The 230,686-nt window shown below is 69.6% G+C and carries 197 protein-coding genes and 2 pseudogenes (2 of these 199 only partly in view); 115 read left to right on the top strand and 84 right to left on the bottom strand.

What is annotated here, in order from left to right; translation table 11 throughout:
• The 3 genes in view from J2Y46_RS06265 to J2Y46_RS06255 are tightly spaced (each overlapping or abutting the next) and all read left to right on the top strand, a layout consistent with a single transcriptional unit that may run on beyond the window.
• Positions 1 to 530, top strand: the 3' portion of a protein-coding gene (locus J2Y46_RS06265) for an amino acid ABC transporter ATP-binding protein (protein ID WP_045296337.1). It extends 271 nt beyond the left edge of the window; 530 of the gene's 801 nt are visible here — the last part of the coding sequence; its start codon lies off the left edge, out of view; it ends in the stop codon at positions 528 to 530.
• Positions 530 to 1,723 (top strand): M20 family metallopeptidase, encoded by a 1,194-nt coding sequence (locus tag J2Y46_RS06260; protein WP_045296322.1) that lies wholly within the window; start codon positions 530 to 532, stop codon positions 1,721 to 1,723. Before J2Y46_RS06265 ends, J2Y46_RS06260 begins: the two co-directional genes overlap by 1 nt.
• Positions 1,720 to 2,613: a MurR/RpiR family transcriptional regulator gene (locus J2Y46_RS06255; protein WP_310241034.1), complete on the top strand. Its 894-nt coding sequence runs from the start codon at positions 1,720 to 1,722 to the stop codon at positions 2,611 to 2,613. Before J2Y46_RS06260 ends, J2Y46_RS06255 begins: the two co-directional genes overlap by 4 nt.
• 87 nt (positions 2,614 to 2,700) lie before the next feature.
• Here J2Y46_RS06255 and J2Y46_RS06250 read toward each other — a convergent pair whose 3' ends face one another.
• Positions 2,701 to 4,011 carry a hypothetical protein gene (locus tag J2Y46_RS06250; protein ID WP_310241032.1) on the bottom strand — a complete coding sequence of 437 codons (1,311 nt, stop codon included), beginning with the start codon at positions 4,009 to 4,011 and terminating at the stop codon, positions 2,701 to 2,703.
• Positions 4,012 to 4,102: 91 nt separating this feature from the next.
• On the opposite strand from J2Y46_RS06250, the gene J2Y46_RS06245 reads away from it, so the two are divergent.
• Positions 4,103 to 4,315: a hypothetical protein gene (locus tag J2Y46_RS06245; protein WP_157005253.1), complete on the top strand. Its 213-nt coding sequence runs from the start codon at positions 4,103 to 4,105 to the stop codon at positions 4,313 to 4,315.
• A 135-nt stretch (positions 4,316 to 4,450) separates the two neighbouring features.
• Here J2Y46_RS06245 and J2Y46_RS06240 read toward each other — a convergent pair whose 3' ends face one another.
• Positions 4,451 to 5,416 carry a hypothetical protein gene (locus tag J2Y46_RS06240; protein ID WP_310241030.1) on the bottom strand — a complete coding sequence of 322 codons (966 nt, stop codon included), beginning with the start codon at positions 5,414 to 5,416 and terminating at the stop codon, positions 4,451 to 4,453.
• A 99-nt stretch (positions 5,417 to 5,515) separates the two neighbouring features.
• Between J2Y46_RS06240 and J2Y46_RS06235 the strand changes: the two genes are divergently transcribed.
• Positions 5,516 to 6,010: a hypothetical protein gene (locus J2Y46_RS06235; protein WP_045296319.1), complete on the top strand. Its 495-nt coding sequence runs from the start codon at positions 5,516 to 5,518 to the stop codon at positions 6,008 to 6,010.
• Positions 6,011 to 6,235: 225 nt separating this feature from the next.
• Here the strand turns inward: J2Y46_RS06235 and J2Y46_RS06230 are convergent, their stop codons facing one another.
• From J2Y46_RS06230 to J2Y46_RS06195, 8 genes and pseudogenes are all read right to left on the bottom strand, one after another.
• Positions 6,236 to 7,099, bottom strand: a complete 864-nt coding sequence (locus tag J2Y46_RS06230; protein ID WP_310241028.1) for an SMP-30/gluconolactonase/LRE family protein — start codon at positions 7,097 to 7,099, stop codon at positions 6,236 to 6,238.
• Between the two features lie 157 nt (positions 7,100 to 7,256).
• The gene (locus tag J2Y46_RS06225) at positions 7,257 to 7,667 is read right to left on the bottom strand and encodes a nitroreductase family deazaflavin-dependent oxidoreductase (RefSeq protein ID WP_310241026.1); all 411 of its coding nucleotides are present in this window, start codon (positions 7,665 to 7,667) and stop codon (positions 7,257 to 7,259) included.
• Between the two features lie 1,160 nt (positions 7,668 to 8,827).
• Positions 8,828 to 11,992 (bottom strand): annotated as a pseudogene (locus J2Y46_RS06220) (efflux RND transporter permease subunit); the annotation flags it as partial.
• A 90-nt stretch (positions 11,993 to 12,082) separates the two neighbouring features.
• Entirely contained in the window at positions 12,083 to 12,454 is a 372-nt protein-coding gene (locus J2Y46_RS06215) for a CrcB family protein (RefSeq protein ID WP_310241024.1), read from the bottom strand.
• Entirely contained in the window at positions 12,451 to 12,864 is a 414-nt protein-coding gene (locus J2Y46_RS06210; protein ID WP_310241022.1) for a CrcB family protein, read from the bottom strand. Before J2Y46_RS06210 ends, J2Y46_RS06215 begins: the two co-directional genes overlap by 4 nt.
• 73 nt (positions 12,865 to 12,937) lie before the next feature.
• Positions 12,938 to 13,915, bottom strand: a complete 978-nt coding sequence (locus tag J2Y46_RS06205) for a DNA topoisomerase IB (RefSeq protein ID WP_310241020.1) — start codon at positions 13,913 to 13,915, stop codon at positions 12,938 to 12,940.
• A 72-nt stretch (positions 13,916 to 13,987) separates the two neighbouring features.
• Positions 13,988 to 14,254 carry a Rho termination factor N-terminal domain-containing protein gene (locus tag J2Y46_RS06200; RefSeq protein WP_045296310.1) on the bottom strand — a complete coding sequence of 89 codons (267 nt, stop codon included), beginning with the start codon at positions 14,252 to 14,254 and terminating at the stop codon, positions 13,988 to 13,990.
• Positions 14,255 to 14,290: 36 nt separating this feature from the next.
• On the bottom strand, positions 14,291 to 15,175 hold the full coding sequence (locus tag J2Y46_RS06195; RefSeq protein ID WP_310241017.1) for an SDR family oxidoreductase: 885 nt from the start codon (positions 15,173 to 15,175) through the stop codon (positions 14,291 to 14,293).
• A 215-nt stretch (positions 15,176 to 15,390) separates the two neighbouring features.
• On the opposite strand from J2Y46_RS06195, the gene J2Y46_RS06190 reads away from it, so the two are divergent.
• Positions 15,391 to 15,555 carry a hypothetical protein gene (locus J2Y46_RS06190; protein WP_169748664.1) on the top strand — a complete coding sequence of 55 codons (165 nt, stop codon included), beginning with the start codon at positions 15,391 to 15,393 and terminating at the stop codon, positions 15,553 to 15,555.
• Between the two features lie 91 nt (positions 15,556 to 15,646).
• Here the strand turns inward: J2Y46_RS06190 and J2Y46_RS06185 are convergent, their stop codons facing one another.
• On the bottom strand, positions 15,647 to 16,429 hold the full coding sequence (locus tag J2Y46_RS06185) for a MerR family transcriptional regulator (RefSeq protein ID WP_310241015.1): 783 nt from the start codon (positions 16,427 to 16,429) through the stop codon (positions 15,647 to 15,649).
• A gap of 212 nt (positions 16,430 to 16,641) precedes the next feature.
• Here J2Y46_RS06185 and J2Y46_RS06180 point away from each other — a divergent pair.
• Positions 16,642 to 17,514: pseudogene (locus tag J2Y46_RS06180) on the top strand (DUF4097 family beta strand repeat-containing protein); the annotation flags it as partial.
• A gap of 173 nt (positions 17,515 to 17,687) precedes the next feature.
• Positions 17,688 to 18,296, top strand: coding sequence for a PadR family transcriptional regulator (locus J2Y46_RS06175; protein WP_045296305.1), 609 nt, complete (start codon positions 17,688 to 17,690; stop codon positions 18,294 to 18,296).
• Positions 18,297 to 18,386: 90 nt separating this feature from the next.
• Here J2Y46_RS06175 and J2Y46_RS06170 read toward each other — a convergent pair whose 3' ends face one another.
• On the bottom strand, positions 18,387 to 18,926 hold the full coding sequence (locus tag J2Y46_RS06170; protein WP_310241013.1) for a universal stress protein: 540 nt from the start codon (positions 18,924 to 18,926) through the stop codon (positions 18,387 to 18,389).
• Between the two features lie 169 nt (positions 18,927 to 19,095).
• On the opposite strand from J2Y46_RS06170, the gene J2Y46_RS06165 reads away from it, so the two are divergent.
• Positions 19,096 to 19,290 carry a DUF3073 domain-containing protein gene (locus J2Y46_RS06165; protein WP_045296302.1) on the top strand — a complete coding sequence of 65 codons (195 nt, stop codon included), beginning with the start codon at positions 19,096 to 19,098 and terminating at the stop codon, positions 19,288 to 19,290.
• A gap of 84 nt (positions 19,291 to 19,374) precedes the next feature.
• Here the strand turns inward: J2Y46_RS06165 and J2Y46_RS06160 are convergent, their stop codons facing one another.
• The 3 genes from J2Y46_RS06160 to purM are packed head-to-tail and all read right to left on the bottom strand — an operon-like array spanning position 19,375 to position 23,315.
• Positions 19,375 to 20,613, bottom strand: coding sequence for an MFS transporter (locus J2Y46_RS06160; protein WP_310241011.1), 1,239 nt, complete (start codon positions 20,611 to 20,613; stop codon positions 19,375 to 19,377).
• A 53-nt stretch (positions 20,614 to 20,666) separates the two neighbouring features.
• Positions 20,667 to 22,127, bottom strand: a complete 1,461-nt coding sequence (gene purF / locus J2Y46_RS06155; RefSeq protein ID WP_045296298.1) for an amidophosphoribosyltransferase — start codon at positions 22,125 to 22,127, stop codon at positions 20,667 to 20,669.
• A 36-nt stretch (positions 22,128 to 22,163) separates the two neighbouring features.
• Positions 22,164 to 23,315, bottom strand: coding sequence for a phosphoribosylformylglycinamidine cyclo-ligase (purM, locus tag J2Y46_RS06150; protein ID WP_310241008.1), 1,152 nt, complete (start codon positions 23,313 to 23,315; stop codon positions 22,164 to 22,166).
• Between the two features lie 132 nt (positions 23,316 to 23,447).
• Between purM and J2Y46_RS06145 the strand changes: the two genes are divergently transcribed.
• Complete coding sequence (locus J2Y46_RS06145) at positions 23,448 to 24,059, top strand: hypothetical protein (protein ID WP_045296293.1); 612 nt, start codon at positions 23,448 to 23,450, stop codon at positions 24,057 to 24,059.
• 9 nt (positions 24,060 to 24,068) lie between these two features.
• Here J2Y46_RS06145 and J2Y46_RS06140 read toward each other — a convergent pair whose 3' ends face one another.
• Positions 24,069 to 24,422, bottom strand: coding sequence for a hypothetical protein (locus J2Y46_RS06140; RefSeq protein ID WP_045296291.1), 354 nt, complete (start codon positions 24,420 to 24,422; stop codon positions 24,069 to 24,071).
• A 99-nt stretch (positions 24,423 to 24,521) separates the two neighbouring features.
• Positions 24,522 to 28,148 carry an HtaA domain-containing protein gene (locus tag J2Y46_RS06135; protein WP_310241004.1) on the bottom strand — a complete coding sequence of 1,209 codons (3,627 nt, stop codon included), beginning with the start codon at positions 28,146 to 28,148 and terminating at the stop codon, positions 24,522 to 24,524.
• Positions 28,149 to 28,292: 144 nt separating this feature from the next.
• Here J2Y46_RS06135 and J2Y46_RS06130 point away from each other — a divergent pair, with 144 nt between their 5' ends.
• From J2Y46_RS06130 to J2Y46_RS06120, 3 genes are all read left to right on the top strand, one after another.
• A complete protein-coding gene (locus tag J2Y46_RS06130; RefSeq protein WP_310241001.1) occupies positions 28,293 to 29,432 on the top strand; it encodes an ABC transporter substrate-binding protein in 1,140 nt (379 codons plus the stop codon).
• A gap of 101 nt (positions 29,433 to 29,533) precedes the next feature.
• Positions 29,534 to 30,547: an iron ABC transporter permease gene (locus J2Y46_RS06125; protein ID WP_045296329.1), complete on the top strand. Its 1,014-nt coding sequence runs from the start codon at positions 29,534 to 29,536 to the stop codon at positions 30,545 to 30,547.
• On the top strand, positions 30,544 to 31,368 hold the full coding sequence (locus J2Y46_RS06120; RefSeq protein ID WP_045296287.1) for a heme ABC transporter ATP-binding protein: 825 nt from the start codon (positions 30,544 to 30,546) through the stop codon (positions 31,366 to 31,368). The genes J2Y46_RS06125 and J2Y46_RS06120 overlap by 4 nt, the downstream gene beginning before the upstream one ends.
• A gap of 90 nt (positions 31,369 to 31,458) precedes the next feature.
• Here the strand turns inward: J2Y46_RS06120 and J2Y46_RS06115 are convergent, their stop codons facing one another.
• Entirely contained in the window at positions 31,459 to 31,827 is a 369-nt protein-coding gene (locus J2Y46_RS06115) for a sterol carrier family protein (RefSeq protein WP_045296286.1), read from the bottom strand.
• Positions 31,828 to 32,201: 374 nt separating this feature from the next.
• Here J2Y46_RS06115 and purD point away from each other — a divergent pair, with 374 nt between their 5' ends.
• The 7 genes from purD (at position 32,202) to J2Y46_RS06080 (ending at position 38,348) form a co-directional block, all read left to right on the top strand.
• A complete protein-coding gene (gene purD / locus J2Y46_RS06110; protein WP_310240998.1) occupies positions 32,202 to 33,476 on the top strand; it encodes a phosphoribosylamine--glycine ligase in 1,275 nt (424 codons plus the stop codon).
• Positions 33,477 to 33,551: 75 nt separating this feature from the next.
• Positions 33,552 to 33,929 (top strand): hypothetical protein, encoded by a 378-nt coding sequence (locus J2Y46_RS06105; protein ID WP_310240996.1) that lies wholly within the window; start codon positions 33,552 to 33,554, stop codon positions 33,927 to 33,929.
• 295 nt (positions 33,930 to 34,224) lie between these two features.
• Positions 34,225 to 34,413 carry a hypothetical protein gene (locus J2Y46_RS06100; RefSeq protein ID WP_310240994.1) on the top strand — a complete coding sequence of 63 codons (189 nt, stop codon included), beginning with the start codon at positions 34,225 to 34,227 and terminating at the stop codon, positions 34,411 to 34,413.
• The gene (gene lhgO, locus J2Y46_RS06095) at positions 34,413 to 35,702 is read left to right on the top strand and encodes an L-2-hydroxyglutarate oxidase (RefSeq protein ID WP_310240992.1); all 1,290 of its coding nucleotides are present in this window, start codon (positions 34,413 to 34,415) and stop codon (positions 35,700 to 35,702) included. Before J2Y46_RS06100 ends, lhgO begins: the two co-directional genes overlap by 1 nt.
• A gap of 105 nt (positions 35,703 to 35,807) precedes the next feature.
• Entirely contained in the window at positions 35,808 to 36,506 is a 699-nt protein-coding gene (locus J2Y46_RS06090; RefSeq protein WP_310240990.1) for a DUF2306 domain-containing protein, read from the top strand.
• Between the two features lie 4 nt (positions 36,507 to 36,510).
• Entirely contained in the window at positions 36,511 to 37,698 is a 1,188-nt protein-coding gene (locus J2Y46_RS06085) for a histidine kinase (protein ID WP_310240988.1), read from the top strand.
• Positions 37,695 to 38,348, top strand: a complete 654-nt coding sequence (locus tag J2Y46_RS06080; RefSeq protein ID WP_310240986.1) for a response regulator transcription factor — start codon at positions 37,695 to 37,697, stop codon at positions 38,346 to 38,348. Before J2Y46_RS06085 ends, J2Y46_RS06080 begins: the two co-directional genes overlap by 4 nt.
• A gap of 120 nt (positions 38,349 to 38,468) precedes the next feature.
• On the opposite strand, the gene J2Y46_RS06075 is transcribed toward J2Y46_RS06080, so the two are convergent.
• The 3 genes from J2Y46_RS06075 to J2Y46_RS06065 all read right to left on the bottom strand — a co-directional run bounded on the left by J2Y46_RS06075 (position 38,469) and on the right by J2Y46_RS06065 (position 40,884).
• Positions 38,469 to 38,627 (bottom strand): hypothetical protein, encoded by a 159-nt coding sequence (locus tag J2Y46_RS06075; RefSeq protein ID WP_169748663.1) that lies wholly within the window; start codon positions 38,625 to 38,627, stop codon positions 38,469 to 38,471.
• 62 nt (positions 38,628 to 38,689) lie between these two features.
• Positions 38,690 to 40,174 carry an MFS transporter gene (locus J2Y46_RS06070; protein ID WP_310241108.1) on the bottom strand — a complete coding sequence of 495 codons (1,485 nt, stop codon included), beginning with the start codon at positions 40,172 to 40,174 and terminating at the stop codon, positions 38,690 to 38,692.
• A gap of 89 nt (positions 40,175 to 40,263) precedes the next feature.
• The gene (locus J2Y46_RS06065) at positions 40,264 to 40,884 is read right to left on the bottom strand and encodes a PadR family transcriptional regulator (RefSeq protein ID WP_045296250.1); all 621 of its coding nucleotides are present in this window, start codon (positions 40,882 to 40,884) and stop codon (positions 40,264 to 40,266) included.
• A gap of 101 nt (positions 40,885 to 40,985) precedes the next feature.
• On the opposite strand from J2Y46_RS06065, the gene J2Y46_RS06060 reads away from it, so the two are divergent.
• Together J2Y46_RS06060 and J2Y46_RS06055 are read left to right on the top strand one after the other, a co-directional pair.
• Positions 40,986 to 41,339: a hypothetical protein gene (locus J2Y46_RS06060; RefSeq protein ID WP_310240983.1), complete on the top strand. Its 354-nt coding sequence runs from the start codon at positions 40,986 to 40,988 to the stop codon at positions 41,337 to 41,339.
• Between the two features lie 73 nt (positions 41,340 to 41,412).
• Complete coding sequence (locus tag J2Y46_RS06055; RefSeq protein WP_396653152.1) at positions 41,413 to 42,375, top strand: phosphoribosylaminoimidazolesuccinocarboxamide synthase; 963 nt, start codon at positions 41,413 to 41,415, stop codon at positions 42,373 to 42,375.
• A gap of 25 nt (positions 42,376 to 42,400) precedes the next feature.
• On the opposite strand, the gene J2Y46_RS06050 is transcribed toward J2Y46_RS06055, so the two are convergent.
• Both J2Y46_RS06050 and J2Y46_RS06045 read right to left on the bottom strand, forming a co-directional pair.
• Positions 42,401 to 43,978 (bottom strand): hypothetical protein, encoded by a 1,578-nt coding sequence (locus J2Y46_RS06050; RefSeq protein ID WP_310240980.1) that lies wholly within the window; start codon positions 43,976 to 43,978, stop codon positions 42,401 to 42,403.
• On the bottom strand, positions 43,960 to 44,715 hold the full coding sequence (locus J2Y46_RS06045) for an ABC transporter ATP-binding protein (protein WP_310241106.1): 756 nt from the start codon (positions 44,713 to 44,715) through the stop codon (positions 43,960 to 43,962). Before J2Y46_RS06045 ends, J2Y46_RS06050 begins: the two co-directional genes overlap by 19 nt.
• Before the next feature lie 168 nt (positions 44,716 to 44,883).
• Between J2Y46_RS06045 and J2Y46_RS06040 the strand changes: the two genes are divergently transcribed.
• Positions 44,884 to 46,230 (top strand): solute carrier family 23 protein, encoded by a 1,347-nt coding sequence (locus tag J2Y46_RS06040; protein ID WP_310240977.1) that lies wholly within the window; start codon positions 44,884 to 44,886, stop codon positions 46,228 to 46,230.
• Between the two features lie 210 nt (positions 46,231 to 46,440).
• A complete protein-coding gene (locus J2Y46_RS06035) occupies positions 46,441 to 47,280 on the top strand; it encodes a VOC family protein (RefSeq protein ID WP_310241104.1) in 840 nt (279 codons plus the stop codon).
• Positions 47,281 to 47,473: 193 nt separating this feature from the next.
• On the opposite strand, the gene J2Y46_RS06030 is transcribed toward J2Y46_RS06035, so the two are convergent.
• The 5 genes from J2Y46_RS06030 to J2Y46_RS06010 form a co-directional block, all read right to left on the bottom strand.
• Positions 47,474 to 48,514 carry a LacI family DNA-binding transcriptional regulator gene (locus J2Y46_RS06030; RefSeq protein WP_310240975.1) on the bottom strand — a complete coding sequence of 347 codons (1,041 nt, stop codon included), beginning with the start codon at positions 48,512 to 48,514 and terminating at the stop codon, positions 47,474 to 47,476.
• 54 nt (positions 48,515 to 48,568) lie between these two features.
• On the bottom strand, positions 48,569 to 50,047 hold the full coding sequence (locus tag J2Y46_RS06025) for a family 1 glycosylhydrolase (RefSeq protein ID WP_310240972.1): 1,479 nt from the start codon (positions 50,045 to 50,047) through the stop codon (positions 48,569 to 48,571).
• 67 nt (positions 50,048 to 50,114) lie between these two features.
• A complete protein-coding gene (locus tag J2Y46_RS06020) occupies positions 50,115 to 51,023 on the bottom strand; it encodes a carbohydrate ABC transporter permease (RefSeq protein WP_045296258.1) in 909 nt (302 codons plus the stop codon).
• Positions 51,020 to 52,051, bottom strand: a complete 1,032-nt coding sequence (locus J2Y46_RS06015) for a carbohydrate ABC transporter permease (RefSeq protein WP_045296259.1) — start codon at positions 52,049 to 52,051, stop codon at positions 51,020 to 51,022. The genes J2Y46_RS06020 and J2Y46_RS06015 overlap by 4 nt, the downstream gene beginning before the upstream one ends.
• Positions 52,052 to 52,183: 132 nt before the next feature.
• Positions 52,184 to 53,455, bottom strand: a complete 1,272-nt coding sequence (locus tag J2Y46_RS06010) for an ABC transporter substrate-binding protein (protein WP_045296260.1) — start codon at positions 53,453 to 53,455, stop codon at positions 52,184 to 52,186.
• Between the two features lie 316 nt (positions 53,456 to 53,771).
• Between J2Y46_RS06010 and purS the strand changes: the two genes are divergently transcribed.
• Both purS and purQ read left to right on the top strand, forming a co-directional pair.
• Positions 53,772 to 54,020 carry a phosphoribosylformylglycinamidine synthase subunit PurS gene (gene purS / locus J2Y46_RS06005; protein ID WP_045296261.1) on the top strand — a complete coding sequence of 83 codons (249 nt, stop codon included), beginning with the start codon at positions 53,772 to 53,774 and terminating at the stop codon, positions 54,018 to 54,020.
• Complete coding sequence (gene purQ / locus J2Y46_RS06000) at positions 54,017 to 54,724, top strand: phosphoribosylformylglycinamidine synthase subunit PurQ (RefSeq protein ID WP_045296262.1); 708 nt, start codon at positions 54,017 to 54,019, stop codon at positions 54,722 to 54,724. The genes purS and purQ overlap by 4 nt, the downstream gene beginning before the upstream one ends.
• 21 nt (positions 54,725 to 54,745) lie before the next feature.
• Here the strand turns inward: purQ and J2Y46_RS05995 are convergent, their stop codons facing one another.
• Entirely contained in the window at positions 54,746 to 55,177 is a 432-nt protein-coding gene (locus J2Y46_RS05995) for a DUF1761 domain-containing protein (protein WP_045296264.1), read from the bottom strand.
• A gap of 108 nt (positions 55,178 to 55,285) precedes the next feature.
• Between J2Y46_RS05995 and J2Y46_RS05990 the strand changes: the two genes are divergently transcribed.
• Complete coding sequence (locus J2Y46_RS05990) at positions 55,286 to 56,218, top strand: 2-hydroxyacid dehydrogenase (protein WP_045296265.1); 933 nt, start codon at positions 55,286 to 55,288, stop codon at positions 56,216 to 56,218.
• 68 nt (positions 56,219 to 56,286) lie between these two features.
• Positions 56,287 to 56,886, top strand: coding sequence for a pyridoxamine 5'-phosphate oxidase family protein (locus J2Y46_RS05985; protein WP_084695383.1), 600 nt, complete (start codon positions 56,287 to 56,289; stop codon positions 56,884 to 56,886).
• A gap of 27 nt (positions 56,887 to 56,913) precedes the next feature.
• On the opposite strand, the gene J2Y46_RS05980 is transcribed toward J2Y46_RS05985, so the two are convergent.
• Positions 56,914 to 57,432, bottom strand: coding sequence for an adenine phosphoribosyltransferase (locus J2Y46_RS05980; protein ID WP_045296266.1), 519 nt, complete (start codon positions 57,430 to 57,432; stop codon positions 56,914 to 56,916).
• A 74-nt stretch (positions 57,433 to 57,506) separates the two neighbouring features.
• Here J2Y46_RS05980 and J2Y46_RS05975 point away from each other — a divergent pair, with 74 nt between their 5' ends.
• The 5 genes from J2Y46_RS05975 (at position 57,507) to J2Y46_RS05955 (ending at position 63,469) form a co-directional block, all read left to right on the top strand.
• Positions 57,507 to 59,189 (top strand): glycoside hydrolase family 13 protein, encoded by a 1,683-nt coding sequence (locus J2Y46_RS05975; protein WP_045296267.1) that lies wholly within the window; start codon positions 57,507 to 57,509, stop codon positions 59,187 to 59,189.
• A gap of 36 nt (positions 59,190 to 59,225) precedes the next feature.
• Positions 59,226 to 60,245, top strand: coding sequence for a LacI family DNA-binding transcriptional regulator (locus J2Y46_RS05970; RefSeq protein WP_045296269.1), 1,020 nt, complete (start codon positions 59,226 to 59,228; stop codon positions 60,243 to 60,245).
• A gap of 141 nt (positions 60,246 to 60,386) precedes the next feature.
• Positions 60,387 to 60,770: a YciI family protein gene (locus J2Y46_RS05965; protein WP_045296271.1), complete on the top strand. Its 384-nt coding sequence runs from the start codon at positions 60,387 to 60,389 to the stop codon at positions 60,768 to 60,770.
• Positions 60,767 to 62,011 carry an RNA polymerase sigma factor gene (locus J2Y46_RS05960; RefSeq protein WP_045296273.1) on the top strand — a complete coding sequence of 415 codons (1,245 nt, stop codon included), beginning with the start codon at positions 60,767 to 60,769 and terminating at the stop codon, positions 62,009 to 62,011. Before J2Y46_RS05965 ends, J2Y46_RS05960 begins: the two co-directional genes overlap by 4 nt.
• 231 nt (positions 62,012 to 62,242) lie before the next feature.
• Positions 62,243 to 63,469, top strand: coding sequence for an amidohydrolase (locus J2Y46_RS05955; protein WP_045302176.1), 1,227 nt, complete (start codon positions 62,243 to 62,245; stop codon positions 63,467 to 63,469).
• A 60-nt stretch (positions 63,470 to 63,529) separates the two neighbouring features.
• Here the strand turns inward: J2Y46_RS05955 and J2Y46_RS05950 are convergent, their stop codons facing one another.
• The 3 genes from J2Y46_RS05950 to J2Y46_RS05940 form a co-directional block, all read right to left on the bottom strand.
• Complete coding sequence (locus tag J2Y46_RS05950) at positions 63,530 to 63,988, bottom strand: SRPBCC family protein (RefSeq protein ID WP_045302175.1); 459 nt, start codon at positions 63,986 to 63,988, stop codon at positions 63,530 to 63,532.
• Positions 63,989 to 64,005: 17 nt separating this feature from the next.
• Entirely contained in the window at positions 64,006 to 64,740 is a 735-nt protein-coding gene (locus tag J2Y46_RS05945; protein ID WP_310240962.1) for a hemerythrin domain-containing protein, read from the bottom strand.
• Between the two features lie 115 nt (positions 64,741 to 64,855).
• Positions 64,856 to 65,956, bottom strand: coding sequence for a VanZ family protein (locus tag J2Y46_RS05940; RefSeq protein WP_045302173.1), 1,101 nt, complete (start codon positions 65,954 to 65,956; stop codon positions 64,856 to 64,858).
• Positions 65,957 to 66,108: 152 nt separating this feature from the next.
• Here J2Y46_RS05940 and J2Y46_RS05935 point away from each other — a divergent pair, with 152 nt between their 5' ends.
• The 3 genes from J2Y46_RS05935 (at position 66,109) to sufU (ending at position 69,990) form a co-directional block, all read left to right on the top strand.
• Positions 66,109 to 68,178, top strand: coding sequence for an APC family permease (locus tag J2Y46_RS05935; protein WP_396653151.1), 2,070 nt, complete (start codon positions 66,109 to 66,111; stop codon positions 68,176 to 68,178).
• A 61-nt stretch (positions 68,179 to 68,239) separates the two neighbouring features.
• Positions 68,240 to 69,541, top strand: a complete 1,302-nt coding sequence (locus J2Y46_RS05930; RefSeq protein ID WP_310240960.1) for a cysteine desulfurase — start codon at positions 68,240 to 68,242, stop codon at positions 69,539 to 69,541.
• Positions 69,538 to 69,990, top strand: a complete 453-nt coding sequence (sufU, locus tag J2Y46_RS05925) for a Fe-S cluster assembly sulfur transfer protein SufU (RefSeq protein ID WP_310240958.1) — start codon at positions 69,538 to 69,540, stop codon at positions 69,988 to 69,990. The genes J2Y46_RS05930 and sufU overlap by 4 nt, the downstream gene beginning before the upstream one ends.
• Positions 69,991 to 70,001: 11 nt before the next feature.
• Here sufU and J2Y46_RS05920 read toward each other — a convergent pair whose 3' ends face one another.
• Together J2Y46_RS05920 and J2Y46_RS05915 are read right to left on the bottom strand one after the other, a co-directional pair.
• Complete coding sequence (locus J2Y46_RS05920; protein WP_310240956.1) at positions 70,002 to 70,862, bottom strand: DUF4097 family beta strand repeat-containing protein; 861 nt, start codon at positions 70,860 to 70,862, stop codon at positions 70,002 to 70,004.
• Positions 70,862 to 71,356 (bottom strand): toxin-antitoxin system HicB family antitoxin, encoded by a 495-nt coding sequence (locus J2Y46_RS05915; protein ID WP_310240954.1) that lies wholly within the window; start codon positions 71,354 to 71,356, stop codon positions 70,862 to 70,864. The genes J2Y46_RS05920 and J2Y46_RS05915 overlap by 1 nt, the downstream gene beginning before the upstream one ends.
• 181 nt (positions 71,357 to 71,537) lie before the next feature.
• Between J2Y46_RS05915 and J2Y46_RS05910 the strand changes: the two genes are divergently transcribed.
• From J2Y46_RS05910 to J2Y46_RS05880, 7 genes are all read left to right on the top strand, one after another.
• A complete protein-coding gene (locus tag J2Y46_RS05910) occupies positions 71,538 to 71,678 on the top strand; it encodes a hypothetical protein (protein ID WP_157005676.1) in 141 nt (46 codons plus the stop codon).
• Positions 71,675 to 71,764 carry a potassium-transporting ATPase subunit F gene (locus tag J2Y46_RS05905; protein WP_310240952.1) on the top strand — a complete coding sequence of 30 codons (90 nt, stop codon included), beginning with the start codon at positions 71,675 to 71,677 and terminating at the stop codon, positions 71,762 to 71,764. Before J2Y46_RS05910 ends, J2Y46_RS05905 begins: the two co-directional genes overlap by 4 nt.
• Positions 71,764 to 73,446, top strand: coding sequence for a potassium-transporting ATPase subunit KdpA (gene kdpA / locus J2Y46_RS05900; RefSeq protein ID WP_310240950.1), 1,683 nt, complete (start codon positions 71,764 to 71,766; stop codon positions 73,444 to 73,446). The genes J2Y46_RS05905 and kdpA overlap by 1 nt, the downstream gene beginning before the upstream one ends.
• 1 nt (position 73,447) lies before the next feature.
• Positions 73,448 to 75,649: a potassium-transporting ATPase subunit KdpB gene (gene kdpB / locus J2Y46_RS05895; RefSeq protein ID WP_045302161.1), complete on the top strand. Its 2,202-nt coding sequence runs from the start codon at positions 73,448 to 73,450 to the stop codon at positions 75,647 to 75,649.
• A 17-nt stretch (positions 75,650 to 75,666) separates the two neighbouring features.
• Entirely contained in the window at positions 75,667 to 76,278 is a 612-nt protein-coding gene (kdpC, locus tag J2Y46_RS05890; protein ID WP_310240948.1) for a potassium-transporting ATPase subunit KdpC, read from the top strand.
• Between the two features lie 137 nt (positions 76,279 to 76,415).
• On the top strand, positions 76,416 to 78,941 hold the full coding sequence (locus tag J2Y46_RS05885; RefSeq protein ID WP_045302156.1) for a DUF4118 domain-containing protein: 2,526 nt from the start codon (positions 76,416 to 76,418) through the stop codon (positions 78,939 to 78,941).
• Positions 78,938 to 79,618: a response regulator gene (locus tag J2Y46_RS05880; RefSeq protein WP_310240945.1), complete on the top strand. Its 681-nt coding sequence runs from the start codon at positions 78,938 to 78,940 to the stop codon at positions 79,616 to 79,618. Before J2Y46_RS05885 ends, J2Y46_RS05880 begins: the two co-directional genes overlap by 4 nt.
• Positions 79,619 to 79,629: 11 nt before the next feature.
• Here the strand turns inward: J2Y46_RS05880 and J2Y46_RS05875 are convergent, their stop codons facing one another.
• The 4 genes from J2Y46_RS05875 to J2Y46_RS05860 form a co-directional block, all read right to left on the bottom strand.
• Positions 79,630 to 80,532, bottom strand: a complete 903-nt coding sequence (locus J2Y46_RS05875; protein WP_310240943.1) for a TerC family protein — start codon at positions 80,530 to 80,532, stop codon at positions 79,630 to 79,632.
• A gap of 61 nt (positions 80,533 to 80,593) precedes the next feature.
• A complete protein-coding gene (locus J2Y46_RS05870; RefSeq protein ID WP_045302150.1) occupies positions 80,594 to 81,472 on the bottom strand; it encodes an alpha/beta fold hydrolase in 879 nt (292 codons plus the stop codon).
• A gap of 17 nt (positions 81,473 to 81,489) precedes the next feature.
• Entirely contained in the window at positions 81,490 to 82,470 is a 981-nt protein-coding gene (locus J2Y46_RS05865) for an SRPBCC family protein (protein WP_310240941.1), read from the bottom strand.
• 2 nt (positions 82,471 to 82,472) lie between these two features.
• Positions 82,473 to 82,868 (bottom strand): helix-turn-helix transcriptional regulator, encoded by a 396-nt coding sequence (locus tag J2Y46_RS05860; RefSeq protein WP_045302145.1) that lies wholly within the window; start codon positions 82,866 to 82,868, stop codon positions 82,473 to 82,475.
• Between the two features lie 100 nt (positions 82,869 to 82,968).
• Between J2Y46_RS05860 and purL the strand changes: the two genes are divergently transcribed.
• The 4 genes from purL to J2Y46_RS05840 all read left to right on the top strand — a co-directional run bounded on the left by purL (position 82,969) and on the right by J2Y46_RS05840 (position 87,420).
• Positions 82,969 to 85,302, top strand: coding sequence for a phosphoribosylformylglycinamidine synthase subunit PurL (gene purL / locus J2Y46_RS05855; protein WP_310240938.1), 2,334 nt, complete (start codon positions 82,969 to 82,971; stop codon positions 85,300 to 85,302).
• A gap of 104 nt (positions 85,303 to 85,406) precedes the next feature.
• Positions 85,407 to 85,544: a hypothetical protein gene (locus J2Y46_RS05850; RefSeq protein ID WP_169748726.1), complete on the top strand. Its 138-nt coding sequence runs from the start codon at positions 85,407 to 85,409 to the stop codon at positions 85,542 to 85,544.
• A gap of 73 nt (positions 85,545 to 85,617) precedes the next feature.
• Positions 85,618 to 86,424 (top strand): hypothetical protein, encoded by an 807-nt coding sequence (locus tag J2Y46_RS05845; RefSeq protein ID WP_052676934.1) that lies wholly within the window; start codon positions 85,618 to 85,620, stop codon positions 86,422 to 86,424.
• Between the two features lie 39 nt (positions 86,425 to 86,463).
• Positions 86,464 to 87,420 carry a hypothetical protein gene (locus J2Y46_RS05840; RefSeq protein WP_310240935.1) on the top strand — a complete coding sequence of 319 codons (957 nt, stop codon included), beginning with the start codon at positions 86,464 to 86,466 and terminating at the stop codon, positions 87,418 to 87,420.
• A 252-nt stretch (positions 87,421 to 87,672) separates the two neighbouring features.
• Here J2Y46_RS05840 and J2Y46_RS05835 read toward each other — a convergent pair whose 3' ends face one another.
• From J2Y46_RS05835 to J2Y46_RS05815, 5 genes are read right to left on the bottom strand one after another with little or no spacing between them, the layout of a single operon-like run.
• A complete protein-coding gene (locus J2Y46_RS05835) occupies positions 87,673 to 88,740 on the bottom strand; it encodes a 1-acyl-sn-glycerol-3-phosphate acyltransferase (RefSeq protein WP_045302141.1) in 1,068 nt (355 codons plus the stop codon).
• Positions 88,740 to 89,585: a patatin-like phospholipase family protein gene (locus tag J2Y46_RS05830; protein ID WP_310240933.1), complete on the bottom strand. Its 846-nt coding sequence runs from the start codon at positions 89,583 to 89,585 to the stop codon at positions 88,740 to 88,742. Before J2Y46_RS05830 ends, J2Y46_RS05835 begins: the two co-directional genes overlap by 1 nt.
• Before the next feature lie 39 nt (positions 89,586 to 89,624).
• Complete coding sequence (locus tag J2Y46_RS05825) at positions 89,625 to 90,512, bottom strand: glycine betaine ABC transporter substrate-binding protein (protein ID WP_045302137.1); 888 nt, start codon at positions 90,510 to 90,512, stop codon at positions 89,625 to 89,627.
• Between the two features lie 21 nt (positions 90,513 to 90,533).
• On the bottom strand, positions 90,534 to 91,568 hold the full coding sequence (locus J2Y46_RS05820) for an ABC transporter permease subunit (RefSeq protein WP_310240931.1): 1,035 nt from the start codon (positions 91,566 to 91,568) through the stop codon (positions 90,534 to 90,536).
• Complete coding sequence (locus J2Y46_RS05815) at positions 91,565 to 92,917, bottom strand: betaine/proline/choline family ABC transporter ATP-binding protein (protein WP_310240929.1); 1,353 nt, start codon at positions 92,915 to 92,917, stop codon at positions 91,565 to 91,567. Before J2Y46_RS05815 ends, J2Y46_RS05820 begins: the two co-directional genes overlap by 4 nt.
• Before the next feature lie 353 nt (positions 92,918 to 93,270).
• Between J2Y46_RS05815 and J2Y46_RS05810 the strand changes: the two genes are divergently transcribed.
• Genes J2Y46_RS05810 through J2Y46_RS05800 form a run of 3 tightly spaced genes read left to right on the top strand, consistent with a single transcriptional unit; the run spans position 93,271 to position 95,266 of the window.
• Positions 93,271 to 93,663 carry a GntR family transcriptional regulator gene (locus J2Y46_RS05810; RefSeq protein WP_045302133.1) on the top strand — a complete coding sequence of 131 codons (393 nt, stop codon included), beginning with the start codon at positions 93,271 to 93,273 and terminating at the stop codon, positions 93,661 to 93,663.
• The gene (locus J2Y46_RS05805; protein ID WP_045302131.1) at positions 93,660 to 94,574 is read left to right on the top strand and encodes an ABC transporter ATP-binding protein; all 915 of its coding nucleotides are present in this window, start codon (positions 93,660 to 93,662) and stop codon (positions 94,572 to 94,574) included. Before J2Y46_RS05810 ends, J2Y46_RS05805 begins: the two co-directional genes overlap by 4 nt.
• Positions 94,571 to 95,266, top strand: a complete 696-nt coding sequence (locus tag J2Y46_RS05800) for a hypothetical protein (protein ID WP_045302129.1) — start codon at positions 94,571 to 94,573, stop codon at positions 95,264 to 95,266. Before J2Y46_RS05805 ends, J2Y46_RS05800 begins: the two co-directional genes overlap by 4 nt.
• A gap of 62 nt (positions 95,267 to 95,328) precedes the next feature.
• Here the strand turns inward: J2Y46_RS05800 and J2Y46_RS05795 are convergent, their stop codons facing one another.
• Positions 95,329 to 95,622 (bottom strand): chorismate mutase, encoded by a 294-nt coding sequence (locus J2Y46_RS05795; RefSeq protein WP_045302127.1) that lies wholly within the window; start codon positions 95,620 to 95,622, stop codon positions 95,329 to 95,331.
• Positions 95,623 to 95,757: 135 nt separating this feature from the next.
• On the opposite strand from J2Y46_RS05795, the gene J2Y46_RS05790 reads away from it, so the two are divergent.
• The 3 genes from J2Y46_RS05790 (at position 95,758) to J2Y46_RS05780 (ending at position 99,949) form a co-directional block, all read left to right on the top strand.
• Positions 95,758 to 96,975: an AI-2E family transporter gene (locus J2Y46_RS05790; protein WP_045302126.1), complete on the top strand. Its 1,218-nt coding sequence runs from the start codon at positions 95,758 to 95,760 to the stop codon at positions 96,973 to 96,975.
• Between the two features lie 153 nt (positions 96,976 to 97,128).
• The gene (locus tag J2Y46_RS05785; RefSeq protein WP_310240925.1) at positions 97,129 to 98,736 is read left to right on the top strand and encodes a response regulator transcription factor; all 1,608 of its coding nucleotides are present in this window, start codon (positions 97,129 to 97,131) and stop codon (positions 98,734 to 98,736) included.
• A 118-nt stretch (positions 98,737 to 98,854) separates the two neighbouring features.
• Complete coding sequence (locus J2Y46_RS05780; RefSeq protein WP_310240923.1) at positions 98,855 to 99,949, top strand: NAD(P)/FAD-dependent oxidoreductase; 1,095 nt, start codon at positions 98,855 to 98,857, stop codon at positions 99,947 to 99,949.
• A gap of 14 nt (positions 99,950 to 99,963) precedes the next feature.
• Here the strand turns inward: J2Y46_RS05780 and J2Y46_RS05775 are convergent, their stop codons facing one another.
• Entirely contained in the window at positions 99,964 to 101,163 is a 1,200-nt protein-coding gene (locus J2Y46_RS05775; protein WP_310240922.1) for a beta-propeller fold lactonase family protein, read from the bottom strand.
• 44 nt (positions 101,164 to 101,207) lie between these two features.
• A complete protein-coding gene (locus tag J2Y46_RS05770) occupies positions 101,208 to 102,494 on the bottom strand; it encodes an adenylosuccinate synthase (RefSeq protein ID WP_310240919.1) in 1,287 nt (428 codons plus the stop codon).
• Positions 102,495 to 102,658: 164 nt separating this feature from the next.
• Here J2Y46_RS05770 and J2Y46_RS05765 point away from each other — a divergent pair, with 164 nt between their 5' ends.
• From J2Y46_RS05765 to J2Y46_RS05710, 12 genes are all read left to right on the top strand, one after another.
• Complete coding sequence (locus J2Y46_RS05765) at positions 102,659 to 103,885, top strand: LLM class flavin-dependent oxidoreductase (RefSeq protein WP_310240917.1); 1,227 nt, start codon at positions 102,659 to 102,661, stop codon at positions 103,883 to 103,885.
• Positions 103,882 to 105,243: an NtaA/DmoA family FMN-dependent monooxygenase gene (locus J2Y46_RS05760; RefSeq protein ID WP_310240914.1), complete on the top strand. Its 1,362-nt coding sequence runs from the start codon at positions 103,882 to 103,884 to the stop codon at positions 105,241 to 105,243. The genes J2Y46_RS05765 and J2Y46_RS05760 overlap by 4 nt, the downstream gene beginning before the upstream one ends.
• Entirely contained in the window at positions 105,240 to 107,123 is a 1,884-nt protein-coding gene (locus tag J2Y46_RS05755) for an FAD/NAD(P)-binding protein (protein ID WP_310240912.1), read from the top strand. The genes J2Y46_RS05760 and J2Y46_RS05755 overlap by 4 nt, the downstream gene beginning before the upstream one ends.
• Before the next feature lie 266 nt (positions 107,124 to 107,389).
• Positions 107,390 to 109,006: an ABC transporter substrate-binding protein gene (locus J2Y46_RS05750; RefSeq protein WP_045302115.1), complete on the top strand. Its 1,617-nt coding sequence runs from the start codon at positions 107,390 to 107,392 to the stop codon at positions 109,004 to 109,006.
• Positions 109,007 to 109,052: 46 nt separating this feature from the next.
• Complete coding sequence (locus J2Y46_RS05745; protein WP_310240909.1) at positions 109,053 to 110,009, top strand: ABC transporter permease; 957 nt, start codon at positions 109,053 to 109,055, stop codon at positions 110,007 to 110,009.
• An 11-nt stretch (positions 110,010 to 110,020) separates the two neighbouring features.
• Positions 110,021 to 110,998, top strand: a complete 978-nt coding sequence (locus J2Y46_RS05740; protein ID WP_310240908.1) for an ABC transporter permease — start codon at positions 110,021 to 110,023, stop codon at positions 110,996 to 110,998.
• Complete coding sequence (locus J2Y46_RS05735) at positions 110,995 to 112,638, top strand: ABC transporter ATP-binding protein (protein WP_045302111.1); 1,644 nt, start codon at positions 110,995 to 110,997, stop codon at positions 112,636 to 112,638. The genes J2Y46_RS05740 and J2Y46_RS05735 overlap by 4 nt, the downstream gene beginning before the upstream one ends.
• A complete protein-coding gene (locus tag J2Y46_RS05730; RefSeq protein ID WP_045302109.1) occupies positions 112,635 to 114,014 on the top strand; it encodes a M20/M25/M40 family metallo-hydrolase in 1,380 nt (459 codons plus the stop codon). Before J2Y46_RS05735 ends, J2Y46_RS05730 begins: the two co-directional genes overlap by 4 nt.
• Complete coding sequence (locus J2Y46_RS05725) at positions 114,011 to 115,123, top strand: LLM class flavin-dependent oxidoreductase (RefSeq protein WP_310240905.1); 1,113 nt, start codon at positions 114,011 to 114,013, stop codon at positions 115,121 to 115,123. Before J2Y46_RS05730 ends, J2Y46_RS05725 begins: the two co-directional genes overlap by 4 nt.
• 59 nt (positions 115,124 to 115,182) lie before the next feature.
• Complete coding sequence (locus J2Y46_RS05720; protein ID WP_045302105.1) at positions 115,183 to 116,055, top strand: DUF1684 domain-containing protein; 873 nt, start codon at positions 115,183 to 115,185, stop codon at positions 116,053 to 116,055.
• Positions 116,052 to 117,137, top strand: a complete 1,086-nt coding sequence (locus J2Y46_RS05715; RefSeq protein ID WP_045302103.1) for an LLM class flavin-dependent oxidoreductase — start codon at positions 116,052 to 116,054, stop codon at positions 117,135 to 117,137. Before J2Y46_RS05720 ends, J2Y46_RS05715 begins: the two co-directional genes overlap by 4 nt.
• Positions 117,134 to 118,579: an MFS transporter gene (locus tag J2Y46_RS05710; protein ID WP_052676930.1), complete on the top strand. Its 1,446-nt coding sequence runs from the start codon at positions 117,134 to 117,136 to the stop codon at positions 118,577 to 118,579. Before J2Y46_RS05715 ends, J2Y46_RS05710 begins: the two co-directional genes overlap by 4 nt.
• A gap of 13 nt (positions 118,580 to 118,592) precedes the next feature.
• On the opposite strand, the gene J2Y46_RS05705 is transcribed toward J2Y46_RS05710, so the two are convergent.
• A complete protein-coding gene (locus tag J2Y46_RS05705) occupies positions 118,593 to 119,606 on the bottom strand; it encodes a GlxA family transcriptional regulator (protein WP_045302101.1) in 1,014 nt (337 codons plus the stop codon).
• A gap of 152 nt (positions 119,607 to 119,758) precedes the next feature.
• On the opposite strand from J2Y46_RS05705, the gene J2Y46_RS05700 reads away from it, so the two are divergent.
• Positions 119,759 to 120,580 (top strand): alpha/beta fold hydrolase, encoded by an 822-nt coding sequence (locus tag J2Y46_RS05700; RefSeq protein WP_045302099.1) that lies wholly within the window; start codon positions 119,759 to 119,761, stop codon positions 120,578 to 120,580.
• A 69-nt stretch (positions 120,581 to 120,649) separates the two neighbouring features.
• Here J2Y46_RS05700 and J2Y46_RS05695 read toward each other — a convergent pair whose 3' ends face one another.
• From J2Y46_RS05695 to J2Y46_RS05665, 7 genes are all read right to left on the bottom strand, one after another.
• Positions 120,650 to 122,020: an FAD-binding oxidoreductase gene (locus J2Y46_RS05695; protein ID WP_310240899.1), complete on the bottom strand. Its 1,371-nt coding sequence runs from the start codon at positions 122,018 to 122,020 to the stop codon at positions 120,650 to 120,652.
• 147 nt (positions 122,021 to 122,167) lie between these two features.
• Entirely contained in the window at positions 122,168 to 123,010 is an 843-nt protein-coding gene (locus tag J2Y46_RS05690) for a PhzF family phenazine biosynthesis isomerase (RefSeq protein ID WP_310240897.1), read from the bottom strand.
• A gap of 330 nt (positions 123,011 to 123,340) precedes the next feature.
• On the bottom strand, positions 123,341 to 124,636 hold the full coding sequence (locus tag J2Y46_RS05685; RefSeq protein ID WP_310240895.1) for a D-alanyl-D-alanine carboxypeptidase: 1,296 nt from the start codon (positions 124,634 to 124,636) through the stop codon (positions 123,341 to 123,343).
• Positions 124,637 to 124,788: 152 nt separating this feature from the next.
• Complete coding sequence (locus tag J2Y46_RS05680; protein WP_310240892.1) at positions 124,789 to 126,975, bottom strand: LLM class flavin-dependent oxidoreductase; 2,187 nt, start codon at positions 126,973 to 126,975, stop codon at positions 124,789 to 124,791.
• A 126-nt stretch (positions 126,976 to 127,101) separates the two neighbouring features.
• Positions 127,102 to 128,094 carry an ABC transporter substrate-binding protein gene (locus J2Y46_RS05675; RefSeq protein ID WP_045302091.1) on the bottom strand — a complete coding sequence of 331 codons (993 nt, stop codon included), beginning with the start codon at positions 128,092 to 128,094 and terminating at the stop codon, positions 127,102 to 127,104.
• 52 nt (positions 128,095 to 128,146) lie between these two features.
• Positions 128,147 to 128,950, bottom strand: a complete 804-nt coding sequence (locus tag J2Y46_RS05670) for an amino acid ABC transporter ATP-binding protein (protein ID WP_310240890.1) — start codon at positions 128,948 to 128,950, stop codon at positions 128,147 to 128,149.
• 1 nt (position 128,951) lies between these two features.
• Positions 128,952 to 130,031 carry an amino acid ABC transporter permease gene (locus tag J2Y46_RS05665; protein WP_310240887.1) on the bottom strand — a complete coding sequence of 360 codons (1,080 nt, stop codon included), beginning with the start codon at positions 130,029 to 130,031 and terminating at the stop codon, positions 128,952 to 128,954.
• Between the two features lie 197 nt (positions 130,032 to 130,228).
• Here J2Y46_RS05665 and J2Y46_RS05660 point away from each other — a divergent pair, with 197 nt between their 5' ends.
• From J2Y46_RS05660 to J2Y46_RS05635, 6 genes are all read left to right on the top strand, one after another.
• Positions 130,229 to 131,287, top strand: a complete 1,059-nt coding sequence (locus J2Y46_RS05660) for an LLM class flavin-dependent oxidoreductase (protein WP_310240886.1) — start codon at positions 130,229 to 130,231, stop codon at positions 131,285 to 131,287.
• Complete coding sequence (locus tag J2Y46_RS05655; protein ID WP_310240885.1) at positions 131,284 to 132,597, top strand: LLM class flavin-dependent oxidoreductase; 1,314 nt, start codon at positions 131,284 to 131,286, stop codon at positions 132,595 to 132,597. Before J2Y46_RS05660 ends, J2Y46_RS05655 begins: the two co-directional genes overlap by 4 nt.
• Before the next feature lie 68 nt (positions 132,598 to 132,665).
• Positions 132,666 to 133,400 carry a nitroreductase family deazaflavin-dependent oxidoreductase gene (locus J2Y46_RS05650; protein ID WP_310240883.1) on the top strand — a complete coding sequence of 245 codons (735 nt, stop codon included), beginning with the start codon at positions 132,666 to 132,668 and terminating at the stop codon, positions 133,398 to 133,400.
• A gap of 62 nt (positions 133,401 to 133,462) precedes the next feature.
• Positions 133,463 to 134,734 carry a DUF222 domain-containing protein gene (locus J2Y46_RS05645; RefSeq protein ID WP_310240881.1) on the top strand — a complete coding sequence of 424 codons (1,272 nt, stop codon included), beginning with the start codon at positions 133,463 to 133,465 and terminating at the stop codon, positions 134,732 to 134,734.
• Between the two features lie 18 nt (positions 134,735 to 134,752).
• Positions 134,753 to 135,250, top strand: coding sequence for a hypothetical protein (locus J2Y46_RS05640; protein WP_310240878.1), 498 nt, complete (start codon positions 134,753 to 134,755; stop codon positions 135,248 to 135,250).
• Positions 135,251 to 135,447: 197 nt separating this feature from the next.
• Positions 135,448 to 135,837: a rhodanese-like domain-containing protein gene (locus J2Y46_RS05635; RefSeq protein ID WP_045302078.1), complete on the top strand. Its 390-nt coding sequence runs from the start codon at positions 135,448 to 135,450 to the stop codon at positions 135,835 to 135,837.
• Positions 135,838 to 135,843: 6 nt separating this feature from the next.
• Here the strand turns inward: J2Y46_RS05635 and J2Y46_RS05630 are convergent, their stop codons facing one another.
• Positions 135,844 to 137,172: a M20/M25/M40 family metallo-hydrolase gene (locus J2Y46_RS05630; RefSeq protein ID WP_045302076.1), complete on the bottom strand. Its 1,329-nt coding sequence runs from the start codon at positions 137,170 to 137,172 to the stop codon at positions 135,844 to 135,846.
• A gap of 134 nt (positions 137,173 to 137,306) precedes the next feature.
• Between J2Y46_RS05630 and J2Y46_RS05625 the strand changes: the two genes are divergently transcribed.
• Positions 137,307 to 138,068: a Pr6Pr family membrane protein gene (locus tag J2Y46_RS05625; RefSeq protein ID WP_310240875.1), complete on the top strand. Its 762-nt coding sequence runs from the start codon at positions 137,307 to 137,309 to the stop codon at positions 138,066 to 138,068.
• A gap of 255 nt (positions 138,069 to 138,323) precedes the next feature.
• On the top strand, positions 138,324 to 139,058 hold the full coding sequence (locus J2Y46_RS05620; protein ID WP_310240874.1) for a Pr6Pr family membrane protein: 735 nt from the start codon (positions 138,324 to 138,326) through the stop codon (positions 139,056 to 139,058).
• A gap of 58 nt (positions 139,059 to 139,116) precedes the next feature.
• Here the strand turns inward: J2Y46_RS05620 and J2Y46_RS05615 are convergent, their stop codons facing one another.
• A complete protein-coding gene (locus tag J2Y46_RS05615; RefSeq protein WP_310240872.1) occupies positions 139,117 to 146,157 on the bottom strand; it encodes a DUF5979 domain-containing protein in 7,041 nt (2,346 codons plus the stop codon).
• Between the two features lie 192 nt (positions 146,158 to 146,349).
• Here J2Y46_RS05615 and argG point away from each other — a divergent pair, with 192 nt between their 5' ends.
• The 5 genes from argG (at position 146,350) to J2Y46_RS05590 (ending at position 153,810) form a co-directional block, all read left to right on the top strand.
• Positions 146,350 to 147,792: an argininosuccinate synthase gene (gene argG, locus J2Y46_RS05610; RefSeq protein WP_045302068.1), complete on the top strand. Its 1,443-nt coding sequence runs from the start codon at positions 146,350 to 146,352 to the stop codon at positions 147,790 to 147,792.
• Between the two features lie 52 nt (positions 147,793 to 147,844).
• Positions 147,845 to 148,486 (top strand): helix-turn-helix domain-containing protein, encoded by a 642-nt coding sequence (locus J2Y46_RS05605; protein ID WP_045302066.1) that lies wholly within the window; start codon positions 147,845 to 147,847, stop codon positions 148,484 to 148,486.
• Positions 148,483 to 149,175 carry a hypothetical protein gene (locus tag J2Y46_RS05600; RefSeq protein ID WP_045302064.1) on the top strand — a complete coding sequence of 231 codons (693 nt, stop codon included), beginning with the start codon at positions 148,483 to 148,485 and terminating at the stop codon, positions 149,173 to 149,175. The genes J2Y46_RS05605 and J2Y46_RS05600 overlap by 4 nt, the downstream gene beginning before the upstream one ends.
• A complete protein-coding gene (locus tag J2Y46_RS05595) occupies positions 149,172 to 151,025 on the top strand; it encodes a YhgE/Pip domain-containing protein (protein ID WP_045302062.1) in 1,854 nt (617 codons plus the stop codon). Before J2Y46_RS05600 ends, J2Y46_RS05595 begins: the two co-directional genes overlap by 4 nt.
• Before the next feature lie 184 nt (positions 151,026 to 151,209).
• Positions 151,210 to 153,810, top strand: coding sequence for a penicillin acylase family protein (locus tag J2Y46_RS05590; protein WP_310240869.1), 2,601 nt, complete (start codon positions 151,210 to 151,212; stop codon positions 153,808 to 153,810).
• A 3-nt stretch (positions 153,811 to 153,813) separates the two neighbouring features.
• On the opposite strand, the gene J2Y46_RS05585 is transcribed toward J2Y46_RS05590, so the two are convergent.
• Together J2Y46_RS05585 and J2Y46_RS05580 are read right to left on the bottom strand one after the other, a co-directional pair.
• Positions 153,814 to 154,005 (bottom strand): hypothetical protein, encoded by a 192-nt coding sequence (locus J2Y46_RS05585; RefSeq protein ID WP_310240867.1) that lies wholly within the window; start codon positions 154,003 to 154,005, stop codon positions 153,814 to 153,816.
• Positions 154,006 to 154,024: 19 nt separating this feature from the next.
• Positions 154,025 to 154,468, bottom strand: coding sequence for a VOC family protein (locus J2Y46_RS05580; RefSeq protein WP_045302059.1), 444 nt, complete (start codon positions 154,466 to 154,468; stop codon positions 154,025 to 154,027).
• An 83-nt stretch (positions 154,469 to 154,551) separates the two neighbouring features.
• Here J2Y46_RS05580 and J2Y46_RS05575 point away from each other — a divergent pair, with 83 nt between their 5' ends.
• Positions 154,552 to 155,100, top strand: a complete 549-nt coding sequence (locus J2Y46_RS05575; protein ID WP_045302058.1) for an ABATE domain-containing protein — start codon at positions 154,552 to 154,554, stop codon at positions 155,098 to 155,100.
• Between the two features lie 4 nt (positions 155,101 to 155,104).
• Here J2Y46_RS05575 and mnhG read toward each other — a convergent pair whose 3' ends face one another.
• The 7 genes from mnhG to J2Y46_RS05540 all read right to left on the bottom strand — a co-directional run bounded on the left by mnhG (position 155,105) and on the right by J2Y46_RS05540 (position 162,602).
• Positions 155,105 to 155,461, bottom strand: a complete 357-nt coding sequence (gene mnhG / locus J2Y46_RS05570; protein WP_045302057.1) for a monovalent cation/H(+) antiporter subunit G — start codon at positions 155,459 to 155,461, stop codon at positions 155,105 to 155,107.
• Positions 155,461 to 155,727, bottom strand: a complete 267-nt coding sequence (locus tag J2Y46_RS05565; RefSeq protein ID WP_045302056.1) for a monovalent cation/H+ antiporter complex subunit F — start codon at positions 155,725 to 155,727, stop codon at positions 155,461 to 155,463. Before J2Y46_RS05565 ends, mnhG begins: the two co-directional genes overlap by 1 nt.
• Complete coding sequence (locus tag J2Y46_RS05560; RefSeq protein WP_084695757.1) at positions 155,724 to 156,323, bottom strand: Na+/H+ antiporter subunit E; 600 nt, start codon at positions 156,321 to 156,323, stop codon at positions 155,724 to 155,726. Before J2Y46_RS05560 ends, J2Y46_RS05565 begins: the two co-directional genes overlap by 4 nt.
• Positions 156,320 to 157,903: a Na+/H+ antiporter subunit D gene (locus J2Y46_RS05555; RefSeq protein WP_045302055.1), complete on the bottom strand. Its 1,584-nt coding sequence runs from the start codon at positions 157,901 to 157,903 to the stop codon at positions 156,320 to 156,322. The genes J2Y46_RS05560 and J2Y46_RS05555 overlap by 4 nt, the downstream gene beginning before the upstream one ends.
• Positions 157,900 to 158,445 (bottom strand): Na(+)/H(+) antiporter subunit C, encoded by a 546-nt coding sequence (locus J2Y46_RS05550; protein ID WP_084695756.1) that lies wholly within the window; start codon positions 158,443 to 158,445, stop codon positions 157,900 to 157,902. Before J2Y46_RS05550 ends, J2Y46_RS05555 begins: the two co-directional genes overlap by 4 nt.
• Positions 158,442 to 161,381, bottom strand: a complete 2,940-nt coding sequence (locus tag J2Y46_RS05545; protein WP_045302053.1) for a Na+/H+ antiporter subunit A — start codon at positions 161,379 to 161,381, stop codon at positions 158,442 to 158,444. Before J2Y46_RS05545 ends, J2Y46_RS05550 begins: the two co-directional genes overlap by 4 nt.
• 153 nt (positions 161,382 to 161,534) lie before the next feature.
• The gene (locus tag J2Y46_RS05540; RefSeq protein WP_045302272.1) at positions 161,535 to 162,602 is read right to left on the bottom strand and encodes a LacI family DNA-binding transcriptional regulator; all 1,068 of its coding nucleotides are present in this window, start codon (positions 162,600 to 162,602) and stop codon (positions 161,535 to 161,537) included.
• A 97-nt stretch (positions 162,603 to 162,699) separates the two neighbouring features.
• On the opposite strand from J2Y46_RS05540, the gene J2Y46_RS05535 reads away from it, so the two are divergent.
• Positions 162,700 to 163,929 (top strand): MFS transporter, encoded by a 1,230-nt coding sequence (locus tag J2Y46_RS05535; RefSeq protein WP_045302051.1) that lies wholly within the window; start codon positions 162,700 to 162,702, stop codon positions 163,927 to 163,929.
• Positions 163,930 to 163,949: 20 nt separating this feature from the next.
• On the opposite strand, the gene J2Y46_RS05530 is transcribed toward J2Y46_RS05535, so the two are convergent.
• Together J2Y46_RS05530 and J2Y46_RS05525 are read right to left on the bottom strand one after the other, a co-directional pair.
• On the bottom strand, positions 163,950 to 164,591 hold the full coding sequence (locus tag J2Y46_RS05530) for a response regulator transcription factor (protein ID WP_310240861.1): 642 nt from the start codon (positions 164,589 to 164,591) through the stop codon (positions 163,950 to 163,952).
• Positions 164,588 to 165,784, bottom strand: coding sequence for a histidine kinase (locus J2Y46_RS05525; protein ID WP_310240859.1), 1,197 nt, complete (start codon positions 165,782 to 165,784; stop codon positions 164,588 to 164,590). The genes J2Y46_RS05530 and J2Y46_RS05525 overlap by 4 nt, the downstream gene beginning before the upstream one ends.
• A 117-nt stretch (positions 165,785 to 165,901) precedes the next feature.
• Here J2Y46_RS05525 and J2Y46_RS05520 point away from each other — a divergent pair, with 117 nt between their 5' ends.
• Positions 165,902 to 166,756, top strand: coding sequence for a GAP family protein (locus tag J2Y46_RS05520; RefSeq protein ID WP_045302049.1), 855 nt, complete (start codon positions 165,902 to 165,904; stop codon positions 166,754 to 166,756).
• A gap of 31 nt (positions 166,757 to 166,787) precedes the next feature.
• On the opposite strand, the gene J2Y46_RS05515 is transcribed toward J2Y46_RS05520, so the two are convergent.
• Positions 166,788 to 168,080 carry a ParA family protein gene (locus J2Y46_RS05515; RefSeq protein WP_045302047.1) on the bottom strand — a complete coding sequence of 431 codons (1,293 nt, stop codon included), beginning with the start codon at positions 168,078 to 168,080 and terminating at the stop codon, positions 166,788 to 166,790.
• 132 nt (positions 168,081 to 168,212) lie between these two features.
• On the opposite strand from J2Y46_RS05515, the gene nucS reads away from it, so the two are divergent.
• The 6 genes from nucS to J2Y46_RS05485 all read left to right on the top strand — a co-directional run bounded on the left by nucS (position 168,213) and on the right by J2Y46_RS05485 (position 176,612).
• Positions 168,213 to 168,908, top strand: a complete 696-nt coding sequence (nucS, locus tag J2Y46_RS05510) for an endonuclease NucS (protein ID WP_310240855.1) — start codon at positions 168,213 to 168,215, stop codon at positions 168,906 to 168,908.
• 106 nt (positions 168,909 to 169,014) lie between these two features.
• A complete protein-coding gene (locus J2Y46_RS05505) occupies positions 169,015 to 171,951 on the top strand; it encodes a glycosyl hydrolase (RefSeq protein WP_310240853.1) in 2,937 nt (978 codons plus the stop codon).
• A 33-nt stretch (positions 171,952 to 171,984) separates the two neighbouring features.
• Positions 171,985 to 172,503, top strand: a complete 519-nt coding sequence (locus tag J2Y46_RS05500; protein WP_045302041.1) for a MarR family winged helix-turn-helix transcriptional regulator — start codon at positions 171,985 to 171,987, stop codon at positions 172,501 to 172,503.
• Between the two features lie 10 nt (positions 172,504 to 172,513).
• Positions 172,514 to 173,233 (top strand): HAD hydrolase-like protein, encoded by a 720-nt coding sequence (locus J2Y46_RS05495; RefSeq protein ID WP_045302038.1) that lies wholly within the window; start codon positions 172,514 to 172,516, stop codon positions 173,231 to 173,233.
• Positions 173,226 to 174,497 (top strand): hypothetical protein, encoded by a 1,272-nt coding sequence (locus tag J2Y46_RS05490; RefSeq protein ID WP_045302266.1) that lies wholly within the window; start codon positions 173,226 to 173,228, stop codon positions 174,495 to 174,497. The genes J2Y46_RS05495 and J2Y46_RS05490 overlap by 8 nt, the downstream gene beginning before the upstream one ends.
• A gap of 36 nt (positions 174,498 to 174,533) precedes the next feature.
• Positions 174,534 to 176,612, top strand: coding sequence for a DUF2156 domain-containing protein (locus J2Y46_RS05485; protein ID WP_310240846.1), 2,079 nt, complete (start codon positions 174,534 to 174,536; stop codon positions 176,610 to 176,612).
• Between the two features lie 118 nt (positions 176,613 to 176,730).
• Here J2Y46_RS05485 and J2Y46_RS05480 read toward each other — a convergent pair whose 3' ends face one another.
• The gene (locus tag J2Y46_RS05480) at positions 176,731 to 176,937 is read right to left on the bottom strand and encodes a cold-shock protein (RefSeq protein WP_045302013.1); all 207 of its coding nucleotides are present in this window, start codon (positions 176,935 to 176,937) and stop codon (positions 176,731 to 176,733) included.
• Between the two features lie 375 nt (positions 176,938 to 177,312).
• Between J2Y46_RS05480 and J2Y46_RS05475 the strand changes: the two genes are divergently transcribed.
• From J2Y46_RS05475 to J2Y46_RS05445, 7 genes are all read left to right on the top strand, one after another.
• Entirely contained in the window at positions 177,313 to 177,945 is a 633-nt protein-coding gene (locus J2Y46_RS05475; protein WP_045302011.1) for a GntR family transcriptional regulator, read from the top strand.
• Between the two features lie 46 nt (positions 177,946 to 177,991).
• A complete protein-coding gene (locus J2Y46_RS05470; protein WP_084695767.1) occupies positions 177,992 to 178,483 on the top strand; it encodes a GNAT family N-acetyltransferase in 492 nt (163 codons plus the stop codon).
• 73 nt (positions 178,484 to 178,556) lie between these two features.
• Positions 178,557 to 179,582 (top strand): LuxR C-terminal-related transcriptional regulator, encoded by a 1,026-nt coding sequence (locus J2Y46_RS05465; protein ID WP_045302009.1) that lies wholly within the window; start codon positions 178,557 to 178,559, stop codon positions 179,580 to 179,582.
• 141 nt (positions 179,583 to 179,723) lie between these two features.
• Complete coding sequence (locus J2Y46_RS05460) at positions 179,724 to 184,085, top strand: S8 family peptidase (RefSeq protein WP_310240840.1); 4,362 nt, start codon at positions 179,724 to 179,726, stop codon at positions 184,083 to 184,085.
• Positions 184,086 to 184,973: 888 nt separating this feature from the next.
• On the top strand, positions 184,974 to 185,606 hold the full coding sequence (locus J2Y46_RS05455; RefSeq protein WP_310240838.1) for a hypothetical protein: 633 nt from the start codon (positions 184,974 to 184,976) through the stop codon (positions 185,604 to 185,606).
• A 64-nt stretch (positions 185,607 to 185,670) separates the two neighbouring features.
• Positions 185,671 to 191,862, top strand: a complete 6,192-nt coding sequence (locus J2Y46_RS05450; RefSeq protein WP_310240837.1) for a hypothetical protein — start codon at positions 185,671 to 185,673, stop codon at positions 191,860 to 191,862.
• Positions 191,786 to 192,460 carry a hypothetical protein gene (locus J2Y46_RS05445; protein WP_310240836.1) on the top strand — a complete coding sequence of 225 codons (675 nt, stop codon included), beginning with the start codon at positions 191,786 to 191,788 and terminating at the stop codon, positions 192,458 to 192,460. The genes J2Y46_RS05450 and J2Y46_RS05445 overlap by 77 nt, the downstream gene beginning before the upstream one ends.
• Before the next feature lie 224 nt (positions 192,461 to 192,684).
• On the opposite strand, the gene J2Y46_RS05440 is transcribed toward J2Y46_RS05445, so the two are convergent.
• From J2Y46_RS05440 to J2Y46_RS05390, 11 genes are all read right to left on the bottom strand, one after another.
• The gene (locus tag J2Y46_RS05440) at positions 192,685 to 193,566 is read right to left on the bottom strand and encodes a virulence protein RhuM/Fic/DOC family protein (RefSeq protein ID WP_310240835.1); all 882 of its coding nucleotides are present in this window, start codon (positions 193,564 to 193,566) and stop codon (positions 192,685 to 192,687) included.
• Positions 193,567 to 194,603: 1,037 nt separating this feature from the next.
• Positions 194,604 to 196,103: an aspartate ammonia-lyase gene (locus tag J2Y46_RS05435; protein ID WP_396653146.1), complete on the bottom strand. Its 1,500-nt coding sequence runs from the start codon at positions 196,101 to 196,103 to the stop codon at positions 194,604 to 194,606.
• Positions 196,057 to 197,028, bottom strand: a complete 972-nt coding sequence (locus J2Y46_RS05430) for an ROK family protein (RefSeq protein WP_310240829.1) — start codon at positions 197,026 to 197,028, stop codon at positions 196,057 to 196,059. Before J2Y46_RS05430 ends, J2Y46_RS05435 begins: the two co-directional genes overlap by 47 nt.
• A gap of 109 nt (positions 197,029 to 197,137) precedes the next feature.
• The gene (locus J2Y46_RS05425) at positions 197,138 to 197,272 is read right to left on the bottom strand and encodes a hypothetical protein (protein ID WP_310240827.1); all 135 of its coding nucleotides are present in this window, start codon (positions 197,270 to 197,272) and stop codon (positions 197,138 to 197,140) included.
• The gene (locus J2Y46_RS05420) at positions 197,269 to 197,970 is read right to left on the bottom strand and encodes a glutamine amidotransferase-related protein (RefSeq protein WP_310240825.1); all 702 of its coding nucleotides are present in this window, start codon (positions 197,968 to 197,970) and stop codon (positions 197,269 to 197,271) included. Before J2Y46_RS05420 ends, J2Y46_RS05425 begins: the two co-directional genes overlap by 4 nt.
• Before the next feature lie 179 nt (positions 197,971 to 198,149).
• Positions 198,150 to 198,572: a RidA family protein gene (locus J2Y46_RS05415; protein WP_310240823.1), complete on the bottom strand. Its 423-nt coding sequence runs from the start codon at positions 198,570 to 198,572 to the stop codon at positions 198,150 to 198,152.
• Positions 198,573 to 198,601: 29 nt separating this feature from the next.
• Positions 198,602 to 199,747, bottom strand: coding sequence for an N-methyl-L-tryptophan oxidase (solA, locus tag J2Y46_RS05410; protein ID WP_310240821.1), 1,146 nt, complete (start codon positions 199,745 to 199,747; stop codon positions 198,602 to 198,604).
• The gene (locus J2Y46_RS05405) at positions 199,744 to 201,501 is read right to left on the bottom strand and encodes an ABC transporter permease subunit (RefSeq protein WP_310240819.1); all 1,758 of its coding nucleotides are present in this window, start codon (positions 201,499 to 201,501) and stop codon (positions 199,744 to 199,746) included. Before J2Y46_RS05405 ends, solA begins: the two co-directional genes overlap by 4 nt.
• The gene (locus tag J2Y46_RS05400) at positions 201,477 to 202,481 is read right to left on the bottom strand and encodes a polyamine ABC transporter substrate-binding protein (RefSeq protein ID WP_310240816.1); all 1,005 of its coding nucleotides are present in this window, start codon (positions 202,479 to 202,481) and stop codon (positions 201,477 to 201,479) included. Before J2Y46_RS05400 ends, J2Y46_RS05405 begins: the two co-directional genes overlap by 25 nt.
• Positions 202,482 to 202,594: 113 nt before the next feature.
• On the bottom strand, positions 202,595 to 203,668 hold the full coding sequence (locus J2Y46_RS05395) for an ABC transporter ATP-binding protein (protein WP_310240814.1): 1,074 nt from the start codon (positions 203,666 to 203,668) through the stop codon (positions 202,595 to 202,597).
• A 43-nt stretch (positions 203,669 to 203,711) separates the two neighbouring features.
• Positions 203,712 to 204,932, bottom strand: a complete 1,221-nt coding sequence (locus J2Y46_RS05390) for a Xaa-Pro peptidase family protein (protein WP_310240812.1) — start codon at positions 204,930 to 204,932, stop codon at positions 203,712 to 203,714.
• Between the two features lie 227 nt (positions 204,933 to 205,159).
• Here J2Y46_RS05390 and J2Y46_RS05385 point away from each other — a divergent pair, with 227 nt between their 5' ends.
• Positions 205,160 to 205,831, top strand: coding sequence for an XRE family transcriptional regulator (locus J2Y46_RS05385; RefSeq protein ID WP_310240810.1), 672 nt, complete (start codon positions 205,160 to 205,162; stop codon positions 205,829 to 205,831).
• Positions 205,832 to 205,859: 28 nt separating this feature from the next.
• Here J2Y46_RS05385 and J2Y46_RS05380 read toward each other — a convergent pair whose 3' ends face one another.
• Positions 205,860 to 206,882, bottom strand: coding sequence for a zinc-dependent alcohol dehydrogenase family protein (locus J2Y46_RS05380; RefSeq protein ID WP_310240808.1), 1,023 nt, complete (start codon positions 206,880 to 206,882; stop codon positions 205,860 to 205,862).
• Between the two features lie 212 nt (positions 206,883 to 207,094).
• On the opposite strand from J2Y46_RS05380, the gene J2Y46_RS05375 reads away from it, so the two are divergent.
• From J2Y46_RS05375 to J2Y46_RS05325, 11 genes are all read left to right on the top strand, one after another.
• A complete protein-coding gene (locus J2Y46_RS05375; protein WP_310240806.1) occupies positions 207,095 to 207,823 on the top strand; it encodes an SDR family oxidoreductase in 729 nt (242 codons plus the stop codon).
• 164 nt (positions 207,824 to 207,987) lie between these two features.
• Entirely contained in the window at positions 207,988 to 208,248 is a 261-nt protein-coding gene (locus tag J2Y46_RS05370) for a hypothetical protein (protein ID WP_310240804.1), read from the top strand.
• A 480-nt stretch (positions 208,249 to 208,728) separates the two neighbouring features.
• Positions 208,729 to 209,289 (top strand): GNAT family N-acetyltransferase, encoded by a 561-nt coding sequence (locus J2Y46_RS05365; RefSeq protein WP_310241100.1) that lies wholly within the window; start codon positions 208,729 to 208,731, stop codon positions 209,287 to 209,289.
• Between the two features lie 207 nt (positions 209,290 to 209,496).
• The gene (locus J2Y46_RS05360) at positions 209,497 to 210,582 is read left to right on the top strand and encodes a type I restriction endonuclease (RefSeq protein WP_310240802.1); all 1,086 of its coding nucleotides are present in this window, start codon (positions 209,497 to 209,499) and stop codon (positions 210,580 to 210,582) included.
• A 261-nt stretch (positions 210,583 to 210,843) separates the two neighbouring features.
• The gene (locus tag J2Y46_RS05355; protein ID WP_310240799.1) at positions 210,844 to 212,145 is read left to right on the top strand and encodes a histidine kinase; all 1,302 of its coding nucleotides are present in this window, start codon (positions 210,844 to 210,846) and stop codon (positions 212,143 to 212,145) included.
• Positions 212,146 to 212,155: 10 nt separating this feature from the next.
• A complete protein-coding gene (locus J2Y46_RS05350) occupies positions 212,156 to 212,839 on the top strand; it encodes a response regulator transcription factor (protein WP_310240797.1) in 684 nt (227 codons plus the stop codon).
• Between the two features lie 179 nt (positions 212,840 to 213,018).
• Positions 213,019 to 215,646, top strand: coding sequence for a class III lanthionine synthetase LanKC (lanKC, locus tag J2Y46_RS05345; RefSeq protein ID WP_310240795.1), 2,628 nt, complete (start codon positions 213,019 to 213,021; stop codon positions 215,644 to 215,646).
• 172 nt (positions 215,647 to 215,818) lie between these two features.
• Positions 215,819 to 216,100, top strand: a complete 282-nt coding sequence (locus J2Y46_RS05340; protein WP_310240793.1) for a DUF3892 domain-containing protein — start codon at positions 215,819 to 215,821, stop codon at positions 216,098 to 216,100.
• A gap of 412 nt (positions 216,101 to 216,512) precedes the next feature.
• Positions 216,513 to 217,469, top strand: a complete 957-nt coding sequence (locus J2Y46_RS05335) for an AraC family transcriptional regulator (protein ID WP_310240791.1) — start codon at positions 216,513 to 216,515, stop codon at positions 217,467 to 217,469.
• A 596-nt stretch (positions 217,470 to 218,065) separates the two neighbouring features.
• Complete coding sequence (locus J2Y46_RS05330; RefSeq protein ID WP_310240789.1) at positions 218,066 to 221,179, top strand: hypothetical protein; 3,114 nt, start codon at positions 218,066 to 218,068, stop codon at positions 221,177 to 221,179.
• A 312-nt stretch (positions 221,180 to 221,491) separates the two neighbouring features.
• The gene (locus J2Y46_RS05325; protein ID WP_310240788.1) at positions 221,492 to 222,208 is read left to right on the top strand and encodes a GntR family transcriptional regulator; all 717 of its coding nucleotides are present in this window, start codon (positions 221,492 to 221,494) and stop codon (positions 222,206 to 222,208) included.
• Positions 222,209 to 222,242: 34 nt separating this feature from the next.
• On the opposite strand, the gene J2Y46_RS05320 is transcribed toward J2Y46_RS05325, so the two are convergent.
• A complete protein-coding gene (locus J2Y46_RS05320; protein WP_310240787.1) occupies positions 222,243 to 222,665 on the bottom strand; it encodes a RidA family protein in 423 nt (140 codons plus the stop codon).
• An 81-nt stretch (positions 222,666 to 222,746) separates the two neighbouring features.
• Here J2Y46_RS05320 and J2Y46_RS05315 point away from each other — a divergent pair, with 81 nt between their 5' ends.
• Positions 222,747 to 223,667: a glutamate cyclase domain-containing protein gene (locus J2Y46_RS05315; protein WP_310240785.1), complete on the top strand. Its 921-nt coding sequence runs from the start codon at positions 222,747 to 222,749 to the stop codon at positions 223,665 to 223,667.
• Positions 223,668 to 223,746: 79 nt separating this feature from the next.
• On the opposite strand, the gene J2Y46_RS05310 is transcribed toward J2Y46_RS05315, so the two are convergent.
• Positions 223,747 to 224,646: an alpha/beta hydrolase gene (locus tag J2Y46_RS05310; protein ID WP_310240784.1), complete on the bottom strand. Its 900-nt coding sequence runs from the start codon at positions 224,644 to 224,646 to the stop codon at positions 223,747 to 223,749.
• A 141-nt stretch (positions 224,647 to 224,787) separates the two neighbouring features.
• Here J2Y46_RS05310 and J2Y46_RS05305 point away from each other — a divergent pair, with 141 nt between their 5' ends.
• The 7 genes from J2Y46_RS05305 to glpX all read left to right on the top strand — a co-directional run.
• Positions 224,788 to 226,116, top strand: a complete 1,329-nt coding sequence (locus J2Y46_RS05305; RefSeq protein WP_310240782.1) for an MFS transporter — start codon at positions 224,788 to 224,790, stop codon at positions 226,114 to 226,116.
• Between the two features lie 82 nt (positions 226,117 to 226,198).
• Positions 226,199 to 226,984 carry a TIM barrel protein gene (locus J2Y46_RS05300; RefSeq protein ID WP_310240780.1) on the top strand — a complete coding sequence of 262 codons (786 nt, stop codon included), beginning with the start codon at positions 226,199 to 226,201 and terminating at the stop codon, positions 226,982 to 226,984.
• A complete protein-coding gene (locus tag J2Y46_RS05295; protein WP_310240778.1) occupies positions 226,981 to 227,655 on the top strand; it encodes a hypothetical protein in 675 nt (224 codons plus the stop codon). Before J2Y46_RS05300 ends, J2Y46_RS05295 begins: the two co-directional genes overlap by 4 nt.
• Positions 227,652 to 228,905: a 3-oxo-tetronate kinase gene (otnK, locus tag J2Y46_RS05290; RefSeq protein ID WP_310240776.1), complete on the top strand. Its 1,254-nt coding sequence runs from the start codon at positions 227,652 to 227,654 to the stop codon at positions 228,903 to 228,905. Before J2Y46_RS05295 ends, otnK begins: the two co-directional genes overlap by 4 nt.
• The gene (gene otnC, locus J2Y46_RS05285) at positions 228,902 to 229,546 is read left to right on the top strand and encodes a 3-oxo-tetronate 4-phosphate decarboxylase (RefSeq protein ID WP_310240773.1); all 645 of its coding nucleotides are present in this window, start codon (positions 228,902 to 228,904) and stop codon (positions 229,544 to 229,546) included. Before otnK ends, otnC begins: the two co-directional genes overlap by 4 nt.
• Positions 229,547 to 229,549: 3 nt before the next feature.
• Positions 229,550 to 230,248: a substrate-binding domain-containing protein gene (locus J2Y46_RS05280; protein WP_310240770.1), complete on the top strand. Its 699-nt coding sequence runs from the start codon at positions 229,550 to 229,552 to the stop codon at positions 230,246 to 230,248.
• Positions 230,245 to 230,686: the start of a class II fructose-bisphosphatase gene (gene glpX / locus J2Y46_RS05275; RefSeq protein ID WP_310240768.1), read on the top strand. It continues 542 nt past the right edge of the window; only the first 442 of its 984 coding nucleotides appear in the window; the start codon lies at positions 230,245 to 230,247; its stop codon lies off the right edge, out of view. Before J2Y46_RS05280 ends, glpX begins: the two co-directional genes overlap by 4 nt.

Raw genomic sequence — 230,686 nt, 5'->3', positions numbered from 1 at the left:
ACGAGTTGCGCGAGAAGGATGTCGCGAGCCAGCGCCGGGGCGTCGGCATGGTCTTCCAGCGGTTCAACCTCTTCCCGCACATGACGGCGCTGGAGAACATCATCGAGGCGCCGATGCAGGTGCGCGGCACCTCCCGCGCTGCGGCCAAGGAGCGCGCGGCGGAGCTGCTGAACCGCGTCGGTCTCGGCGACAAGGCCGGCGCTTACCCGAGCGCGCTCTCGGGCGGTCAGCAGCAGCGGATCGCGATCGCCCGCGCCCTCGCGATGGACCCCGAGGTCATGCTCTTCGACGAGCCGACGTCGGCGCTCGACCCCGAGCTCGTCGGCGACGTGCTCGACGTCATGCGCGACCTCGCGGCATCCGGCATGACCATGATCGTCGTGACCCACGAGATCGGCTTCGCCCGCGAGGTCGGCGACGTAGCGGTCTTCATGGACGGCGGCGTCGTGGTCGAGCAGGGTCGCCCGGCGGATGTGCTGGTCAACCCGCGTGAAGCTCGGACCCAGGCGTTCCTCGCCAAGGTGCTGTGATGACGGCCGCTCCACGCGCCGCCGCGCCGCCGTCCGCGGTCGCGCTCCGCGACCTCGCGCAGGCGGCCATGCCCGTCTTCCGGCGCGAGCTCGCCGAGCTTGTCTCAATCGACTCCGGCTCCGACTCGCCGGCCGGTGTCGACGCCGTCGGCGACTGGTGCGCCGCTCGGCTCGCGTCCCTCGGGCTCGACGTCGAGCGGATCCCCACTCCTGCCGTTGCGGGCAGGCGCTTCGGCGGCGTCGTTGTCGGGCGCCTGCGGGGGAGCGGCAGCCGACGCATCCTGCTCTTCGCGCACCTGGACACCGTCTTCGTCGAGGGCACTGCGGCCGCGCGGCCCTATCGGGAGGAGGGCGGGCGGGCGTACGGGCCCGGGGTCTGCGACGACAAGGGCGGCGCGCTGGCCGGGGTCCACGCGGCCGAGCTGCTGATCCACGCCGGCTTCACCGACTTCGCCGAGCTCGTGATCGCGCTGACCCCGGACGAGGAGGTGGGTTCGCCCGCGTCCGGCAGTGTTCTCACCGGGCTCGCGGCGGAAGCGGATGCTGCGCTCTGCCTCGAATGCGCGCGGGAGAACGGCGACCTCGTCGTCGCGCGGAAGGGTGTCGCCGATGTGCGCATCGACATCCGGGGGCGCGCCGCTCACTCCGGGGTCGAGCCGCACCGAGGCCGCAACGCCGCCGTCGAGGCCGCACATCTGCTGCTCGATGTGCAGGCCCTCAACGGCATCCGGCCGGATGTCGCGGTCAACATCGGCGTCGTGAGCGCCGGGGAGCGCACCAACGTCATCCCGGCCGCGGCCCTCCTCTCGGGTGAGGTGCGTTCGACGACACTGGCCGACCTCGAGTGGGCACTCGATGCGATCGAGGAACGCGCAGCAGCGACCGTGATCGACGGCGTCACGGCAGGCGTCGAGCGCCTCGCCGTCTGCCCTCCGCTCGAGACGGGGTCGACGCTCGCACTGTTCGAGAAGGCGATCGCGGCCGGAGAGGAACTCGGCATCGAGCTCTCCGGCGCTGCGACCGGCGGTGTCTCGGACGCCAACTTCGTCGCCGCGACCGGCACGCCGGTCCTCGACGGCCTGGGCCCGATCGGCGGCGACGACCACGCCGAGTCGGAGTGGCTCGACCTCGAGAGCGTTCCTGAGCGACTCGCTCTGCTCGCCGCCCTCGTCGTGCGCATCGCGAGCGAGTGAGCGCGATACTGTCGACTGCGGAGGTGCTCGAGATGGCCGATGCCGGCATTGCGGAATCGATCCGTCGGGGATTGAGCGACTGCTCTCCTGCCGAGCGCAAAGTCGCCCGCGTGCTGCTGGCCGCCTACCCCTCGGCGGGATTCGAGACGGTCGCACGGCTCGCCGACCGCGCGGGGGTGAGCGGGCCGACCGTCCTGCGTTTCGTTCAGCGGCTGGGCTACCGCGGGTTCCCCGACTTCCAGGAGGCACTGCGCCGCGATCTCGATGAGCGCTCGGCCTCGCCGCTGCGGATCCACCAGACCCGGGTTCTCGCCGAGGAGCCGAGCGGGTCGCTCCACAGCCGGGCAGCGGCGATCTCGACGGCCACGCTCCAGCGCACCTTCGACGAGCTCAGCACCCACGACCTCGACCGATGCGTCGAGCTGATCTCGGGAGCATCCGGGTCCGTCGTCATCGCCGGCGGCCGGTACAGCGGGCTGCTCGGACGAATTCTTGCGCTGCACCTCGAGCAGCTCCGCCCACGCGTCCGCATGCTCCCCGACGAGCCGTCCGCGCGCGCGGCGATGATGGCCGACCTCGGTCGGCGCGACGTGCTGGTGCTCTTCGACTACCGGCGCTACGAGGAGCACACGCTGCGGCTCGCCCGCGTGGCCCGCGCCCAGCACACATCAGTCGTGCTCTTCACGGATGCCTGGCTCTCGCCGATCTCGTCGGAGGCCGACGTCGTGCTCACCAGCGAAACGGCGGCGCCTTCCCCCTTCGACGCGCTGACACCGGTCATGGCGCTGATCGAGACCGTTGTGGCGGGATGCTTCGACCGGCTCGGCGACGCGGCCGTGGGCCGCATGGCCCAGGCCGATCAGCTCGCCGGCGAGCTCGGCCTCTACTGAGCGGGTTCAGACCCGCCCCACGGGGCACGCAATGACAGTTGGATGCGCCCGGCCGTCGCAACGGCCGGGCGCATCGCAGTCCGCGGGTCAGTCCGCGTCGGCGATCTCGACGCGGAGGTCGGCGAACGAGACGTGGCCGCCGGACGTGGTCCAGGCGCGTGTGCCCTGGTCGCGGGTCAGGGTCGTCTCGAACCGCGGGTCGGTCTCGTAGGTGACGCCTGTGCCGACACCCGAGGCTGAGGCCACGACGGCCTGGCCGAGGTCGCGCATCGTGTAAGCGCCACCCGCGCCGTCGATGGAGTCCCACAAGTCGGCGACGGGTGCGGCATCCTCACCGCCGGGCTTCACCTTGGTCGCGCCCTTGCCCTTGGCGATCGCGGCGTTGTGGCGCAGGTCGATGCTGTCGCCGGCGTTCGCATAGCTCCAGCGCACGCCCGTGACGGTCTGGTCAGTCCGCACCGCGTTCGACACGTCGATGATCGAGGCGCCGTGCTCGCCGATGACACGTCCCTGCCCCGTCGTGCGGTCGAGGACCACGGCCGTCGTCTCGTCGACGCCGAGCACGTACGGGTGCCCGGTCGCGAGTGCGAGGGTGATCGCCCGGCCCTCCCGGCCCCACGTCGTGAAGTGGCTGTCGAGCAGGACGCCGTCGACGAAGCCGAAGCCGCCGTACGGGAGGTAGCCGAGCGCAGTGGCGTCATCGAGGTAACCGGCGGTCGCACCGTCGCGCCAGGCCTGGTACGACTCTCCGCCCGTGACCATGTCCGCCCCCTGCTGGATCGTGAGTCCGGCGCTGACGCCGGCGACGACCCCGCGGGCGGCGACGCTGCGGATAGCGGTCATGGCCGGCGTGTCGGCGCAGTCGCTGAAGGCCTCGAGTTCGGCGTCCGCGCACTCGAACAGCGTCCGGACGTACCGCATCTGGTCGCCCCCGCCGAAGAAGACGCCCGTGGACGCCGCGATCTCGGCAGCGACGCCGGTGTCGAGGGCCATCGCCGGGGTGTAGCCATCGCCGGCGTAGTCGACAGCCTCGTCGATCGGCACCGAATAGGTCTCGGCCCCGAAGCTCTGGAAGAGGCCCGAGTAGTAGAGGCTGTTCGCCGCCGCGTTGTTCTCGTCGGGGTTCGCGGCCTGCTCCGGCGTCGCGGCGGACGAAGCGGCTGCCGTCACGATCGCGATGCGCGCATGCTGAGGACCCGCGCCGTCGGGGTCGGCGAGGTCGACGATCGCTTGGAGGATCTCGGCGTTCTCCTTGAGGTTGCCACCGATCAGGACGGCGTGCGGGGAGGACTTCTTAGGCGCCTGCACCGGTGGTGCGGCGATCGCGGATGCCGCGGGGACGAGGACCAACGCGGTGCCCAGGGCGAAGGCGCCGAACGCGGAGGAGGGTCGATGCACGGTTTCTCCTTTGAAACATGAGATACAGAATGACTATTATCGCGCACGAATCTAATGCATGTTACAGAACGACGGAAGAGGCTGCGCGATGATGCGACTCGATTCCCTGCTCGATGTCGAAAGCCCCGACGACCCGGCACCGGCCCGCGTCTCCGTGGAGGCGATGCACGCGGTCTCGCCCGAGACCGAGGAGCTCGTGGACGAGGTGCTGCGCTACGCGCGGGAACGGATGCTGTTCGCCGACGGGCGCGTCACCCGATCGCGACATACCACCACAGGAACACACCGAGAACGGCCAGGTTGACGTCCGGGCAGGAGCGCCTTGAGCAGTCGTGATCAGGGCACCGTCGGTGCTGGCCCTACAGGCAGCCTGATACGTGTCAGCTGCTAGGAGCAGCCGCCCACAACGATGGTGCGGACGGCTGCGTACGCTCCGCGCCTACCCACGCTCGTTGTCGAGAGAGCTGAAGTGCTCGTCCGGAGCCTCGGGCGCGATCCGTTCGTAGACGTCCTGCCATCGCAACCATTGGATAGCGAACCAACTGATCCGGTCACCCTCGATCTCATCAGTTGACGCGCGAATCTTGAACCAAGTGGCCAGACTCCACGTCACTTGTCGTCGAAGGGATCGCATCGGCCGCAAGAGTTCAATGACAAGCGTCGCGGCCACCCCCGCGACGAGAGCGCTCCTCGTCGCTGTGACGAGGAGCGTCGGGGTAGTCAACTTGTCCGAGATCCACGAGGTGAGGCCGATTGCGATCGCGCCCGGCAGAGCAATGTTGACCAGCACCTCCAAGATCGGAAGGTCGCGGTTCGTCCTGCCGCGGTACCAAAACACCGCCGCGACAACCATCCATATGCCAGCGCCAATGAGCGCCAGCGCGGCGACCCACACTGAGACGGCCGCCATCGCAACCAGAATCGCGAAGGGGCTTCCTCGCTCGCGAGCACTCTGCATCTGCTCGTCGATTCGCAGTGCTTCCTGGATCGCGACAAGACCGCAGGCGATTGACGATAGCCCGAGCCCGAAGCCGCTGGCTGAAACAAAAGCGGCCGTCGCACTGGTTCCTTCAAATCCAGTCACGGCGGCGGCCGCCACTAGTACTCCGGCCAGGACCAGAGCAGCACCTTGGAGATCCGCGGGAACGAGAAAACAACCGACGCCACAGACCAGTGCGGCGCTCCAGTAGATTACGCGAAGGGTTCGCGCTCTCGGAGCTCGGGCGGGTACGCGAATACTCGCCGCGACGGCGGCGACGATCAGAGATGAGACTCCAACGACTACTAGCCACGGAATGGAGAGCACGGTCAGGAGAACTGCCGCAACGTTTGCGAGCCCGAAGAAGCCGAGGGCGACGCCATACCTGCGAACAAACGACGCACGTTTCTGGTCACCAGCCTCCACGGGTAGATAATGACACCATTCAGAGTTCGCGAACGATCGGCGCAGCACACAATTCGCTCCGCGGCACGGCTCATTGCTCTCGCGACCAACGAATTGCCGATGGAGGTCACTCAGGACCGCGAACTCGGTGGTGTGGCGTTGCGAGCGGAGATTGACGACAACCGCGCCGCCACGATCGGCCTGCTGCCCCAGCGCAAGTGGGCGACACGGATCGATCTGCCAGGATTCTCCGAGATCATGCCGAATCCTGGGCTTCCTCGGCGACTGCCGGCTGACGCGATCCTGGTTTCGCTGCTCGGCGACCTTGCCCGTATCGGCAGTTCAGGCGGCGTGGATGATGACGGCGAACTAAGCATCCCTCGCGAAGGCGAGTATGAGACGTGGCCCACTCGGAGGGCGCGGACCTATGTCGCCCTCACTCTCCTCGCGCTGGTCGCCACCGAACGCATCCCCTCGATGATGTCCAACGGGCGCCTATGGGCACGCGACATCGCGGTCGTGGAGCTTCGTGGCCTCCTCGGCACTCATGCAGGCTTACGCAGACTCCTCACGCGACAATTGGCACAGGAGCGAACCCGCCCCGCGCCTCGCTAACCCATGACGTTGCCCTGAACGCGCGCCCACCGGAGCGGTCGTTGCGTCCACTCGATGTGTAGCGGCCAGGGAGGCGTCCGCAAGCCGGTCCCCGACCGTGCGACTTCGTCCTTGGAGATGGCCGACGACCGCCGTCTGTGACCAGCCCAGGGATCAGATATCCGCCGACGTGCCAGGTCGCCCCCACCACGACGATCCGCATGCTGGACCTCCCGGTCCTCGGCGTTACGGGTTGATGTGGATGCGGTAGAGGCTGGTGGATGCGGTGATGTAGAGCGTCGTACCGTCCTCGCCTCCGAAGCAGACATTGGACACGATCTCGGGAACGGGGATCGCGCCGACACGGACACCCTCCGCATCGAAGACGACGACGCCGGTGGCGCTGGATGCCCAGACGCGCCCGCGGGCGTCGACGCGCAGGCCGTCGCACACTCCGTCGCCGATCAGCGCGAAGGTCTCTCCCTGATCGCATGCGCCGTCGCGCACGCGGTAGCGGCGGATGTGGCGCGGGACGCCCAGCTGCGTGGCCCCTGCCGTGTCCGACACGTAGAGGACCGTCTCATCCGGTGAGAACGCGAGGCCGTTCGGATGCACCATATCGGTGATCACCGGCCGCAGCTCTCCCATCCGCTCGTCGAAGCGGAACACGAAGCATCCTTCGTACTCGGGCGCCGCGGCGTGTCCTTCGTGATCGGAAAGGATGCCGTAGGGCGGATCGGTGAACCAGATCGCGCCGTCCGAAGCGACCACCACGTCGTTCGGCGAATTGAAGCGCACGCCGTCCCACCGATCGACGATCGGCGTCACGACCCCGTCGACGTCGCGCTCGATCCGGCGCAGTCCGTGTGAGCACTGCACGACCCGACCCTCGAGATCGAGGGTCCGACCGTTCGTGAACTCGACTCCGGCTCGATACACGTCTACGCGGCCGGTCGCGGCGTCGAACTGCAGGATCCTGTCGTTCGGGATATCGCTGCAGCGCACGGCTCCAGCATCCGGGAGCCAGACCGGTCCCTCGGCCCACGCCATACCGGTGTACAGGCGCTCCAGCTGTGCACCCGGCTGAATCAGAGGCGTGGTCTCGGTCATTCCAGTGTCAACTGTGTCATGTTGCTACCGAACGCGCCGACGGGCCTGCGGATCCTCGGAGCCGAAACCGCGTCGGGGTGCGCGGCGTCGTCGATGAGGTCGTCCGGCCGGTCGCGGGGCCCCAAAGGGGGTCCCTCAGAGTTCTTTGGGGATGCGGTCAGGCGGCGGGCGGGGTAGCCGGAGTCAGCACGATGAGCGGACTGTGCGCGATCATCTCGTCGACATCGTCTCTGCGCCATCGGCGTGCGGCGGCCTCGATGAGCGGCCGCGCTTCGTGGGGATCGGTGATGACCCGTGCCGTGGCAGGGACGTCGGCGTGGATGCCCTGCTTCAAATGCACGATGACGTGGGGGTCTGCGGTGATGTTGTGTATCCAGTCCCTTGTGCGGTCTCGACGCGGCATCCCTGTGATGAACAGCACGCCGTCCTCATCGTGCAGGAAGATCTCGATGCGGCGAGGTAGCCCGCTACGGCGCCCGGTCGTCGTCAGGTCGATGAGCTGACTTCGGTGCAGGGCCGTGGTGACGTCGTTGTTCACACCTGTTGAAGCAATCTCGCTGCGGCACACATTCCACACGATCGGTGAGACATTCCGGGCGTAACGCTGATGGCCAACGTCCCCGGCAGCAAAGCCAGGTCGGTCGCCAGCGGGTCGTTGGGCGCTTGATCGCCGGGCGTAAGCCGGTCCTCCAGCGTGCGCGCGCCATAGGACTCGCCCGTCGTCTGGGAACGCGGCGGCTCTGGTGCACGATGACCCAGCCGGTGAAAACGCCCGCGTGGCCGCCCTATTCGCGCGGCCACGCGGAGAGTGTCGCAGCCGCAATCGGGCTAGGACGCCGTCCCGTGTCAGTGGTCGTCGCGGGGACGCTCCTCGCCGTTCTCGGGCGCGTCGGACTCGTCTCCAGCAGGTGACATCTCGCCGGCGTGCGGCTCCGGCTCGTCGGCCGCGACGTCGGCCTGATCAGGCCCCGTAGCGGTGCCACCGTCTTCCGCGGAGTGCTCGGCGGACGCCGGCGACTCCCCCGACTCCGGCTCAATGCTCGTTTCATCCGGAGCGCCACTCGTGGCCTCGGTCTCGGATTCGACGTCACTCGTCGCGTTGCCGGCTTCGCCCGACTCCGTGACGGGCTCGGGCTCGGGCTCGGCGAGGGTCTCCGACTCATCAGGCGTCTCCGCCGGGGCGTCATCCGTCACGCCGGGCGTGGAGTCCGAGGCCCGGGCCGCCTCGTCTGCGAGCTCATCGCGATCCCCCGAATCCGTGCTCGCCGGCGCCGGAGTGTCGTCCGACACCTCGACATCTGGCGCCTGTGCGGCTCCAGGCTCAGACACAGCCGGCTCCTCAGCGTCCGCGACCTCCGGAGCGGACGCCACATCGGGCTCCCCCGCCCAGGGCTCGGCAGCGGGCTCGGCAGCGGGCTCGGCCTCAGGCGCAGCAACCTCGGCTGCGAACTCGGCCTCCGGCGCGACACCCTCCGCTGCGGACTCGGCCTCGATAGGTGCAGGCGTCGAGTCCGACACCTCGATGTCGGGGCCTTCCTCGATCTCGGGCACAGCGACCTCGGAGGTCTCGGCCGCGACCGAGCCGCCCACCGCACGCTGGCGACGCTGCCGCCGGGTCTCGAACGCCGCAGCGCCCGCAGCCCCGGTAGCACCGACGGCACCCGAACCCGCAACCTCACCCGAAGCCTCGGCACCAGCAGCACCCCCACCGGCGCCCACGAGCACACCCGCGGCCGCAGCATCCGACTCGCCATCCGGTCCATCGCCCTCGGGACCCGAGCCGCCGTCGCCACCGCCGTCACCCTCGTCGCGGCGGCGCCGGCGCTCAGCGCGCCGCTCCTTCGCGCCCTCGACGAGGTTGTACAGGGTCGGGAGCACGAGCAGCGTCAGCACGGTCGACGACACGAGGCCGCCGATGACGACGATCGCAAGGGGCTGCGAGATGAAGCCGCCCTGGCCGGTGATGCCGAGCGCCATGGGCGTGAGCGCGAAGATCGTCGCCAGCGCCGTCATCAGGATCGGGCGGAGACGTCGCGAGCCACCGGCGACGGTGGCGTCGTGGGCGGTCAGGCCCTTCTCGCGGTACTGGTTCACGAGGTCGACGAGCACGATCGCGTTCGTCACGACGATGCCGATCAGCATCAGCACGCCGATGAGCGATGCGACGCCGAGCGGAACGCCCGTGATGATCTGCAGCAGGATCGCGCCGGTCGCCGCGAACGGCACCGACACGAGCAGCAGCAGCGGCTGGCGCAGCGACTTGAAGGTCGCGACCATCACGATGTAGACGATCAGGATCGCCGCGAGCAGCGCGAGGCCGAGCTGCGAGAAGGCATCCTGCTGCTGGGTCACGACACCACCGAGCGTGGCGTCAGCCGCCGACGGCAGTTCGGCGTCGGCGAGGGCCGTCGTCACCGATGCCGTCGCCGTCTGCAGGTTGTCGGTCGACGGAGTCACGGTGACGGTCGACGTGCGCTGGCCGCCCTCGGTGGTGATCGAGGTGGGGCCTTCGCTCTCTTCGACGGTCGCGACCTGCTCGAGCGGGATCGGGCCGGTGGCGCTCGGCACCTGCAGCTGCCGCAGGTCGTCGAGCGACGCGGGCGTCTCGGACGCCGCGAGGTACACCGTGAGCGACGTGTCGTCGATCTCGACGGTGCCGATCGACTGCGGCTGCATCGTGTTCGACACCAGCGCGCCGACCGCGACCTCCGAGAGGCCGAGCTCCGCGGCCTTGTCGCGGTCCACCGTCACGGCGATGTACGGCAGCGAGGCCGACAGGTTGCTCGTGACCTGGCCCACGCCGACGGCGCCCTCGACGGCCGAGATGACAGCATCCGTCGCGTCCTGCAGGGTCGAGGAATCGGGAGCGGTGACGTCGATCGCGATGTCGGTGGAGCCGAAGCCGCCGCCACCCGCGGCGACGGTGATCTCGCCGGCATCGTCGAGATCGGCGACCGCGCCCTGAACCTCTTCGCGCAGCGCCACCTGGTCGACGCCGGGGTCGGTCGTGATCGAGTACGTGATGCCGCTGCCGCCGCCCGAGAAGGCGTCGCGGAGGGCCGAACCGCTCGAGCCGATCGACACCTGCACGGTCTCGATGCCGTCGATGCCGAGGAGCACCTCCTCGACCTGCTCGGCTGCGGCGCTCTCGGCTTCGAGCGAGGGGGCGGGGCCGATGTCCTGCGTCATCGTGAAGGTGTTCTGTCCCGAGTCGCCCAGGAAGTTCGTCTTCATGAAGGGAGCGGCGGCGATCGTGCCGACGAGCACCAGCACGGCGAGCACGAGGGTGATCCACGAGTGGCGGAGGGTCCAGCGGAGGATCGGCAGGTACGACTTCTGCAGGCGGCTCGGCGGCGCGGCCGGGTCCTCCGGATCGACCGCGACGCCCTCGGCGTCGAGGATCGGCTTGCCGGGCTTGAGGAACCAGTACGCGAGCACCGGAACGATGGTGAGCGCGACGAACAGCGACGCGGTCATCGCGATCGTCACGGTCATCGCGAACGGACGGAACAGCTCGCCCGTGACATCGCCGACGAACGCGATCGGCAGGAACACCGCGACCGTCACGATCGTCGACGCCGTGATGGCCGACGCCACCTCGCGCACCGCGCGACGGATCGAGTCGCCCTTGTCTGCGTCGCCGACGTAATGCCTCTTGATGTTCTCGATGACGACGATGGAGTCGTCGACCACACGCCCGATCGCGATCGTGATCGCGCCGAGGGTCAGGATGTTGAGCGAGTAGCCGAACGCCTGCAGACCGATGAACGTGATGAGGATGCTGGTCGGGATCGAGATCGCCGCGACGAGGGTCGAGCGCACCGACAGCAGGAAGATGAAGATCACGATCACCGCGAAGACGAGGCCGAGCAGGCCTTCCTTCGCGAGGGTGTCGATGGACTCCTGGATGTACGGCGCCTGGTCGAACACGACCGTGAACTCGGCGCCGTCGAGCGAGTCCTCGAGGTCGGGCAGCACCGCGAGCACGCCGCGCGACACATCCACCGTGTTGGCGGCGGGCAGCTTCGTGACCGCGATCGTGAGCGCAGGCTCGCCGTTCACGCGCGAGATGGTCGTGACCGGATCGGCCTCCTCTTCGACGGTCGAGACGTCGCCGATGGTCTTCGGGCCCGCGACGAACTGGTCGGCCGTCGACGGCACGAGCGGCAGAGCCGCGATCTCGTCGACCGACGAGATCTTCGCGCCGGTCTGCACCGTCAGCGTCTCGTCGCCCTCGGTGATCTCGCCGCCGGGGAACAGCACGCCGTTCTGGTCGAGCGCATCGCGGATCGCCTGCTGCGTATAGCCCGCCTCGGCGAGCTTCGCCTGGTCGGGGGTGATCGTCACGCGCTGGCCCACGCCGCCGACGATCTGCGCGGCGTTGACGCCCGCGACATCCTCGAGATCCGGGATGACGGATGCCTCGAGCTGCGCTTGGATCGTCGCCTCGTCGTCGTAGCCGGTCACGGCGAGCTGGATCACCGGGAAGTCGTCGATGCTCGCCGAGATGACGCTCGGCTCGACGCCGGTCGGCAGCTGCGACTTGATGCGGTTGATCGCCTGCGTCATCTTCTGCTCGGCGGTCGCGAGGTCGGTGCCGTAGGTGAAGGACGCCTGCACGATCGAGGCGTTCGTCGTGCTCGTCGCACTCGTCGACTCGAGCCCGGAAACTCCCTGGATGGCGGTCTCGATCGGCACCGACACGTCGTTGCTCACCACCTCGGGCGACGCGCCAGGGTACGTCGAGACGACGATGAGCGCAGGGAACTCGATCGAGGGGATCAGTTCCTGCTTGAGGTTCGTGAGCGCGAGCCCGCCGAAGATGGCGGCGACGATCGTGATCAGCGCGATGAGCGCGCGGTTCTTGAGACTCAGAACGGCGAGGTTCGACACACGGAGGCCTTCGCTGGTGAGGTGATGCAGGGGGAGGGCGCGAGCCCGCTCGATACGGAGATGTATCGGTTTCAGTATTTCATGCGGCTCTCATGAGAACGCTCTCCCGAGCAGCAGCCCCAGTCCTGCCGCGATGGCGGCGAGCGCGAGCGTGCCGAAGAGGTTGAGGGCGGCGTGGCGTCGGCGCTTCCGCTGGGCGAGCAGCACGGTCTCGACCGAGACCGTGCTGAAGGTCGTGTACCCGCCGAGCAGACCGAGCCCGAGCACGAGCGAGAGCTCGGGGGCGATCGCCGTGCCGAGCCCGGTGATCACGCCGAGCACGAACGAGCCCGACACGTTCACCACGAGGATCCCGATGGGGAACCGCGCGCCTCCCGCCGGCGTCGACCACCGGTCGACGACATACCGCAGCCCCGCTCCGATACCGCCCGCAAGCGCGGCGACCAGCAACCACGGGCTCACTCGGCGTCCTCGGGGTACTCGACCTCGCCCGGCCGGTCGGCGATCCGGCGCCCGATGAACAGTCCGACGATCGCGCCGATGACACCCGCGATGACGGATGCTGCCGCCAGCCCCGCCGCGAGCCACGGCGTCGTGACCCACAGAGCCGTGGCCACCGCGAACGCGCTGTACGTGGTGAAGCCGCCCATGATCCCCGTCCCGAGGAACGAGCGCAGCACCGGCCGCCGGTCGTCGAGCCAGCCGACGACGATCCCCAGGATGAGGGACCCGACCACGTTGATCCCGAGCGTCACCCACGGCACGGCCGTCGGGTCGGTCACGGGGTCGAGCACGAGCGCCCTGGCGAGGACGCCGATCGCGCCGCCCGCCACCGTCACCCCGAGGATCCGGGGATCGACGGGCTGCGGCATCCCTTCACGGTACTCGCCCGACGATCGCGGATACCCGGAGCGTTTCGTCTTCGCGCGCCAGAGCGCGCTCCGCTCAACGACCGGTGGTTCCCGGCCGCAGCAGCCCGCGGATCGCGGACTCCGGCGTGATCGACAGGTCGAGCAGGTTTCCCTCGCGGTACCTCGTGAACACGCGCGGGTCGATGTAGGAACCGCGCGCGACCGCCGGCGTGTTGCCGAGGGCCTCGGCCGTCGCCCGCACCGCGAGCACCTCGGCGCGCTTGCGGTCGGTCTTGGTGTCGACGGTGCCGATGCGCGCGAGCGCCTCGGCGGCGAGGATCGTGCCGCGCAGCGTGCGGAAGTCCTTCGCGGTGAACTTGCCGCCCGTGAGCGCCCGCACGTACGCGTTCACCTCCGCCGGGGTCAGCGCGACGCGGCGTCCACCGCGCTGCCACGCGAGCAGCGGCGAGCGCGGCCGGCCCGCGGCCAGGATCTCCATCGCGGCGGCGAGGTCGGCGTCCTCGAGCTCGAGCACCTGGTGCTTGCCGCTCTTGCCAGGAAACGCGAAGGAGACGACGGGCGCCTCGACCGAGACATCACGTCGCTGCAGCGTCGTGAGGCCCCGGCTGCCGTGCGCGGCGAGATAGCGCTCCGAGCCGATGCGCGGCGCCGCGTCGTCGAGCAGGCGGAACGCGACCGCCAGCACCCGCTCGCGGTCGAGGGCCTCGCGCCGGATCGACGTGGTGACGCGTGCTCGGGCGCGCGGCAAGGCCTCGGCGAGCGCGAGCGACCGCGCGAACTTGCCACGGTCGCGGCCCGCGGTCCAGTCGGGGTGGTAGACGTACTGCCGGCGCCCGGCGTCGTCGACGCCCACGGCCTGGATGTGCGCGTCGGGGCGCGTGCTGATCCACACGTCCTGCCACGCGGGCGGGATCACCAGGCCGTGTATCCGGTCCAGGTGCCGGGGCGCGGGCGCGCGACCCTTCGCGTCGAGATACCGGAAGCCCGTCCCGGCCCGCAGCCGACGGAAGCCGGGGTCCTCGTAGGGACGGACGCGCGCGAGCTTCGGCATCCGTTCACGCTACCGGGGTCGCGGGGTCGGCCGACGGGCGTGGGGGACCCGGCGACCGGATCTCCCCCGCGGTCAGTGGTTGCGGATCATCGAGATCAGCTCGGACTTCCTCTTGCTCGAGTAGCCCTTCAACCCCAGCTCCTTCGCGCGCTTGCGCAGCTCGGGAACTGTGCGGTCGTCGTAGTCCTTCGCGTTCGCACCGCGTCTGCCCACCGTCTTTCGGCCCTGTGCCGCCGCGGCATTCGAGATGCGCGCGGCCTTCTCCTTCGAGGCGCCGTCCTTGCGGAGCTCCTCGTACATCTCGCGGTCCTTGAGGGTCGATCCGCGTCGTCCTGGCATGGCTTCCTCCTTCGTTCACCGCCGCGAAGGCGGGTTTCACAGGCCCTTCCCTCCGGTCACGGGCAGGATCGCGCCCGACGTGAACGACGCGTCGTCGCTCGCGAGGTACACGTAGGCGCCGGCCAGCTCGGCGGGCTGACCCGCGCGGCCCAGCGGCGTGTCCTGTCCGAAGGTCGCGAGGCGCTCGGCATCCCATCCCGTCGCGGGGATGAGGGGGGTCCAGATCGGCCCCGGCGCGACGCCGTTCACGCGGATGCCGTTCGGTCCGAGATCCTCGGCGAGCGCCTTGATGAAAGCGACCTGCGCCGCCTTGGTCATCGCGTAGTCGATGAGCGAGGGCGACGGGTTGAACGCCTGGATCGACGTCGTGACGATGATCGACGACCCGGGCTTCAGGTGCGGGATCGCGGCGCGCGCGGTGAACATCTGCGCGTACAGGTTGGTGCGGAACACGCGGTCCATCTCCGCGGTCTCGAGGGTCGCGAGGCTGTCGCGGTCCTTCTGGTACGCCGCATTGAGCACGAGCACGTCGAGTCCGCCGAGCTCGTCGACGGTGCGCCGGACGATCTCGGCGCAGAAGTCCTCGTCGCGCAGGTCGCCCTTCAGCGGCAGCGCCCGCGCGCCGGCCTCGGTGATCCAGCGCGCGGTGTCGTCGGCGTCCTCCTGCTCTTCGGGCATATGGGTCAGCGCGACGTCCGCACCCTCGCGGGCGAACGCGATCGCGACCGCGCGGCCGATGCCGGAGTCGCCGCCGGTGATGAGAGCACGGCGTTCGGACAGGCGCTGCGCGCCCTGATACGAGCGTTCCCCGTGGTCGGGCGTGGGACGCGTGTCGTCGGTGAGGCCCGGCTGCTCCTGGTGCTGCGCCGGGAAGCCGTCCTCGCGGTGAGCGGTCGTCGGATCGGTCGCGGATGTGCTCATACCCGCGAAGTTACGTACGCGGCCTGGAACGCTCACGGGGGTTGACAGCACCCGTCGGATCGCCCTACGCACAGAGCCGGTGGGCCCGGCGTATCACCGGCGAACGAGGGTCGTCAAGCCCCTACGGACCCCGCCCCTCGGGTGCCACTGTCGAGATGTGCCCACGAGGCATCCGATGCATCACATGCATCGACGAAGCAGAAGGAGAGCCTCCTATGAACCTCGCCCTGATCATCATCATCGTCGTCGCGATCGTGCTCGCGATCGTCGGCGGCCTCAACTCGGCGCTGAGCTGGCTGCTGTGGGTTGCCATCATCGTCGGCGTCATCGCCTTGATCGCCTTCCTGTTCCGAGTGATCAGCGGGAACCGCAGCACCTGACACCTGCACCCCACCGGATCAGAGGACGGACGGATGCCGCGGCCATTGCTGGCCGCGGCATCCGTCTGTCCTGCGGGGACATGCACCCGGGCTACAGGTTCGCGTCGGCGTAGACGCGGAGCGCGTCGCGCACGAACTCCGCGCCGTGCGTGCCGCCCTGGCTCGTCGCGTAGTTCGCGCCGAACCGCGGGTCGGCGACGTACATCTCGCCGAGGCCGATCACGTAGCCCTTCACGTCGCCGCCGGGCGCTGCCGCCGGGGTTCCGGGGATGCCCGTCAGCCACTCGACGTGCCGCTTCGCGACCGCCTGGGCCTCATCGCTGTCGGGGGCGATCCCGGATTCCGCGGCGGCGATCCAGTCGCGGCCGAGGTCTGAGACCCGCTGCTGCCACGCCGCCTTCTCATCAGCGCTCATCGAGCGCCACCAGCGGTCGCTGTCGGCGTACGCCTTCTTCCCCCAGCGCTGTTCGACCTCGTCCTTGTACTGCGTGTGGTCGAAGCCGTCGAACATGTTCTCTGCCATCAGTCGTTCACCTCCTCTCACTGCACTGATCGTGTTCTCGACCGACGCGATCTGCCGCGCCAGCCTGTCCTGCTCCTGCCGGAGCCATGCAAGGTGCGCCTCGAGGGCGGGCACCTCGCCCGTCTCCCGCTCGATCACCGCGGCGATCTGCGGCAGCCCGAGTCCGAGCTCGCGCAGCAGCAGGATGCGCTGCAGCCGCACGAGCGCGGCCTGGCCGTAGTACCGATAGCCGTTGTGGCCGACGCTCGACGGCGCGAGCAGGCCGATGTCGTCGTAGTGGCGGAGTGTGCGGCTCGTCGTGCCGGCGAGCTTCGCGATCTGCTGGATCGACCACTCCTGCCCCTCTTCCATGACGCCCTCCCCTCTCTCGTCTCATCGTCGGGTCGTCGTGTGGACCACGCTAAAGGTTGACGTTGCGTCAATGTCAAGGGGCGGTACCCGTCTCCTCTAGGTCCATTCGCAGCCTCACGCTTGACATACACGCGATATATCGTGTTACTCTCTCATCACGCGATATATCGCGATACGGATCAACCCCTAGAACTACCGCAGGAGAAGCAGTCATGACCCTGGAGAAGTGGATCATCCACCCGGGCGAGACGCGCGTCATCGACATCGAAGACGTGCGCACGCTCAAGATCGGCCTCGTCGGCGGACAGGTCGACGTGATCGCCCACGACGAGCCCGGCATCCGCATCGAAGTGCACGACGTCACCGTCAAGGACCTCCGCATCGAGGTCGCCGACGACCACGTCGAGATCGACCACCCGCAGCTGCGCTGGGACAACTTCCTCGAGGTGTTCCGCAACTTCGGCACCTCCGGCCCGAAGGCCGAGATCAGCGTCGCGGTCCCCCGCGACGTGGCGCTCACCCTGGGCGTCGTCAGCGCCAGCGCCCTCGTCTCGGGCCTCAAGGCCAACGCCTCGCTCAACACCGTGTCGGGCGACATCATCGTCGACGGCATCACCGGCGACGTCTCGGTCAACGCCGTCTCGGGCGACGTGCAGGTGCGCGAGCTCGTCGGAGCCCTCAGCGCCAACAGCGTCTCGGGCGATGTCGCCGCCACCGGAACCCTCCGCAAGGCCACGATCGACACCGTCTCGGGCGCAGCGCTCGTCGACTCGACGGGCGACATCCTCTCGGTCGGCCTCAACACCGTCAGCGGCAGCTCGACCGTGCGCCTCGACGAGGGCCACCCGGCCAACTACGTCATCCGCAGCGTCAGCGGCCGCGTGCAGGTGGACGGCGTCGTGCGCTCCGGCAACGGCACCGGCCCGACCACCAACTACGCCGGCTCGGTCGGCGAGCTCAGCGGCAGCTTCGCCGACGTGCGCGCCCACAGCGTCTCGGGCGACATCACCGTGCTGCGCCGCGCGGCTTCTCCGGTGACGGATGCTGCACCCCCCGCGTCCGTCGACGCCCACGCGTCGGCTTCGGCCGAGGCATCGGCTCCGGCCGCGGCTTCGGCCGATGCTTGGGCTCCGGCTCCGGCCGAGGCATCGGCTCCGGCTTCGACGGCGCCCGAGGCGGCGGCCCCTGACGCCGGCGTCGATGAAGCGGCCGCCGGCGACTCGGCGGCCCGCTTCGACCAGGAAGGTCTGTGAACCAAATGACCCCGGTCTTCTCGCACGGCGATCTTCGCCTGTACCTGCTGAACCTGCTCGATGAAGGGCCGCGTCACGGCTACGACATCATGCAGGCCCTGTCGGACCGCACCGGGGGCACCTACACCCCCAGCGCCGGCACCATCTATCCGCGTCTGGCGAAGCTCGAAGAAGAGGGCCTCGTGACCAAGACCGTTGACGGACGCAAGACCGTCTACGCCATCACGGAGGCCGGCCACGCCGAGGTCCAGTCGCGCGCGGGCGAGCTCGAGGGCATCGAGGCCGGCCTCGCCGATTCGGTGAGACTCATCGCCGACGAGGTGCGCGGGAGCGTCCGCGAGGCGATGAAGAGCCTCCGCGCCGACCTCGCCGCCGCGTCCCGCGACGAACGCCAGTCCACGCCGCAGCCCTCCCGCGAGGACGACCCCCGCGTGCGCAGCCGCGAGCAGGTGCAGCGCGTCGACGCCCTCGTGAACGAGTTCCGCGCCAACGTGCGCGGCGACGTCCGCGTCCACGTCGCCCGCGGCGGCGAGCTCGCCGCGTCGATCGTCGACCAGCTCGCGACGGAGCTCGACCGCGTGGCCCGCGACGTGACACGCGCGCTGCGCGGCTGAGCCGCAGCATCCCTCAGTCGAACGCCCTGAGCCTCCTCGGAAGCTCAGGGCGTTTCGTCTCGGGCCTGCGAACGAGTCCGATCCCCGCGATCAGGCGGGCCAGATCTCCTCGTCGTCGGGCACGGGCTCGCCGAGCGGGACGATCAGGATCGGGCGGTGCTGGCGATGCGCGAGGCGCGCTCCGACGGAGCCGGTGAAGAACTCCCGGACCGACTCCCCGAAGCCGCGCTTGCGGGTTCCGACGACGAGCAGGCGCGCGTCGATCTCGTCGGCGAAGTGCTTGAGCGCCATTGCCGGGTCGCCGACGAGCTGGCGCACCGTCCAGTCCGGCCCGGATTCGCCGAGGACGGATGCTGCGGCATCCTGCACCTTCGCGAGCTCGCCTTCGCCGGCCGCGATGTTGATGTCGATGGGCGCCGAGTGGACGTACCCGTCGGGGTCCTCGTAGGTGACGAAGCGCGTGACGTCGACGTGCACCACCACGAGCGGCGACTGGAGGAGCTTCGCGTAGCGCGCCGCCTCCTTCAGGACGCGCGGCGACTGGTCGGGGATCACACCCGCGATCACCGCCCCGTGCAGACTCGCATCGGTCGTCGCATCGCCTTCCGGCTCGGATGCCTCGTCGGTCATATGTCCGCACTCCTCGTCCACCGGTGGCGTCGGAACGGCCGGGTTACCGGGGCTCCGTGTTATCCTGAATGCTACTCTTACCGGTTCGAAGCCGGTTTCGTGAATGCCCGGGTTTGCGAGGCTGAGAGCCCGCAAGAATAGCCCGCGACCTTAAATGAGGGGGTCTCGCATGGGGCGTGGCCGTCAGAAGGCGAAGCACACCAAGATCGCCCGTGAGCTGAAGTACGACACGTACAACGTGAACTACTCCGCACTCGAGCGCGAGCTCGGTCACCATGACGACGAGTACGTCGACAAGTGGGCCGACCAGTACAACGACGAAGACGAGGACGAGACCTCGCCGCTCTCGTCGTCGCAGGCGTAACACCTCGCACGTCGGCCGCCGCGGTGGCCCGACCGGTGTTCGCCGACCCCCGACGACCCGGACACCCGGCAGTCCCGGGATGCCTCACCAGGCGCCGTGTCGGCGCTCCCAGTCGTCCTCGACGGTGTGGGGGCGGGCAGCGACGGCGCCTGCGGGGATCGCTGCCGCGACGACGATCGCCAGCACGATGAGGGGGCCCGTCCACGAGTCCGTCGCCTCGTGGAGCAGCCCGATGCCGAACGGGAACAGCGCGGCGATCGCGTAGCCGCCGCTCTGCGCGAACCCGCTCAGGGCGACCGAACCCTCGTGCGTGCGTGTGCGCAGCCCGAGGAGGACGAGGATCATCGGGAACAGCAGAGGTGCGAGCCCGAGCAGCACCACCCAGAGCCACGGCGCGGTCGTCGGCACGAACAGGAACCCGGCGATGCCGGCGAACCCGCACGCGACCGCGACCCCGAACAGCAGTCGCGTGGCGTTCCAGCGCGTGACCAGCAGCGGCACCACGAGGGATGCCGGCAGGCCCATGAATCCGAAGAGAGAGAGCAGCGCACCCGCCGTCGCCGGCGTGACGCCCGAGATGTCGACGAGCAGCTGAGGCATCCACGCGAACGACGTGTACGCGATCGTGCTCGACACCGCGAACGACACGAGCAGCGCCCACGCGAGCGGGATCCGCCACATGCGGCCGAACGCCTGCGGGCTCGGCTCCTCGATGTCGTCGTCGTCCTTCTCGGCCTGGGCGGCGCGGTGGCGCATCGCGAGGCCGATCCACGGGATCATCGCTACCAGGGCGAAGACGGCCCACAGGCCCAGCGAAAGGTGCCAGTCCGCAGCATCCGCCATCGGAACGGCGATGAGGGGCGGCAGGAAGGTCGACACGGCCATCGTGGTCGAGAAGATCGTCGTCATCAGGCCGATGCGGTCGGGGAAGTACCGCTTCACCAGCGGCGGCAGCAGGATGTTGCCCGTGCCCACCGCGGCGAACACCAAAGCGGTGCCGGCCAGCAGCAGCCCCCAGCTCGGTGCGAAGCTGCGCGCGACGAGCCCGAGCGTCACGACCGCCATGGCCGCGACCGCGAGGCGTTCGAGCCCGAACCGGCGCTCGAGGGCGGGCGTCAGCAGCCCGAAGATCGCGAAGCACACGGGCGGCGCCGTGCCGATGAGCCCGATGACCGCCGGCGGGACGGCGAAGTCCGCCGCGATGTGGTCGTACAGGGGCGACAGCGAGGCGACCGCCGAACGCAGCGAGAACGCGAACAACACGATCCCGACGAGCGCGAGGGTCCTCCCCTGCCAGAGCGGGCGGGCAGGAGACGACTTCACCTATCCACCCTACGGGCGTGGACGGATGCCTCGGCCCGGCCCCGACAGGGGAGTCAGGACTCCTGCGAGCCCTCGACCCAGGCGAGGTACTCGTCGGTGACGGTGCCCGTGATGTAGCGGCCGTCGAAGCAGCTCATGTCGAGGTCCTCGACGTCGGAGCCCTCGAGGATCGCCGCCTTGAGGTCTTCGACCTCCTGGTAGACGACGAAGTCGGCGCCGAGCTCCTCCGCGATCTGCGGGATCGTGCGGCCGTGGGCCACCAGCTCGTGCCGCGACGGCATGTTGATGCCGTACACGTGCGGGTAACGCACCGGCGGCGCGGCCGAGGCGAACGTGACGCTCTTGGCTCCGGCATCCCGTGCCATCTGGATGATCTCCTTCGACGTCGTGCCGCGCACGATGGAGTCGTCGATGAGGAGCACGTTCTTGCCCTTGAACTCGCTCGACATGGCGTTGAGCTTCTGACGCACGCTCTTCTTGCGCACCGCCTGGCCCGGCATGATGAACGTGCGGCCGACGTAGCGGTTCTTGTAGAAGCCCTCGCGGTACTCGACGCCGAGCTTGCGGGCCACCTGCATGGCCGCCGGGCGCGACGAGTCGGGGATCGGCATGACGACGTCGATCGCTTCCTTCGGCGTGTACTTCGCAATGGTGTCGGCGAGCCGGTCGCCCATGCGCAGGCGCGCCTCGTACACCGAGATGCCGTTCATGACCGAGTCGGGACGGGCGAGGTAGACGTACTCGAACGAGCACGGCACGAGCTGCGGGTCGCTCGCGCACTGCTGCGTGTGCAGGTTGCCCTCGAGGTCGATGAAGACGGCTTCGCCCGGGTCGACGTCGCGCACGACCTCGAACTCGCCGTTCTCGAGCACGAGCGACTCGCTGGTGACGACCCACTCGTAATGCCCGTCCTCGTTCTTGCGGGTGCCGAGGATGAGGGGACGGATGCCGAACGGGTCGCGGAACGCCAGCAGACCGTAGCCCGCGATCAGCGCGATGGCCGCGTACGATCCTTCGACGCGCTCGTGCACGCGGCTCACGGCATGGAACACCTGGGCCGGGTCGAGCTCGAGACCCGAGATGGAGGACTGGAGCTCGTTCGCGAGGACGTTGACCAGCAGCTCCGTGTCGGACGACGTGTTGAGGTGGCGGCGGTCCTTGTGGAAGAGCTCCTCGGTGAGCTCGCGCGTGTTCGTGAGGTTGCCGTTGTGCACCAGCACGATGCCGTACGGGGCGTTGACGTAGAAGGGCTGCGCCTCTTCCTCGTTCGACGCCGTGCCCTTGGTCGCGTAGCGCACGTGGCCCAGGCCGATCTCACCGAGGAGCGCACGCATGTCGCGCGTGCGGAACGACTCGCGCACCTGTCCCTTCACCTTGTGCATGTGCACGACGCCGTTGCGCTCGGCGGTCGAGATGCCCGTGGAGTCCTGACCCCGGTGCTGGAGGAGGAGGAGGGAGTCGTAGATCTCCTGGTTGACGGACCCGCGCCCCACCATTCCGACGATTCCGCACATGCGTGTTGCCTGCTCCTGCTGTGTTCTGACTGCGGCTCAGCGAGCCGTGTGGTCTGCGTACGCGCCGACGAGACGCACCGCGCCGCCGTCGACGCCCTTGGCGCCCTGCTCCCAGTGGGCGTCGGCGGGCCGGTCGCCGGTGTGCACGACACCCACCTGCCACGTCGCGATGCCTTCACGGGAGAGAGCGGATGCTGCGGCCTCGGCCTTGTCGGAGGCGACAACCGCGAGGAACCCGATGCCCAGGTTCCAGGTGCCCTCGGTCGCCTCGAGTTCGAGGCCGCCGAGGTCGGCGAGGACGCGGAACACCGGCGAGGGCGACCACGTCGAGCGATCGACCTCGACCCACGTGCCCTGCGGGAGCACACGGGCGAGGTTCGCGGCGATGCCGCCGCCGGTGACGTGGCTGAGGGAGTGCACCGCGTCGCCGGTCTCGGTGATGAGGCGCAGCAGGGGCAGCGTGTAGAGGCGGGTCGGCTCGAGCAGGGCCTCGCCCCACGTCGTGCCGAAGTCGGCGGCGTTGTCGCCGTACTGGATGCCCGAGCCCGCCACGATGTGACGCACCAGCGAGTAGCCGTTGGAGTGCAGGCCCGAGCTCGCGAGCGCGAGGACGACGTCGCCGTCGCGCACCCGCTCCGCGCCCAGCACGCGGTCGGCCTCGACGACGCCGGTCGCGGCGCCCGCGACGTCGTAGTCGTTGACGCCCAGCAGGCCCGGGTGCTCGGCGGTCTCGCCGCCCACGAGGGCCGTGCCGGTGGCCGAGCAGCCCTCGGCGATGCCGCGGACGATGTCGGCGATGCGCTCGGGGAAGACCTTGCCGCACGCGATGTAGTCGGTCATGAACAGCGGTCTCGCGCCGACCACGACGATGTCGTCGACGACCATGCCCACGAGGTCCTGCCCGATCGTGTCGTGCTTGTCGATCGCCTGCGCGATCGCGACCTTCGTGCCGACGCCGTCCGTGCTGGTGGCCAGCAGCGGCTTGTCATAGGCCTTGAACGCGGCAGCGTCGAAGAGTCCGGCGAAGCCGCCGACGCCCCCGAGCACCTCGGGGCCGTGGGTGCGACGCACCGCCGACTTCATCAGCTCGACGGCGAGGTCGCCGGCGGCGGTGTCGACGCCCGCAGCCTGGTAGGGGTTCACAGGCTGTTCGGGGCGGGAGGGGGCATCGCGTTCGGATGAGGCCACGGCTACCAGCCTACCGGCGCCCCACCTGGACGGATGCCGGGGGCCGCCGCTGTTACGCCGGGTCGCGGCATCCGTCCAGATCATGCTTGTCAGCCCGGCCGCGACGTCGATGCCCGGTTCTACAATGGCCCCATGGGCGGCGCCGGTGCTCCGGAGTGGCTGATCCGCGAAGACGCCGGTCAGCCGGTTCTTCTCGCCCTCTACCTGCGCCAGGTGCTCGGCATCCGTTCTCCGGAGGAGCTTCCGCACCTCCGCGGCATCCCTCCGCGCGCGAACGACCGGTCCGAAGAAGCCCAGGCGCTGCTGGAACGGCAATGGCGCGAATTCTGGGCGATGACCGTCGAGCCGCAGGCGCACCCGTCGCCGGTCCCCCTCGATCTCGTCGACGGCTTCGACACCGCGCTCGCCCTTCCCACCGAGGGCTGCGACGAGCTGCGCGCGGCCTTCGAACCGCATGCGATCGAGGCCGTGGCGTTCGCGCAGTCTGCGAACGCGCGCTACCGCAAAGAGGCGTCGCACAGCACCGGCACGGCGTACCGCGCCTACGCGGGGGCGATCGCAGAGCACGAGCGTCAGGTCGGCCGACGGGCGCACTCGTTCGAGCTGAACGTGCAGGTGCTGCCGCTGAATCAGCGCGGGGTGTGGTGGATCGGCTCGCTCACGATCGCCGTCACCGACGGACTGCGCGGCGATGTCGCGGCGTTCGACGCCGCGATCCACCCGATCATCGCCGAGCTGGCGTAGCGCTCGGGCTCAGTGGGCGGGGCCGTGGCCGTTGGTGCCGGGCTCCGGGTCGACGTGCACCTGCTCGTGGTCGACGGCGACCTGGTGCGTGTGACGGCGTGAACGGCGATCGAGGATCAGCGCGAGGACGCCGCCCAGAGCGAGGCCGATCGGGGCGCAGATGAGCGCCAGGAAGCCGAACACCTGACCCTGCGAGTACATGACCCCGGTGTTCGGGCTCGCACCGGCGGTGCCGTTGAACGCGAACGTGAGGATCATCGCGACGAAGACGCCCACCAGCGCACCGACGATCAGGAACACCGAGATCTTCGGTGCACGTCGCACGCGCACGGTCTCGATGCGGTCCTGGCTGTGCTCGGGCATGCCTCCATTGTCCCACTCGGCGAGCCGCACCGCGCCATAGGAGAGGCGGCGCCCCGCTCGGAAGCCGAGAGCGGGACGCCGCCGGGGTGACGGCAGGCCTCAGCCGGCCGTCTGGTCTCCGTTGCCGCCGGCCGTCGCACGGCGGCGGGAGACCACGATCCAGACCACGGCCCCGATCCCGAGAGCCAGGGCGATCCCCACGAGCACCCACGGCCACACGGGCGCCGTCGTCCGGTCGGCGGAGAGGGCCTCGGCCTCGGCGGCCTCGGCCACCGGCACCTCCTCAGCCTTCACCGGCGCTGCAGCGACCGCGCAGTCGCCCGCCGCCGGGAGCACGGCCGACACCGGGTCGAGCTCGTCGCCCGCCGCGTACGTGCCGAACGCGGCGGCGCCGGCGTCGGTCAGGGTCGCCGGGAGCGCGTCGAGCACGAGCCCGTCGTCGGTCACCTCGAGGTCGGGCAGGGCGAACTCGGCGAACCGGATGCCCGCGGCCGTCACCGGCTCACCCGCCTGCGTCGTGCCGCTGACGTCGAACACCAGGTAGCCGGTGTCGCCCGCGAGTTCCACGCGGGCGTTCGTCAGCGTCGTGTCGAGCGCGCCCTGGTGACCGGTGAAACGGATGCTGCCGCCATAGGTGACGAGACCGGTCCGGGTCGCGGCATCCACCGCTCCATCACCCGCCGTCCAGACGAACTCGGGGTACTCGTACGCGACGTCGGTCAGCTCCCAGCCGCCGGCGGCGATCCCCTCGATGTACGTGCGGAAGGTCTCCTTGAAGCCCCAGTCCAGGGTGGCGGCCTCCACGAAGCAGCCGGCGGCGATCGCAGCGCGGGCGAGGGTGAAACGGATGCCGCGGTCCACGGACCCCTGGAACGTCAGCGTGTGCTCACCGTCCTCGAGCGCGGCGGGTAGCGAACCCGTCCACGTCGCTTTGCCCGAGGCATCCGCCGCCACTTCGCCCAGGAGCGTCGGCGTCGAGTACACGACGACCTTGATGCCCTCCTCGTTCGGGGTGAAGCCCGACGCTGAGACAGTGACCGGCTCGCCCTTCTGCAGCGCGGCGAGGGTGTCGTCGTCGAGGTCGATGCCCGTCGAGGCCGGCGGAGCGGCGGGGAGCGACGTCGTGCGCGTGGTCGACGCGGGAGCCGCCGCGACGGTGCCCGTCGAACCCGCGGGCGCGGCCGCCGGGACGCCGATCGTGAACGCGAGCGGGTCGAGCTCGGTCGTGTAGCCCTGGAACACCTGGTTGCGACCGGCAGCGGTCAGAGTCGCCGGCACGCGCGAGTACGAGACGGCGCCGTTGGCGGTGACGCGCACCGCGGCCGACAGGTCGAGGTTCGCGAAGGCGACCTGCGCGCCGCCGCTCGTGACGTACAGCGTCGCCGCGTTCGCAGAGGTGAGACGCACCTGCGGGTTCGCGATCGTGACGTCGAGCACGCCGCCGTGGCCGGTGAAGCGGACCGACCCGTTGTACGAGACGGTGCCGGTTCCGGTCGCCGCGTCATACGTGCTGCCCGTGGCCTGGCCGAACTGGAACACACCGCCGAAGCGCGTCGCGCCGCCCGTCACGGCGATGCTGCCGTGCGCGATGCTGCCTGTGATGTAGCTCGCGAAGCTCGACGAGATCGCCCACGCGAGCGAGCCGCCCTGCACCGACGCCGGCGGGGTCGCCGGCGTGCCGGGGTCGACCGGGGGCTCCGGGCCGGTCGGCGGCGTCACCTCGGGGAAGAGCTTCGTCCAGTGATCGGCCGTGAACGGCACGTCGCCGCGGGCGTAGATCGTGTCGGCGCCCGGGTTGGAGTGCTGCCGCCACACGATCACCTCGTACTGCTTCGTACGGTCGAGCTTCGCTGCGGGGGCGACGAGGTCGACCGTGAACGAGCCGCCCGAGATCGGGCGCACGTACTGCATGGCCGCGAAGCCGTCGCCGGCGGTGACCACCGATTCGGTGCCCTTCTCGATGATGGCGGCGTAGGCGCCGGTGACGTCTCCGAGGTTCGAGGCGGCGACCTCGACGGTCGCGCCGGCGGTGGCCGAGGCATCCGTCACCGTCACGTCGACGGCCGGGACCGGCGTGGGATCGGCGAAGGCGATGGGGACGGCGAGCTCGTTGACCGCCTGCACGACACCGCCGGCACCGACGGTGAACACGGCGAGGGTCGCGCCTTCGAGACGCTTCGCCTCGAGGGTCGCCTCGTCGATCTCGACGGTCCACGTGAAGTCCGCCGTGCCGTCGCCGTTGTCGGTCCACTTCAGGTACGGCGCCTGCGTCTGCACGCCCTGCGCCCAGACCGAGTAGGCGTTCGACCGCTGGCCCGAGACCGCGCCGGCCGAGGGGCGCCACGACTCCTCGAGCCAGCCGATCTGCGCGTACACACCAGCGGGCTGCCCCGCCGACGGCCCGTAGATCGCCTTGCCCGCGGTGCTGTAGTCGGTGCCGGTGATCGTGATCGTGTCGCCCTCGGGGTCGAGGCCTTCGGTCTTCGACACCGCGAGGGACGGCGACGGAGTCGGCTCGGCGAACGTGATCGGCGTGTACGTCTCGAACGCGGCGTACTTCGCGCCCGCCCCCGAGTAGGTGTAGACGCCGTAGTTTCCGGCGAGCACCTGGGACGCCTCGCTCCGCGAGATGGTGAGTGTCGTCTCGAAGGTGCCGTCGGCGGCGATCGCGATCCCTCCGCGCGCAGCGCCGCCGATGGACGCGACATCAGCCGCGTGCACACCCCACTTCGTGTCGATGCCGGGTCGTGCGGACGTCGGCGCACCGGAGGAAGGCGTCCACTCATCGAGGAACTTGCCGAAGACGATGTACGAGCCGCCGAACTTCCCCGCGAGCGGCGGCCGGGTGCCGTCGGTCGCCGGCGGGTTCGGGACGAACCCCGAACCCGACACCGTGACGGTCTCGCCGTCGGGGTCCAGCCCGGTCGTCTTCGACACCGTCACGGTGGGTGCCGGGGCCTCGGGCTCGGGATCGACCGGCGGCGCGGTGATCTCGTATGACACGGCGGACGAGGTCGAGCCGGTGAACGCCGCCGGATCGGCGGGCGTGAACACGGCCGTCAGCTGCGCGATCCCGGCGGTGGCGATGCTCGCCGTGATCGTCGTGCCGACGACTGCGGAGCCGAGCTGCGTCTCCCCGTTGAAGTACGAGACGGTTCCGGATGCTGCGGGCTCGACGGTCGCGCCGAGCGTGAAGTCCGCGCCGGCCAGGCTCGAGGCGGCCGGGTCGACAGTCAGCGTCGTGGTGGTCGCGACGGCGGGGAGCGGCTGCCACGCGATGGCCGTCGAGGCGTTCTGGCTCGGGTCGGTGAAACCTCCGCCGTGGGCCTTGGAGGTGTAGACGGTGTACTGGGCGCCTTCGGCGTGCGCGGGGACGCTCAGCTGAACGCTGAACGTTCCGGACTCCGTCATCGGCGCGGTGCGGCCGGCGCCGGTGGAACCCTCCGCGTTGCCGGGCGACACCCAGACCACGTCGCTCATCGTGCCCCCGTAGAAGCCGCTGAGACCTGCGGCGCCGACGCCGACGTAGACCCCCGGCGCGACGCCCGAGAAGCCGGAGCCGGTGACGGTGATCGTGCCGCCCGCGCGTGGGGCCTGCGTGGCCGAGACGGATGGTCCGGCGGCGAAAGCCGGGACGGCGGTGAGGGCTCCTGCCACGACGAGCAGGAAGGCGAGGAGCGCGGCGATGCTCGCGCGGCTGCGATCCAGGAACGGCTGCGTATTCACGGGTGTCTCCGGCGCCGCGCACGCCGAAGCGCACCGGCGCATCAGTGCGATTCGGGTTGGTTGCTTAGGTTTGGCTAACCTAATATCGACTCGAACGTAAGGCACTCTCACAGCCGACGTCAAGCCTAAGGTAAGGCTCACCTAATGTTTCGCACCTCATCCTCCGGCCGCGGATCGGCGCGCCTCACCGGCGTGATCGCCCTGCTCGTGGCCGCCGTGGCTCTCGCCGGCTGTGCCGCACCGGCCGCCGACGCTGCTGACGCGGACTGCCCCGCAGCATCCGTTCCGCTGGCGTCGCTGACTCTCGCCGAGAACCCGCGCACCTCGACCGGACCCTCCACGGCCTGCCTGGCGTCGCACGCGATCGAGCCTGTCGCGGCTGACGACGCCCCCGACCTGCCCGTGACGGTGACGGATGCTGAGGGCCGCGCGGTCGAGATCACCGATGTCAGCCGCATCCTGCCGGTCGACATCTCGGGCACGATCGCGGCGACCGTGTTCGGCCTGGGCCTCGGCGACGCGGTCGTCGGACGCGACTCATCGACGTCGTTCGACGGCACCGAGGACTTGCCCGTGGTGACGAAGTCGGGGCACACGCTCAACGCCGAGGCGATCCTCGAGCTCGGGCCGACCGTGATGCTGACCGACACCTCGATCGGCCCGAAGGAGGTGCGCCAGCAGCTGCGTGACGCCGGCATCGCCGTCGTCGTGGTCTCGAGCGAGCGGCGCGCCGACACGGTCGCCGACCTCGTTTCGGAGATCGCCGGAGCGCTGGGCGTTCCCGGCCGAGGTGACGCGCTCGCAGAGCGGCTCGATGCCGATGTCGTGGCGGCGCGCGCCGAGGTGGCCGAGATCGCGCCGGCGGCAGCATCCGATCGTCCGCGCATGCTCTTCCTCTACGTGCGGGGCAGCGCGAACGTCTACTACATCTTCGGGCGCGACTCGGGGGCGGATTCCCTGATCGAGGCGGTCGGCGGCGTCGACGTGGCGAGCGAGATCGGCTGGGAGGGCATGAAGCCCATGACCGCCGAGGCCCTCGTCGCCGCGCAGCCCGACCTCGTCGTGATGATGACCGACGGCCTCGCATCCGTGGGTGGGGTCGACGGGCTGTTCGAGCGCATCCCGGCGCTGCAGCAGACGCCCGCGGGCGAGCACCGCCGGGTGGTCGACATGGCGGATGCCGAGATCCTGCGCTTCGGGCCGCGCACGGCGGAGGTCATCCGGGCGCTCGCACGTGCCGTCTACGCGCCGGCGTCGAGCGCGACCCCGGAGCCGGCGTCGTGACGGGGACGATAACGGCTGCCGAGGTCGAGGCCGCGGAGGGCGGGACGGCCGAGGTCGTCACCGAGGTGCCGGCCTCGCACCGCCGTCGCCGGTTCGCGCTCATGACGGCGGGGCTGTCGGTCGCCATCGTGCTCGTGGTGGTGGTGTCGCTCGGCCTCGGGCAGTACTGGCTCACCCCGACTCAGGTGCTGGGCGTGCTGCTGCAGGCCATCGGGATCGACACCTCCTGGGCGCCGGAGGCGCCGACCGCGGCGGGAGTGATCCTCGACATCCGGCTCCCCCGCATCGTGCTGGGCCTCCTCGTCGGCGCGGCGCTGGCCGTGGCGGGGGTGCTCATGCAGGCGATCTTCGGCAACCCGCTCGCCGACGCGGCCGTCGTCGGCGTCTCGTCGGGTGCGGCGTTCGGGGCAGCGGCGAGCCTCACGTTCGGACTCGCGGTGTTCGGCATGTGGACGACCCCGGCCTTCGCCTTCGCCGGAGGGCTCATCGCGGTGTTCTCGGTGTATCTGATCAGCCGCTCGGGCGGCCGCACCGAGGTCGTGACACTGCTGCTCACCGGCATCGCGATCAACGCCGTCGCGGGCGCGGGCCTGGCGTTCCTCACGTTCGTCGGCACGACCTCGACCCGTGAGCAGATCGTGTTCTGGCAACTCGGCAGCCTCAACGGCGCGCTGTGGCGGAACATCGCGATCGTCGCGCCGCTCGTGGCGGTCGGCGTGGCCGCGGCGGTGTTCGTCGCGCACCGTCTCGACCTGTTCGCGCTCGGTGAGCGCACCGCGCGTCACCTCGGCGTTCGGGTGGAGCTGCTGCGCGTCGTCGTGATCATCATGGTCGCGCTGCTCGTGTGTGCGGCCGTCGCGTTCGCCGGGATCATCGGCTTCGTCGGCCTCGTCGTCCCCCACCTCATGCGCATGGCGATCGGCCCCGCGCACCTGCCGCTCATGGTGGCGAGCGCCCTCGGCGGCGCCCTGCTGATCGCGGTCGCCGACCTCATCGCCCGCACCGCCGTGCCGCTCGCGGACCTGCCGATCGGCATGATCACCTCGCTCGTGGGCGGCCCGTTCTTCCTGTGGCTGCTCCTGCGCACGCGCCGCAAGGCGGGGGGCTGGGGATGAGCACGACGACGGATGCCGCGACCCCGGCGGTCGCTGTCGCTCCGGGGAAGGTGCGGCTCAGCGCCCGCGGCGTCACCGTGACGCCGCACGGCGCCGCACGGCCGGTGCTCGCGGACGCCGGGATCGAACTCCGGGCGGGTGAGCTCCACGCCCTCGTCGGCCCGAACGGCGCCGGCAAGTCGACGCTGTTCGGGGTGCTCGCGGGGGATGTCACCCCGGACTCCGGCGACGTGAGCCTCGACGGAACGCCGCTGGGCAGCATCCGTCCCCGCCTTCTCGCGCAGCGGCGCGCGGTGCTGCTGCAGCAGAACGCCGTGTCATTCCCGTTCACGGTGGAGCAGGTCGTGCGCATGGGTCGTGCGCCGTGGGCGCGCACGCCCGCCGAAGATCACGACGATGCGGCGGTGGCACGGGCGCTCGAGATGACGGATCTCGTGCCGCTCGCCGGGCGCGGCGTCACGTCGCTGTCAGGCGGCGAGCGCGCGCGGGCCGCCCTGGCACGGGTGCTCGCGCAGGCGTGCGACGTGCTGCTGCTCGACGAGCCCACCGCGGCGCTCGACCTGCGGCACCAGGAGGACGTGCTGCGCATCGCGCGGGGTCGTGCGCGGGAGGGCGCGGCGGTGGCCGTGGTGCTGCACGACCTCAATGCGGCGCTCGGCGTCGCCGACCGCGTAACGCTGCTCTCGCGGGGTCGGGTCGTCGCATCGGGTGCGCCGTCGGAGGTGCTGACGGCCGCCGCGATCGAGGAGGTCTACGGGCAGCGGGTCGACGTCTTCGCGCACCCGGTCTCGGGCACGCCCGTGGTCACGCCGCGCCGCTGACCGGCACTCGGCCTCTGCTCCCTGTCGTTGGGCGAGCGAGGACCGAGCGAGACGAAGCGCGCACCCGACGCAGACACCTGACCCGCGGGGTCAGGGCCGCAGCGGCAGGAGGTCCGAGATGTCGGCGCGCGTACCCGAGGCGCTGATGCGGCCCGCGGCGGCAGCATCCGTCCACTGCTCTGCGCCGGTCGCGAGGGCGATCCACGTCGCGGGATCCGTCTCGACGACGTTCGGCGGCGTGCCGCGCGTGTGCCGAGGCCCCTCGACGACCTGCACCGCACCGAACGGCGGCACGCGCACCTCGACCGAGTTGCCCGGCGCCTTCTCGGCCAGCAGCTGCAGCAGGTAGCGCACGGCCGTCGCGTTGTCGGTGCGGGCGGGCGGGACGGATGCTTCCACCGCCGCCGCGACCGCGCTCAGGGCGGCGCGGCCGTCGTCAGTCGAGATCTTGCGGGCCACCCCTCCACGCTACGCCGCCCCGGGCACCATGCCCTGTGCCCACCCCCCACGCCCCCCACGCCCCGGGGCCCAGCCCCGTGCCCCGTGCCCCGGGCCCCTCGTTCCGCCGTCACTTCGTGCGGGTCACCACGCGTCTCACCCACCAAAACCGACTGCGGAACACGCATGCGGACGCCCCCGGCAGCCCGACGGCCCGCCGCCCCGCCGTTCCGCCGTCACGTCGTGCGGGTCACCACGCGTCTCACCCACCAAAACCGACTGCGGAGCATCGAGAGGCGGAGCGGCGACGGGACGGAACACCGCGGGAGCGGGATGGGGTGGGCGCCACGGGGGTCTCGGAAACAGCGGGAAGGGCCGCCGGTAGGCTGGGAACCGTGAAGATCCTGGTTCTCGGCTCGGGCGCGCGGGAGCACGCCATCATCCTGGCGCTGCGGTCGGAGGAGGCCGAGCACGAGATCTTCGCGGCCCCCGGCAACGCCGGGATCGGGCAGGACGCGCAGCTGGTCGCCCTCGACCAGAACGACCCCGCAGCCGTCAGCCAGTTCGCGATCGACAACGACGTCGCCCTCGTCGTGATCGGCCCCGAGGCCCCGCTGGTCGCGGGCGTCGCCGACGCGGTGCGCAAGCGCGGCATCCCCGTGTTCGGGCCCGGCCAGGCGGCCGCGCAGCTCGAGGGATCGAAGACGTTCGCCAAGCGGATCATGGATGCCGCAGGGGTTCCGACGGGCCGCGCCGTGCGCGCGCACACGCGTGCCGAGGTCGAGGCCGCGTTCGACGATCTGGGCGCCCCTCACGTCGTCAAGGCCGACGGACTCGCCGCCGGCAAGGGCGTCATCGTGACGAGCGACCGCGAGGCCGCCCTCGCGCACGCCGACGAGTACCTGCCGTCCGGCGCGGTGCTCGTCGAGGAGTTCCTCTCCGGCCCCGAGGTGTCGCTCTTCTTCCTCAGCGACGGCGACCACGTGCTGCCGCTCAGCCCCGCCCAGGACTACAAGCGCCTGCTCGACGGCGACGAAGGCCCCAACACCGGCGGCATGGGCGCGTACTCGCCGCTCCCCTGGCTCGACGGCAGGTTCGGCAGCGAGCGCGAGTTCGTGGAACTCGTCACGCGCGACATCGCCGAGCCCGTCATCCGCCAGTTGGATGCCGAGGGCACCCCGTTCATCGGACTCCTCTACGCGGGCCTCATCCTGACCGACGACGGCGTGAAGGTCATCGAGTTCAACGCGCGCTTCGGCGACCCCGAGACCCAGGTCGTGCTGCCCCGGCTCGTCGACCCGCTGTCGGAGCTGCTGCTGGCCGCGGCATCCGGTCATCTCGAGGATCTCCCCCTGCCGGCCTTCGCCAACGACGTCGCCGTGACAGTCGTGCTCGCGAGCGAGGGCTACCCGGTGTCGCCGGTGACCGGCCGCGCACTGACGAACCTGCGCGAGGCGGAGTCGGTCGACGGGGTTCACCTCGCGCACGCCGCCACCGCAGAGACCGACGGCGGCCTCGTCGCGACCGGCGGCCGCGTGCTCAACGTCGTCGGCGTCGCCACCACGTTCGCAGAGGCTCGCGATCGCGTCTACCGCGCCCTCGGCGCGATCAGCCTCGAGGGCGGCCAGCACCGCACCGACATCGCCGCGCGCGTCGCCGAAGGGCTCTGACGCATGCGTCGGGGCTCACCCGGGCGCACGCGCCCGGCGGCTCCGCTCGACGCGCCAGCGGCGCGTCGAGGACGCGTGGGGACCGCCCTCTCCGTCGCCCTGCTGCTCGTATGCGGTGCCCTGACGGCGTGCTCGGGTGCTGTCGACATCGACGCCCCGGGTAAGGAGCTGATGGACCAGGCGCACCAGGTCGCGAACGAGGCCCTCGTGGCCGCCGCGACCACGGGACTGCAGGCGCTGCAGGCTGCAGGCGGTGTGACCGAGGATGCCGTGCGCGACGCGCTCGAGAAGGCCGGAGCGGCCGAGGTCGAGACCCGCGTCGTGGGCGACAGCCTGCTGTTCGGCGCGGAGGTCTCGGGCGGGTGCGTGTACGGCTCGGTCGGCACCTCGGGCACCGTCTCTATCGACCTCGGCGGCGTGAACGCCGACGGCGGGTGCCTCCGCGAGCCGTGACCGGCCTCGGGAGCGCGCCGGATGCACGCCCGCTGCGGCACACTCCGGGTCCTTCCCGGCGGACGCCGTCGCTGACCGATCCGGAATTCGGAGGTGCGCCCGGTTTCCGGAGCAACGGCGCCCAAGATCTCCGCAACGCCCGCTAGCGTCCGAACTCCGGACAGGGAGGTCGGGCGCCGCGGGATCCTCCGCCGATCCGGAACTCGGAGGTGCGCCCGGTTTCCGGCGCCATAGCCCTCAGAAACTGCGGACAACCGGCGAGAGTCCGAAGTCCGGACCCGGCAGGTGGGCACCCATGCCTCCTGCGCGGGGGACTGAAGCGCCGCGGCGACCTCAGCCGTCGGTGAACCAGCCGACGAGCGGGTGGGACATCCATCAGGCGTTCGGCGGGTTCAAGGAGTCGGGTTCCCCCTTCAAGGAGCAGGGCCACGAGGCGCTGCGCTTCTACACTCGGGTGAAGACGGCAGCGGTGAGGACGCATTGATGGGCAAGACGGGGATCGTCGGCGGCGGGATCGTGGGTGTCGCTCTCGCTCGTGCGTTGAGTGCGCGGGGCGATGAGGTGACGGTGCTGGAGAAGGAGGGCCGGCTGTCGCAGCACCAGACCGGGCACAACTCCGGCGTCGTGCACGCGGGCCTGTATTACAAGCCGGGGTCGCTGAAGGCGACGCTGTGCGCGGCGGGGCGGGTGTCGATCCGCGAGTTCTGCGAACAGAAGGGGCTCCCGTACCGGGAGGTCGGCAAGCTCGTCGTCGCGGTGGACGAGTCCGAGCTCGGCGCGCTGGCCGAGATCGAGCGGCGCTCGATCGAGAACGGCGTGCCCGACCTCACCCGCATCGACGACGTGGAGCGGCTGCGCGAGATCGAGCCGCACGTCGCCGGGGTGGCGGCCGTGCATTCGCCGCACACCGCCGTGGTGGACTACGCCAGCATCACCGAGGCGATGGCGCAGGACGTCCGCGCCGCGGGCGGTCAGGTACGGCTCGGGCACGAGGTCACCGCGATGACGCTCGAGAACGGCCGCGTACGCGTGGTGACGCCGGTGTCGGAGGACCTGTTCGACCGGGTCATCGTGTGCGCGGGTCTGCAGTCCGATGTCGTGGCCCGGCTCGTCGGGGCCGACCCGTCGCCGAAGATCCTGCCGTTCCGCGGCGAGTACTGGGAGCTCGCCCCCTCCCGCACCGATCTGGTGAAGGGCATGATCTATCCGGTACCCGACCCGCGGTTCCCGTTCCTCGGGGTGCACTTCACCCGCGGCGTGTACGACAACGTGCACGTCGGGCCGAACGCGGTACCGGCCCTCGCCCGTGAGGGGTACAACTGGCTGCAGTGGTCGGTGAAGGACACGTTCGAGACGCTGCGGTGGCCGGGCGCGTGGCCGCTCGCGAAGCAGCACTGGCGGATGGGCGTAGACGAGATCTCGGGGTCGCTGATCAAGCCGCTGTACTTCCAGAAGGCACGCCGGTTCATCCCCGAGCTGCGCTCGTCCGACCTGTCCCACAAGCACGGCGCCGGCGTGCGCGCGCAGGCGTGGGGCCGCGAAGGTGAGCTGCTCGACGACTTCGCCGTCGACCAGGTCGGCCCCGTCACCCTGCTGCGCAATGCCCCCTCGCCTGCGGCGACCAGCTCCATCGCGATCGCCGAATACGTCATCGACCACTACCTCGACACGCCGAGCGCTGCTGCTCGTGCCGCCAAGACGACGGCGACGGATGCTGCGCCCCCGGCCGCGCCGAACCCCCAGGCGTCCACCGAACCGAAGCCCCGCAGCTGAGGCCTTCCTCCCCCGACGCGGTCGCCGTCGATCGGCCGATCGGACGAGGCGGTTCGAGCCGCGCGGCCGAAGCGGCGCAGCATCCGTTCTCGCGAGCATGGCGGCATGACAACCGCCACCGCCCGCCCGAGGGCGATCCGACGCCGGCCTGAATGGCTCGTGCCCGCCGGGCTCATCGCCCTCAGCCTCGTGCCGATCGCGGCCGGGTCCGCCCGGCTGACGCAGCTGACCACGGGGGCCGCGGTCACCGCGGAGAACGCGCGGTTCTTCGACTCGCCCATCCCCGTCGTGGCGCACATCATCGGCTCGAGCGTATTCCTCGTGCTCGGCGCGCTGCAGTTCGCCCCGTCGCTGCGCCGCCGGCGCTGGCACCGTTCGGCTGGGCGCATCGTCGCACCCGCGGGCCTCGTCTCCGCGCTGTCGGCGCTGTGGATGACCGTGGTCTACGACATGCCGGCGTCCGTGACCGGCCCGGGGCTCGCCGCCGTGCGCATCGCGCTCGGCACGGCCATGGCCGGTGCCATCGTCATCGCGTTCATCGCGATCGGGCGGGGCGACGTGCGCACGCACAGCGCGTGGATGACGCGCGCCTACGCGATCGGCATGGGTGCCGGCACGCAGGTGCTGGTCTTCCTCCCCTACACATTGTTGGTCGGCACGCCTCGGCCGCTCACCCACACACTGCTCATGACCGCGGGCTGGGCGATCAACCTCGTCATCGCCGAGGTCGTCATCCGGCGCCGCGCCAAGGCAGGACGCCGCAGCGGCACCCCGGTGGCGGCGGCCGGTGCGCACCTATCATGAGGGCATGACGAGCCCGGTCCGCGCTCTCTGGGACGCGCCCGCGGCGGTTCCGGCGCCGCCGCGGCGGGTCTGGCGCGACTGGGTGCTCGTCGGCGTGATCCCCGTGCTCGCGGTGTTCGAGGCATTCGTCCGCGTCGACGTGCCGTGGCGCTGGCTGTGGGCCGTCGTGCTCACCGTGCTCGCTCCCACGCTGCTGTGGCGCCGCGCGCGGCCGTTCACGATGCTCGCGATCGCGTTCGCCGTCGGCACGGCCGTGGGCCTCGCGACGGCGGGCGACCCGCAGCTGTACACGACGGCGTACTTCCTGATCCTGCTTTACGCGGTGTTCCGTTGGGGCTCCGGGCGCGCGATGATCGGCGGCGGCGTGCTGGTGGGGATCGGGATGCTGCTGACCTTCGTCGCGTCGCCGCCCGAGATCGCCGACGTCATCGGCGGCGCGGCGGTGGCGTTGACGACGAGCACGCTCGGTCTGGCCGTGCGCTGGCGTCGGCGCGCCCGCAGTCGCGAGCTCGAGCAGGTACGGCTGCTCGAGCGCGAGCAGCTCGCCCGCGACCTGCACGACACCGTCGCGCACCGCGTCTCGGCGATCGCGATCCAGGCGCAGGCCGGCAGCGCCGTGGCAGCCAACGACCCGGGCGCGACGGTACGGATGCTGCAGGCGATCGAGGCCGAGGCGACGCGGACGCTCCGGGAGATGCGCGCGATGGTGGGCGTGCTGCGCGCCCCAGGCGACGCCCTCGCGCCCACTCCGGGCCTCGCCGACATCCGGGCTCTGGCGGGAACGGATGCTGCGACCCCGGCCGTCGCCGTGAGGCTCGGCGGCGACCTCGACAGCGTGCCGTCGGCGGTCGCGGCAGCGGTGTACCGGATCGCGCAGGAGGCGGTGACGAACGCGCGCCGCCACGCCCGGGGTGCCACGTGGATCGACGTGGGGGTCGATGTCGACGCAGACGACGTGCGGCTCGAGGTCCGTGACGACGGCGGGGCCGCAGCCGGGACCGCGCGCCCGGAGGCTCCGCGCAGCGCGCCAGCACTGCGTGGAAGGGGCGTGGGGACCGTCTCCCCCGGCTACGGGATCACGGGCATGCGCGAACGCGCCGCGCTGCTGGGTGGCACGTGCGAAGCGGGGCCGGCGCCCGGCGGAGGCTGGGTCGTCACGGCCACGGTTCCACGGGCAGGATGGACCGCATGAGCGTGCGCGTGCTCGTCGCCGACGACCAGGACCTCGTGCGCACGGGTCTGCGGATGATCCTCGACGCGCAGCCCGATATCGAGGTCGTCGGCGAGGCCGCCGACGGCGCCGAGGCCGTCGCCCTCGCGCGGAGCCTGCGACCCGACGTGTGCCTGCTCGACATCCGGATGCCGGCGATGGACGGGCTTGCCGCGACTCGAGCTCTTGCCGGTCCCGAGGTCGCCGACCCGATCCCCGTCGTCGTGATCACGACCTTCGACCTCGACGAGTACGTCTACGAAGCGCTGCGCTCGGGCGCGCGCGGGTTCCTCCTCAAGGACGCCGGCGCCGTGCTTCTCGCCGAGGCGGTGCGCGCGGCATCCCGCGGCGATGCGCTCATCGATCCGAACGTGACGGTGCGGCTCATCGAGGCGTTCGCCGGCGCGACGCCCGAGCCTGTCGCGACGCCCTCGAGCCCGCTCACCGACCGGGAGGAGGCCGTGCTCGCGGGCGTCGCGCGGGGTCTCGGCAACAGCGAGATCGGCGACGAGCTGCACGTCTCGCTCAGCACCGTGAAGACGCACCTCGCGAGCATCATGACGAAGCTCGACGCCCGCAACCGGGTCGAGCTCGCGATCTGGGCGCACGAGCGCGGACGCGGCCGGCGGTGACCGCGGGACCACAGTGAAGGACGCCGGCGCCGCGTGCTGGGGGACATGCGGGGCCGGCGTCCTGTAGACGTCCGGGATCGGAGAGGACCCGGCGGACGCCGCGAGACCTGAGCTGGGGAATCAGGTCTGACGACGAATGAAGCGCATCAGCCAGGCGATAACCGCGATGACGATGATGATGAGGCCGATCCACAGCAGGAATTTGGCCGCTTCGATGAACACGCCCAGCAACAGCAGGACGATTCCGACGATGAGCAGGATCACTGCGAGTCCGGTCATGTGACCATGCTGGGCGGCTGAGGCGCCGCCGACCAACCTCTTGACAATCGCCTCGAACGGGGTTATTCGGATTCGGCAGCCGCGTTCGCCGCCTGCCAATCCTCGGTCGACGTCGTCTTCGGCCGACGCAGGAAAAGCACCACGACGACGCCGACGAGCATGACAGCGGCGGGCAGCAGGATGGCCTGCGCCATCGCCTGCGAGAAGCCGTCGATGACGAACGGAGGCAGCGTTCCTTCGCCGAACCCGCCCGATGCGTCGGACGCGCCGGGAAGGTTCGCCTCGAGTCGGGCCTGCATGAAGGCCGCGATCGATGCCGAGCCGATCACCGAACCGATCGTGCGGGTGGTGTTGTAGATGCCCGCGCCGGCACCTGCCTGTCGTGGAGGCAGGTTGCGCGTGGCGGTGGTCGCGAGCGGCCCCCACATGCCGGCGTTGCCGATGCCCATGAGCGCCGACGGGAGGAGGAACATCCAGATCGGGGTGTCGACGTTCATGAGCGACGAGTACCAGAACAGCGAGCCCGCGACCATGAGCAGGCCGGGCACGAGGAGGAACCGCGGGTCGGTGCGGTCGAGGAGGCGGCCGGCGAACGGCGCGCCGAAGCCCGAGAGGACGGCCATCGGGATGAGCAGCAGCGCCGACTGCGTGGGGGTGAGCCCCCGGGCGAGCTGGATGAAGAACATCAGCGGCAGCGACATGCTCGTCACGGTGAATCCTACGATCGCGATGCCGAGGTTCGACACCGAGAAGTTGCGGTCGCGGAAGAGGGGCAGCGGCACGAGCGGCTCGTTCTTGGTGCGCGCCTGCGTCCAGATGAAGAGCGCCATCACCGAGACACCGCCGGCGATCATCGCCCACACCCACGGCGCCCAGTCGTACTTCTCGCCCTCCTGCAGGCCGAACACGATCAGGAAGAGGCCGACGGCGCTCAGCACGACGCCGACGATGTCGAAGCGGTGCGGGTGCGTTTCGAGCTTGGGCACGAGAATCCAGGCGAGGACGAACGCGACGACGCCGACCGGGATGTTGATGAAGAAGATCCACTCCCACCCGAAGCCGTCGACCAGCAGACCCCCGGCCAGCGGCCCGACGAGGGTCGCGACACCGGCGGTGGCGCCCCACAGGCCCATCGCCGCGCCGCGGCGATTCGGCGGGAAGGTGCGCGTGATGACGGCCATCGTCTGCGGCGTCATCAGCGCGGCGCCGAGGCCCTGCACCGCACGGGCGATGATGAGCATCTCGAGGGTGCCCGACAGGCCGCACCACAGCGACGCGAGCGTGAAGACCGTCAGCCCGATCAGGTAGATGTTCTTGGGCCCGAACCGGTCGCCGAGGCGTCCGGTGATCAAAAGCGGCACCGCGTACGCGAGCAGGTAGGCCGAGGTGACCCACACGACGTTGTCGAGGTTGTTGGTGTCGGGGTCGAGCGCGGCCTTGATGGCGGGGTTCGCCACCGAGACGATCGTCGTGTCGACGAGGATCATGAAGAAGCCGATGACCAGCGCCCAGAGGGCGGGCCACGGGCTGCGGGGCTTGTGCCCCACCGCGTAGGCACCGGTGATCGGGCCGGCGACCCGAGCGGTGGCGGATGCCGCGCCCGCCGTGGGGCGGGACTCCGGCGTTTCGGGGGTGGTCACTGTCGTGCTGCCTTTCTCTGGGCGAGATAGCGTTCGGAGGGGGCCTCGTCGCGCCCCCAGGCGAAGTCGGGATCGGCGATGCGCGGGAGCATCGCGTCCATCCACGCGAGCTCGGCGTGGAGGAGCGCCGCTTCGCGCCCGATCTCGATGAGGTACTGCTCGGGCACGCCCTTGTCCAGCGCGTGCCGGTGGCCGTCCTCAAGGGACTCCAGCGACGCGGCGAGCGCCGCACGACGGGCACGGAGCAGCTCGATCGCCTCATCGCGATCCAGGCCGTGCACCTCGGCGAGCGCGACGCGGAACTCGGCCGGGCGGTCCACGCGCGGCAGCTCGCGGCGCACCCATTCGAGGACCGCGGCGGCGCCGGCATCCGTCTGCGTGTAGGTGGTGCGCTCGGGTCGGTTGCCGTCGCGGTCGACGCCGACCTCGGCGATCAGTCCCGCCCGCTCGAGCCGCCCCACGGTGTGGTAGACCGTGCCGTTGGTGATCGTGACGAGCCGGTCGTCACGGCGGAAGTGCATGAGCCGGATCATCTCGTACGGGTGCATGTCGCCCTCGCTCAGCAGCGCGAGCACGGCCACCCCGAGCGGGGTCAGGCGGGCGACGGGGTCGTTCACGATGATGTACTCCAGTTCGATTAGTCCACGTGGACTATACGCTCCTTCTGCGCGATCCGCACCCTCGCGCTCTGTCGGTGGGAGGTCGTAGCGTGAGGTTCATGGCAGACAAGGGCGCCGCACGCAGGGAGAAGTTCCCCGAGTCGTACGCGATCTTCGACCCGATCGTCGCGGAATGGACGGCCCGGCCCGACGTCTCGCTCGGCGCGATGTTCGGATCCGAGGGCCTGAACGTGCGTGGAAAGGTGTTCGCCTTCGTGACCTTCGAGGGCGCACTGATGGTGAAGCTGCCCGAGAGCCGCGTCGGCGAACTGGCCGAGGCCGGCGCGGCGGAGCCCGCCGTCATGCGCGGCAGGCCGATGCGCGAGTGGGCGACCGCGGGGACCGATGCTGCGGACCGCTGGCCCGCGCTCGTCGCCGAGGCGTTCGCGCACGTCGACGAGATCACGCCGTGAGCCCGCCCGCGGTCCACGCGACCTCGCCCCGAAACCCGCCGCAGTCACCCGGGATAATGGACGGGTGACGGCTATCCCCACCCCCACGACCGAGCTCTCCGGCTGGCGCCACGCCTACTCCGGCAAGGTGCGCGACCTGTACGTTCCGGCGGACACGCCCGAGGGGGCGACGCCCGAGCGCATGCTGGTCGTGGCGAGCGACCGCGTCAGCGCGTTCGACCACGTGCTCTCGCCGGGCATCCCCGGCAAGGGCGAGCTGCTCACCACCCTAAGCCTCTGGTGGTTCGACCGGCTCGCGGGCGCGGACGGGGGCCGCAGCATCCCGAATCATCTCGCCTCCTCGCACGAGCTCACCCTCGGGGCCGACGGTGAAGCCAACACGGCCGATGACCTGAAGAGCCTGATCCCGGAGGCCGTCACCGGACGCGCGATGGTCGTGAGGAGCCTCGACATGCTCCCGATCGAGTGCGTCGTGCGCGGGTACCTCACCGGGTCGGGCTGGGCGGAGTACCGCGAGAACGGCACGGTGTGCGGCATCTCGCTCCCCGAGGGGCTCTCGAACGGCGACCGGCTGCCCGAGCCGATCTACACGCCCGCTTACAAGGCTCCACTGGGCGAGCACGACGAGAACATCTCGTACGAGCGCACCGTCGAGCTCGTCGGCGCCGATCGCGCGGCGGAGCTCCGCGACCTCTCGCTCGAGATCTACGCGCGCGCGGCCGCGACGGCCGAGGCGCACGGCGTGATCCTCGCCGACACGAAGTTCGAGTTCGGTCTCGACGGCAACGGTGTGCTGACGCTCGCCGACGAGGTGCTCACGAGCGACTCGTCCCGTTACTGGGATGCCACGGCCTGGGCGTCCGGCACGACCCCCGACGAGCGCATGGCGAGCTTCGACAAGCAGATCGTGCGGGACTGGCTGGCCGCGAACTGGGCGGCCCCGCGCGAGGGGGAGCCGCCCGCACTCCCGGCGGACATCATCGACCGCACCACCGCCCGCTACCGCGAGCTGCTCGAGCGCCTCACCGCCGCCTGACGCCGCGGCGCGGCATCCGGCGTTGTCACGCGTTCTTCATCGCCTTCAAACGCGCGAGCAGCACCGGCCCGGTGCTGTCGAGCACCTTGCCACCGATCAGGATGCCGGCGACGAGCACCGCGGTGCCGCCCACGATCCCGATGGCGAACGCGATCCAGCTCACGGTCGGGTTCCGCGTGAAGTACCCGATGATCCCGACGATCACCGCGGGCGACGAGAGCGCAAGCGCCACCAGCCAGATGCCGAAGAACGCCATGCCCTGCAGGAACGTCGTGCCGGGGACGCGCTTGAACGGGTTGTCACCCGAGCCCGGAACCGGCACCACGAGCTGGGCCGAGGTGACGGCGCAGACGCCGTAGCAGGTGAAGAGGATGCCGAGCGCCATGCCGAGGATGCCGGGGAACTGCGTCCAGTCGCCCGCGAACACGAAGGGCAGTGCCGCGGCCAGCAGCACCAGCGGCACCGCGACAGCGGCGGCGGCGAGGATGCGCCCGAGCCGGTCCGAGAGACCGCGCGCTCCCGTCGCGACCTCGGTGCCGAACGCCGTGCCGTCGTATGAGATGTCGGCGTACACCACGATGCCGATGATGAACGCGATGATCGGCGCCGAGAACGCCAGCGCCACGAATGGGTCGCCGTCGCGGGCGTAGAACCACAGCAGCACCGGCACGAGGGGCACGGCGATGAGCTGGCGGAGATACCGCGGATCACGCGTCCAGTACGTCAGGGCCCGCGCGAAGACCGCGCCCGCAGCGCCGGTCGGTACGCGGCCGAACCACCCGACCGACCCGGCCCGCACGGCGGCGGCCGACGTGAGCCGGGGCCGCACGGGGGAGCGCGCGAGCGAGGCGCGCCACAGCAGCCACAGCGCCGCGAGGGTGGCGAGCGCGATGAGCAGCTTCGCCGCGGCTGCGGGCAGATCGCCGGCGGCCGCGTCGGCGGGCACGGCCCAGGCGGCGCCGAGCGGCGTCCAGCCGAGGAGCGGCACCAGCTCGGCGATGGTGTCCGCGTTCACGCTGACCCCGCTGGCGAGCCCCGCGATGAGGGGCCCCGCCAGGATGAGCGGGATGAAGATGAGGATGCCGGCGACCTCGCGGAAGCGTCGGCCTCCCCCGAAACCGGAGGCGACCGTCGCCACGGCGCGTGACGCGACCACCGCCGTGAGCACCGCCAGCGGCGTGCTCACCAGCCAGGCGACGAGCGCGGCGGGCCAGTGCGCCCACGTCGCGATCGTCGCGAGCGCTGCCACGGACGTCACGATGCCCGGGACGCCGCAGGCCGCGGCGAGCGTGAGCGCGACCATCATCCGCGAGGTCGTCAGGGGGAACACGACCAGGCGGTCCGGGTCGAGCGTCGTGTCGACGCCGAACGCCACGAGAGGGATGAGGGCCCACCCCAGCGTCACCAGCGAGCCGGCACCCACGATGATGACGCCCGCCAGCCGGACGTCGGCGAATCCCAGCGCGACCAGGCCCGCGACGATGCCCACGAGGAGCAGCGCGCCGTAGAGGGCACCGAGGATGAACCCGACCAGCTGCCACGGGCTGCGCGCGAGCTGGTTGCCGAGGACCCGGAACCGCAGCCTCAGGAGCGTCGCAACCATTCCGGCCCTTCCGTGTGGCGACGGCCGCCGACGAGCTCGACGAAGCGGTCCTGCAGGGACTCCCCCGCACGCACGTCGTCGACGGTGCCCGCGACGAGCAGGCGACCCGCCGCGACGACCGCGACGTGGTCGCACATCCGCTGGACGAGGTCCATCGAGTGGCTCGAGACGATGACCGTGCCGCCGCCGCCGACATACCCCGCGAGGATGTCCTCGATGTTCGCCGCCGACACCGGATCGACCGACTCGAAGGGCTCATCGAGCACGAGCAGCCGCGGGGCGTGAACGAGGGCGCACGCGAGCGCGATCTTCTTGGTCATGCCCGCCGAGTAGTCGACGACCATCGTGCCCGCGGCATCCGTCATGTCCATGAGCGAGAGCAGGTCGGCCGTGCGCTGGGCGATCTCGTCGTGCGGCAGGCCGAAGAGCAGCCCGTTGTAGGTGACGAGCTGCTCGCCCGTGAGGCGGTCGAACAGCTTGACGCCGTCTGCGAGGTTGCCGACCATCGCCTTCGCCTTGACCGGCTCGCGCCACACGTCGACCCCGTGCACCAGCGCCTGACCCGCGTCCGGCATGAGGAGTCCGGTCGCCATGGACAGCGTCGTGGTCTTGCCGGCGCCGTTCGGGCCGACCAGCCCGTAGAACGATCCCGCCGGCACGCGCAGGCTGATGTCGGCCACGGCCACCTTCTCGCCGAACCGCTTGTGGAGTCCCCGGAACTCGAGCGCGGGCGGCATGGGCAGGGTCGCTGGGTCGGTCACATCTCTCCGTCGGTTCGGCATCGAAGGTCCGGGTGCGAGCCGGAATCCGTCCAGCCTCCCGGATGCCGCGTGGCCGAGGCAACTCGCGCGCACCCGCTCGCTAGGGTGATCCTCGCACCATCACCCGAGCGCTAAGGAGCGCGCATGCCTTTGTGGACCATTCACGGCAACGGCCGGACCGTCGAACCCGGGAAGGTGGTGAAGCCCGACGAGCGGCTGAACTGGCCCGCGACGGTCGCGATCGGCGCCCAGCACGTCATCGCGATGTTCGGCGCGACGTTCCTGGTGCCGGTGCTGACGGGCTTCCCCGTCTCGACGACGCTCCTCTTCTCGGGCATCGGGACGCTGCTGTTCCTCCTGATCACGAAGAACCGCCTCCCCAGCTACCTCGGCTCGTCGTTCGCGTTCATCGCACCGGTCACCGCCGCCACCGCGTCGCAGGGCATGGGCTCGGCCCTCGCCGGCATCGTCGCCGTCGGCGTGCTGCTGGCCGCCGTCGGCTTCATCGTCCAGTTCGCGGGGCTCGGCTGGATCGAGAAGCTCATGCCGCCGGTCGTCGCCGGCGCCATCGTCGCGCTCATCGGCTTCAACCTCGCCCCGGTCGCGTGGCAGAACTTCCAGCAGGCGCCGATCACCGCGACCATCACGCTCGTCGCCGTGATCCTCGGCAGCGTGCTGTTCCGCGGCTTCCTCGGGCGCATCTCGATCTTCCTCGGCGTGATCGTCGGCTACATCGTGGCGCTCCTGCGCCAGGAGGTCGACTTCACCCAGGTGAACGAGCTCGTCGCGAACGGGCAGTGGGTCGGCCTGCCGACGTTCCAGTTCCCGACATTCGGCAGCCCCGGCACCTGGAGTGTCATCGCGATGTTCCTGCCGGTCGTGCTCGTGCTCATCGCCGAGAACGTCGGACACGTGCGCGGCGTCGCGACGATGACCGAGGCATCCGTCAATCAGTACACCGGCCGCGCGCTCATCGCCGACGGCGCGGCGACGGTGCTCGCGGGCACCTTCGGCGGCTCGGGCACGACGACGTACGGCGAGAACATCGGCGTCATGGCGGCGACCCGCGTGTACTCGACGGCGGCGTACTGGGTCGCGGGCGTCTTCGCGATCCTGCTGTCGCTCTCGCCGGTGGTCGGCGCGGTGTTCAACTCGATCCCCGCCGGCGTGCTCGGCGGCGTGACCACCGCCCTCTACGGCCTCATCGGCATCATCGGCATCAAGATCTGGGTCGACAACCGCGTGGACTTCTCGCGCCCGGTGAACCAGTACACCGCCGCCGTCTCGCTCGTGATCGCGATCGCCGGCTTCACGATGGTGTGGGGCGACTTCCAGCTCGGCGCGATCGTCATCGGCGCCGCCGCGGCCCTGGTGATCTACCACCTCGGCAACGCCATCGCCCGCTGGCGCAGGACCGGCGCCGACGACGGCGGCCCGCTCCCCGCCGTCGGCCAGCTCGGCGGCGACCCGCAGGACTCGCAGGTCAAGTAGCGCCGAGGCGCAGCACCCGTCCCCGACCTGTTTCTGGGGTTTGGGGCGCATTCTGTCCGTTGGGGCGCGATTTGTGCGCCCCAACGGACGAATCGCGCCCCAAACCCGGAGGACCGGAGCGATGAAGCGGGAATGGATGCTGCGTGCAAATGGTTGTAGCTACACGTGAATGAGATCGCGCACCCTGACCGCCTCGCCGCCGATACCTCGATGGGCGCCGTGACGCTTCTCGTCGGCGACCTCGACGGCATGACCGCGTTCTACCGCGACGTCATCACACTCCAGGTGCTGTCGGCCGAGGGCGACGAGGTCGTGCTCGGGCGCGCGGGCAGACCGGTCGTCATCCTGAAGCACGAGCCCGCCCTGCGCCACGCGAGCCCCGGCGCGGCCGGGCTCTTCCACACGGCGATCCTCTTCGAGACGCAGGAGGCCCTCGCGGCCGCGCTCTACAGCGTCGCGCAGCGCGCGCCGCAGACCTTCACCGGCTCGGCGGACCACCTCGTGAGCCAGGCCTTCTACCTCACCGACCCCGAGGGCAACGGCGTCGAGCTGTACTGGGACCGGGCCCGCACCGAGTGGTCGTGGACTCACGGCAGTGTCGAGATGGCAACGCTGTACCTCGACCCCAACGGCTTCCTCCGCGAGCACCTGACGGAGCGGGCCGCGAGCGGCGGGACGGGGCAGGACGCAGCATCCGTCGGTCATGTGCACCTGTCGGTCGGCGACGTCGCGAGCGCCCGCGCGTTCTACGTCGATGCGCTCGGGTTCGACCAGACCGCCGAGCTCGGCAACCAGGCCCTGTTCGTGAGCGCCGGCGGCTACCACCACCACATGGCGATGAACGTGTGGAACTCGCGCGGCGCGGGACCGCGGATGCCGGCGCTGGGCCTCGGCCGCGTGGATCTGGCCCTCCCCGACGCCGACTCCCTGGGCGAGCTCGCCGAGCGCCTGCGCCACCACGGCCTCGACGTGCGCGACGACGGCCGCACGGTGGCCTTCGACGACCCGTGGCGCAACCTCCTGCACGCGACGGTTCCCGGCCGCGGCTGAGTTCTCCCCCACCCCCAACCCACCTCGCCTTCCGCAGTCACATCGTGCGGCTTCGCGCCCCCCGTTCCCGCCAAACCCGACTGCGGAGCGAAGGCCTTTCGGTGTTCCGCAGTCGCAAGGTGCGGGTTCCGCCGCCCCGCGGACGCGAAAAGTGACTGCGGAACGAGGGGGCGGCGGGGGGAGCCGGGGCGCGTCAGACCGACTCGCGGATGACGAGCTCGGTCTCGAGGATCGTGACGTGACGCGGATGCCGCCCCGCGAGGAGGTCGAGCAGCACCGTGGCCATGCGCTCGCCCTGTGCGAACGAGGGCTGGCGCATCGTCGTCAGCTGCGGCGTGACGGAGGTGGCCACGGGCGAGTCGTCGAAGCCGATGATCGCGACGTCGTCGGGGACGCGCAGCCCTTCGGCCGTGAGCACCGTCAGCACGCCCCGCGCCATGAGATCGCTGGCGACGAAGACCGCGTCGGGCTGGGCTCCGGTCGCCAGCACCCGGCGCATCGCGTCGGCGCCGCCGTCGGCGGTGAAGTTGCCGTCTTCGACCGCGATCTCGTCGAGATCCCAGGCGGCGAGCGCATCGCGGTATCCCTGCAGGCGGTCCACACCGGCGGGCATGTCGCGCGGGCCGGTGATCGTCGCGATGCGGCGTCGACCGCTCTCGATCAGATACACCGTGGCGTCATACGCCCCGCGGACGTTGTCGACGTCGACGTAGTAGTCGCGCTCGCGCTCGCGCACCGGCCGGCCGCCGTAGACGACGGGCACGACGCTCGCGATGCGGTCGATGAACGTGTCGCTGGTGTGGTGCGAGACCACGATGGCGCCGTCCACGGCACCCGAGCGCACGTAGCTCGTCGTCTTGTCGCCCGGGTCGTCACTGGCGATGAAGAGGTTGAGCACGTAGTCCGAGCGGCTGAGACGCGAATTGATGCCCGACACGATCGCCGCGAAGAACGGGTCGCCGAAGAACCGCGTGGTGTCCTCGGGGACGATCAGCGCGATCGCGTGCGTCTTCTGGCTCGCCAGCGACCGGGCAGCGCGGTTGGGGACGTAGTTCAGCTCGTTGATCGCGCGCGTCACCGATTCCAGGGCTTCGGGGCTCACGGCCGTCGAGCCGTTCACGACGCGGGAGACCGTCGAGCGGGAGACCCCCGCCGCGGCGGCGACCTCTTCGATCGTCACGGCGTGTGCACTGCCGGCTCCCCGCTGGGTGCGCCGCATGGCGTCGGTGCTCATTCCTGTCCCCTCCTTCCCGGATGCTACTGCGCCGCGGCACCCCGCGGCGCAGTGCTACGACGCGACGGCCGCCGCGCGCGCGGACTCCAGGTCGATCGCCCGAGCGCCGATGATGCGGCTGTACTCGAGCGCGCTGTCCTTGGGTGTGCGCTCCTGGGTGTCGTAGTCCACGCGCACGATCCCGAACCGCTTCTCGTAGCCCCATGCCCACTCGAAGTTGTCCAGGAGCGACCAGTAGAAGTACCCGCGCACGTCGACGCCGGCCGCGGCCGCGTCGAGGATCGCACCGAGGTGCCCGCGCAGGAACTCGACGCGGTCGGCATCGTGCACGCGCTTCGTCTCGCCCTCGACGACGAGCTCGTCGTCGTAGGCGGCGCCGTTCTCGGTGACGTAGAGCACGGTGCCGGCCTGCTGCGCGTACTCGTCCCACACCCGCTCGAGGAGGGTCGTCAGCCCCTCGGGCTGCACCTCCCACTGCATCGGCGTGCGGGGCAGGCCGCGCTCGTGCCAGTAGATGCCCTCGTGCGAGGGGTACGGCGAGCGGCCGGGGCGATCGGTGGGCGCGTCGCCGCCGATCGGCGGGTTCACCGGCTCGTGGCCGCCCACGTACTCGCCGTGGTAGTAATTCACGCCGAGCGTGTCGATGGGCGTCGCGATGGTCTCGAGGTCGCCGGGGCGCACGGCGGACTCCCACGCGGCGATGGCCGCAGCATCCACCTTTCGGATGTCTTCCACGATGTCGGCGGGGTACTGCGCGCGGAAGATCGGGTCGAGGAACCAGCGGTTGAACTGGCCGTCGATGCGGCGCGCCGCGTCGACGTCGGCGGGGTCGTTCTCGTCGACCGGCTCGGCGACCGTGAGGTTCAGCGTGATGCCGAGCTTGAGCGACTCGTCGCGAGAGCGCAGCTCGCGCACGGCCTGGCCGTGGCCGAGCAGCAGGTGGTGCGCGGCGAGCACGCCCTCCTCGACGCTGTAGTGGCCCGGCGCGTGGATGCCCGCGGTGTAGCTGAGGAACGACGAGCACCACGGCTCGTTGAGCGTGGTCCACACGTTGACCCGGTCGCCCAGGGCGTCGTGCATCGTCAGCGCGTACTCGGTGAAGAGGTCCGCGGTGTCGCGGTTCGCCCAGCCGCCCTTCTCCTGCAGCGCCTGCGGCAGGTCCCAGTGGTAGAGCGTCAGCCACGGGAGGATGTCGGCCCCGAGCAGCTCGTCGACCAGTCGCTTGTAGAAGTCGAGGCCCTTGAGGTTGACCGCCCCGCCGTCGGGCCGCACGCGCGACCACGACGTCGAGAAGCGGTACGTCTGCAGGCCCAGCTCCTTCATGAGCGCCACGTCATCGCCGTAGCGGTGGTAGTGGTCGCACGCCACGTCGCCGTTGTCGGCGTTGATGACGGCGCCCGGCACGCGGCAGAACGCATCCCAGATCGAGTCGCGGCGGCCGTCTTCGTGGGCGGCGCCCTCGATCTGGAAGGCGGCGGTCGCGGCGCCGAACAGGAAGTCCTGGGGGAAGGCGCGAGGGATCGCGGTCGTCATGAGGTCAATGATCCTCTCGGAGAACGTCGGTGTCAGGATGCCGAAGGCTGTGGGGAGGGGAAAGGGTCTAGCCCTTGACGGCGCCGGCCATGATGCCGCTCACCAGCTGCCGCCCCGTGAAGGCGAAGACGATGAGGAGCGGAATGGTGGCGAGGAGCACGCCGGCGAGCACGACCGAGTAGTCGACGAAGTAGTTCGACTGCAGGAGCGAGAGCGCCACCGGGAGCGTGGGACTCTGCCGGTCGAGCACGATGAAGGGCCAGAAGAACTGGTTCCACGCCCCGACGAAGGTGAAGAGGAACAGCATCGCGGCTGCGGGCCGCGCGGCGGGCACGCCCACCGTCCAGAACGTGCGGAGCATGTTGGCCCCGTCCACTCTCGCCGCCTCGATCAGTTCGTCCGGCACGGTCTGCGACAGATACTGCGTCATCCAGAACACACCGAACGCGCTGGTGAGCGCGGGGATGATGATGGCGCCGATCTGCCCGGTCCAGCCCAGGTCGGAGAAGAGCAGGTAGAGCGGCACGACGCCGAGCTGCATCGGCACCGCCATGGTGGCGACCACGAAGGCCAGCAGCCACTTGCCGCCGGGGAAGCGGAGTTTCGCGAACGCCCAGCCGGCAAGGGTCGAGAACAGGACGACGGATGCCGCGATCACGGTCGAGCTGAAGATCGAGTTCCACAGCGCCTGCCAGAAGTTCACGGCAGGGTCGTTGATGACCTTCAGCGCGTTGTCGATGAAGTTGCCACCGGGCAGCCACGACATGCTCGGGTTGTTGATGGTCGAGGCGTCGCCCGAGCCGATCAGGAACGACCAGTAGTAGGGGAAGAGGGCCGAGACCACGACGACCCCGAGACCGACGTACACCCAGACCCCGGCGCGCACGCCGCGGATCTTCGTGGTCCGCCGGCTCCGGCGCGCGTTGGGCAGGTTCTCCTCGACGACCGCGAGGGGCGGGGTGCTGATGGCGCTCACTGCTGGGCTCCCTTCCGGCCGCCGCGACGGCGCTGGATGACCCCGCGTCCGCCCTCGTCACGTACGAGGGCGCGGGTGATGGCGAGGTTGATGAGGCCGATCGCCAGGATGATGATGAAGAGGATCCACGCGAGGGCGGCGGCACGTCCGAAGTTGAACTCGCCCCAGCCGATGTTGTATAGGTACAGCGTGATCGTCAGCCACTGGCCCGCGGCACCGCCGCGGCCGGTCTGGTCGAACATGCGGGGCTCGTCGAAGATCTGGAGACCGCCGATCGTCGACGTGATGATGACGAAGATCAGGGTGGGCTTCAGCGACGGGAGCGTGATGCTCCAGAACTGGCGGAACGCGTTGGCGCCGTCCACGGTCGCCGCCTCGTAGTACTCGCGCGGCACGGCCTGCATGGCGGCGAGGAGGATGAGGGCGTTGTAGCCGGTCCAGCGGAAGTTCACCATCGTGGCGATGGCGATGTGGCTCCAGAACGGGTCCTTGTGCCAGGCGATCGGGTTCAGGCCGAGGTTCGTGAGCACGTTGTTCACGAGGCCGTGGTTGTCGCCGAAGAGGTTGCTGAAGATCAGCGCGACGGCGACCGGGGCCATGACGTACGGGAGCAGGACGCTCATGCGCCAGAAGGTCTTGGCCCGGATGTTCTTGTCGAGCATCGCCGCGATGAACAGCGCCAGGATGAGCTGCGGCACCGACGAGAGCAGGAAGATGCTGAAGGTGTTCCGCAGGGCGATCCAGAAGTCGGCCTGGGACAGGATCCAGACGTACTGGTCCAACCCGACGAAGGTGCCGGAGTTGCGGACGAGGTCCCACTCCTGGAACGAGATCACCGCCGTGTAGACGATCGGGAAGAGGCCCACGATCGCGAACAGGATGAAGAACGGCGAGATGTAGAGGTAGGGGGAGAGCTTCAGGTCCCAGCGGCTCAGGCGGTGGGAGAAGGAGAGGACGCGCGGCTGGCGTTCCGGATCGGGCCGATCGGCCGGCCCGGATGCCGTCGTACGGGTGGCGGTCGTGGTCACCGGTGGCTCCGATTCGGGTGTCGAGGGTGGGCGTGGAGGCGGAGTGCGCGCGGGCCGGGGGACCCGCACGCACTCCGCTTCTGCTGTCAGACCTGGTCTGCGGGAGCGGACCGGATCGTCAGTGTCGGCCTATCAGAAGGCCTCGACCTCGGCGACGTACGCGTCCCACGACGCCTGGGCGTCCTGGGTGCCGTCGAAGACGCGGGTGATGGCGTCCTGCAGTGCGGTGTTGTACTTGAAGTAGTCCGCGCTCTTGTAGGGCGTCACGGTGATCGCCGCGGAGCGGTCCGCGAAGATCGTGCCGGTCGGCGCGTCGGCGAAGTACTCGTTGGTGGAATCGGTGATCGCCGACGAGCTCTGCGCGTCGAGGGCGCTCGGGTAGGCGCCGACGTTGACGAACGTCTTCTCCTGCTGCTCCGGAGCGGTCAGCCAGTCGGCGAGCTTGAGAGCCTCGTCGACGTTCTTTCCGTTGGCGGGAACGGTCAGGTACGAGCCGCCCCAGTTGCCGCCGCCGTTCGGGAACGCGTTCGCGATCTCCCAGCCGGTGACCTCGGGCGCGTTGCCCGAGATGATGCCGAGCATCCACGGCGGGCACAGCATGGCGGCGAACTCACCGTTGGCCATCGACGCGTTCCAGTCGTCCGACCACTGGCCCGAGTAGGCCGAGTTCGGGATGCCGCGCTCGACGACGAGGTTGTACGCAGCCTCGAGGTCGGGGTTGTCGGTCGCGACGACGGTGCCGTCGGGCTCGTCGTACGGGAACTCGATCTGGTTGACGATGCCCTGGAACGCGGAGTTCGCGGAGTCGAGCATCGGCTTGCCGGTCGCAGCCTTGTACTTGTCGGCCAGGTCGAAGAACGTGTCCCAGTCGCCGTCGATCGCCGAGGCGACCTCGTCGGGCGTCGAGGGCAGGCCCGCGGCGGCGAACAGGTCGGCGCGGTAGCAGACGGCCTGCGGGCCGATGTCCGTGCCGAAGCCGACGAGACGGCCGTCGGCGTCGGTCGCGGCCTCTTCCTTCCACTCGACCCAGCGGCCCTTGGCGCTGTCGGGCACCTCGGCGAGCAGGTCGGAGTACTGCATGGCCTCGGCGAACCAGTCGACCTCGACCGCCTCGATGTCGGCGAGGCCTTCCTTTCCGAGCTTCGCGAAGAAGTTCGTGCGGGCGTCGTCGGTGATGGCGGCCTTGTTGTGGACGATCTTGATGTTCGGGTTCTCGTCCATGTACTCCTGGAGGAGCTCGTCGTCGTACCCGAAGTCGTTGAACGTGGCCAGGGTCAGCGTGATCTGGCCGTCCTCGCTTCCGGCGTCGTCTCCGTTGCCGCCGGCGCAGCCGGCGAGGACGATGGCCGAAGCCGAGAATGCGGCGATTGCCACAGCGCTTCTGCGGAAGGCGCGTGCGTTCACTGTCACTCCTTTGTGTTGTCAGGGTCGTGTGTGTTGCAGGATCGGCCCGGAGGGAACCGTGCCGGTGGTGTCTCGTGGGAGCGTTCCCATCGATCGAGACGCAACGCTATGGGATCGCTCCCACGAAGTCAAGGGAGCGCTCCCACGGTTTGATCACGGTTGTGTCACAGGGGTTTGCGCGACCCGGGAAACGCCACGCGCACGGGCCCGTAGACTGGTGGGGACCCCTGCCCGCGACATCCGGCGTTTCGACTCCTCGCTGCGCTCGTCGCTCAACGACCGATAGCTGCGGCCTCCGGCCGCCAGGAGGATCGCGATGCCCACCATCGTCGTCGACGTCATGCCCAAGGCCGAGCTTCTGGACCCGCAGGGAAAGGCCGTCACCGGCGCCTTCGCCCGTCTCGGCGTCTCCGACTTCAGCGCGGTGCGCATCGGCAAGCGGTTCGAGCTCACCGTCGACGGCGAGGTCACCGACGGGGTGCTCGCCGAGGCCCGGCGCATCGCCGACGAGATCCTCTCCAACTCCGTGATCGAGGACGTCGTCGGCATCGAGGTCGTGGAATGACCGCCCGCATCGGCGTCATCACCTTCCCGGGCTCGCTCGACGACCGCGACGCGCAGCGCGCGATCGAGATCGCAGGCGGCGAGGCCGTCGCCCTGTGGCACGGCTCGCACGACCTCGACGGCGTCGACGCGCTGGTCCTTCCCGGCGGCTTCAGCTACGGCGACTACCTGCGCGCCGGAGCCATCGCGGCGCTCGCGCCGATCATGGCAGAGGTGAAGGATGCCGCGGCCAAGGGGATGCCCATCCTCGGCATCTGCAACGGCTTCCAGATGCTCGTCGAGGCTCACCTGCTGCCGGGCGGGCTGATCCGCAACGCGCATCAGCAGTTCGTCCGCCGCGACCAGAAGCTGCGCGTCGAGAACAACGACACCGCGTGGACCAGCGATTTCGCCTCCGGCCAGGAGATCGTCATCCCGCTCAAGAACGCCGACGGCGGCTACATCGCCTCGGAGTCCGAACTCGACCGTCTCGAGGGCGAGGGGCTTGTCGCCTTCCGATACCTCGGCGTGAACCCGAACGGGTCGCTGCGCGACATCGCCGGCCTCACCAACGAGCGGGGCAACGTGGTCGGCCTCATGCCCCACCCCGAGCACGCCGTCGAGCCGGGCTTCGGTCCCGACACCGCCGCCGCGATGCGGTCGGGCGTCGACGGCCTGTCGTTCTTCACGTCGGCCATCGCCGCCGTGGTGGGCGCCGCGGCCTGAGCCGCGGCATCCGTCCCGCTTCTAGACTGTGCCGGCCGGCGGCCACACGCCGATGATGAGCGCCATCACGATGATGGTCACCAGCTCGTGCGAGATGTTGAGCACGGTCAGCGACGACGGCCGCCCCTCGAAGGCGTCGTGGGTGATGAAGCGCGCCGCGGTGAAGCCCGCCCAGAGGATCACGCCCGTGAGCAGCGCCGTCCAGAGGTAGCTGCCGCCGTAGAAGTGCCAGGCGATCGACGAGGCGCCGGCCAGCACCCACGCGGTCACGAAGCTGACGATCAGCGTCACCACGATCGGCACCACGGCACTTGCGCCCGGCCGGTTCATGTCGACGTTCGCGAGCTTCGCCCATCTCGTGCCGAAGACCTTCGGCGTGTACCAGATCGAGCCGACGACCATGCTCGACGCCGTCGCGATCAGCACCGCCCAGTAGTTGATCTCGGGAACCACGTCCGCCTCCTCCGCCCAGGCGCCGCCGCCGGTCGCGGTCGCCGCTCGACGCGAGCGTAGCGCCGCCCCGCGACGCCGGCCCCGCACCGCGCCGGTAGCGTGGAGCGGGTGACCACAGACACCCGGAATCTCGTCGTCAGCGTCCCCACCGAGCAGCTCGCCGCGGATCTGGGCGCCCTGCCCGACGGCGTCGAGCTGGTGGTGTGGCCCATGGACGCGGCCGCTCCGCGTGACCGGTTCGACATCGTCGTGCCGCCTTACATGTCGATGGCACGCGTGCTCGCGCGTCTCGAGGGCGTCGAGGTGGGGCTCGTGCAGGGCCAGTCGATCGGCTACGACGGCGTCGCCGCCATCCTGCCCGAAGGTCTGGTCTTCGCGAACGCGGCCTCGGTGCACGAGACCTCGACCGCCGAGCTCGCCGTGGGTCTCGCGATCGCTGCGCAGCGGCACATCGACGCGTTCGCCGTCGACACCGCGGCCGGCCGCTGGGCCCCGGTCTTCGCGCAGAGCCTCGCCGATCGTCGCGTGCTGCTGCTCGGCTACGGCGGCGTCGGCAAGGCCGTCGCCGCGCGGCTCGAGCCGTTCGAGGTCGAGCTCACCCCGGTCGCGTCGCGCGCCCGGGATGAGGACGGTGTCGCGGTGCACGGCATCGACGAGCTGCCCGAGCTGCTCCCCCAGGCCGAGATCGTGATCCTCACGCTGCCGGGCGGTGAGGCAACCCAGGGACTCGTGGACGACGCCTTCCTGTCGGCGCTTCCCGAGGGCGCGCTCATCGTGAACGTCGGCCGCGGCACCCTCGTCGACACCGACGCGCTCGTCGATCACGTGCGTCGCGGACGTATCCGCGCCGCGCTCGACGTCACCGACCCCGAGCCCCTCCCCGAGGGCCACGCGCTCTGGGGCCTTCCGGGCGTGCTCATCGCCCCGCACGTCGGCGGCGCGTCGAGCGCGATGCGACCCCGGGTCGCCAAGCTCGTGCGGACGCAGATCGAGCGGCTCGCCGCCGGCGAGCCTCCGATCAACGTCGTGCTCGGCGGCTGAGCCGGCACGCTCCCCCTTCAGTTCTCCTCCGCTCTGAGGTAGACCGGAGGGACGGACGGTGGTGCGCGATGAATGATTCCCGAAGCGATCCCCCGAGTGCGGACCAGCCGCCGAAGGTGGAGCGGCTCGCCGCTTCGGCGTGCTGGGAGTACCTGCAGACCGCCGAACTCGGCCGGCTCGCGGTGGACAACGCCGACGGTGCACCCGACATCTTCCCGGTCAACTACGTCGCCCACGAGGGCGCCCTGTACATCCGCACGGCGCGCGACGCGAAGCTCCTCCATATCGCGCAGCACCCGATGGTCGCCTTCGAGGTCGACGGCGCGACCGACGACGACCACTACTGGAGCGTCGTGATCCGCGGAAAGGCGGAGCGCGTCACCCGTGACGACGAGATCCGCGACAGCGGGGTCCGCCGGCTCGCGTCGTGGAGCCCGACCGTGAAGTTCTTCGTCATGAAGGTCGTCGCGAACACCGTCACGGGCCGGCGGTTCCCCCAGCATGCGAGCCGCAGGGATCCGCTCACGCCGTTCGAGGGCGACGCCACACTCCCGGACGCGCCGGAACCGCCACGGCAGCCACGCGCCGAACGGCCCGCGCCGATCCCGCACTTCGGGCCGCGCACCGGGCCGCAGGACACGCTGCCGGGGCCGCGCTCCGACGGGTGACCGGCGATGCCGATCGCAGCCGCGGCGTCAGCCGGTGAAGACCGTGTGCACGTCGCCGACGACGTCCCGGCCGCCGAGGGCCGTCAGCTCCATCAGCACCGCGGTGCCCACCACCACGCCGCCGAGCGTCTCGACGAGCTCGTGCGCCGCGACGAGCGTGCCACCGGTGGCGAGGACGTCGTCGACGAGCAGCACCCGGGTGCCGACGGCGATGTCGTCGTGCGCCTCGATCGTGGCGGTGCCGTATTCGAGCGAGTAGGTGACGGATGCCGCGGGCAGAGGCAGCTTGCCGGCCTTGCGGATCGGAACCAGGCCCGCGCCGGCCTCCATCGCGACGGCGCCGGCGAGCAGGAACCCGCGCGCCTCGACCCCCGCGACGACGTCGAACGACCCCTCGAACGGGGCGATCATCGCGTGGATGACGGTGCGCAGGGCTCGGGCATCCACCAGCAGAGGCGTGATGTCGCGGAACTGCACGCCCGGTTCCGGGTAGTCGGGGATCGTGCGGATGAGGGATTCGGCGCGCGTGAGGGCTTCGGACAGCACCCGCCAACCCTACGCCCGGCCCCCGGGCGTCTTTCGTTACGAGGGAGTGTAAGCGCTTGCAGTATGCTGATCGGATGACTTCCGCAGAGACCATCGAGCGCACGGACGCGTTCCTCACCACCGTCGGCGGCGAGTGGTGGCGCACCGCCGTCATCTACCAGATCTATCCGCGGTCCTTCGCGGACGCGTCGGGTGACGGCATCGGCGACCTCCCCGGCATCACCTCGCACCTCGACGACCTCGCGCACCTCGGCATCGACGCCATCTGGCTGAGCCCGTTCCAGCGCTCGCCCCAGAAGGACGCCGGCTACGACGTCAGCGACTACTGCGACGTCGACCCGCTCTTCGGCACCCTGGCCGACTTCGACGACATGCTGGCCGGGGCGCATGAGCGCAGCATCCGTGTCATCGTCGATCTCGTCCCGAACCACTCGTCCGACCAGCACGAGTGGTTCCAGCAGGCCCTCGCCGCCGTTCCCCACAGCGCCGAGCGTGCGCGCTACATGTTCCGCGACGGCAAGGGCGAGAACGGCGAACTTCCTCCCAACAACTGGGAGTCCGTCTTCGGCGGCCCCGCGTGGACGCGCGTGGTCGAGGCCGACGGCGAGCCCGGCCAGTGGTACCTGCACCTGTTCGACTCGTCGCAGCCCGACTTCGACTGGTCGAACGACGAGGTCCGCGAGGAGTTCCGCCGCATCCTGCGCTTCTGGCTCGACCGCGGGGTCGACGGCTTCCGCGTCGACGTCGCCCACGGCCTGGTGAAGGCGGAGGGACTGCCGGACTACATCCCGAACCCCGCGGCCGGCTCGATGGGCGGCGAAGCGGAGAACGTGCCGTACTGGGGTCAGGACGCCGTGCACGAGGTGTACCGCGACTGGCGAAAGATCCTCGAGGAGTACCAGGGCGATCGCGCCCTCGCCGCCGAGGCGTGGCTGCCCACCGCCGCGCGCACTGCCGAGTGGGTGCGTCACGACGAGATGCACCAGGCGTTCAACTTCCCGTACCTCGAGACCAAGTGGAACGCCACCGATCTCCGCGAGGTCATCGAGGTGTCGCTGCACGCGTTCCCGGGTGTCGGCGCGCCCTCGACGTGGGTCCTCTCCAACCACGACGTCGTGCGCCACGCGTCGCGTCTCGCGCTGACGGCCGAGAACCCGCAGGGTCATGGCATCGGCCCGGAGTCGCCCGGTCAGCCGATCCCCGAGGTCGGACTCGCCCGCGCCCGCGCAGCCACGACCCTCATGCTCGCACTGCCGGGTTCCGCCTACCTCTACCAGGGCGAGGAGCTCGGTCTTCCCGAGGTCATCGACATCCCCGGTGACGCCCGTCAGGACCCGACGTGGTTCCGCACCAACGGCGAGCGGTACGGTCGCGACGGCTGCCGCGTGCCGATCCCGTGGAACGCGGATGCCCCGGCCTACGGCTTCAGCGACTCCGGCGCGTCGTGGCTGCCACAGCCCGCCGAATGGGCGACGCTCGCCCGCGACGCGCAGACGGGTGTCGAGGGCTCGACGCTCGAGCTCTACCGTGCACTGCTCGCCGAGCGCCGGGCGCGGTCGCTCGGTGCGGGCTCGCTCGAGTGGATCGACGGGTACGGAACGGATGCCGTCGCATTCCGCAACGGGAATGTCACCGTCATCGCCAACACGGGTTCCGCGCCGATCGCGCTGCCGAGCGGTATCGTGATCGCGTCGAGCGGTCCGGTCGCGGACGGTGAGCTCGCGGGCGACACGACGGTCTGGATCGAGACCGCCTGACACTCGCGCTGGTCTACGAGAAGGTACGGTGACGACGTGGTCAGCATCGACGAGGTCGCCCGCGCGGCGGGGGTCTCGACGGCGACCGTCTCGCGCGCGCTGAGCGGGCGCGGACACGTCTCGGCGGGCGCGAAGGCGAAGGTCGAGGAGGCCGCCAAGAGCCTCGGGTACGTGGTGTCGGCCTCGGCATCGAGCCTCGCTTCGGGCCGCACGCGCAACATCGGTGTGCTGGTGCCGTTCCTCGACCGGTGGTTCTTCTCCACGGTGCTGAGCGGCATCGCCTCCGCGCTCATGCGCCGCGGCTACGACATCACGCTCTACAGCCTCACCGCCGACCGCGGCGAGCGGCACGACATCTTCGACACGTTCCTGCGGCGCCAGCGCGTGGACGGGGTCATCGCGATCTCCCTCGAGCTCGGTCAGGAGGAGACGGAGCGGCTCGTCGAGCTCGATCTGCCGGTGATCGCGATCGGCGGGCCTAATCCGCTGCTCACGACCCTCACCGTCGACGACGTCGCCGTCGCGCGGCTGGCCACCGAGCACCTGCTCGCGCTCGGCCACCGCCGGATCGCGCACATCGGCGCGAGCCCCGAGTTCGACATCGACTTCCACATCCCGACGCAGCGCCGGCAGGGGTTCGAGCTGGCGCTGGCCGACGCCGGCATCGAGGTCAGCCCGTCGCTGTTCGAGCCCGCCGATTTCACGATCGAAGGCGGCTTCCGCGCCGCGAAGCAGCTGCTGGGCAAGCCGGGCAGCCGGCCGACCGCGATCTTCGCGGCATCCGACGAGATGGCGATCGGGGCGCTCCTCGCGGCTCGCGAGCTCGGCTACCGGGTGCCCGAGGACCTCTCGGTCATCGGCATCGACGGTCACGAGCTCGGCGAGTTCTTCCGCCTCACGACGGTCGACCAGTTCCCTCTCGGCCAGGGCGAGCGCGCCGCCGACGCGATCCTCGAAGCGCTGGAGTCGACGGATGCCGAGACCCCCGTCCACCGGCCCGGCGAGCTCCCCTTCGAGCTCATCGTGCGCGGCTCGACGGCCCGCCTGCCGCAGTGACGGTGTCGCGATTTCTTCACCGGTCTCGGCAATAGTGTCGTATCGGAGCCTCACCGTTCGTGGATCAGGTATGCGGGCCCGTTCGGGCGCCGCGACGGAGGGTCCACGACGGGGTCCTCGTCCCGACGAGAGGAGACGACAATGCCGAACTACCTGATCGCATTCAACGACGAGTGGGTGCCCCCGCAGACGGCCGACCAGCTGCGCAGCAAGAGCGCGGCCTCGGAGGCGCTGCTCGAGGAGATGAAGAACGCGGGCGTCTTCCTTTTCGCGGAGGGGGGCATCGACGCCTCGACCGCGGTCTGCAGCGTCGTCAGCGAGAACGGCAAGCCGGTCTTCACCGACGGGCCGTTCGTCGAGACGAAGGAGCACCTCGGCGGGTTCACCGTCGTGAACGTGGCCGATGACGAGGCTGCCCGCTACTGGGCGGGACGACTGGCCGTCGCCCTCGACTGGCCGCAGGAGGTGCACCGCTTCCCCGGCGACCTGGCGGAGATCGTGGAGCGGCACGCGTCCGAGTCGTGACCGGCCCCGCCGTCGATCAGGCGATCACCCGCGCCCACCTCGAGGAGTGGGCGCGGGTGGTGGCGGGGCTCGCCCGCCGCTTCGGCGATCTCGACCTCGCCGAGGACGCAGCCGCGGAGGCGTTCACGGCCGCCGTGGAGCGCTGGCCGCGTGACGGCGTGCCACCGAACCCGGGTGCGTGGCTCACCACCACCGCGACGCGCAAGGCGATCGACCGGCTGAGACGTGAGTCGCGCCGCGACGACAAGCACAAGGCGGCGCTGATGCTGTCCGACGACTCTCCTCCCGAACAGACGGGACCGGTCGACGACGACCGGCTCCGGCTGATCTTCACCTGCTGTCATCCCGTCCTCGCCATGGAGGCCAGGGTCGCCCTGACGCTGCGGCTGCTGGGCGGACTCACCGTCGCCGAGATCGCCCACGCCTTCCTCGTGCCGGAGACCACCATGGCCCGACGGATCACCCGCGCGAAGGCGAAGATCGCGGCAGCGCAGGTCCCCTATCGAGTGCCGTCGGCGACGGATCTCCGAGAGCGGCTCGCCGGCGTGCTCGCGGTGGTCTACCTCATCTTCAACGAGGGCTATCTGGCCACCGGCGGCGACGACGCGATGCGGGCGGACCTGACCGACGAGGCGATCCGCCTGGGCCGGCTCCTGCGCACGCTCCTTCCCGATGAGGGCGAGGTGACGGGACTCCTCGCGCTGATGCTGCTCATCGACGCGCGGCGAACCGCACGCGTGTCGCGCACGGGCGAGCTCGTGACCTTGGAAGAGCAGGATCGCGGGGCGTGGAGCCGCGCTCTGATCGTCGAGGGCCACGCGCTGGTGCGAGAACGGATCGCCGCGGTCGCCGCCGGCGGAGAGCCTCCCGGGCGCTACCAGCTGCTCGCCGCGATCAACGCGGTGCACACCGCCGCCCCGTCCGCTCGCGACACCGACTGGTCGCAGATCGTCGCGCTCTACGACCGACTGCTCGGCGCCGATCCGTCCGCCATCGTGCGCCTCAACCGCGCCATCGCGGTCGCCGAGATCGACGGTCCCGACGTCGCGCTCGCCGAGCTCGACCGACTCCGCGGACCTCTCGACGGGTATCACGCCTTCCACGCGGCGCGCGCCGACCTCCTCCGCCGGCTCGGGCGAAGCGAGGAGGCGCGGTCGGCGTACGACCTTGCCGTGCAGCTCGCCGGCAACCCCGCCGAACGTGCGTACCTCGTCCGCCGCCGCGACCAGCTGGTGTGGTGACCCCCGCCCCCGCCCCCCGCCCCCCGCCCCCCGCCCCCGCGCCCGTTCCCTCCGCGCTCCGCAGTCACTCCCGGCGCGTCCACCCCGCCCGCACCCCCACAACGTGACTGCGCAGCACAGAACGTCTTCGCTTCCGCAGTCGCTTCGTGCGGTCGCGGCGGGGTGAGAGGTCGCCGAAACGGACTGCGGAGCGGGAGGGGCGCGGCGGCGTGGCCGCGTAGGCTCGACCGCATGACCCTCGACCTCGAAGCGATCTACGTCGATCTGCACCGGCATCCGGAACTGTCCTTCCAGGAGACCCGCACGGCGGGGGTGATCGCGCAGCATCTGACCGCGCTCGGCGTCGAGTTCGAGGAGGGGATCGGCAAGACCGGCGTCACCGGCGTGATCCGCAACGGTGAAGGCCCTGTCGTGTGGCTGCGCGCCGACATGGACGCCCTGCCCGTGCCCGAGCAGACGGGCCTCGAGTACGCCAGCACGGCGCGCGGCACCGACCCGGCGGGCAACGACGTGCCCGTCATGCACGCGTGCGGTCACGACATGCACGTGACGGCGCTGCTCGGCGCCCTCGAGCGCCTGGTCGCCACGAAGGGCGAGTGGTCGGGCACGGTCGTCGCCGTCTTCCAGCCCGCCGAGGAGTACGGCGCCGGTTCGCAGGCCATGATCGCCGACGGCGTGCTCGAGAAGTTCCCGAAGCCCGACATCGTGCTCGGCCAGCACGTCACGCCGCTGCCCGCCGGCACCATCGGCGTGCGCAGCGGCACGCAGATGGCGGCATCCGACGGCATCACCGTCACCCTGCTGGGCCGCGGCGGCCACGGCTCGCGCCCGCAGGCGACCATCGACCCGATCGTCATGGCCGCGGCCACGGTGATGCGCCTGCAGACGATCGTCTCGCGCGAGGTCGACCCCCGCGACGTCGCGGTCGTGACGGTCGGGTCGATCCACGCCGGCTTGAAGAACAACATCATCCCCGCCGAGGCGAAGCTGGAGCTGAGCCTGCGCTACCCCGACGACGTGGCCCGCGCGCGCGTGCTCGAGAAGGTCGAGCGCATCGTGCGCGCCGAGGCGCAGGCTTCGGGCGCCGAGGAGCCGCCGGTCATCGTCACCGACCACACGCTCCCCCCGACCATCAACGACGCCGAGTCCACCGCCCGCCTCAGCGCGGCGTTCGACGCCGCGTTCGGCGAGGGCACCGTGATCGACCCGGGCATGTTCACCGGCAGCGAGGACGTCTCGTGGTTCGCCCGTGAGGCCGGCGTGCCGCTCGTCTTCTGGTTCTGGGGCGGGGTCGACCCGGCGAAGTTCGCCGAAGCCACCGCCGCGGGCACGGTCGAGCGCGACATCCCGACCAACCACTCGCCCTTCTTCGCCCCGGTGCTCCAGCCCACGCTGAGCCGCGGCGTCGACGCGCTCGTGGTCGCCGCGCGCGAGTTCCTCGGGACGCCGACGGCGTAGGCGGTGGAAGGATGCTGCGGGCCGCGGCATCCGTTCCTTGCGGCGTCGTCGCGGAGCGGGTCAGGCGGGTTCGGCGACGGCTCCCGCGCGGGCGTCTTCGGCATCGAGCAGTCGCTGGAGGCCGCGGAAGTCGCGCATGAGGATGCGCGACAGGACGAACGTCGGAAGCAGGGCGACCAGTCGCAGCCACCCCGCGACGTCGCCCCCGTAGTCGGCGTGCACGCGCGTGCCCACGTCCTCGGCGGAGCAGGCGTACTCGACGCGCGAGTTCCACGGCGACGTGGAGTGCCACACGACCCGCTCGTTCGGTTCGACGACCTCGAGCACGTCTTCGAACCGGACACGGAACGGGCCGATGATGTGGTCGACCGCGCTCCAGCGGCTGCCTGCACTCGGCGGCCCGGCTCCGACGCGCTGCCGGAGTTCGACCGCCGGCGCCCAGTCGTGCCAGGTGCCGGGGTCCGCGAGGTACGGGAACACGCGAGCGGGCGGGTGGTCGAGATGCACATCCAGCGTCACGCGTCTCCACATGGCCGTCACACCATCGCGGGAACCGGGCGGTCCGGGTAGAGCTCCCGCATCGCCCTGTCGTACTGCCGCTTCATCAGCAGGAGGTACAGCAGCCGGATCGGCGCGGGGACGTTCGCGCGCATCCACTCGTCCCGCTCGCCCTCGGGCACGCTGGCCACCAGCAGTCCGAGCTGGAGGGACAGGATGTCCTTGCCGAGCTCCTTGCGGTGCGCCATGAGCTCCGCGCGCGTGTGCTCCTCCATCCAGTCCCACTCCTGCTGGGAGAGCACGGCGCCGGCCACCGGCATGATGTCGTGCTCCTCCTGCCCGAGATGCGCGGTGAGGGTGTCGCGGAGGTGCTCGATGTCGCGGGCGAACGCATCACGCAGCGCGGCATCCGCCGTCCGGAGCCACGGCTCGAGCTGCGGCTCGATCCGGGCGAGCTGGGAGGCGACCTCGGCGTGCTGCGCGCGCATCTGGCCGACGTGCAGCGCGCACCCCGGATCACGTGAGACCAGCTTGTCCCACAGGGCGACATCCTCGGTCTCGTGGTGCATGTGCAGTGCGTAGAAGTCCAGGTGGGCGTACCGGCCCACGATCGCCGCGCGGTCGATGTCGCCCGGTGGCACGCCGCGCACGAGCTCCGGCAGCTCGCGATACAGCCAGCGGAAGATCCTGTGCACCAGGATCAGGCCCGACGTGTTGCACCCGGGTTCCTGCCCCTCCGGCATGGCTCCGGAGGAGGGCAGCTTGGCAGCCATATCGCACCCCCGATCCCCGCAGCTCGTCGACTCCGACGACCCCAGGCGGTGATCAGCGGGATTCTACTCCCGGGCTGCGCGTGGTCCCAGGGCCTGCGCGGCCGCGGCCCCGGTTTCAGAGGCCGGGAGCCGTCGCGGAACCGGGGGGCGCAGCATCCGGTTCCTCCAGCTCCCGCGCGTCGGTGAGGCGCTGACCCGACGCGAGACCGGGGAGGCCGCGATGCCCGTCGGTCGTGAAGACCAGCAGGATCGACACCGCCGCGAACACCGAGGCCACGAACGTCCACGCGCCCGGCAGCGCGTTCAGCACGAGGTAGCCGCCGATGCCGGCGGCGAAGCGCAGGAAGCGCGCGAGCCCGACCGGGAGCGGCCCGCCGGTGAAGCGCACCTGCACGGCGTGGTCGCCGATCGTGCCGCCGGTCGCGAGCGTCGCGACGAGCCACACGACGATCGACACCCCGGAGCCGATGAGGCTCGCCGCGGATCCCTCGCGCACGGCCGCGTCCGCACCGAGGAGGTAGAGCACGAGCTGCACCGCGACGATCACCGTCAGGCTGAGCACCCAGGCGGCGAGCCCGTCGCACAGCATGCCGAGGAGGCGTCGGCCGCGCGTGACCGGCTGCGGCCGGTCCGCGTCGGGCAGGCGGGGTGAGCCGCGGTAGCGGCGCGGCACGGCGAGCGCGAGCAGCGAGCCGAGCACCGCGCCCAGGGTGTTCGTGAGCAGGTCGTCCACGTCGAACACGCGGTAGGCGCAGGGGTAGAGGCCCCAGACGCCGGTGAGCTGGGTGACCTCGACGAAGACCGACAGCCCGACGCCGACGACGAGGGCCGTGATCGCGCCGCGCCCGCCCAGCACGCGGAGGAAGAACCCGAGCGGCACGAAGAGCAGGACGTTGAGCAGCAGCTGCAGCACGGCGGGATCCGTCGCGAAGCCGCTGCCCCGACGCACGATGGCCCCGCGCAGGTCGGCGGCGATCGCCGTCACGTCGACGTTCACGCCCGCGCACGCGATCGTGTCGGGGTCCGGCAGGGGCAGGAGCGTGTAGGTCCAGATCGCCATCACGTAGACCAGGGCGGCGCCCCAGAGCACGAACCGGCCGACGCCGAATCCGCCCCGGCGGCGGTAGCTGAGCGCGACGAACGGGACGAAGAGCAGCACCCCTACGACCACCCCGAGGGTGACCGCGAGCACACCGAGGATGATCTGCTCGTCCACGCTACGAGTGTCCCAGAGAGGCACCCGTATGGATTTCGTGAGGATGGACGTCTGGATGCATCCTCACGTTCTCCTCACGAGTAGCCTTACGGGCCGTGACGAACGAAAGCCGCGAGCAGTCGGTCGATGAGACGCCGATCGCCAAGCGCCTCATCCTCGGGGACCCGCTCGCGTCCACAGACTCCGACGAGCACCTGCTCCCGAAGAAGATGGCGTTGCCCATCTTCGCGTCCGACGCGCTCTCGTCCGTCGCGTACGCCCCGCAGGAACTCCTCCTCATCCTCCTCACCGGCGGCCTCGCGTTCCTCGCGTTCGCCCCCTGGATCGCCGCCGCGGTCATCGTGCTGCTGATCGTCGTCGTGATCAGCTACCGGCAGTTGATCAAGGCGTACCCGTCCGGCGGTGGCGACTACGAAGTGGCACGCAAGAACCTCGGCGAGGTGCCGGGCGTCATCGTGGCATCGGCGCTGCTCGTCGACTACGTCCTCACGGTCGCGGTGTCGGTCGCATCAGGGGTCGACAACATCATCTCCGCGCTCCCGGGCCTCAATCCCTGGCGCGTCGAGCTGGCGGTGGGCTTCGTCATCCTGATCATCATCGTGAACCTGCGCGGCGTGCGCGAAGCGTCGCGGGCGTTCGCGATCCCGACCTACGTCTTCATCGGCTCGGTCGGGCTCATGATCCTCGTCGGGCTCTTCCAGATCGTCACCGGCAATCCACCTGTGGCGTCGAGCGCCCAGTACGAGGTGCAGACCGAGAGCCTCACGCAGGCCGCGGTCATCCTGCTCGTGCTGCGCGCGTTCTCGAGCGGCTGCTCGGCCCTCACAGGCGTCGAGGCCGTGTCGAACGGGGTGCAGGCGTTCCGCAAGCCCAAGGTGCGCAACGCCCAGACCACGCTCGCGATGATGGGCGGCATCGCGATCCTGCTCTTCGCCGGGCTCACCGCGATCGCGCTCGTCTCGGGCGTGCACTACGCCGAGAACCCCTGCGACCTGATCGGCTTCGACTGCTCCAACCCGCAGCCGAGCCTCATGGCGCAGGTCTCGTCGGCCGTCTTCGGAATGAACTCCATCCCGTTCTTCGTCATCCAGGCGGCGACCGCAGTCGTGCTGCTCCTCGCCGCGAACACCGCGTTCAACGGCTTCCCTCTGCTCGGGTCGGTGCTCGCGCGCGATGGCTATGCGCCCAAGGCGCTCAACACGCGCGGCGACCGCCTCGTGTACTCGAACGGCATGATCATCCTGGGTCTGGTCGCGATCGGCGTGCTGGTCGTCTACCAGGCCAACCTCACGAACCTGATCCAGCTCTACATCATCGGCGTGTTCGTCTCGTTCACGATCGGCCAGATCGGCATGATCCGGCATTGGATGCGGGGGATCCGCGGCATCCGCGAACTCCCGGCCGATGAGCGCCGCGCTGCTTCGGCGCGCACGGAGCTCTTCGGCCTGCGCAAGGGTCTCGTGATCAATTCGCTCGGCGCCACGATGACCGCGTCCGTGCTCGTCATCGTGACCATCACGAAGTTCACCCACGGCGCCTGGCTCGTGTTCCTCGCTATCCCGATCCTGTCGTTCCTCATGGTCGGCGTGCACCGCTACTACCGCGACGTCGAGCACGAGATCGAGATGGACGACCAGACGCACTTCGGGTCCACGGGCGATGTCGCTCTCATCCTCGTCAACCGGCTGCAGAAGCCCGTCGTGAAGGCGGTCGATTACGCGCTGGCCGCGAAGCACGACAAGACCTTCGCGGTGCACGTCTCGGTCACGAAGGAGGATGCCGCGGCGCTGGAGGAGGAGTGGCGCCAGCACCGCATGCCGATCCCACTCAAGATCATCGAATCGCCGTACCGCATGTACGCGAGCCCCATCGCCGACTTCGTCAGGAAGTACCGCGAGGAGCACGGCTCCTCGGTGGTCACCGTCTACCTGCCGCAGTACATCGTCGGCCATTGGTGGGAGTCGATCCTGCACAACCGCCGCGCCCGCCGGATCGCGCAGCAGCTCATGCTCGTGCACGGCGTGTCGATCACGCTCGTGCCCTGGCTCCTGGACTCGTCCGAGCTGATCTACGGCCGCCGCTCGCGTGCGCTGCCGGGCGACGACCGCGCCGGACGCGCCACGGCGCCGCAGGTGCACCGCGTCGGGCGCCGGGCGGTGCGCCCGGCCGGACCGCCCGAGAAGGCGGACGCCTCCGAGCCCCCGGTCACGACCAAGCCCTGACGATCGGCGCCCGAACGGGCGCCCCCGCGCCGGGTCGCGGCATCCCGCGTAGCCTTGAAGGGTGAGTTCTCCCGCATCCGTCTCGTCTCCGACGGCGCCACTTGACGCCGACGCGCTCCGCGCGGACTTCCCGCTCCTCGGCGAGCGCGTGAACGGCGAACGCCTCGTCTACCTCGACTCGGGCGCGACCAGCCAGAAGCCGCAGGCGGTCATCGACGCCGAGGTCGACTTCCTCACGCGGTCGAACTCCGCTGTCCACCGCGGTGCGCACACCCTCGCGGCGGAGGCCACCGAGCTCTTCGAGGACGCCCGCACGACGGTCGCGGCCTTCGTCGGCGCACGCCCCGAGCAGCTGGTGTGGACGAGCGGCGCGACCGCCGGCCTCAACCTCGTCGCGTACGCGATCGGCAACGCGAGCGTCGGACGCGGAGCCCCCGCCAGCGCGCATTTCGCGCTGAAGCCCGGTGACGAGATCGTCATCACCGAGACCGAGCACCACGCGAACCTCATCCCCTGGCAGGAGCTGGCCGCCCGCACCGGCGCGGTGCTCCGCCACATCCCCGTCCGTGATGACGGGACCCTGGACACGGATGCCGCCGCCACCGTCATCGGCGAACGCACGCGGATCGTCGCGTTCACGCACGTGTCGAACGTGCTGGGCATCGTGAACCCGGTCGCCGAGCTCGTCGCCCTCGCACAGGCCGTCGGTGCGGTGACCGTACTGGACGCCTGCCAGTCCGCGCCGCACCTGCCGCTCGACTTCCCCGCTCTCGACGTCGACTTCGCGGTCTTCTCGGGCCACAAGATGCTGGGGCCGTACGGCGTCGGCGGCCTCTGCGGCCGCGCCGAGGTGCTCGAGGCCCTGCCGCCGTTCCTCACCGGCGGGTCGATGATCACCACCGTCACCCTCGACGAGGCGTCGTACCTGCCGCCGCCCCAGCGCTTCGAGGCCGGCACCCAGCCGGTGTCGCAGGCGATCGGGCTCGCGGCCGCGGTGCGCTATCTCGACGCCGTGGGCATGCCCGCGGTGCACGCGCACGAGAAGGCCCTCGAAGCGCGCATGGGTGAAGGCCTGCGCTCGATCCCCGGCATCCGGCTGCTCGGCGACGCGGCGGGCGCCGAGCGCGTGGGGCTCTGGTCGTTCGACGTCGACGGCGTGCACGCGCACGACGTGGGTCAGTTCCTCGACGCCCGCGGGGTGGCGGTGCGCGTCGGGCACCACTGCGCGCAGCCGCTGCACCGCCGCTTCGGACTCACCGCCTCGGTACGGGCGTCGTCGGCGCTCTACAACACGGCTGACGACGTCGACGTGTTCCTGGACGCCCTGTCGGGCGTGAGGGCGTTCTTCGGAGCCGGCGCATGAGCGGCCTCGAATCGCTCTATCAGGAGCTCATCCTCGACCATTCCAAGCGCCCGCACGGCAAGGGCCTCGGCGCCGAGGAAGGCCGGGTCGCCACGTCGTATCAGCGCAACCCGATCTGCGGCGACGAGATCACCCTCCGCGTGCGCCTGTCGGACGACGGCACGACCGTCGACGAGGTCACGTGGGACGGCGCCGGCTGCTCCATCTCGCAGGCGTCGGCGTCCATGCTCGCCGCGCTGATCGAGGAGGAGGAGCGGATGCCGCGGGCCGAGGCATCCGCTCTCGTCGAAGGCTTCCGCGAAGCGCTGCGCTCGCGCGGCGAGATCCCGCTGCACGAAGAGGTGTTCGGCGACGCCGCGGCCCTCTCGGGCGTCTCGAAGTTCACCGCGCGCGTGAAGTGCGCGATGCTCGCGTGGGTCGCCTTCGAGGACGCGACCGCCCGCGCCTGACCTCGGCGCCCCTAGTCGCCGCCGGCGACGGGATGGGTGCGGTGCACGGTGATGTCCCCGTACCCGGCACGGGCGTAGAGCTCGACCGACGCCTCGCCCTCGACCGGACCCGCGGCCGCGGAGAGCTCGTTGCGCACCACGCCGTGCTGGCTCGACGCGTCGAGCCACGCCGCCGTGCCCGAGCGGATGCCGAGGTCCACGGCGCCGTACGACGCCTCGATCCGCGCGGTGCCGCCGTTGAGGTCGCCGATGCGGACCGGGCCGTAGGCCGACCGCACCGTGAGCGCGGGGCCCGGGTCGCCCAGGTGCACGACGCCGCTCGACGTCGCGATGTCGGCCACGCCCGAGACCGAGCCGACATCGATGCCGGCGTCCGATCCTTTGAGCCTCAGCGCCCCGTCGACGATGCCGATGCGGGCACGGCCGGATTTGATGTCCACGTCCGCGTCGCCGCGCACGTGCTCGACGCGGAGCTCCCCGTGCCCGAGGCCCAGGTCGGCGCGGCCGGTGCGCTCGAGGGTCGCGTCGCCGTAATCCAGCGCGATGCGCGCGGTGCCGACCGCCCCGGCGACGCGGATCGAGCCGTACTTGAGCGCGAGCGAGACGTCCGAACCGGTCGGGATGCGCACGGACACGTCGACGGAGTCGCCCGAGCCGAACAGGTTGAACCGTACCGGGCCGACGACGCGGAGGTCGGACCCCGCCTGCGTCACGCGCACCGCCTCGGCTGCGCTGCGGTCGCCCGCGCGGTGCGGGTTGGCCGGCGCGACGTCGACGGCGAGGTCGCGACGGCGTTCTGCGACGACGTCGATGCGGCCCATCTGCAGCTCGATGCGCACGGCCGCCGGGCCTGACACGGGGAACGTCGGCATCAGCGCACCCAGCCGGTGTAGGCCGAGCTCGAACCGCGAGCCGCCGGGGGTGCAGGCTCGACGGCCGCCGCGACGGCCCGCACCAGCCACGTGTTGAGCGAGAGCCCCTCGGCGGTCGCAGCCGCCTCTGCGCGTGCCTTCAGCGAGTCGGGCAGGCGCAGGGTGGTGCGCGCGGTGGCGTCATCGGGATCATCGGATGCCGCGGCCGCGAACAGGACGGGACCGCTCGAGCCGGCGGCTGCCTCTGTCGTGGGCTCGGGCTGAGCCCGTGCGACGACGAAGTCGACTTCTCGCCCGCGCAGGCGCAGGTCGACGGACCCCGGCGCGAGCTCGCGCGTGATCTCGCCCGCCGCCTCGGACAGCGCCTCGAGGATCGCGAGCCGCACCGCGGGCTCGAGCGCTGCCGCGAGGCGCGCCGCGACCTCCGAGGCGTCGGGGCCGGCTGCCGCGGCAAGCTGACGCTGGAGCTCGTCGACGTGCGTGCTGATCTGCATGACGTCAGAGTGACATCACCGTGGTGTCATGTCAACGCCGCGTCAGGGACCCGTGAGTGTCGCCTCGAACGACGTTCGGATTCCGTGAGGACGACCGCCACGGCATCCGCCCGGGAGTTGCATCGAATCCGGCCCGCCGCACCGCGGAGCACCGCTGCAACTGCACCCACCGGGAGACCCTGTGCTCGATGTCATCTACCTCGCACTGACGCTGGCGCTGTTCGCGCTCGTCGGACTCGTCGCCAAGGCGGTGGAGAAGCTGGGCCCACGCGCCCGAGGCTCCGCCCGGCGCGAAGCGACGAGCGGGGAGGCGTGGGGATGATCGTCTTCTCGCTCGTCGGCGCGGCCCTCGGCATCGCCGCAATCGTCTACCTCGTCGTCGCCCTCGTGAAGCCGGAGAAGTTCTGATGGACGCGGCCACCGTGTGGACCGGCGTCCTCCAGATCGCGACGGTCGTCCTGATCCTCGCGCTCCTCTACCGACCGCTCGGCGACTGGATCGCCCGCGTCTACACCGCCAGCAAGGACTGGCGCGTCGAGCGCGGCATGTACCGCCTCGTCGGGGTCGACCCTCGGTCGGAGCAGACCTGGCAGGCGTACCTGCGCGGCGTGCTCGCCTTCTCCGCCGTCGGCGTGCTCCTCGTCTACGCGCTGCAGCGCTTCCAGGCCGTGCTGCCCTATTCGCTGGGCCTGCCCGCCGTACCGGAGGGCCTCGCGTTCAACACCGCGGTGTCGTTCGTGACCAACACGAACTGGCAGTCGTACTCCCCCGAGCTGACCATGGGCTACACCGTGCAGCTGGCCGGGCTGGCGGTGCAGAACTTCGTGTCTGCGGCCGTGGGAATCGCCGTCGCCGTCGCGCTCGTGCGCGGTTTCGCGCGGCGCGGGTCCGCGACGATCGGCAACTTCTGGGTCGACCTCACGCGCGGTGTCACGCGCCTGCTGCTGCCGCTCGCCGTCGTGTCGGCGATCGCGCTCGTGATCGCGGGCGTGGTGCAGAACGTCAACGGGTTCGTCGACGTCGGCACGGTCGCGGGCGGCACACAGTCGATCCCGGGCGGGCCGGTCGCCTCGCAGGAGGCCATCAAGCTCCTCGGCACGAACGGCGGCGGCTTCTTCAACGCCAACTCCGCGCACCCGTTCGAGAACCCGACGCCGTGGTCGAACGTGCTCGAGATCCTGCTGATCCTCGCCATCCCGGTGGCGCTCCCGCGGGCGTTCGGCCGCATGGTGCACGACGACCGCCAGGGCTACGCGATCCTCGCCGTCATGAGCACGATCGCCATCGTGTCGATCGCGGCGGTGACGTGGCTGGAGTCGCTGGCCCTCGGCACCGCGCCGCATCTCGCCGGCGCCGCGATGGAGGGCAAGGAGGTGCGGTACGGCATCTGGGGCTCGACGCTCTTCACCGGTGCGACCACCCTCACCTCGACCGGCGCCGTGAACTCGATGCACGACTCGTACACCGCACTCGGCGGCATGATCCCGATGAGCAACATGATGCTCGGCGAGGTCGCCCCGGGCGGCGTCGGGTCGGGCCTCTACGGCATGCTCGTGCTCGCCGTCATCGCGGTGTTCGTCGGCGGGCTGCTCGTCGGCCGCACGCCCGAGTACCTCGGCAAGAAGATCGGGCCCACCCAGATCAAGCTCGCGAGCCTGTACATCCTCGTGACCCCCGCGCTCGTGCTCGCGGGCACGGCGCTGAGCTTCGGCATCCCGGCGATCCGCGCCGACATGGAGTCGACCTCGATCTGGAACCCCGGCGTCCACGGTCTCGGCGAGGTGCTCTACGCGTTCACCTCGGCGGCGAACAACAACGGCTCGGCGTTCGCGGGGCTCACCGCGAACACGCCGTGGCTCAACACGGCGCTGGGCGTCGCGATGCTGCTCGGCCGGTTCCTGCCCATCGTGCTGGTGCTCGCCCTGGCCGGCTCGCTCGCCGCCCAGGCGCCGGTGCCCTCGACGGCCGGCACCCTGCCCACGCACCGCCCGCAGTTCGTCGGCCTCCTCGCCGTCGTCGCGGTCGTCATCACCGCACTCACGTACTTCCCCGTTCTCACGCTGGGTCCCCTGGCGGAAGGGCTCGTCTGACATGTCCACCGACGTTTCGTCTCGCTCCGCTCGCTCGACCGGGGAGGTCGAGCCGACCTCACGCCCCGTCGCGGGCACGGTCGCTCCCAAGTCGCCCAAGCCCTCTTCCCGCGCGTTCAGCGCCGCCCAGCTGTGGGCGGCCGTGCCCGGGGCCGTGCGCAAGCTGAACCCGGCCGCGCTGTGGCGCAACCCCGTCATGTTCCTGGTGTGGGTGGGCGCCGCCCTCACCACGGCGATCGCGATCGCCGAGCCATTCCTCGGCGGCCCCGAGCAGTCCGGCGGCACGCCGGTGCCCTTCGGCTTCACATGGAGCATCGCCGTGTGGCTGTGGCTCACCGTGCTCTTCGCGAACCTCGCGGAGTCGGTGGCGGAAGGCCGCGGCAAGGCTCAGGCCGCGTCGCTGCGCAAGACGCGGACGTCGACCACGGCGCGTCGCGTCACCGCGTACGACGGGAACACGGATCCCGCGGCCGAGCGCTCCGACGCGATCGAGGTCCCCTCGTCCGACCTGGCGCTCGGTGACGTCGTCATCGTGTCGGCCGGCGAGCTGATCCCCGGCGACGGCGACATCGTCGCGGGCATCGCGACCGTCGACGAGTCGGCGATCACGGGCGAGTCCGCGCCGGTCGTGCGCGAGTCGGGCGGAGACCGCTCAGCCGTCACCGGCGGCACCCGCGTGCTGTCGGACCGCATCGTCGTGCGCATCACGTCGAAGCCCGGCGAGACGTTCGTCGATCGCATGATCGCGCTCGTCGAGGGCGCCGCGCGCCAGAAGACGCCCAACGAGATCGCGCTGAACATCCTGCTCGCGAGCCTGTCGATCGTCTTCGTGATCGTCGTGCTGACGCTCAACCCGATCGCGTCGTACGCCGCGTCGCCCGTGAGCATCCCGGTGCTGATCGCTCTGCTGGTCTGCCTCATCCCGACCACCATCGGGGCTCTGCTCTCGGCGATCGGGATCGCCGGCATGGACCGCCTCGTGCAGCGCAATGTGCTCGCTATGTCGGGCCGCGCCGTCGAGGCCGCGGGCGACGTCACGACGCTGCTCCTCGACAAGACGGGCACGATCACGTACGGCAACCGCCGCGCCTCGGACTTCGTCGCGATGCCGGGCGTCCGCGAGGACGAGCTGGCACAGGCGGCCGCGCTCTCGTCGCTTGCGGATCCCACCCCCGAGGGCGTCTCAGTGGTCGAGCTCGCCGCGGTGCGCGGCATCCGCGTCAGCGAGCCTGCCGGCTCCACCGTCGTCCCCTTCACCGCCCAGACCCGCATGAGCGGCCTCGACCTCGCGGACGGCACGCAGGTGCGCAAGGGCGCCGGGTCTGCCGTGATCGCGTGGCTCGCAGCATCCGCATCCGACGTCCCGACCGCTGCGCGCGCCCAGCTGACGAGCGAGACGGATGCCATCGCGCAGTCGGGCGGCACGCCGCTCGTCGTCGCCACTCGCGACGCGGCCGGCGAGGGCCGGGTGCTCGGGGTCATCCACCTCAAGGACATCGTCAAGGACGGCCTGCGCGAGCGGTTCGACGAGCTGCGGTCGATGGGCATCCGCACGGTCATGATCACGGGCGACAACCCGCTGACGGCGGCCGCCATCGCGAAGGAGGCGGGCGTCGACGACTACCTCGCCGAAGCGACCCCCGAGGACAAGCTCGCGCTGATCCGCAAGGAGCAGCAGGGCGGCAACCTCGTCGCGATGACCGGCGACGGCACCAACGACGCACCCGCGCTCGCGCAGGCCGACGTCGGCGTCGCGATGAACACCGGAACGTCGGCCGCTAAGGAGGCCGGCAACATGGTCGACCTCGATTCCGACCCGACGAAGCTCATCGACATCGTCCGCATCGGCAAGCAGCTGCTCATCACGCGCGGCGCGCTGACCACCTTCTCGCTGGCCAACGACATCGCGAAGTACTTCGCGATCATCCCCGCGATGTTCATGGGGGTCTTTCCCGGCCTCGCGGCGCTCAACGTCATGCACCTGTCGTCGCCCGCGTCGGCGGTGACGAGCGCGATCATCTTCAACGCGATCATCATCGTGATCCTCATCCCCCTGGCGCTGCGCGGAGTGAAGTACCGCCCCGCGAGCGCGTCACAGATCCTCAGCCGCAACCTGCTCGTCTACGGGCTGGGCGGCGTGATCGCCCCCTTCGTCGGCATCAAGCTCATCGACCTCGTCGTGAGCCTCATCCCGGGCTTCTGAGTCCGGCAAGGAGAACCATGTCCAGCACTCGCACCACCCTCCGCACGACCGGCGTCGCCGTCCGCGCGATGCTCGTGTTCACCCTCGTCCTGGGCGTCGGCTACACCCTGCTCGTGACCGGCATCGGCCAGCTCGCCCTGCCATGGCAGGCGAACGGCTCGCTCGTGAAGAACGCCACGGGCGACACCGTGGGGTCCTCCCTCATCGGACAGTCCTTCGCGGATGCCTCGGGCGCCGCACTCGCGCAGTACTTCCAGTCGCGTCCCTCCGCTGCCGGCGACGGGTACGACGGCGGTGCATCGAGCGGTTCCAACCTCGGCCCGGAGAACCCCGAGCTGGTCTCGGTCATCCAACAGCGCAAGGCCGCGATCGCCGAGCTCGAGGGCGTGCATCCGTCGCAGGTGCCCGCCGACGCGGTGACCGCGTCGGGCTCGGGCCTGGACCCCGACATCAGCCCCGCGTACGCGCTGCTCCAGGTCCCCCGGGTCGCGGCGGCCCGCGGGCTCTCGGAGTCCGAGGTGCGCAGCGTGGTCGAGGCGCACATCCAGCAGCGCGACCTCGGGTACCTCGGCGAGCCGCGGGTGAACGTCGTCGAGCTCAACCTCGCCCTCGACGCGCTGGGTTCGTGACCGTGCCCGGGGCTGCAGCATCCGTTCCCCCCTCCCGCGTCTGGGGCGCGATGTGTCCGTCGGGGCGGAGAAGTCGCGCCCCAACGGACAGGATCCGCCCCAAACCAAGGGCAGCCAGGAAGAAATAGGGTGAGCACGTGAAGCGCGGCAAGCTGCGGGTGCTGCTCGGCGCGGCGCCCGGCGTCGGCAAGACGTACGAGATGCTCGAGGAGGGCCGCCGCCTCGCCGAGGACGGGCGCGATGTCGTGATCGCGGTCGTCGAGACGCACGGGCGCGCCGCCACCGCCGCGCTCATGGACGGACTGCCCCTCGTGCCCCGCACGCTCGTGTCGCACCGCGGCGTCGAACTCAGCGACATGGACCTCGAGGGAGTCCTCGAGCGCAGCCCCGAGATCGCCCTCGTCGATGAACTCGCGCACACCAATGCGCCGGGCCTTCGGCATCCCAAGCGGTGGCAGGACGTCGCCGACCTCCTCGACGCGGGCATCGACGTGATCACGACCGTCAACGTGCAGCACATCGAGTCGCTCGGCGGGGTCGTCGAGCAGATCACCGGCGTCGCTCAGCGCGAGACGGTTCCCGATGCCGTGGTGCGAGCCGCCGACCAGGTCGAGGTCGTCGATCTGTCGCCCCAGTCGCTGCGGGATCGTCTTTCGGCGGGACTCGTCTACCCTGCCGAGCGGATCGACGCGGCGCTGTCGAACTACTTCCGGCTCGGCAACCTCACGGCACTGCGCGAACTCGCGCTGCTGTGGCTGGCCGACGAGGTCGACAGCGCCCTCAAGTCCTACCGCGCAGAGCACGGCATCGAGGGTGCGTGGCAGGCGCGCGAACGCGTGGTCATCGCCCTCACCGGCGGCTCCGAGGGCGAGACGCTGCTGCGCCGCGGCGCGCGGATCGCGGCCCGCTCCGCAGGGGGCGAGCTGCTCGCGGTGCACGTGTCGAGTCAGGACGGCCTGCGCTCGGGCGACCCCGGCGCCCTCGCCGCGCAGCGGGCGCTCGTCGAGTCGCTCGGCGGCACCTACCACCAGGTCGTCGGCGACGACATCCCGCGCGCCCTGGTCGAGTTCGCCCGCTCGGTGAATGCGACGCAGCTCGTGATCGGCGTGAGCCGGCGTGGTCGCCTCGCGACGCTCGTCACCGGCCCCGGCATCGGAGCGACGGTGATCCGCGAGTCGGGCGACATCGACGTGCACATCGTGACGCACGATGCGGCGGGCGACCGGTTCCCCCTGCCGCGCGTGACCGGCGGTGCCCTGAGCGTCCGCCGCCGCCTGCTCGGTTTCGCGCTGGCGCTGATCGGCGGGCCGCTGCTCACGTGGCTGCTGGTGTCGCTGCGCAGTGAGGACACGATCACGAGCGACGTGCTCGCGTACCAGCTGCTCGTGGTCCTGGTCTCGCTCGTCGGCGGCATCTGGCCCGCGGTCTTCGCCGCGGTGATGTCGGGCTTCACCCTGAACTACTTCTTCGTGGCGCCCTACTACACGGTGTCGGTCGCCGATCCGCGGAACGTATGGGCGCTCATCCTCTACGTCGTGATCGCCGTGCTGGTCAGCTTCATCGTCGATCGCGCCGCGCGCGCCGCGCGATCCGCCCGGCGCGCCGAGGCCGAGGCCGAGCTCCTCGCGAACGTCGCGGGCAGCGTTCTGCGCGGGGAGTCCGCGGTGCCCGCACTGATCAGCCGCACGCGAGAATCGCTCGGGCTGGCCGGCGTGCGGCTGGTCGATGCCGACGGCTCCGTCGTCGCGACCGACGGCGAGCCCGTGCGCGACGGCCGGTACGAGGCCGTGACGGTCGCGCGCCGAAACGGGGGTCCGCCCGCGATGCTCGAGCTGCACGGCCACGTGCTCGACGCGTCCGAGCGCCGGCTCATCGACGCCGTCGCCGCCCAGCTCTCGGCGGCCCTCGAGCACACCGACCTCACCGCGACGGCACGGCAGGCCGGAGCTCTCGCCGAGACGGACCAGGTGCGCAGCGCGCTGCTGTCGGCCGTGAGCCACGACCTGCGCCGCCCGCTCGCCGCCGCGGTCGCGGCCGTCGGCGGGCTCCGCGCCGCGGGCCCTCACCTGTCGCGCGAGGACCGGGCGGAGCTCCTCGCGACGGCCGACGAGTCGCTGGCGACCCTGTCGGCGCTCGTCACCGACCTGCTCGACGTCAGCCGCGTGCAGGCGGGCGTGCTCGCGGTGTCGCTGCAGTCCATCGACACCGCCGGTGTCGTGCTGGCCGCGCTCGACGAGCTCGGCGCCGGCCCCGACCGGTTCGAGCTCGCGCTCGACCCCGACCTGCCGCACGTCGAAGCCGACCCGGTGCTGCTGCAGCGGGTGCTGGTCAACGTGCTCGCGAACGCCGCGCGCCACAGCCCGGCCGGATCGCACGTGCGCGTCGCGACGAGCCGGCTCGGGCGCACCGCCGAGATCCGGGTGGTGGACCACGGCACAGGGGTGTCGCCGGAGCGCCGCGACGACATGTTCGTGCCGTTCCAGCGGCTCGGCGACACCGACAACACCGCCGGACTCGGGCTCGGACTCGCCCTGTCGAAGGGGTTCACCGAGGGCATGGGCGGTACGCTCGCCCCCGAGGACACCCCTGGAGGAGGCCTGACGATGGTCATCGCGCTGCCGGTCGCGGACGCGATCCCCGCCGACGAGAGGTCGCTGCCGTGAAGGTCCTGATCGCCGACGACGATCCGCAGCTCGTCCGCGCGCTGCGGATCACGCTCGCCGCCCACGGCTACGAGGTCCTCGCCGCCCCCGATGGGGCCGCGGCGATCGCCCTCGCCGCCAAGGAGCATCCGGACATCGTGATGGTGGACCTCGGGATGCCGCGCCTCGACGGCGTGCAGGTGATCGAGGCGCTGCGGGGCTGGAGCACGGCCCCGATCATCGTGGTCTCGGGGCGCACCGGCTCCGCCGACAAGGTCGAGTCGCTGGACGCGGGCGCCGACGACTACGTCACCAAGCCGTTCCAGATCGACGAGCTGCTCGCGCGGCTGCGGGCGCTGTCGCGACGCATGACCGCAGCATCCGGTGTCCCCGTCGTCACCTTCGGGGACGTCGTGGTGGATCTGTCCACCAAGACGGTGACGCGCTCCGGCGAGCGCGTGCACCTCACGCCCACGGAGTGGAAGATCCTCGAGTTCCTGGCCCGCAATCCCGGGTCGCTCGTGACACGGCAGGCGCTGCTCAAGGACATCTGGGGCACCGAGCAGGTGGCCGACACCGGCTACCTGCGGCTGTACATGTCGCAGCTGCGCAAGAAGCTCGAGTCCGATCCGGGCAACCCCGCGCACCTGCTGACGGAGTCCGGCATGGGCTATCGCCTCCTCGCCGACGCCGCCTGACCGCGCCGCGGTCAGCCGAGGCCCTGGCGCTCCTCGGCCGCGCCAGGCACCGCGTCGCCCGTCACGGGCTTCGACGACAGGCCCACAGACCCCGACCCCGGGTCCTTCGACAGCGCGGCGGCGACGGCGACCGACTCGTCGACGTCGGGGTACTGGGGGCGCAGCTGCACGGGAGTGCGGCGGCGCTGCTCGCGCTTCGCCTTCGCGGCGGCGGCCCAGAGGTTGAGCGCCTCCACGAAGATCGCGAACGCCATCGGGCCGTAGATGAACGCCTTGTCGATGTGGAACCCGAAGCCCTCGGCGATGAGGAACACACCGATCAGCAGGAGGAACGACAGCGCCAGCATCTTCACCGTGGGGTGCTTGTTGACGAACGCGAAGATGAAGCGCGACGCGAAGAGCATGATGCCGAACGACAGCACCACGACGGTGATGATCACGAGGAGGTTGGTCGTCATGCCGACCGCGGTGATCACCGAGTCGAGTGAGAACACCAGGTCGAGCACCAGGATCTGTGCGATCACCGAGCCGAAGGTCACGGCCTTGCGGCCGCCGCCGCCGTGCTCCTCCTCGGAGCCCTCGAGCTTGTGGTGGATCTCGGTCACCGCCTTGTAGACGAGGAACAGTCCACCGGCGATGAGGATGATGTCCTTCCACGAGAAGCCCATCTCGCCGATGAAGAACACCTCCTCCTTGAGCGTGATGATCCAACCGGCGAACAGCACGAGCACGACGCGCATCAGCATCGCCAGCGTCAGGCCGAGATTGCGGGCCTTGGCCTGCTGCTCCTTGGGGAGCTTGGACGCGAGGATCGAGATGAAGATGACGTTGTCGACGCCGAGGACGACCTCGAGGACGAACAGCGTCAGGAACACGGCGATCAGATCGGGCGTGAAAGCGAAGGAGAGGTCCACGCCGCCATCGTATGCGGCGGCGGTGAACGGCCCGCGGCCACCCCTCGGCGCGCAGCGGTCGTCAGCCGAGCACCTCCCGGAGGCGAGCGGCGAAGCCCGCCGGGTCGCCGGGAAACCCCGGCTGGTCGGTGAAGCCGGCGTGGTGGCTCGGGAAGTCGGCGACCGGCAGATCGAGCACCGCGGCGACTCCGCGCGCGCCGCGCGCCGGCAGCGTGTCGGCGGACTCCACACCCGCCGCGATCACGAGCCGGTCGCCCAGCGCCCTCAGCCGGTCCGCGTCGACACGGTAGACGATGGTGGCCGGCATGTTCCGCAGCAGCGGGTTCGTGCGTGTGCCGTCGTCCTCCGCCGACATGCCGAACATCGCAGGGTCCGGCGCGGGCTGGTCGAGATAGCCGTCGGGCACCGGGCCGTCGAGCATGACGAACGGGATGAAGGTCGCCATGGCGGCGCCGTCTCCCCGCTCGGCGTAGGTGCGCTTCATGTGGGCGACCACCGCGAGCACCGCCTCCCGGTCAGGAAGCACGTCCGCGAGCGGCGGCTCGTGCACGACGGCGATGCGCACGTCCTCGGGGTGCGCCGTGACCAGCGCGAGAAGGTTCACCGCCCCGCCGCTGGTGCCGAACGCATCGACGGGGCCGCAGTCCAGCGCCGCGATCACGCGGTGCAGATCCGCCGCGTGCTGCTCGACCGTGATGTCGGCCGTGCCCACCGGGTTGCGCCCGGCGCCGCGCGGGTCGTAGGTCACCACGGGGCGATCCGCGAACTGCTCGGCGAGCAGCGCCAATCCGCCGGCGTCCATCGGCGCGGCGAAGAGGAACAGCGCCGGCCGGTCGGCCGTGGCCGCTGTCAGGTCCCCATGGACGTCGTACGTGATCGCGTCGTCGCCCGCCCCCACGACGTGCGTGGTGATCGTGCGCTCGGCGGTGTTCTCGTTCATCTCGTGATCCTCCGCGCTCACACTCCGGCGAGCACGCCCTCGAGGCGGCCGTAGCTGGCCTCCATGCCGTCGGTCATCCCTGTGGCGAGGACGATGTCGCGCGTCTCCTTGTCGGGGTATTCGATGAGCAGCGTGATGAGGGTGGCGCCGTCCTCCTCGTAGAGGTTGAGGTCGTTGAGCGTCGAGGGGAACTCGGTTCCGGTCATGTGCTCGGTGGTGACCGCGCGGTGCGGCGCCTCGGTGAGCAGCGTCTCGCCGTCGAAGCCGAAGGTCTCGCCTTCGGTCCCTTCGAGCGGCTCCCACTGATAGCGGTACCTCCCGCCCACGGATCCGTCGATCTCGCACACCGACATGCGCCAGCCGTCGGGGCCGAGCAGCCACTGCTGCACGAGTTCGGCCTCCTGGTGCGCGCGCCATACGAGGTCGATCGGGCCCTCGATGAGCCGCGTGATGCGCACGTGGGTGTCGTCGAGGATCTCGGTCTGCGTGCCTTTGCCCGCCGCGTAGGCACGGAGCCCGTCGAGCACGCGGTCGAGCTGGTTGATCGCCATCGTCGCGCCCTCGACGGCGCCCATCGCGACGACCTTCTCGAGCGCCTCGGCGGAGTCGAAGTACGTGGTGTTGACCAGGCGCGAGCCCGTCGCGGTCTGGTCGAAGGCGAACACCATGCGCGAGGTCGGCATCTCGGCCAGCGGCGTGCCGTCGGCATCGGCGAACGAGTCGAGAGCGGTGAACGTGCGCGGGCCGTCGATCTCGAGGAACTCCCACACCCCGTGGAACTCCTCGCCCTTCGGGCTCGTCATGTGATACCGGGCGCGGCCCCCGGCCGTCAGGTCGAACTCGGTGAAGGTGGCGGGGTAGCCCGGAGGGCCCCAGAACCGCTCGAGCTGCCGGGGATCGGTGAAGGCCTCCCACAGCCGCTCGACCGGAGCGGCGAAGTCGGCCGTGAGCGTCAGGGTGAGCGCTTCGGGGTCGGTGGTGACGTCGGTGACGGGCATCGTCATTCTCCTTCGTTCCTGCGGTGATCGTTCTTCGGTTCTTCGGTGGGGCCGGACGCACCGGCGGGTTCGGCGAGCAGCGCATCGAGCCGGTCGATGCGTGCGCGCCACAGGTCCTCGTAGCGGGCGAGCAGGGCGCGAGCGCGGGCGATCATCTCGGGGTCCGCACGGACGAGGCGCTCGCGGCCATCGGCGCGCTTGACGATGAGGCCGGCGGCCTCGAGCACGGTGACGTGCTTCTGCACCGCCGCGAACGACATGTCGTACTCGCGAGCGAGAGCCGATACGGAGTGTTCGCCCGAGAGCGTCCGACGCAGGATGTCGCGCCGGGTCGCCGCTGCCAGTGCGTGGAACACGCGGTCGATCTCGTCATCGCTGAGCTCAATTCCTACAACCATTTGGTTGTAGGTTAGCCCTGGCTGCAGCATCCGTCAACCCGTCGCGTGCCGAACTAGACTGTTCAGGTCCGGCATCCCCGAATTTCTGGAGCTGAGCCGCGTGACCACCCCCTCTTCGACCTCTGTCGCCGACACCGTCGAGAACGCAACCGCCACGCCCGAGAAGGAGCAGCCGTACGCGGCGCTCGGTCTCAAGCCCGACGAGTACGACAGGATCCGTGAGATCCTCGGCCGCCGCCCCACCTCGGGCGAGCTGGCGATGTACTCGGTCATGTGGTCCGAGCACTGCTCCTACAAGTCCTCGAAGATCTACCTCCGCAAGTTCGGCGAGAAGGTCTCCGACGAGATGAAGGAACGGCTCATGGTCGGCATGGGCCAGAACGCCGGCGTCGTCGACATCGGCGAGGGCTGGGCGGTCACCTTCAAGGTCGAGTCGCACAACCACCCCAGCTACATCGAGCCGTTCCAGGGCGCGGCGACCGGCGTCGGCGGTATCGTCCGCGACATCATCTCGATGGGCGCGCGCCCCGTGGCCGTCATGGACCAGCTGCGCTTCGGCGCCATCGACAACCCCGACACCGCGCGCGTGGTGCACGGCGTCGTCTCGGGCATCAGCTTCTACGGCAACTGCCTCGGCCTGCCGAACATCGGCGGCGAGACCGTGTTCGACGCCGTGTACCAGGGCAACCCGCTCGTCAACGCCCTCGCGGTGGGCGTGCTCCGCCACGAGGACCTCAAGCTCGCCAACGCGACCGGCGCGGGCAACAAGGTCGTGCTCTTCGGCGCCCGCACCGGCGGCGACGGCATCGGCGGTGCGTCGATCCTCGCCTCCGACACCTTCGCCGACGGCGGCCCCACCAAGCGCCCCGCGGTGCAGGTGGGCGACCCGTTCGCCGAGAAGGTGCTCATCGAGTGCTGCCTGGAGCTGTACCGCGACGAGCTCGTCGAGGCCATCCAGGACCTCGGCGCCGCGGGCATCTCGTGCGCCACGAGCGAGCTCGCCGCGAACGGCGGCTCGGGCATGCGCGTCGACCTCGAGAAGGTGCTGCTGCGCGACCCCACGCTCACGCCGGAGGAGATCCTCATGAGCGAGAGCCAGGAGCGCATGATGGCGATCGTCGCGCCCGAGAAGCTCGACGCGTTCCTCGAGGTCGTCGGCAAGTGGGACGTCGAGACGTCGGTGCTCGGCGAGGTGACCGGCGACGGCCGCCTCCAGATCTTCTGGCACGGCGAGCAGATCGTCGACGTCGACCCCTCGACCGTCGCGGTCGACGGCCCGGTCTACGAGCGCCCCGTGGCCTACCCCACGTGGATCGACGCGCTGCGCGAGGACTCGGCATCCGCCCTCCCGCGTCCGACCGACGCCGAGACGCTGCGCGAGCAGTTCACGAAGCTCGTCGCGAGCCCGAACCTCGCCGACACGTCGTGGATCACCAACCAGTACGACTACTACGTCATGGGCAACACCGCGCTGTCGTTCCCCGACGACGCCGGCATGATCCGCGTCGACGAGCACTCCGGTCTCGGCTTCGCGATCGCCACCGACTGCAACGGCCGCTATTGCCAGCTCGACCCGTACCAGGGCGCGAAGCTGGCGCTGGCCGAGGCGTACCGCAATGTCGCCGTGAGCGGTGCCGAGCCGACCGCCGTCACCGACTGCCTCAACTTCGGCTCGCCCGAGAACCCCGAGGTCATGTGGCAGTTCTCACAGGCCGTCGATGGTCTGTCGGACGGATGCCTCGAACTCGGCGTGCCCGTCACCGGCGGCAACGTCTCGTTCTACAACCAGACCGGCGATCAGCCGATCTTCCCGACGCCCGTCGTCGGCGTGCTGGGAATCATCGACGACGTCGCGCGCCGCATCCCGTCGGGCTGGCAGGACGCGGGCGAGAACATCTACCTGCTCGGCGTGACCTCGACCGAGCTGTCGGGCTCGCAGTGGGCCGGCACGATCCACGACCACCTCGGCGGACGCCCACCGGCGGTGGACCTCGCCCAGGAGAAGAAGCTCGCCGAGCTCATCCACGCCGGCTCGCAGCAGTCGCTCATCTCGTCGGCGCACGACCTCTCGTCGGGCGGCCTGGCACAGGCCCTCGCCGAGGCGACCATGCGCTTCGGCGTCGGCGCGCGCGTGTGGCTGAACGAGATCATGGAGCGCGACGGAGTGGATGCTGCCACCGCCCTGTTCTCGGAGTCCACGGGTCGCGTGATCGTCTCGGTCCCCCGCGAGGACGACGTGAAGTTCCGCGGTCTGTGCGAGGGCCGGGGCTACCCCGTGCTGCGCATCGGCGTGACCGACGCGGCCGCGGACGGCGACGAGCCCGCGCTCGAGGTGCAGGGTCTGTTCACCGTCCCGCTCACGGAGCTGCGGGGCCTCTCGACCGCGACGCTGCCCGACGCCTTCGGCCCGATCATCACCGAGCACACCGCCTGACGTCCTGAGCCACCCAGGTGTGGGGCGCATTCTCTCCGTTGGGGCGCAGAATCTCCGCCCCAACGGACAAAGAGCGCCCCAGACCCACAAGTAGGATGGGTCGCATGGCGGCGGAAGACGACGAGTACAGCGGTTTCAGCGACACCCGGCAGCGGCGCGTCAAGATCATCGCGTGGGTGACGATCGTCGCCCTGATCCTCGTCGGCGGCGGGGCCACCGTCTTCGCCCTCCTCTTCGGCTGAAGTCGCGGCGGGTGGCCGAGGTGTCAGCAGACTCCCGGCGACAACCGCGCTATATCGCGTTTATCATGGCAGGGTGGAGCCCATCCTCCTCATCGTGTCGAGCTGGTGGTGGATCGGTCCGGCGGCCGTTGGCGCCGGGGCGGCCACCTATGCCGGCATGACGACGCGCAACCGCCGGGCACGACGCCTGGAGCTCGATGCCGCCCGCGCGGAGGAGTCGCAGGCGTACCGCGACCTCGTCGCAGCGAGAGCGCGCCTGCGCACCGCGCAGGCCGACCTGCTGACCGCCAAGTCCCGCTCCTCGGTCCCGCCCGCGCATGCCGCCGATGCGCGGCGCGAGCTGCAGGCCGCGAGGCAGGACGAGAAGACCGCCTCCCTCGCACTGCGCGCGAGCCGCACACGCGTGAAGGCCGGGTACGCGCAGTACCGCGCCGCCTCCTCTCATGACCCGCTGCCGATCGATCGCCTCTACGCGGCGCACGACAGCGTCAACACGCGGTGGCTGGCGTACGAGACCGATGTCGACAAGGCGCTGACGTATCCGCAGATGACGGACCCGCGGCATCCGGCGACCGTCGTGTTCCTGCGCGCTCAGCGTGAGGCCCTCGTGAAGCGCCCGACCCTGCGCGACCGCGTGACGCCGCAGCAGTTCCTCGAGTACCGCGTCGCGGTGCGCCACCTCGAGGCGACCTTCGCCGAGGCGGAGCGGCAGTCGGGCGTTCCCGGAGCGCCGCGTCCGTCGTCGGCCGGAGCGACGGCCGCCGCCGGGCTCACCGCCGCCGCAGCGGTGCTGTCGGAGATCGCCGACCGCCTTCCGGCACTCATCGCACGGATCCCCCCACCCCGAACGAACGAGCCGCCCGCTGGCAGGGTGCCCTGAGCCGACCACGCGGCGGCGACCGGCCGTTAGCATGACAGTGTGCAAGCGTTCTGGGAGTTCGCGGGCAACTTCTGGTGGCTCGTCTTCCCGCTCATGGGTGTCCTCGGCATGGTCGGCAATGCCTGGGAGCGTGGCGCGCGCATGCGCCACAAGCGCCGCCTCGAGGTGATGCACGCGAAGGCCGAGCTCAAAGCCGCCCAAGCCGCGGCGCGCGGCAAGGCGGTGCCGGCGGCATCCCTCCCTCCGATCACCGGGGCGACCGCGACCGTGACGGCTTCGCAGGCCGGGTCGGCCTCCCGCGAGACGCAGGTGACCCAGCTCGAGCGACTGTTCGCGACGCACGACGCGGTCACGGCGCGCTGGCTCGAGTACGAGCTCGACGTCGCGAAGATCATCGCGTTCCCGGCCATGAGCGACGGGCGTCAGCCCCTGACGGCCGCATTCCTGCGCGCCAAGCGCATCGCAGACGGACTCCGCCCCGCCTCGGCGAAGGCACGCCTGTCGAAGGAGCAGCTCGCCGAGTACCGCAACGCCGTCGCCGACTTCGAGGTCGCCTTCGACGTCGCCGAGCGCGACGCGCGGCGCCTGCGCGACTCGACGTTCACCGACGACGAGCGCAAGCGCCTCGACACCGCCAAGAAGCTCCTCACCGTCGCGATCGACGAGGCCGCGACGCCGGCCGAGCGCCAGCTCGCCTACCGCCGCGTGCGCGAGGAGCTCGACGGACTCATCTCCATCTCGGACGAAGCCATCGAGGTGCTCGAGAAGAAGGTGATGCTCGAGCTCGGGCCCGTCACCTCCGCCACGACGACGGTGACGGATGCTGCGTCCCTGCCGCGCGCGGAGGCTCCGGACTCGCCCGAGCCCGAGCCCGAGCCGCTTTTCCCGCCGAAGCGCCCGAGCACGACCCCGCCTCCGGGTGCGACGTGGCCGGTGCCGTCGCGCACGAACGGCGATTCGCCCGGCCGCGTGACACACCCCAAGCCCCACCGGTGATCCGCCCGCCCACCCGGAGATCTCGAGGAGTTCGTTCCTCGCTCGATCGACAGGTGGCACCGCCGATGGAGAACGGCCCCGTACGCAACGGCCGCGGCCGATGACTCCTGGGGATAAGGACGTCACCCGCGTCCTTATCCCCAGGAGTGGTGCCACCCATCGATGAGCGCGCGAGCAAGAACGACGGAACCCGTCCGTCACGTGCCACGCGAGGATGGGGCGAGACGGCACGCCCGGGACTCCGCGACGGCGTCAGGCGGCGAGCTCGGGGTGGGCGTCGATCCACCCGTCGATGCGGGCGAACCAGTCGAAGAGCCACGCGGCGCGGGCGTCGAGGTCCTCGGGGATCTCCGACCGGGGCACGCGCCACGCGCGCATCGTGATGCCCTTGTCCATCGGCAGCTCGCGCCAGACGTCACGCAGCGTGTGCAGTCGGTCGAGTCCGGTGTGGGCGATGAACACGACGTCGGCGTCGGGTGAGGCATCCAGCGCCGCGTGCATGCCGCCCGGCTGCGGCGCCATCACGTGCGTCATCGCCTCGGCGCGTTCGGCCATGGCCTCACGGCCGGCGTCGCGCAGCCGCTTGATACGCGAGCGCCGCCTCGTCGGGCTGACCTGGCCGCCTTCGGGGAAGATCACGAACGCGTCCCGGGGGCCGAGGTCGGTCGCGAGGTCGCGAAGTGCTGCCTCCACCGAAGCGCCGCCGCCATTGCGCCCGTGACCGAACCCCGACGGCACGATGAACCGCGCGGGGATGCGGTGCAGCAGGATGTCGATCGCCGGATCCCACTGCAGCGTGTACTTGAGCACGATGCGCGGCCGGCGCGCGACCTCGTTGAGCAGCGTGTGGATCAGGATGAACGAGTCGCCCGGGCCGCCGTGCCGGCTCGCCACAACGAGCGGGGTGCCGGGGGCGAGGAGCGCGTCGAACGCGGACCGGCCGGTCGCGGGATCCGCGTCGTCCGCGCCGGTCGTCGTGATCGTCAGCCGCAGCACGCCGCCGAAGATCCAGAACAGGAGCCGCAGCGCCCAGGCGCCGAGGCGATAGTGGGCGGTGACGAAGCCCGGCCGGCGCAGCGCGTACCCGAAGCCCGAGGCGATCCAGAGGGCGAACAGGGCGACAACGAGCATCGCGTCCCACAGCAGGTACACGGTCACGAGCCACAGCACGCGCGGCAGCCGGAACCGCCCCGGCACGAGGGAGGTGAGCGCGAGCGCAGCGAGCAGCCACAGCGGTGTGAGCACCAGCATGACGAGCGCAGCCACGATCACGAGCGGAGCGAGCAGGATGCGGCGCACCCAGGTGGGCAGCATCCGCATCACGAATCCCCCCTCTCGGCACCCAGCCCTCGCTCGGCGAGGAACGCGCGGCTGGCCTCGTAGGCCGCGTCGATGCGCCGGTGGACGGTGTCCATGCGGCGGTAGGACATCAGCGAGTCATCGCCGTCGAGGCCGCCACCGCTCGGGAGCACGTGCAGGGCGACCCCCTCCGGAAGCGTCGCGACGTCGCGGGCGTAGCGGTGGCGGCGGGCGATCTCGAAAGCCACGCGCGCGGTGTCGACGGCCGACTGCGGAGCGACCAGCGGCGTCTCGATGCGGCCGACCTGCAGCACGTAGACCGTCGTCGCACCGACCTCGACCGCCTGCTCGATGGGGATCGAGTTGACGATGCCGCCGTCGATGAAGTGCTCGTCGCCGATGCGTGTGGGCGGGAGCAGTCCCGGCACCGAGGCCGACGCGAGGATCGCCTCGATGAGCGGACCCGACTCGAACACGTGCTCGGCGGCGCGCTCGATGCTCGCAGCGACCACGCGCAGCCGGACGGCGAGGTCCTCGAAGGTCGTGTCGGCGCCGAGGGACCGCTCGAGCAGGTGCCGCAGCGGCGCCGGCGAATTCAGGTGCGTCTTGGTCTTCACCAGGCGCGTGAACTGGGCGAACAGCGAGTCGCCGTAGACGGCGTTCGCCTCGGGCGAGGTCCAGGCGTCGAGCAGGCGTTCGATCACGGCCGGGGTGGGGTCGCTCGCGACCAGGGCGCCGTTGATGGCGCCGATCGACGTGCCGACCACGAGATCCGGGCGGATGCCGGACTCGAGCAGGGCCCGCAGCATCCCGATCTCGACGGCACCGCGCACCCCGCCGCCGCCGAGAACGAAGGCCACCGTCATGCCCACACCCTATTGCGGTGCGGGCATGACGGCCGCCAGTCAGCGGGTGAGGCCGTCGACCCAGTCCTGGTTGTCGGCGACCCACTTCGCCACGACGGGGCCGTAGTCGTCGCCGTCGTACTCGCCGAACATGGCGTCTTCGAGCGAGTACAGCAGCTCGTTGTCCATGCGGAACGCCTCGAGCCAGTCCGAGATCTCGGGGAACTCGTCGGCGAACGACGTCGATGCCACGGTGTGGATGCCCTCGGCGTCGCCGAGCAGCCCGTCGGGGTCTTCGAGGTCCTTCAGCGGGAACGCGTTGTACGCCCAGTGCGGCCGCCAGAGGGTGACGGCGACGTCGCGTCCGGCGTCCGTCGCCGCCTGCAGCTCGGTGAGCATCGCGGGCGTGGACGACGTCACGAACTCCATGCCCTCGAGTCCGTAGCCCGGGATCACGTCGTTCTGCGTGACGGTCACGAGCCCCGACCCCGCTTCGATGCCGACCAGCCGGTTGCCGAACACGTCGGCGTTCGCGGCGAGCTCGGTGAGCGAGTCGATGGGCGCGTCCTCATTCACGGCGATCGTGAGCTTGGCCTCGTCGTTCCAGGCTCCGAGGTCGACGAGGTCGTCGCCGTACGTCTCCATGTAGTCCGCGTGCGTGAGCGGCAGCCACGTGTCGAGCGTCAGGTCGTAGTCGCCCTTCGCGATGCCGGTGTACGCGGCCGCGGGATCGGCGTACTCGAGGTCGACGGTGTAGCCCTTCTCCTCGAGGACGGCCTTCCACAGCTCGGACGCCGCGATGCCCTCGTCCCAGCCGTTGAACACGGCGATCGTCAGGTGCCCCTTGTCGGAGCCGCCCACGCCCGTCTGCACGAGCGCGCCGTTGACGAGCAGGGCGGCGGTCCCCGCCAGGGCGAGTCCGGCGGCGATGATGCGTCGCTTGGTCATGTCGGTTCCTCTCCTGTCGGGTCAGGCCCGGACGGGCTCGGGTCGCTCAGCGGGAGCATCGGGAATGGTCCCCACGCCCCCTCCAGGCGCCGCTGGCGCGTCGCCCGGAGCCTCAGGGCGCGTGGGCCCAGCTGCAGCCTCGGTCTGCGCGGGCTTCGGGGTCGCGGATGCCGGGGTGGCAGCATCCCTGTCCGCCTTCGTGTCGCCGGCGGCGCGAGGCTTGCGGGCGCGCGGCTGGGAGAAGCCCGACGTGACGCGGTCGAGGATCATCGCCAGGATGACGACCGAGAGGCCCGCTTCGACGCCGAGCCCGATGTCGATGCGACTGAGGCTCTGCACGACCTGGCCGCCGAGGCCGCCGGCGCCGACCATGCCCGCGATGACGACCATCGACAGGCTCAGCATGATGACCTGGTTGACGCCGGCCATGATGCTCGGAAGGGCGAGAGGCAGCTGGATCTGGCGCAGGATGCGCCCGGGCGAGGCGCCGAAGGCGTGTCCGGCCTCGACGATCTCGGGGTCGACGCCGCGGATGCCCAGCTCGGTGAGGCGCACGCCGGGCGCGAGCGCGAACGCGATGGTCGCGACCATGCCGGGCACGGGGCCGACGCCGAAGATGAGCATCGCGGGGATGAGGTAGACGAAGGCGGGCATCGTCTGCAGGAAGTCGAGCACCGGACGCAGCGTCTTCGAGACGCGGTCGCTGCGCGCGGCCCAGATGCCGAGCGGCACGGCGATCGCGATCGCCACGACGGCGGCGAGGATCACGAGCGCGAGGGAGTCCATCGCGTTGGACCACTGGCCGACCGCGACGATCACGAGCAGGCCGAGGGCGCTGCCGACGGCGAGCATGAGGCCCTTCGACCAGTAGGCGAACGCGGCGATCACGAGGATCACGGCCCAGAACGGCGGTGTCGACAGAGAGGCGTCGAGCCAGTCGTAGAGGCCGCGGAAGATCACGGCGACCACGTCGAAGAAGCCGCCGAGCGCGTCGATCACCCAACGGACACCGGTCTCGACGACGTCGCCCAGCGGGAGGCGGATCAGGTCGTTCATCGCAGGGCTCCTTCCGCGGCGGAGTGTTCGTGGGCGCCGACCTCCGTCGGCGCGGCCGCACGGCCGGCCGGCACGGCGCCGGTCTGGTCGACGACTTCGAGGGTCTCAGTCATGACGCTCGCCGGGACGGTGGCGGGCACGTCGATGATGGGGTTCTCACGGGTCACCGGCGGGACGTCTCCGAGGGCGGCGAGCAGGGTCACACGGGGGATCGTGCCGACGAGCCGGCCGGCGTCGTCGATGACGGCGACCGGCACGGGGCTCTCGACCGCGCGCTCGACGACGTCGGTGAGCGGATCATCGACGTGCACGGCCGGCCGGCCGTTGCGCACGAGCGAGCGCAGGTCGGTGCGGCCGTCCTTGACGGCGCGGATGACCGCGCGGTCGGTCACCGAGCCGAGGAAACGCCGGTTCTCGATGACCGACACCGAGCCGACCTGGAGGTCGCGCATGACACGGAGCGCGCCGCGGACGCCGGCGCTCACCGGCGTCGTGGCGACCGGCGGAGCCATGACCGAGCCGGCGGTGAGCACTCGCGCACGATCGACGTCCTGCACGAACTGGGCGACGTAGTCGTTGGCCGGGTCGGTGAGGATCTCTTCGGGCGTGCCGTTCTGCACGATGCGGCCGTCGCGCATCACCGCGATGCGGTCGCCGAGGAACATCGCCTCGTTGAGATCGTGCGTGATGAACACGATGGTGCGGCCGAGCTCGCGCTGCAGCTCGATGAGCTGCTCCTGCATCTCGCGGCGGATGAGCGGGTCGAGGGCCGAGAAGGCTTCGTCCATGAGCAGGATGTCGGTGCCCGACGTGAGCGCCCGGGCAAGGCCCACGCGCTGGCGCATGCCGCCCGAGAGCTCGTCGGGCATCGCGTCGGCGCGATCGCCGAGGCCGACCTTGTCGAGGATCTCGCGCGCCCGCGCGCGGCGCTCGTCGCGTCCGACGCCCTGGATCTCGAGGGCGTACGCGGCGTTGTCGAGCACGGTGAGGTGCGGCAGCAGCGCGAAGTGCTGGAACACCATCGAGATCGAACGCTGACGGATGCCCCGCAGCGCTTTGGCAGAGGCATCGGTGACGCTCTGTCCCTGCACGAAGACGTCGCCGGCGGTCGGCGGCAGCAGCCCGTTGAGCATGCGCAGTACCGTGGACTTGCCGGAGCCCGAGAGCCCCATGATCACGAAGATCTCCCCGGGCTGGACGGTGAAGCTGGCGTCGATCACGGCGGCGGAGCCGGCGTCGGCGACGTCGGCGCGCGTGGCGCCGGCACGGAGCCGCTTGACGGCTTCCCTGGGATTGCGTCCGAAGACCTTGAAAAGGCTCCTCGCCTCGATGGCAGGCGGAACGGTCACTGTGCACCTCGGCAGCTCCGGTGCAGGAGCTGCATCGGTCGCGCCCGGGTGGCGGCCGTTCCTGCAGCGGATGTCGGATCCGCGCCGCGGCCGCCGACCATACGCTCGCCGGTCTGACGCTCGGGCGTCACCGGAGACCGCGGACTGGTCGGGAGGGGCCCGTGGAGGGCCTCAACCACCGTTTCATGGGCCGCGTGGGCTTGCAAATTCGACACCGATCGGCCGTTTCGGTACCTCGCGCACGCGTGATAGCACGGCGGGCGGCACCCGGGGCCGTCGGCGGGCGGGGCTTGACGCCGTCCCGGCTTCCATGGTTACTTAGTCAAGTAACTAACCGACCAAGCGGAGTTGATGTGATCGAAGAAGGCCGGGCGCTGTTCCTCCAGATCGCCGAGAGCGTGGAGGACTCCATCATCGACGGGAGCCTCGCCGAAGAGGCGCAGGCGCCGTCGACGAACGAGCTCGCCGCCTTCTACCGGATCAACCCCGCCACCGCCGCGAAGGGAGTCGCGATGCTGACCGACAAAGGCGTGCTGTACAAGCGGCGCGGCATCGGCATGTTCGTGGCGCCGGGCGCGCGCGAACTCCTCATGAACGAACGCCGCACCGCATTCGCCGACCGCTTCGTCGAGCCGCTGCTCGCCGAGGCCCGCAAGCTCGGGCTCGGGCCCGATGATCTGGAACTGCTCATCCGCGACCGCGCCGGAGCGCAGGCCGCGACCACCACGGAAGGGAACGCACGATGACGACCGGGAACCACGTCATCGAGGTGAAGAATCTCACCAAACGCTACCGCGACGTCGTCGCGGTGGACGACGTGAGCTTCACCATCGAGAAGGACACCATCTACGGCCTGCTCGGCCGCAACGGCGCCGGCAAGACGACGGTCATGTCGATCCTCACGGCGCAGAACTTCGCGACGTCGGGCGATGTCCGGGTGTTCGGCATGCACCCGTACGAGAACGCCAAGGTGCTCTCGCGCATGTGCTTCGTGCGCGAGAGCCAGAAGTATCCCGACGACGCGCTGCCGAAGCACGCGTTCGGCGCCGCGAAGCTCTTCTTCCCCAACTGGGACGACGAGCTCGCCGCGCAGCTCATAAACGACTTCCAGCTGCCCCAGAAGACGCGCATCAAGAAGATGTCGCGCGGGCAACTGTCGGCGGTCGGCGTCATCATCGGCATCGCCTCGCGCGCCGAGATCACGTTCTTCGACGAGCCGTACCTCGGCCTCGACGCCGTCGCGCGACAGATCTTCTACGACCGGCTGCTCGAGGACTACACCGAGCACCCGCGCACGGTGATCCTCTCGAGCCACCTCATCGACGAGGTGTCGAACCTCATCGAGCGCGTGCTCGTCATCGATCACGGACGCATCGTGATGGACGAGGCGACGGACGCCGTGCGCGACCGCGCCGCGAACATCGTGGGCGACGCGAGCGCCGTCGACGCATTCGTCACCGGCCGACAGGTGATCCACCGCGAGAGCCTGGGGAACGTGGCATCCGTCACCGTCCTCGGCGCCCTGTCGCTCGCCGACCGAGAGCGGCTCGCGGCCGCCGGCCTCGACGTCGCGCCGGTCTCGCTGCAGCAGCTGATCGTGCGCACCACCCAGAACGCGGCCGAGTCCGCGGCATCCGAGGAAGGAGCGCTGCGATGAACCGCACCGTCAACGTCGTGCGCATGCAGCTGATCAACAAGCAGACGTTCGTCTGGGTGCCGCTGATCGTGCTCGGCTCCTCGTTCGCGATATCGATCGCGATCTACGCGATCCTGAACTCGTCGGGCCTGACCGGCCCGTTCTACGGCGGCGGCTCGCAGGCGCCGCTGTGGGTGCTGATGTTCGTGGGGATCTCGTCGCTCACGCTGACCTTCCCGTTCTCGCAGGCGATGAGCGTCACCCGCAGGGAGTTCTTCTTCGGCACGATGCTCGCCGCGGCGATGTGCGCGGCACTGCTGGCGGTGGTCTTCGCCGTCGGCGGGCTGATCGAGGAGGCGACGAACGGCTGGGGCATCAACGGGTACTTCTTCGCCCTGGACTGGGTCGTCGAGGACGGCGCGCTCGGCGCTGCCTTCTTCTACTTCGTGATGGCGATGCTCATCTTCATGCTCGGGTTCTGGTCCGCCACCGTCTACAAGCGCTCGGGGGCGCTCGTGCTCACGCTCATCTGGGTCGGCGTAGGCGTACTGCTGCTCGTTGCGATCTGGGCGATCACCCGCTTCGAGGCATGGGGCGAGGTCGTGTCGTCGCTGGTCGGACTGGGCGCCGTCGGCCTCGCCGCATGGGGACTCCTCCTGACGCTCGTGCTGGGCGGGATCTCCTACCTCACGCTCCGGCGCACGGTCCCCTGATCCCCGCCCGCTCGTCGAGCGAGCCTGCGGGTCGGAACGGATGCTGCGAGTGAACCGGGAGGTCAGCGGGAGTCGGCCGCCTCGGTGTGGTGGCGGATGACCTCGGCGACCACGAAGTTGAACCACTTCTCGGCGAAGGCCGGGTCGAGATCGGCCTGTTCGGCGAGGCTGCGCAGGCGCGCGGTCTGCTGCTCCTCGCGGGCCGGGTCGGAGGCGGGCATGCCGTGCTCGGCCTTCAGATGACCGACCTGCTTGGTCGCCTTGAAGCGCTCGGCGAGCAGATACACCAGGGCCGCGTCGATGTTGTCGATGCTGCTGCGCAGCCGGGCCAGCGTCGTCGTGGGGTCTTCGGTCATGGCGCTCCTTCTCGCCCCTCGACGATACCCGAGGGCGGGGGCGCCTCCTCCGGGATGACGCGGGGTCACGCGATCCGCGTGAAGTTTGCCGCGCGTACCTCCTCGCGCGCACTCCCCAGTCCTAGAGTGTGTCCCATGACCGATGCCTCGCCCACCCTCGGCGCCACTGCCGCCGAGGCTGCCGAACCGCTGTCCGTCGACGCTGCGGCGGGCACGGACAGTCAGACCACCGTGCCCGCCTCGGTGGACGACGACCCCGACGCCGCCCCGGTCTTCACGGGTGAGGCGCCGGCGGGCAAGACCTTCTGGGCGAACCTCAACAGCCCGTTCCGATTGGGTCTGGTGCTGACGCTCGGCGCATTGGCGGCGATCGCGCTGGGTCTGGCGTTCTGGAACCTCTCGACGATCATCATCTACGTCGTCTTCGCCCTGTTCGCCGCGCTCGGCCTCGATCCCGTCGTCCGGTGGTTCGGGCGGCACAACGTCTCACGCCCGTGGGCGATCGTCATCGTGTACACCGCGTTCGCACTCGTGCTCGCCGGCATCCTGCTCCTCGTGATGCCGACGCTGATCAAGCAGATCGGCGCGTTCTTCACCGACCTGCCGACGACCATCGCGAACTTCCAGAAGTCCGACTTCTACGGGTGGCTCAGCGACACGTTCGGCTCGCAGGTGGGCCAGATCACCGATCAGGTCGAGAAGTTCCTCACCAACCCCGCGAACATCGCCGCGATCGGCGGCGGCGTCGTGAACTTCGCCGTGAGCGTCGGAACGACCATCTCCGGCCTCATCATCGTGCTGGTGCTGAGCCTGTACTTCCTCGCGGGCCTTCCCAACATGAAGGTCGCCTTCAACCGCTTCGTCGCCGCCCGCAACCGCAAGAAGGCCGCGGCGATGACCGACCAGATCACCGACTCGATCGGCGCCTATCTGATGGGCATGGTGGTGCTGGCGTTCTGCAACTCTGTGGTCGCCTTCCTGCTGCACCTGTTCCTGGGGCTGCCGTTCCCGGCGCTGATGGGCGTGCTCGCGTTCCTCATCACCCTGATCCCGCTCATCGGCTCGGTGCTCTACTGGATCACGGCGACGACGCTCGCCCTCTTCACCGGCTGGGTGCCGGCGCTGATCTTCGCGGTGATCTACCTGATCTACATGCAGCTCGAGGCGTACGTCCTCACCCCGAAGGTGATGAACAAGGCGATCTCCGTGCCGGGCGCCCTGGTCGTGATCGGCGCGATGGTCGGCGGCACGCTGCTCGGGCTCCTCGGCGCTCTGGTGGCGATCCCGGTGACGGCGTCGATCCTCCTCATCATCAAGCAGGTCTTCATCCCCAAGCAGGACGCCAAGATCTGAGTCTTTCCGCAGGCGTCTGCGCCGCACGAGACCCGCGCGCAACCGCACGGGCCCGGCGAGCGTCCGTGCCGTCGTGCAGGCCCGTCGCGATTGCGGGCTCGGCGCGGGGCGGAGGGCTTGTCGGCCACCTGCGGCTGCGCCCATACTGTGCGCATGGCGATCCGGGAGGCCGGCGTCGTGGACTGGACGGGCCGGTTCGACGAGCTCACCGCACGCGAGACCGCGCTGGCCGGCGATGAGCTGGACGAACTCGGGCAGGCGGCCTGGTTCGTCGGACGTGACGACGTGTCGGTGCGGGCGTGGGAGCGGGCGCACCTGCGCTACCTCGACGACGGCGATCTCGCTGCGGCGGTGCGGTGCGTGTTCTGGCTCGGCTTCACGCTGAGCGAGCACGGCGACGAGGTGCGCGCCGGGGCGTGGATGGCCCGGCTCATGGAGCTGTGCGGGCGTGCCGACGCCACGCCCGCGACCGACGCGGCCCGCGCGCTGTGCGTCGCCGTCGGGGTGTTCGCGCGGGGCGAGGCGGCAGCATCCGTCCCGCTCTTCCACACGGCGATCGAGAAAGCGGATGCTGCGGCCGACGCCGACGGCGTGACCCTGGGGACGATGGGCCTCGGCCGCGCGCTCCTTGCGACGGGAAGGATGGCGGAGGCGTTCGCCGAGATCGATCGGGTGATGCTGCTCATCGCCGATGGCCGGGTGAGCGACCGGGCTGCGGGTCCCGCATACTGCGCGGCGATCGCGAGCCTGCTCGGCCGCGGCGACATCGAGCGCGCCCGTGTGTGGACGCGCGAACTCGGCGACTGGTGCGATGCGCAGCGCGGGCTCGAGCCGTTCCGCGGCGAGTGCACCCTGCATCGCGCGGGCGTGCTCCAGCTGGGCGGCGAGTGGCAGGCCGCGGCGAGCGCCGCCGACGAGGTGTGCGCCACCGAGAAACGCAGCGAGACGCTCGCGAACGCGTGGTACCGCGCCGCCGACCTGCACCGGGTCGCCGGCCGATCCGCACCCGCCCGCGACGCGCTGCGCCGTGCCGCCTCCCTCGGCCGCGAGGTGCAGCCCGGGCTGGCCCTGCTGCACCGTGACACCGGAGACCTCGGCGGAGCATGGGCGGGGCTCGAGGCGGCGCGCACGGCGCCGCACGAACCGGCGGTCCGCGCGGAGCTGCTGGCAGCGGCCGTGCGTGTGGCCCTCGACCGTGGGCGCGTGGCGGATGCGGCGGCCGCCGCAGACGAGCTGCGGGCATGCGCGGCGGCCTTCGACACCCGCTATCTGAGAGCCCTGTCGTCGCGGGCCGACGGCGAGGTCGCGCTGTCGGAGGGCCGTGCCGCCGAGGCGCTGGCGCTCCTGCGGTCGTCGTGGGCGGCGTGGCGACGGCTGGACGCACCCTACGACGCGGCGCTCACGCGCATCTCGATCGGCGCCGCGATCCGCGAGATCGGTGATACCGAGGGGGCCGAACTCGAGTTCGACGCCGCACGCGGGGTGCTCGAAGGCCTCGGTGCGATCCCCGACCTCGCACGGCTCGAGCGAGTCGCCGCGGCGCGGGGGGCAGCATCCGATCCCGGACTCAGCCGGCGCGAGCGAGAGGTGCTCGCACTCGTGGCACGAGGCTGGTCGAATCGGCGCATCGCCGAGCACCTGTTCCTCAGCGAGCGCACGGTCGCGCGTCACGTCGGCAGCATCCTCGCGAAGCTCGGCGTGCCGAGCCGCTCGGCGGCGACGGCGTATGCGTTCGAGCACGGCCTCGCCGTTGCCCCCTGACACCCTCGTGGTCGGCTCGGGCTGAGCCGAGGACGGATGCTGCGACCCGCGAGATTGGTCATTTCTGCCGATGCCGGGCCGGCGACTCCACTCCTACCGTGAGGGTCAGGAGGTCATCATGGACACCACAGCACTCGACACCGTCGTCATCGGCGCGGGCGTCGCCGGCCTTCACACCGCACGTCTGCTCGCCGCCCGCGGGGTGGACTTCGAGGTCATCGAAGCCGGCGTCCGCGTGGGCGACACGTGGCGCGAACGCTACCGCTCGCTGCGGCTGTTCACGCCCCGGCGCTGGGCGGAGCTGCCCGGCATGCGCCTCGACATCGGGTTCTTCGAGTATCCGACGGGGACCGGCTTCGGCGACTACCTCGAGCGCTGCGCCGCCGCGATGGGTGCCCGCGTGCGGCTCTCGACCCGGGTGGAGCGGCTCTCGCTCGAGCCCGACGGAAGGTTCCGGCTCGCACTGTCGACAGGCGACGAGGTCGTCGCGACGCACGTCGTCGTGGCCACCGGGGCGCATCACCGGCCGATCGTCCCGCCGTTCGCCGGAGAGCTCGACCCCTCGATCCATCAGCTGCACTCGCTCGGCTATCGAGGCCCCGAAGACCTCGAGCCGGGATCGGTGCTCGTCGTCGGCGCTGCGAACTCGGGCACCGACATCGCGCTGGAGGCGGCAGCATCCGGTCATGAGACCACGATCTCGGGGCGGCACCCCGGGCAGATCCCGCCCGACATCGACACCCCGATCGGCAACCTGATGGCCGGGCTGTTCCTGCGGCGGCTGCGGGCGACGACGATCGACACCGAGCGTGGGCGGGCCTTCCTGGAGGCCAACCGCGGACACGGCGTGAACCTCGTGCGCAACAAGACCCGCGATCTCGTGAAGGCGGGGATCGCGCAGGTCGCCCGCGTGGCCGGGGTGCGCGACGGGATGCCGCAGCTCGAGTCGGGCGAGACGGTCGACGTCGCGAACGTCGTGTGGTGCACCGGCTCGCTGCCGGACTTCGGCTGGATCGACGTGCCCGGCGTGCTGTCGGAGGACGGATCGGTCGCGCACCGGCGCGGGATGGTCGACGCCGTGCCCGGCCTCGCGTTCGTCGGGCTGCCGTTCCAGTACTCGGTGATGTCGCCCACGCTCGTCGGCATCCGACCCGACGCCGAGTACGTGGTCGAGCATCTGCTCGCCCCGGCGGCAGTGCCGCAGGCGGCCTGACCGCGGGAACGAGGTCAGCGCACGGGGAGCAGGCAGGTCGGCGACGGCGCGTCCGTGCGGTGCCGCACGCGTCCCGGGACGCCCGTGCGCAGGTCGAGCGTGAGCGACGCGACCTCGTTCGACAGCTGCCCGGCGACCAGCAGGATGTCGCGCACCACCGCGTGGTGCCGTGGCCAGTCGACGCCGGCGTCGACGAGGGCGACCGGCTCGACGTACTCGCCGGCGCCCCGCACGCGGAGCGTCGCGACGGTGTTGCTGCCGCGCACGCCGGCGTAGAGGAACTCGCCGTCGCGCGACGCGGCGAGCTCGGCGGCACTGTCGCCCGGGAGCGTGCCGACGCCCAGCGGCGTGCCGCCCACGAGGATCCACGTGCCGTCGGCAGCCGGCGCGAGCACGAACAGCTCGCACGAGTACTCGGTCACGACGTAGAGATGCCCGCTCGGGTGCCACACCATATGCCGCGGCCCGCTGCCCTGCGCAAGCGCGACCTGCTGCACCTGACGCAGCCCGCTCGCGCCGTCACGCCAGAACCGCACGACGTCGTAGCCGAGATCGGTCGTCGCGATGAGCCCGCCCGGCAGGAACGCCGCTTCGTGCGCACGTGAGGGGCGGGAGACGGTCCCCGCGGCGTCCTCTCCGACGTCGGTCGCAGCGGGCTCTTCGCGGTCGTGGTCGGGGACGAGGTGCGCGTACTCCTCGCCGGCCGCCTGGCGCAGCGCGCGGGCCGCCGCGGCGAGGTCGATGTCGCCGGCGCGCTCCGCCGCGCCGTCGGGTCCGTACGGGTCGGTCGCCGCCGGAGCGATCACCGGCGACGAAGGACGGCCCGCGGCATCCAGGCTCATGCGGACGACGCGTCCGTCGCCCCAGCAGCTCGCGATGAGGAAGCGACCGTCGGGCGACACCGCCACGTGGCACACCGCCTCGCCGGCAGCCACCGGGGCGCCGAGCGGCGTGAACGTCGCCTCCCCGGTCCGGCGGAACGCCTGCACCTGCTGCCGCGCCTCGAGCGCCGCGTACACGACGTCCCCCGGCGCCACCGTCGACGAGCCGGGGTGCGGCGCCAGCCACGACGGCGAGTCGGTCGTCGCGACCTCGCCGGCGAACGCCAGAGCGCCGCCCGCGGAGCCGTCGTCGGCGGCGCCGGCGAGCAGCATCCCGAATCCGGACGCGTCGCCCCCCATGTCGGCGGTGTACCCGCCCAGCCAGAACTTCATGCGCGTCTTTCGGTCGTTGAGCGGGCGAAGCGAGTCGAAACGCGTCAGTCGACGAGGTCGTGACGCACGATCACGGCGTCGCGAGCCGCGCCCACGCCGATCACCGAGATGCGCGTGCCGCTCATCGCCTCGAGCGCGAGGACATACTCCTGGGCCTCGCGCGGGAGCTCGTCGAAGGTGCGGGCGCCCGAGATGTCCTGCTTCCAGCCGGGGAAGTACTCGAGGATCGGCGTCGCGTGGTGGAAGTCGGACTGGTTCACGGGGACCTCGTCGAACCGCTCGCCCTCGACGTCGTACGCGACGCAGACCGGGACCTGGTCGAGGCCGGTGAGGATGTCGAGCTTGGTCAGCACGAGGTCGGTGATGCCGTTGATGCGGGTCGCGTAGCGCGTGATCGGCGCGTCGTACCAGCCGACGCGGCGCGGACGGCCGGTCGTGGTGCCGAACTCGAACCCGCGCGAGCGCAGGAAGTCGCCGTTCTCGTCGAACAGCTCGGTCGGGAACGGCCCCGAGCCGACGCGCGTCGTGTACGCCTTCACGATGCCGACGATGCGGTCGAGGCGGTTGGGCCCGACGCCCGCGCCGGTCGCGGCGCCACCGGCGGTCGCCGACGACGACGTGACGAACGGGTAGGTGCCGTGGTCGACGTCGAGCATCGTCGCCTGGCCGCCCTCGAAGACGACCACGTCGCCCGCGTCGAGGGCGTCGCCCAGAAGGAGCGACGTGTCGGCCACCATCGGGCGCAGACGCTCGGCGTACGACAGCAGGTCGTCGACGATCTCATCCGCGGTGATCGCACGGCGGTTGAAGATCTTCACCAGCAGGTGGTTCTTCTGGTCGAGGGCGCCCTCGACCTTCTGACGCAGGATGTTCTCGTCGAAGAGGTCCTGCACGCGGATGCCGACGCGGTTGATCTTGTCGGCGTACGCCGGGCCGATGCCGCGCCCGGTGGTGCCGATCTGGCGCTTGCCGAGGAAGCGCTCGGTGACCTTGTCGAGCGTGCGGTGGTACTGCGTGATGATGTGCGCGTTCGCACTCACGCGCAGGCGCGAGGTGTCGAGACCGCGGGCGTGCAGCGCCTCGAGCTCGTAGAAGAGCACCTCGAGGTCGATGACGACGCCGTTGCCGATCACGGCGTTCACGCCGGGAGACAGGATGCCGGAGGGCAGCAGGTGCAGCGCGTACTTCTCGTCGCCGATCACGACCGTGTGGCCGGCGTTGTTGCCGCCGTTGAACTTGACCACCCAGTCGGTGCGCTCACCGAGGAGATCGGTGGCCTTGCCCTTGCCCTCGTCTCCCCACTGGACTCCGACGATCACGATGCCTGGCATGGGCTACTCCCCCGTTATCGGACGGTTACACCCCATCCTATCCGGATGCTTCGTTACGCCTTCTGGCGCTGCGAGTCCTCCCATGACGACCGGGGTTGGACGCACGCATGACCCCGCGGGAATCGTGAACAGCGGATCGCCTCGTGCGAAGAAGGAGAATTCCCGTGACCGACCAGGTTCACCTCGCCATCGCCCTCGAACGGGCCGGCTGGCACCCCGCCGCGTGGCGCGAAGCCACGGCCCGCCCGCACGAGCTGACGTCGCCGCGCTACTGGCGCGACCTGCTGCGCGCGGCCGACGACGCCGGCATCGCCCTCGCCACGATCGAGGACGCCCTCGCGATCACCGACCGCTTCGAGTCCGTGGAGGGCCTCCGCCGCGATCGCGTGCGCGGCCGCCTCGACGCCGTGCTCATCGCGTCGTACGTCGCGCCGCTGACGCGCCGGATCGGCCTGGTCCCCACCGTCACGACCGCGCATCCCGAGCCGTTCCATGTCGCCACCGGCATCCAGACGCTCGACTTCGCCAGCCGTGGCCGCGCCGGTGTGCGGCTGGTCGCGGGCGCCTCCGCCGCCGAGCGCGCCAACTTCGGCCGCCGCGCGGCCGGCATCGATGCGATCCCCACGTCGGGTCGCGTCGAGGACTCGGCCGAGATCCTCGCCGCCTTCCGCGAGGCCGGCGAGTTCGCCGATGTGCTGTCGCGCCTGTGGGACTCGTGGCAGGACGACGCCATCATCCGGGATGCCGCGGCCGGCCGCTTCCTCGACGCCGATCGCGTGCACAACATCGAGTTCGAGGGCGAGTTCTTCTCGATCACCGGCGCTTCGATCGTGCCGCGGTCACCGCAGGGTCGCCCGCTGATCACCGTGCTCGCACACCAGACGGTGCCGTACCGGCTCGCCGCGGAGCACGCCGACCTCGTGTTCGTCACACCCCACGTCGACGGCGGGCGTCCGGGGTTCTCGCTGCCCGGCATCCTTTCAGAGCTGGATGCTGCCGCCGAGGACCTGCGCACCGGTGACGAGCCGCTGCGGGTCTTCGCCGACCTGCTCGTGCTGATCGAAGACACCGAGACCGCGGCCCGCGCCGCCGCGGCGCGACTCGACGAGTGGGACGGCGAGCCGCTCGCCTCCGACGCACGCATCGTCGTCGGCACGCCCGGCGACATCGCCGACGCGGTGCGCGAGCTCGCCGCCGCGGGCGTCCACGGTGTGCGCCTGCGGCCCGCACGCCAGCCCGCCGACGTCGTCGCCATCGCCGAGCAGGTCGTGCCGCTGCTGCGCTCGACCGGTACCCTCCGCGCCGATGACGGCGAGGATTCGTTGCGCGCCCGCCTCGACCTCGCACGTCCTGAGAGCCGCTATGCCCGAGAAGAGGAGTTCGCGCTGTGAGCCGCCCCCGTCAGATCCACCTCGCCGCGCACTTCCCCGGCGTCAACAGCACCACCGTCTGGACCGACCCCGCGGCCGGCAGCCAGATCGATTTCTCGTCGTTCGAGCACTTCGCCGCGACGGCCGAGCGCGGGTTGTTCGACTACGTCTTCCTCGCTGAGGGCCTCCGCCTTCGCGAGCACAAGGGCCGCGTCCACGAACTCGACGTGCTGGGCCGCCCGAACACGCTGTCGATCCTCGCCGCCGTCGCCGCGATCACCGAGCACGTCGGCGTCGTCGGCACGCTCAACACGACGTTCAACGAGCCCTATGAGCTGGCGCGCGAGCTCGCGACCCTCGACCACCTGTCGGGGGGCCGCGCCGGCTGGAATGCGGTCACGAGCTCCGACGCCTTCCACGGCGCGAACTTCCGGCGCGGCGGGTACCTCGACCACGCCGACCGGTACGAGCGCGCCCGCGAGTTCGCTGCACTCGCGAAGGAACTGTGGGACTCGTGGCCCGAGGGCGACGTGCGGGCGGATGCCGCAGCCGGCGTCTTCCTCGACGACGGCGTTCCCGCGCGCGTGCGCCACACGGGCCCGCAGTTCGACGTCGACGCGCTGTTCGACGTGCCCCGCTCTCCGCAGGGGCGCCCCGTGATCGTGCAGGCCGGCGACTCGGCCGACGGGCGCACGTTCGGCGCCGAGCATGCCGAGGTGATCTTCTCCCTGCATACCGGCTTCGATGACGCCCGCTCGTTCTACGACGACGTCAAGGGCCGGCTCGCCGGCTACGGACGCGAGGAGGACTCCCTCAAGATCCTCCCGGCGGCGACCTTCTCCATCGGCGACACCGATGCAGACGCCCACGAGCGCGCCCGCGAGGTCGCGCTGCAGCAGGTGCGGCCCGAGGTCGCCCTCACCTATGTCGAGCAGGTGTGGGGTCGCGACCTGTCCGGCTACGACCCCGACGGTCCGCTTCCCGACGTCGATCCCGACACCGGGAACGAGACGGCGCGCGGCTGGGCGAACCGGCACGCGGCGGTGCGGGCGCGGATCGCGAAGCTGCGGGAGTTGTCGGAGACGGAGGGGCTCAGCATCCGTGAGACCGTCATCCGCCTCACAGCCACCCCGACGTTCGTGGGCACGCCGGAGCGCATCGCCGCCGAGATCGACCGCTACGTGCAGGAGCGCGCGACGGACGGGTTCACCGTCGTCGGGCACCTGACGCCGCACGGGCTCGACGAGTTCGCCGAGCGCGTCGTCCCGCTGCTGCAGGAGCGCGGCTCGTACCGGCGGTCTTATGAGGAGGGCGCCACCCTCCGCGACCTGCTGGGACTGCCCGCCCCGCGCCTGGCGCCGGCGCTCGCGGCACGATGACGGGCCGCGCGCGCCTGCTGTTCGTCGGAGCCGGCCCCCGGGCGATCATGCTCCTCGAACGCGTGCTGGCGCGCGCGGACGAGCACACCCTGCTCGACATCGACCTCGTCGACCCGCATCCTCCCGGCGCCGGCCGCATCTGGCGCCATGCGCAGTCTCCGCTGCTGAAGCTCAACTCGATGACCCGCGACGTCACCGTGTTCACGGACGACAGCTGCACGATCGAGGGGCCGGTGCGTCCCGGCCCCTCGCTCAGCGAGTGGCTGGACCTGTGGCGCGCGGGCGAACTCCCAGACGTCGACCTCGACGAGCTGTCGGAGGCCGAGGCGCGGGCACTCACCCCCGAAGGCTTTCCCACGCGGCGCCTGCACAGCCACTACCTCGACTGGTTCTTCCGCCGCACCGCGGCGAGCGCGCCGGAGGGCGTGAGGATCCGGCTCCATATCGACGAGGTGACGTCGGTGCGGACGTCGTCGTCAGGACAGCACGCCGTCTCGCTCGCGAGCGGTCGAGTGATCGAGACGGATGCTGTCGCCTACTGCCTCGGTCACACCGAGCGCGAGCCCGACCCGGCATCGGCAGCGTTCACGGCAACCGCGGCGCGAGAAGGGCTCGTCTACGTGGGCCCGGCGTTCACCGCGGACGCCGACCTCTCGGCGCTGGCCGCGGGTGCCGACGTGATCGTGCGGGGCATGGGCCTCGCGGCTGTCGACCTCGTCGTGCTCCTCACCCAGGGCCGAGGCGGCCGGTTCGACCGCGATGCCGATGGCGCGCTTCGGTATCTGCCGTCTGGGCAGGAGCCGCGCCTCCACCTCGGTTCGCGCCGCGGCGTGCCGTACCGGTCGAAGGTGACGTCGACGCTGCAGGGCTCGCCCCCGCAGCGGGACGTGCTGACGCCGGACGCGATCGCCGCGCTCGTCGACACGGGCCGGCCGATCGACTTCGACCGCGACGTATGGCCCCTGGTCGCCGCCGAGCTGCTGCACGGGCATTACCGCGAGCTCTTCACCGGGCATCCGCAGCGGGTATCGGCCACGTGGGACGAGTTCCAACCGGTGCTGCACGCCCACGCGTGGGACGACCCCGCGCTCGGCGACGCGATCGCCGCGGTGGTGCCCGATCCGCTCGACCGGTTCGACGTGGCCTCGTTCGACCGGCCGTTCGCGGATGCCGAGTTCGCCGACGCCGACGACGTGCAGCGCCGCGTGCGCGCCCACATCGCCGACGACCTCGACCTGCGCACGACGCAGGAGCGGAGCCCCGCACAGGGCGTGTTCATCTCCGCTCTGCTGTCGTTCATGGCACTGTCGGAGATCCCCAAGGAGCGCTTCACGGCGCGATCCCGCGCCTACACGCTGCCCGTCCGCTGGCATACGTTCTTCAGCTACCTCGCGAGCGGTCCGCCCCCGCACCGGCTCGAGGAGCTGCTCGCCCTCGCCGATGCGGGAGTCGTGCGCTTCCTCGGGCCTGACGTTGAGGTGGTCGTCGCGCCGCGCGGGTTCGCAGCATCCAGTCCCCGTGTGCCGGGCGAGACGGTCGCCGGCGCCCTCGTCGACGCGTGGCTGCCGGCCGCCGACGCGGAACTCAGCACGAACGTCGCGCTGCGCGAGCTCGCGACCGTGCACGGCAGCGTGCTGCACGTGACGGATGCCGAGTACTCGGGCTCGCTCGGACGCGTGCGGGTGACGGACGACGGACGTGTGCTGCGCCCCGACGGCGTGCCGCACGCCACGCTGTTCGCGATCGGCCCGTTCACGTCGCAGACCGAGGCCGGCGCCTTCACGCGCCCCGCGGCGAACTCCCTGTCGCTCCGGCAGACCGACGTCGTCGCCGGCGCGATCTCTGCCCGGCTCGGCGTCGCGGTGCCCGTCGCGCCGTAGCCCGCGTCCCGGCCCCGGCTCCGCCCTCCCGCCGCTGCTCCTCCACGCCGCGGGCTCCGCAGTCACTTCGGGTCGCGGATAGGTCGCGGGACCCGCACGAAGTGACTGCGGAACATGACGCCGGATGACGGCGCGTGACGGTGCGCGACCGTCATTCACGCCGCGTGACATCCCCGATCGGGGCCAGCACGACCTCTCGGGGACGCTGAAATCCACGAGCCCGGCACCACCGCCGGGGCTCGCCCGCCACAGCTTCTGGAGACCCCATGTCGTTCACCCGACCCCGTACCGCCGCGCTTGCGGCGATCGGCGTGGTCGCGCTCGCGCTCACCGCGTGCGCGACCGGCGCCGGCGATCCCGCCCCCACCGCATCCGCAGAGGCGGAGCCCGTCACGGGCGGCAACCTGACCTTCGCGATCTCGGTCGACAGCCAGTGCATCGACCCGCAGCAGGTCGGCAACAACGACGCGATCGCGATCGCGCGTCAGACCGTCGCGTCGCTGACGATCCAGGACCCCGAGACCGGCGAGATCCTGCCGTGGCTGGCCACCGACTACGAGGTGAACGACGACGCCACGAGCTTCACCTTCACGCTGCAGGACGGCCCCACGTACGCCGACGGCGAGCCCATTGACGCGGCATCCGTCAAGACGAATTTCGAGGCCATCCAGGCGCTGGGCGCGAAGGCGAGCCTCGGCTCGTCGTACCTCGCCGACCTCGAGAGCATCGAGGTGCCCGACGAGCACACGGTCATCGTCAACTTCTCGGAGCCGAGCGCGCAGTTCCTGCAGGCGACCTCCACGTTCTCGCTGGGTCTGCTGTCACCCGCCACTGCGGCGGTGAGCCAGGCGGATCGCTGCCTCGGCGACTTCATCGGCTCGGGTCCGTTCTCGGTGCAGAGCTACACGCCCAACGAGGGCGCCGTGCTCGAGCGCCGCGAGGGCTACGAGTGGGGCCCGTCCACCGCCGGGCACACCGGCGAGGCGTACCTCGACACGATCACGTACAAGGTCGTCCCCGAGTCGGGCAACCGCACCGGCAGCCTGCAGTCGGGTCAGATCGACGCGACCACGGGCATCGCGACGGCGGACGCCGTGCTCTTCGAGGGCGACGGCTTCTGGTCGCTCAACCGCGCCAACCCCGGCTCGGTCTACAACCTGTACGCGAACCAGTCGACCGAGAAGCTCGCCGACGAGAACGTGCGCCTCGCGATCCAGAAGGGCATCGACCGTGAGCAGATCACGTCGACGCTGCTCGGCCCCGACGACCTGCCGGCCGTGTCGCCGCTCGCCTCGTCGACGCCGTACTTCACCGACCTGAGCGACGTGCTCGAGTACGACCCGAAGGCGGCCGCCGAGCTGCTCGAGGACTCGGGCTGGACCGAGGGCGATGACGGCATCCGTGAGAAGGACGGCGAGAAGCTCAGCTTCCACGTCACCTACTGGCAGTCGCCCAAGGAGGTGCTCGAACTCGTGCAGCAGCAGCTGCGCCAGATCGGCGTCGACCTGCAGCTGACCTTCGCGAGCATCGCCGACGTGCAGGCCGCGAACGCCGACGGCACGTACGACTTCTCGTACGGCAACCTGACGCGGGCCGATCCCGACGTGCTGCGCACGGTGTTCTCGGTCACCGGCACCAACAACGCCACGAAGCGCACCGAGCCCGCGGAGATCGACGAGCTTCTCGACGAGCAGGCCGCCATCATCGACCCGGCCGAGCGCCAGAAGGTCGTCGACGAGGCCGCGGAGCTGCTCGTCACCGGCGGCTACTCGATCCCGATCTACCAGCTGTCGACCACGATCACTGCCGCGTCGAAGGTGCAGGGTCTCGGTTTCGAGGCGTCCAGCCGCCTGGACTTCTACGACGCCTGGATCGCCGAGTAAGCACGCGCGCGCACATCGCACGACGAAAGGGATGAGGAACGAGATCATGTGGGGTCGATACATCGCCCGAAGGATCGGGCAGGGCGTGATCGTCCTGTGGGCCGCCTACACGATCTCGTTCCTCATCCTGTACCTGCTGCCGGGCGACGCCGCGACGCTGTTCGCGGGCGGCGGCGACCAGGAGGCCGTCGATCCCGAGCTCGTCGCGCAGCTGCGCAGCGAGCTCGGGCTCGACCGCCCGCTGTGGGAGCAGTACCTCGTCGCCCTCGGCAAGGCGCTGACCGGCGACTTCGGGGTGTCGACGCAGACCGGGCGCCCGGCATCCGACCTGCTCCTCGAATCCCTCCCCCCGACGCTCGCGCTGACCGCTTTCGCGTTCGTGCTGTCGGTCGTGTTCGGCGTCGTCCTCGCGCTCTCGGCGTCACTCGCCCGGGCCAGGTGGCTGCGCAACCTGCTGTCGTCGCTGCCGCCGCTGGGCGTCTCGATCCCGGTGTTCTGGATCGGGCTCCTGCTGCTGCAGGCCTTCTCGTTCCGCATCCGCCTGTTCCCGTCGATGGGCAACGAGGGCTTCGAGAGCCTCGTGCTGCCGGCCATCACGATCGCGATCCCGTCCGGCGCCTTCATCGCGCAGCTGCTGTCGCGGAGCCTGCGCTCGACCCTCGCCCAGCCATATGTCGAGATCGTGCGGGCGAAGGGCGCGAGCGAGCGCCGCGTGCAGCTCGGCCACGCGTTCCGCAACGCCGCGATCCCCTCGCTCACGATGGTCGGCGTGCTCATCGGCGGCCTGCTCTCGGGCGCCGTCGTCACCGAGACGGTGTTCTCGCGCCTGGGCATCGGCCGGCTCGTCGTCACCGCCGTCAACAACCGCGACGTGCCCGTCGTGCAGACCGTGGTCGTCTTCGCCGCCTTCGTCTTCGTGGTCGCCAACCTCGTCGTCGACCTGGTCTACCCCCTCATCGACCGCCGCATCACGCTCGCCCGCACGGCGTTCGTCGCCGCCTGACAGGAGCCGCCATGACCGTCGAGAACGTGCTCACCCCGCCCGCGCGCTCCCTCGAGCCGCACGACCCGTTCCTCGAGTCGATCGTCGACCCCGACGCCGATCCGTCGGGCAGCCCGCACGCGGCCGCGCTCGATGAAGAGCGGCCGGATGCTGCCACCCGCCGCTCCGCCCTGCGCCCGATCGTCGCTGTGCTCAAGCAGCCGACGCTCGTGGCGTCGATCCTCGTGGTCGCCCTCGTGACCCTGTGGGCCCTGGTTCCCTCGTGGTTCACGGCGTGGGATCCGATCGTCGGAGTCCCGCAGGACCGCCTGCTGCCGCCGAGCCCGGAGCACCTCTTCGGGACGGACAACCTCGGACGCGATCTCTACGCGCGCGTCGTCTACGGATCGGCGACGTCGCTGGCCGCGACCTCGGTCGCGGTCATCGTCGGCCTCGCCGTCGGGTCGCTGTTCGGCCTGCTCGCGGGGTTCCTCCGGGGTTTCGTCGACGACGCGATCATGCGCTTCATGGACGTGCTGCTCGCGATCCCGAGCCTCCTCCTGTCGCTGGCGCTCATCACGGCGCTCGGCTTCGGCACGCTCAACGTCGCGATCGCGGTCGGACTCGCGAGCATCGCCTCCTTCTCCCGCGTCATGCGCGCCGAGGTGCTGCAGATCGCCACCGCCGTCTATGTCGAAGCCGCGCACGTCTCGGGCGTGCGCTGGCACACGGTGCTGCGCCGTCACATCCTCCCGAACGCGTCGGGCCCTGTGATCGCCCTCGCCGCCCTCGAGTTCGGCGTCATGGTGCTGGCGATCTCGTCGCTGTCGTTCCTCGGGTTCGGCGCTCCGCCGCCCACGCCGGAGTGGGGCTCGCTCGTCGCCGGCGGGCGCGACTACCTCGCCGTGGCGTGGTGGCTCACGACCTTCCCGGGCCTCGTGATCGTCGCCGTCGTGCTGTCGGCCAACCGCATCTCGCGCGCCCTCGAACGCAATGGAGGAATCCGATGACCGCGCTGTTGGAGGTCTCGAACCTTTCGGTGTCGTACACGCTGGGCGGCGAGTCGCGCCCGGCCGTGCGGGACGTGAGCTTCACCGTCGACCGCGGCGAGGTCGTCGCGATCGTCGGCGAGTCGGGCTCGGGCAAGAGCACGACCGCGCACGCCGTCATCCACCTCCTGGCCTCGAACGCGTCGGTGGATGCCGGAGCCATCGTGTTCGACGGCACCGATCTCACCGGGCTCCCGCGCCGTGCCTGGCGCGAGGTGCGCGGTCGTGCGATCGGGCTCATCCCGCAAGACCCGACGACGAGCCTCAATCCGGTCAAGCGCGTCGGGCGCCAGGTGGGCGAGCCGCTGGTGATCCACGGCCTCGCCACGCGCCGCGGCGCGGACGCGCAGGCCGTGGAACTGCTGCGTCTGGCCGGCATCGGCGAGCCCGAGGCGCGCGCCAGGCAGTTCCCGCACCAGTTCTCGGGCGGCATGAAGCAGCGCGCCCTCATCGCGACGGCGCTGGCCGCCGAGCCGCAGCTCGTGATCGCCGACGAGCCCACGAGCGCGCTCGACGTGACGGTCCAGAAGCAGATCCTCGACCACATCGACACCCTGGCGACGACGCTCGGCACGGCCGTGCTGCTCATCACGCACGACCTCGGCGTCGCCGCCGACCGGGCCGACCGCATCATCGTGATGCAGAACGGCGAGATCGTCGAGACGGGCGCTGCACGTCAGGTGCTGGACAGTCCGCAGCATCCGTATACCCGCGCACTCATCGCCGCCGCCCCCGGGCTCCGAAGCGGGGCCGCGCGGGTGACGGATCGAGCGGCACGGACGGAACCGGATGCTGCGACCCCGGCACTCCTGGAGGTCACCGGCCTCCGCAAGGAGTTCCCGCTCCCCGGCCGCGAGAAGCTCCTCGCCGTCGACGACGTGACGTTCCGCGTCGACCGCGGCGAGACGCTCGCGATCGTCGGCGAATCGGGCTCGGGCAAGAGCACGACGGCGCGCCTCGCGCTGCGGCTCGAGAAGCCGTCGGCGGGCAGCATCCGTTTCGACGGCGAGGATCTCGTCGCCGCGAGCCGTGACGAGCTGCGCGCGCTACGCCGGCGGTTCCAGCTCGTCTACCAGAGCCCGTTCGCATCTCTCGACCCGCGGTTCACGATCGCCGAAGTGATCGACGAGCCGCTGCGGGCCTACGGCGTCGACAAGGCCGAGCGGGCACGCCGCGTGCGAGAGCTGATCGACCAGGTTGCTCTTGCGTCGAACACGGCCTCGCGGCGGCCGGCGGAGCTCTCGGGCGGCCAGCGGCAGCGCGTGGCGATCGCACGCGCGCTCGCACTGCGCCCCGACCTCGTCGTGCTCGATGAGGCGGTGTCGGCGCTCGACGTCTCGGTGCAGGCGCAGATCCTCGATCTCCTCGCCGCCGTGCAGCGCGAGGTCGGAGTGTCGTACCTGTTCATCAGCCACGACCTCGCCGTGGTCCGCGAGATCTCGGACCGCGTCGCCGTGATGCAGCACGGCCGGATCGTGGAGCAGGGTGCGACCGCGCAGGTCCTCAGCGCGCCGCGCGAGGAGTACACGCGACGGCTCATCGAGGCGATCCCGGGGTCGACGCTGTCGGCGCCGGCACTCGCGGAAGAGGCGGTCGCATGAGCATCGGGGGAACGCTGTCGCAGCAGACGACCGAGCTCCTGCAGGAGCTGATCCGCAACGCGGCCGTCAATGACGGCACCCCCGGCTCGGGGCACGAGCACCTGCAGGTGCGCACGCTGCAGCGCTTCTTCGAGGGCTCGGGTCTTGAAGGCGTCGTCGTCGAGCCGCACCCCGGGCGCCAGTCGCTCATCGTGCGCATCGAGGGCACCGACCCCACGGCGCCGTCGCTGGCGCTCGTCGGGCACACCGACGTCGTGCCCGTCGAGCCGTCGGGCTGGTCGCGCGACCCGTTCGCCGGCGAGATCGTCGACGGCGTGCTGTGGGGACGCGGCGCGATCGACATGCTCAACCTCACCGCCGCGTACGCCGTCGTGACCCGCGCGATCGCGACGGACAGGTTCCGCCCGCGCGGCGACCTCATCTTCGCCGCCGTCGCCGACGAGGAGAACGGCAGCCGGTTCGGCGTGGGGTGGCTCACCGAGCACCGCCTCGACCTCATCGACGCGGACTGCGTGCTCACCGAGTCGGGCGGCGCCCATGCCGGCGCGCAGCCGCACCTCGGCGTCATGGTGGGCGAGAAGGGCGGCGCCGGGCGCCTCCTTCGCGTGACCGGTGCCCCTGGTCACGGGTCCGCGCCGTGGGGCTCGCGCAACGCGGCGGTCATCGCTGCCGAGGCCGTGACCCGCCTCGCGCGGCACCGCGGAACCACCGTCATCACGCCGCAGTGGCGCGCGTATGCCGAGGCGCTCGACCTCGATCCCGACACCCGCACCGCCCTCACCGACCCCGACCGGTTCTACGAGGGCCTCCCGCACCTCGGCACCCTCGACGGGTTCGCGCACGCCTCGACGCACACCACGATCTCGCCGACCATCGTCCGCGCCGGGGAGAAGGGCAACGTCATCCCGGGCACCGCGACCGTGCAGCTCGACATCCGCATCCTGCCGGACGTCACGCGCGAGGACGTCGAGGGCTTGATCCGCGACGCGCTCGGCGACCTCATCGAGCACATCGAGATCGAGGGCGACTGGTTCGGGGAGTCGACGGCCTCGCCGATCGACACTCCCCTGTTCGCAGCCCTCGGCAGCGCGGTCCGCCGCGCGTACCCGAGCGCCGAGCTTCTGCCGATGCTCGGAGTGGGCGGCACGGACGGCCGCTTCTACCGTCGCCGCGGCATCCCGGCGTACGGCTTCGGCGTGCTCAGCGAGCGATGGGACTACGGCACGTTCCGCCGCCTCTTCCACGGCAACGACGAGCGCATCGACCTCGACTCGATCGCCCTCACGGTCGACGCGCTCGACCACGCGGTGCGCACGTTCCACGCCGATACGAGCACCGCGACGAGGACCCGCGCACCCGAGGAAGCCACCGTATGAGCACGCCCGGCACCATCCCGGTCGCGGGCATCATCCTCGCCGGCACGTTCCCCGAGCACGACCCCCGCGCGGGCCTCGAGACGACCCTGCGCCTGTTCGAACTCGCCGAGGATCTCGGCTACGACGTGGCCGGCATCCGTCAGCGCCATCTCGAACGCGGCGTCTCGTCGGCGCTGACGTTCCTCGCGGCGGCGAGCCAGCGGACCCGCACGATCCGCCTCGAGACCGACGTCGTGCCGCTGGGGTACGAGACGCCCTTCCGCCTCGCCGAGGACTTCGCCACCGTCGACGCCCTCTCGGGCCGCCGGGTGAACGTCGGCGTGAGCACGTCGGCCCCGCACGGCGACCTGCTCGCATCGCTCGGGAGGACGGTCCCCACGCCCCCTTCAGGCGCCGCCGGCGCGTCGCCCGGAGCCTCCGGGCGCGTGGGCCCAGCTGCGGCCGCCGCCGATCCGTACGCGCTGATCGAGCGGTTCCTCGAGTCGCTCGAAGGGCACGCGCTGTCGGACGACGAGCTGTCGACGCCGTACGGGCCGCAGATCCCCCGGGTGCAGCCGCACATCGCGGGCCTGCGCGACCGCGTGTGGCTCGGCGGCGGCTCGCTGCGCTCGGTGCGCTGGGCAGCCGCGCGCGGACTCAAGCTGCTGCTCGGCAACGTCGGGGACGGCGACGCCGCCGACACCTTCGAGGCGGCGCAGCGCGCGCACGTCGACGCGTACCTGTCCGAGTTCCGCGGCACCGACCCGCGCATCGGCGTGGAGCGGGTGATCCTGCCGACCGACTCGGCGACCGCCGCGCAGCGTGAGCACTACGCCGCGTACGTCGCCGCGCGCGACGAGCGCACCGCGGAGCCGGTGAGCCTCGGCGGACGCACCGTCGTCTTCCAGCGCGACCTCCACGGCTCCGCGGAGCAGATCGCCGAGCGCCTCACGAGCGACCCGACTTTCGACGGTCGTACGGAGCTGCGCGTCGCGTTCCCCTACGGATTCGACGAGGACGAGTACCGCCAGATCCTCACCGACATCCGGACCGCCGTCCTGCCGCTCGTCGGGTGGCGGCCTGCCGCTGCCTCCGCGACCACCGGCACCGTGGCCGCGCCCGCGGCCTGACGTCCGCGCCGGCTGAGCCCGCAGCATCCGTTCCCCACCCACCCCACCGAGGAGGACCCATGACCACCACCCTCAACTCCGATGTCGACCGCGCCGAGTTCGGGCGCGAGTGGGAGGACTGGCACCGCGGGCACGAGACGCGGCGCGCCGACTCCCTCGGCTTCTTCGCGATCACCGGCCTGCACTGGCTCGGCCGCGACCCGATCACCCTGCCGGGTGCGCCCGGCACGTGGCACCTCGGCGCCGACGGCGTCGTCGTAGACCTGGCCGACGGCGAGAGCCTGACGCTCGACGGCGCGACGATCACCGGCACGCATGCGTTCGGCGAGATCGCCGAACGGGGCAGCGTCACCCCCACCTTCACCGACGGCGACATCGCCGGTGCGGTCGAGATCGCGATCCGCGGCGGGCACACCATCCTGCGACCGCGACGGGCCGATCACCCGTTCCTCGCCGAGTACTCGGGCACCCCGACCTACGTGCCGAACCCGCGGTGGCGGGTCGCGGCGCGCTTGCGCCCGTTCGATGCGCCCGTCCCGACCGAGGTCGGTGCCGCCGTCGACGGGCTCACCCACGTCTACGACGCCCCCGGCGTGCTCGAGTTCTCGTGGCGGGGCGAGGAGTTCGCGCTCACGGCGTTCGAGGGCAAGGGGCCGGGCGACCTGCTCGTGCTGTTCACGGATGCGACGAGCGGGATCACCACGTACGCCGCGAACCGCTCGGTGGGCATCGACGCGCCCGATGCCGACGGCTGGACCACCATCGACTTCAACCGCGCCGTCAACCTGCCCTGTGCGTACACGGACTTCGCCACATGCCCGCTGCCGCCGGAGGGCAACCGTCTGCCGATCGGGATCGAGGCCGGCGAGAAGACGCCGCTCGCCCGCGTGATCTCGAACGCCGAGCTCGTCGCGCCGGGGGTGTCGGCATGAGGTTCCAGCTGCTCGACATCATCCCCTACCGCGCCGATCCGATCACCGGCCATCAGGTCTCGCCCGCCGAGCGATTCGCCGAGACGCTGCAGCAGGCGATCCGCGCCGAAGAGCTCGGATTGGATGCTGTGGCCATCGGCGAGCGCCACGCCGGGCATTTCATCTCCTCGGCGCCGACGGTGCTGCTGGGCGCGATCGCGGCCCGGACGCACAGCATCCGCCTCAACTCCGGCGTGACCGTGCTCTCGGTCCTGGATCCGGTACGCGTGGCCGAGGACTATGCGACGATCGACCAGCTGTCGGGCGGGCGCCTCGACATCACGATCGGGAAGGGCAACGAGGTCGCACAGTTCCCGTTGTTCGGCCTCGACATCGATGACCAATGGGAGCTGCTCGCCGAGAAGTACGAGCTGCTGCGCACGCTCTGGCGCGAAGAGGATGTCACCTGGCCGGGCACGGAGTTCACCCGGCCCCTGTCGGGTGTGACGACGCTGCCGCGGCCGTATGCCGGGGCACCGCGAGTGTGGCACGGCTCGGCGACGACGCTGTTCTCGGCGGGGCTGGCCGCGAAGTTCGGGGATCCCCTGTTCAGCGCGAATGCGATCCAGCCGCTCGAGAACTACGGCGTGCTGGTCGATCACTACCGCTCGGAGTACGCGCGGCACGGCCACGATCCGGCGGACGCATTCGTCGCCGCCGGCTCGGGCGCCCTCTTCATCGCCGACACCACCCAGGAGGCGATCGCCCAGTACGGGCCCGTATACAACGCCATCGTCGCCGCCACCAACGTGCCGGGCAACAACACCCCGTTCCGCGACATCGAGCATGCCGTCGCCGAGGGTCCGGCCCTCGTCGGCACACCGCAGCAGGTGATCGACAAGATCGCACGGTTCCACGGCCGGCTCGGGCACGACCTGCAGTCGATCAGCCTGCCGACGACGGTGCCGTTCGTGCAGCAGCTAGAGATCCTCGAGCGGTTCGCCGAGGAGGTCGCACCGGTGCTGCGGGAGGAGTTCCCGACGGTGCTGTGGACCGAGGCCGACCCGCTCGGTCAGCGGGAGCGCGAGCTGACGACCGCATGAGTGGCCAGAGCGCGGTCCGCGACGCGCGGCCCGCGCTCTGGGCGTGCCTCGCGGCAGGCTTCGCGACGCTGTTCGACGCGGTGGTGATCACCTACGCGGCACCGGCGGTGAGCGCGTCGCTGGGCGGCTCCACCGCGGGCGTGCAGTGGCTGCTCGCGTCGTTCTCGCTGACGTTCGGGCTCGGGCTCATCCCCTCGGGGCGGCTGGGTGATGTGTACGGGCGCCGGCTGCTCTTCCTGGTCGGCCTCGCGATCTTCCTGGTCGGAGGCGTCGCGGCCGTGCTCGCCCCGACGATCGTCGTGCTCGTGGCGGCGCGGTTCGTGCAGGGGCTGGGTGCGGGCGTGATCAGCGCGCAGGTGCTCGGCGCGATCCAGGACCTGTTCACCGGCAGGGCCCGACTGAGCGCCCTCGCCGCGTACACCGCCGTCGGCGGGCTCGCGGGTGTGCTCGGGCCGGTGCTCGCGGCCGTGGTGATCGTTGCCGTTCCCGCAGAGGTGGCATGGCGCGCCGTGCTGCTGACTCCCCTGCCGCTGGTGATCGCCGCCTTCGTCCTCGGATGGCGCGGGATGCCGGGCCCCCGCGCCCGTCCGGAGTCCTCGGGGTCGGAGCGGGTGTGGCTCGACCTGCCGGGCATCGTGCTGCTCTGCCTCGTGGTGGTGGCGCTGACCCTGCCCGTCGTGGAGCCGGGGCTCTCGGGCGTGTGGGGCCTGGCTGTCGTGGGCGCGGCGGTGCTGCTCGGGCTCGTACTGGTGCTGTGGGAACGCAGGTACGCCCGGCGTGGACGGCTTCCGCTGTTCGCGCCGGCGCTGGTGCGCTCGCGCGGTTTCGTCGTGGGGAACGTGGTCGCGCTGCTGTGGTTCGGCAGCGGGATGGCGGCCGGGTCGGTCGTGACCCTGTACTTCCTTCAGTCGCCGGCGCTGTCGGCGCTGGTGATCGCGCTCGTGTTCGCGCCGGGCGCGCTGGCGCGGCTTGTCGGGTCGCTGTTCAGTCTGCGGGTGGTGGGGCGCATCGGGTCCCCGGCCACGGTGTGGCTCGGCCTGGGACTCCAGGCGGCGCTGTTCACCGGGCTCGCGATCGCGGCGCCGCTGTCGCCGGACGGAGTGCTCTTCGTCGTCGCCGCGGCTGCCCAGATCGGGCTGGGGATCGGCGGCGGCCTCGTGGAGCCGGTGGTGCGTGCCACGACCCTGTCGTTCGCGCCCGCCGAGCTGCACGGCGTGGCGGCATCGTTCCTGCAGCTCACGCAGCGATTGGCGGCGACCTTCCTGGTGGCACTGGCCGCCGGCATCCTTCTCACGTCATCCGGTGTCTCGACGGCCGCCACCCTGCAGGCCGCACTCGCGACGTGCGCGGTCGGCTCTGCCGTTGCGCTGGCCGCGTCGGCTGATCCGGCGTTCCGGCGAGCGGGAACGCGCGCCGAGGTGACGGCCACGGCGCAGACCTGAGACTCCGGCCAGGTCAGGAGGCGAGCTCGAAGCCACCCTCCGCAGGTCTGTCTCGAACCGCCGGGAGCGCGGACCGGAACCGCCGCTGGTACTGCGACGGAGAGATGCCGAGGCGGGCGATGAACGCGCGGCGGAGCGCCTCGGCGCTCCCGTAACCCGCCTGCGCGGCGCTCTCGGTCACGTTCGCACCCGCCTCGAGGTGGACGCGGGCGAGATCGAAGCGCACCCCGGTGACGTACTCGGTCGGCGACTGCCCGATCTCTTCACGGAAGAGGCGGGTCAGATGGCGTGAGCTGACCGCCACGAGCCCGGCGAGTTCCGGCACGTTCCACGCACGAGCGGGATCCGCGTCGACGAGGTCGGTGGCGCGGCGCACGATCGAGGCTGCCTGTGCGCGGGCGCGCAGCGGCACCGAGTACTGCGACTGGCCGCCCGAACGCTGCAGGTAGACCAGCAGCAGCTGGGCGACCTGGCGCGAGACATCGGCGCCGTGGTCGTCCTCGACGAGGGCGAGCGCCAGATCGATGCCCGCCGCCACGCCGGCCGACGTCGAGACGCCGCCGTCACGCACGAAGATCGCGTCCGGTTCGACGCGCACGCGCGGGTAGCGGCGTTGCAGCTCCGGCGCGAACTTCCAGTGCGTCGTCGCCCGCTTGCCGTCGAGCGCGCCGATCTCGGCGAGCACGAAGGCGCCGCTGCAGATGGAGACGACACGGCGGGCCCGGGTGGCGAGGGCGGCCGCAGCATCCGTCAACGGTCCTCTCGCGAATTCGTGCGGCGGCATCTCGCTGCCCGGCACGATCACGGTGTCGAAGTCGCCGGCATCGTCCGCCGCGCCGTGCACCGAGACAGTGGTGCCGAGCGAGGTCATGACATCGTGTCCGTCGGGTGAAAGAAGAACGACGTCGTACCCCCGCACGGCCTGGTTGGCCTCGACGAAGACCTCGGCCGGCCCGACATAATCGAGGGTCTTCACTCCGTCGAACAGCAGGAACGCGATTCGCCGTGGGGCGGGGGCCGAGTGCATCCTTCCATCCTCGTCCTGAATCGTGGGATGTGAGGCCGTTCGAGCGGGGCGCCACGGCCGCCGATCGTCGAGGCTCGAGGGTGGCGCCGTCGCCCGTGACGGCTCCGGCGAGTGGGGCGACGGGTCGGCCCGATGATCGCAAGGAGTCCGCCATGCCGACGTTCACCACCTCCGACGGCACCGAGATCTACTACACCGACTGGGGAACCGGGAAGCCGGTCGTCCTGAGCCACGGCTGGCCGCTGAGCTCCGACGCGTGGGCCGTCGAGTCCAAGCTTCTCGCCGACGCGGGCTACCGCGCCATCGCGCACGACCGCCGCGGGCACGGCCGTTCGACCAACACCGACCGCGGGCACGACATGGACACCTACGCCCGCGACCTCGCCGAGCTGATCGAACACCTCGACCTCACCGACCTCGTCGTCATCGGCCACTCGACCGGCGGCGGTGAGGTCGTGCGCTACGCCGCGCAGCACGGCACGGGTCGCGTCCGCAAGGTCGTCACCGCCGGCGCCGTGCCTCCGATCATGGTCCGGTCCGAGGCGAACCCCGAAGGCACGCCGATCGAGGCCTTCGACGGCATCCGCGCCGGCGTTCTGGCCGATCGCTCGCAGTTCTACAAGGACCTCGCAGTGCCGTTCTACGGATTCAACCGCGAGGGCGCCGCGGTGTCGCAGGGCCTCATCGACGACTTCCAGCGCCAGGGCATGCTCGCGGGTCTCGCCGCCGCCTACGAGTGCGTCAAGGTCTTCTCCGAGACCGACTTCACCGAGGACCTCAAGGCGCTCGACGTGCCGATCCTGCTCGCTCACGGCTCGGACGACCAGATCGTGCCGATCGCAGCGGCGGCCGAGAAGTCCATCGGCCTCGTCTCGGACGGCACGCTGAAGGTCTACGAGGGCGCGCCGCACGGCATCGCCGGCGAGTATCAGAAGGCGCTGATCGCCGACATCCTCGCCTTCATCGCGGACTGACCGCGGAACCGGCCCGGGAGCTCGTCCCTCGACGGGCTCCCGGGCCGGAATCCGTCGTCCCGCCGGCCGCTAAGGCACGATGTTCTGGTTGAGGTGGAACACGTTGTCGGGGTCGTACTCGCGCTTGACCGCACGGAGCCGCTCGTAGTTGGCGCCGTAGTTGCTGGATGCCTTCGGCTGGTCGTCCTGCGAGGCGAAGTTGATGTAGCCGCCCGGCTGGGCGAACGGCTCGATCGCCGCGTAGTAGTCCTTGACCCACGCGGTGTTCGCGGTGTTCTCCGCGGGATCCGGCCACATCCCCGCGATCACCAGCGCGAAGTTCGCGTCGCGGTGCCCGAAGGCCGTCGCGTCGGACGCCACGTCGTGGCACGCTCCGTTGATCGGGTAGAAGTGGACCGTCGAGTTGACGGTCGGCACCCGCGGGCCGTGCTCCATGTGAGCGGCCACCGATTCCGGCCTGAGCTCGTCGAGGAACGCCGCCTTCCAGTAGTGCTGGAGGCCGGGTGGGACAAGTCCATCGAAGAGGCCGTTCATCGCCGGGTAGGGCATCGGACCTACCATCTCGGCCACCGGCTTCGCGACGTCGCGGAACCCTTGGACGATCTTCTCGGCCTCCGACGCCGGGCCGTTGATGCAGAAGACCACAGCGACGAACTGCTCGCCGGCGCGGTCCTCCGGCACGAACGGCAGCGCAGGAGCGATCTGGAACGCGGGGAACCCGCCGAACTCGCGCGGTGCGGTCCGCACGTAGTCGGCGAAGTACGCCAGGATCGCCGGACCGTCCGCGAGCTCGAAGAACATCGGGCCGCCGTAGATCTCGGCGACCGGATGCAGCCGGAACGTGAACTTCGTCACGACGCCGAAGTTGCCTCCCCCGCCGCGGAGAGCCCAGAACAGGTCGGGCTCCTCGTCCGCACTCGCCGTGACCACTCTCCCGTCCGCAAGCACGACCTCTGCCGAGAGCAGGTTGTCGCACGAAAGCCCGTGGCCGCGGGCGAGGTAGCCGATCCCGCCGCCGAGCGTGAGTCCGCCGACACCCGTCGTCGAGATGATCCCGCCCGTCGTGGCAAGGCCGTGCTGAGACGTCGCCTCGTTGAACATGCCCCAGGTGGCGCCGCCTGCGGCCTCGGCGGTCGAGGACGCGGGATCGACGGTCACCGTGGTCATGTCGCCCAGATCGGCGACGATCGCACCGTCCGCGGTGCCGAATCCGGGCACGCTATGGCCTCCGCCGCGGACCGCGACGTCGCTCCCATCCTCGGCGGCGGCGCGGACGACGGCCGCGACATCTGCGGCGCCCTGGCACCGCACGACCGCGGAGGGTCGGCGGTCGATCATCGCGTTGTAGACGACCCGCGCCTCGTCGTATCCGTCGTCGCCTTCTTCGACGACGGAGCCCTTCACGCTGCTGCGCAGCGAATCCATCACCTTCATGGACATGGTCGACCTTCCCATCGACGCAAACGGGCACAGCGACCGCACGGTGCGTGCGGTCGTCGGCACCGGTTTGAATCGACGGTCCTCGCGTTGGAGGGCACTGTCAAGGCGGTCAGTACCCGCGGCGCGGAGGCAGCGGAATCGCGGAGGTCAGTCGATGCGGACGGCCGACCCCGACACGACGATCCCACCGGCTGTCGGGATGTCGATGGTGAGCTCGCTCGGCCTGCCGACGTGGCTGCCCTGGAGGATCACGACTCGTGCGGGCGCCTCCACCGCGTGCGTGGCGCGAAGATAGCCGCCGGTCGCCGCTGCGGCCGCGCCGGTCGCCGGATCCTCGATGATCGACCCGACGGGGAAGACGTTGCGCGCATGCCACCGATCAGCGCTTTCGGGCCACAGCACGATCATGGTCGCAGGCCATCCCCGCGCGTCGAGCACCGCGCGCGCCCGGTCGGGATCGATCGCGAACCCGTCGAAGACCTCCCGCTCAGCGAGCACGACGAGGGGATGCCAGTTGCCGCCGAACGCCTGTGCGGGGGCGAAGTCCGGATGCAGGTCCTGGTCCGACAGCCCGATCGCCCCGAGCACGTCGGCGAGGGCGTCCGTGGGCAGCGGGGTCGTGTCGGGCTCGACGCTGACGAACGACACCCGCCGCTGCCCGGAGTCCGTTGCGGTGACGATCTCGACGATGCCGACCGGAGTCTCGAACGAGATCGCGCCGTCGCCGTCGGCCTCCGCGATCGCTGCCGCCGCAGCGACGGTGGCGTGACCGCAGAACGGCACCTCGGCGAGGGGCGAGAAGTAGCGGATGGCCCGACGGCCGTCCTCGCCGGCGACCACGAACGCCGATTCGGCATAGCCGAGGTCTGCGGCGATGCCGAGCATCGCAGCATCCGTCAGTCCGCCGGCGTCCAGCACGACACCGGCGGGATTGCCTCCCGCGGGCTCGGAGGAGAAGGCCGTCCATCGCTGGATGTCGATCGCGCTCATCCGGTCACGATAGGTCACGGCGGCGCGAGGAGGTCGCCAGGCACCGACCGATTCCTGCCGATCAGGGGGTGCGCCGCCGGCGCCGCGCGATCCCGATGCCGATCAGCACGAGCCCCACGACGAGCACGATCGGCCCGATCGTCGCCCACAGCGTCGACCCGGTCATCGCCGACCCCTGCAGCACCCCGACCCCTGCAGCGTCCACACCAGCCCCACCGCGGCGAGGATCACGCCGGGCACGAGGAACGGCCACATTCGCTTCACGACCACGACTCTAGGTCGGCGGCGCTCCTCGCGACAGAGCCGTGGTGACCCGCGAACGGAACCGGGTTACTCCCCGCCGAGCTCCCCCGGGTGGGTGAGTCGCCAGGAGTCCGTCGGCGGGACGATGGCGCCGTCGATCTCGATCGGAACCGTCACCGTGTTCGGGCCCGCGGTCCACGTGATGCTCCCGACCTCTTCGCCGTCGGTGTACGTCTTCGGCGTGGTCGTCGTCATCTCGACGGCGATCGGGGTGTCGGACCACGTGAAGATCGTCGCGTAGTCCGAGACGACGATCTGCGCCGACGCGCCCCATCTCGTCGTGATCGTGCCGACCGGCTGATCGCGCTTGGCGAGCGGCACTTCGTGGAAGCCGGCACGGATGCTGTCGATCAGCGTCATGACGTCGTGATCGACGTTCGCGCGGGTGAAGCCGCCGAGCACCACCCCGGTCACGCTGAGCGGCTGCGCCGTTCCGACGGGGACGGATGCGGTGAAGAGCAGGTTGTACGTGCCCTCGCCCAGGTTGCCCGTCTTCAGGCCGGTGATCCCGTTGCTGCCGAGGAGGTCGTTGGTGTTCTGCATCGCACCGGGACCGGGCAGCGCGAGCGAGCGCGTCGCGACGATGCTCGCGATCACCGGGTTCGCGGCGGCGAGCTTGCCGAGGGCGATGAGGTCGGCCGGCGTGCTGGTGTTGCGCGCGTCGAGGCCGGTCGGCTCGACGATCGTCGTGCCGGTGAGGCCGTTCGCCGCGAGCCACCGCTGCGCGGCACCGCGGAAGGCGCCCTGCGAGCCGAACGCCCACGTCGAGACCGCCTCCGCGTAATTGCTCGCCGAGGGGATGAGCATCGTCGCGAGCGCGTCGTGCAGCGACATCGAGCTGCCCGTCGGCATCGCCGCGATCGTCGCACCCCTCACGTAGTACTGGTCGTAGAGGTCGTGGTCGGCCTTGCTGAAGGTGATGGTCGGCCCGGGATCCGCGGCACCCGCCAGTGGATGACGCTCGAGGATCACGAGCGCCGTGATGAGCTTCGTGATGCTCGCGATCGACTGCGGCTCGCTGGTCCCGCTCGTCGCCCAGATGCCGCTCGCCTCGGCCCCGAGGTACTCGTCGCCACCGGCGACGGCGATCGCCGAGGCCCCGGTGGACGGAAGCGCGACGGCGGCGGCTGCCGGCACCGTCACGGGCGGCTCGTGCGTCTCGACGAGTGGCGCGCTCACCGGCGCCGTCAGTGCCCACCACACGTACCCGCTGGGGACGGCGAGCAGCACGACGAGTACGATCGCCGTGACGATCCAGCCGATGCGCCGACGGCGGCGCCGCCCCTCGGGATCCACCGAGCGCTGCGGCGGACCGCCGAACATCTGCTCCTGACTGATCAGCTGCGTGAACTCTTCGAGCTCGTCAGTCGGCTGCTGAGGTGTCGAAATGGAAGGCCCCCGTCCCGAATACTGAACCCATCATGCAGCATTTGAGACTCCCCGTCTCAGGAGGACGAGAGAACGGCGGCGCGGGCTCACACCGGGGCAGCGAGCTCCTTCGCGAAGCACTGCGAGAAGGAGAACGCCGTGTACGGCTCGAAGATGGGGATCGGGCGGTACCCGATGCGCTCGTAGAGCACGACCGCGTCGTGCTGACGGTCGCCGGTCTGCAGAATCAGGCGCCCGGCCCCGCGATCCTGCGCGATGCGCTCGAGCTCCTGCATCAGCGCGCGGCTCGCACCCGTGCCGCGTGCGCGCGGCCTCACGAACACGCGTTTCACCTCGAGGTCGCGCGTGCCGTCGTGGGCGAGGTCACGCAGCGCCGCGTGACCGACCGCGTCGCCTGCGGCGTCCACGGCGAGCACCGTCGCGACGATCGTGTCGGGGTCGACCGCGAACGTGCGCTGAGCCTCCTCCGCAGCGGCGGCTGCAGCATCCGCCCACCGATCCGCATACCGGGGCGATACCTCGACGTCCATCTCCGCGCGGAGCTCCTCGGCGCGCGGGTCGTCCCAGGGGACCGTCTCGAACGTCCACGCCCTCTCGCCCGGCGACGCGTCCGCGGGCTCGGGCGCGAGATCGTAGCCGAACGTGTACAGCTCGATCCATCGGCCGGGCTGAACCTCCCACAGCCCTTCCCGCTCCGAGAGCCGCCGGAAGCCGAGCTTGGCGTACAGCGCGTGGGCGCCGGTCATCTCGGGCCCGCTGTTCATCACGACGCGGTGCGAGCCCCGCTCGCGGGCGAGGTCGATCACGTGGCGGGTGAGCGCCTCTCCGATCCCGCGACCGCGGGCGGCGGGAGCCACCGCGAGCTGACGGAAGTCCGTCTCGCCGGGCTGCGCGACCTCCGCGAGCGGACGGTTCGGTCTCGCGACCCACACGGTGCCGAGGATCTCACCGCCGTCCTCGACGGCGACCCACACGTCCCCCTCGCGCACGCGGCTCGCGACGTCGCGCAGCGAAGCGACGTACTCGTCCGAGAGATTCCGGTAGCTCGCCAGATACGCCTCGGCGGTCACCTCGCCGGCGCGGTCGTACTCCTCGGTGCGGACGAGACGAATGGTCCATTCCGGAGACACGGATGCCGCGCCCGCGGCGTCCGCAGCCGGGCCCGCGGCGTCGGAGTCCCACGCCTCGGCCAGCAGCTCGTACGAGCGCACGCGGTCCGCGGGGTCGTGCGTGACCGTCGTGACGAGGAGCTCGTCGGCGCCGGTGACCCGCTGCAGCGTCTCGAGGCGCTCGAGCACCGTCTCGGGTGAGCCGACGAACTGCGTGTCGAGGCGGTCGCGGACGACCGCGAGCTCCTCGGCTGTCAGCGGGTCGGCGGCGGCCTCGTCGGGCGAGGGGAAGGGGACGGCGCCCTGGCCGGCGCGGATGCTGTGCACCCATCGACCGTAACCCGCGGCGAGACGGCGGGCCGCGGCATCCGTCTCCGCGACGACGGCGTCCACCGACACGATGACGTGGGGCTCGAAGATGCGGCCGGGGCGGAACGCGGCGCGGTACTCGGCGATCGCCTCGAGCACGAAGCCGGGTGCGACATGGTAGTTCGCGCCGAACGGCAGGCCGAGCTCCCCGGCGAGGCGCGCACTGGGACCGGCGGTCGAACCGTGGATCCACACCGTGACGTCGGCGCCCTCGGCGGGCGTGACGTGGATCGGCACGTCTTCGGGGGGTGAGAACGTGCCGTCGAAGAACGAGAGGATCTCGGCGACGTCGTCCGCGAAGCGCTCGGCGTCGGCTTCCGTGCGCCCGAGCAGCCGCGCCTGCACGACGAAGCGCTCCGAGTCGAACCCGGCGAACGGGCGGGCCGCCGGCAGGAGGAGCCCGTCGACGACGCGATCCTCCGATGCGGCGGGAAGCGCCGCGGCCGCCGCGCTGCGTGATCCCGAGCGCCCGATGCCGAGGTCGAACCGGCCCGGGTGCAGCCGCGCCACGACGCCGGCGGCCTCGGCGACCTGCGCCGGCGAGTAGTTGCCGATGATGGTGGCGGCTGTGCCGATACGGATGCTGTGCGTCACCGCCGCGACGGATGCGAGAAGCACGTGCGGAGCGGCGCCGGCGATCCCGGGGTTGAAGTGGTGCTCGGCGACCCAATAGCGCCGGTAGCCGAGGCGCTCGGCCGCGCGCGCGAGACCGACGCTGGCGCGGAGACCGTCGGCGGGAGTCTGCCCAGAGCCGAACGGCGAGAGGTCGAGGACGGAGAGCGGAACGCGGGACATGGGTGCTCCCTAGACGTGGTGCAGACGTGGAACGAGGGCACAGAATCGGAGGTTCTCGGCGACACGCCGGGTGGCAGCATCCGTCCCCGGTGTGTCGTCCGAAACCTCCGATCCTGTGCCGATCCGTCAGGACTTGGGGAGTCCCGGCGGGTTGACGAGGCTCTCGTCGACGCGCTCGGACTCGAGGTCCCAGATCTTGAGGACCTCGTCGTACTGGCCGTTCTCGATGAGGTAGTTGAGCGCGATGGCCACCGGCTCGATGAGTCCGTTGCCCTTGGCGGTCGCGGCGGCGATGTTCGCGGTCAGCGGCCAGCCGCCGGGCACGAGGCCGACGAGCTTGGTGTCACCGGTCTCGCGGGCGGCCCACGCCGACGTCGCGTTCGGACCGAACGTCGCGTCGATGCGGCCCGACTGCAGCGCCAGCACGGTCGCGGCGTTGTCGTCGAAGTACTGCAGCTCCGCCGGCTCCTCGCCGGCGGCCTCGAGCTCCTCGTTCCAGGCGAGCAGCACCTGCTCCTGGTTCGTGCCCGAGCCGACCGCGATCTTGAGGCCCGAGATGTCCGCTGCCTCCTCGATCTTCTCGATGTCGCTGTCGCTCTTCACGTAGAAGCCGAGAAGGTCCTCGCGGTAGCTCGCGAAGTCGTAGAGCTCCTTGCGCTCCTCGGTCACGGTGACGTTCGAGGTGATGAGGTCGTACTTGCCGGACTGGATGCCGAGGGGCCAGTCCGCCCACGCGACGACGACCGGGTTGTACTCGAGGCCGAGCGCGTCGGCGATCAGGGCGCCGATGTTCGGCTCGGTGCCGGCGGGGTTCGTCTCGCCCTCGGGGATGTAGCCCAGCGGGGGGACGTACGCGGAGTGCGCCACCGTGAGCTTGCCCGGCTCGACCGGCTCGAAGCCGCTCGCTTCGAGCGCCTCGACGGCTTCGGCGACGGGCTCGTCGAGACGGACCCACTGGATCTCGTCGGTCGTGACGTTCGCCGACTCCTCGGTCGCCTCGGGGGCGGCCGCCTCGGCCGGCGCGTTCTGGTTGACGCCCCAGACGATGCCGCCGACGATCGCGGCCACCGCGACGACGCCGACGCCGATCGCGATGCCCTGTTTCTTGCTGAGTGCCATGTGACTGCTTCCTTCTCTCGGGTGAGGACTCGGGATCGAGATCTCGGTGGGGTCAGGCCAGGACCTTCGCGAGGAAGTCCTGGACGCGGGGGTGCTTCGGTGCCACGAGCACCTCGGCGGGCGGGCCCTGCTCGATGACGCGGCCGCCGTCGAGGAACACGACGCGGTCGGCGACCTCGCGGGCGAACCCGACCTCGTGCGTGACGATCACGAGCGTCGTGCCGAGCTGCGCGAGGTCGCGAATGACGTCGAGCACCTCGCCGACGAGCTCCGGATCGAGCGCGCTGGTCGGCTCGTCGAACAGGATCACCTTGGGCTTGAGCGCGAGAGCTCGAGCGATCGCGACGCGCTGCTGCTGCCCGCCCGACAGCTGCCGTGGGTAATGCTCCGCCTTGTCGGCGAGCCCGACACGGTCGAGCAGGCCCAGCGCGAGCTCGCGGGCGTCGTCCTTCGAGAGCCGGCCGAGCGCGACGGGCGCCTCCGTGACGTTCTCGAGCGCGGTCAGGTGCGGAAAGAGGTTGAAGTTCTGGAAGACGATGCCGATCTGCGTGCGGCGCTCGAGCACCTCGCGCTCGCGCAGCTCGTAGAGCTTGGCGCCGCGCAGCTCGTAGCCGATCAGCTGGCCGTCGACCGTGACCGAGCCGCGGTCGACGCTCTCGAGGTGGTTGATGGTGCGCAGGAGCGTCGACTTGCCCGAGCCGCTCGGCCCGAGGATCGCGACGACCTCGCCCGGCTGGACGGTCAGGTCGATTCCTCGCAGCACCTCGACGCCGCCGTAGCTCTTGTGCACGTTGTGGATCTCGACGAGCCCCTTGGTGGGGGTCTCCGCCGCGGTCTGGACGATGGTGGTGCTCATGTCAGCGCCCTCCGAACTTCGCGTCGTTGCCGTTGCTGTGCTGTGCCGCAGTGGGCAGGGGCGCAGCATCCGATCCCTCCAGAGGAGGTGGTGACGAATCAGCGTCGCCGAGGCGCGCCCACTGCAGCGCGATCCAGTGGCGGGCCCGCTGCACGGGCGTCGGGGGCAGGACGCGGACGCTGCCGCGGGCGTAGTGCCGCTCGATGTAGTACTGCGCGATGCTCAGGATCGTGGTGATGATCGTGTACCAGACCACCGCGACCAGCAGCAGCGGGATCACGCGGCTGTTGCGGTTGTAGATGACCTGGACCGCGTAGAACACCTCGGGGATCGCGATCACGAACACGACCGACGCGCCCTTGACGAGGCCGATCACCTCGTTGGTGGCGTTCGGGACGATCGAGCGCATCGCCTGCGGCAGGACGATCCGGGTCAACCGCCGGCGCGGAGGGATGCCGAGTGCCGCGGCCGCCTCGAGCTGGCCCTGGTCGACCGACAGCAAGCCGCCGCGGATGATCTCCGCCGAGTAGGCGGCCTGGTTGAGGCTGAGGCCGAGAATGGCGGCCGCGAAGGCGCTGATGAGCTGCACGGTCGGGAACTCGACGATCCAGAAGTCGGTCGTGAACGGGGTGCCGAGGCCGAGGGTCGGATACAGGTAGCCGAGGTTGTACCAGACGATGATCTGCACCACGAGGGGCACCGAGCGGAAGAACCAGATGAAGACCCAGGCGGCGGAGTTGAGCAGCGGCGACTTCGCGAGACGGGCGAGGGCGAGGAGCGTGCCGAGGAAGAAGCCGATGGTCGCCGAGATCACGGTGAGTGCCAGCGTGATGCCGACGCCCTGCAGCACCGGCTCCGAGAGGAAGTAGTGCGCGAAGACGTCCCACTCGTAGTTCTCGTTCGTCACCAGCGACCACGCGAACTGAGCGACGACGAACAGCACGACGATGCCGATGGACCACCGGAACCAATGCCGGGTGTGGACCACGCGGAGGTCGCCCAGGTCGACGCGCGACGACGCCGCGGACGACGGCGGGACGGCCTCGGCGGCGCCTGCCTGGCGCGGAAGTGTGTCGGTCATGAGGGGGCTCCTCGGTCGGGGCGCGGGGTCTGAGGGGTGCGCCGGTAGGCCGAACGTAGGGCCCTGCCGGGCAGGCGGCCCAACCGCGCCGGCCCCGCGGCGACACGGATCGTGACGGTCTGCAACGCGGCGTCACACTCCGGAACCCGGCGACGCAGTCCGGCCCAGTGCGGGTGCGGAGACCTACCGTGGCTCGCATGTCCGACACCCGTTTCGCTGTCGCCCTCGAGCTGGATGCCCACGGCGCCCACCCCGCGGCATCCGCTGCCTCCGCCGCGGCGTCGCCTCGCCTTCTCGCCTCCCGCGGCGCGGCCGCCGAGCGCTTCGGCTTCACCGCCGTGACCTTCGACGACTCACCGCTGCCTGCGAGCGACCTGCCTCGCCTGGACGCCGTGCAGCGCGCCGCGTTCATCTCCCCGCTCACGTCGGCCATCGGGCTCGTGCCCGTCGCCCACGTCGCCTACAGCGAGCCGTTCCATGTGGCGACGCAGCTCGCGAGCCTCGACTGGACGTCGAACGGACGCGCGGGCTGGATCGCCGCGTCCTCCGGGTCCGCGCACGACGCCGCCGCGTACGGACGCGAGGCGCTGACCGACGCCGAGCTCGAGCGCGAGCGCCACGACGTCATCGAAGTCGCGCGCCGGCTCTGGGACTCGTGGGAGGACGACGCCGTCATCCAGGACGTCGCCACCGGCCGGTATCTCGACGCCGACAAGCTGCACTACGTCGATTTCGAGGGCGAGAGCTTCTCGGTGAAGGGTCCGCTCATCACGCCACGGCCGCCGCAGGGGCAGCTCGTGGTGGTGTCGTCCGCCGGCACCGTGGGTGCGGACGTCGCGCTGGTCACGGGTGCCGATCGGGCGGAGATCACGGATACTGCCGCCCGCGCGCGTGCGGAAGGCGCGACCCTCGTCTGGGCCGAGGTCGAAGTGGTCCTCGACGCCCGAGGGGTGTCCGCGGCTCGGCGACTGTCCGTGCTGGGGCCCTGGCCGGAGGTCGGGCGCCTGCGCTACACGGGTGGGGCCGACGGTCTGGTCGCGCTCATCGCGGAGCTCGCAGCATCCGTGGACGGTGTACGCCTTCACGTCGCAGAGCTCGATGTCGATCTCGAGGAGCTCGGTCGCGCGGTGCTGCCGGCGCTGCGGGAGCAGATCGGCTTCCGATCGCCGCGAGCCGGCGAGACCCTGCGTGGCGCACTCGGGCTCGAGCGTCCCGTCAATCGCTATGCCGCCACCGCCGTGAAGGAGTTCGCATGACCACGTCCCGCCGCATCCAGTTCGGTGTCTTCTTCCAGGGGGTCAACTTCGGAACCATCTGGTCGAGCGACCGCAGTGGCTCGCAGTACGACTTCGAGTCGTTCCGCCGCATCGCGCAGACCGCCGAGCGCGGGCTGTTCTCGGCGTTCTTCCTCGGCGAGGGTCTGCGCCTGCGGGAGCACTTCGGCCGCATCCACGACCTCGACATCGCCGGCCGGCCCGATGCGCAGACTCAGCTCGCGGCCCTCGCCGCCGTCACCGAACGCATCGGTCTCGTTGCGACGCAGAACACGACGTACAACGACCCGTACGACCTGGCGAAGCGCCTGAACTCGCTCGACCTGCTCAGCGAGGGCCGTGCCGGGTGGAACATCGTCACGACCGACAACGCCTGGACCGGAGCGAACTTCCGCCGCGGCGGCTACCTCGAGCACGCCGACCGCTACCGCCGGGCGGCGCAGTTCGTGGCCGCCGCCCAGCGGCTGTGGGACGCGGGGGCCGACGGCGTCGGCACCCCGGTCAGGGTCGGCGATCAGCTCGTGTCGTTCGAGGGCCCCGCGCCGTTGCCGCCGAGCGCGCAGGGCCGGCCGGTGCTCTTCCAGGCGGGCGACTCCGACGAGGGCCGCGAATTCGCTGCGGCGAGCGCGGATGTGATCTTCTCGGGGCATCCGGGTCTGGAGGACGCCGTGGCGTTCGCCGCCGACGTGCGCCGGCGCCTCCCTCGCCACGGACGGAGCGAGGACGACCTCAAGTTCTTCCCCGGTGCGCAGTTCATCCTCGCCGAGACCGATGCCGAGGCTCGCGAGAAGGCCGAGTGGGTCACGCGCGCGCAGGTGTCGCCGCAGACGGCGATCCGCTTCCTCGAGCCGATCTGGGGCCGCGACCTCTCCGAGTTCGACGCCGACGGACCCCTGCCCGACATCGACCCGGTCGTCGACGAGGTCGACGGCCAGCGCGGATCGCTGTTCCAGGGCCGCCGCGCGGTCGAGACGGCGCGCGAGTGGCGCGAGAGCGCGGCCGCCGAGGGCCTGTCGATCCGCGAGTTCGTCATCAAGAGGTCGTCGCTGCGCACCTTCGTGGGCGGGTACTCGACGATCGCCGACCTGGTGCAGAAGTACGTGGAGGCGGGTGCCGTCGACGGGTTCAACGTGTCGCCGTACCTGGTCCCTGAGGGGCTCGACGACATCGTGGACGGCCTCATCCCCGAGCTGCAGGAACGCGGCATCTATCCGACCGAGTACGTGGGAACGACGCTGCGGGAGAACCTCGGGCTGCCGGGGGTCGGCGAACGGGCGGAGCTCGCGGCCTGACGTCTTGGCGGATCAGGAGATCCTGATTCGGAGGACGGATGCTGCGACCGCCGTCGTAGGGTGGGCCCGTGTCGATCAGGTCGGTCGTCAGAAGCGCGGTCGGCGCCGCGTTGCTCGTCAACGCTGTGCCGCACGGGGTGAGCGGCGTGCAGGGACGACCGTTTCCCAGCCCGTTCGCCGATCCTCCCGGTGTCGGTCTGTCGTCGCCGCGGGTGAACGTGGCATGGAGTGCGGCCAACGCGATCGTGGGGACGCTGCTGCTGCGGCGAGGCATCCGTTCGCGCGGCGAGACCGTCGGCGCGGCTGTCGGCGGAGTTGCGATGGCCATCACGATCTCGTACCACTTCGGCGACGTGCTCGCCGGAGGCAGCGGCCTTCGCGGCTTCTCCATGCGGCGGGCGGCAGGCGGCGGCTCCGGACCACCGCGCGCGCTCGTGAAGGCCACGGAACCCCTCGCGAACGCCCTCGCCGGTCGCCGCTGGTTCCCGCTGTGGGCGGTGCTGCACCATCGTGGGCGCAAGAGCGGGACGGCGTACGCGACGCCCGTCGCGATGGTGCCCACGGTGGATCCGGCGCTCGTGATGATCGGCCTGCCGTGGGGCCGGAACACGAACTGGGCGCGCAACGTCGTGGCGGCGGGATCGGCCGAACTCACGTGGTCGGGTGCGACCCACTCCGTGTCGTCACCGCACATCGTCGAGCCGGCGGAGGCTGCAGATCTCGCGAAGCCGCTGTTCCGCTCCATCGTGAAGCGGATGCCGGCGGCGATCGTGCTCCGTCGTTCGCCGGGGTCGGTTGCCTGACTCCAGCTGCGGGAGCCGCTCGACCCTCCCTGGATGTCGTAGGTATGTTCTAAAGTCGAAGCATGTTCATCGACCCGGCGCTGCCTGACCAGGTGCTTCCCGATGAGCTCGATCTGGTCGTCGAAGCGGCCGACATGATGACGGTGTTCGCCGCGCAGCGACTGGTGCGGATCGACGTGATGCGGCGCGATGCGCTGCGCGATGCGACCCGCAACGGCCGGGTACTCACCGAGGTCGTCGAACGCGGCGTGCGACTGGAACTCGCGGCGGCGCTGCGGATCACCGAGCACGCGGCCGGTGATCTGCTGGGCTTCGCGGAAGCGCTGGTGCACTCCTACCCGGTGGTGCTGGCATCGATGGAGCGCACTCGCATCACCGAGCGGCACGCCGAGATCCTGGTCTCCGCGGTGAACGAACTCGAACCGGAGTTCCGCGCGCAGGTGCTCGAGCCGGGCCTCGCGCTGGCTGAGGCGGAGCCGGTGGGCACGTTCCGCCGCAAATTGCGCGCGCTCATCGACACCGTTCGTTCGGCGACGCTGACCGAGCGATACGAGCGCGCCGTCACCAAGCGGCGGATCGCCGTCGAGCCCGACGACGACGGGATGGGGTGGCTGCATCTGTACGCCCCTTTGGTCGCGATCACCGCGGCGCAGTCACGGGCGACCGCGATGGCCAAGGTGGTCAAGGCGGGCGACGGCGACACCCGCACCCTCGATCAGGCTCGCGCAGATGTCGTGCTCGACCTCCTCATCGACGGCGCTGTCGAAGCTCATCCCGGGCAGGCCCGGGGTGTGCGGGCGACGGTGTTCGTTACAGTCCCGGTGCTCGCACTCCTCCACGAGTCCGACGCCTCCCGCGCGGCGGCCGGCCTCGATCCGACGGTCGTCGAGGGGATCGGGCCGGTCCCGTTGCCCGTGGCGCGGGAACTCGCGGGCGGCGCACCCGGGTGGACGCGTGTGCTCACCCACCCCGAGACCGGAATGGTGCTCTCGGTCGGCCGCGATCAGTACCGGCCTCCGCCGGCGCTGGCGAAGCTCGTGAAGTGGCGGGCGGACCGATGCATGGGACCGGGGTGCGGGATGCCGGCCTCCCGGTGCGACATCGATCACAACGTCGACTGGGCGCTCGGCGGAAGCACCGAGCTGACGAATCTGGGGCCGCTGTGCGAAGGGCATCACACCGTCCGACATCACACCGACTGGACGATCGAGCAGGTCGCCGGCTCGGGCGGTGCGATCCAGTGGACGTCGCCCTCGGGCCGCCGGTACCTGGTCGAGCCGGAGCGCACCGTGCCCGTGTTCCGTGCCGTGGACTGCGGAGACGCTCCGTTCTGACCCGTTACCCTGCTGTCGATGAGTTTCGATGTGGAGACCTGCAGCGCGAACACGGTGGCCTGGGCGCTCGGGCACGAGGGTTCGAGCGAGTACGCGACGCGCTGCCTGGCGTTTGTCGAAGACGCGATTGAACGCTCGAACGACCTCGAGATGTTCGGCGGCGACGACGCGGCGGAGTCCGCCCGCCTGTACGGTGCGTCGGCGAACACTGGGGCGCCGCCCGCCGATGCATTGGTGTTCTACGAGAGCGTCGGCGAGCTCTTCGGCGAGCGCCGAGATTGGGGCCACGTCGGCCTGAGCCTCGGTGACGGCCGCGTCGTGCACGCGTGGGATCGTGTGCGCGTCGATGAGTACCGCGCCCTCGAGGCCCTGACGCCGGCGCCCGGCTGGGAGCCGCTGCGATGGGTCGGCTGGGTGCCGCTCAGCCGCGCGCTCGAGGGCGCCCGCCCCCGGACGTGGGACGAGGATCCCGCCGCGGCTGCCGCGCGGATGCAGGCCGAACGCTTCGGCGGCTGACGACCCCGCGAATCACCCGAAGACGCTGCGGGCGCTCGTTCTGCGGGCCGGTGTCGAGCACCAGGGCGCGACGGCGCGTGACGGATCGTGGCGCCGTATGACGGACGGATGCCCGGGGCCGCACGCGCCGGCCGTAGCGTGGCGCCGAGGAGCGGCATCCGTCCGTCCGTCCGTCCGTCCGAAAGGATCACCCTGCCATGACCGACACCACCGACACCGCCGCCGAGCCCACCTTCGACGCGCCACTCATCACCGCCGAGGAGGCCGCCGGGCGCGCCGCTGCAGGAGCACTCGTCGTCGACGTGCGCAGCGACGCCGGCCGGGCGCGCGACGGCGTGATCCCCGGCTCCATCCGCGGCGACCGCAACAACCTCGACGCGCAGTTCCTCATCGACTCGCCCGAGAAGTTCGCCGAGATCACCGACTGGGACCAGGACATCGTCATCGTGTGCGGCACGATCAACGGCTCCGGCCCCGTCGCCGAGCAGCTGCGCGCGAAGGGCTTCACGAACGTCGCCCATGTCGACGGCGGCTTCCCCGCCTGGAAGGAGTCGGGTGCGCCGACCGCGGAGGCGCCGTCTCGATAGCGGTGGTCAGGCGGTCCGCAGGATCCGTTCGGTCACGCGCGCCGAGAAGCGGAGCGCATCGACGGGGACACGCTCATCCGCGGCGTGGAACTGCGCGAACACGTCGAAGTCGCGCGGCACGCGCAGCGGGACGAACCCGTAGCCGTGGATGCCGAGCTTGGCGAAGTGCTTGTTGTCGGTGCTGGCCGGCAGCAGGTAGGGCACGACGACGCCGTCGGGGTCGTCGACAGAGATCGCGTCCTGGAGGACGCCGATGATCGGGGCGTCGACCGGCGCCTCCGTCGCCGACCACCACCGGCCCTCCCGGATATCGATGTCGTCGCCGACGAGCTCGCGCAGGCCCTCGCGCAACGCGTCGTCCTGGCCGGGGAGGATGCGGATGTCGAGTCGCGCCGCCGCCTCCGCCGGGATGATGTTCGTCTTGTCGCCGGCGTCGAGCACGGTCGGGGTCGCGGTGTTGCGCGTCGTCGCGCCGACGAGCGACGAGACGAATCCGAGGCTCTCGAGGTCGTCGGCGAGCGATTCGTCGGTGAAGGCCAGACCGCGTGCCTCGCCGAACACGTCGAGGAACCGCTGCAGCGCGGGCGTGCGCACCACCGGGAAGCGGTGCTCGCCGACCGCGGCCACGGCCCGCGCGAGGCGCACCACGCTGTTGTCGGCGGTGGGCCGCGAGCCGTGCGCTGCGCGTCCACGGGCCCGCAGCGTCGACCACGCGACACCCTTCTCACTCGTGGCGACGAGGTACGCACGACGGTCGTCGCCCGGCTCGTCGGCCAGAGGCACCGAGAATCCGCCGACCTCGCTGAGCGCCTCGGTGACGCCCGCGAACAGGTCGGGCCGGTTCTCGACCAGCCAGCCGGCACCCCATACGCCGCCGCTCTCCTCGTCGGCGAGGAACGCGAACACCAGGTCGCGCCGCGGCACGATCCCCTCGCGGGCGAAGTGCCGCGCCACCGCGAGGATGGTCCCCGCGTAGTTCTTCATGTCGACGGCGCCGCGCCCGTAGAGATACCCGTCCTCGATGTCGGCGCCGAACGGCGGGTGGATCCAGTCCTTCTCCTCGACCGGAACGACGTCGAGATGCGCATGCACCAGCAGCGCGCCCGCATCCGGATCGCTCCCCGGGAGGCGCGCGACGAGCGACCCGCGACCCGGACGCGACTCGACGAGCTCCGACGCGATGCCGACCTCCGCCAGCCGCTCCTGCACCCACCGCGCCGCGCGGGTCTCGCCGTCGCCGATGGTCGCGGCGACGCCGGTGTTCACGGTCTCGATGCGGATCAGATCTCGCACGAACTCCAGCGCCTCGTCCTCCAGCAGCGTCGGCACGGGCATCCTCCTCGGTCTGGCACGGCGGTCCCTCCGCCGCGGCCGAGGCTAGCCCGACTCATCCGGCGGCGCGCCCACCCGCGCCACGCGGAGTCACACCCTGACGCACCACGACATACCCCACTCGATATGGTGAGCCCATGACGCGCAGGCGGGGATGGGCGACGACCTGGACGATGCTGCGACTCGCGATGGCGGCGGTGACGATCGCGGCGATCGCGGCGCAGCTGACGAAGTCGATCGGCACGGCGATCGAGCTCGGCCGCGACGTCACCACGACGATCGCGAACTTCTTCAGCTTCTTCACGATCCTCTCGAACGCCGCCGCCGCGGTCGTTCTCGCCTGGATCGCGCTCTGGTACCTCTCCAAGGGGCGCCGACAGGATCCGGATGCCGAGCCCCCTGGCCTTGCGGTGGCGCTGGCGTGCGTCAGCACCTACATGATCATCACCGGCATCGTGTACAACAGTCTGCTGCGGGGCATCGAGCTGCCCCAGGGCAGTGCCCCGATCCCGTGGTCGAACGAGGTGCTCCACCTGATCGGCCCGATCTTCCTGCTCCTCGACGTGTTCGTGGGGCCGCTGCGCCGTGCGCTTGCCTGGCGGAGCCTCTGGGCCGTGGTCGCTGTTCCGATCGTCTGGGTGATCTACACGATGCTCCGCGGCCCTCTCGCCACCAACCCCGTGAGCGGCGATCCGTTCTGGTACCCGTATCCCTTCCTCAACCCGAACAACCCCGGCGGATGGCCCTCGGTGATCCTCTACGTCATCGGCATCGCGGGCGCGATCGTCGCCGTCGGGGCATTCGTCGTGTGGTGGGGACGGCGCCGGGGTGCAGCCGCCGGCGCGTCGGATGACGCCGGAGCGGCGGCATCCGTCCCCTCCTCGGTCGTGTCGGACTGACGCCGAACCGGCCGTTCGCAGGGGGTCAAGCGTGTCCCCCGAACGGCGGACACGCCCGGAGTTCCGCGGCTTTTGTCGAGGTTGTCCACCAAACGGTGGACACGTTGTAGGGTCCTGACAACGCCCGGTGATGGGCGCGCGTTTTCCCCACCTTGCCGACACAAAGGTTTGATACACCCCCGTATCGAGGGGGGTACATCTGAGCTCGGGGCAGAAAGCGACACGCAATTCGCGTGATGTCGAAAGGGGTAGGACATGCACTGGGCATGGTTTCGAATCGCCGCGGCACTCACCGGGATCTCCGGGGTGGTCGCTGGGTTCATCGTCAACGTAGACCGCGCAGCGCGCCAGGGGCAGGGCCTCGGCGACGTGCTGGCGAACTACTTCAGCCTGTTCACGATCGTGTCGACGCTGCTCAGCATCGTCGCACTGTTCGTGGCCGCATCCTGGGCGATGCGACACCCGGGCTCCGAGCGCGAGCCCTTCGGCATCGCGCTGGCTCTGGCGGCGGTCACGGGACCCGTGCTGCTGCTCGGCCTCGTCTACAACGCGTTGCTGCGCGGACTGCCCTCGGCCATCGCGCTCGGCGACTCCGCCGGGATCGCGCTGCTCGACAAGTACGCGGCCGAGGTGCTGCACGTGGTCCTGCCGATCTACTTCGTGCTCGACCTGCTGCTGGCCCCGCGTCGGCGGGCGCTGCCCTGGTGGTCGCTCGCAGTGCTCGTCGGCTACCCGCTGGCATGGACGACGTACACGATGGTCCGCGGCGAGCGCGTCGATAACCCCGACGGCACCACACCGTGGTGGTACCCGTACCCGTTCCTCGACCCGCACGGCGCAGGCGGCTACTCGTCGGCATTCACCTACATCGGCGTGATCCTGGTCGGCTTCCTGGCGATCGGCTCGATCATCATCCTGATCGGCCGGTACCGCGAGAAGCGGTCCACGCGCCACGGCGCGCCGGCCACACGCCGCACGCTGGCGATCTGATCAGCGCCAGGGGGAGGCCGCCGATGGGCGGGTGCGGTGACGCACCCGCCCATCGTCGTCAGACCCTCCGGCCGCGGCGGCGCATCACGACCATCGCGAAGACTCCCGCGAGGATCGCCAGCGCCCCGATCGCCACGAGACCCGCCATACGGGCACCGTCCGCACCCGTCGCCGGCAGTGGGCTGTCGAACCGGTTGTCGATGGCGACGGATGCTGCGTCCTCGCCGCCGACCGTCACGACGGCGCGGTCCGCGCCATCGGGGTCCGCCGGCGTGTACGTGACGGCATCGGCTCCGCCGTTCGAGGTCTCGCGCAAGGTGCACTCGGCGCCGACGGGGAGATCCTCGAAGATCACCGGCGCGCCTGTCGTGAGTGCGCGGACGGCGCCGCCGGGAACCTCGATCCCCGAGCCGTTCCACGTGCACGATGCGGTCACTTCGAACGAGTCGGTCCGGTGCAGCGACGCGTCGCCGCCCGACACGGTCTTCACGACCTCGATCTGCCCGACGTCGAAGGTGTTCGTGACGGTGACGTCGGTCTCGCCTTCGACGATCTCGACGGTCTCGACGGGCTCGCCCTCGGCATCCGTGATGGTCGTCGCGTGCGCGCCGCCGGTCTCGGTCTCGGTGAGCGTGCATTCGAGGCCGATGAGAAGCGGCTCGTAGGTGTAGGTGTAGTCGTTCTCTTCGCTCAGCACCTGCTCGGCGCCGCCCGGGATCATCACGGACTCGCCCGCTCCGTCGAGGCAGTCGAGCACCACCGTGAACGGACCCCCTCCCCACAGCTCGGCGCCCTCGCCGTCGATCACCTTGGTGACCGTGAGCGACCCTGCGTCGAACGTGTTGACGGCCCCGACCACCTGGGTGCCGCCGGACTCGATCGTGAACTGCGACGGGGTGATCTCGACGGATGTCGCGCCGCCGTCCTCCGTCTCACGCACGGTGCAGCTCGCCCCGGCGGCGACGTCGTCGACCTGCGCTTCGTAGCCGTTGCCCTCATCGAGCGTCAGGAAGCCGGCCCACACGATACGGGGGGTTCCACTGCCGGTGTCGAGCGTGCAGACCGCCGCGAACTCGAAGGGCCCGGCGCCGAAGTCCTCGGCGGCGGCGCCGGTGCGCGACTTCTCGATGCGGAACGATCCGACGCCGAACGAGTTCGTCGCGAGCACCTGCACCTCTGTCTCGTCCTGGATCGTCACGTCCACCGACGTGCCCTCGACGGGCTCCTCCGAATCGACCTGCATCGTGGTGCCCTCGGCGCCGAGGGCGTCGGTCTCCTCGACGGTGCACGTCGCGTTGACGGGCAGCCCGTCGAGCGCCCACGCCTGTTCGGGGGTGATCTCCTCGATCATGGGCACGTCTGGGCCGTAGCCGTCGGCGTATGCCGGCTGGCCGTTGAGCTCGCACGTGACCTCGAAGGTGAACGGACCGTAGGGGATCGGATCCCCACCGCTGTCGACAGCCTCCGTGTCCACCGCCTTGCTGATGCGGAGTGAGGCGACGTCATAGATGTTCTCGATCGTGACGAGGCCGATCTCCTCGGTGTCTAGGGCGACCGTGGCGGTGCCGATGTCCGTCTGGGTCTGGCCCCACTGGTCCTCGGTCGCCGTGCACTCCGCGCCCAGCGGCAGCCCGTCGATCACCGTCGGATCCGCGCCGGGCACGAGTTCGACCTCGGGGAGGCCCCCGATCGGCTGGCCGTCGATCGTGCACACGAGCTGCACCGGGAACGAGTCGGGCGCGAACTCCGCGGCCGGCCCCGAGACGATCTTCTCGAGAGCGATCGAGCCTGTCGGATACGCGACGCCGACCCGGCGACCCTCGGTGGCCGGCACGAGCACCGTCGCATCACCGCTGAGCGCGGCGCCGCCCGTCGAGATCGTGTTGTACGCCGTCGGCTGGTCGTTCACGACCTGCCGATCGGGCGAGGTGCGGGTCTTGAACTGGAGCGTGAGGGAGTCGCCGGGCTCGAACTTCTCGTCGCCGGGGAAGTCGACCGCCACCTTGATGCTCCGCACCGTGGCCGGGTCGACGGTGTCGTCCAGCGGCAGCCACGCGCCGATCGCGCACGGGGTGCCGACCGGGTTGAGGTCGGCGGTGCAGGGCACCGCCGCCGTGGAGTAGAACAGCGAGATCTGGGCGTTGGAAGGCGTCGTCGGGTCGACGATCAGGGCAGCCTCACCCGCGTACGTCGGCTGCCACTCGCTGCCGCGCGGAATCACCACGATCAGACCCTGATCGCCCGGCGTCGGGAGGTTGTCGATCGAGACGAGCTTCGAGATCGGCACGGTGCCCGCGTTCGTGACGTGCAGGCGCCACGTCTCGGTGTCGCCGGGGAGCGTCAGCGGCACGCAGGGGTAGCGGTAGAAGCCATCGGCGTTCGCGCTGCCCTCGCATTCGAAGTTGGCGTCGTCGCTGCGGACGTTCGGCACGTCGGGCAGGTTCGGCGGATTGTCGGCGCGCACGAACTTCACTGTGCTCAGGGCGGGAACAGCGAGGGGCCGCACCGTCGCCGTGTCTGCGCACAGTCCGGTCGCCTCGTCATAGCTCGGCACGCACTCGTCGAGCGGCTCGGCCACGTCGATCGTCGCCGTGTTGGTCACGGAGTCGTTCGGCGTGAGACCCGGTCGCAGCATCATGCGCAGCGTGATCGTGTATGTCTGCCCCGGCTCGAGCACCGATCCCTCGGGCATCGTGAAGACGATGCTCGTGCCGAGGTCATCGACCTCGACCTCGTCCGGGTCGGTCGGAAGCGGGTCGCCGTTCGGCGGGGTCGGGGCGGCGCCGGTCAGTGAGAACGACCATGGCGGCACACTCGGGTCGCGGTCGGGGTTGAAGATCAGCTGCGGCTGGCCTCCCGCGGTGAGCGGCAGCTCGTCGGTGAAGACCACGTCGGTCAGCGCCCGCTCGCCGGTGTTGGTGTAGGCGAGAGTGAACGGGATCTCGACGCCCGGCCGCACGTCGCCGGTCGGCGACTTCACGACATTGACGGATGCCTCGAGGTGCAGGTTGCGGTACTCCGCTTCGGCCGTCTCGTCGTCGGTGAGCCGCTCCCCGAGTCCGATCTGGGCCGAGATGCCTTCGACCGTGACCGTGTCGAAGAAGACGCCCGCGTCCTGCTCCCCCGGCGCGGGGACCTGATCGCTGCGCGTCGTCGGTGTGGGCTCGCCCGTACGAAGGTCCGCACGGCGCTCCACGAAGAACGGGACGTTGATGATCGGATTGACCGGGTTGGTCCAGCCGAGCTCGACATCCGACCAGAACTGGAAGCTCAGTCCGTGCAGCGTGCTCGGCGCGTTCTCGAGGAACGTCTTGGCGGCCGCGACCGATAGGTCTCCGAGACGCGGCATGCACGTCCACGTGCCCCCGACGTCCCCAGCGACGACGTTCGCGTCGGTGAAGTCACCCCCGTCGAGGTAGCAGACCTGCACCTTGCCGACGGGCGGGGGCAGCTGCCAGTCGGGGTCGGGCCCGACGAAGTCCATCGCGTTCCAGAACGTCGGGTCGTCGTCGGTCATGAGCATCGTGTACGCGCGGGCCGATCCGCCGGGCTGACCGGTGAGCGTCACTGTGACCGGCGAGAAGTCGTTCTCCTTCTGCTGCGCCGGCGCGATCGTCTTGCCTGCGCTGACCGAGAACGTCGGCTCCTCGAGCGCGATCGCCGCGGAAGCGTCGTCGCAGGCCCAGCGGGCGCGCTCGGGCGGCGGGCACGTCGTGAACGGGTCGACATCGGCGATGACACCCTCTGCGGTGTTGCTGATCGGCGAGTCCGCGACCGAGACACGCTCGGTGGTGCCCCGCCAGAAGGGTCGGAGCCGCAGGTCGAACTCGACGACGCCGGCCGCGTTCGCCGCGATGCGGCCGGTGTAGGTCACCTGCACGCCCGACACCTCACAGGGCATCGTGTTCGGGGTGAGCGCGAGCGCCTCGGCGCGCGTCAGCTCCAGCGGTGCGCCCCCGAAGCACGACAGGGTGACCACGGTGTCGGTGGCACCCACCGGCAGGTCGATGCGTACGAAGTTGTTGAAGGCGAACGCCTGGAACGGATCCTGGCGACGATCGGTCACCGAGCCGGGTGCGGTGTCGGTGATCTGCAGCATGTCCACCTTGGCCGGCGTCGTGTTGCGCGTCGTCACGGTGATCCGGCTCAGCGGGTACTGGCTGGGGAGGACATCGGGGTCGTTGGGAACCGCCAGCGGGCCGCCCTGCCAGTTCTTGTCGGTCGTCGTGGTCAGCGGGACGTCGATGATGGAGACGTCGTCCTGATCCTCAGCGATGATCGTCCCACCGCTGACGGGATAGCCCGTGGCCCGGGCGGTGTTGCGCACGACGCCATCGGTGGCCAGGTTGTAGAGCTCGTCGCCGAGGACGGCGGTCCCGTCGCTGCGACGCACGTCGCGCACCTGCCAGACGAGGGTGACGGGCCGGTCGTTGGTGAACGAGCGCGCGACGCCCGAGCCCACCGGCGGAGCCGTCGGGTCGCCTGCCGATGCCGCCGCGCGGTCCGGACTCTCCTCGAAGATGAGCCGGACGCCGATCGTGGATGCCCGTTCGGCCGTCGTGAGCGCCATGCCGGGGAACTGTCCCGCACAGGCGCTGGGGCAAGGGTCGTTCGCTGCGTCCACCCACGCGGTCCCGTTCCACAGCTCGACGCTGCGGACGGCATCGTAGGCGATGAGCGGGTCGGTGGCGGGGGTGATCGGCTCCACGCGGACGAGGTCGAACGCGTCGTACACGCTGTCGACGACGAGCGTCCGAGGCGGATCGGCAGTGTCCATGATGTCGACGTGCTCGAGGTTCGAGTAGCCGCCGGTGGACCAGCGCAGGGTCGACGGGATGGTGTCGCCCGAGCGTGCGATCACCGTCTTGATACCGCCCGAGCTCGACGTGCCGAACGACTTGTCGATGAGATCGGCGTTGCCGGGGTCCGGCGGGACGAGCTCCAGCACGGGGCAGTCGTCGGGGGGCAGCACGGCCTGCCCGTCGGGCACGCTGGGGTTCGCGCTCGAGGCATCGGTCTGCGCGCAGTTCGGAACGAAGGTGCTCTCGTCGTCACTGAACGGCGGCTCCTCGGTGTAGCGCCCGTCCTCGCGCAGCGACGAGGTGAAGCTGGGCGCGAAGTCGGTGCCGGGCGCGAACCCGCCGGCGTCGCCGGTGTAGTCGTACACGAACCGCACGCCGCCGGCGACGTCGCTGATGTCGGAGGGCACTTGCTGCGAGTAGATCGTCGGCCCGGCGATGGGACCCGCGAGCGTCTCCCAGGTGCCGGTCGTCGTGTCGTAATACTCGATCGTGAGGGTCGAATCGCCAGGCACCGGCGTCTGCGCGATGGCAGTGAGGTCGAACGCGTTCCACCACGCATCGCCCTCGACGGGATCCTCAGGATCCTGGATCACGACCTGCTGTGCGCGTCCGGTGGTGCCGGTGGGGTTGTCGGGGGGCGACGGCCGCTCGGTGAGGCCGCCGTTCAGAGTGACCGTCACCACCTCGCCCGGAACGGCCAGGATCGGCGTCGGCCGGATCTGCTTGGAGATGTAAGGCTCGATGACCTCGTCGTAGATGTACAGCTCATCCGTGGCGTCGGCTGTACCGGTGACGCCCGCGTTCTCGCCCTCGACGCCGACCACGTTCGGCACGGTGATCGGCAGTCCGGTCAGGTCGGGGTCGGTGTCGACGGCGAACGGGACCTCGGTCTCGCCGCCGGGGACGATGTCGCCGGTGAACACGAGCTGGAACGACGTGACGTCGGCGGGGTCCACGCCGTCGGGGAGGGCGGGAACGGTGTTGTTCGCGAACGGAACCGTGACCGTTCCGCCACCGGCGAGCGTGTAGACGACCTCGCCCGAGGTCGCCCCGGCAGGCCAGGCCACCGGCCCGGCGAAGCCGCCGAACGTGTACTCGGCGGGGAAGGAGCCCGTCGACGGCTCGGTGATCGTCAGCTGGTCGATCGGAATCGTCGAGGTGTTCCGCCCGCCGATGGTGACGGTGGTCGATTCGCCCGCGATCACCAGGTCAGGGTCGAACGACTTGCCGGCGGCGACCGTCACGGTGTTCTGCCGCAGCGTGAACGAGGCCGCGGCGTCGCCGGTGGCGGTCTCATCGCCGATCGCGACGGTCGACAGCACGTCGTTGGCGACGGTGGTGCCGTCGGGTTCGGATGTCGCGGCATCGGTCACCGTCAGATTCAGCGCGACCGACCCCGAGGCGCCGGCGGGGATGGCGCCGTTGAACGTCACCCGGGTGCCCTTGACCTCGTCGGGCGCCACACCCGCGGGAAGCGTGCCGCCGGGAGCCTCGACCCAGGCACCGTCGACGTAGACCTCGTAGGTCGTGAGCACGGGGTCGGCACCGGTCGGCGGCGTCACCGTGCCGAAACTCGCGAACGCGAGCGAATCGAAGGGGTTGGGCGAGGCGTCCGGATCGACGGGGTCCTGGATCGACAGCGACTCGACGGTCGCATTCGAGGTGTTCGTGCCGCCGAGGGCGGCCGAGACGGCGGCACCGGGCGTGGCGATCGCCTCTGTCGGCGTGAAGGTCTTGCTCGCGGTCGTCGCGAGCTCGAGCGGCACGACGGGCGTCACCGGTGCGACGGCGTCCTCGTCGGCGAAGTTCGCGCCCTCGATGGTGGCCTGGTTGATCACCGGGGTTCCGCTGACGTCGTACGACGCGTCCGCGGGCAGCTGCGCGGTGATCTCGACGATTCCCGTCGTGTTGTCGAGGATGCCGACCGTGCCGTCGCCGAGCGGCGTCGTCCAGGTCACCGTCACGGAGTTGCCGTCGATGACCGGCTCGGCGGCGGTGTTGGCGCCACCGCCGACCACCGCCTCGACGACCACGAACGGCGCGGGCACCACGTCGCTGAGCACCGCGCCGCGGCATCCGAGGTCCGTGATGGCCGAGCAGCCGACCGTCAGCGTGTACGTGAAGGTCTCACCGGGCGCGACCTCGGTGGCCGACGCGGTCTTGTCGAGCGTCGCCACCGCCGTGATGGCGACCGGTGCCGGGTCGGGCAGAATCGGGGCGGCCGAAGCCGCCGGTGCGATCAAGGTGGCGGCGGCGATCGCAAGGATCGTGACGGATGCCGCGATGCGTGAGCGCACTCTGGAGAACAACTGACCCCCCGGTCCATGTCGCTGAATGGCCCGGTCGCACTCCCGAAATCATGACCGGATCCACACCTCTCGGTCAGCCTAGCCAGGCTCCGGCGCGCCGTGCCACTGTTGCCAGCGTGACTGGAGTGACAGCCGACGCACCGCGGGGCGGCATCCTTCCCCTTAACTAGACTTGAGGGCATGTCGAAGGTCCTCCAGTCCCTGCCCGTCGGCGAGCGCGTCGGCATCGCCTTCTCGGGGGGCCTTGACACCTCCGTCGCGGTCGCGTGGATGCGCGACAAGGGCGCGATCCCCTGCACCTACACCGGTGACCTCGGCCAGCCCGACGAGGACGACATCGACGCGATCCCGAGCCGCGCGCTCGAGTACGGCGCCGAGGTCTCGCGCCTCGTGGACTGCAAGCCCGCGCTCGTCGAAGAGGGCTTCGGCGCCCTCGCGTGCGGCGCGTTCCACATCCGCTCGGGCGGCCGCACCTACTTCAACACCACGCCCATCGGCCGTGCCGTCACCGGCACGCTGCTCGTGCGCGCCATGAAGGAGGACGGCGTCGACATCTGGGGCGACGGATCCACCTACAAGGGCAACGACATCGAGCGGTTCTACCGCTACGGCCTGCTGGCGAACCCCGCGCTGCGCATCTACAAGCCCTGGCTCGACGCCGACTTCGTCACCGAGCTCGGCGGCCGCCAGGAGATGAGCGAGTGGCTCGTCGAGCACGGCTTCCCCTACCGCGACTCCGCCGAGAAGGCCTACTCCACCGACGCGAACATCTGGGGTGCGACGCACGAGGCGAAGACCCTCGAGCACCTGAACGTCTCGCTCGAGACGGTCGAGCCCATCATGGGCGTGCGCTTCTGGGAGCCGTCGGTCGACATCGAGACCGAGGACGTCACCGTCACCTTCGAGGCGGGCCGCCCCGTCGCACTCAACGGGGTCGAATTCGCCGACCCGGTCGCGCTCGTCTTCGAGGCCAACCGCATCGGCGGCCGCCACGGACTCGGCATGAGCGACCAGATCGAGAACCGGATCATCGAGGCGAAGTCTCGCGGCATCTACGAGGCACCGGGCATGGCGCTGCTGTTCACCGCGTACGAGCGCCTGGTCAACGGCATCCTGAACGAAGACACGCTCGCGACCTACCACGAACAGGGGCGCCGGCTCGGCCGCCTGATGTACGAGGGCCGCTGGCTCGAGCCGCAGTCGCTCATGCTGCGCGAGTCGATCCAGAAGTGGGTCGGTTCGACCATCACCGGTTCGGTGACGCTGCGCCTGCGCCGCGGCGAGGACTACACGATCCTCGACACCACGGCCCCGCGCCTGTCGTACCACCCCGACAAGCTCTCGATGGAGCGCGTCGGCGACGCAGCCTTCGGCCCGACCGACCGCATCGGCCAGCTCACGATGCGCAACCTCGACATCGCCGACTCGCGCGTGCGCCTCGAGTACTACGCGTCGAAGGGTCTCATCGGCGGCGCGACGGGTGAGCTCGTCGGGCATCTCACGCAGGGCGAAGCCGGCGAGATCACCGAGCACGCCGCGCCCTTCAGCTCCGAGCAGGAAGAGCTCGCCGAGGCGACGGATGCTGCGAACGAGGCGTCCGCGTTCGACCTGGGAACCGACTGAGTCATCGTGACTTAACTTGCACACCACTGTGCAAGTTATCTAACGTGGAGGCATGACCTCCTCGATCGATGCCGCGCGCCGTCCGCGGCGCGACGCCCTCGAGAACCGCGCGGGCATCCTCGCCGCGGCTCATGTCGCCCTCGCGCACGACCCCCGCGCGTCCGTCGACGCCATCGCCCGCCAGGCCGGCCTCTCGCGCCGGGCGCTGTACGGGCACTTCGACGACCGCGACGCCTTGGTGCGCGAACTGGTCGCGCAGGGGGCCGCGCGCTTCAATGCCGTCGCCGCCGCGATCGACGACGCCGACGCGAGGGTCGCCCTCGCGCGTCTCGCCGCGGCCCTGTGGAACGAGGCCGCGCACGTGCAGGTGGTCGCCGCGATCGCCCTCGACGAGGCCCACCTCGAAGAGACGGCGACTGCGCTCGCACCGCTTCGCCGCACCGTCGTGCGGATCGTGCGTGACGGACAGGACGCCGAGGTGCTGCGCACCGACGTCGCCGCCCCGACGCTCGCCCGCCTCGTCGAAGAGACCGCGCGCACCGTCATCACCCGCATCGACGCCTCGTCGCCCGCTGCCCGCGACCTCGCGGTGCGCGCCGTGCTGAGCATCGCCGGGCTGTCGTGGCGCCAGGCCGACGCGCTGCTCGACGAGCACCCCGAGATCGTCGCCACCCCCGAGGCGGCCGGCGCGTGAGGGTCGTCCTCGACGCGGTCGGCAAGGGCCGCCGCGAGCACGCGCTGCCGGCGACCTCGGCCGCCTTCGAGTCCGGCGCCGCGACGCTGGTCGCCGCCGAGACCGAGCAGCGGCCGACGGTGCTCGGACTCATCGCATCGGGTCGCATGCGCCCCGACACCGGCGCGGTGACGCTGGACGGGAAGACCGATCCCTCGGCGCTTCGGCGCCGGGTGGCCCTGGTGGATGCTCCCGAGGTGTCGGAGCCCGAGCCCGATGTCACGCTCGCCGGCGTCGCCGCCGAGGAGCTCATGTTCGCCGGACGCCGGTCCGATCCCGTCGCGGTGCGCCGATGGCTCGACGAGCACGGCCTCGGGGACGAGGCATCCGTTCCCGTCTCGAACGTGGATCCCGCCCGCCGCGTGCGGGCGCTCTGCGAGCTGGCGGTGCTGCGCAAGGGCGTCGAGGCGGTCGTGCTCGTCTCCCCCGACCGCCATGGCGGCCGGCCCGCCGCGTGGTGGGCCGTGGCGGAGGACTTCGCCGCCCGCGGCTACGCGGTGCTCGTGATCGCCGGACAGGCCTCGCAGCCGGTCGCCGGGCGGACCTCCCGCCCAGTCGTCGAGCGAGCGAAGCGAGACGAAACGCCCGGGACCATCGGACGACCTCGTGTCCGCAGGCTCACCGCACGGACGAGAGGGGGCCGCGCATGAAGGTCCCCCAGATGGTCCTCGCCGAGCTCCGGCGGCTCGCGTCGACGCGCATGTCGCTCATCGCCCTGATCGCGCTCATGGTCGTGCCGATCCTCTACGGCGGCCTGTACCTGTGGGCGAACCGCGACCCGTACGGCCAGCTCGACCAGGTGCCGGTGGCCCTGGTCGTCGCCGACACCGGCGCCGAACTCAACGGCACCGACCGCAATCTCGGCGACGAGGTCGCCCAGGAGCTCATCGCGGACGGCACCTTCGACTGGCACCTCGCCACCGCCGAGGAGGCCGACGCCGGACTCGACGAGGGCGGCTACGACTTCGCGATCGAGCTGCCCGCCGACTTCACGGCGGCCATCGCGTCGATCACGACCGGCGAGCCGCGGACGGCCGACATCGTGCTGCGCACCAGCGACGCCAACAACTACCTCGCCTCGACGATCGGCACGCAGGCGGTCGAGCGCATCCAGACGACGATCACCGAGAAGGTGGTGGCTGAGGCGGGTCTCACGATGCTCGACGCGCTCGACACCATCCGGGTCCAGTTGACGGATGCCGCCACCGGCGCCTCGCAGCTGGTCGACGGTCTCGCCCAGGCAGGCGACGGCGCGTTGCAGCTCTCCTCCGGCGCCGGGAAGCTCGCAGACGGCACCGCTCAGCTGCGCGACGGTGCAGCCCAGCTCTCCGCCGGCGCGGCACAGGTCGCCGACGGCGCGTCGCAGGTCGCCGGAGGCACCGCACAGCTCGACGCCATCGCCGACCGGATCGGCGCGGCATCCTCGTCCGCCATCTCGACATTGCCGCAGGTTCGCGACGACATCGCCGCGAAGCTCCGTGAAGCCGGCCTCGACCAGGCCCGGATCGACGACGTTCTCGCCACGCTCGACCCGGTCGGCGACCGGCTCGATGCCGTCGACAGCCGTGTGCAGGGAGCCGTCGCGCAGATCGACCGGCTGAACTCCGGCGCCCAGCAGGTCTCGGCAGGAGCGGCATCTGTCGCGGCAGGGTCGTCCACGCTCGCCGCGGGAACCGCGACGGCCGCCGACGGCGCCGCGCAGCTGCGCGACGGCGCGGCAACGCTCGACAGTGGGCTCACCCGGCTCGAGGACGGCGCAACACAGTTGCGCGACGGGCTCTCCGCAGGCGCCGCCCGACTGCCGTCGTACGACGCCGACACCCGCCAAGCCCAGGCCGACACCCTCGCGGCTCCGGTCGAGATCGAGCGCTCGTCGCTCACGCAGGCGCAGAACTACGGCGCCGGCCTCGCGCCGTTCTTCGCCGCCCTCGCGGGCTGGATCGGCATCTACGCGCTGTTCCTCATCGTGAAGCCGGTCTCGAAGCGCGCGGTGACGGCGCTGCACTCGCCGATCCGCATCACGCTGGCCGGGTGGGCGACCCCTGCGCTCCTCGGCGGGGCGCAGATGCTCGGACTGTTCGGCGTGCTCTCGCTCGCGCTCGGCTTCTCCTTCGCGCACCCGCTCGCGACCCTCGGCATCCTGCTGCTGGCGTCGGCCACCTACGCCGCGATCGTGCTCGCGCTCAACGTGTGGCTCGGCTCGGTCGGGCAGTTCCTCGGCCTCGTGCTCATGGTGCTTCAGCTCGTGACCGCCGGTGGCACGTTCCCGTGGCAGACGCTGCCCGCACCGCTCGCGGCGCTGCACCACGTGCTGCCCATGGGCTACGTCGTCGACGCGATGCGCCAGGTCATGTACGGCGGCAGCGCCGACCGCGTCTGGCTCGACCTCGCCGTGCTGCTCGCCTGGCTCGTCGGCGCGGGCGTGGTGGCCGCGATCGGCGTCACCCGCATGACCCACTTCCGGACGCTCCGCGACCTGCAGCCGAGCGTCATCGGCTAGCGGGCATCACGGCAGGACACGAGCAAGAGGCAGGTCGCGAGGTGAAAACCCAACGCGATTCGGTGCGAGGGACGACTCGGGGTTAACATGCGGAATGGTGCCGTTGCGACCCGAACGCGCGTGACACCGAATGTCGCGGTGTCCGGCACCGCGGATCCCCCACCCCGCCCGGAAAGCTCTTTCAATGACGAAGCCCCAGCCGTCCCCGTACGCCGTCGACGACACCGTGCATCGCCGGTCCGCGGGGAGGACGATCGGCATCATCCTGTTCAGCATCCTCGCGGCCATCGTGGTGCTCGCCCTCATCGCGGTCGGCTTCGTCGCGTACACGGCGCAGCGCTCGTTCCCGCAGCTGAGCGGCGAGGTGAAGGCGGCCGGCCTCGAGGCCGAGGTGACGGTGCAGCGCGACGTCCTCGGCATCCCGACGATCACCGCGGACTCGTCGCACGACCTGTTCTTCGCCCAGGGCTATGTGCACGCGCAGGACCGCTTCTGGGAGATGGATTTCCGCCGGCACGTCACGAGCGGACGACTCTCCGAGATGTTCGGCGCATCGCAGCTCGGCACCGACGAGTTCCTGCGCACCCTCGGCTGGCACGACATCGCCGAGCAGGAGGTCGACGCCCTCGACGGCACCGAGCACGCCTACTATGACGCCTACGCCGACGGAGTGAACGCGTATCTCGCCGATCACCAGGGCGCCGACGCGTCGTTCGAATACGCCGTGCTGGGCCTGCAGAACTCCGACTACGAGATCGAACCCTGGACGCCGGCCGACTCGGTCGCGTGGCTCAAGGCGATGGCCTGGGACCTCCGCAGCAACATCGAGAGCGAGACCGAGCGCGCGGTCATGGCGCCGGACTTCACCGAGGCCGAGATCGACCAGCTCTACCCCGCGTACCCGTTCGACCGGAACCCGGTCATCGTGCCCAAGATCTCCACGGTGCCCGCGGTCGGCACGGCTCCCAACGTCCTCGAGACGGACGCGTCCACCTCGTCGATCGAGTGGACCCAGGTCGGCAGCGTGATCGAGGCGGTCGGCGAACTCGTCGGCGACGCCGGCGAGGGCATCGGCTCGAACTCGTGGGTCGTGTCGGGCAGCGTGACCGACACCGGCATGCCGCTGCTCGCCAACGACCCGCACCTCGGTGCGTCGCTGCCGAGCGTGTGGCACCAGATCCAGTTGAAGTGCTCCACGGTCACCGAGGAGTGCCCCTTCGACGTCGCCGGGTTCGGCTTCTCGGGGCTCCCCGGCGTCGTGATCGGCCACAACGAGCGCATCGCGTGGGGCTTCACCAACCTCACCACCGACGTCACCGACCTGTACCTCGAGAAGGTCGAGGGCGACTCGTACTGGTATGACGGCGCGCTGGTGCCGCTCGAGACGCACACCGAGACGTTCAAGGTCGCAGGTTCCGAGGATGTCGAGCTCGAGGTGCGATCCACCGCGAACGGGCCGATCGTCTCAGGACTCACCGACGACTTCACCTCGATCGCGGAAGCGCCGTTCACCGGGACGGGCGGCACCGTGACGGAGGCGCCCGCCGACGCGCCCGAGGGCGACTATGCGGTGAGTCTGCGGTGGACGGCACTGCAGCCCGGGACCACGGCATCCGCCATCTTCGCCCTCAACACCGCGAAGGACTTCGACGACTTCCGCGGCGCCGCCGCCCTGTTCGACGTGCCGGCGCAGAACCTCATCTACGCCGACATCGACGGAAACATCGGCTACCAGACGCCCGGCAAGCTCCCGATCCGAGGCGCCGGCGATGGCTCGATGCCGCAACCCGGGTGGGACTCGGCGTACGCGTGGCAGGGATATATCCCCTTCGAGGAACTTCCGGTCTCGTACAACCCCACCGAGGGCTACATCGTCACCGCGAACAACGCGATCGTCACGCAGGACTACACCCACCCGCTCACGCGGGACTGGGACTACGGCTGGCGTGCGGCCCGCATCACGGAGCTGATCGACCGCGCGATCGCCAAGGGTCCGGTGACGGCGGACGACCTCAACGCCATCCAGGCCGACAACTATTCCTTCATCGGCATGCGCCTCACGGCCGCGTACGCCGACATCACCACGGGCGATGACGAGACCGATGCCGCGCTCGGCCTCCTGCAGGAGTGGGACGCGCAGAACAGCGCCGACTCGGCGGCCGCCGCGTACGCCAACATGCTGTGGGACACGCTCGCCGGCAACGTCTTCGTCGACGGGCGCGAGAACGCGGCGCCCATGACCGGACAGGGGCGTCAGTTCCTCGTGATGGACGCGCTGCTCGACGACGAGACGTCGCCCTGGTGGGTCAACGACGAACTCGGCGTCGACGGCAAGACGGACATGCTCAAGCGCTCGGCGATCGACGCGTACGAGCGACTCGTCGACGCCCAGGGCGACAATCCCTCGCGTTGGAACTGGGGCAGCCTGCACGCTCTTCCGCTCGAGAACGGCAGCTTCGGCAAATCGGGCATCGCGGCGATCGAGTGGCTCTTCAACCGCGGGCCGTTCCCGGTCGGCGGCGGGTCATCGGTCGTGAACGCGACCGGCTGGGATCTGACCCGGAGCTTCTCGACCGTCACCGTGCCGTCCATGCGCATGATCGTCGACCTGTCGGACTTCGACGCCTCGCGCTGGAACCAGCTCACGGGCGAGAGCGGCCACGCCTTCCACACGAACTACATCGACCAGGTGGAGTCGTGGCAGAAGGCGGAGCTGACGCCCTGGGCGTTCACGCCCGAGGCGGTCGAGGCGGCCACGACCGACACTCTCGTGCTGAAGCCCTGAGGGTCAGTCCGCCCGCTCGATCACGTACCCGTCGGTGGCGAGCGCCTGCGCCATGAAGGCGGCGTACCACTCCGGCCACGCCTCGTCGTAGACCCCGCCGAGCTCCTCGCTCTCGAAGCGGCCGTGTGCCGCTGCAGTTCGGGTGAGCAGGTCCCTGAGCAGTGCTTCGGCGTCGGGGAGCGGCATCCGTGTCATCGTCGGTGTCCTTTTCCGCTCAACGCCCGGGTGCGCGCGTGACGATCTGCTGGATCACCCAGCCGTTGCCGTCTGGGTCCGCGAACGAGGCGAACGTGCCGTAGCTGTCGGCGGACGGGTGGGGCCCGGCGACGCGGTTGTCGGTGCCGGCCCAGTGGAAGACGCCGTCGGCGTCGTGCCACAGCTCGCTGACGTCCGCGCCGCGCTGGAGGAGCTCGGCCCGGGCGGCGGCGATGTCGGGCGTGACGAGGTGCAGGCCCTGGGTCGAGCCCGGCTCTGCCGTGGTGAGCTTGTCGCCGAAGATGATGGAAGCCGCCGAACCCGGAGGGGTCACCTGCACCACGCGGAGCCCGCGCTCGGTGCGGAAGTCGGCGTCCAGGCGGAAGCCGAGGCTCTCGTAGAAGGCCTTCGAACGGTCGACATCCGCGACCGGGATGACGACGACTTCGAGCTTCAGGTCCATGGGATTCTCCTTCGATCGGTGCGTTACCGGTTAGAACGGTGACTACAGTGCCATGCATTCCCGTTACCTGTCAAAATGGTGATGTGATTCACGCCTTCCCCTGCGGCACGCTCAGCCTCGACTTCGTCGGCACGCTGCGCGCGCGCCGCAACGACGAGCCCACCGAGAAGCTCGCCGCCCCGTCAGAGCTCGATGCATGGTTCGTCGAGTCCGGCCTCGTTCCCCGGGCCGAGGCATCCGTCGCCGAAGACCTCGGTGCCGCGATCGAGGTTCGCGAGGCGATCTACGCGCTGGTGTGGTCGCGCCTGCACGACGAGCCGCTCCCGGCCGAGGCCGTCGAGAGGCTGAACGCCGCCGCGGCGACCCCTCCGCTCACCGCCGCGCTCACGCCCGACGGCTGGGCGCGGTCCGGCACACCGCGGCAGGCCCTCTCGCACATCGCACGCGAGGCCATCGAGATCATCGGCGGAGGGCAGGCGGCACTGCTGCGCGAGTGCGCGCGACCCGAGTGCACGCAGGTGTACCTCGACAACTCGCGCGGTCATCGCCGCGAGTGGTGCTCGATGGCGACGTGCGGCAGCCGCATGAAGGCCAAGGCCTATCGCGAGCGGCAGAAGGCCGGGTCGGCCTGACGCGTCAGCCGCCCGAGGCGGGTGGAGTGCGCTTGGATTCGGCGAGCTCGTCCACGAACAGCCCGGTCTCGTCGATGGTGCCGTTGCGGTAGGCCTGCCGCCCCACCATGTGCGCGGAGAGCGGGGCGGTCGCGAGCTGGATGAGCACGACCGGCACGAGGAAGGCGACGACGGGCCACGACCGCAGCGACAGCGCGATCGCGAGACAGATGAGGATCAGCCCGAGCACCTGCGGCTTGGTCGCGGCGTGCAGGCGCGTCGGCACGTCGCGGAACCTCAGCACGCCGATCGCGGCGGTCAGGCACAGCAGCGCGCCGATGAGGATCAGGATCATGGCGGCGAGGTCCAGCATGGCGTCCATCAGCGGTCCTGGTCCCTTCTCGCGACGAACCGGGCGATCGAGATCGATCCGAACACGCCGACGGCGGCGATGATGAGGAGCACCGGCAGCGTGCGCGTGTGGTGGTTGATCGCCATCTCGGCGCCGAGCACGCACATCACCAGCGTGAGGAGCACATCGGATGCCACGGCTCGGTCGAGGATCGACGGTCCGATGACGATGCGCCACAGCGTGAGCAGCGCCGCGACCCCGAAGACCACGTAGATCGCAAGCAGCAGCATGTTCATCGGGCGCCTCCTCGATCCACCGTGCCGTGGGGCGCGGCGTTCCGCATCGCCTGCAGCTGCGCGTGCGAGCCCACGGCGCGCACGATGCGCTCCTCCCAGTGGTGAACGCTCGCGCGCTGCTTCTCGACGTCGGCGTCGTCGCGCACGCCGATGACGTGGAGGTAGAGGATGCGGCGATCGCGGTCTGTGTCGACGATGAGTGATCCCGGGATGAGCGATGCCGTGACCGCGGTGTGCGTCATGATCAGGTCGTCGTCCGTGACCAGCTGCGCGGCGATGATCGCGGCGCCGGGCTGCCGGCGGAAGTCGAGCACCTGCCACGCCACCGTGAGCGAGCCCCGCACCACCGCGAGGAGGAATTCGACGACGAAGACGAGGCCCCACCACAGGTTGACCCGACCGGACAGCTCGACCGGCGGCAGGCGGAAGACGCGCGTCACCACGATGGCCGCGGCGAGTCCGGTGAGGAACGCGAGCCAGGTGAACTGGCCCCACAGCAGCATCCACAAGGCGATGAGCCAGACGAAGAACGGCAGCTGCCGCCATGCCGTCGCGAAGCCGCGGCGGAGCCGCCTCTGGGGCAGGTCGGGGCTCACGGCGCCTTCTCCGTTCCCGCGGCGTCGTCTTCGAGCTGCGTCAGCGAGACCGGCTGCAGCAGCGCCTCCCCGATGCGCGTGCAGACGTCGTACAACGGGCCGGCGAAGATGGTGAGCGCGACGGTGATGGCGACCATGCCGGTGGTGGCGGCGGTCATGATCTTCGGGATGACGCGGCGCTCTGTCTCGATGCCGGCCGCGGGGGCCGAGCCCAGGTACGAGATGCGGGCCTCGGTCTCGGCCGAGTCCTCGTCCTCGCGCCAGAACGAGAGGTTCCACGCCCGCATGAGCGCATAGAGCGTGAGGAGGCTGGTGAGGATGCCGCCCACCATCAGCACCATCATGATCGGCGTGCCCACCTGCGCGGCGGCGTCGAACAGCGCGAACTTGCCGATGAAGCCCGAGAACGGCGGCAGCCCGCCCAGGTTGATCGCGGGGATGAAGTACAGCACCGCGATCACCGGGGCCGCCCTCATGAGGCCCTTGACCCGGAGGATGGACGTCGATCCGGCGCGGCGCTCGACGAGGCCGACGGCGAGGAACAGGGTCGTCTGCACCACGATGTGGTGGACCATGTAGTAGATCGTCGCGCCGATCGCGGCGGGCGTCGCGATCGCGAGCCCGAAGATCATGTAGCCGATGTGGCTCACGAGCGTGAACGACAGGATCCGCTTGAGCTCTGCCTGGGCGACCGCGCCGAGCACGCCCACGATCATGGTCGCCAGCGCCACCCACATCAGCAGCTGGTTCACGTCGTTGTCGAGGAACAGCTCGGTCTCGGTGCGGATGATCGCGTATACGCCGACCTTGGTCAGAAGACCCGCGAACACCGCGGTGACCGGAGCAGGCGCGGTCGGGTACGAGTCGGGCAGCCAGAACGACAGCGGGAAGACGGCAGCCTTGATGCTGAACGCGAGCAGCAGCATGAGGTGGAGGATGAGCTGCGTCTCCTGCGGCAGCTCGCCCATGCGCTCGGAGATCTGCACCATGTTCACCGTGCCGAGGGCGCCGTAGATCATGGCGATCGCCGCGAGGAAGAGGATCGACGACACCAGCGACACGACGATGTAGACGACGCCGGTGCGGATGCGCGACTCGGTCGAGCCGAGCGTGATGAGCACGTACGAGGCGACCAGCAGGATCTCGAATCCGACGTAGAGGTTGAAGAGGTCGCCGGCGATGAACGCGTTGAAGATGCCCGCGCCGAGGATCAGATACGAGGGGTGGAAGATCGAGACCGGCGTGTCGTCGTCACCGTCGGCGGCACCCTGACCGACGGAGAACAGGAGGACCGCCAGCAGCACGATGCTCGAAACAACGACGAGGAGGGCCGCGAGCCGGTCGACGTAGAGCACGATGCCGAAGGGGATCGGCCAGCCTCCGACCGACACCGCGATCGGCTGGTCGCCGGTGTCGACGACGTAGAGCAGGATCGCCGCGATGACGGTGACGGCGCTCAGCGTGACGACCGACACCACGACCTGGGTCTTGCGGTGACGGCCCGCGATGAGCGCGATGGCGGCGCCCAGCAGCGGCAGCGTGACGAGCAGCGGGACGAGGGCGGGCGCGATCTGGGTCATGCGTCGTCACCCCGATCGCGCGATTCCGGGGAGGGACGGTCCACAGGGGCGTCATCGCGAAGGCCCGCGAAGTCGCGCGCGCCGAGGATCGTGATCGGCGCGGTGTCGGTCCCGACGAAGTCGGTGGTCGCGTCGTCGTCGGCGTCCTCGATCTCGGTCTCCTCGTCCATCGCCTCCTCGGCCTCGGCTGCGCGCTCGCGCACTTCGATGTCGGCCTCGTCGTCCGCCACGGTGTCGGCCTGGCCGAGCTGCCACGACCGGTAGATGAGGGCAAGGAGGAACGCCGAGACGGCGAAGGTGATGACGATGGCGGTGAGCGTGAGCGCCTGCGGGAGCGGGTCCGACATCTCGTCGACGGGTGCCGAGCCGAAGAACGGCGCGACGCCCGGGGCTCCCATGACGATGAGCAGCAGCAGGTTCGTGGCGTTCCCGAGCAGCAGGAACCCGATGAGCACGCGCGTGAGGCTGCGCTCGAGCATGGCGTAGACGCCGCAGGCGTAGAGCACCGCCATCACGATGATGAGGACGAGCGAGGCGTTCACGGCACGCTCACCCCCTGCTGCTCGCGCGCTTCCTGCGCCTGGCGGTCGACTTCGGCGCCGAGGCTGCGCAGCACGTCGAGCACGAGGCCGATGACGACCAGGTACACGCCGATGTCGAACAGTGTCGAGGTGACGAACTCGACGTGGCCGAGCAGGGGCACGTCGTCGAACTCCCAGAAGTAGCTCGTGAGCGGCTGGTCGCCGAAGAACACCGGCACGATCGCGCACGCGACCGCGATGGTCATGCCCGTGCCCAGCAGGCGTCCGGCGTCGGTCGGGGCGGCGGCGCCGAGCTCGTAGCGGCCGCCCGCGACGTAGCGCATGACGAGCGCCATGCCCGCGACCAGGCCGCCGGCGAACCCGCCGCCGGGCAGGTTGTGGCCGGCGAAGAGCAGGTACAGCGACACGATGATGATCGTGTGGAAGAGGATCCGCACGATCACTTCGAGCATGATCGAGCGGTTCTCGGGCCGCACGCGCTGGCCGCCGACGAGCCACGCCATGCGACCGCTGCCGCGCTCGTCGCCGCGCTGTCGAAGTCCGTCGGAGGTCTCCACGAGGGGGCGACGGGCACGCGTGGCCCCGGTGGGCAGCGACGAGATCGCGCGCGACAGCGTGTCGGCACGGTGGGTGACGAAGACGAGGGATGCCACACCCGTCGCCGCGAGGATCAGCACCGACAGCTCGCCCATGGTGTCCCAGCCGCGCAGGTCGACGAGCGCGACGTTCACCACGTTCTTTCCGTGGCCGAGCTCGTAGGCGAGATCGGGGAAGGCGTCCGAGATCGGCTTCTCGACGCGGGCGCTGGTTGCCACGATCGCGACGAGCGCCATGGTGATGCCCACCGCCGCGCCCAGCACTGCGCGGGCTACCGGCCACACCGAGGCGTTGTGCTCGCCCAGGCGCGACGGAATCCGGCGCAGCACGAGTGCGAACGCGACGAGCGTCACCGTCTCGACGAGGATCTGGGTGAGCGCGAGGTCGGGAGCCCCGCTGGTCGCGAAGAGCAGCACCATGCCGAGGCCGGTCACCGACACCAGCACGACTCCCGTGTACCGCTTGCGCGCACGGATCGCGATGAGTCCGGCCGCGATCATGATCGGCGCCACGAGCAGCTGCGTGGGCGTCTGGTACGCGTCCAGCTTCGCCTGCCAGTCGTCGCTCGCGAGCAGCGCGGTCGCCTCGGCCGCCACGAAAACGACGAAGATCGTGCCGACGTAGACCGGCAGCGAACCACGCTGCGTGAGGCTCGTCGTGACGACCGAGAGGCGCGCGATCACGCGCAGCGCGCCGTTGTACACCTCGGCTGCCGTGAAGGGCAGCAGGCGCTTCGCGGGACGCCAGCTCCGCGTCGCCCAGAACACGAGCACGCCGATCGCGATCGTCGCGAGCGAGATCCACAGCGCCGGCTCGAGGCCGTGCCAGAGGGCCAGATGCGCGGGGTGCTCGGGTGCCGGGACGCCGGGCGTCGAGACCGGCGCCTGGTCGGCGTAGGGCGCGAACGCCTTGTCGAGCCATGGCGCGGCGACTCCGGCGATGACGGTGAGCCCCGAGAGCACGATCGGCGCCACGAGGAATCCGATCGGCGGGTCCGGCCATTCGGTGTCGGGCATGCGGTCGCCGTTCGCCGCGCGCTTCGTCGAGAACGCACCCCAGAGGAAACGGATGCCGTACCCCGCGGTCAGCACGGAGCCGAGGACGATTCCGACCAGCGCCACGATCCCCCACACCGCGCCGCCCAGGGCCTCGTGCAGCAGCGCGGCGAGCGCGCCCTCCTTGGCGACGAAGCCGATGGTGGGGATGATGCCGATCATCGACGCGACGGCGATGATCGAGAACGTCGCCATGACCGGGGCCTGACGGCCGACGCCCGAGAGCTCCGTCAGGTCACGCGTCGACAGCTGGCGGTCGATGACGCCGACGACGAGGAACAGCGCCGACTTGAAGAGCGCGTGACTCAACAGCAGCGCGAGACCGGCGAGCGCAGCATCCCGCGTCCCGTAGCCGAGCACGACGGTCAGCAGGCCCAGCTGGCTCACCGTGCCGAAGGCGAGCACGCGCTTGAGGTCGGTCTCGCGCAGGGCCTGGAAGCCGCCGAGCAGCATCGTGAAGACGCCCAGCGAGATCACGATCGGCCGCCACGGCGGGGCGATCGCGAAGACCGGCGCGAGTCGGGCGATCAGGTAGATGCCCGCCTTAACCATTGCCGCCGCGTGCAGGTAGGCGCTCACCGGGGTCGGCGCGGCCATCGCGCCGGGGAGCCAGAAGTGGAAGGGGAAGATCGCCGACTTGCTGAGCGCGCCGACGAGGATCATCACCAGCGCCGCGTCGACGATCGGGCCCGAGGGGGCCTCGGCGAGGATCGTCGAGATGCTCGACGTCCCGGCGTCGACCACGAGCAGCACGACCCCGATCAGCATGACGAGTCCGCCGAGCGTCGTCACGAGAAGCGCCTGGAGTGCGGCACGACGGCTCGCCGCGCGCTTGTTGTAGTAGCCGATGAGAAGGTAGGACAGGACGCTCGTGACTTCCCAGAACATCACGAGGACCACGAGGTCGTCCGTGAGGACGAGCCCGTACATCGCCCCGGCGAACGCGAGCAGCACCGCTGCGAACTGCCCGAGGTTCTCCTTCTTGCCGCGGAAGTACCAGCGGCAGTAGATCATCACGAGCGCGCCGACGCCGGTGACGACCAGCGTCATGAGCCACGAGAGCGTGTCCATCCGCATCGAGAGGTCGATCCCGAGCGGCGGGATCCAGGCGTATGTCTCGAACGGAATGTCACCAGCGAGCACCTGCGGAGTGAGCACGACGGCGTACGCGAAGCCCGCGATGGGAAGGATCGCCGCGACGTAGAACGCGCGGGCGCCGATGCGCCCCACGATCCACGGGAGGAGGATGGGGACGACCGCGAACGCGCCGAGAACGAGGAGCATTCGGGCCTCCTCGGGGTCGTCGGCAGGCGCGAGTCAGAGGAGGACGGCGCAAAGCCCAGGCGATCGGGGTGTCAGGAACCATCCTAACGGGCGCATCGCACCCGATCGCCCGGACGGCATACATCGCCCGCGTTCGAGGGCGTTCAGCGGGCCTCAGACGAGCGCGGGTGCCGGCCCCGTGGTGTTGCCCTCGCGGAAGGTGCAGGTGAACCGGATGGACGCCGCGGGGGTGCCCTCCAGCATCGCGGCGACGGCGGCGCCCGCGGCACGGCCCTTGTCGGTGGCAGGCTGCACGAGCGTGGTGAGCTCGTACGGAGCGAGCCCGTCGACGACGATGCCGTCGAAGCCGGTGACGCTCACGTCCTCCGGCACGCGCAGCCCCGCCTCCTCCGCTGCGCGGATCACCCCGGCAGCGAGCAGGTCGCTCTGCGCGATGACGCCGGTCGGTCGCCTTTCGAGGTCGGCGAAGATCTCGCGGCCGGCCGCGAACCCCTCGTCGATGAAGCTGCCCGCGGCCGCGTAGGCGGTGGCGTCGGGGAACACGTCGAGGGCGCCGGCGAGACGCTCGCGCGTGACGTCCACGGTGACCGCGGCGTCGTCGTGGAGCCAGCCGCGCTGCCAGTCCGCGCGGGCGGGCAGGGTCACGATGGCGACCTCGCGATGACCGAGCGCGCGCAGGTGGCTCGCGGCCTGACGCTGGGCCTCGCGATTGTCGAGGCCGATGCGCGGCACGTCGTCGCCGGCATCCCCCTCGATGACGACGACCGGGATCCCGCGTGCCTTGACGGTCTGGAGCGATTCGCGCAGCAGGCCGCTGCAGCCGATGAGCACGGCGGCGTCGAGCGGAGCGGTGGTGAGCGAAGGGCCGCTTCCGGTGGGCTCGTGGTCGCGCAGGAGCAGCAACCCGGCGCCGAGCGGGGTGACGGCGTCGGCGAGTCCGTCCATCATGAGCGTCTTCACGGGGTCGAGGAACGCGGTGCCCAGGTGCTCCTCGAACACCACGCCGACGATCCCCGACCGGCCGCGCCGCAGCGACGCGGCACGCGGGTCGGGTCCGGTGTAGCCGAGGGCGGAGGCCGCGTCGAGGACGCGGCGACGGGTGGCCTCCGACACCGGCGTCTTTCCGCTGAACACCACCGAGGCGGTCGACGGCGAGACGCCTGCCTCGCGGGCGACGTCCGAGATCGTGGCGCGGCGGATGCCGGTGTCCTGACGGCTCATGGTGTGACGATCGTAGCCCGTCGCGGACACGTGATGTCGAATCGATTCGGCCAGGTCCCTTTCAGCCACGGTCGAATCGATTCGGTAGCATGTGCGGATGGAAACCGCGCTCACCCGTCGGCAACTGGTCGCCTGGCGCACCGCGATCTTCACGATCTTCCTCATCATGGGAGTCGGCTTCGCGTCGTGGGCGTCGCGTCTGCCGGCGGTGAAGAACGACCTCGGGATCAACGACCTCCAGGTGGGCGTCCTGCTGTTCGTGTCGGGCGTCACGTCGATCGCGGGCCTCTCCCTGGCCAACGTGATCGTGGCGCGTTGGGGGGCGCGACGGGGGATGTTCGCAACGATCATCACGTTCGCCCTCGGCGTCGTGGTGGCGGGTGCCGGCGTGGAATTCCTGCAGTCGTACGTCGTCGCCGCCATCGGCCTCGGGCTCATGGGCCTCGGGATGAGCGCCACCGACGTCATGATGAACGTCGAGGCGGCCGCCGTCGAGCAGGCGTTCGAGCGCACGCTCATGCCGCTGTTCCACGCCTTCTTCAGCCTCGGCACCGTCGCGGGTGCCGGACTCGGGGTGGCGATGGCCGCCCTGGGGATCGGCGTCGGCTGGCACCTCGGCGCCGCCGGACTGCTCGTCGCCGTCGCAGGACTGCTGTCGCTGCGCGCCGTCCCCGTGCGCGAGAGCATGCACGACGACCCCGCGACGAGCATCACGCGTCGCGAGCGCCTCGCCGAGGTCCTGGCCGTCTGGCGTGACCCCCGCACCTACGCGATCGGCGCCATCATGCTGGGCATGGCCTTCGCCGAAGGCAGCGCCAACGACTGGCTCACGATCGCGATGGTCGACGGCCACGACCAGACCGAGGCCGTCGGCGCCATCGCTCTCACGGTGTTCTCAGTCGCGATGACGACGTTCCGCGTCCTGGGCGGTCCTCTCGTGGACCGGATCGGCCGCGTCTGGTCGCTGCGCATCCTGTCGATCGCGGCGGGCGTCGGCCTCGTCATGTTCATCCTCGCGCCGAACCTGCCGATCGCCTTCATCGGCATCGCGCTGTGGGGCGCGGGCGCATCGCTCGGCTTCCCCCTCGGCATGTCCGCGGCGGCGGACGACCCGCGGAAGGCGGCGGCGTCGGTCTCGGCCGCCGCGACCATCGGGTACCTGGCGTTCCTGTGCGGCCCGCCGATCCTCGGCTGGATCAGCCACGAGATCGGCATCCTGCCGACCCTGTGGATCATCGTGGCCCTCATCGCGATGTCGGGTCTCGCCTCGGGCGCCGCGAAGCCGATCGCCGGCTCGAAGGTCGGCGCAGGTCACGCCCACCACTGAGGCGGCGCCGGCCTCGGCGGTCATGCCTCGCCGGCGGCGATCGCGACCGCGTGCGATCGACTCCGGGCGCCGAGCTTGGCCAGCACGCTGGAGACGTGGGTCTTGACCGTCGCCAGGGAGATCCCGAGCTCGTCCGAGATCTGCCGGTTGGACCGGCCGGCGCGCATCCCCTCGAGCACCTGGCGCTCGCGCTCCGTGAGCAGATCGAGCTCGCCGGCCCCACGCGTCACCTGCCGCGAGCGAGGGATCAGCGCCAGCGCGCGGCGCGTGACGCGAGGATCGAGCATCCCCTCCCCGGCGGCGACCCGACGAACGGCTTCCACGAGGGTCGCGGCATCCGTGGTCTTCAGAAGGAAGCCGGCCGCCCCGGCGCGCAGGGCGCCCTCGACGAGCTCGTCCTCATCGAAGCTGGTCAGCACGAGGACCTGAGCCGATCCCGCCGTGACGATCTCTCGCGTCGCGGTCACCCCGTCGGTGCCCGGCATGCGCAGGTCCATCAGGACGACGTCCGGGCGAAGCGCGGCGGCGTTGCGCACGGCGACCGCGCCGTCGGCGGCCTCGCCGATCACCTCGAGCCCGTGATTGTCCAGCATGAGACGCAGCCCCTCACGAATGGCGCCGTGGTCGTCGGCGAGCAGCACCCGCGGTGTGGCCGCGCTCACGCGTTCACCACCGCCGGGATCGTCGCCCGCACCGACCACCCTGCATCCGATGGCCCGGCCTCCACCGTCCCGCCGAGCGCCCGCGCACGCTCCTTCAGGAGCTCCAGCCCCCACCCGGTGCCCGGCATCGGCAGGGCGGGCGCACTTCGGCCGCCCTGCGAATCGACACGCACGCGCACATCCCCGTCGTGCGAGTCCAGTACCACGGCGACCGCCGCCCCCGCGGCATGGCGCAGGCAGTTGGCGAGGGACTCCTGCACGATCCGCGCGACCGCCAGCGCGACGGGCGAAGGGATGTCGCCGGGAAGCGCATCGGCGAGCGTCACGGTGAGTCCGTGCCGGCGGGCGTCGTCCACGAGCGCCGCAATGGCGCCGCGGTGCGGTGACACCACTGCCGCGTCGCCGGTGCGCAGCACGGCGATCATGGACCGCAGCGCCTGATGAGCTTCGAGGCTCGAGTCGCGCACCGCGACCAGCGCCGCCCTGTCGGAGCCGGCGGCTGGATCCGTCGAGAGCGCGGCCTCGGCCCGGATCGCGATCGCCGCGACATGGCCCGCCACGAGGTCGTGCAGTTCGCGCGCCATCTGCTCCCGTTCGCGGCGCATCGCCGCATCGCGATCCCGCGCCGCCAGTCGCTCGGCGTCCTCGGCGCGCTCCCGATGCAGCGCGACCAGCTCGTGCGCCTGCGCCACGGATGTCGCGTACCAGTAGTCCATGCCCGCGAGGGCGCCCAGCTGCAGGGCGACGACGACCGCGACACGCACATCGTCGGCGGCGGCGAGTGCGACGATGCCGATCCCGGCGACGGCGATGACGATGCCGAGGAGGATGCGGCGACGGCCCGCCCCCGAGGCGGCGCGCGTCGCGGCGTACAGCAGGTCGAGCACGACGACGAGTGTGACCACCCCGCCGACCGTCATCAGATCGACCGCGAACAGCACCAGGGCGAGGACGAGCAACGGCAGCGGAGCGCGGGCACGGAACGGCACCAGGGCGCACGCGGGCAACGCGGTGGCCAGCGACCACCACGGCGACACCTCATCGGGCAGCACCGAGAAGACGGTCCACAGCCCGACGATCCCGAGCGCCGCCAGCACGATCGCGAGGACGGCCATCCCTGCTGCATCGGCGATCGATCGATGCCCACGCACCCATTCGGCCACGGATGCGACCCGTCGCTCCGATCCGCTCACGTCTTCATGCAACCACGGGCACCGGGGCGGAGCATCCGCCCAAAGGAGGAGGCCGCCGGAGAACGACTCGTCCCTCCGCCCGATCCGCGTGCCCCGACGCGGCGCGAGGCTGGTGTCATGGAACTGCTCGCCGACGCCCCGCTCGCGGTCACGCTCGGCATCCTCGCCCTGCTGGACGGACTGAGCGTCGGGACGCTGCTCGTGCCGATCTTCCTGCTGCTCGCGCCGGGACGGACCCCCGTGGGGCGAGTGCTGCTGTACCTCGTCACCATCGCGGCCTTCTACCTCGCCGTCGGCGTCCTGTTCATGCTCGGCCTGGTGAACCTGGTCGACGTCGCGCAGGAGTTCCTGACGTCGCCGGCAGGTCAGGTCGTCCGCCTCGTGGCCGGTGCGGCCCTGCTGCTCGTCGCCTTCATCGTCGGCAGAGGCGCTGCGCGGCGCGCCCCCGGCTCGCGACCTGCAGGCGAATCCGTGCGGGTCTCACCCCTGACCGGAATGCCGGTCGCCGCGACCACACCCGCCCCTGCGGCCTCGTTCGCGGCCTCGGGGACGACAGCGCCCGAGTCGTCCGCGCGCCTGATGCGGTGGCGCGATCGCCTCCTCGCGCCGCAGGCCTCAAGCGGCGGGGTGATGGCCGTGGCGGTGGGCGCAGGAGTGGTCGAGGTGGCCACGATGCTGCCCTACCTGGTGGCGATGGGCATGCTCGCCGAGGCGCCGCTGGGGATGCCCGTGCGGATCGCCGCACTGGCGGGGTACTGCGCCGTCATGATCCTTCCCGCCGTCGTGCTCCTCGCCCTGCGCGTGGTGGCGGCGCCGGTCGTCGAGCGGCCGCTCGGTCGCCTCGCGGCGTGGATGGAGCGCACGGGCCGTGAGAACACCGCGTGGATCATCGGCATCGTGGGGTTCCTCGTGGCTCGAGGAGCCGCCACCGAGCTGGGCCTCTTCGACAGGATGAGCGCATTGCTCGGCTGAGACGTGCCGCCGACTGCGACCTGCCTGTGGATCAGAGCCGGTCGGCCACCGTCGCGGCGACCGTGAGCCACGCGTCGCGGGTCTCGGGAGACAGCGCGTCGAAGTCGATGGGGCCCCCGTCGACGAGCGACGGGTCGAACGGCGCATTCACGACGGCCGACGTCACCTGCTCGAAGTGCTGGGAGAGGCGCGACTCGAGCTTGCGGTCCGGGCGGGAGGACGGTGCCGTCAGCACCGTCACCGCCTCGTCGATCTTCCTGCCGAAGCCCTTCTCGCGCAGGCCGTCCAGCAGCCAGGCGGCGCTGGCCGCGGTGTCCTCGCGCACGGTCGACACGATCACGAGCTGATCGGCGGCGGCGACGGCGGCGACCCAGTTCGAGGCGCGCATGTTGTTGCCCGTGTCGACGATCATCAGGCGGTAGTAGCGGCGCAGCAGGGCGTGGAGCCGGTCGAACGCCGGCGCGTCGATCGTCGAGGAGGCGGCGGCATCCTCATCAGAGGCGAGCACGTCGAAGCGCGCGTCGACCTGCGTGCGCACGTAGTGATCGAGCGCCGCGAGGCTGGACCCCCGGAAGTTCGAGGCCTCGTCGAGGTCCTCGAGCAGGTCGACGGCGGTGCGGTGGTGCGGCGCGTGCTGCGCGCGCCAGCCGAGCGTGCCACGGGTCTCGTTGTTGTCCCACGCGAGCGTCGCTCCGCCGCGCAGCGTGCCGAAGGTCGCTGCCAGCAGCAGGGTGCTCGTCGTCTTGTGCGCCCCGCCCTTGGGGTTGAGCACGACGATCGTGCGGGGGGCGTCGAGTCGACGCTGGACGCGCTTCTCGCGGTCGAGGCGCGAACGCTCGACGCGACCCGGCGCGGGTGAGATCAGACCGCCGGTCGCGCGCCGCACGGCGCCCTGCCAGCCCGTGGTCGCCCGCGGGCGGGCGCCGCCGCCGCGCGAGTCGAGGAGGTCCTGCACGGTCGGCCGGGCGACCTCCTCCGACACCGGCGCGAGCGTCGGCACGGCGGGAACCGGCGTCGGCGCCGTGACCGGAAGGGTCGGCACCGGGGCCGGCGCGGGTGCCGCGTCGACGGCCGCCTCCTCCAGCGCCTCGTCGAACGTGCCGTCCGGGTGAACCACGAGCGGCCAGCGGGACGAGCCCTCGACGAGGGTCGCGTGCGCCGGTTCGCCGGCGGATGCCGCGAGCTGACGGATCTCCTCGACCACGCGGTCGCGCAGCGCGAGGCTGTCGGGAGCGACGACCTCCGCGACATCGCTGCCGACGTGGAGTTCGGCGACGGTGCTGGACAGGATGTGGACGGTCGCGTCGGGCTGACGTGAGTTCATCGGTTCTTCTCCGGACGAAAGGGATGGCGTGGGGCCGGGATCTGGGGGTTGCGCGGCGAGGCGCTGGCAACGAGGGCAAAGGCTATCCGACGAGCCTGCGGGCAAGCTGACGCAGGAGGCTAGGCTCTTCGGGTGCGTCTCGTCATCGCCCGCTGCTCCGTCGACTACACCGGGCGGCTCAACGCCCACCTGCCCCTCGCCACCCGCCTGCTGGTGCACAAGGGTGACGGGTCGCTGCTGGTGCACTCCGACGGCGGCTCGTACAAGCCGCTCAACTGGATGAGCCCGCCGTGCCGTCTCGACGTCGAGGTGCCCGACGAGGAGTCGGCGTCCGCCGGCGTGCTCGAGCATTGGCGCGTGACGCACGCGAAGACCGGTGACGCGCTGCTCGTGCGCATCTACGAGGTCATCCACGACTCGTCCCACGAGCTCGGCATCGACCCTGGTCTGCAGAAGGACGGTGTCGAGGCCGACCTGCAGCGCCTCCTCGCCGAGCAGGTCGACGTCATCGGCCAGAACCTCACGCTCGTGCGCCGCGAGTTCCCGACCGCCATCGGCCCGGTCGACCTCCTGCTGCGCGACCCCGAAGGCGGCACGATCGCCGTCGAGGTCAAGCGCCGCGGCGACATCGACGGCGTCGAGCAGCTCACGCGCTACCTCGAGCTGCTCGGCCGTGACCCGCACCTCGCCCCGGTCACCGGCGTCTTCGCCGCCCAGGAGATCAAGCCCCAGGCGAAGGTGCTGGCCGCGGACCGCGGCATCCGTTGCGTCACCCTCGACTACGAGGGCATGAAGGGCATCGAGTCCGGCGCACCGCGCCTGTTCTAGCCACTCCTCGCGCCTTCCCCCGTTTGCGGTCGGGTCTTGTGTCATGTCGCCCTGACAGTACATACTGTCGCGAAGACAGTACTTGACAGGAACGGATGCTGCAGCGATGACGCTCGACGACTTCCGGCGCGAGATCGCCGAACCTGCCATCGAATTCCGCCCCGAGCTGCGCTGGTGGCTCGCCGAGGGCCTGCACGGCGACGCGACGCTGAGGCGCGAGATCGCCGATGCCCATCGCCTCGGCTTCGGCGGCATGGAGTTCCTCGCCATGGACGAGGGCGCGATCGACCACGCGCGCTACGGCTGGGGCTCCGAGGAGTGGGTGCACGACTCGCAGGTCGTGGTCGAGGAGACCACGCGTCGCGGCATGTCGGTGAGCTTCACGTCGGGCACCAACTGGTCGAACGCCAACCTTCCGACGATCACACCCGACGACCGCGCCGCCGCGCAGGAACTCGACGTGGCATCCGAGACCCTCGCCCCCGGCGAGCGCCGCTCGGGTCCGCTCCCCCGGATCGACCTGGCGGCCCCGGCCGCCGCCCGCCACCTTCCCGGTGAGCGCGGCACGATCCGCGACCAGCACCTCGTCGCCGTCGTCGCGGCCAGGGTGCTCGACGCCGACGCCGGCGTACTGGACGCGTCGTCGCTCACCGAGCTGACGGCATCCGTCACCGACGACGCGCTGGAGTGGACGGCGCCCGACGGTGACGGCGACTGGCGGGTCTTCTTCTACTGGCTGCACGGAACCGGCCAGACCGCGCAGCCCTCGGCATCGGTCAACTACACCGTCAACTACATCGACCGCGACGGCGTCGACGCCGTGATCGCGTACTGGGACGACGTCGTGCTCACCCCGCAGCTGCGCGCGCAGATCGCGCAGAACCCGCGCGCGCAGATGTACATGGACTCGCTCGAGCTGTCGACGTTCGGCGCCGGGGGGCTTTTCTGGGGCCACACGGTCGTCGACGAGTTCCGCGCCCGCCGCGGCTACGACGTGGTGCCGTGGCTGCCGTTCCTCACGCGCGACGTGCCGTTCATGGCGGTCTCGACGATCTACCACCACCAGCCCGCCGGCGACGCCGACCGCATCACCGTCGACAAGGTCCGTCACGACCTCGTCGTCACCTTCACCGACCTGTACATCGAGAACATGCTGCGGCCGTTCGCGGAGTTCCTCCACGGCGTCGGCATGACCCTGCGCGCAGAGATCAGCTACGGCCTGCCGTTCGAGCTCACCCGCCCCGGACCCGAGGTCGACGGCATCGAGACCGAATCGCTCGAGTTCGGCGCCCAGATCGACGCGTACCGGCTGCTCGCCGGCCCCGCGCACCTCTTCGGCAAGCAGTACTCGTCCGAGACCGGCGCCACGACCCGCAACCACATGCTCGATCACCGGTTCTACGACCAGATCATCGCGACGCAGCTCGCGGCGGGCATCACGAAGACCGTGCTGCACGGCTGGGCGAGCCCCGCCGGCGCCGAGGGCGTGACCGAGTGGCCCGGCCACGAGGGCATGTGGCCGATGTTCTCCGAGCGCTTCGACACGCGCCAGCCCGGATCGGAGTTCTATCCGCTGTGGACCGCCGCGATCGGCCGCCTGCAGTACGCGCTGCGGTGCGGACGGCCGCGCATCGACGTGGGGATCCTGCGCACCGACCACTTCACCGACAACCTCGTGGGGCTCTCGCTCACGGGTCCGGACGGCGAGCGCATCCCCGACGAGGTCGCCTACGGCACGATGTGGATGCGCGACCGCGACAACTTCTGGTGGCAGGACCTCGGCATGCAGGACGCCGGCATCACCTACGAGTTCTTCGACGGATCCCTGCTGCTGCGCGACGACGTGTCGTTCGACGGCGACGAGGTTCAGCCCGGCGGCCCCGGCTATCGAGCTCTCATCGTGTATCAGGAGACCCTCGACCCCGACGTCGCCGCGCACCTGCTCGCGTGGGCGCAGCGCGGCCTGCGACTCGTGGTCGTCGACGGCGCCCGCGAAGTGCAGTCGCTGATGGAGGGGCGCCACACCACCCACGAGACCGCGGCGGCGCGCACCCCCGGTCTCGACGGCCGCGACCGCGAGCTCGCCGCGACCATGGCGGAGCTGCGACGGATGCCGGGGGTCCGCGTGACCGCGCCCTCCGGCGTCGTGACCGCCCTGGACGAGCTCGGGGCGGGCGGCCGCGCGCGCTTGGAGACCGACGATCCGAACGTCCTCACGCACCTGCGTGAGGACGACGGCCTCATGGTCCTGTACGCGTACCACTTCCTCTACGAGACGACCGAGCCCACCACGGTGCGCATCGTCGTCGAGGGAACGGGCGCGGCGCACCGCCTCGACGCCTGGACCGGTGAGCTGCGTCCGCACCGCGGCGCGCGACAGGGCGGCGGCCGCACCGTGGTCGAGCTCACGCTCGCGCCCGGCGAGGTCGCGGTCGTGGTCCTCGATACGACCACGGATGCCGCGGACTCGCCCGCTCCTTCCGTCTCCGAGGTCGCCCGGGCCGAGGCGTGGCGACTGGTCGTCGAAAGCTGGGATGCCGGCGAGCCCGAGGTCCTCGAGGAGGACCGCGGCCTCGGATACGTGTCACGCGAGGTGCGCCCGAAGACCGCCGTGACCCGAATCGACGCCGGCGAGGTGGAACTCGCAGCGTGGTCGGAGATCTCCGGCGTCGGAGCCGATGTCTCCGGCGTCGGCGAGTACACCGCCATCCTCTCCGTCCCCGAGGTCGCGGACGGCGCGCGATACCTCCTCGATCTCGGCTCGACCGGCGGCGGGCTCGGGTCGGTGCGGGTCGGCGACGGTCCGCAGCGCGGGTTCGACACCGCGCACCCGGTCGTCGACGTCACCGGCAGCATCCGTCCCGGCGAGAACACGCTCACCGTCCGCGTCTCGAGTTCGCTGAACAACCGGCTCCGCGCCCGTGGATACTATGAGCGCATCCCCGACATCGGGGCGCAGCTCACCGGCGAGGAGCGCACGCAGAACGCTGTCGTGCGCGAGTACGGACTCCTCGGTCCCGTCCGGCTGCTGCGTGAGGAGTGAGCCCGGGAAGCGGCCGAGAGGAACGAGAAGGCGATGGCCAGAGGTGACGTCGACACCGACGCCTCCGCAGACCTGAGCCCGGTCATCGCGCCCGACCCGCTGGACCTCCGACTTTCGCTCGCCACGATCGTGCACTGGGCCGACAGCACCGGTCTCCGGCGCGACGTCATGGCGCGGGTCGCATTCCCGGTGGACGACATGGGCATGTTCCTGGTGGTGAACCAGCTGTCGTACAACGGCGCGATGCGGCCCGTCGACCTGTCGCTCGCGCTCGGGCAGACCGCGACGAACATGAGCAAGATCGTCGGCCGCCTCGTCCGCACGGGGCTGGCGGTGCGCGTTCCCGCACCCGACGACGACCGCGGGGTGCTCGTCGCACTCACCGACCAAGGCCGCCGCATCGGCGAGCGCATCATGTCGACGGCCGAGTCCAACATGAGGACCCTGCTCGCCGACTGGTCCCCCGCCGAGATCGAGGATCTGCGGCGCATGATGGCGCGCCTGGCCCGCGTGCACCGCTCCGTCTCGGAGCGGAGGGCCGCCTCCGCATAGGCTGGTCCCTATGCCGAGCCGATCGCCGTGGACCTGTGTGCTGTGGGACGTCGACGGAACGATCGTCGACGCGTCCGACGGCATCCTCCGTCGCCTCACGATCGCCCTCGAGCACTTCGGCAAGCGTCCGCCGACCCGCGCCGAGCTCGTGCACTGGATCGGGCCGCCGATGTACCAGTCGTTCCAGGTGAACGTCGGCATGACGCCCGAGCAGTCGGCCGAGGCCGTCGCGTTCTATCGCACGCTCGGCAAGGCGGACGGGTACACGACGGGCGCCAAGCTCTTCCCCGGGGTGGGTGAGCTGATCACGGATGTCGCGGCGTGCGGCATCCCGCAGGCAACCGCAAGCTCGAAGCCCGAGGTGCAGGTCGTCGCGCTCATGGACCACTTCGACCTGTCGACCTCGCTCACGGCCATCGTCGGCGCGACGCCGGACGAGAAGACGCTCAGCGCGAAGTCCGACATCGTCGCCGAGGCGCTGCGGCGCCTCGCCGCCGCGGGCGTCGACACGAGCCGTCCCGTGCTCGTCGGGGATCGGCACCACGATGTCGAGGGCGGCGCCGCCCAGGGCGTGCCCGTGATCTTCGTCCGGTGGGGCTTCAGCTGGCCGCACGAGTCCGAGGGCGCGCAGGCGGTCGTCGACGATGTCGACCAGCTGCGCGCTCTGCTGCTGTTCGGAGAGCACGCCGACGAGAGTGCGGCCGCGAACGCCGGCGTCGCCGATGCCTGAGCTCGCCGCCGCGATCATGGGGTGGCTCGTGCCGGCCCTGGTCGTGTTCGGCGTGACGGCCCTTGCCGTTGCCGCCATCGTGTGGGCGGTTCGCCGCGCACGTCGCTCCCCACGAGCACGGGCCGCCGCCGAGCGCGAGAGGGCGAAGGCGGGCGCGACGCTCGTGAAGCTCGACGACGAGGTCGCCGAGCTCGACCTCGAAGTCGGCCTCTCCGGCGCCCTCTACGGCGGAGACGCCCCGGCGTCGCTGCGGCGGGCCCGCCTCACGGCGCAGCACGTTCGCAACGACGCGTTCGAGGACTACCGCGCGATCAGCGATCCCACGGTCGCCCCCCAGGAGGTCCAGCGGGTGTCCGCGCGCATCGAGCGCCGCGCGGGCGAGGCTCTCGCGACCGTCGCCGCCGCCCGCAAGGAGCACGGCGCCTGGGTCACCGCGAACGTGTCGGCGGCCGGGCAGATCGACGCCGCCCGCCGCCGTCTCGCCGCGCTGCACGCGTCGATGGGCGATCCGGCCGCGCTCGTCGCCGAGCTGTCGTCGCGCTTCGCCGAAGAGGAATGGCGGGATGCCTCGCGCTCGGCGCACGCCGCACTGTCCGAGGTGACCGCCGCCGAAGGTCACCTCGACGCCGCCGCCGCCCGTGCCGCCGACCCGTCGCTGAGCGCCCTCCCCGATCTCGCCGCCGCCGAACGCGCGCTCCGCCAGGCGGAGGCGGACGCCCGCAACCTCGAGGAGACCCACCGCCTCGTGCTCCAGGCGGCGCAGGCCGTGCCCGACGAGATCGCGTCAGCGCGCACGGCGCTGCGCCAGGCCTCCGTCACGCGCGAGCACCTCGACGCCGCCGACGCCGCGCGGCTGGGCACGGAGCTCCACGCCATCGACGGCGAGCTGAACCGCATCGAGACGGATGCTGCCCGCCACCCCACCCGCACCGTCGACGCCATCGCGCGCCTGCGCAGCCGGCTCGACCTCGCCCTCGGCGACGCCCGCACCTCGCAGCAGCGACTGCGCGGGGCGCGAACCGCCCTCCCGGGCACCCTCGCCGCCGCGCGCGGCGCACTGGCGCAGGCCGAGGCATCCGTGTCCCGTTCCCGTGCCGGGGCCGACGCACGCTCACGGCTGCTCTCGGCCCAGCGCGAACTCGCCCGAGCGCGCCAGGCGCAGGACCCGGTCGCCGCGCTCGACGCCGCACGCCGTGCGATGCGCGACGCCGAGGACGCGAAGGCGCTCGCTGACTTCGTCCGCCAGGCGGGCCCGCTCGGATAAGGGACGGCCGCAAGACCCACCGCTATCGTGAACCCCATGAGCGACGGGGCGACTCAGAGACCGAACCGCGTGCTCGCCGGGGTGGGGCGGATTCCGGCGACACTCACGATGATCGCGCTCGTCCTGGTGACGGGCGTCGTGTGGCAGGGACTGTGGCAGCCGTTCGAGGATTCCGAAGTCTTCGACGCCGTCGCCTACGGGCTCCCCGCGTTCGAGGCCGGCCGGTGGTGGACGCCTCTCACCGGCACGTTCTTCGTCAATGCGCCGTGGGTCTACCCGTTCACGCTCGCGAGCTTCGTCGGCATGGCGTACCTCGAGTTCCGGCGCGGGTGGCGCGTGGCTCTCGCCTACTACTGGGTCGGCCAGCTGTTCGCGATCTTCGCGACCGCTCTCGTGCTGTGGGGGTGCTCGGTGATCGCGTCGTGGGGCTGGGCGCAGACCCAGGCCGCGGCACTGGACGTCGGCCCGTCGGGCGGCACGTTCGCCTGCATCGCCGCGGCCGTCGGGCTGCTGCGGAGCCCCTGGCGGGTCCGTGCATGGCTGGTGCTGCTCGGCTACGTGTTCGTGGCGATGCTCTTCTGGGGCACCCTCGCCGACCTCGAGCATCTGCTCGCGGTGCTGCTCGTGCTGTTCGTCGACCGATCGCTGCGCGTCCAGCGCACCACGATGCGCGAGCAGCGGCTCATCGCCTTCATCGCGGTGCTGGTGCTCGGCGCTGTCGAGGTCATCACGATCCTCGTGCCGACGGACGGCCCCTTCGGCTCCACCGAACCCGCCTCGGGCGGCTTCTGGGACTTCGCGATCGACGTCGTGATCATCCTCATCATCGCCAACGGACTGCGACGCGGGCGCCGCTGGGCCCGGGTGCTCGCCATCATCCTGGCCGTCCTCAACGTGCTGACGGCGCTCCTCGTCGGGGTGGCCATCATCATCGCCTCCGAGGCCCAGGTCGAGGCGGCGATCGACGGCGAGACCGAGTTGGCCCTCGCCAGCGGCGCGATGTGGCTGCTCATGCTCATCTACCTGATCTGGGTGCGGCGGGCGTTCCGGGCCCGACGCCGGTCGCGCATCGGCCTGCAGCCCTCCCCGGGTGTCGAAGACGTGAAACGGATGCTGCGCACCCACGGCGGCGGCACCCTCTCGTGGATGACGACCTGGGAGGGGAACACCTACGCCCGCACCGCCGACAGCATCGTCGCGTACCAGCGACGTGCGGGCGTGGCACTGGCCCTCGCGGACCCGATCGGTCCGGACGCGTCGCGCGCGGCAGCCGTCGAGGAGTTCATCCACGATGCCGAGCGGGCGGGACTGATCCCGTGCTTCTTCAGCGCCGACGAGGCTACGCGGGCCGCGGTGCCGGCCTCGTGGCGCAGCCTGGTCGTAGCCGACGACACGATCGTGGACCTTCCCGGTCTCGAGTTCACCGGCAAGCGGTGGAACTCGGTGCGCTCGTCGCTGAACCGGGCGGGCCGGGAGGAGATGACCTTCCGGATGACCCACCTCAAGGAGGAGTCGTGGGGCGTGCAGCAGCAGTTGCGGGCGATCTCCGAGATGTGGGTGGGTGACAAGGGGCTGCCCGAGATGGGGTTCACGCTCGGCACGCTCGTCGAGGCGGAGGACCCGGAGGTGCGTCTCGCCCTCGCGCTCGCCCCCAACGGCGACGTGGACGGGTTCCTGTCGTGGCTGCCCGTCTACGGCTCCGCGGGCGCCGTGCGGGGGTGGACCCTCGATCTCATGCGGCGCCGCGAAGGCGGCTTCGGGCCGGTGATGGAGTACCTCATCGGATCGTCGACGAGGCTCTTCTCGGAGGAGGGCGCCGAGATCATGTCACTGTCGGGCGCACCCCTCGCCCACGACTACCCTCCGGATGCCGGCATGATCGCGGCGCTCAGCGACAAGCTCGCCGACGCGCTCGAGCCGGTGTACGGGTTCCGGTCGCTGCACCGCTTCAAGGAGAAGTTCCATCCGCGGTACGAGACCATGTACCTGCTGTTCCGCGACGAGAGCGACCTGACGCGCATCGGCGGAGCCCTCACTCGGGCGTTCCTGCCCGACGCGACGCTGCGTCAGTTCGCCGGGGCGGGACTCGAGCTCGTGCGCGGCGACCGGGACTGAGGCCCACGCCGCGCCGCAGCGAGCGAGCGCGCTGGAACGGCGATCGCGCGCGACGAAGCCGCGGCACCCACCCATGGGATACCGCGGCTTCGACCGCGTGAAGCGATCGATCCTCCGCTCAGAGCGGGCGGATGTTCTCGGCCTGGAGGCCCTTGGGTCCCTGCGCGATCTCGAACTCGACGCGCTGGTTCTCCTCGAGGGAGCGGTACCCGCTCGACTCGATTGCGCTGTAGTGCGCGAAGACGTCTGCGCCACCCTCATCGGGAGCGATGAAGCCGAATCCCTTTTCCGAGTTGAACCACTTGACGGTGCCCTGCGTGCTCATTACTTGCCGTTCTTCGTTGATCTCGTCGCGATTGCGGCGATTGCAATCCAACGTAGTGAACAGGCGGGCGCGCGGCGAGACCCAGTTGCGAAGGTGACACAAATGTTGCACAGCATTCGTTCGCGGGACACGGACCATCGTCCGCCCGGGCTGAGCTTGGCTCGAAAGCCCGGGCGTCGACGGATCCCCCCGGATAGGCCACGTCGTAACGTGGACAGGGAACATCGTACCGATATATCAGTGCGAGAGCGAGGCCGGTTTCCTCAGTGTTTCCGCATCTTCGGACGGGGTCTCGCGGCCCTCTCGCGGTCCCCCTCAAGGCCCGCTCAAGCGGGTCTATGCACGTGAATCCTCCGGCGTACACTGGTGCCACTCATGAGTGCCCCCTTCGTCCCGCTCGAGCCGAGCCGCGCCGTCCTCGGAGACGAGGTGTACGCGCGCCTGGGTGAGGCGATCCTCGACGGACGGCTGGCCCCCGGCGAGCGCCTGCGCGACCAGGAGCTGGCGGAATGGCTGGGAGTCTCGCGCACGCCGGTGCGCGAAGCACTGCAGCGACTGGAGCGGGCCGGCCTGGTCGAGGTGTCGCCACATCGTTACACGCGAGTGTCGCACCCCCACCAGCAGAGCGACACCGTGGAGCTCGTCGCGTTCAACATGGGCCTGGCGGTGCGCATGGCCTCGGCACGCGCGGACGCCGACGCCCTCGACCTCGCACTGGAGCGCCTGGACGATGTCATCGCCGCCTCCCGCGCCAACGACCCGGACACCCTCGCGATGGCCAGCCACGCGTTCTTCTCCGTCGTCACACATGCGAGCGGCAACTTCGCGCTCCTGCAGTTCGTGCGCGAGTACGAGTTCGCGATCCGGCGCGACATGGTGGGCTGGCGACCGTTCATCGAATGCCCCATCGGCCGCACCGCGGCCTACGAGGAGTTCCGCGAGGCGTTCGTCTCCCGTGACGCCGATCGGGCCGAATCGCTGCTGCGCACCATTCACGGCCTCAGCTGACTTCCCGCCCTTCTCGGTGACGGATGCCGCGGCTACCGTGAAGCTCGTGAACCACATCGATCTGCGACCCCTGGACGACGACGACCTCGACGCCGTCTTCGAGATGATGCGCGACCGTGAGGCGATCACGATGGCCGCGTTCACCGCGGAGGACCCCGACGACCGCGCGGCGTTCGACGCGTGGATCGAACGGCAGCGCGCAACGGCCGACGTCCTCTCCTTCGTGGTCACCGAGAACGGCGGATTCGCCGGGACCGCGGCATCCTTCACCGTCGACGGCGACCGCGAGGTCACCTATTGGATCGCCCGCCACGCCTGGGGGCGGGGCGTCGCGACCGCGGCGCTGCGCCACCTGATCTCGCGCGAGCCCATTCGGCCGCTGTTCGCCCGCGTGGCCGCGCACAACGCCGCCTCCATCGCCGTCCTCACCAAGGTCGGCTTCACCGAGGTGTCGCGCAACGTCGACTTCGCCCCGGGCGTGGGACGCGAGATCGAAGAGATCGTGTTCGCACTGCCGCCCGCGCTCGACGGCGCGTGAGCGCGCCCGGCGTGCCGTGGTCGCACACGCAGCGGGTCGGGATCCCGCTTCGCTGCCCATCTAGGCTCAGGGCATGAGCGACCAGTGGCCGGCAGCCAACGGCAGTCCGCTCGACCTGCCCGGAGTGGATTCGTTGGGCGAGAGCATCTATCTCGCGGTGCTGCTGGAAGGTCGCGCACCGGCTGCCGCTATCGCAGCTCGCACGCAGGCCGACGAGGCGACGGTGCTGGCCCGTCTGGAAGAGCTGCGCACCGCGGGGCTGGTCACCCGCCTCGAGTCCGCTGACCCGGCCTACTCCGCCGTGGATCCGCGCTTCGCCATCCGTGCCCTCGCCGAGCACCTGACCGAACGCGGACAACGGCTGCGCGAGACCATCCCGATGCTCGCCGAGCACTTCGACGCGGCCTCGGAGTCGACCTCGGACGAGCCCCAGAGTCACTTCGTCACGGACCCGGACGCCGTTGCGGGCTGGTACGCCCGGCTGCAGCATCAGGCGAAGTTCGAGTTCCTCGCGTTCGATCGGCCGCCGTACGTTGCAGCCTCGTTCGATCCGTTCGAGTCGGCGGTACTCGCGCGAGGAGTGGAGTGGCGCGCCATCTACACGGTGTCGAGCTTCGATGAGGGCGCCACCTGGGAAGAAGTGGGCGAGCTCGCGGCGCAGGGCGAGCAGTCCCGGATCACCGATGATCTCCCGCTCAAACTCGTGGTCGTAGACGCAAGCATCGCGCTGGCCTCCCTCAGTCTGGATCCCGGAGGGATCAGCGCGCTCGTCACCTCCGCACCGCCCCTGGTCGCCGCACTGCGCAGCCTTTTCGAACACGAGTGGACGCGAGCCGTTCCGCTCGCCGTCGCCGCACCGCTCAGAGGCCTGCCCCAGACGAGTCGGCGCTACCCGTCCCCACCGGCCGACGCGCCCTCCGCCGAAGACGTCTCCATCGTCACCTTCATGGCGGTCGGCATGAAGGACGACGCCATCGCGCGACAGCTCGGAATCTCTCCGCGCACGCTCCGGCGCCGCAGCCAGGAGCTGATGGCTGCGCTGGGTGCGAGCAACCGCTTCCAAGCCGGCGTCGAGGCGAACCGCCGGGGATGGATCTGACCTTGGTGTAACACCCGTGTTTCACCATCTGGCCGCTCGCGGTCATTGACCGGATCCGGCCAGCGCCGGCTGCGCTCAGCCTCGCAGAATGAGGTCCAGCTCGGCCCACACGGGGTCGACACGCATCCCCGAGGACGTTCTGTGACCTTCTCAGCTCGTCGCGCGACCGCGATCGCCGCAGTCGCCGCACTCCTGTCCAGCCTCGCACTCGCCACGACGCCCGCGGCAGCCGCTGCCACGGACGAGTTCGAGGCCGGTCGATACATCGTCACGCTCAAGGGCGCGGCCGTGGCGACATATCGTGGCACGATCCCGTCCTACCGGGCGACGCAGCCCGAAGACGGCAAGAGCCTGAACCCGCGCGCCAAGGCCGCGGCTGCGTATGCCGACCACCTCGTCTCGCAGCAGAAGGCCGTCGCCGCCGACGCCGGAGCCGAGATCGTGACCTCGTACACCCTCGCGACGAACGGCTTCGCCACGGCGCTCAGCGCTGAGCAGGCGACGGAGATCGCGGCGGACCCGCGGGTGGCGTCGATCGTCGAGGACGAGCTCCTGCACCTGCAGGCCGCGACACCATCCACGGACTACATCGGGCTCAGCGGAGACAACGGGGTGTGGGCGTCGCTCGGGGGCGTCCAGAACTCCGGCGAAGGCGTGGTGGTCGGTGTCATCGACTCCGGTATCGCACCGGAGAACCCCTCGTTCGCCGGTGAGGCCCTCGCGTCGGCGTCCGGCGACGCGCCCTACATGGATGGTGACACCATCGTCTTCGACAAGGCGGACGGGACGCAGTTCCGCGGAATCTGCCAGGCCGGTGAGGCCTTCGACGCGGGCGACTGCTCGACGAAGCTCATCGGCGCGCGCTACTTCGTCGACAGTTACGGCGCGGACTACATCGGGCGCGATCGCGGCGAGGTGTTGTCACCTCGCGACGCCAACGGGCACGGTTCGCACACGGCGAGCACCGCCGCCGGCAACAACGGCGTGTCCGCCTCCGTCGCCGGCCGTGACCTCGGCGAGATCTCGGGAGTCGCACCGGCGGCGAAGGTCGCCGTGTACAAGGCGTGCTGGAGCGGACCCGCCGCCTACGACGACGGATGCATGACCGGCGATCTTCTCGCGGCCATCGACGCGGCCGTCGCCGACGGCGTGGACGTGATCAACTACTCCATCGGCGGCGGCGGGGCGCTGAGCACCGTGGCGCTGACCGATCAGGCATTCTTCGGTGCTGCGGCCGCCGGCATCTTCGTCGCGGCATCGGCGGGCAACGACGGCCCGGCCGAGTCCACCGTCGACAACGCCGCCCCGTGGATCACCACTGTCGCGGCCAGCACGATCCCGAGCTACGAAGCGACCGTTCGCACCGGCGACGGCCAGGCCTACGCCGGCGGCAGCATCGCCGACGTGGAAGGGGTCACCGGGCGCGTGATCGCGGCGGCGAGCGCCGCCTCCGAAGGCGCGGCGAACCCTCAACTGTGCGGCCCGGACACCCTCGACCCGGTGAAGGCGGCCGGCGCCATCGTCCTGTGCGAGCGGGGTGTCGTCGACCGGGTCGCCAAGTCCGCGGAGGTGGCACGTGCGGGAGGCATCGCCATGATCCTCGTGAATCCGACCACGAACTCGATCGACCTCGACATCCACGCCGTTCCGACCATCCATGTGGACGCCGACGTCTACACCGCACTTTCCGCCTACGCGAAGGTCGAGGGCGCGACGGCGACGTTCGAGGACGGGAACACCACGGGACGTCCCTCACCGGTCGCTCCTCAGCTGGCCGGCTTCTCATCCCGCGGCCCCGTCCTCGCGGACGGCGGAGACATCCTCAAGCCCGACATCACCGCGCCCGGCGTCGCCATCCTCGCCGACGGACGCAACAGCGAAGGCGGTGCCCCGGCGTTCGAGCTGCTGTCGGGAACGTCGATGGCTTCGCCCCACATCGCCGGGCTGGCGGCGCTGTACCTCGGCGCCCACCCGCACGCCGCGCCGTCCGAGATCAAGTCTGCGCTCATGACCACGGCGAGCGACACGCTCAATGCGGACGGCTCGGCCTACACCGACCCGTTCGGTCAGGGAGCCGGTCAGGTCCGGCCCGCCAGATTCCTCGACCCCGGCCTGCTGTTCCTCAACGGCGTGGCCGACTGGAACGGCTACGTGCAGGGCATCGGCGCCGCCGACCTCGGCGTCGAGCCGATCGACCCATCCGACCTCAACCTCGCGTCGGTCGCGGTGGGCAGCCTCGCCGGCGTGCAGACCGTCACCCGCACGGTGACGGCCACCCGCGCCGGGTCGTACAGTGCGAACGACGTGTCGATCCCCGGCGTCGAGGTGAGCGTCAGTCCGACCCGTATCGACTTCGCCGGCGCGGGCGAGGAGAAGACATTCACCATCACGTTCCGCCGCACCAGCGCACCGCTCGACGCGTTCGCCACGGGCACGCTGCGCTGGTCGGGGTCGGACGGTGACACCGTGGTGATCCCGCTGGCCGTCCGTCCGAGCATCATCGCCGTGCCCAGAACTGTGACCGGCGAAGGCGAGTCCGGAACCGTGGAGATCCCCGTCGCCGCGGGCGAGACGATGGATGTGGATGTCACTGTCGCCGGACTCGTGCAAGGGCGCGTGGTCCGCGGCACGGGGACCGCCGGTTCGGCAGCGGACCGTCACGTCGTCGTTGTCCCCGACGGCACGACGACCGCGCGTTTCGAACTCGCTGGGGAGGTTGCCGCGAGCGACCTCGACCTCGCCCTGTACAAGGTCGACGAGTTCGGGGGTCTGCTCTACCTCGACCAGGCGACCTCACCCGGCCCCGAGGAGGACATCGTTCGTCGTGACCTCGAACCCGGCCAATACGTCCTCGACGTGTCCTTCCTCAGCGGCGACGGCGACCTCGACTACGAGCTGACGACCTACCTCCTGGGCGGCGACCCCGACGTGGGCGAACCGAAGATCGACCCCGCGAAGCTCAACCTGCAGCTGGGTGAGACGTCGCCGGCCAAGGTGACGTGGAACGGTCTCGCCCAGGGGTCCCGCTACTACGGCCGCGTGCTGTTCGGATCGACCGGTGCGAGCACCGACGTGTACGTGCGGACGTCTGGGGAACCGGCGGCCGCTCCAGGGGAGCCGGCGCTCAGCGTCTCCCCTGGCTATGTGCGCCCCGGCCGCACCTTCACGGTGGCGACGACCGGGCTCCCGGCGAATGCCGCGTATGAGATCACGCTCGACGACGCGACCGTGGTCCGCGGCCTGAGCGCGGACGACGGATCGGCCGCACGCCGGCTCACGCTGCCCGAGGACGCGGCAGAGGGAACCCACACGGTGACCGTGTCCGCGGGACGGATCACTCTCGCCGGGTCGCTCGTTGCCAGCCATGTGATCGTGCACGATGTGTTCGAGAACGTCGAATACCTTCAGGACGGCGGAGCGTCCGTCTCCGCCGAGGTCATGTTCGGCGGCGCCGGCACGGTGCACACGACGATGACCAGCACCGGTGGCACCGAAGCGATGCGCGAGGACCTCGAGGTGTACAGCGACCCGATGTTCGACGCGGATTCCGCGCGGACCTCAGCGGTACCGCTCACTCCGGGCGCGTATGTGGTGCGTGCATGGATAGACGGGGTGGACGGGCCCGCGCTCCTCAGGGAGCGTGCGTTCACCGTGGAGGAGACCGCGCCCAGCGCGCTCACCCTCACGCAGAACCCCGACGACGAGAACTCCGTCGACCTCGTCTACGACAACTCCGTCGGTGCCGTCACTCAGGCGACGATCCGCTCCAAGACGTGCGCCGGTCCGGTCGTGTTCGGCTCGGTGTGGATCGACAAGCCGAGGGTGACGGCCACATTCGATCTCACAGGAATCACCGGCGTCGACGTGCTCGTGGATGGTCAGCTCGCCGGCTCCTACGCCAACCCGGGCAACGCGCGGTGCGCATCCGAAACGCACGTGTCGCACGACTTCTGGGTCGTCGCGGCGGCACCGCCAGCCGACGAGGCCGAACGCGCGGCGGCGGGCATCGAACTCACGGTCAGCAACCGCTACCCGGCATACAGCAGCGGGTTCGACCTGTCCGCCGGATACGGCGCCGACATCTACGGCCCGCGGTTCCACAGCGAGCAGGTCGGCCACGACAGGGTCACCGAGCCTGGGCCCGTCGTGAGCCGAACCTTCCCCGCGGACGAAGGCACGCCGTTCTGGGTCCGCGCGAAGTACGAGGTGCTGACGCCTGACATCCACCTCTCGGCGCACCGAGTGGTCTACGCCTCCGCGCTCACCCCCGCAGACCTGCAGCCGGTCGTGGATCCGGTGGACCCCGGAACGGAGCAGCCGACCCCGGGGACGGACGAGCCCGGCGCGGGGACGCCGAGCGCGGGCGCGCCGGAGGGACAAACGGGCGCCGGCGGCCTCGCGGCGACCGGCGGGACGATTGCGACGACGGCGGTCATCGTGGCGGTCATCGCGCTGACGCTCGGCACGGCGCTTGTCATGGCGCGTCGACGGCGCCGAGCCTAGGGGTTCGTCAACGGAGGGTGGCGCAAGCCTCAAACCCCGAAGAGAACACGAACTCGAGCAGCCCCGAAAGGGGCTGCTCGAGTCGGGCCGGTCATCGCGAGCGCAGATCCGGGGCATCGGAGCGACCAACTCCGTGCGAAAACGAAGAAGCCGGTCGGAGGTTCTGACCTCCGACCGGCTACTTTCCGCAATTCAGTGAGAACCGCTGCTCGTAAAATCGAACAGGGCCCGCTGTGGCTCTGTAACTTTTTCCGCGAGCCCAGGCGGCTCAAGGGGTCGCGGAACCCCGTTCCAGGCGCTTTCCGCGGTAAGGCGCCACGCTTTCCAGCAAAGTGCAGCAACTCCAGGTCAGTAACGTTTTTCGCAGGTTGAGGATGCGAGGTACTGGAGGCATCCTCGTTGCCGCCGCACTGCGTCCGATTCGGAGTCGCTCGGTCTTCCATGCCACACGTATGCGCGGTCCCGATCCGAGTAGCGCTCGCGGCGCAAGGCGGTCCGGCCGGCCGGTCGACCCGCGCAGACCACCTAGGCCAGGGCATGTGGCCGACCTGGGCTGTCGCACCAGGCTGGCCATCCTGTTATCCCGAGTCGCGACGTTGGCTGGCTGCTGGCCGAGACCACGCCGCCCAGTCGGACCTGCGCATCGCTGTTCACGGTCGGGGCGTGTTCATCGAAGCCAAGCCGGTCGCGGGCAGATCAAACAGGCGTCCCGATGGCGGGAGCGCTCCGAGAGTCTGATCGCCGCGGCTGCACGGGAAGAAGCCAGCCGGCTGGCCGCACGCATCCTTGACGTCGATGCCGCGGTCAAGATCAACCAGGCGCGGATGACTGAGCTGATCAGGCAGAGTCCGCCTCGCCGCTGCTCGAGAGGACCGGCATGATGTGGGGATGGCGAAATCTCCACGGATCCGATTCGCGTTCCGGATCACGTCCGGCCCGCACACGGGCCTGACGGTCGGGCAGTTTGTGGTCTGGTGCCACGGGGAGGACACCTACATCGCCGATGCAGGCGTGACGAGCTGGAAGACGTCGCTGCACGGCGAGGTCGCCTGGCGGACCGCGGAGACCAAGGAGAGCAATCTCTCGCCCGACGCCCGCCTGCCTGCCGGCGTTGACCGCGCGCCCTGGAAGTACGCACCCCCCGAGTTCGTCGATGGACACCGACGCGCGTTCGTGATCGGCGCCTATCGATCAGCCCTCGGTCACTGGCCGGTGCCCGCACGATACGAGACCATCGAGGTCGCCGACCGCTGGGACGAGCTGACCAAGGCGAACGTGTGGATGACGCAGCCGGGTTTCGATGTCCCGGCGCCGCCTGATCGTGTGGGTCCGACTCTCGAGCTCACGAACGGCGTTCGCGTTTGGGTGGGGCGGGGTCGTGAGGAGCTGGAGGCAAGCGACCCGGAGCCGGTTCCGGTCTCAGCGATCCTCGAACCGCAGGTCCCCGGCGTCCACGATGTCACCGCGCCGGGAATCCTGATCCGCGGCGTGCACCTGGCCCCGTCGACTCCCCAGGAGTGAGCTCCCTGGTGCTCGCGACGGATCGTGCAGAATGTGGAACGGGTGGTGACGACGAGGGGTGAAATTGGCGGGCAGCGGGGACGATGCGGACGGCGAGGCTGCCACGGCAAGCTATTCGGAGTCCGTGCAGGACAGTCGTGCCGGCGAGCGGTTCCATCATGTGTGGGCTGCGGTCCAGTCGCTAAAACTCCTCGACCAGCGATCGGGGCTGCAGACGATCTGGATCGAGGGGGCCGCCGGCGACCCGGTCGCCGGCGACGAGATCATCGACATCGCCGAATACTACGGACCAACTCCAGGCGAAATCGACCACGTCGTCGTTCGTCAGCTGAAGTACTCCACCAAACGCCGCACCACGAACCTCGGCCTGTCAGACCTGCGGGATACCCTCCGCAAGTTCGCGATGATCGACACACGCAGCGCGAAAGTGTTCCGGGTGCCCCGCACCGCCACCGTCCGGTACAGCGTCGTCACCAACCGGCCCATCGGACCGAAATTGGCCGGGGCGCTCGACCGCATCCGCGCCGGCGCGCCTGCCACCCCCGGCTCCACCCAGCGGAAGATCCTGGAGCTGCTTCCAAAAGACCCCGCCGAGGCTGCCGCGTTGTGTCACCGCATCAGCTTCCACAGCAACCCGGAAAGCCTCGCCGCACTGAGGACACGTCTCGGACTTGACTCCGCGCGGCTCATGGGAGGCGCCGACCCGGGCACCCAAGCGTTGCTCGTCGAGGCCGTCAGTTCCCGGACCAGCGGTGAAATCAAGACGGGCCTGCAGCTGGCAGACATTGCCGCCGCATTCCGTGTCGACCCTACCGAGCTGCTCCCCGCCCCGTCGCTCCTCAAGAACGACCCGCAGGCGCTGCCTCGTGCGTGTTACAACGACATCGCAGACCAGATCCTTGCCAGCGACCGCCCGGTGTTGGTCACCGCTGACGGTGGTGCGGGCAAGAGCACGTTCGCCACCCAACTCTCCGGGCTGGTCTCCGATCGTGCGGACGTGGTCGTGTACGACAGTTTCGGCAACGGTGAATACCGCGCCGCGAATCACTATCGTCACCGTCACCGGGACGGGCTCGTGCAGATCGCGGCGGAGATCGCAGCCCTCGGACTATGCTCCCCACTGGTCCCGGCACGGGGCACCGAAGCACCCGAGTACGTGAAAGCGTTCGAGGCCCGCCTCACCGAGGCGGCGGCGCGCCTAGCTGCCTCCTCCCCCGGCAGGAAGCTGATCCTTCTCGTCGACGCGGCCGACAATGCTGCCGCGGCTGCCGAAGCTGAGCCCGGTGACCGCACATTCGTCCGCGACCTGCTCCAGATGACGCCGCCACCGAACGTCCATATCGCACTAACATGCCGCCCGTATCGGGTCGGCCTGCTCCACCCGCGCCCCGACACGAAGCCGTTGGAACTCCCCGAGTTCTCACTCGCCGAGTCCACGGCCCTGCTGCGTGCACGCTTCACCGACGCGACCGACAGCGACGCCGTCGAATTCCACCATCGAACCTCCGGGAACCCGCGCACCCAAGCCCTGGTGCTGGAGGATACCCAAAGCCTCGACGAGTGCCTGCGGTCCCTCGCCGGCGCTGCCGCGTCCGGCGGGAATGCCATCACCCAGCTGCTGACCACCCGACTGGACCACATCTTCGCAGAGGCCGGGAAGGATAAAGAGATACTGGAGCGCACCGGTCAGCTTCTCGCGACGCTCCGGCCACGGATCCCGGTGCCGGTGCTGGCGTCGCTGAGCGGCGGTGACCCGCACCTCATCAAAAGCTTCGTGGCTGACCTGGGGCGCGGCCTGCTCATCGATGAGGATGCGGTGCAGTTCCTCGACGAGCCCACCGAGACGTTCTTCCGCGAGCGATACAAACTGACCCCGCGCACCGCGGGCCGTCTCGCAGAACAACTCACCGAGCTCTCCGCATCAAATGCGTACGCCGCAGCGTCATTGCCGCAGGTGCTGTGGGAGGCCGGCCGATACGACGACCTGATGACGTTGGGCGTGTCCGACGACGCGTTGCCGGACACCGGCGAGGTGGAGCGACGCCAGATCGCTCAACTGCGCACCGCATTCGCACTGCGTGCCGCGTTCAAACTGCAACGGCCGGCGGATATCGTTCGTCTGGCCCTGCTGGCCGGTTCCGTCGCCGCAAGCGGGGACCGCCGCTACCAGCTGCTCCGCAGCGTCGCCGACCTGACCGGCGACTTCATCGACAGCGCGACCATCGACGAGTTGCGCGCTGCCCGACTGCTGCCCAGCGAATGGCCGGGCTCCGCGCTGGGCGCGGAAGCACTGATGCTGGCGGTGAAGGCCGACCGAGTCGGTGAGGCGCGCAGCCGGCTGCGCGCGTCCATCGGTGCGATGCGCGCGTGGGTGCGCACGCCCCGCGAGCACGGTACCGAGCACGTCACCGCCGCGCAGACCGCGCAAGTCGCGCTGGCAGCCGTGTACGTCGACGGGCCAGCGGCAGCGGCGGCGTTCCTGCAACAGTGGCAGCCTGCCCGATGGGTGCTGGAGACCAGTGCGCTGGTGGTGGCCATGCTCCTGTCCCGAGGGGATCGCGGACACGCCACCACGTTCGGTGTTGCGTCGCGGTCCGCGGCGCTCAGCATTGGCGTCGCCGCGGAACTGCAACGGCTGGGGCTGGCGATGGACGCCGAGCAGACCACGGTCGCGTGGGACACGCTCCGCGGCGAACCTGTGGACTTCAACGTGGGCGACTTCGCTCACCAGGGCGTCGCGGACGCGATCCCCCGCGGTGTGGCATGGATCGCCGCCTGCGCCGTCCGCTCCGGCATCGCCACACCGACGCAGGCGGCCCACCTCGTCGAGGGGTACCTGCCCGCCACACCGCCGAACAGTCTGGGTGACCGGCTCGGGCGCGACCATTCCGGGCTGCTGCATGCCTACGCGCTTCACGCGCGACTGACCGGCTATGCCCTCAGCCTCGAAGACCTCCTCCCGCCGCCTACCGACGACAACCGTCGCGACGACTCCGACCGCGACCGTCGCCGGGGAGAGCTCACACCGATGCTTCCCTGGCTCGACCAGTGGGCACGGTGGAGTCTGGCCGACGCGGGCGACGACGAGAGCCTCGCCCTCATCCGCACATATCCCACTCACAGGTCCGGCTACGGCGACAGGGTCCTGCTGCGCCGCATCGCCGGACCGATCGCCGCGCAGCTTGCCCGGGACACGCAGGCGTCCGAGATCGTCGAGCAGTTCGGGCTTGTCCTCGCAGCCGCATCCCACCATTCGGGCTCGGGCGTGGCCGCGGACATGGTGGCTTGTCTGCACGGCGACAGCCGGTACGCGGGCCCCGCCTACGCCTGTCTGAGTGCCGCCGCAGAGGCCGCAGAGCAAGAAAAGCAGCAGGCTGACGCGATGGCCAGCGACCTCGTCGAACTCGCCCGCGCCGTCTACGCCTTCGACCGGGAGGAAGCGCGCGGCTACTACGAACGGGCCGTCGACGTGGCCTCACGGGTCGGTGATGATGTGTGGGATCGGTGGACGGCCATCCTCACCGTCGCCGAAGCCGCCAGCACCGACGATGAGCGGGATGCGTACCTGCTCGCTGCACGCATCGGGCGCACCGCGGAGGCGTTGCAGCCGTACATGGATGACGGCTTCGACGACCGCGCGCTCATCCGCACCGTCCGCCATCTGACGGACGCCCGGGGGTTGGCGTTGCTCAGCCAGTGGCGGGACCGTCGGTTCGGGCTGTTCGAGTACATGGTGCTCTCCCTGGTGGAGGAGGATTCCGGACTGTTCACCGACGCGCCTCATCTCGCGATCGCGTTCACCCCGTTCAGCGACCGAATCGCCGCCAGTCCGCTCGTGGCCGCCCTGGAAGACCAGGGGACCCTGGATGAACGCCGGTTCCAGCTCATCCGGCGGTTGCAGTGGGTGAGGGGCACCGACCTCGACGGCGAGCAGCTCGGCACCGCGCTCGCAACCCGCTTCCGCATCCCCTCACTCAGCGACCCGATCCCGTCGAATTCGCCCGGGGTGACCAGTTCGTCCCTCGGCGACGGGAGATACCAGCTGGAGCTCGAGGAAAGGGAGTCGACCCTTCGCGACCGGCTCGGACAGCTCGACATCACCACCGTCGACGGTATGACCATGGCGGCGGCGGCGCTGGCCGACGCTCACGCCGGTTCCGACGTCACCGCCCTGGTCGAGAAGATCTCGACACAACCGGCGAACGAGTGGGGCAAAATCGTGCGTGCATTCCACGACAGCGAGGCCTTCAGCGCACGACAGCAGCTGGACTTCCTGAGACTCGTCGGATCGCTGCCGTCGAACAGCCTCGCCCTGAAACGCGCCCTGAAGGAGTTGGCGGAGACGTACATCACTGCCAATGCGACCGGCATCGTGTCCGGGTACGGCTACCGCGTCGCGGAGCTTGACGAACTCGCTGCGCTCCTCGGCACCCAACCGCGTAACACCCTGCTGCGTGCGGTGGCGGCGGCTGAACCGGCGAACATCGTGTCGTCCGCGGACGCCTGCTACCGACTGGCTGGCAACCTCGCCCCGCTGATGACCTCCACTGAGGCGACGGCCGGTCTGCGACGGGCCCTGGACCTGGTCGACGCCGCTGTCGAGATGGCACCCTGGCGTGATGACATGACGGTGATTCCATCAACCACGCAACTGACGGCCGCGACCGCAGGGTTCCTGTGGTCGGCGCTGGCCGACCCGCGGGGCTCGATGCGGTGGCGGGCGACCCACGCGGTTCGTTTCCTTCTCGAGTACCGGGACGAGGAATTCGCCTACGCCCTCGCGGGCCTCGCGTCCGCCCCAGACGCGCCGGGTGGTTTCGTGGAGTCGCAGTTCCCGTTCTACCGAATGCATGCGGTGGAGGCCCTGCTCGTCGCGATCGAACGTGCCGCGGTCGCTGACCCGAGTGCGGTGGTTTCGCTGCTGTCGGTGGTGGCAACGCTGTGCGCGCAGCACCCGGATCACCTGCGTATCCAGCACCTGGGCGCACAGATCGGCCTTCACACCGGGAGCCCTGCGCTGGCGGACACCGGAATCCCCCTCCGCCCCGTCCGGGTCGTCGGTTGGGACGACATGCCCCACGCACCGAGACCGTGGGGCCACGACGCACCCACCTCGGAGTTCCAGTTCCACTTCGACACCGACGAGTACTCGCTTGGCCCACTGTCCGAATCGTTCGGCGTCGACCACGCCGACACGCTGAACGCGGCCAGCAACCTCATCCTCGACGAGTGGAACCTCCGCGGACACCCCGCACTGGACGCGGACCCACGACACACCGGCCGCGCATACGGGAAGGAGGAGACCTTCTTCCGCAAGGGTGAGGTGCCCACCGCGGAGGACTTCGAGTACTACCTCGCCTATCACGCGGCGCTGACGGTGGCCGGCCGACTGACCCGCCACGAGTCGCCGGTGCAGAGCGCCGACGACGAGAACCCCCGATTCGCCCGATGGTTCGCAGATTACGATCTCGCCCGCAACGACCGCTGGTGGATTTCGGACGCCCGCCGTCCCACCCCCGCCGGCCTTGGCCACACCTCACCCACGGCCGCCGACTGGCGATGGAATGTCTCCGCCGACGACTTCCAGAACGCGTTCCTCGGCGAGGACGGGTGGGTCACGGTGCGCCAGTCGGCGCGCAACGAAGCGTACGGCGGGCGAGAGCGGATCATCGTGACCAGCGCGCTCGTCGACCTGCGCACAGCCCGTGCCCTGGTCCGTGCACTGCAGACCGCCCCGTCGTTGCAGAGTCACCGTCTGCCATTCACAGACTACGACGACGACCTCGAGGTCGGGCCGTACATTCTGCGTGGCTGGATCCAAGACGACAACAGCGAGACCGGCGCGGACCATCGAGACCCGTTCGCAGAGGACATCACCTATCCGACGCCGAGGCCGAGCCAGTGGGTGCGGGACCTTCTTCACCTCTCAGAAGCACCGAACGGGCTGGACTGGATTGCGGCCACCGAGCCGACACCCGTTGCCGTGGCGGAAGCTTGGGCGTTGAAAGAAGGCGGCCGTGACCCGCGCGGGCCGGAAGGCACTCGGCTGCGGGTGACCTCGGCTCTGCTGGCGGAACTTTCCGCGAAGACGCAATCCGCGATCATCGTGGAAGTCCGCTTCGACCGCGACCCGGAAACACGCAGCTACCATCGTTCCGACGAACAACTGGGGTTCCTCGATGACTATGTCCGATACTTCTCCTACACCCCCGACACGGGATGGCGCGACTATCTCGGCCGTCCTCTCGCTCGGTGAGCGGATCGCGGCCACACTCGATGAGGACGACCTGCTTTCGCAGTGGATGGCGCACCACATCGCCGAACGTCTGACCGTGCTCGAGACGCTGCAGGGCGCGGAACGCGCCACCGCGGAGAACGAGCTCGTCGATCACATCCTGCGCCTCTGGGAGCACCGCCACGGGGCGATGTTCGGTGAGTACCCGTTGGACCTTTCCGAAAGCGTGATCCGCGCGGTCGCCCGGCTCGACCCGAAACCCGGGGATGCGTTCTTCGGTGCCTTCGGCTTCCTGCCATCGCCGAGCGCCGAGGAAACCCGACTCGACACGCACCTGTGGATCGCGCAGTCGCTGGACATCGAGGTCGGCAGGCTCATCCGCCAGCTCGTCATCCTTGCGGCAGAGTCCGCGGCGGACACCGAGGCAGCCTGGGTGGAGGCGGCGCGGGAAGCGGACACGGACCCGTTCCTCCACATCCGCGACCTACTGGAACAGTACGGTTCGGAGGCTGACGTTGAGGAGGCCGACCCTCGCGCGGCAGGCCGGGCACAAATCGCGGCGCATGCAGCACGCATCCGCGAACTCCTCGCCCCGCTCGCACCGCCAGGCACCGAGTAGCATCCAACGGTAGCGCCCATCGTGAAGCACCACATTCGCGGTGAGTTGACGGGCCAACGGATGGTGCATTCCTCCCAGTTGGCCTCCGAGGTGCTGTCAGCGCTGCGCCAGGTGGATGACGTCGCTTACCTGCGTTGGGCGACGGTGACAAACAACATCCGGATCGGACGACCGTTCGCCGTGGAGGTCGCCGACTTGCTCTACGCCCCGTGGCCGCGCACGCATTAGTACGCGAACAGGGCGGCTCCTGTGCGCTTGTTGCCGTCACCGAACGGGTGGTCCTTCACGATCATGTACAGGAGGTTGGCGGCCTTCTCTTGCGCGCTCGGGTAAAGCTCCTGTCCCATAAAGGTCTGGTCGATCTGACCGAGGACTCCATGGATGGAGTCGTCCTTCGTGACACCGAGCCGCTCATCATTCGGGAACCTTTCCCGCAGCTGCGCAACTATCAGCTCAACATCTTCGAGGTCCATCCGCTCAGTGGCGGCGACCTCGGTCGGTGGTACCAACTCGCCGCGGTCGTGGTCGGCCAAACGGTCGAAGTCGCCGGTGTACCGCTGCATGATGCGGCCGAGGCTTGCCAAGTGCTCATCACTCGAGGTCGCAAGAAGGTCGGCGACCGCGTCGACGTGACGCACGCGTGCGACGTTCTGATCCAGAATTCTCTGACGCAGGACGCTGGTTGCCCACCGACGGAAGTGCACACCACGTGGCGAATGCACGCGATAACCGACCGAGATGATCGCGTCGAGGTTGTAGTGCTGGACGCGTCGAGCAACCTCTCGCACTCCCTCACGTCGAACCATTAAGAAATTCTGAATAGTTGAGCCGTCCAGCTCACCATCATCCGCGGCCCGCTTCAGATGCATGTTGATGTTAGGGACTGTCGAACCGAGCATCTCCGCCATCTGTACCTGGGTTGCCCAAACTGTTTCTCCGTCGAAGCGAACTGGCAGAGACACAGCCCCGTCCGCGGACGAATAGCGCTCGACGTGGACCACGTTGTCGATGGGCAGTTGCCCTTCGGATGGAGTGTGGGTCTTCGGTGCGAACGACTGGCGGTTGGACTTCATGCTGGTCTTGCGGCGGGGCTGCGCGGAGCTCACGACTCTCCTCATCTCGGGAACGCCGCGCACTCTGACACGTTAGCTGCGCGGTCCTCCCGCCTACGCGCTGGCGCGAGATTCGGAAAGACGTCTACGAGTCGATTCCCGTCAGAGCCCCTCTCCGAAGCGCCGCGGACGCGCGGTCCGCCTCGAGCTCCCGGCAGGCTCGTTGCGCGACCCGGGCGCGGGCCGAATCGCTGAACGTCAGGGGAAGCCTGACGGCCGAGGCCAGGTTGCGATGGGACTATCGCGCGATGGTGCGCATGCGGATGATCCGGATCTCACTGCGGATCGGGCCGGCGACGCGCATTATCTGTCGCCACGTCACCGGTGCACCCACCCGACTCCCCGAACCAGTAGTCGGATACGTGGCAGGACTTCACGGACCCCCGGATTTCGTACAGTCCAGCCACGGGTGTCGATGCCGTCGACCCGCATCCCCTGCCGACCTTCGAGACGCTGAGTGTCCGCCGCCTGATCCGGCTGGGCCCGGGCCTGGATCGAACGGACGCCAACGGGGCCGGGCGCGGATGCGCGCCCGGCATCGCCACCAAGCGGACCCTCAGTCGCGGGACGGGGCGCCTCCTTCCGTCACCCGAGGTGCACCCGCGCCGCGCTGACGGTCGCGCTCGATCAGGCGACGGTTCTGAATAGGCTTGCCGCATTTTGAAGGGCACCACAGACCCGCGAGCGGCACCGAGCCGGCAGCAGGCTCGCCGGTGCAGTGTCGGGGGCGCTGCAGACGACGCAGGGGTCGAGTACCGGCGCGGCGTTGCCGCGCATGCCGTCAGTTGCGGGCTCTCTGAGTAGGACGGTCGGAGTCAGGGACCGCATCCTGGTCACGGCGTTCCACGAGGCGTCGGCGGCTGACTGCGACCTGCTCACCTCCGACATCGCGCGTTGGCTCGACACCGGGTCGGGCGGCGTGGCGTTTGCTCCTGGACGGGCTGGACGAGACCCACGACGATCGTCGACGCGTCGTCACCGAGATCGAGACTCTGCTGCGAAATACAGACGGTTCAGCAGCAGTCGCTGCACTACTGATCAGGGACCGGGCGCAGCCCCGGGTCGATGCGGATGAGAGGGATGGCGGCCGTCACCGGTTCGAGTCCGGACAGCCGCGAAGGCGACACCAACTTGGCGACGCGTTCGTTGCTCATGAGCCCTGCCTCTTCGACGAGTTCGGCGATGCTTCGCCCGGTCAGCAGGGCATTTTTCGCGAGCGCGGAAGCGGCGACGTATCCGATGTATGGCGTGAGGGCGGTCACCACCCCAACCGACGATGCCGCCATCAGCTGCAGGCGCTCGATATTCGCGGTGATCCCCACCACGCAATTCTCACGAAGCGTCCGACAGGCGCCCGTCATCCAAGCCAAGCTCTGCAACAGGGAGTGCGCGATCACAGGTTCGAACGCGTTCAACTGCAACTGGCCGGCTTCGGCCGCCATCGTCACGGTGGTGTCGGCACCGGCGACCGAGAACGCCACCTGGTTGACTACCTCGGGGATGACTGGGTTCACCTTTCCGGGCATGATGCTCGATCCGGCCTGGCGTGGCGGGAGAGAGATCTCTCCCAATCCGGCTTGCGGGCCGCTGGAGAGCAGGCGGAGGTCGTTGCAGATCTTGCTGAGTTTGATCGCCGCGCGCTTGAGGGTGCCCGACAGGCTCATGAACACGCCTGCGTCGCTGGTCGCCTCAACGAGGTCGACTGCGGTGACGTGGTCGAAGCCGGTGAGCTGGCGCAGGTGGTCGCAAACCGAGTCGGCGTAGTTGGGGTCCGCGGTGATCCCGGTGCCGATTGCGGTCGCTCCGAGATTGATCTCCCACAGCAATGGCAGCATGTCCCGCAGTCTCTGTGCATCCTCGGCCAGTGTGGTGGAGAAGCCCCGGAACTCCTGCCCCAACGTCATGGGTACAGCGTCCTGCAACTGGGTGCGACCGACCTTGAGCACGTCGATGAACTCTTCGCCCTTGGCCGCGAACGCTGCGCGGAGGAGTTCATGTTCCGTAAGCAACCGCTCGACGGCGAAGCAGAGCGCAAGCTTGACGGCCGTCGGGTACGTGTCGTTGGTGCTTTGGCTGCGGTTGACGTCGTCCAACGGATGGAGGATGTCGTAGGCACCGCGGTGGTGCCCACGCTGCTCGAGAGCGATGTTCGCGATCACCTCATTGGTGTTCATGTTCGTGGACGTGCCCGCGCCGCCTTGCACCACGTCCACGACGAACTGCTCGTGGAATTCTCCGGCTCGAACACGCTGGCAGGCGTTGTCGATCCACTCCGCCTTCGTAGGCTCAAGAACCCCGATGTCGCGGTTCGCGCGCGCCGCTGCCTGCTTCACGATCACCAGCGCGTCGATCAGGTCCGGGTGGATGGAGATGGGTCGGTGTGAGATCGGGAAGTTCTGCAACGCCCGCGAGGTATGAACACCCCAGTACGCGGTGGCGGGGATCTCGACCGCACCCAGACTGTCCGTTTCGACGCGGGTCGCGTCACGGCGAGACAAGACGCGACTCCCCGATAGTGCGATTCGGGACATGGTGCCCGTCGTACGCGTCGAACGCGAGTGCGGCCGCCCCGACGAGCGGTCCTGACCCGGCGAGACCAGTGCCGGAGATGATGATGTCCGCGGTATGCGGCAACAACGACTCGTCACGCACCGCCGCTGCGACGAGATCGACGTAGTCGTCCGCGACCTGCACGAACCCACCGGCGATAACGGCGACTTCAAGGTCGAGCAGCGTGGAGACCGACGCGACAGCACTGCCAATGGCCGCCGCGGAACGTTCAACGGCGGCGCGCGCGACCGGCTCCCCGGCGGCGTAGGCGCGCGCAAGGTCCTGCCCTGTGGACCCGGTCCACCCCCGTTCCTGCGCCCACTCCACGGCGCGCGGGCCGGAGGCGAGGTGCTCGACGGTTCCTGCGTGGGGTGATCCGCCGCCGCGGCGCTCGATGCGCATCTGACCAACGTGCCCGGCGTTGCCGCTTCGACCGGTGATGGGGCGGCCGTCGATGATTACCCCGCCGCCGACCCCGGTGGATACGACTAACGCGAGCACTGTCCCGTGGCCGCGTGCGGCGCCGAATCGATGCTCCGCGAGCGCGACGCAGGTCCCGTCGAGCGCGAGCGAGATCGGCGCATCGACGACGTCGGCGAGGAAGTCGAACGTTGCACCGGTTGCCAACGGCATGTTCAACGGGGCGACGGAACGTCTTTCAAGATCGAGCGGCCCGGCACTGCCCACGCCGACGCCGACGAGTGTCATCTCCGGGGTGAGGCTGTTGGCCGCGTCGAGCGCGATCTCGCTCACCAGTTGTTGGAGCACCTCACGGGTGACCCCTGGTCCTGTTGACCGCCGCACCCGCGACCCGGACAACACCATCCCGGCGCGGTCGACGAGCGCGGCCTCTGCCTTTGTGCCGCCGATGTCGACCGCGAGCGCGAATTCGAGTTTCTGAGGCATGCGTGCTCCTGAGACGTTGGTGTGAGTGGGATGGACCGCCAGGACGGTGAGCATCACCGAAGCCGTGGGCTCGTTTCCGGGGGGTCGCGCGAAGCGGGGGCGCGAGGGATCAGTCGTAGCCGAGTACGAAGATGGTGTCTGTGAGAGGGGCGTGCTCGACGGTCATCGAGGGCTCGCCCTCAATGTCCTGTGACACCTCGTCGGCGTGGCACCCGGGCTTGGCGAGACTGCGCGCGGTATTCATCTGACGCCGGCTTTGCGTTGCCGATCGCCCACGTTGAGGTACTCGAACGCAGCGGTGAACAGCGCCGGCGCGCGGCGAGCAGAATCTGCCGCGTGGAGCTTGGCAGTGGAGAGGGCCTCTTCGGTGTCTGTGCGTTCGCTGCCGGAGTAGTGCCAACGCAGCCAGCGTTCGAAGGTTGGGAGCGTCAGCTCGGGGTGGAACTGCCAGCCGATCGCTTTGGCGCCCGCGCTGTCGTCGATAAACGCTTGTGGGCCGGCGGGACTCCAGCCGATCACGGTGGATGTCCGGGCGGGGAAAATGATGTCGTGGTGCATTTGACCCCACCGTCCTGGGGGGCAGAGCGCGTCGTGACGTGATGTCACCGCGGTCCAACCGCACTCCGGTGTCGGGCCCCGATCGCTGCTTCCGCCGAGAGCGCGCGCGAGGACCTGAGCGCCGTAGCAGATGCCCAGGACGGGTACTCCCTGCCCCAGCGTGTCGCGGATGAGCTCGACCTCCGAGGCAACGACGTCGGCCTGTTGCGGGTCATGGGCAGACCGGTTGGAGCCGAGCAGAATGAGCACGCTCGCGTCCACGGCGGCTGATCGAATGTTGCTCCGGTCGAGGTACTGCATGCTCGTGTCGGCTGCGTGGAGGAAGTCGCCCAGGAGTCCGGGGTCGCGGTCGACCGTGTCGGCAACCAGTACGGCGTGCATCATGTCCTCGCTTCGACGATGGGGATATGGGTGGGGGGATCCGTGGAACCGATGGGGTGGTACACCGAGGGTGCGGGGATCGGCTTCCCGCACCCCCGGTGGGTCTTGAACATGCCCGCGTGGCCGGCAGGGCGCGCCGGAGGTCGGCGTGAGAGTGCCACGCCACCACACATCGCCAGCTATCAGAGCTGGATCTGGATGTGCTCCTGGTCGCCGGCGCCTGCGCCACGGTAGGCGGTGACCTCGACCTCGACGAGGTACTGCGGCCCGCCGAGCGGGCTGCAGGTCACGGTACGTGCCGGATCGATGCCGCGGAACGCGCGACCGACCTCGGCCATCACGGCGGGCGCGTCGTCCGGGTTGGGGATGGTGATTCGGGAGAAGACGACATCTGCGAGAGAAGAGTCGGCGGCTTCAAGCGCCCGCTGGATCGTGCGGATTGCCTGCTGGGTCTGCTCAACTGCCGTGTCCGCGAACACCTGCGTGGCGTAGTCGACGCCAGCGGTGTTGGAGACGAGGATCCAGTCGTCGATGGCAACGATGCGGGAGTAGCTTTCGGTCTCCTCGTAGGGGCTACCGGATTTGATCTTGACGATGCGTGCCATAGGTTCTGGCCTTTCTCTGTTGGTTTGGGTCAGCGGGTGAGCTGGAACCGGGTCGGTGACACGAAGGCGTAACGGTCGGACGTCGGTTCGCCGAGCGCGGAGCCGGCGAGGAACTCGCCGATAGCGGATGCGTGCTTGAAGGCGTGACCGCTGTCACCGCCGGCGATGATCACTCGGCTGCCGTTCTCGCGCGGCCCGAGCACGAACTGGTGATCGGGGCTGAACGTGATCATGCAGGTGTAGGCGAGGACGGGTTCCGGGTCGATTCCGTCCAGGTAGCGGGCGACCGTCTCACGGGCTGCGGCGATGTCCTCCTCAGCCAGCACCCTGTCGATCGTGTCGGGATCGGTGGGCCGCACGTTGTACTCGTTGTCGGGCGCGCCGACCTTGATCGGCAGTCCGTCGATCTGACCGTGACCCCAGATGGTCTGCTGATCGTTGATGTGCCGGATGAACACCGGCATCCGATCCATCCCGAGCACGCCTTCGCTGGCCCGGAACCAGGTCATGATCGTGCGAACCGGCGTAAGCCCGGGCAGGTCCAGCAGCTTGGGAATCCACGTGCCGGCGGCGACAACCACTGTCCGCGCCGTGTAGGTACGGTCTTCAGTTTCGACCTCGACCCCGTCGCTGATCTCACGAATGCCCGTCACCTTGGTCCGCACACGAACGTCGGCGCCGGCGGCTTTGGCGGCCTGAACAGCTGCCGAGATGCTGGCCTCCGGCCGCACCGCACCGGCATTCGGGTCCCACAGGCCGACATACGAGGGGTCGGTGCTGGCGTGCGGCGGGAACCTCTCGACGACGTCCGCCCAGCTGAGCTCCTCAACCGATTCGCCCGCGGTGGCGGCCGCCTGCCGGGTGCCGACGATGAGCTCGCTGTCGGGCGGGCCGATCATCACGCCGCCGGTCAACGTGAGCAGCGTCGTGTTGGTGACGTCCTCAAGTTCTCGGAAGAGGTCCCGCGAGCGGACAGCCATCGCGCCCAGGTCGGGATGTTCGAAGCATGCCGTGCGGAAGAGACGGGTGTCGCCATGGGATGACCCGAGGTTGTGGGCGATATCGAACTGTTCGATACCGATCACGTCGACGCCGCGGGCGGCGAGCCGCCACAGCGCCATCGAGCCCAGCGCACCCAGACCGACCACGACAACGTCTGCGTCGTACTTTGTCATTGTTCCTCCACTACTGCTGCGGTTGGCAAGGGGATGCTGCTGCGTCGCTGTCGACGGTTGAGCAGCGTGTAGAGCCCGAAGGTGAGGGCGATCATGAGGAGCCCGAAGCCGAGCACACCGACCGCGGCGGCCGCGCCTTCAGGGCTGGTGCTGAATCGGATGCCGCTCCACAGCTTCCGGGGCAACGTGGTGGTGTCCAGACCGCTGAGGAAGATGGACGCGACAGACTCATCGAAGGAGATGAGCACGCCCATGAGCAGGGCAACCGCCAGTGCGGGCAGCATCAGCGGGACGATCACCGTCACGATTGCTCTGACCTTCGAGGCGCCGAGGCTGACCGCCGCGTCCTCCAACCGCATATCCGAGGAGCTGTAGCCCGCCGCGATGATGAGGTAGCACACCGGGAGCGCGAGAACTGTCTGGGCGAGCGTGAGACCAAGTTCGGTGTCGACCAAGCCCAACCGCACGAAAGCGACGTACGCACCGATGGCGAACACCACGGCGGGGATCGTCATCGGCAGCAGCATGCCCTGATCAGCGGCGCGGGCGAGGAACCGTGTGCGAGCGGTGGCCAGAACAGTCAGCATGGCAACCACTACCGCGATCACAGCGGCAGCGACAGCGATCCGCAGACTTGTCAGCGCAGCACCCACCCACTCGGGCGAGAGAACCGCCTCGAACCACTGCGTCGAGAACCCGGGAGTCGGGAACACGAGGACCTGTCCGGAGGTGAACGCGATCGGCACGAGGATCACCATCGGCGCCAGGCTGAAGACGACGATCGAAACGAAGTAGACCGCGTACACGACCTTCCAGACGACCCGCTCCGTTGTCGCGGTGGCGTTGGAGCGGCGGGCGACGGGAGACAACGCCGCAGGATTCGGGGCCTCATCTTCGGCCCGAGGAGTGTGCCGCCTGCGACGTCGGATCGCCCACATCACCAGCCAGATCGCGCCGACGAGAGCGGCGGCGCACAGCGCCAGCACAATGCTCAGCGCGGCTGCAAACGAACGGTTCGAACCAGTCTCGATCGTCGCCTGAATCAGCTGCGCGAGCATCGTCTGCTGCGTGCTCCCGAGAATCGCCGGAGCGATGAAGCTCGCCATCGCGAACAGCGCGACGACGATCAGCCCTGAGGTCACACCGGGCAGCGTCTGCGGGACCACCACACGCAGCATCGTGCGCAGCTTCGATGACCCCAACGCTTCACTGACTCCGACCACCTCGGGGGGAATCCTGCGCATCACCGCCACGAGCGAGAATGTCATCAATGGAAGCGAGACGTGGACCAGGGCGATGACCACGGCGAAGTCCGTGAACAGCAGGGTGGTCGGTTTGTCGTTGACGCCCAGCACCACGAGTAGGTTGCTGATGAGCCCGTTGCTACCCAGCATCGCCAGCCAGCTGAACGTGCGCACCAGGCTGCTGGTAAGGAACGGGACGATCACCGCGACGACCAGGACCATTCGCTGCCACCCGGTGCGGGTGGAGATGATCCACGCCGCAGGGTAGGCCACGAGCAGCGTCACCACCGCAACGGTGATGGCGATCCGGACCGTGGTCCACGCCACGTTGGCGTACACCGGTGAGGCGAAGAATTGGGTGAAGCCCGTGCCCGTGAACGCCTCCGGCACGATCGTGAGGATCGGAGCCAGGTACAGCCCGATGAGGAGGATGAAAGCGGGGAGGAGGAGCGCGAAGGACCAGACCTTCGCGCCCCGCCCCGCTGCTACTGAAGCAGCCATGCGTCCCATCTCGCCTTGACCTCGGTGATGTTGTCTGCCCACCACTGGGTGTCGAGAGTGACACCCTGCGCCGCGTTCTCCGGGGAGGTCGGCAGCTTCGCGTTCTGCTCGTCCGACAGCAGTTCGTACGCGTCCGCATTGGTCGGGCCGTACGGGATTGCCTCGGCAAGTGCTGCCTGCGGCTCCGCCTGGACGGCGAAGGCGATGAACTGCTGCGCCGCGTCGGCGTTCTTGGCGCCCTTCGCGATCGTCCAGTACTCGGTGTCGCGGACCGCCGCCTCCCAGCTGTAACTCCAGTCAGCGCCGTCCTTGATCGCGTCTTCCGCGCGGCCGGCCGACTGGAATGACGCCGCCACATCGCCCTGCTGCATGAGCGACTGCGCGTCGCTCGGGCCCTTGAAGGCGACGACCTGGTCCTTGATCCGATCGAGCACCTCGAATGCCCGGTCGACGTCAAGCGGGTACAGGTCTTCGGGTTCCACCCCGTCAGCCAGGAGCGCGAACTCGAGTGTCCGCTCGGGGATGTCCGGCAGTGCGCGGGGCAGCTTGACATCCGGGTCGAAGAAGTCCGCAGGTGTGAGCGGGTCGGTGGCGGCGTTGTCCCACACCAGGTTGGTGCTGAACTGGATGTAGCCGACGCCGTAGTCGCTGACGACATCGGAGGCGATGCCGGTCGTGTCGATCTGGTCGAAGTCCAGCGGCTCCAACAGGTCGTTCTTCACCGCGTTGGCGAACGGGCCGCCCTCGAGCGAGACGACATCCCAGGTCACGTTGCCGGAGTCGATCTGCGCCTTCAGCGCGTCGAACCCGGTGCCTTCGGTGTCCTTCACCGTGATGCCCGACTCCTCGGTGAAAGGGTCGAACAGCGCTTCCCGCTGGGCCTCCTGGAAGGCTCCTCCGTAGGAGGAGATCACCACGGTGCCGTCAGACGACTCACCTCCGCTGCCGCTGGCGGACGAGCACCCCGCGACGACGACGGTCAGTGTCAACGCTCCTGCTGCCACAGCAATGTGGCGAAGTGATCGCAGCTTTGCGTTCATGGGCCTACCTTTCGTTTCTCTCTTGGTGCCAGCGCACGGGAGGGCGCTGGACGACTTGCGCATCAGCCGCGGGACAGCGGCGTGGCTGCCTGCACGGGCCAGGTGACCTTCAGCCGCGTTCCGGGCTTGGCCAGCGGCGGCTGCCCGTCGACGATGCCGCGGATCTTCTGTCCGTCGTCGAGGCGGACCGTGGCGATATAGCGGCCCTCGTTGAAGATGACGTCGACGAACTCCGCCTCCACCCCCGGTTCGTGCCCGTCGCGAGTCTTTGGCACCGGTGTGATGACGACGTAGTTCTGCTGGATTGCCAGGAGGATGGGGCCGTCGCCGCCGTGCCAGTCTTTGGACGCGACTGCGACAGATCCGATCTGCGCGTTTCCGTCACGCCACTGGGCTTCGATGACGGTCGAATCGCCGACGAACTCTGCGATGAACCGGTTCGCCGGCTTGTAGTAGAGCTCCGGTGGCGGGCCGACTTGGATGAGCTTGCCGTCTTTCATCACGGCGACACGGTCGGCGAGAGCCATCGCCTCGCCCTGATCGTGTGTGACGTAGACGACGGTGACGCCGAGCTCGGCGTGCAGCCGCTTCAGCTCATGCTTCATCTCCTCGCGCATCGACCGGTCCAATGCGCCCAGCGGTTCATCCATGAGCAGCACCCGCGGGCCGAACACGATCGCCCGCGCCAGCGCCACACGCTGCTTCTGACCGCCCGACAGCTCCGCCGGGTAGGAGTTCGCCTTCTCGGACAGCCGCACCAGGCGCAGCGCTTCGGTGACCCGCGCGTTCTGCTCGCTGCGGGCTACGCGGCGAGCTTTGAGGGGGTAGGCGACGTTGTCCCACACCGTCATGTGAGGGAACAGTGCGTAGTCCTGGAACACGATGCCGATGTCGCGCCGGTTCGGGGCGATGCTGGTGATCTTCTCCTCGCCGATCAGGATGTCGCCCGTGGAGGGGGTGATGAACCCGGCGATCAGCATCAGCAGTGTGGTCTTGCCGGATCCGCTGGGACCGAGCAGGGCGAAGAACTCGCCGTCCTCGATTCGCAGGTCGAGCTGTTCCAGGGCGTGACCGCCGCGCACGTACTGGTGAGATACCCCGCTGAAGTCGACGGTTGCGGGGCGTGTGATCGTCATACGCTGCTCCTGCACATCCAGGGTGCACACCCAGCCGACTCGTTCACAGGTCGTGTCCTTCGGTGATGGGCGTGAGCGCCTCGTAGCCGGTGTCGGTGATCAGGACGGTGTCACCGAACCGCACGCCGGCGACGTCCTTCACGTACAGACCGGGCTCGATCGCCAGGAGCATTCCGGGCTCCAGCACGGTCGGGTCGCCTTCCTTGAGCTCGGGGTACTCCATCTCGGCGCTGCCCAGACCGCGACCGGTGCGGTGGCGCAGCGCTCCGACCAGGCCATGCTTCTGAACCACGCCGAACGCGGCGGCGTGGACGTCGCCAGCGGTGTTGCCGGGGCGGACGGCGGCCAGTGCGGCGGCCTGAGCCTCCTCCGCAATGCTGATGACACGGCGCACCTGCGGGCTCGGCGCACCGCCTCCAGCGATGAACGGACGGTCGAATCCGATGCTGTGACCAAAGAACGGCATACCGCACAGGCACACCTCGACCAGATCGCCCTCGTTGATGATTCGGGTGCCGGCCGTGCTGTGTCCGCGCGAGCCGCGGTGCGCGCCCGACGACATGACGTGGGCTCCCAGGTTCCAGGGCGAATAGTTCTCGTTGTCGCCCCACCACGCAGCAGCCCGGGCGATGCCGGTGTTGCGGGAGACGAGCATCAGCTCCCACTCGGTCATGCCGGGCTTCAACGCGTCGCGGACGGCGTGATACTGGTGGACCGCGATCTCCGCACACCGGCGCACCACGCCGATCACTCCCGCGTCGCGGTGGAGCTTTGCCTCGAGCAGCAGTGGTGTGACGTCGACGATGGAGTCGGCTCCGTAGAAGCCACGTAGCGCGTCGATCGACGCGGCGCTGGACTGGTACCCGTCCACGCCGATGCGGGTGGGTGCCTCTGGGAGGAGGACCTTCAGGCCGATCTGGAGTGCGTCGAGGTGGCTGCGCGGGGTTCCGAGCCCGTCCTCCCATTCCAGCCAGTCCGCGGTGACCGGGATCCAGGACTGCGCCTGGATCTCTTCCGTCTCCAGCCGCGGCGAGATGAACCCGGGCTCGCCAGTGGCGGGCACGACGATCCAGATCGCCCGGGTCGAGACGAGCCCGTCGACTCCCCCGAGATACCGGCGGGTGTCCGCGCCGCTGGCGACAAGCACGTCGATGCCTTCGGCGCGAAGACGCTGCTGAATGTCAGCGACGCGGGCGCGGTAGATGGGCTCGTCCGGGAACACCCAGTCAGTAGCGAGGCTGCGGGATTGGATGGTGTTGGTCATGTCGATGCCACTCCTCTGTAGTCGGGGAGACGGAGGTCCAGTGAGCTTCGCGGTCCGAAAAGGCCCGGGCGCCTGGTGGAGGAATCTTCCTTCGTCAGTGGAGCTGCGCTTCTTCGCGGCCCCACCGAGTGGTTGAACTGAACTCCGTCGTCTTGTTTCTTCGGGTGCAACCCGTGTTGTCTTCAGTACAACACAGGTTTCGTGTCGCGTCAAGAATGTTTACTGCCATGGAACAGATGGGTTTACTCCGGGGTAACATCTGTGGTGTGCAACGAAACAACGATGTGGAGTCAGCCACGGAACAACAGGATGGGACGCAGATCGGCGCACGGCTGCGGGCGGCGCGGACGGCGAGCGGCCTCACGCTGGAACAGCTCGCGCAAGCAACGAACCTCAGCAAGGGATTCCTGAGTCGGCTGGAGAACGACGCGACGTCATTGCGTCTTCCGACGCTGATCGCGATCTGCAACGCGCTGGCGGTGCCGGTCGGCTCGCTATTCGAGGTCGCGGAGCAGAGCATCATTCGATCGCATGAAGCACTCCCCCTGGTGCCGGTGGCCGGCAGCGAAGTGGTCGAATGGCTGTTGACGCCGAGCGCGGAGTCGAATGTGCAGCTCCTGCGCGCGTCCTACCCGCCCGGCGGGGGAACAGGCGACGAACTACACACGCTCGACGCGGAGGTCGAAGTGGCCCACGTTCAGAGCGGTCGGCTCGTAGTGAGCTTCTCCACCGGAGACGTAGAACTGGCAGCCGGTGACACCCTGACCTTCCGCGCGCGCGAGCCACACGGATGGCACAACCCGGACGAGAGCACAACCGCGGACGTGCTCTGGGTCATCGCACCCGCGCCGTGGGGCTTGCGCCGCCGACAGGAAGCACTGGCCACACCTCAGGCGTAAGACCGCTGCCGTTCCCCTGGAGGCTGCGCTACCTATCCCCGGGTACCACGATTGCTTTGATGCACTCGGAGGATCCCAGGGCGTCGATCGCAAGCCCGTAGTCGGCGAGCCTGAACCGGTGTGTGATCAGCCGGCCGATTGTCGGCGGAAGCGTCCCGAGGTACGTCACGGCGCGTCCGATGTTGAGCGCCTGCGCGTAAGAACCCATGATGGTCAGTTCCCGCTTGAAGATGTCAAAGGGGCTCACCGAGATCCGCTTGTCGGCTTCGGCCACCCCATAGACCAGGATGGTGCCTCCGACCGACGCGGCCTCGATCGCCGTTTCCAGCATCGGCACGGCGCCCGTCGCATCGATGACGACGTCGAACCCCTCCGGCTCCGCTGCTGTCATCGCGTGGAGCGCGGCACCCGGCTCCCGTGTGATTGCGATGGTGCGATCGGCGCCAAGTTCCTGGGCGATCCCGAGCTTGAACTCGCTCGATCCCGCGACCGTGACGTGCGCTGCGCCGTTGCGGCGGGCCATCACCGCGAGCAGCTGCCCCGCCGTTCCCGCTCCCAGCACCAGCACGCGTGCGCCCGGGGGCATCGCGAGCCGGTCCATCGCGTGAATGACGCATGCGAGTGGTTCCGCGAGCACGGCGATGTCGGGCTCGAGCGGCCCCACCGGGTAGCACTTCATCGCGGGCACCACGAGCTGTTCGGCGGTTCCGCCCGGCAGCGACACCCCCAGCGCCCGAATGTTCGCGCAGTACAGGGACTTGCCTGCCTTGCAGGCACCGCACATGCCGCAGTAGACACCGTCTTCGACGACGACACGGTCGCCGACCACAAAGCCACCGACCCCGTGGGCGATTTCGGCGACCTCACCAACGATCTCGTGTCCGGGCGTGTGCGGGTAGCGCGCGCCGAAATGGCCGCGGTGCAGGTGCAGGTCTGTGCCGCAGACTCCGACGCGTAGCACGGCAAGCCGGACCTCGCCAGGCTGCAATGCCCGGTCGGCGAGATCACGGATGGAGTAGGTCAACGGCTCGGAGTAGAGCACGGCACGCATCTTTGAGCCCCTCGATCGGCGAGCACCAGCGCGGTCGCTGCCGATGCGAGCTCCCTCGGCACGGGCCCCGTAATGAAACAGCCACTGCGCCCCAGTGCAACTAATGTTTACTGGAGTGCAACACTACTTTTGGTGTCGCCATGGTGTCAATGAAGTCCGCGTGGGTATGCACTGCGAGCGGTCTTCGACCATTTCAAAGAGGAGGAGCAACCGTGGGAGAGCTCAACGGCAAGGTAGTTGTCATCACCGGTGCTAGCTCGGGAATCGGCCGCAGCGGTGCGCGTCTGTTCGCCAAAGGTGGCGCACGCCTAGTGCTGGTGGCGCGTTCGCTGGAACGACTGGAGACCGTCCGGTCCGAACTCGGCGAAGATGTGTTGCTCGTGCCCGCCGATGTCGCCGAAGCGGGCGCAGCATCCCGAATCATCGACACTGCCGTCGAGCGGTTCGGGCGCGTCGACGCGCTGTTCGCGAACGCCGGCCTCTTCCTGGAGGGGCCCGTCGCGGACGCCGACGACGAGGAGCTCCGCAGGACACTCGACGTGAACGTGTACGCCACACTGTCGCTGGTGCGGGCAACACTGCCCGGCATGCTGGCGCAGGGCAGCGGGGACATCATCCTCACCAGCTCCATCTCTGGCCACCACGCAATCGACTCGGAGCCGATCTACTCGGCGTCGAAGCACGCCGTTCAGGCATTCACCCACGCGCTTCGTCAGCAGATCCGTGGCACCGGCGTGCGCGTCGCGGAGATCGCCCCCGGCATGGTGCTCACCGATCTGTGGGGCTTCTCCGAAGGGGACCCCCGGGCTGCCGAGCGACTTGCCGCCAGCACCGGAATCCGCCCGGAAGACGTCGCCGACGCAGTCCGCTACATGCTGACCCGACCGGCGCACGTCACCATCCGGGACCTCGTCATCCTGCCTTCGGCACAGAACATCTAGACAGCTTGGACCGCGCCAGGTCGGCGCGGTCCAAGCCAACGGGCAACACTGTCTGCGGAGCCGGCACCGCATCGATCGTCGACCACATGCGCGTCCTGTCTCTCGTGCCGACACGCAACAGGTAATCGGCAGTAGACGCGCTTGGAGCGGGAGGATGACACGCAATGCTGATCGCCCAGGTGGCATTTGATCGCGCATCCCGAGATTGGAGACTTCGTCTCATCGGCGGCGGATCACCCGCACATCCGACGGGCTGGCGACTCGACCCGCTCACCGACGTCACCGAGATCATCCGGACGGCAGAGACACGACTTCGCCACTGCGGGTTTGCACCCTCCGGCATCGCGTGGGTGCGAATTCACGACGAGTGGCTCATGCCCGTCGCTCCCATCGACACAGCCAACAGCCCGGACGGCGCTACCTAGCCTCGTTCAGCCGGCGTTCGCGAGCGCGTGCCTAGCCACCGCTGCCCGGGCTTCGCTTGTGCAATGACAGCGTTCACCGCCGCTACCCTGCGGCACCCTCAATCGTCCACGGCGATCGTTTCGGAGTCCGCCAGCGATGTCGCTGATTGATGATCTGGCTGCATGGAAGGTCGGCAATTGCATGTCCGCGTTGCGGCACGGTTGCCGTCCGCGAATTACATGAGATGCGCAGTCGCATCTGCCCTCAAGCTCACTCAAGAACACTGCGCGGCCAACGCTGGTCGGCGACTCCGTGCTGCAATCTCGGACCGCAGATCCCCAACCCCGCCGTCACAACTCGGCTTGGTCCACGCTGATGGGCGTCGTCCGTTCAGTGTCCGCGATTCGAACCGCGGATCGGCTTGGATCGGCTCGGATCGGCGGGCGCTCGAGATCCATGCGCGCGATCGTGCGCGGTCCGAGATACTGGCCGTTGTGGCCATGATGCGCGGCGAGTTTACGAGCCTTCCCAACTCTCGAGAAGTCGAGTTCACGCTGAACGGCTTCTTCCAGTCGCAAGGGTTTGGGCGTCCCGTCAACTCGCTGGAACCGTTTGCAAGCACGATTGCTGTTCACCTTTCTGGCGAGCTTGTGGGCGCTGCCCACACAGCTCCGCCCCCCGACTTGATCCGCGCATTGATGGCGCGCGGTGCGGAGCTGGACGACGCCTTCGAATCGGCCAGCTCTGTGCATGCGCTCCAAGCGCTAGCCGTTGCCCAGCATGCGCGGGGCAAGGGACTGGGCGCAGGTCTCCTTGACGAGTGCGCGAGGTATGTGCGGGATGAGCTGGGCGCAGACGCCCTGATCGCAAGAGTCGACTCAACTCATGAACGCTTAGTCGGCTGGTACGAACGGCACGGGTTCACAGTCTGCGCCATCGACGAAGTGATCCAAATCGATGGCGTGACCCTCCCACCGGTCGATCAACTTCGAGACGCGTGGCGCCCGCTCACGTCTTCGCCGCGCCTCAGCATCCACGCCGTGCCGCTGGGGGCGCGGTAGCAGGACCAAGCGGTCGCCCCGTCTCACGGATAGCCGCGCGCGATCAGCCGCGCTTACGATCGGGGGAACCGAAGGCAGACGTCTTGGGCGGAAGACTCCGGTCATGCGTGACGTGAGCGCGGATCGTTCGAGAGGGGTCGTGGCGTTCCCTATGCCGTGCTCATTCCCTTGTATCCTCCTCAGGTCAACCACTTCCCTGGGGGAATCATGGAATTTGAGGATCGTGTCGCGGCGCTCGCGACGAAGGTGACCAATCAGGCTTCCGCGATCGGTACCGAAGAAGCGACGAAGAACGCGTTCGTCATGCCGTTCATCTCCACGATTCTCGGCTATGACGTGTTCGACCCACTCGAAGTTGTGCCTGAGTTCACCGCTGATGTCGGAATCAAAAAGGGCGAGAAGGTCGACTACGCCATCATGCGTGACGGTGAGGTGCAGATCCTCATCGAGTGTAAAGCATCAACCGGGACTCCGAAGGTCGAGCATGCCTCCCAGTTGTTCCGCTACTTCTCCACCACTAACGCGCGCATCGCGGCGCTGACTAACGGGGTCGTCTGGCAGTTCTTCACGGACCTGGATGCGCCGAACCGCATGGACGCCAAGCCGTTCCTGGTTCTTGACCTCCTCGACATCGACGACACCCTACTGCCGGAGGTGCAGAAGCTGAGCAAGGCCAGCTTCGATCTCGATTCGATCATCAGCGCTGCCGAGGAGTTGAAGTACGTGGGCGCCCTCAAACGCGAGATCGCCCGCCAGTTCAAGGAGCCGAGCGACGAGTGGATCAAGTTCTTCGCGCAGCGTGTGTATGAAGGTACCTACACCGCCCGCGTGCGTGAGCAGTTCACGACGCTGGTGACGAAAGCATCTCGCCAGTTCCTGACGGAGAGCGTGAACGATCGCCTCAAGACCGCTCTTGGAGCCGGCGTCAGCGTGCCTGTGACCCCCAACGCTGCCGAGGTGACGAGCGAGGCGGTCGCGGTCGAGGACCTCGATCGAGATACCGAGATCGAGACAACCCTGGAGGAGCTTGAGGGCTACCAGATCGTGAAGGCGATCGCGTGCGGCGAGATCAAGCCGCAGCGGGTCACGCAACGGGACGCCAAGAGCTACTTCGCTGTACTGCTCGACGACAACAACCGGAAGCCGATTGCACGGCTGCATTTCAACGGGCGCCAGAAGTATCTCGGGCTGCTCGACATCGACAAGGTGGAGACGCGTCACCCGATCGAGAGCCTCGACGAGATCTACCTGCACGCTGAGCAGATCCGCGAAGCCGTGCTGCGCTACGCCTAGCAGGGTTGTTGAAGTGGGACTCGCCTTGGCCGGCTTGCTGGGTTCCGAGTCGAGCCTGCGGCGCTATGGCGATGAGTGTCACAGATGTCCGTGTCCTCCACACTCAGCCTCTTTGACAACGCCCAGCCGTAGTCCGCCCCCTGCGAACGTCCGATGCCATCGCCGCGGTCGGGTTGGCCGTTCCGCCGGAGCCTCGAGGTGAACCGGATCGGTGAGCACCCCCTGCTGGCAGCTGATGGATCGCCAACTACTGTCGTGGTGGTGACCGCGTCTGACCCCGACCCCTCCACCTACATCACGCATACGACCGCGCCTGGTGAGGATGTCGTGGACGCTGACCGGATTCTAGGCACGCGCCGCTCCGCCCTGGTCCTCGCATTGACGGTCTTCGTCACCACGACGATCCAGGTGCTTGCCCAACCCGTTGCGGTTCTTATCGAGGGCCAGGCGGACTGGAATCTCGTCCTTCCCCCGCCGCTGATGCTGTCTGTCCTCGTACTTGGGTGCGCATTGCAGGCGGCAACCTTCTTGCTGAGCGATCGCTGGCCCGGCGCCACTGTACTGATCTCGACCGCCGTCTACATCGGCTTGACCGTGGGCCTAGGGGTGCCGACGTGGCTGATCGGCATGTATCTCGTGATCGCGCTGGCACTTTTTCTGCTGGCCACGCGGAAGTCCCTCACCATCGCCATCGTGTATCTGGTGAGCGTAGTGGTCTCCACTGTGGGCGTGTTGTTCGTGTGGACGTCGGCGTACGGGTTGACCTTCAACATCGCGGTCGGCTTCGTCACCGCTGAGGCGATACGGATCGCCGCGCCGGCAATCGGCGGAACGGCGCTCGGGGCCTGGTGGGGAAGGCAAGTGCGCAAGGTGAACTTCGCCCGCATCCAGGCCGAGATCGCTGAGCGAGAACATGGCAAGCGTGTCGAGGAGGCCGAGCAGCGAGAGCGCACCCGGATCGCGCAGGAACTGCATGACGTCGCCGGACAGCATCTCGCCGGCCTCATCACGTTGGCCGACGCCGCGCTGACGATCGCGCCCACCCGCCCGGAGGACGCGTTGCGACTCGTCGAAGAGGTCCGCAATGAGGGCCGGTTCGCGTCCGCCAGCCTCGCGGGTGCCCTCGCGGATCTGCGTGCGGTAGGTACGGCGCCACGGGAGATGACGCGAGACCTTCGACAGGCGAACGAGCTCTTCGAGTACTGGCATAAGCGCGGGATGAACATCCGTCTGGCCACGTCCGGGCTGATGGAGGAACTCCCTGCTGTGGTCTCGACTACCGCATACCGGTGCACGCAGGAAGCGATCACGAATGCTGCGAAACATGCCCCTGGCTCCGAGGTCGATGTCGAGATCAACGCGCGCCGAAATCGGCTCGAGGTGGTCATCGTGAACGGCCCGTCACCGTCCGGCACTCCCCCGATCGCGGGTCTTGACCTCGGCTGGGGGCTCAGCGGGATTCGCGAACGCATCGACCTGCTGAGGGGCACACTGGTGTTCGGAACGACACTCGAGGGTGGCTGGATGGTGCGGTTCGTCATCCCCGTCGCCCAACCCGACTGAGATTGAGACGATGACAACCCGCGCCACCCCGATCCGAGTGCTGATCGCTGACGACAACCGCACTGTGCGGAAGGGGTTGCGGCTGCAGCTGGAAGCCGCCGACGGCGTGCGTGTCATCGGCGAGGTCTCCAATGGGTTCGACGCTGTCACCGTCGCCCGCAGAGATCGCGCCGACGTGGTGCTGATGGATCTGCAAATGCCTGGGATGACGGGTGTGGAGGCGACCCGGGAGCTGGTCCGGTCGACTTCCGAGGCCCCGGTCGCGGTCATCGTGATGACCAGCTACGCCATCGACGCCTACGTGACAGACGCTCTGGACGCTGGGGCGATCGGGTATCTGTTGAAGAGCCACGATTCCGACCAGCTGCTCGCAGCCATTCGTGCCGCGATGCGTGGGGAAGCGCTTCTCTCAGGCCGGGTCACCACCCCGGTGCTACGCGAGTTCGTGCGACGGGGCGCCAGTGACCCGGACCTGGTCGCCCGGCTCTCGACGGCTGAGCGACGCGTTGTCGCCGTGCTGTGCAGCGGCACCACGAGCAACGAGCAGATCGCCGACCGCCTGCGGCTGTCGGTACACACCGTCAGATCGCAGCTGCAGTCCGCGTTGAAGAAGGTGGGCGTGGATGACCGCACCCAACTCGCCCTGTGGGGCGCTCGTAACCACCTGGACCGGGACGCCGGATCACTCATTTGAGTGATTTTCGAGTCCCAAGTTTTACGTCCGGAGCGCGTCGGTGGCACAAGATTTTGCACTGGGGCCGGGTCAAATGAGCGTTCTCCGTTGCTGAGGTCGAGCACGGCCCGTGCGGCTCGCTGGCCACCGTCCGATCACACAATGTCGTGCATCATTCGCGCCGACATCGATGGGGACTTGTGGACGCAACCTACCCGCTGTACGCGGCGGCCCACCCGCGCTTCTACGACCAGCCACACCGACGCGGTGTCGAGGCGGCTGGACTGTTCGCCCCTGTCGAAGCTGCCGAATGGGAGACGTGGTCGCAGGTTGGCGATGAGACGTGGTCGTTCTGGATGCCGCCCGGGGTCACCCTTCCCGAGCAGGGCTGGAAGCTTCACGTCAGCGCCACCCCGGCTACCGCCGATGCTGTTCTCGCCACGGTGTCGTTGCACTGCAACCGCCACGCCCTGCCGTTTAAGTTCCTCCGAGATCGGCGGACCCTGCAGGCAACGTTGGCCAAGGAGGGCGATCGCCGCGCGTCGGGGAAGTTCATCGCCGTTTACCCGACATTCGCTGCGGACCTGCACTCGCATCTCGCCGAACTGGACGCCGCGCTTGCCGGCACACCCGGCCCGTATGTTCTGACTGATCTCCGGTGGAATCAGGGACCCGTGTTCGTCCGGTACGGAGCGTTCACCAGGCAGTTCGTTACGGTCGACGGCATCGACGTGCCCGCGCTGCGCGATCTGGATACCGGTGTGCTCGTTCCAGATGTTCGAGCGCCTTCCTTCCATGTCCCACCATGGGTGCGGGTGCCGGAATTTCTCCGCGCGGAGCTTGACGGCCGACTGGACTCGACTGCCCCCGACGGGTTTCCCTACGTTCGCGGCGCGCTGCACTTCTCCAACGCAGGAGGTATCTACGAGGCCGAACTTGAGGGCCTGCCCGTGATCCTGAAGGAGGCCAGACCGCACGTTGGGTGGACTCCTGACGGCCGGAACGCCGTGCAGCGGCTACATGACGAAGCGAGGCTCCTCACAGATCTGCAAGGACGCGCACCAGTGCCGAGGGTGATCGCCACGTTCACCGCGCACGACCATGTGTACCTCGCGATGGATCAGATCGACGCCATGACGTTGACCGCCGCCTCCGTCGCTCGCAACCCATTGGCCGGTGCTGAACCTTCCCTCGAAGCACGTCGCGCGTATCGCGACTGGGTCAACGCGGTTGCCGCTTCGCTCCGCCAAGCGGTGACGGCGCTGCACGACGCCGGCCACGTGCACGGCGACCTGCATCCGGGGAACGTTCTCGTGCGACAAGACGACACGGTGGTTCTGATCGATCTGGAGATGTCCCGGCCGATCGCGGACGAACACCCGGGTGTCCTCGGCGCACCGGGGTTCGTCGCGACGGACGGGCGAGGCGCGCTCGAACAAGACCTGTACGCGCTCGCCTGTATCGAACTATTCCTGTACGTCCCGCTCATTCCGCTTCTGAACCTGGACCTCGGCAAGCTGGGTGAACTCGCGAACGAGGCTGCAGCACAGTTCGAACTCGAAACATCGTGGGTCCACGACATAGTTGCGACCCTGCGTCGGCGGGAAACCTCGACCGTTCCGGCGGGTGACGCGACGGCCACGCCAGACAACATCGCGAGGACGCTGTACCAGGATGCATCACCCGAGCGACGAGACCGACTGTGGCCGGGTGACCCGGCGCAATTCAGCGAACCGTCCACCAGCCTTGCGCACGGCGCCCTAGGTATTCTCACCGTCTTGCACCACGCCGGGTTCCCCCCGGCGCAGGACCACCTGGCATGGGTGAGTGCGGCCGAGTCTGCACCCGGCTCGCCTGCCCGCGCCGGACTGTTCGATGGGTTGGCAGGCGCCGTGTGGGCCTACCGTCGAATGGGGCTCCATGCGGTTGCCGACCGGCACCTCATCCGACTGTCGACCATCCGTTATGACGGGCTCGGCTTCGACTTATACAGCGGACTGCCCGGCTTGGGCCTGACGTTACTTGCGGAAAGCGACAGGCATCCTTGGATGCGTCGAGCCGCCCTCGACATCGCAACGCGCCTCCGGGACAGATGGCGTGAGGTGGACCCGCCGTCGCAAGTCGCGACCAGCGCCGGCGGCATGTTGCGCGGAGCGACGGGCAGTGCCCTGTTCGCGGTGCGACTGTTCGAGGTAACGGGCGACCCAGAGCATCTCCGCATCGCGACCGAAGCCATCGACTTCGACCTCCGCTCGCTGCGCGCTGCTGCGGATGGTGCCCTTCATGTCGACGAGGGATGGCGTCTGCTCCCCTATCTCGGCACGGGTTCCGCGGGTATCGGGATGGTTCTCGCTCAGCTCCTCACGCATTTGCCCGGACACAGTCGCTATCTCGAGGCCGTGGACGGCATCGCGCGCGCCGCGACCGCGCCGTTCACTGTCCAGGGCGGGCTGTTCCAGGGCCGTGCCGGCCTCATCCAGCTCCTCCTCACACTCGAGCGGACCGGGTTAGCAAGCACTGCAACAACCGCGGCGCTCCATCGTCATACCACCGCGATGCGACTACACACGGTGCGCAATGACGATGAGGTTCGGTTCGTTGGCGACGGCCTGTTGCGCGCGTCTTGCGATCTGGCTACCGGCGCTGCCGGCGTGCTGGGCACGCTGATCGACTACGACGCCATGGTGCATGGTCTACCGCACGACTCGGCCTGCGTTCCGTACCTGACACCGGTGCGCGGGTCCACCGACCACTCGCCGTATTCCGCGGCCCGACCCGGCGAGGGAGGTGAGATGAATGGGGTACCTCTTGTCGCTGCAGGCGCTTGACCGTGCCGACGATCACACATTCGATATGCAGTTCGCCAGCACGGTCAGCGCAGCCTGCACGAGCACCTTCTCCGCCGTCTGCTGACTGACGGGTGTGGGGCGGGGCGGGTGCGCCCACCCCGCCCCACACGTAGACACCGTTCACACCACCGCGTGCACAACAGGAGAACAGATGGCTATCGAGATTACGCACGTCCGCTTCGGGAGCACGAAGAAGACAGAGGACGAGATTGTCCGCTTCCGGTGGACGAACATCACCACCGGCACCACCGGCGACAACGACAAGAGAACGATGGTGGCTTGGGTGGAGAAGGAGGAGAACTCCGCGTTTGCGGGTAGCGGAACCGACCACGTCGAGGTTCGCGTGGTCAGGCCAAGGTTCGGTCAGCCGTACCTCCGCACGTACGCCGACGGGCAGTGGACGAACAATCTGGTGAATCTGCCCGCGTTCTGACTGCATGCGGTGGATCGCTGCGGCGGCGAGTCGACCCGCATGCGAATGGGTTTCAGCCGGGGCCGATGCTCCACAAACAGGTCGTCTCCGGCGTGTACCGGCAGGAGCAGAGGCGGGTCGTCGACCCGGAAAGTGAGACCCGGAGCGACGTTTCATGTCGACTACCGAACGTCCCCGAGCATTCTGGTGCGCGGGCGCGTCAAGAACGACACGACGAGTCACAACCGATACCGACCGAGCGAGCCGGGCTAGCCTGGATTCGACTTTCTGTCCGGTTGCTGACCGCGACTTCCAGTTCGTCCTGTCCCCGTCAGGGACCGCCCCCGAAGCGCCAGCCGGTCGTGAGAGGGAGTCGATGCGGCGGCCCAAGAGAGTCACCCGACGCTCTCAAGCCAAAGTACGGGAGGTGTGGATGACGACAGGTCTTCCGCCGATCGGTGTCACCCCTGCGGCGTTGTCCGGCACCCGCATAACGTTCCGCTACCAAGGCCAGACGGGTCTCGACCAACTCTCCGATGTGCACACCGTTATGACCGAGACGCCCGCTGAGTTTCGAGCGAGCTTGTTGTCGATACCTCTAGAAGACATCGGCTACGAGGAGATCCGCTTGCCTGCACATCGGACCGTCAGATCAGAAGCGGACATCCAGACCATCTCGCGCGACCTTGTCCGGATCGTCCACGTCATCGAGGGAACGGTCAGGATCACCGTCCGCGGAAAGACGATGACGGCGACCGCCGGGCAAATCTATGCGCATCACATGGATACTCCTTATGTGGCCGAGTGCCCTCAGCCGGTCACCTGCGCAACACTCATCGTTCCGACCCGCCTGCTTCGCCTCCTGCCCGGCGGCTTAGAGTCTTTGAGCCGAGGAGTGCTCGACGAATCGTCGCTCACCGAGGTGTTTGCGTCCATGATGGCGGGGGTGCGCAGAGCCTCGCCGGACGACAACACCCCGGACTCCGAGCACCTCTCCCGCGCCCTCGTCGACATCGCGCGGGCACTGCTCGGGGCGCAACAGCGCGCGACTACATACTTCGGCGAGGAGGAGCGTTCGCGTCGCCGGATCTACGACATCATCGAGCGTGAGTACGCCGACCCAATGCTGAGTGCGGTTCTGATCGCACGGCGCCTGTCAGTCCCGGTGCGACATGTGCAGCGGCTGTTCTCGGGCGAACCTCTCTCCGTGTCGCGGCTCATCCGGCGACGGCGCGTGCAGGCCGCGCAATCTGAACTGGTCGCGACAGCAGACCCGTTTGAAGTGATCGCTCGGCGTGTGGGGTTCGGTTCGGACGATGCAGGCTATCGCGCGTTTCGAATCGTGGTCGGAACGCCGCCGAACGAATTCCGGCGACGACAGCGCGTGTGACATCGCCGCGGTCATCATCAGACGCTGATGTGAGTAATAGAGTCGTCGATTGTCGGGCGTGGGTGCGCCGCGGCGGGGCGAGGGACGGTCACAGGCAGGATTCTGCGTCCCCGGTCGGTGGCAGCGCTGCCGAAGCCGCGACACCGATGCAGAATTCGGCCGTCTGATGGAATGTCTCAGCGGGACGGGCCAGGACGACGGGCACGTGAGACGGCTAGCGCCCGCTTCGTGCGGTACTCCTCTTGCAAGTCGTTCAATGCGGAGGGCGTTCCCCGGAAGCTCTCTCTCGTTCGCTGAATCTTCTTGGCGAGGTCGACTAGCTCTGCATGATCTTGGGGGTTGGTCATACTCTCGAGCAGTTTGAGATCCTCCCGGAATGTCACGCTGATCCAGCGCTGCATGTTCACCCGCCAATCTCCCAGTTCCTCATTGGACCTGTGTTGCAGTCGGGCTGCAAGGAGTCGGCGCGGGCAGCGGCATACACGGTCGCACATCGCGTGGGGGGGGCTCGGGTCCCAGCTCCGGATCCGCAGTCAGCGCCAACTTGTACCGCACAATGCGGGCCCCCGAGCCCTGGAAGCGTCGCTCGTTTGAGGATGGGCACGTTCGATCCACCTGACTGCCAATCGGTGGCCGATCCCGCCGCCGCACGCGAGAGCCTGGAGCGACCCGGCGTGCGGCCGCTGCGGAGAATTCACATGAACAATGAGATTCGGCGGAGCCACGAACACACGCGACGCGTTGTGCGTCGCGGGGTGGGGATGCTCGCGGCGACCATGCTGGTGACAGCAAGCCTGGTCGGCCTCGGGCTGATGGCCGCACCAGCACAACGCGCGGAAGCCGCCGGTTCGCATGCAGGCGCATACATTCGCAACTTCCAGATGTTCTTCGCGTGGGCGAAGGCGGGAGAGAACGTCGACGTCGCCTTTACACAACCGACGGCGAACAACCAACTCGCCACAGCGACCGTCATCGACCCGGCAGGTGCGTCCCACTCCTGTCAGATGCCCGTAGGCGTCCCGGCGAACTGCGTGATGAACGACCTCACCGCACCCGTCGACGGCATCTGGACGATCCGATTTGATCGCGTGTTCGCGAACGGCAACAACAACATGCAGTGGTCGATCAATGTGCAGGACGGGGCAACGACTGTCCCCGGCAGGGTCTGGAGCGACGAGTTCAAGCTGAAGAATGATGACTCGATCGACATCAACCTCTGGTACCTCGGCTCGACCGGACACAAGTACGCGGCGGCCTACTACGGCTACATCGGGATCGACAGCGTCTTCCTCGCCAACCAGTTCGGGGTAGTGAGGGCCGGCGACCCAACCGCGGGATGCATCTCTGCGTACAGCAGTCGGGACAACCTCCTGCCCCAGTACCGGCGCTCAGGCCCGGAGTGCGGAGTGCTTTACCACGTGTTCTTCGAGGAGCCCGCGGCCGACCTTCCGGCCTCTGCGGTCGACGGCGCGGGTCAACGTGTCTTCGTGGCGCCACCCATTGAGAACCCCACCATTGAAAACCTCGCATTCACACCCAGCAGCTCGAACACCCGCTCCGGAGTATTCACGTTCGATGCGACAGGCCACGTCGGGAACGCTGAGCTGCTGATCGATGCGAACGGTGATGGCCAGTACGGCGGGCCGAACGATCGGACAGTTCCGATCTCGATCACGGCTGAACCTCATCAATCGATCACCTTCGACGGCAAGGATGGACAAGGCGCCGACATCACCCCCGAGACGCTGTTCAACGCGACGGTCCGCATCACACAGGCCGGCGAGATTCACTTCATCAACAACGATGTGGAGGCGCGCTCCGGAATCTCGGTGACGGCGCTGAATGGTGCCGCAGCGGGTACCTCGACGCTCTATTGGAATGACACTGAACTGCTCGTTGGTGACCACACTCCGAGCTGCCTTCCCCCCGTGATGGACGGAAGGGCGGGATTTGACAGCTCCGTCGCCGGTGGCGTGCATGGTTGGCCCTGCTACCCGATCACCAACCCGAACGACAACGTCAGCGGACCGTGGGGCGATGTGCGGGACATCGACGACTGGACGTTCAACCCAGTGGACGTTTCGGCGCAGCTCGAGATCCCGAACGCCACCAACTACACCGTCGTCAAGTCTTCAGATCCCTCATCCGGCGCGCCAGTTGGGGCAGGCGATGTCATCACCTACACCGTCGACGTGACGCAGGTCGGCAACGCCCCCGCCAATGCTGAGCTCACCGACAGCCTGACCGACGTGCTGGACGACGCAACCTACAACGGTGACGTCTCAGCGACCGTCGGACAGGTGAATCTCGACGGCTCGACATTGACGTGGACGGGCACTCTGCCGGTCGGTGGCACCGCACGGATCACGTACTCGGTCACCGTGACCGGCAACGGGGATGGCACGCTCCACAACGCCATCACAAGTGCCGGCTGTGCAACCGCGGACAACTGCCAGACAACCCACCCGTACGGGACCTATTCGGTGGTGAAATCGTCGGATCCGGCATCGGGCTCGTCGGTGGCGGTCGGCGACGTCATCTCGTACACCCTCACCGTGACGCAGCAAGGACCAGGCGCGGTCAGCGCCGCGAACCTGACCGACCAACTGGTCGACGTTCTGGATGATGCGGTGCTGAACGGCGACATCACAGCATCCTCGGGTGTCGCGACATTCGACCCCGAGGCTCAGACGCTGACGTGGTCAGGTGATCTCGCGCCCGGAGCCGTCGTCACGGTGACGTACTCCGTCGCCGTGAACGCCGAAGGGGACACGCAGCTCTCAAACGCGGTCATCAGCGATGGCTGCGCGGATGAGGCTTCGTGCGAAACCGAGCACTTCGCCGGCGACTACTCCGTCGTGAAATCCTCGGACCCCGCGAGCGGCGATACAGTCACGGCCGGGCAGGTGGTGACTTACAAGATCACCGTGACTCAGCGCGGCACTGGCGACGTGACCGCGAGCCTGACCGACGACCTGTCTGCCACGCTGGACGACGCCACCTACAACGCGGACGCGGCGAGCGACATTGGTGAAGTCACGGTCACCGAAGGGGTGCTGTCGTGGCGCAGCGCTCTGGAGCCGGGGGACGTGGCGCTCATCACCTACTCGGTGACGGTAGCCGCGCCGGGAACCGGCGACGGCGTGCTCACTAACGTTGTCACCAGCGAGGGATGCGCGACAGATGGCGATTGCGAGACCGAGCACCCGCTGGGCTCGTACATCTACTCGAAGACCTCCACTCCCGCACCCGGCGTGGAGGTCACCCGTGGTGATCGCATCACGTACACGATCACCGTTGCGCAGCTTGGCGTCGGCGCAATTCCTGCGGCGCGCGTCACAGACAACCTCGCCGACGTCTTCGACGACGCGTCCCTCACCGACGAACCGGTTGCGTCGTCTGGCGTGGCCGTTCTGGCGGGATCGACGCTGGAGTGGCAGGGCGATCTATCTCCCGGCCAGGTCGTGACCATCACCTACTCCGTTTCAGTCACCGGCGCGGGCGATCTGATCGTTTCGAATGTCCTTAGCAGCGACGATCCCCGCGGCGCTTGTGACCCCAGCGCTGCCTGTGCCACGCGCCATGAGATCTCCTCCGCTGACCTCGCGGCGACCGGCGGCGTCGTCACTGGCAACGTGTTGCTGAGCGGGATACTGCTCGCCATCGTCGGCGGGCTATTACTCGCCGCACGACGGCGCCTGAAGTCGTAGGCAGCATGCGGCGACGAGCGCATGGGTCAGGCGGCATCCTCGACCCATGCGCTCGCTCTCTTGCTCTCCCAGTGCCGATGGCAGACATTTCACTCGTCCGTCAGATCGTCGGCCGGCAGCGCTGCTCGTGACGGTAGGGCCAAAGCCTGAGTCCGCCACGACCGGCGACTCACTCGATCGCCTCTGGCCACAACCTCGCGGCGGCAGCGCAGCGACCGCCCACCCGCTCTCGTCGGGACACAGCGCCGGCAGTATAAGGTTAGGTATACGGGAAGTATCCTGGATCGCCACGAGTGCCTTGAAGGCGAGGACATGAGCACGAACCTCTCTCAGACAGATCTTGCGGTGGAGAAGATCCGGTCCAGCATCATTGACCTGTCTCTTCCACCGGCAAGTCGCATCGATGAGCCTCTCTTGCTGAAGCGATTCGGGTTGGGCCGCACGCCCGCGAGAGAAGCACTGAACCGGCTGGCGGCGGAAGGCTTCGTTACGATCGCGCCGAATCGGGGTGGGCTGTTCGTTCGCGCGCTGGATCTTCCTGAGATGCTAGAGATTGTTCGGGCGCAGCAGGTCGTCGAGAACATGCTGGGCCATTTGCTCGAGTTCGATGATGACAGCCTCGTTGCTGACCTGCGTGCGATTCAGGCGCAGTACGCGATCGATATCGCTGCTCGCGATTATTTGGCGATCACGTCGACGAACCAGGCGTTCCATCTTCGGATGCACAAGACCGTTCGCAACGGTTTCGTGTACTCCTTCGCGGAATCGACCCATCGCCACGTGCGTCGTCTGAACGTCCAGATCTACCTGCTGGAAGCCGCCTCGCCCCGCGATCACAACGCCCGCTTGGACAGCAACCTCGCCGAGCATGAACAGATTATTGAGGCGATCGCCGACCGAGACAGAGCGCGCCTGGTGAGCCTCCTTGTCGCCCACGCTCGCACGGCATTGGAGCGGCTGAACCAAGTCCTGGACCATGCCGTGGTCCCGCTGCTTCCCCTTGAAGATGCCCTGACCAGTCCCTCCTAGGGCTCAGCACGCCTGAGCGCGATCGGGATGGGCGTCACAGCACGCGTGCGACCATCTCGACTTCGACACTCGCACCATGAGGAAGTCCTGCCACACCCACGGCACTACGCGCGTGGCGACCATGTTCATCCCCTAACCGTTCGAAGATGCGCTCGGAGGCGCCATCGACAACGCCCCCGATTCCTTTGAAGCCTTCCAAGATCGCAACGAAACCAGTGATCTTGGCGACGATGAAGGGCCTACCGCCCGCGGCGGAGGCAACAAGATCAAGACACGCGTCTGCGGACATCCCCGCCGCCGCTCTTGCCTGCTGCGACACGGCTTCGTCAACAGGTCCCACCGCCGCGAGCTCCCCATCGATCCGCGGCAGCTGGCCGCTCACAAAGATCAGGTCGCCGGTCCGCAACACGGGCGTCACGAGCGCGCTCGGGTTCTGGGTGTGATTCTGTCCACGCATGATGTGCCTTCCGTTCTGTATCCTCAGAATATACGCTAAGTATATTCTGAGGCGTACGGCCTCCCAACGGAAGGAAGAATCGTGAGTGCAGCTATCGGCGCGATGGAGCGCATCGTGGGTCGGACCGTGCGGCGCGATATCAGCAACCTCGTGGATTTTGCTCGCGGCGACCTTGAGAAGGCTGCCCGATCGATCGCTGATCACCCCAGTCCCCACGTGGGGATCGTTTGCGGCTTCTTCGTGAGGCACGCGGAGCCGCCGTCGCCGGAGACGGACGGGTTCAACGGCATGGCACAGCTGGCGGCGGGACTGCTCGAGAGCGGTGCTCGCGTGACGGTCATCACCGATGCCCCCTGCGCGAAGGCTGCATGGGCGGTTACGAAGGTCCTTCCGGGGCGTGTGAACCTCGAGGTTGTAGCGGTCGACGCGGGTGCCGTGCGTACGCTTCGGGATCGACTCTCCGCGGGTGACGATCCGCTCACGCACATCGTGGCGATTGAGCGCTGCTCGCTGGCGAAGGACGGCAAGCCTCATCGCGAGCACGGCTGGGACATCTCCGGCGACACCGCACCGCTGGACTATCTGTTCCAGGACGACGGATGGGCCGCGCCGTGGACCACGATCGGAATTGGCGACGGCGGGAACGAGATCGGCATGGGCAATCTCCCCCCAGAGATTGTGGAGCGAGACATCCCCAATGGGGAGAAGATCGCCGCTGTCACGGGTGCCGACTATCTGCTTGTCGCAGGCGTCGCCAACTGGGGAGCATACGCGCTGCTGACCGCGATCGCGGCCCTCAAGCCGGGGCAGAGCGCCGCACTCCTCAAGCACTTCGATGGCAGGTTCGAAGAGGAGGTCCTCGCAGCCTCCGTGAACATCGGCCAAGCCATTGACGACTCTCGTGTCGATCGACCCGGGCAGCTGCAGATGACCATTGATCGCCTCCCGCTCGAGGACCACGTCGCCGTCATCGATGCGCTCAGGAGCGAACTCGCGGCCTGATGCCGGAGGCGCGAGTACGGGGCCGATCGTCGATCGGCCCCGTACTCGCACGCCTGTAATGCCGCGATGCGGCGACGGATTACCCGACCTCGGCGATGAATTCGCGGAGCGCGCGAGCGAGGTACCCCGGCTGCTCCTCCGGGATGTAGTGCCCGGAGTTGGGAACCAGCCCGCCTCGGATGTCCTGCACCCGTGGGGCAAGCTTTTCGTACAGGTCGGGGGCAGAGCCGGCATCACCGCCCAGGGCGAGGATCGGGACCGCGGTGGGCCGCTCGGCGTATCCCGCGTGATCGTCGATGTCCTGCAGCACCGCACGGTAGTAGCCGAGCATGCCGCGCATCACGCCGGGTGTCTCGTACGCCCGGACGTACTCATCCACGTCGGCCTCACTGAAGGTGGCCTTCCAGCTCTCCGTCTTTCCTGCGAAGAACCACTCGATCAACAGTCGCTCCCTCCCCGCGAGAAGCGCTTCGGGAAGATCGAGGACCCCGTTGAACAGGAAGTGCCAGTTGCGCCAGTTGTCTGGACCCAACTTGATCGAGTCCGGGAGGGTAACCCCGGCGATGTTGGCGTCCAGGAGCGCCACACCGCGGACGGTCTCCTGGAAAAGATGAGCGTACGCGTAGCCGACCCACGCGCCGACGTCGTGTCCCACATAGACGTGGGGACCCACGCCGAGATGCGTCAGGAGCGCGTTTACCCTTCGAGCCGTCGTCGTGGTGTCATACCCATCCGCCGGCGCCGCCGAGTACCCCTGGCCCGGCAGATCAACTGCCACGACATGGAAATCATCGCTGAGAAGCGGAATCACGCGACGCCACGCGTACGCGCTCTGAGGGAAACCAGCCACGAGAACGACGGTGGTGTTCTCGGGCAGACCGGCCTCAACCACATGCCAGCGCTGACCATCTGGCGTTCGCACGGTGCGGTGCGCCCCCCCATGGTCTGCTGCGCTCGATCGCTGCACTTCACTGCTCATCCTTAGCCCTTTCGCTTGGTTTCCCACGGCGCGAGCGGCCACCCACTTGCGCAACGGTAATCTAAGAGGCAATATACGCTAAGTATATTGAAGGTGCACCCGTCCTTCACGTCCCGCTAGCAGCATCAAAGGAGACCTAGCATGAGCCAAACCATCGCCCCACCGAAAGATCGAGCCAAAGCGTTCGCGGCGAGCCTCACCGGCACCGCTCTGGAGTGGTACGACTTCGCGATCTACTCCTCCGCGGCCGCGCTCGTCTTTCCGCGGCTGTTCTTCCCAAGCGAAGATCCGCTCACCAGCGTGCTGCTCGCGTTCGCCACGTATGCCGTGGGTTACGTCGCGAGGCCAGTGGGCGCTCTCATCTTCGGGCGCCTGGGCGACAAGATCGGCCGGAAGCACGTGCTTGTCTTCACACTCGTGCTGATCGGCGTGGCCACATTCATCATCGGCCTCCTGCCCACCTACGACGCGGTCGGCATCTACGCTCCCATCGCGCTGGTGCTCCTCCGGCTGGCGCAGGGCATCGGTGTCGGGGGCGAGCTCGGCATCGCCGTGCTGTACAGCAACGAGAACGGCGACGCGAAGCGTCGTGGCTTCTGGTCCTCCGCTTCACAGATGGGACCGGCCACCGGCAACATTCTGGCCAACATCTCACTGGCTGTTCTGTCGGCGAGCATGTCGGACGAAGCGTTCTTCACCTGGGGCTGGCGGATCGCCTTCCTCGTGTCGGCCATCCTGGTCGCCTTTGGTCTGTTCATCCGCGTCAAGCTGGAAGACACGGTGATCTCGCAAGCGATCCAGCGCGAAGGAGTGCAGGCCAAGGCGCCGCTGCGTGATGTGTTCCGCTATGAGTGGCGAGGCCTGATCGCCGCAGCCTTCGCCCGGATCGGACCCGACGTCACGTACGCCCTATTCGCCGTGTTCATCTACACCTGGGCAACGCTCGTTCTGAACTTCCCCCGTGAACAAGTCCTGGTGGCGGTGCTGCTCGGCTCGGTGAGCCAGATCATCTTCGTCCCTCTCGCCGGCGCGCTCAGCGACCACATCAACCGACGACTCCTCTTCGGGCTCGCGGCCGTGGCAGCCATCGGCTGGCCATTCGTCTTCTTCCCACTGATTGCCGGTGGATCCGCCGTGGCGCTGACGGTCGGCGTGGTGGTGGGTCTCATCATCCACTCGTTCATGTACGGGCCGCAGGGCGCGTTCATCACCGAGCAGTTCTCGCCTCGCGTTCGGGCTACGGGAAGTTCGATGGGCTTCGCGCTCGGCAGCACCTTGGGTGGCGCGATCGCTCCGCTCGCCTTCACCGCGCTCTTCGATGCGACCAACGCATGGATCCCGATCGCCATTTACGTCGGCGTCGCCTGCGTCATCACCATCATCGGCATGGTCATCGGGCGCAACTACCAGCCCGAGGAAGACGAAGAGGTGCTCACCGGCACCATCCGGACCGTCGAGTCCGTCCGATAGAGATCCTTCGGGTGCTGCGCCAAGCGCAGTACCCCAAGGCACCACCCCCACCCCATTCAGCGCCGCGAGAGGCGGGACACCCATGACACTTCGATTCGACGCCAACCTGAAGTGGCTGTTCACCGAGTACGAGTTCGAAGCCCGCTTCGACGCGGCATCAGCAGCCGGATTCCGCGGCGTGGAGTACGCCTCGCCGTACCCCTACGAGGCCGCTCAGTTGAAGCGACTCCTCGACGACGCCGGCCTCGAACAGGTACTCATCAACACACCGATGGGCGAGCCCGGCACGCTCACCCGCCAGGGCCTCGCTTGCATTCCTGAAGTCGTCGATGAGTACCGCGATGGCGTGCTGCGCGGACTGGAGTACGCCACCGCGCTGGGGGCATCCTTCCTCCACGTCGTTGGAGGCATCATCCCCGACGATGTCAGCCGAGATCTCGCGTTCGCCACATACATCACCAACATCGCGTGGGCTGCCGAACAAGCCAAGACCACCGGAGTGCGCCTCCTGCTTGAGACGCAGAACAAACGCAACGCACCGGGCTTCATCCTGGAGAGTCAGGCGCAGGCCGCAGCAGTCGTCGAGGCGATCGGCTCGTCCCGCGTCGGGCTTCTGCTCGACTTTTACCACGCGCAGATCGACGAGGGCGACCTCATCTCGACCTACGAACGATTCAAGGACCTCATCCTTCATATCCAGGTCGCCGACCCACCAGCCCGACACGAGCCCGGCACCGGCGAGATCAACTGGGGCCCATTGTTCTCCGCCGTCGCGGCATCGGGGTATGCGGGATGGATCGGCTGCGAGTACGAACCGGCGAACGGGACGGCTGAAGGACTCGGATGGATGAAGGAGTATGCACGATGACCCCCCGGATCGCTCTTATCAGCGCGGTGCCGGCCGCCATCCATCCGGCCGAATCTGCAATCCGTGATCAGATTCCCGACGCCGAACTCTGGAACATCCTCGACGACCGCCTGCTCAGCGACGCTGACAACCGTGGAGGCCTCGACGAGAACCTCCGAAATCGCATGAATCGGTTGATCGAGCACGCCCTGGGCGAAGGGGCTGACGCGGTTCTTCTCACGTGTTCGCTGTATGGCACGGTGGCGCAACAGTTCGATGCCGATGTTCCCGTCCTCGCTCCGGACGACGCCGCCTTCGCTGCGGTCGCCCGTGGAGGCTTCGAGCGTGTACTCGTCGTCGCTTCCTTCGAAGGCGCAAAAGCCGACACGATGGCCCGACTCGACGCGTTCCTTCGCGGTGCCGGCGCCCAGGCGCAGATCATCGGCGTCGCCGTTCCAGCGGCGATGGCACCCGCCAAGACCGGCGACCAAAGGCAACTGGTCCAGGCGCTGATTGACGGATCTCTGATGGTCTCGGAATCTGTGGACGCGGTCCTGCTCGCGCAATACTCCCTGGCCCCCGCTGGCGAGGAACTTGAAGTCGCACTCGGCGTTCCTGTTCTCTCAGGCCCCCTGAACTCCGCGTCCCTGCTTCGACAAGCACTCACCAATCAACTCAGGGATGCCTCGTGATCGGCGTAGTCGCCGACGACGTCACCGGCGGCACCGACGTCGCCGTCGCCTTCCGCAGGCAAGGACACAAGACAGCGATCTTCTTCGACACTCCATCTGCGGGTGAACTCGACGCTTCACTGGACGCGGCCGTCATCGCACTGAAGACGAGAACCGTGAGCCCTCGTAGTGCGGTGGCGCAGAGCATCGAAGCTGCTCGCGCGCTGCAACACGCCGGCGCCACTCAGCTGTACTTCAAGTACTGCTCGACGTTCGACTCCACACCTGCAGGCAACATCGGCCCCGTACTCGAGGCGCTCCGAGGGTTGGCAAACGTCGACAGTGTCGTCACCACACCCAGCTCACCCGAGCACGGACGCACCACGTACAACGGCTACCTATTCGTACACGACCTGCTGCTGTCAGAGTCTCACATGCGGAACCATCCCCTCACCCCCATGCATGATTCGGCTCTCGTCCGTTTGATGGACAGGCAGCTGACCGCGCCCAGCTCGACCATCATCGGGCACGACACCATACAGGTTGGCGGAGAAGAGCTCGCAGCCGCAGCCCTTGAGGCCCGACGCACGCATCGCTACATCTTCCCCGACGCGATCACGGACCAGGACCTGCTCGCCGTGGCTGCCATTGTCCTTAACGATCCGCTCGTTGGCGGCGGTGCTGGCCTCGCAAGTGCGATCGCCCGAACCCGCCACCCGCAGCACGGTCAGGGTGACACGGTGACGCGAACTTCCTCGGGAAGCGAACGTAGCGTCGTTCTGGCGGGCAGCTGTTCGCGGCGCACTCTCGAGCAGATCCAAGGGCTGCACGATGCAGGTCGGCCCTCATACCGCATGGATGCGTTAGCGCAGCAGGATCCCGACATCCTGGCTCAGGATGCGCTCGATTGGTACGACGCGATCCCGACGAGCGACGCGCCCCTCATCTATTCATCTCTCCCACCGGATGCCCTCATCGAAGTCCAGAACAAGCTCGGCGTTGAAGCTTCTGCACAGATTCTCGAGGGCGCCATCGGGCGCGTGGCGCATGGCCTACGCAAACGAGGGGTGACCCGATTCGTTGCCGCTGGCGGCGAAACCTCAGGTTCCGTCGTCGCCGCGCTGGAGATCACCGGCGGCGAAATCGGGGACGAAGCGGCGCGAGGTGTGCCGTGGATCCACACATCTGACGGCCTTGACGTGCTGCTCAAGAGTGGGAATTTCGGTGAACCCGACCTGCTGGTCACCGCGACGAAGACTGGTGCACCGTGATCGCCTCCCTGACCAGAGCAGCAACAGAGCTGGTCGCCACGGCACACTCGCTCTTTCAGCGCCGGCTCACGCACGGAAGTACCGGGAACATCTCCCTGCGGACTCCAGACGGCATTCTCATCACTCCCACAGGCGTGAGCCTAGGGTCTGTATCGCTCGACCGCCTGTCACTCATCGACAACGATGGACGCCATATCAGCGGGCCTGCCCCCACCAAGGAAGCCTTCCTTCACGCCGCTGTCCTTCGTGCCCGCCCTACCGCCAACGCCGTCGTGCACACACACTCCACCCACAGCGCGGCTGTCTCGTGCATCGATGGCCTTGACCCTGAGAACGCTCTGCCATCACTCACCGCGTACTACGCCATGCGGGTGGGCAAACTGCGGATGCTCCCCTTCCACGCGCCCGGCGACGCATCCCTCGAAGGGCTCGCAGAAGAGGCGGCTCGCGACGTACACGCCCTACTGCTGTCCAACCACGGCCCCGTGGTCGCCGGCGACTCCCTCCCCGCAGCCATGGACGCACTCGAAGAGTTGGAGGAGACAGCGAAGCTCTATCTCTTGCTCCGCAACGTCCCCACTCGCCTGCTGAGCACGGACGAGAGCTATCAGCTCGCCACTAGCGCTCGCCCAAGGAACTGACACATGTCCAGCATCACCCTCTTCTCCACTCTGGCCGTCCGCAAGGCGCTCGAAACAACCGTCCTGCCAGCCTTCACCGATGCAACGGGCATCGAGGTGCGGACCGTTTTCGATCCGACCACACAACTGTTCCGACGGATCAGATCCCAAGAACGGTTCGACGTGATCGTTGCCATCACTGAGTCCCTCCACGAGCTCGACGGTGGAACGCTCGACCGGCGGACTGTGACACCCATCGCGAGTACGCAAGTAGGGATCGCCGTCGGTCCCCACGCGAGGATCCCGGACATCAGCGATGAGGCGCACCTCATCGAAACGCTCTTGGCCGCCCGAAGTGTGGCCTACTCCCGCACCGGCGCAAGCGGAATATATTTCGCTCAACTCATCAAAGATCTGGGGATCGCCCGCCAGCTGAACAGCCGGGCCACTGTTCTGGAGAAGGGCTTCACCGCCACGGCACTCCTCGATGATCGCGCCGACCTTGCCGTCCAGCAGATGAGCGAGCTGCTGTTCGTCCCCGAGGCGAAGATCGTCGGACCGCTACCGAGATCTGTTCGACACGTCACCCAGTTCTCCGCAGGGGTCAGCCCGCTCGCAACTCACGACGTGAACGCGACCGCTCTCCTTCGGCATCTCACCTCCCCCGCAGCGCATGAGGCGTATGAGGCCGCGCATCTTGAGCCCGCTGGGTCCTCGATATGACCCGCGACCGCACAATCTCACTGGCTAGGCCCGATAGGAACACCGCGCTTGAACTCGTCCGCGCAACCGAGGCCGCCGCGATCAGAGCATTGCCATGGGTCGGACGCGGGGACAAGAACGCGGCAGACCGGGCCGCGGTAGAAGCCATGCGCGCCTACCTCAACACGGCGGCGATCGATGGAACCGTGGTAATCGGTGAAGGCGAGAAGGACAAAGCTCCCATGCTGTACAAGGGCGAGCGAATCGGGCGGGGGCTCGGCCCAGCCTGCGACATCGCCGTTGACCCAATCGACGGGACGACACTCACTGCGACGGGACGCAACAACGCGGTGTCAGTCATCGCCGCCGCCGACAAAGGCGCCATGCTGGACGCTTCTTCCGTTTTCTACATGGACAAGATCGTCACTGACCACCACGGGCATGGCGTGATCGACATCA

Source organism: Microbacterium sp. BE35 (assembly GCF_031457705.1).
In the GTDB taxonomy this organism is placed as follows: domain Bacteria; phylum Actinomycetota; class Actinomycetes; order Actinomycetales; family Microbacteriaceae; genus Microbacterium; species Microbacterium trichothecenolyticum.
The sequence above is the reverse complement of the archived record's forward strand: the minus strand, read 5'-3'. Positions and strand labels throughout refer to the sequence as shown.

Coding starts and splice junctions, on each gene's coding strand:
- J2Y46_RS06260 (WP_045296322.1), top strand. CDS start 530: ATGACGGCCGCTCCACGCGCCGCCGCGCCGCCGTCCGCGGTCGCGCTC.
- J2Y46_RS06245 (WP_157005253.1), top strand. CDS start 4,103: ATGCGACTCGATTCCCTGCTCGATGTCGAAAGCCCCGACGACCCGGCA.
- J2Y46_RS06235 (WP_045296319.1), top strand. CDS start 5,516: ATGGAGGTCACTCAGGACCGCGAACTCGGTGGTGTGGCGTTGCGAGCG.
- J2Y46_RS06230 (WP_310241028.1), bottom strand. CDS start 7,099: ATGACCGAGACCACGCCTCTGATTCAGCCGGGTGCACAGCTGGAGCGC.
- J2Y46_RS06210 (WP_310241022.1), bottom strand. CDS start 12,864: ATGCCGCAGCCCGTCGATCCCCGGATCCTCGGGGTGACGGTGGCGGGC.
- J2Y46_RS06205 (WP_310241020.1), bottom strand. CDS start 13,915: ATGCCGAAGCTCGCGCGCGTCCGTCCCTACGAGGACCCCGGCTTCCGT.
- J2Y46_RS06200 (WP_045296310.1), bottom strand. CDS start 14,254: ATGCCAGGACGACGCGGATCGACCCTCAAGGACCGCGAGATGTACGAG.
- J2Y46_RS06195 (WP_310241017.1), bottom strand. CDS start 15,175: ATGAGCACATCCGCGACCGATCCGACGACCGCTCACCGCGAGGACGGC.
- J2Y46_RS06190 (WP_169748664.1), top strand. CDS start 15,391: ATGAACCTCGCCCTGATCATCATCATCGTCGTCGCGATCGTGCTCGCG.
- J2Y46_RS06185 (WP_310241015.1), bottom strand. CDS start 16,429: ATGGAAGAGGGGCAGGAGTGGTCGATCCAGCAGATCGCGAAGCTCGCC.
- J2Y46_RS06175 (WP_045296305.1), top strand. CDS start 17,688: ATGACCCCGGTCTTCTCGCACGGCGATCTTCGCCTGTACCTGCTGAAC.
- J2Y46_RS06170 (WP_310241013.1), bottom strand. CDS start 18,926: ATGACCGACGAGGCATCCGAGCCGGAAGGCGATGCGACGACCGATGCG.
- J2Y46_RS06165 (WP_045296302.1), top strand. CDS start 19,096: ATGGGGCGTGGCCGTCAGAAGGCGAAGCACACCAAGATCGCCCGTGAG.
- purF (WP_045296298.1), bottom strand. CDS start 22,127: ATGTGCGGAATCGTCGGAATGGTGGGGCGCGGGTCCGTCAACCAGGAG.
- J2Y46_RS06145 (WP_045296293.1), top strand. CDS start 23,448: ATGGGCGGCGCCGGTGCTCCGGAGTGGCTGATCCGCGAAGACGCCGGT.
- J2Y46_RS06140 (WP_045296291.1), bottom strand. CDS start 24,422: ATGCCCGAGCACAGCCAGGACCGCATCGAGACCGTGCGCGTGCGACGT.
- J2Y46_RS06130 (WP_310241001.1), top strand. CDS start 28,293: ATGTTTCGCACCTCATCCTCCGGCCGCGGATCGGCGCGCCTCACCGGC.
- J2Y46_RS06125 (WP_045296329.1), top strand. CDS start 29,534: ATGACGGCGGGGCTGTCGGTCGCCATCGTGCTCGTGGTGGTGGTGTCG.
- J2Y46_RS06120 (WP_045296287.1), top strand. CDS start 30,544: ATGAGCACGACGACGGATGCCGCGACCCCGGCGGTCGCTGTCGCTCCG.
- J2Y46_RS06100 (WP_310240994.1), top strand. CDS start 34,225: ATGCCTCCTGCGCGGGGGACTGAAGCGCCGCGGCGACCTCAGCCGTCG.
- lhgO (WP_310240992.1), top strand. CDS start 34,413: ATGGGCAAGACGGGGATCGTCGGCGGCGGGATCGTGGGTGTCGCTCTC.
- J2Y46_RS06090 (WP_310240990.1), top strand. CDS start 35,808: ATGACAACCGCCACCGCCCGCCCGAGGGCGATCCGACGCCGGCCTGAA.
- J2Y46_RS06085 (WP_310240988.1), top strand. CDS start 36,511: ATGACGAGCCCGGTCCGCGCTCTCTGGGACGCGCCCGCGGCGGTTCCG.
- J2Y46_RS06080 (WP_310240986.1), top strand. CDS start 37,695: ATGAGCGTGCGCGTGCTCGTCGCCGACGACCAGGACCTCGTGCGCACG.
- J2Y46_RS06075 (WP_169748663.1), bottom strand. CDS start 38,627: ATGACCGGACTCGCAGTGATCCTGCTCATCGTCGGAATCGTCCTGCTG.
- J2Y46_RS06060 (WP_310240983.1), top strand. CDS start 40,986: ATGGCAGACAAGGGCGCCGCACGCAGGGAGAAGTTCCCCGAGTCGTAC.
- J2Y46_RS06050 (WP_310240980.1), bottom strand. CDS start 43,978: ATGGTTGCGACGCTCCTGAGGCTGCGGTTCCGGGTCCTCGGCAACCAG.
- J2Y46_RS06045 (WP_310241106.1), bottom strand. CDS start 44,715: ATGCCGCCCGCGCTCGAGTTCCGGGGACTCCACAAGCGGTTCGGCGAG.
- J2Y46_RS06040 (WP_310240977.1), top strand. CDS start 44,884: ATGCCTTTGTGGACCATTCACGGCAACGGCCGGACCGTCGAACCCGGG.
- J2Y46_RS06035 (WP_310241104.1), top strand. CDS start 46,441: ATGGGCGCCGTGACGCTTCTCGTCGGCGACCTCGACGGCATGACCGCG.
- J2Y46_RS06030 (WP_310240975.1), bottom strand. CDS start 48,514: ATGAGCACCGACGCCATGCGGCGCACCCAGCGGGGAGCCGGCAGTGCA.
- J2Y46_RS06025 (WP_310240972.1), bottom strand. CDS start 50,047: ATGACGACCGCGATCCCTCGCGCCTTCCCCCAGGACTTCCTGTTCGGC.
- purS (WP_045296261.1), top strand. CDS start 53,772: ATGCCCACCATCGTCGTCGACGTCATGCCCAAGGCCGAGCTTCTGGAC.
- purQ (WP_045296262.1), top strand. CDS start 54,017: ATGACCGCCCGCATCGGCGTCATCACCTTCCCGGGCTCGCTCGACGAC.
- J2Y46_RS05985 (WP_084695383.1), top strand. CDS start 56,287: ATGAATGATTCCCGAAGCGATCCCCCGAGTGCGGACCAGCCGCCGAAG.
- J2Y46_RS05975 (WP_045296267.1), top strand. CDS start 57,507: ATGACTTCCGCAGAGACCATCGAGCGCACGGACGCGTTCCTCACCACC.
- J2Y46_RS05965 (WP_045296271.1), top strand. CDS start 60,387: ATGCCGAACTACCTGATCGCATTCAACGACGAGTGGGTGCCCCCGCAG.
- J2Y46_RS05955 (WP_045302176.1), top strand. CDS start 62,243: ATGACCCTCGACCTCGAAGCGATCTACGTCGATCTGCACCGGCATCCG.
- J2Y46_RS05945 (WP_310240962.1), bottom strand. CDS start 64,740: ATGGCTGCCAAGCTGCCCTCCTCCGGAGCCATGCCGGAGGGGCAGGAA.
- sufU (WP_310240958.1), top strand. CDS start 69,538: ATGAGCGGCCTCGAATCGCTCTATCAGGAGCTCATCCTCGACCATTCC.
- J2Y46_RS05920 (WP_310240956.1), bottom strand. CDS start 70,862: ATGCCGACGTTCCCCGTGTCAGGCCCGGCGGCCGTGCGCATCGAGCTG.
- J2Y46_RS05915 (WP_310240954.1), bottom strand. CDS start 71,356: ATGCAGATCAGCACGCACGTCGACGAGCTCCAGCGTCAGCTTGCCGCG.
- J2Y46_RS05905 (WP_310240952.1), top strand. CDS start 71,675: ATGATCGTCTTCTCGCTCGTCGGCGCGGCCCTCGGCATCGCCGCAATC.
- kdpA (WP_310240950.1), top strand. CDS start 71,764: ATGGACGCGGCCACCGTGTGGACCGGCGTCCTCCAGATCGCGACGGTC.
- kdpB (WP_045302161.1), top strand. CDS start 73,448: ATGTCCACCGACGTTTCGTCTCGCTCCGCTCGCTCGACCGGGGAGGTC.
- kdpC (WP_310240948.1), top strand. CDS start 75,667: ATGTCCAGCACTCGCACCACCCTCCGCACGACCGGCGTCGCCGTCCGC.
- J2Y46_RS05870 (WP_045302150.1), bottom strand. CDS start 81,472: ATGAACGAGAACACCGCCGAGCGCACGATCACCACGCACGTCGTGGGG.
- J2Y46_RS05865 (WP_310240941.1), bottom strand. CDS start 82,470: ATGCCCGTCACCGACGTCACCACCGACCCCGAAGCGCTCACCCTGACG.
- J2Y46_RS05860 (WP_045302145.1), bottom strand. CDS start 82,868: ATGGTTGTAGGAATTGAGCTCAGCGATGACGAGATCGACCGCGTGTTC.
- J2Y46_RS05850 (WP_169748726.1), top strand. CDS start 85,407: ATGGCGGCGGAAGACGACGAGTACAGCGGTTTCAGCGACACCCGGCAG.
- J2Y46_RS05835 (WP_045302141.1), bottom strand. CDS start 88,740: ATGCGGATGCTGCCCACCTGGGTGCGCCGCATCCTGCTCGCTCCGCTC.
- J2Y46_RS05830 (WP_310240933.1), bottom strand. CDS start 89,585: ATGACGGTGGCCTTCGTTCTCGGCGGCGGCGGGGTGCGCGGTGCCGTC.
- J2Y46_RS05825 (WP_045302137.1), bottom strand. CDS start 90,512: ATGACCAAGCGACGCATCATCGCCGCCGGACTCGCCCTGGCGGGGACC.
- J2Y46_RS05820 (WP_310240931.1), bottom strand. CDS start 91,568: ATGAACGACCTGATCCGCCTCCCGCTGGGCGACGTCGTCGAGACCGGT.
- J2Y46_RS05805 (WP_045302131.1), top strand. CDS start 93,660: ATGACGACCGGGAACCACGTCATCGAGGTGAAGAATCTCACCAAACGC.
- J2Y46_RS05800 (WP_045302129.1), top strand. CDS start 94,571: ATGAACCGCACCGTCAACGTCGTGCGCATGCAGCTGATCAACAAGCAG.
- J2Y46_RS05795 (WP_045302127.1), bottom strand. CDS start 95,622: ATGACCGAAGACCCCACGACGACGCTGGCCCGGCTGCGCAGCAGCATC.
- J2Y46_RS05790 (WP_045302126.1), top strand. CDS start 95,758: ATGACCGATGCCTCGCCCACCCTCGGCGCCACTGCCGCCGAGGCTGCC.
- J2Y46_RS05785 (WP_310240925.1), top strand. CDS start 97,129: ATGGCGATCCGGGAGGCCGGCGTCGTGGACTGGACGGGCCGGTTCGAC.
- J2Y46_RS05780 (WP_310240923.1), top strand. CDS start 98,855: ATGGACACCACAGCACTCGACACCGTCGTCATCGGCGCGGGCGTCGCC.
- J2Y46_RS05775 (WP_310240922.1), bottom strand. CDS start 101,163: ATGAAGTTCTGGCTGGGCGGGTACACCGCCGACATGGGGGGCGACGCG.
- J2Y46_RS05770 (WP_310240919.1), bottom strand. CDS start 102,494: ATGCCAGGCATCGTGATCGTCGGAGTCCAGTGGGGAGACGAGGGCAAG.
- J2Y46_RS05755 (WP_310240912.1), top strand. CDS start 105,240: ATGACGGGCCGCGCGCGCCTGCTGTTCGTCGGAGCCGGCCCCCGGGCG.
- J2Y46_RS05750 (WP_045302115.1), top strand. CDS start 107,390: ATGTCGTTCACCCGACCCCGTACCGCCGCGCTTGCGGCGATCGGCGTG.
- J2Y46_RS05745 (WP_310240909.1), top strand. CDS start 109,053: ATGTGGGGTCGATACATCGCCCGAAGGATCGGGCAGGGCGTGATCGTC.
- J2Y46_RS05740 (WP_310240908.1), top strand. CDS start 110,021: ATGACCGTCGAGAACGTGCTCACCCCGCCCGCGCGCTCCCTCGAGCCG.
- J2Y46_RS05735 (WP_045302111.1), top strand. CDS start 110,995: ATGACCGCGCTGTTGGAGGTCTCGAACCTTTCGGTGTCGTACACGCTG.
- J2Y46_RS05730 (WP_045302109.1), top strand. CDS start 112,635: ATGAGCATCGGGGGAACGCTGTCGCAGCAGACGACCGAGCTCCTGCAG.
- J2Y46_RS05725 (WP_310240905.1), top strand. CDS start 114,011: ATGAGCACGCCCGGCACCATCCCGGTCGCGGGCATCATCCTCGCCGGC.
- J2Y46_RS05720 (WP_045302105.1), top strand. CDS start 115,183: ATGACCACCACCCTCAACTCCGATGTCGACCGCGCCGAGTTCGGGCGC.
- J2Y46_RS05715 (WP_045302103.1), top strand. CDS start 116,052: ATGAGGTTCCAGCTGCTCGACATCATCCCCTACCGCGCCGATCCGATC.
- J2Y46_RS05710 (WP_052676930.1), top strand. CDS start 117,134: ATGAGTGGCCAGAGCGCGGTCCGCGACGCGCGGCCCGCGCTCTGGGCG.
- J2Y46_RS05705 (WP_045302101.1), bottom strand. CDS start 119,606: ATGCACTCGGCCCCCGCCCCACGGCGAATCGCGTTCCTGCTGTTCGAC.
- J2Y46_RS05700 (WP_045302099.1), top strand. CDS start 119,759: ATGCCGACGTTCACCACCTCCGACGGCACCGAGATCTACTACACCGAC.
- J2Y46_RS05695 (WP_310240899.1), bottom strand. CDS start 122,020: ATGTCCATGAAGGTGATGGATTCGCTGCGCAGCAGCGTGAAGGGCTCC.
- J2Y46_RS05690 (WP_310240897.1), bottom strand. CDS start 123,010: ATGAGCGCGATCGACATCCAGCGATGGACGGCCTTCTCCTCCGAGCCC.
- J2Y46_RS05685 (WP_310240895.1), bottom strand. CDS start 124,636: ATGTTCGGCGGTCCGCCGCAGCGCTCGGTGGATCCCGAGGGGCGGCGC.
- J2Y46_RS05680 (WP_310240892.1), bottom strand. CDS start 126,975: ATGTCCCGCGTTCCGCTCTCCGTCCTCGACCTCTCGCCGTTCGGCTCT.
- J2Y46_RS05675 (WP_045302091.1), bottom strand. CDS start 128,094: ATGGCACTCAGCAAGAAACAGGGCATCGCGATCGGCGTCGGCGTCGTC.
- J2Y46_RS05670 (WP_310240890.1), bottom strand. CDS start 128,950: ATGAGCACCACCATCGTCCAGACCGCGGCGGAGACCCCCACCAAGGGG.
- J2Y46_RS05665 (WP_310240887.1), bottom strand. CDS start 130,031: ATGACCGACACACTTCCGCGCCAGGCAGGCGCCGCCGAGGCCGTCCCG.
- J2Y46_RS05660 (WP_310240886.1), top strand. CDS start 130,229: ATGTCCGACACCCGTTTCGCTGTCGCCCTCGAGCTGGATGCCCACGGC.
- J2Y46_RS05655 (WP_310240885.1), top strand. CDS start 131,284: ATGACCACGTCCCGCCGCATCCAGTTCGGTGTCTTCTTCCAGGGGGTC.
- J2Y46_RS05645 (WP_310240881.1), top strand. CDS start 133,463: ATGTTCATCGACCCGGCGCTGCCTGACCAGGTGCTTCCCGATGAGCTC.
- J2Y46_RS05640 (WP_310240878.1), top strand. CDS start 134,753: ATGAGTTTCGATGTGGAGACCTGCAGCGCGAACACGGTGGCCTGGGCG.
- J2Y46_RS05635 (WP_045302078.1), top strand. CDS start 135,448: ATGACCGACACCACCGACACCGCCGCCGAGCCCACCTTCGACGCGCCA.
- J2Y46_RS05630 (WP_045302076.1), bottom strand. CDS start 137,172: ATGCCCGTGCCGACGCTGCTGGAGGACGAGGCGCTGGAGTTCGTGCGA.
- J2Y46_RS05625 (WP_310240875.1), top strand. CDS start 137,307: ATGACGCGCAGGCGGGGATGGGCGACGACCTGGACGATGCTGCGACTC.
- J2Y46_RS05620 (WP_310240874.1), top strand. CDS start 138,324: ATGCACTGGGCATGGTTTCGAATCGCCGCGGCACTCACCGGGATCTCC.
- argG (WP_045302068.1), top strand. CDS start 146,350: ATGTCGAAGGTCCTCCAGTCCCTGCCCGTCGGCGAGCGCGTCGGCATC.
- J2Y46_RS05605 (WP_045302066.1), top strand. CDS start 147,845: ATGACCTCCTCGATCGATGCCGCGCGCCGTCCGCGGCGCGACGCCCTC.
- J2Y46_RS05595 (WP_045302062.1), top strand. CDS start 149,172: ATGAAGGTCCCCCAGATGGTCCTCGCCGAGCTCCGGCGGCTCGCGTCG.
- J2Y46_RS05590 (WP_310240869.1), top strand. CDS start 151,210: ATGACGAAGCCCCAGCCGTCCCCGTACGCCGTCGACGACACCGTGCAT.
- J2Y46_RS05585 (WP_310240867.1), bottom strand. CDS start 154,005: ATGACACGGATGCCGCTCCCCGACGCCGAAGCACTGCTCAGGGACCTG.
- J2Y46_RS05580 (WP_045302059.1), bottom strand. CDS start 154,468: ATGGACCTGAAGCTCGAAGTCGTCGTCATCCCGGTCGCGGATGTCGAC.
- mnhG (WP_045302057.1), bottom strand. CDS start 155,461: ATGGACGCCATGCTGGACCTCGCCGCCATGATCCTGATCCTCATCGGC.
- J2Y46_RS05565 (WP_045302056.1), bottom strand. CDS start 155,727: ATGAACATGCTGCTGCTTGCGATCTACGTGGTCTTCGGGGTCGCGGCG.
- J2Y46_RS05555 (WP_045302055.1), bottom strand. CDS start 157,903: ATGACCCAGATCGCGCCCGCCCTCGTCCCGCTGCTCGTCACGCTGCCG.
- J2Y46_RS05545 (WP_045302053.1), bottom strand. CDS start 161,381: ATGCTCCTCGTTCTCGGCGCGTTCGCGGTCGTCCCCATCCTCCTCCCG.
- J2Y46_RS05540 (WP_045302272.1), bottom strand. CDS start 162,602: ATGAGCCGTCAGGACACCGGCATCCGCCGCGCCACGATCTCGGACGTC.
- J2Y46_RS05535 (WP_045302051.1), top strand. CDS start 162,700: ATGGAAACCGCGCTCACCCGTCGGCAACTGGTCGCCTGGCGCACCGCG.
- J2Y46_RS05520 (WP_045302049.1), top strand. CDS start 165,902: ATGGAACTGCTCGCCGACGCCCCGCTCGCGGTCACGCTCGGCATCCTC.
- J2Y46_RS05515 (WP_045302047.1), bottom strand. CDS start 168,080: ATGAACTCACGTCAGCCCGACGCGACCGTCCACATCCTGTCCAGCACC.
- J2Y46_RS05505 (WP_310240853.1), top strand. CDS start 169,015: ATGACGCTCGACGACTTCCGGCGCGAGATCGCCGAACCTGCCATCGAA.
- J2Y46_RS05500 (WP_045302041.1), top strand. CDS start 171,985: ATGGCCAGAGGTGACGTCGACACCGACGCCTCCGCAGACCTGAGCCCG.
- J2Y46_RS05495 (WP_045302038.1), top strand. CDS start 172,514: ATGCCGAGCCGATCGCCGTGGACCTGTGTGCTGTGGGACGTCGACGGA.
- J2Y46_RS05490 (WP_045302266.1), top strand. CDS start 173,226: ATGCCTGAGCTCGCCGCCGCGATCATGGGGTGGCTCGTGCCGGCCCTG.
- J2Y46_RS05485 (WP_310240846.1), top strand. CDS start 174,534: ATGAGCGACGGGGCGACTCAGAGACCGAACCGCGTGCTCGCCGGGGTG.
- J2Y46_RS05480 (WP_045302013.1), bottom strand. CDS start 176,937: ATGAGCACGCAGGGCACCGTCAAGTGGTTCAACTCGGAAAAGGGATTC.
- J2Y46_RS05475 (WP_045302011.1), top strand. CDS start 177,313: ATGAGTGCCCCCTTCGTCCCGCTCGAGCCGAGCCGCGCCGTCCTCGGA.
- J2Y46_RS05465 (WP_045302009.1), top strand. CDS start 178,557: ATGAGCGACCAGTGGCCGGCAGCCAACGGCAGTCCGCTCGACCTGCCC.
- J2Y46_RS05455 (WP_310240838.1), top strand. CDS start 184,974: ATGGCGAAATCTCCACGGATCCGATTCGCGTTCCGGATCACGTCCGGC.
- J2Y46_RS05445 (WP_310240836.1), top strand. CDS start 191,786: ATGACTATGTCCGATACTTCTCCTACACCCCCGACACGGGATGGCGCG.
- J2Y46_RS05435 (WP_396653146.1), bottom strand. CDS start 196,103: ATGTCCCGAATCGCACTATCGGGGAGTCGCGTCTTGTCTCGCCGTGAC.
- J2Y46_RS05430 (WP_310240829.1), bottom strand. CDS start 197,028: ATGCCTCAGAAACTCGAATTCGCGCTCGCGGTCGACATCGGCGGCACA.
- J2Y46_RS05425 (WP_310240827.1), bottom strand. CDS start 197,272: ATGAATACCGCGCGCAGTCTCGCCAAGCCCGGGTGCCACGCCGACGAG.
- J2Y46_RS05420 (WP_310240825.1), bottom strand. CDS start 197,970: ATGATGCACGCCGTACTGGTTGCCGACACGGTCGACCGCGACCCCGGA.
- J2Y46_RS05415 (WP_310240823.1), bottom strand. CDS start 198,572: ATGGCACGCATCGTCAAGATCAAATCCGGTAGCCCCTACGAGGAGACC.
- solA (WP_310240821.1), bottom strand. CDS start 199,747: ATGACAAAGTACGACGCAGACGTTGTCGTGGTCGGTCTGGGTGCGCTG.
- J2Y46_RS05405 (WP_310240819.1), bottom strand. CDS start 201,501: ATGGGACGCATGGCTGCTTCAGTAGCAGCGGGGCGGGGCGCGAAGGTC.
- J2Y46_RS05395 (WP_310240814.1), bottom strand. CDS start 203,668: ATGACGATCACACGCCCCGCAACCGTCGACTTCAGCGGGGTATCTCAC.
- J2Y46_RS05390 (WP_310240812.1), bottom strand. CDS start 204,932: ATGACCAACACCATCCAATCCCGCAGCCTCGCTACTGACTGGGTGTTC.
- J2Y46_RS05385 (WP_310240810.1), top strand. CDS start 205,160: ATGGAACAGATGGGTTTACTCCGGGGTAACATCTGTGGTGTGCAACGA.
- J2Y46_RS05380 (WP_310240808.1), bottom strand. CDS start 206,882: ATGCGTGCCGTGCTCTACTCCGAGCCGTTGACCTACTCCATCCGTGAT.
- J2Y46_RS05370 (WP_310240804.1), top strand. CDS start 207,988: ATGCTGATCGCCCAGGTGGCATTTGATCGCGCATCCCGAGATTGGAGA.
- J2Y46_RS05365 (WP_310241100.1), top strand. CDS start 208,729: ATGATGCGCGGCGAGTTTACGAGCCTTCCCAACTCTCGAGAAGTCGAG.
- J2Y46_RS05360 (WP_310240802.1), top strand. CDS start 209,497: ATGGAATTTGAGGATCGTGTCGCGGCGCTCGCGACGAAGGTGACCAAT.
- J2Y46_RS05350 (WP_310240797.1), top strand. CDS start 212,156: ATGACAACCCGCGCCACCCCGATCCGAGTGCTGATCGCTGACGACAAC.
- J2Y46_RS05340 (WP_310240793.1), top strand. CDS start 215,819: ATGGCTATCGAGATTACGCACGTCCGCTTCGGGAGCACGAAGAAGACA.
- J2Y46_RS05335 (WP_310240791.1), top strand. CDS start 216,513: ATGACGACAGGTCTTCCGCCGATCGGTGTCACCCCTGCGGCGTTGTCC.
- J2Y46_RS05330 (WP_310240789.1), top strand. CDS start 218,066: ATGGGCACGTTCGATCCACCTGACTGCCAATCGGTGGCCGATCCCGCC.
- J2Y46_RS05325 (WP_310240788.1), top strand. CDS start 221,492: ATGAGCACGAACCTCTCTCAGACAGATCTTGCGGTGGAGAAGATCCGG.
- J2Y46_RS05320 (WP_310240787.1), bottom strand. CDS start 222,665: ATGCGTGGACAGAATCACACCCAGAACCCGAGCGCGCTCGTGACGCCC.
- J2Y46_RS05310 (WP_310240784.1), bottom strand. CDS start 224,646: ATGAGCAGTGAAGTGCAGCGATCGAGCGCAGCAGACCATGGGGGGGCG.
- J2Y46_RS05305 (WP_310240782.1), top strand. CDS start 224,788: ATGAGCCAAACCATCGCCCCACCGAAAGATCGAGCCAAAGCGTTCGCG.
- J2Y46_RS05300 (WP_310240780.1), top strand. CDS start 226,199: ATGACACTTCGATTCGACGCCAACCTGAAGTGGCTGTTCACCGAGTAC.
- J2Y46_RS05295 (WP_310240778.1), top strand. CDS start 226,981: ATGACCCCCCGGATCGCTCTTATCAGCGCGGTGCCGGCCGCCATCCAT.
- J2Y46_RS05280 (WP_310240770.1), top strand. CDS start 229,550: ATGTCCAGCATCACCCTCTTCTCCACTCTGGCCGTCCGCAAGGCGCTC.